Origin of the sequence: Massilia sp. METH4, from assembly GCF_037094685.1 — a bacterium.
Lineage (GTDB): Bacteria > Pseudomonadota > Gammaproteobacteria > Burkholderiales > Burkholderiaceae_D > Rugamonas.
Genome location: NZ_CP146614.1, coordinates 4,792,683 through 5,023,368, shown reverse-complemented (window position 1 = coordinate 5,023,368; position 230,686 = coordinate 4,792,683). Strand labels below are relative to the sequence as shown.

The window sequence follows — 230,686 nt, the reverse complement described above, 5'->3', positions numbered from 1 at the left end:
TACGGCACCGGCAGCGCGCGCGACGCCGCCTTCGTGGCAGGCCAGAGCGCCATCTACCTGGCCTTGCTGGGCGGCGCCGCGCTCTTCGACCTGTACCGCAAGGAATTCTGATGCGCCGCCGGGCTCCCGCCGCCGTGCTTGCGCTGCTGCTGGCCGCCCTGGGCGCGCAGTGTGCTCTGCACGCCCTGGTTTCCGCCCCGCCGGCACCGGCGGCCGCGCTGCCGGCCGCGCCACCCGCCGTCGCGCTGCGCCTGGCCAGCCTGGGTGACGGCCCGGCGGCGGCCCGCGCCGTGATGCTGTACCTGCATGCCTTCGATGCCGGCATCCCGTTGCGCGAGCTCGATTACGGCCACGTTGCCGGCTGGCTGGACGGCGCGCTGGCACTCGACCCGCGCAGCCGGCAACCGCTGGTGGCGGCAAGCCAGGTCTATGCGGCGGTGCAAGACCCGGCGCGGGTGCGGGTCATGCTCGCGGTCGTGGAGCGGGCCTTTGCCGCCGATCCGGCGCACCGCTGGCCCGACATGGGCCAGGCGGCCCTGGTAGCGCGCCATCGGCTGCAGGACATGGCGCTGGCGCGGCGCTATGCGCAGGCCCTCCGGCTGCACGCGCCCGGCGCGCCGCCTTGGGCGCGCCAGCTCGAGCTGTTCATCCTGGAAGACATGAACGAACTCGACAGTGCGCGGGCCGTCGCCGGGGCGCTGCTGGCTTCCGGCACGGTCGACGACCCCAACGAAATCCGCTTCCTCGAGGGGCGCCTGCGCGCGCTGGAGGGGGCGGCCGCGCACCGGACACGCGGGCAGATGCGCTAAACCCACCGGGGCTGTAAGATGCGTGCTATTGGATAGTAGCTAGGAGTAATACTTTGCAACCTATTTCGCTCCACCCGGCCCGGTCACACGGGTTCACGCTGGTCGAGATCGCGATCGTGCTCGTCATTATCGGCTTGCTGCTCGGCGGCGTGCTGAAGGGCCAGAGCCTGATCGACAACGCCAAGGTCAAGAACGTGATCCAGCAGGCCACCTCGCTGCAGGCCGCCGTCAACGCCTACCAGGACAAGTTCCGCGCCCTGCCCGGCGACGATGCCCAGGCCGTGGCCCATGTGCCCGGCGCGAGCGGCAACGGCAATGGCGATGGCCAGATCGCCGAATACCAGCTCGCCCCCCAGCACCTGGCGCTGGGCGGCTTCATCACCGGCTCGTTCAACGGCACCACCGATTTCATGACGAGCGCGCACGGCGGCGCCGTGTACATCTACAACGACGTGGTCGGCGGCCGCGGCGGCAACGGCATCCGCTTCGACAACCTGCCCGACAGCTTCGCCGAGCAGATCGACGCCAAGCTCGACGACGGCAAGCCGGAAACGGGCGCCGTGCGCGCCACGGGGCCGTACACGAACAACGGCACGATCGTGACGCGGACCGCCGTGTTTTTCTGAATCCACCCGGACGCTCGAAGTCTCGATGCCTTGGTGTCGTACACCTTTTCTCCACAGGAGAAAAGGTGTACGACACCGGTTTTCCCTGCCGTAGTCGATGTCACAATGTCGGAGTCCGGCTTTCTCACCCCGCCACCCGGAACCCCTCCAGCCCCGCAAACCGCCGCACGTGGTAATCCACATCCCCCAGCGTCACCCCGATCGCCGTCAAGCGCTTGAACCAGTGCGCCGCCGGCAGCTCGTCCGTGACGCCCATCCCGCCATGCAGCTGCACCGCCTGCTGCCCGACGAAGCGGCCCGCCTCGCCCACGCGCGCCTTGGCGGCGGAGACGACGCGGCGGCGCTCTTCCGCATCGGCTGAATCGACCTTCACGGCGGCCAGCATGGCCATCGAGCGCGCCTGCTCCAGGTGGATGAACATGTCCGCCATGCGGTGCTGCAGCGCCTGGAAGCTGCCGATCGGCACGCCGAACTGTTTTCTCGTCTTGACATAGTCGAGCGTGGCGGCGAACAGCGCATCCATCACGCCCACGCTTTCCGCGCACAGCAGCGCCGCGCCGTAATCGGCCGCCGCCTCCAGCAGCGGCCAGGCATCGCCGGGGCCGGCCAGCAGCGTGGCCGGGGCGTGGTCGAACGTGACGCCGGCCGTGCGGCGGCCGTCGATCGTGCGGCCGTCGCGGATCACGAGGCCGGTGGTGTCTTCCTCGACCAGCAGCAGCGCGATGCCGTCGCGGTCGCGCTGGCCGCCATGGCCGCGCGCCGACACGATGAAGCAATCCGCCTGGCCGCCGCCCTCCACGCCGGTCTTCACGCCCGACACCGCCGGCGCATCGGCCGGCCCGGTCATCTTCGTGGCGATGTCGGAGAGGTCGTGGCGCGACTGCGCCTCGCCGAACGCGCAGGCCAGCTTCGCCTGCCCCGCGGCGACCCGTTGGAGCAGTTCTTCCTGGCCGCCGGCCAGTTGCAGGATGCGCGCCCCCAGCACCGTGGGGAAGTACGGCTCGACCACGAGGCCGCGCCCCAGCTCCTGCATCACCACGAACATGTCCACCGCGCTGCCGCCGAAGCCGCCCTGCGCTTCCGGCACCGGCAGCGCCGTCAGGCCCAGCTCGACCATCGTGTTCCACGCCTGCGTGGACGTGCCGGACGGCGAATGGACGATCTTCCGGCGCGTCTCGAACGTGTAGTCGCGTTCGATCCAGCGGCGCAGCGCGTCGGCCAGTTGCCGCTGTTCCTCCTTCAGTTCAAAGTCCATGCCGTCTCCTCACAGGCCCAGGATCATCCGGGCGATGATGTTCTTCTGGATTTCGTTCGAGCCGCCGTAGATCGACGTCTTGCGGTAGTTGAAGTAATACGCCGCCAGCGGCGCATGATCGGAAGCCGCGTCGCCGCCAGCCGCGTGCTCGTGGCGCCCTTCCAGGTAGTCGGCATCGAACGGCAGCGCCGCCGGGCCCGCCGCGTCGAGCATCAGCTCGGTCAACAGCTGCTGCACCTCGGTACCCTTGATCTTCAGCAGCGACGCCTCGGGCCCCGGCCCCTTGTCCTCGCGCGCGATGGTGCGCAGCACGGTCACTTCCAGCGCCATCAATTCGATCTCCACCTGGGCGACGCGGGCGGCGAACAGCGGATCGTCCAGCAGCGTGCCATCGCTCACGCACTGCTTCGCCGCCAGCGCCTTCAGGAAACCCAGCTCGCGCTTGCTGCGGCCCACGCCCGCGATGCCCGTGCGCTCGTGCCCGAGCAGGAACTTCGCATAGGTCCAGCCCTCGTTTTCGCGGCCGACCAGGTTGGCGACCGGTACCCGCACATTGTCGAAGAACACTTCGTTGACCTCGTGCTCCTCGTCCAGCATGGTGATGGGCCGCACCGTGATGCCGGGGCTTTTCATATCGATCAGCAGGAAGGAAATGCCGTCCTGCTTGCGCGCCGCCGGATCGGTGCGCACGAGGCAGAAGATCATGTCGGCATGCTGGGCCAGCGTGGTCCACGTCTTCTGGCCGTTGACGATGTAGTGCTCGCCCGTCTCGTCCCGTACCGCGGTGGTCGTCAGCGAAGCCAGGTCGGAGCCTGCGCCCGGTTCCGAGTAACCCTGGCACCACCAGTCGTCGCAGTTCAGGATGCGCGGCAGGTAATGGGCTTTCTGCCCGGCGCTGCCGAACGCCATGATGACGGGGGCCACCATATTGACCCCGAACGGCAGGATCTGCGGCGCGCCGGCCAGCGCGCATTCCTCGTCCCAGATATGGCGCTGCACGGCGTTCCATCCCGTGCCGCCGTATTCGACCGGCCAACCGGGGGCGGCCCAGCCCTGCGCGGCGGCGATCTTGTGCCAGCGCACGTAGTCTTCCTTGCCCAGCCTCAGGTGGTGGCGCACCTTGTGCCGCAGGTCCGGCGGCAGGTTCGCCGCCAGGAATTCGCGCACCTGCGCACGGAATGCTTCATCCTCGGCCGAATAGTTCAGGTCCATGCCGTCTCCTCGTGGAATAGCCGCTATTGTCTTAATAGCACGGTCGTTCCATCATACACGAGGCACGGCGGCCGCAGGTGCGTGGCGTCGATGCCGCGCATCGCCTCCCGCAGCGCGCCACCGTCGGTGTTCGAGGCCACCACGTCCGTGAACGGCGACGCGAGCACGTCGATGCCCACCGCGTGGTGGCCGATATCGCGCAGTACGCGCACCAGCGCCTCGCCCAGGTGGCCGCTGCTGCCCGTTACCAGGATGTTCATCGCGCCTCCTTCATGTGCACAGCCGCTGGCGGCTCTCTTCATACACCTGCGCCAGCCAGGCCGCGACGACCTTGAAGCGCCCGATCGCGCCCGCGTCGCGGTGGCTCAGCAGCCACAGCTCCCGGAACACCTCGGCGCGCGCGGAGAGCCGCACCAGGCCTTCATCCTCGCCGAGGATGCACGGCAGCAGCGCCAGGCCGGCGCCGGCGCGGCAGGCATGCACCATCGTCGACAGGCTGTTCACGCGCAGGGCGATACGGGGACTCGGTTCGAGCCGCGCCAGCCAGCGCATCTCCGGCAGGTTGGCCTTGGCTTCCTCGTGCGCGATCCAGGGCTGCGCGCCCCACTCCTCGCGCGGCAGGCCGGCAAAGCGCGGCGCGCCATAGACGGCCCAGCCGATCTCGCCCAGGCGGCGCATCAGCACGGCGGCATCGTCCACGGGCTGGGCCAGGCGCAACGCAAAATCGGCTTCGCGGCGGGTGAACGAGATGTTCTGGTTGTCCGCCATCAGCTGCACTTCCACTTCAGGGTGGCGCTCCGCGAATGCCGGCAGGTGGCGCACGAGCCAATGGTCGAACAGGAAGTCGATGGCGGACAGGCGCACCGGCCCGGCCAGGCTGTCCGCCTCGCGGGTGGAGGCGAGCAGCATGCTCTGCACGCTGCCGTACACCCCCTCGCCATAGCGCACGAACACCTGCCCCGCCTCCGTCAGGTTCCAGCGCATGGTGTCGCGCGAGAACAGCCGCAGGTTCAAGGCCTTTTCGGCCGCCGCGATGCGCCGGCTGATCGTCGAGCCGTCCACGCCCAGCTCGCGCCCGGCGGCGCTCATGCTGCCCGAGCGCGCCAGCGCCAGGATCAGCGGAATGTCGTTCCAGTCGAAGTCGGTCGTCATTGGCGCCTTTGGGTGGTGTTCTTGTTCTGCCTTCCGGCGGATCTGCATTTTTGCAAAGCGGCTTTGCAGCCTTGCCCATTCTCAACATGCTGCCCGGTCCCCTACCATGCTCTTCATCGCGATGACGAACAGCAGGCCCGAGCGGGAATGCTGCGAATCTAGCACACGGAAAAACATCAACCAATTACCCGGAAGGAAGATCATCATGACCACGCAAGACGACAAGCAAGTGAACCAGTCCCGCCGTTCGGCCCTGTTGGGCAGCACGGGCCTTGCCGCCCTGGCCGCCCTGCCGCTGGCCGCCGGATTGGCCGGCGAGGCGCTGGCTGCGCCGCAAAAACCGCTGCGCAAGACGGCGAGCACGTTCACCACCCGCGACGGCGTGGAGATCTACTACAAGGACTGGGGCAAGGGCCAGCCGATCGTGTTCAGCCATGGCTGGCCGCTGAACTCGGACAGCTGGGAATCGCAGATGATCCATCTGGCCAACAACGGCTTCCGCGTGATCGCGCATGACCGCCGCGGCCACGGCCGCTCCAGCCAGCCGTGGGACGGCAACGACATGGACCACTATGCCGACGACCTGGCCCAGTTGATCGAACTGCTGGACCTGAAGGACGCGATCCTGGTCGGCTTCTCGACGGGCGGCGGCGAAGTCGCCCGCTACGTGGGCCGCCACGGCACGCGGCGCGTGGCCAAGCTGGCGCTCGTGTCGGCCGTGCCGCCGATCATGGTGAAGACCGCCTTCAACCCGAACGGCCTGCCGATCGAGGTGTTCGACGGCATCCGCAACGCCCAGCTGGCCAACCGCTCGCAGTTGTACCTGGACATCCCATCCGGCCCGTTCTACGGCTTCAACCGGCCGGGCGCCAAGGTCTCGCAAGGCTTGATCCAGTCGTGGTGGATGCAGGGCATGATGGGCGGCCACAAGAACACCTACGACTCGATCAAGGCGTTCTCGGAGACCGACTTCCGCGCCGACCTGGCGAAGTTCGACAAGCCGACCCTCATCATCCACGGCGACGACGACCAGATCGTGCCGATCGACGCGGCCGGCCGCGCCTCGGCGCGGATCGTCAAGGGTTCACAGCTGATCGTCTATCCGGGCGCGCCGCACGGCTTGACCGACACGCACAAGGACAAGGTGAACGCCGACCTGCTGGCCTTCGCAAAGGCGTGACGCGCCAGGTTTCCCGCCACGGGCGAGCGTAGCCGGATCCCGGCGACCGGCGCTCCCCGATCCGGCAACATTTCCCCCAACCGGGGTCAGACCCCGGTTCCTAGAAACATTTCCCAGAACCGGGGTCGGACCCCGGTTCTGGGCAACATCTCCGTCATCCCTTCCCCTCGGCGCTGGTATATCAGCAGCCTGCTTCCCGCTCATCTTGGTGAGAGCTTCCGGCTGCCAGATTGACACCCAACTGGCCGCTCCCGATACTCGATTGCCATTCACGCGGCCAGGCCGCCTGCCGGCAACGCATGCGCCGGCTGGCGCCGCAGCGTGACGGCTGGCCACCGGCAACCCGGCCCCGGCACGGGGAAGCGCGCCGGCGACGGCGCCCGCGCATGCACCGTGCATCCGCGGGCGCTCCCATCGTGGTACCAACAAGGTGAAAACACTATGAGACAAACCTTCGCACCGATCGCCCTGCTGGCGCTCGGCCTGATGCAGTCGGCCCATGCCGACACGGGACGCAAGCTGGAAAAACTCGATCGGGGCGCCGTCGCCATCGCGGCCGGCACCGACATCTTCGTCAGCTGGCGCGTGCTCGGCACCGACGCCCCGGATACCCGCTTCAATCTCTATCGCGACGGCGTGAAGCTCAATGCGGAGCCGCTCGCCGTCAGCAACTTCACCGACACGTCGGGCAGCGCCGGCGCGCGCTACCTGATCCGCCCGGTGGTCGACGGCAAGGAAAAGAAGGGGCAGGAAGAATACGCGCTGCCCACCTGGACCGAGCCGGTGCTGCGCATTCCGCTGGACAAGCCTGCCGACGGCGTGACGCCGGCCGGCCAGGCCTACACCTACGAGATGAACGATGGCACGCCGGCCGACCTGGATGGCGACGGCCAATACGAGCTGGTCGTGAAATGGCAGCCGACGAACGCCAAGGACAATTCGCAGAGCGGCTACACGGGCAATACCTATATCGACGCCTACCGCCTGGACGGCAAGAAGCTGTGGCGCATCGACCTGGGCCGCAATATCCGCGCCGGCGCCCACTACACGACGATGGTGGTGTATGACCTGGACGGCAACGGCAAGGCCGAGGTGATGCTGAAGACGGCCGACGGCACCGTGGACGGCCGCGGCACCGTGATCGGCGACCCGGAAGCCGACTACCGCAACAGCGCCGGCTACATCCTGACCGGCCCGGAATTCCTTACCGTGTTCGACGGCCGCACCGGCAAGGCGCTGGCCACCACCGACTACCTGCCGGCGCGCGGCAGCGTCGGCTCGTGGGGCGACAACTACGGCAACCGTGTCGACCGCTTCCTGGGCGGCGTGGCCTACCTGGACGGCCGCCGTCCGAGCGCGATCTTCTCGCGCGGCTACTACACGCGCGCCGTGATCGCCGCCTGGGACTACCGCGACGGCCAGCTGACCAGCCGCTGGGTGTTCGACACCGACAACGAAGGCGCCGAGGCGCGCGGCCAGGGCGCCCACTGGTTCTCGGTGGCCGACGTGAACGAGGATGGCAAGGACGACATCATCTACGGGGCCGCCACCATCGGCAGCGACGGCCACCTGATGTACAGCACGGGCCTGTGCCACGGCGACGCGCTGCACGTGGGCAAGTTCGACCCGGCCCGCCCCGGCCAGCAGGTCTACATGGTCCACGAGAGCCCCGCGTGCTACAAGGGCAATGGCGCCAGCTTCCACGACGCCGCCACCGGGGCCCTGCTGTGGGGTGCCCCGGCCACGGTCGACGTGGGGCGCGGCGTGTGCTACGACATCGATCCCGCCTACCCCGGCGCCGAGTGCTGGGCCTCGCGCGGCGGCCTGTTCAACGTGAGCGGCCAGCAGATCTCGACCAACCGGCCAGGCAGCATGAACTTCGCCAGCTGGTGGGATGGCGATCTGCTGCGCGAAGCGCTGGACGGCGTGACGATCTCCAAGTGGAACCCGGCGGCCTTCGCGTTCGAGACGGTGCTCAACGGCGCCGGCTACAATGCCGCGTCGAACAATGGGACCAAGGCCACGCCGGTGTTGTCCGCCGACATCCTGGGCGACTGGCGCGAGGAAGCGGTGTGGCGCACGGCGGACAACACGCAGCTCCTGGTGTTCTCCACCACGATCCCGACCGCGCACCGCATCCCCACGCTGATGCACGATGCCCAGTACCGCGTGCAGGTGGCCGGCCAGAACGCCGGCTACAACCAGCCGCCGCACACGAGCTTCTACATCGGCGAAGGCACCGCGGCGCCGACGCGGCCCGCCGTGAGCGTGGCGCCGCAGTAAGCGCTACCCGCCGTGGCCGCCCCGCTCAGCCGTTCGTGCGCGCGTGGCGGCCCGCTCGGTGATACAGTTGGTCACATCATGACGACCGACACCGTATCCGCCGACGCGCCCCTGTACATCGTGCTCAACGCCGGCTCCGGCGCGGCCGAGAAGGAAGCGCGCAAGGCCGCCATCGAGGAAGTGCTGAGCGCGGCGGGCCGGCGTTACCACCTGCACCTGGTCGAGGATGGCGGAGAGCTCGACAAAGCCGCGACCGCCCATGCCGGGCAGGCCTGTGCCAACGGCGGCATTCTCGTCGCGGCCGGTGGCGACGGCACGATCAACACCGTGGCGCGCGAGGCGGTCAGGCACGGCTGCCCGTTCGGTGCCCTGCCGCAGGGCACGTTCAACTATTTCGGCCGCACGCACGGCATTCCGGAAGACCTGTCCGAGGCGGTGCATGCGCTCGTCGACGCCACCATCGTCCCGGTGCAGATCGGCTCCGTCAACGGGCGCATCTTCCTCGTCAACGCCAGCATCGGCCTGTACCCGAAGCTGCTGGAAGAGCGCGAGCAGGACAAGCGGCAGTACGGGCGCAGCCGGGTCGTGGCATTCCTTTCCGCCCTGAAGACGATCTTCCTGCCGCACCGCAGGCTGAACCTCACGCTCGAAGCGGAAGACCGCACGCTGCACCTGCGCACGCACACGCTGTTCGTGGGGAACAACCGGCTGCAGATGGAACAGGTGGGCCTGACCGAGCAGGCGCCAGACGTGGCCGAAGGCGAACTGGCCGCCGTGGCACCGAAACCCGCCGGCAAGCTGGGCATGCTCGGCATCCTGTTCAACGGCGTGCTGGGGCGGCTGGGCGATACGGACGACGTGGTCGCCTTCGGCTTTCGCCGCATGACGGTGCGCACGCCGTTCTACGGCCGCAGGCGCATCAAGGCCGCCGTCGACGGCGAGGTGCTCACCTTGACGACGCCGCTGCATTTCGAGGCGCTGGATGGGCGCTTGCGGCTGCTGGTGCCGGCGCAGCGCCGGGAGAGCGGGGTCTGAGGCCCCGCCGCTAGCGCACTGGTGTCCGGGATGCTCGACGCGCTGGTGTCTGACACTATTTCCGGATGCTTGAACCGGAAATAGTGTCAGACACCGGTTTTCCCATGATGCATGTGCATCGGCCGAACACCGGTGTCGCACACCTTTTCCCCAAAAGCGGGGAAAAGATGTGCGACACCAATGCCTCTCCAGCGGAGCGACCGGCACCGGCCTACTCGACCGTGATCGGCAAGTCCCGCCCTTCCACCGCCACATTCCCCGCGTAATCCGCCGCGTGGATGCGCAGCGTGTAATTCCCGGGCTCGATCCCCGACACATCCCACGTGCCCGGGCTGACCTGCCCGTCGGCCAGCCGGTTGTTCAGCGCATAGGCGAAGTGGGTGGACGCGCTGCCGTACACCGTGATGCCGCTGCTGGCCGCGTACACGAGCTTCACGGCGTCGGGATTGCGCGGCAGCCGGTCGTAGACCTGGGTGATGCGCGGCTGCTCGTAGCCCGGCGCCGGCGTGCCGTCTTCGCGCAGCAGCTGGAAGCCCAGCTTGTACAGGCCCAGGCGCCGCCGTTCCAGGTTGCCGTCCATCTGGTCCCACGCGTCGACGACGATATCGACCTCGCGCACCGCGCGCGGCACGATCACGCGCCGTGCAGGGGGCGGCGCCTTCGACTTCCTGTCCCGCTTCACGCGCGGCGCGCCCAGCCGCTTGCCGCCATCGGCCAGCAGCACGATGCCCTGGATGCGCGGCGCCACCGTGTCGCGCAGGCCGACGAACGGCAAGGTCAACGGGTTTTCCACGCCGCCCGTGGGGAAGTAGTCGAGGTGCACGTGGGCCATGCCGTTGACGGTGCCCAGCGTGTCGCCGACCGCGAAGCGGGTGCCGCGCCGCACGCGCACGCGTTCCGGTTTCCCGTGCGCGCCGGCGAGCACGGTGAAGCGCCCGTCCAGCGGCATGTCGCGCCGGTCGCGGCCCACCTTCATGTGGATATAGGACAGCGTGCCCACGCTCATGCCTTCGCTGAGCGTGGCGTAGCCCCAGTTCGGGTAAGGATCGGTCACCTTCGCCGCGGCCACGGCCACCACCTTCGCGCCCACGTCCGCCCGCACGTCGAGGCCCATGTGGAAGTGGTCGCGGCTGTCGCCTTCGAAATTGCCGCGCACCTCGCCCATCACGCCCACGACTTCGTGCGGCGCGTCCTGCGGCAGCACGGGCCACGGCATCGGCTGGTCGCGGCGCGGCGCCGGCGGCCGCACCCGCTGCGGCGGGGCGGCCTGTCCTTCCTCCGCGGGCGCCAGCCGCACCACCGTGAAGCCAAGACCTTCGGCCACCACCACCTTGCCGTCCCGCTGCACGGCCACGCCGCGCGGGCTCGAGAGGTGCACGGTGCCGTCGCTGCCATACCCCGGCTCCGCCGGCCGATCGTAATCGGCCAGCGGGCGATACTCGCCTTCGGGCGTGAATTGCAGCACGCGGCCGGAACCGGCGGTCACGTACAGGAAGCCGTCGCGCGTGACGGCGACGCCCACGGGCCGGCGCAGCGGCGAGCGCCGTTCGCCCGGCGCCGGCACGGCCACCGTCGACACGTGGCCGGCGGTATCGATGCGGCGCACGGCGTGGTTGCCCGTGTCTGCCACGAACAGCGAGCCATCGGCCGCCACGGCAACGCCGGCCGGCGTATCGAACCGGGCTGCCGGTCCGTGCCCATCCGCGTCGCCGGGCTGCGCGCCTCCGGCGATCGTCGTCACCGCGCCGTCGGGGGCGATGCGGCGGATGCGGTCGTTGTAGGTGTCGGCCACGTACACGATGCCGGCATCGTCCACGGCAATGCCGACCGGACCGTCGAAGCGTGCCGCATCGCCCTTGCCGTCCGCGAAGCCGGGCGAGCCGTTGCCGGCCAGCGTCGTCACGGTGCCGTCGGCGGCCACCTTGCGGATCGCGTGGTTGCCCGTATCGGCCACGTACAGGTTGCCCAGGTGATCGAGGGCGAGGGCCGAAGGCGTATGGAACAGCGCGGCCGCGCCCTTGCCGTCGGCGAATCCCTCGCGGCTGCCGGCCAGCGTGGCCACCGTGCCGTCCGGCGCGATGGTGCGAATGCGGTTGTTCTCGCCGCCGTCCGCCACGTAGACCAGGCCGCGCGGGCTCACGGCCACGCCGAACGGATCGCCGAAGGCGCTTTGCCGCGCCGGCCCGTCGGCGAAACCGGCAGCGCCCGTGCCGCCCAGCGTCGCCACGCGCGCGGTCCAGAAGCGTTCGGTGCGGACCTGGGCCGGCGTGAGCACGGCGGGCGCCACCGCCTTCCCACCCGGCGGCGCCGCCCTATCGAGGTAATACAGGGTACCGGCACCGGCCAGCAGGATGGCGCCGGCCACGGCGCCGGCGATGAGCTTTCGATTCACGGGCAAGGCTTTCATTGCGTAAAGCGCAAGCTTAGCAGGAAGCCCAGGCGCGCGCCGGGTGCCGGGAGCGCCGACTACAATTCCTTCGCTCCGCCACATCGAAAGTGAAAGGAAAGCCATGAGCAGCAAGCCAAGCAACGAGGGAGGAGGCAACGAGCGCCCCATCCTTACCACCCGCCAGGGCCACCCCGTGCGCGACAATCAGGCGCTGCGCTCCGTCGGCGAGCGCGGCCCGGCCACCCTGGAGAATTACCAGTTCATCGAAAAGATCACGCACTTCGACCGCGAGCGCATTCCCGAGCGCGTCGTGCATGCGCGCGGCACCGGCGCGCATGGCTACTTCGAAGCCTACGGCAAGATCGGCAACGAACCGGCATCGAAATACACCCGGGCCCGCGTGCTGAACGAGACCGGCGTGCAGACCCCCGTGTTCGTGCGCTTCTCCACCGTCATCGGCGGCAAGGATTCGCCGGAAACGGCGCGCGACCCGCGCGGCTTCGCCGTCAAGCTCAAGACCGTCGACGGCAACTGGGACCTGGTCGGCAACAACCTGAAGATCTTCTTCATCCGCGACGCGATCAAGTTCCCGGACATGATCCACGCCTTCAAGCCCGATCCCGTGACGAACCGCCAGGAACCGTGGCGCTTCTACGACTTCGTGTCGAACTCGCCGGAAGCGCTGCACATGGTTACCTGGGTGAAGAGCCCATGGGGCATTCCCGCCAACTACCGCGAGATGGAAGGTTCGGGCGTCAACACCTACAAGCTGGTCAACGACGAGGGTGTCGCCCACCTGGTCAAGTTCCACTGGGTGCCGAAGCAGGGTGTGCGCAACCTGACGGCGGCGCAGGCGGCCGAGATCCAGGCGCACGACGTGGGCCACGCCACCAAGGACCTGTACGAGGCGATCGAGCGCGGCGACTATCCGGAATGGGAATTCTGCGTGCAGATCCTGAGCGACGACGACCACCCCGAACTGGACTTCGATCCGCTCGACGACACCAAGCGCTGGCCTGAAGACCAGTTCCCGCTGCTGCCCGTGGGCCGCATGGTGTTGAACAAGAACCCGGACAATGTGTTTGCCGAAACCGAGCAGTCGGCGTTCGGAACCGGCGTGCTGGTGGACGGCATCGATTTTTCGGACGACAAGATGCTGCAAGGCCGCACGCTGTCGTACTCCGACACACAGCGCTACCGCGTGGGCCCGAATTACCTGCAACTGCCGATCAACGCGCCGCAGCAAGGCGCGCGCGCCCGCACCAACCAGCGCGACGCGCAGATGGCGTATTACGTGGACGACAGCGGTGCCAATAAGCACATCAACTACGAGCCGAGCAGCCTGGGCGGCCTGCAGGAAGCGCCCAAGCCAGCCAGGGAGTACCGCCAGTGGGTCGAGGGCCACCTGGGCCGCTACCAGACCAGCCGCACGCTGGACGACTATCGCCAGGCGGGCGACCGCTGGCGCACGTTCGAGGACTGGGAGCGCGACGAACTGGTGAAGAACCTGGGCGACGACCTGCGCCAGTGCCCGGAACAGATCGCCCTGCGCATGGTCTGGCACTTCTGGCACTGCGACGAGGACTACGGCCGCCGCGTGGCCGAAGCGGCCGGCATCGACCTCGAAAAAGCCCGCGCCCTGGCCCCGCTGCCGGGCAAGCCGGCCCCGCACCAGCATCGCGAGGTGCCGGCCTATACCGACGGCAAGCCGGAAGAAGGATCGCGGCAGACGGAGCCGGCCCCGGCGAAATGAGGCCGAAGTGAGGCCGCAAGACCGGTGACAGGCACCGGTATATCTGGAACAGTTGTTGCAAAAAACCCGGTGCCTGTCACCGGGGTTCGCTTACTGCCTCACCAAAACCGGTGACAGGCACCGGTTCTTCTGAAACATGTGTTGCAAAAAGCCGGGTACCTGTCACCGGGTTCCACTGCCTCATGAGAAGAGCGGTGTCCAGATGGAGTGACGGCTTGCAGGCCATCACCGCCCGACAGGCGCGAAGCATGCTTCGCGAAACCCCTGTCAAGCCACCCTGTGGGTGTCCGACACCAGACCGCCGCCACCGCTGGCTGCGCCGGCCGCACTACCCCAGCAAATCCTCGATCTTCACCGGCAGCGAGCGGATTCTCTTGCCGGTCGCGTGGTACACGGCGGCCGTGATGGCCGGCGCGACGCCGACCAGGCCGATCTCGCCCACGCCCCGCACGCCATATTCGTTCAGCGCTTCATCCGGGTAGTCGAGGAAGGTCACGTCCACTTGTGGCGCGTCGGCGTGCGTGACCATCAGGTAGTCGGCCAGGTTGCAGTTTACCGGCGCGCCGTAGCGGGGGTCGTAATGGGTTTCCTCGAGGAGCGCCATGCCCACGCCCATCTGCACGGCGCCCTCGATCTGGTTGCGGGCCGTGCGGGCGTTGACGATCCTGCCGCCGTCGATGACGGACACGACGCGCCGCACCGCCAGCCGGGCGATGGATGGTTGCCACGCCACCTCGATGAAATGGCAGCCGAACGACTGGATCGACACTTTCTTCGCCTGCGGGTCCTTGAAGCTCCAGCCCCCCGTGCCCTGGCCTTCCACGTGCCCGACGCCGGCGCGCCGAAGCAATTCCTCGAACGGCTGCCCGCCGAGGCGCCCTTCCTCGAACGCCGGCTCCGCGCCTTCCAGCACGCGCGCCGCCACATCCTGCAACTGGCGGATCGCGTGGCGCGCGGCCATGGTCACGGCGGGCACCAGCGAAGCGGTCGCCATCGAGCCGCCGGACACGGGCCCGGGCGGCAGTTCCGTGTCGCCGATCTCCACCTTCACCCGCCCGATGTCCACGCCGACCGCGCGCGCCGTCATTTGGGCCAGCACCGTGTAGGTACCGGTGCCGATGTCCTGCGTGGCCGAACGCACCGCCACCGTGCCGTCGTCGTGCAGGCGGATCGCCACTTCGGCAGGCCGCCGCATGCCGAGCCAGGTGGCATTGGCCATGCCCCAGCCCAGGATCGTGTCGCCGTCGCGCATGGCGCCGATGGCCGGATCCCGGCGCGACCAGCCGAAGCGCTCCGCGCCCAGTTGCAGGCATTCCTTCAGGTGGCGCGACGAGAACGGCACGCCCTTCGATTCGTCCAGCTCGGGCTCGTTCGCCAGCCGCAGGGCCACCGGGTCCATGCCCAGGCGGTCGGCCAGCTCGTTCATGGCCGATTCCAGCGCGAACATGCCGGGGACGGCGCCAGGGCCGCGCATGGCCGTGTTCACGCCCAGGTCGCGCCGGATGGAGGAGCCGATCACGCGCAGGTTCGGGCAGCTGTACAGGTGGCCGGTCGCCTCGCCGCACGCCTCGAACGACATTCCCGCGCGCGAATCGTGGAAAATGAATTCATGCTGCAGCGCGACCAGCTTGCCATTGGCCTCGGCGGCGAGGCGCATGCGCTGCTGCGTCATCGTGCGGTGACCGACGTTGCGGAACATCATCTGCCGCGTGACCACCAGCTTCACCGGGCGGCCGACTTGGCGCGCCGCCTGGGCCGCGAGCAGCGAATGCGTCCATGGCCACAACTTGCCGCCGAAGCCCCCGCCCAGGTAGGCGGTGACGACGCGGATGCGCTCTTCCGGCACCTGCAGCATCTGCGACAGCACGCCGCGGTGATTGATTACGGCCTGGGTGGTTTCATACACGGTCAGCCGGTCGCCTTCCCAGCGCGCCACCGTGGCATGCAGTTCCATCGGGTTGTGCGTTTCAACCGGGGTGCGATAGGTCTCGTCGAGCTGGACCGCTCCCGTGCCCAACGCCTTCCCGGCATCGCCACGCTCGGTCTCGACCTTCGGCTTCTCGCCCGGCTCCAGCTCCATGCGCACATCCGGCACCGCGGCGTCGTAGTCGACGACGACGGCGCGGGCGGCGTCGCGCGCCTGCTCGAACGTATCGGCCAGCACGAGGGCCACGAACTGGCCGTAGTAGCGCACTTCATCGTCCTGCAGCGGCGGCACCTTCTCGTCCATTTCGAACTTCGTGTCTTCCGGCAGCCGTGCGATGTGGCCGATCGTCTCGCGCGTAAGGATCGCCTGCACGCCCGGCATGGCCCGCGCCGCATTGCAGTCGATACGGCGCACTCTACCCACGGCGACGGTGGCGGGGACCGGCACGGCCACTAGCATGTCCGGGAAATGGTGGTCGGCAGTGTACCGGGCGTGGCCGCTGACCTTCCACGGGCCTTCGACGCGCGGCAGCGCGGCGCCGATGATATCGTCTCTCATTGCAAGTCCTCCCCTGCCACGTTCCTGATCGCCTGCACGATGCAGCGGCGCGCCAGCTCGGCCTTGAAAGCATTGCCCGGCCGCGGCTGCGCATCCCGCAGCGCGACGGCCGCTGCCGCCTCGATGTTCGCCACGGTCAGCGGCTGTCCGGTGAGTATGTGCTCGGCATCCACCGCGCGCCAGGGCCGGGTGGCGACGCCGCCGAGGCCGAGCCTGACCCGCTCGACCCGGCCATCGGTCACTTGCAGGACGACGGCGCACGAAGCCAGCGCGAATTCGTACGATGCGCGGTCGCGCAGCTTCAGGTAACCGGAACGGGCGCCCGGGGGCAGCGGCGGCAGCGTGATGTGGGTGACGAGGTCGCCCGGCATCAGCGGCGTCTCGATGTGCGGCGTGTCGCGCGGCAGCAGGTGGAAGTTGGCGATCGGGATCGCGCGCCGGCCATGCAGGCCCGCGACATGCACGACCGCCTCCAGCACCACCAGCGCCACGTTCATGTCCGAAGGATTGGTGGCGATGCAATGTTCGCTGGTACCCAGCAGCGCGAGGTTGCGGTGGTAGCCCTCCAACGCATCGCAACCGCTGCCGGGGACACGCTTGTTGCAAGCCATGCCCGGGTCGCGGAAATACACGCAGCGCGTCCGTTGCAACAGGTTGCCGGCGGTCGTCGCCATATTGCGCAACTGGCCCGAGGCGCCCGCCAGCAGCGCCTCGCACAGCACGGGATAACCGAGGCGGACCCGCTCGTCATGGGCCAGGTCGCTGTTGCGCACGGTGGCGCCGATCGACAGGCCGGCATCCTCGCCGGCCTCGATCCGGTCCAGTCCCAGCCGGTCGATCTGCACCACGTGGGCGGGTTGCTCCACGTCCAGCTTCATCAGGTCCAGCAGCGTGGTGCCGCCGGCCAGGTAGCGCACGGTGGCCCCCTGCTGTGCGGTGGGCGACGCGGCGCCCAGCAGCACCGCATCGTCCACGCTCGCGGCGCGGCGCAGCTCGAAGGTCCTCATTTGCCCATCTCCTTGCGGGCATCCTGGATCGCCGCGACGATGTTCGCATACGCCCCGCAGCGGCACAGGTTGCCGCTCATGCATTCGCGCACCGTGCCGTCGTCCCGGCCGCAGGGTTCGTCCAGCAGCGCCACGGCCGACATGATCTGCCCGGCGGTACAGTAGCCGCACTGGTAGCCGTCGTGCCGCACGAAGGCGGCCTGCATCGGGTGCAGCCGCTCGGGGTCGCCCAGGCCTTCGATCGTGGTCACGTCGTCGCCCTCGTGCGCCAGCGCGAGTGCAAGGCATGAATTGATGCGGCGGCCGTTCAGGTGCACGGTGCAGGCACCGCACTGGCCATGGTCGCACCCCTTTTTCGTGCCGGTCAGGTGGAGGTGGTCGCGCAGGTAATCGAGCAGCGTGGTGCGCACATCCACGTTCATCCTGTGCTCGACGCCGTTGACGACGATGGCAGGCCCCGTGGGCGCCGCCGGCTTTACTGGGTGCATGGGGAGTCCTTTCCGCCCCTCTCGCGGGGCTGCTGAAACTCGACTACACGCAAAAATGGCAGTGCATGGCGCACGATTGCCGGCATGAAAATTTTGCGAGCCCATCAAGACTGCCGCGAAACAGCTGATCTGTCATATAGTGACGATTGGTTGTCAAATAGTTACTACTACAAAGGTAGTGACCTGGCAACCGCCCAGGGTCCGGGCCGGACCCGACTACCATTGGAGACGATCGATGAGACATCTATGGAGTTGTTTGCTTGCTGCGTGCCTGGCGTGGCATGCCACCGGAGTGCAGGCACAAGGGGTGACGTTTGAAACGGGCATCAGCGACATCGCCTTCGGCGTGGTGGACCTGACGCCCGGCGATAATGCCGCAGCGGCCTTCAGTTACACCTTTTCCGACAGCCGTTACGAAGTCTCCGTGTGGGGACCGGGCGGCAAGCAGGCAATCGACGATACCAGTTCGGGACTGAAGCCGGTGAACCATGCCCTCGCGGAAGGGCCCTCGTATGCCGCCGTGCACACTTCCGGCAGGCCAGGCGAGTTTTCGCTGGAAGGCGCCGCGTTCAGCAATCTCGACGAGGACGGTCGCGTTTCCGTGTCAGCCATGCAGGCATACACGTTCACATTGTCGGCAAACAGCGTCCTTACGCTCAGCGGCAACTTCTACCAGCGCGTATCGGAGGCGCAATTGCCCGGCTATTTTCAATCGGGCGTCAACAGGGTGGAACTGTCGTTCACGAGCCCGGACCTGCCCATCTATGGCGGCTACTACAGCTCGCTGGTCCTCAACAGGGAGTCCGACCTCCACGTGGACCGGGATCTGTGGCTTGCCTATGCCAATACCTCGAACCAGGCCGTCACCATCGACGTAACCTTCTCTGTGGAAAATTACTCGATCATTTATTCGGACCTCCCCATTGCCGCCGTACCCGAACCATCGACCTGGGCGATGCTCGCTGCCGGCATGCTCACCGTTGGCGCGATCGCGCGCCGCCGCCACCGTCACGCCTGAAAGGAATCACGCCATGAACAAGACTTTGCGTTCCGCCTTGCTGTGCGCCGTAGCGGCAGCCTGCGCCAGCACCGATGCTCTTGCAGCGACCGTGCGCCAGAGCGTCGGCTTCAACAACGTCCAGGTGTCCCTGACGGATCTGCGGCCGGACGACGGCATTGCGCCGTCCTTCACGGTCAAGCGGTATTTCACCGAATACCAGCATTACATGGATGACTATGCCACGCCAAAGTATGACGTTTACTGGACCGAGTTAGTACACGGCGAAGTACCCTCCGCTTACGAACATCAATACGGCCAGGCCATCACATCCGGCGAGACCAGCGGCACATTCGGGGAATTGAGCGCCTTTGCGCAATCGTCCGAAGCCAACCAGATCGTCAGCTCGGGCATCCGGCAGGTACTCGAAATTAACCTGAGCCCGCATACGATGCTGGTATTTAGCGGCGAGCTGTACCATACCCTGGAACTGACGGACGTCGGCACCGTGCCTTATTACGGCGCATTCGGGCAGCATGTCGCGGTGGACACGAAAGACACCCACTGGACCAAGATCCAGGGCGAAGTACCCGGCAGTCCGGGCGAGACCGTGACCGACCGCTTCTGGTACGCCATCGCCAACACCGAGGACACCGCCAACTGGGTCAAGCTGACGCTCGGCACTTCGGCGCATGCGACGGCACTGGCGGTGCCGGAGCCGTCCACCTGGGCCATGCTGCTCGGCGGCATAGGAATCCTGGCGGCGGTCGCGCGCCGGCGCCAAACCGGGGGAGCTGTCACGGGCACCGGCCGGTGGACCGACACTTCGCCCCTGCCATCCGGCAGGGCTGACAGCGCCACTGCCTGAAACCCGACTACAAGCTGCCGCCAATCCGGCGTATCGTCGCCAGCACGGCGTCGTTACCGGATCGCGGCGAAAAAAAAAGCCCGCCAAGCTGGCGGGCTGAAGTCTATTTCCTTGGAGGAGAATAGAGGAGACGAGTGAATTATGCTGCACCGCGCCATATTGCGCAACTCAAATGTAGTGATACTAGATATTGCCAAGCCCAATAACTGCAAACAGTCATCGTGCTGAGCAAAGCGGGTAACGCCGCTGCTGGAAGCGGTGGGCGGAAGGCTTCCTGCGCACGCGACGGCCATAAAAAAGGGGAGCCCGAAGGCTCCCCAGGTACATCCCTGCTTGGGAATGATCAGCGGTCCGGCGCGTACGGCAGCACGCGCGAGGCGAGACGGGTATCGGTTTTCAGCAAGCCCACTTCGTCGGCCATGATGTGCACGGCTTCGAGCAGCAGCACGTCCTTCGCGTTCTTGGCGGCCTGTTCCGCTTCCAGTTCGGCGGTCAGCGAGCGTTCGTCTCCCTGCAGGCCGTCGTCGGTGCGGCTGGCGCCCTTCACGGCCGCGGCGGCCTGCTTGGCCTGCTTCGCGCCGGCCGGCTTGGCGGCCACGGCGTTCTTGGCCGCGTCCTTCGCATCCGGCACCAGGATCGGATCGTCCGCGGACGGGGCGGCAGCCAGGCGCGCGTCACGCTGCTTGGCGCGCGCTTCCTGCTCGTCGCGCTCCTTGCGGCGCTCCTTCTCGTTCAGCGAAATCAGGTTTTCCTTGCGCTGCTTCTTCACGTAGTTCACGTCCTCGACGAGGAACTGGAAGTCCTTGTCCTTCGCCACGCGCGCCTCGTGCTTCTTCGTCAGCAGCGGAATGATGTCTTTTACTTCGCCGGCCGGAATGTACACGGCCGGCTTGATCACCGTGTACGGCAGCGCGTTGTCGTAGCTCGACTCGCCGAAGTTTTCCGCGTCAGTCAACTGCGGCAGCTTGATGTCGGGCGTGACGCCGCGCAGCTGCGTGGTGCCGCCGTTGATGCGGAAGAATTGCGCCACCGTCATCTTCAGTTCGCCCAGGCGCTGCTTGTCCTGCGCGAAGCGGTCGAGACTGATCAACGTCTGCACCGTGCCCTTGCCGAAGCTCGGCTCCCCGATGACGATACCGCGGCCGTAATCCTGCACAGCGGCAGCGAAAATCTCGGACGCCGACGCGGAGCCGCGGTTGATCAGCACGCCAATCGGACCATCCCAGGCCAGGCCGGGGATCGTATCCTGCTCCACCTCCACGCGCCCTTCCGCGCTGCGCTGCTGCACCACCGGGCCCTTGTCGATGAACAGGCCGGTCAGTTCCACCGCCTCGGTCAGCGAACCGCCGCCGTTGTTGCGCAGGTCGATCAGCACATTGTCGACCTTGTCCTTCTTCAGCTCGCCCAGCAGGCGGGCCACGTCGCGCGTGGCGCTCTTGTAATCCTTGTCGCCGCGGCGCCGCGCCTCGAAGTCCTGGTAGAACGTGGGCAGCGAGATCACGCCGATGCGGCGCTTCACATTGCCATCCTTGACTTCCATGATCGACTTCTTGGCCGACTGCTCTTCCATGCTGATCTTCTTGCGCACGAGCGAGATCACGACCGGCTTGGCATCAGGCCCGGCGTCGCCCGGCAGCACCTGCAGGCGCACCTTGGAATCCTTCGGGCCGCGGATCTGCTGCACCACGTCGTCGATGCGCCAGCCGAGCACGTCCTGCACGGGACCGTTGTCGCCCTGCGCCACGCCGACGATCCTGTCGCCCACCTTCAGCTTGCCGGACATGCCGGCCGGGCTGCCGGTGACGATCTCGCGGATCACCGTGTATTCGTCGCGCGTCTGCAGCACCGCGCCGATGCCTTCCAGCGACAGCCGCATCTGGATATCGAAATTGTCCGAAGCGCGCGGGCCCAGGTAATTGGTGTGCGGCTCGATCGACATCGCGTAGGCATTCATGAAGATCTGGAACACATCCTCGCCGTTGAGCTTGCGCGAACGGGACAGGTAGTTTTCATAGCGCTTGTCCAGCGTTTCGCGGATCGCCTTGTCGTCCTTGCCCGCCAGTTTCAGGCGCAGCCAGTCGTTCTTGACACGCTTGCGCCACAGGTCTTTCACCTCTGCATCGCTCTTGGCCCACTCGGCCTTTTCGCGGTCGTACTGGTAGCTTTCGTCCAGCGTGAAATCCGGCTTGGTCTTCAGCAATTCACGCGCATAGCCGATGCGCTCGTTGAACCGCTGCTGATAAAGATTGTAGATGTCGAAAGGCATCTGCAGGTTTTCGCCGACGATTGCATCGTCGAGCTTGGCTTTGGCCCCTGCGTATTTGTCGAGATCGGCTTGCACGAAGAACAGCTTTTCCGCGTCCAGCGACTTGAAATAGCGGTCGTAGATCTTTTCCGACATCGCGTCGTCCAGCGGCTGCGCCTTGTAGTGATAGCGGGACAACACACGCGACGCCCACAGGGCCGCTTGCGTCTGCTGAGCGGCAGGCTTGAGCTGTTCAACGGCGGCGGCCTTCTCGGCCGGAGCGGCGACACCGTAGGCGGACAGGAAAGCCAGCGACATCGCGGCCAGCAGCGTTTGCTTCTTCATCGGCATACTCCGAATTCTAAAATGACGATTTGCGGACTCGACGAATCATTTCAAGTCCGTGTCCGGCTTATTCTACAGGAGACCTCGCCGGGAAACGCCGCTTACGCTTAAGTGCGTATTAAAGAACGCGAAAAGCATGACCGGAATGCAAAAACTTGTAAATTCGGTAGCGGAATATATTAATGAAATTTAATGCCCGCCCGAATAGAAGCACCGGCCGCACGCCTGCCGGTAGCGCTCGTTACCGCCGATGGCGATCTGCGCACCCTCGCGGATGCGGTTACCGTGCTCATCCACACGGATATTCATCGTCGCCTTCTTGCCGCAAGTGCAGATATTCTTCAATTCCTCGATCGTGTCCGCCAGTGCCAGCAGGTAGATCGAGCCGGGGAACGGCTCGCCGCGGAAGTCGGTGCGCAGGCCGTAGCAGATCACGGGCACGCCCTTCACCTGCGCCAGCTGGTGCAGCTGCTGCACCTGGGCCACCGAGAGGAACTGCGCCTCGTCCACCAGCACGCAGGCGACCTTGTCGATGTCCAGGAAATTCGTGCTCGCGTCGTAGGTTTCCACGGTCCGTTGCAAGCCCAGCCGCGAAGTGATCTTGCCGACGCCGAACCGGTCGTCGATCGCCGCCGTGAACAGGCGCACGGTCTGGCCCTGTTCCTCGTAGTTATGGGCGACCTGCAACATCGCGGTGGATTTGCCCGCGTTCATCGCGGAGTAACGGAAATAGAGTTTTGCCACTGCCAGCCTGCTGTAAGAACGTTAATCGCGCATTATAAGACAGCCCGTTGCCGTGCCCGGCGGCCCGGCTGGCACCCGGCGGTCTTTCGGCGCATACTGCCACGACACCGTCCGCCGGCCGCACCACACTTGCACCGCGGACCTTTCGCGATTTTCCGATCCCACGAGGAGAGACCATGGCGAGCACAACCACCGCCGCGCTGTACGGGCTGATCGGCAATACCCCGCTGGTCGAAGTCACGCGCCTGGACACCGGCCCCTGCCAGCTGTTCCTGAAACTCGAATCCCAGAACCCCGGCGGCTCCATCAAGGACCGCATCGCGCTGTCGATGATCGAGGCGGCCGAGCGCGACGGCCGCCTGAAACCCGGCGGCACGATCGTCGAAGCCACGGCCGGCAATACCGGCCTGGGCCTGGCGCTCGTCGGCCGCATCAAGGGCTACCGCGTGGTGCTCGTGGTGCCCGACAAGATGGCCACCGAGAAGGTGCTGCACCTGAAGGCGCTCGGCGCCGAGATCCACATCACCCGCTCCGACGTGGGCAAGGGCCACCCGGAGTATTACCAGGACCAGGCGGCGCGCATCGCCGCCGACATTCCCGGCGCCTTCTATGCGGACCAGTTCAACAACCCGGCCAACCCGCTGGCGCACGAAACCACCACCGGCCCGGAACTGTGGCAGCAGGCGGGCCAGCAGCTCGACGCCATCGTCGTCGGCGTGGGCTCTTCCGGCACCCTTACCGGACTGTCGCGCTATTTCGCCAAGGCCAATCCCGAGCTGGAATTCGTGCTGGCCGACCCGAAAGGCTCGATCCTCACCGAGTTCCTGCGCACGGCGCGCGTGCCGGCCACCAGCGGCTCGTGGGCGGTGGAAGGCATCGGCGAGGACTTCGTGCCGTCCATCGCCGATTTCTCGCGCGTGAAACACGCCTATACGATCACGGACCGGGAAAGTTTCGACAGTGCCCGCGCGCTGGTGCGTGCTGAAGGCATCCTGGGCGGTTCGTCGACCGGCACGCTGCTGGCCGCCGCCCTGAAATACTGCCGCGAGCAGACCGTACCCAAGCGCGTGGCCACCTTCGTCTGCGACACGGGCACGCGCTACCTCTCGAAGATGTACAACGATGGCTGGATGTTCGACCAGGGCTTGATCGAGCGGCCCGCCACGGGCGACCTGCGCGACCTGATCGGCCGCCGCTACGACGCCGGCGAAGTGGTCAGCGTCTCCCCCACGGACACGCTGCTGGTCGCCTTCAACCGCATGCGCGCGGCCGACCTGGCCCAGCTGCCGGTGATCGAGAACGGCAGGCTGGTGGGCATCATCGACGAATCGGACCTGCTGCTCAAGGTGGGCAATGAGGCGCCGGCCTATGCAGGCTCCGTCGGCGACACGATGACGGCCCGGCTGGAAACGCTGCGCCCCGGCGACAGCCTGCAGGCGCTGCGCAGCACGCTCGACCGCGGCTTGACGGCCGTGGTGGCCGACGAGCAGCGCTTCTACGGCCTGATCACCCGCTACGACCTTCTCAACCACCTGCGCAGGAAACTATGAGCCAAGCCGACAACGACGACCACAAGACAGCAGAACGGCGGCAACTGGCCACCCGCGTGATCCACGCCGGCCAGTACCCCGACCCCTCGACCGGCGCCATCATGCCGCCAATCTACGCCACGTCGACCTTCGTGCAGCAAAGCCCGGGCGTGCACAAGGGCCTCGACTATGGCCGTTCCCACAACCCCACCCGCTGGGCGTTCGAACGCTGCGTGGCGGACCTGGAAGGCGGCGCGCAGGGTTATGCATTCGCCTCCGGCCTCGCGGCGATCGCCACGGTGCTCGAGCTGCTCGATGCCGGCTCGCACATCGTGGCCGGCGACGACATGTACGGCGGCAGCTTCCGGCTGTTCGAGCGCGTGCGCCGGCGCAGCGCCGGCCACACGTTCACCTATGCGGACCTGACGAACCCGGAAAACCTGCTGGCCGTGCTGCGGCCCGAAACGCGGATGGTGTGGGTCGAGACGCCGACCAACCCGATGCTCAAATTGGCGGACCTGGCGGCGATCGCGCGCATCTGCCGCGAGCGCGGCATCATCGCGGTGGCCGACAACACGTTTGCCAGCCCGGTCGTGCAACGGCCGCTGGAACACGGCTTCGACATCGTGGTGCACTCGGCCACCAAGTACCTGAACGGCCATTCCGACATCATCGGCGGCATCGCCGTCGTCGCCGGCGAGGAGCGGCAGGCCGCCTGGCGCGAGCAGCTGGGTTTTCTCCAGAACTCGGTCGGCGCGATCCTCGGGCCGTTCGACAGCTTCCTGGCGCTGCGCGGCGTGAAAACGCTGGCGATCCGGCTGGAGCGCCACTGCGCCAGCGCGTTCGAACTGGCGCAATGGCTGGAGCGGCAGCCCAAGGTGCGCAAGGTGTTCTACCCAGGGCTCGCCGCACACCCGCAGCATGCGCTGGCGCGGCGCCAGATGAACGGCTTCGGCGGCATCATCTCGGTCGACCTCGCCACCGACCTGGACGGGGCGCGGCGTTTCCTGGAACGGTGCGAGGTCTTCGCGCTGGCCGAGAGCCTGGGCGGCGTCGAGAGCCTGATCGAGCACCCGGCGCTGATGACGCACGCGACCATTCCAGCCGCGCAGCGCGCCCAGCTGGGCATCGGCGACGGCCTGGTGCGGCTGTCGGTCGGCATCGAGCACGTGGACGACCTGCGCCGGGACCTGGAGAATGCGCTGGCGGCGATCTGAGTGCCTACTGGTCGTCGCGCCGGCGCGGCTCATCGGTGCGGAACACGCGCTGGACGAAATTTTCCAGCGCGCGGAACACGCCTTCCACGCCGAAGCCGGCGATAAACGACAGCGCCGACCCGGACAGCGCCCACGCGTCCAGGATGCCCTGCGATTCGCCGGAAGCGGCGCCCGAAGGGTTGATGAACAGGCCGATGCACGCGCCGATCGTGCCGCCAAGCGCCAGCTGCAGCAGTGCCATCGTCGAGTCGCGCGGCGACAGCAGGCTTTCGCGCATGCGCTCCCACAGGCGCCGCACCACCGCCGCGCCCGCGCCGAGCACGCCGTAGGCCAGCGGCAGCAGCGAGGTGCCGGCCACCAGGGTGACGATGCGCGCCATCTCCTCGGTGCCGCGGCGGCGGATGGCGATGTCTTCGGGATCGGACCTGTTCTCCGGCACGTATTGGTAGAACAGGCCATAGAACGCGCGCCACGGCGCCAGCCATTCGCGCAGGTTCATGCGCACGGCACGGCGCTCTTCCCGCACGGCCTCGGCACGGTCGCACAGCTGGTATTCCTCGGTGGTGCGGTAGCGCGGACTGCCGTCGGGCCCCTTGAGCGTGCAGAATCGCACGGGTTCGGGGTCGCGCGCCAGCTTGCGGTTCGTGTCGGCGGCCATCAGCCGGGCGCGCTCGTCGGCGGTATATTTCAGTTCGGCCGTGGCGATCTCCGCACGCAGCTCGTTGGTACGGGTGCGGACGGCATCGAGGTGCTGCAACATCACGTTGCCGGCGGCCACGTGCCAGGACAAGGCACAGGACAGGGTCAGCGTCGACAGCAGGAACAGCACCAGCCACAGCATGCGGCGATTGAAGTTGATCGCCGCCCCGATCAAGCCCGGGTAGGCATAGCGCGCCAGGGTGACGCGCGTTGGCTTGTCCCACAGCGTGCCGCCCTGTCCGCGGTGCGGCATGCCGTCCACGGCAGGCTTGGGAGGCCGCCGCAGCACCTCGCAGACGAGCCGCCGCAGCGCATTCATCTTCTTGCGGCGGTCTTCCTCACCCACCACGAGGATCGTGAACGCGACGGTCAGGCCGGTCGCCGGTCGCGCGACGGCGTTGAGCATGTCCTTCGCGCGCATCAGCGCCACCGCCTGTTCCAGGCGCAGCTCGGGAGGCGCGGCGGGCGACAGGCCGATCTCGCAGATCGTACGGATGATCAGCAGCGGGTCGACACCCGTCTCGGCGCGCAAGTCCTTGTCCCAGCGGCCGGAGATGTGGTCGAGCAGCAGGAACACCTCGTACAGCTCGCGCACGAAGATGAACTCCTCGAGCCGGACCATCTCGGGATTGCCGGACACCGGCTCGGGTGCCCGCTCGTCGTCGGATGCGGCCATGGCGTCCTCCACCGTGCTGGTGAAGCCATTCTACGCCCGCGGTTCCCCCACGGCAGCAGTTATTGACGCAAAACCGGTGACAGGCTCCGATGTCAAAGAAATGTTGCAAAAAACCCGGTGCCTGGGCTGGATGATGGCTTGCAAGCCATCATTCGTTCCGCAGGCGCAGAGCATGCTCTGCGAAACCCCTGCTACACCACCGGGGTTCGCCAGCGCTGCTCCGCTCGTGTTCGTGCGCTACAGCCCTGGGTGATATTGCCGCTCCAGGTTCTTCAGCACGTCTTCCTTGTAGAACAGCACGTCCTTGAACTCGCCGCGGGCGTACATCTCGGCCTGGTCGTTGAAGTGCGGCGAGGCCGGGTCGCCGCTCTGGCCACCCGCCAGGATGCTTTTCGCGCGGATCTTGCGGCCGAATTCGACGGCGGCGACGAAGCTGTTGCCGCGCTCGCCGTAGATGCGCTTCGTCGTTTGCGGCGACGTCATGCCGTAGGCGGCCAGTGCGCCCCAGTTGCCCGAGGCGTACGGGACCGGGATGCTCGGCTTGCTGTCGTCGAACGGCTGGACGATGTCGCCGGTCAGGCGCTGGAAGCGGTTGATTTCCCCCCACGGCGTGCGCCAGGTACCGAAAGCGCTGTCCAGCTTCGCCGACGCCCGCGTCAGCGCCTCGAGCCGCTGCGCGGGCGTGATGCGCTTCTCGACATACTCCAGCACGGGCACGCCCTCCTCCTTCGCCGCCGGCCCATGGGTCTTGACGAGATCCTGCAGCCAGTAGATGCCCAGCGAGGTCGGCACCGACGCGAGCGAGTAGCGCATGTCCCAGCCGCGCAGCTCGGCGATCTGGGCGGACAGGCCCGCCTTGTGCAAGGCGCTGGCCGGCGCCTCGTCGTAGGCGCGCAGCAGCAGCGGCAGCAGCGGTTCGAAGGCCGTCAGCTGGCTGTCGTAGGCCGCGGCGATCAGCGACTCCAGCGTGAAGTCGGTCTTGTCCTGCAATACCCGCACCGCGTGGATGCCGCGCGCGTTTTCCGGATTCATCGACATGTAAGCCGGATAATCCTCGCGCCGCGGGCTGTAGGCGCCTGCCGCTGAATACGGCCAGTTGTTGGTGTTCTGGATCCAGCCGTTCTTCGGGTTGAACAGGCGGATCGTTTCCGCCACCGTGTGCAGTCCTTGCCAGTCGGTCGCCGGGTCGCTGCCGTCGACGGGCTTGGTGTAATCGAAGCGGGGGTCGCGCCGCGGGATGAAATTGCCGTGGAAGTAGGCGATATTGCCATCAGCATCCGCGTACACGGTATTGTTGGACGAATTGGTGCGCAGCTCCATCGCCTTCCAGAACGCCTTGTAGTCGCGCGCCTTGGTGCGCAGGTAGGATTGCTGCAGCGCCTTCAGCGGCTGGTTCATCAGCGCCACCGACACCCACTTGTCGCCCTCGCGCCGCACCACCGGACCATGGTGCGTGAAGTAGGCGGTGACCTTCTTCTCCGCCATGCCGCCGATGACCTTGAACGGCAGCGTGATCTCGATCTCGCGCACCGGCCGCAGCTCCTGCCCGTACCGGTACCAGTATTTGCCATCCTTCTGGATGACGGTTTCGAGGAACTCGTCGATGACGTCGCCCCCGCCGGAAGTGTGCATCCAGCCCAGCCGGTCGTTGAAGCCCTGGTAGACGAAGAACTGGCCCCAGGTCACCGCCCCATAGGCGTTCAGGCCCGCCTCGCTGACCACGTGGATCTCGGGGCGGAAGTAGAACGAGGTGTGCGGGTTGATCATCAGCAGCGCATTGCCGCTCCGGCTGATCTTCGGTGCGATCGCGAAGCCGTTCGAGCCACCCGGTTCCTTGTCGAGATCACTGCCGGACGATGCCGCCGCCAGCTCGGGGATATCCGCATAAAACCGCTGCAAGGACTTGACGTCGACTTCCTCGATGTCGCCGCCGATACTGCCCTCGGAAAAACTGAGGGCCATCCATGGCTCGAAGCGCGTCAGCAGTTTCGGCTGCACTTGCGGATGCGTCTGCAGGTACCAGTTCAAGCCGTCGGCCCAGGCATTCATCAGCTTCTTCAGCCACGCCGGGCTGGCCCGGTACTGGGCCTGCAACTCGTCCGGCCGGATGAAGAGCTTCATGCGCAAGTCTTCGTACAGCGCCTTTTCCCCTTCCACCTCGGCCATGCGGCCCAGCGCCGTGATGAAGTTGCGCTCGACGCGGTTGAAGTCGTCCTCGGCCTGCGCGTAGAGCATGCCGAACACCGCGTCCGCATCGGTCTTGCCGTAGATGTGCGGAATGCCCCACTTGTCGCGCAGGATCGTCACGCGCTTGGCCTGCGCCTGCAGCCGCAGCACTTCGGCGGGGCTCAGCTTGGTGGCCTGCTGGGCGGCGGGGGCCGCCAGGCTGGCGAGCGGAATCAGGCAGCCCAGGACGATGGAGACAGGTGCAACGGCGCTTCTCGGCATATCGGACCCTTCGATGGTTGGTGACGGTGATCTACGATGCGTCGACGAGCTGGGCGATGCGTTCGCGCAGCTCGGCATTCTCCGCGCGCAGCGCCGAGTTCTTCGCCTTCAGTTCGGCGACTTCGGCGCGCAGCAATTCCACTTCGGTCAGCGGCTGGTCGGGCTGCGACGGCGCCTCGCCGCCGTCGTCGAGCGCGGTCGGCTTGCCCGGCTTGGCGGGGCGCGACGCCGCGCGCTGTTCGCGGATTTCCTTGGCGGCCTGCTGCAGGAACTTCTTGCCGCCGGCGACGGCCGTTACCTGGTCTTCGGGAGGCAGCGTGGCGACGGTGGCGGCGGCATTGATCGAGATCGTGCCGGCGCGCACGGCTTCGACCAGCTCCGGCGTGGCCGTCTTCGTGATCTTCTCGATCTGCGAAATGGTATTGCTGGACAGGCGCGCGGCGCGGGCGATGTCCTCGCGCGAGGTGCGCACCTTCGGCGGCGCCGGCGGTTCCGCATCGGAATCGGGCGGCGCGATGGCCGCATCCTCGGCCTTGATGCGCGCGGCTTCGTCTTCCAGGCGCTTGGCCAGGATATCCTTCTTGCGCAGCGCCAGCACGCCGCGCTGGAAGTCGGACACGCTGCGGCGGCCCAGGTGATTGTCGATCATCCACAGCATCACGTCTTCCATGCTCTGGAAACGTTCGTTCTGCACGACGCGGAATGGAATGCCGTGCTTCTGGCAGATGGCGTAGCGGTTGTGGCCGTCGACGAGCACGTCGCCCCACAGCACGAGGGCGTCGCGGCACCCTTCGGCCAGCAGGCTGCGCTCGAGCGCTTCATGCTCGGCCTCGGTGAGCGGCTCGATATAGGCGCGCAGCATGTCGTTGATCTGGATTTGCATGGTTGGTGTTCCTTGAAAAGCAAGCGGCACGCCCCTGGGCGTGCCGTCCAGCATGCTACACCAACGGGGGGATGGACGGAAGGAAAGGCTGAGGTGTCCTGCCCCGAGGCCGGGATGCCAGATGGCTCTGGAAGTTGATGCCCAGGCATGTCATAATGCCGGGCTGTGCCCCTGTGGTGAAATTGGTAGACACACCGGACTTAAAATCCGTTGACCGCAAGGTCGTGCCGGTTCGATTCCGGCCGGGGGCACCAGGATTCACAGTCCGGTATGCGCCGTAGTGCGCCTCGATGTCGTCGCGCTCGAGCGCCGCTGTGACCTGCTCGACGAAGTACCTTTCGCGCCCGGTCACAAATTGCGTTTCAGCTCCTGTGCGATTGGTGTCAGGTGCTGCTGCAGCGTGTACCGCACGAAGCCAATTTCCATATTTTCGACGCCGGAGCCTCACAATGTGGTTTTGTCCGCATGAGCGACCATGTGCGGCGGCACACCGAAGATCTGGCAGATTTCCTCCATCATGAACAGCCGGGTAGCCAGGATCTTGGCATCTTGGTCGAGTTCACGCTGAGCTGCGCAGGCTCCAGGCCGCCCGACAGGATCAGCAAGCGCGCCCACCGCTCTGCACGTGAGCGATCAGCGAAGCTTTGAGCTGCTCCAGCTGCGCTCGGTCGAAGTTCGGCGCGGTCTTCTACGCGTAATCGAAGTTGCCGCCTCCAGTGAGGAAGCGGCCCGTGTATTCCTGCGCCGCCAGCGCGGTGCCAATCACCCCCAGCTGACATACGTCAGCGTGCTTGGGCTGACGAGCCCGTCAAAGCCCAGGCTCGGCAGGTGGATGATGTCGTCGCGGTCCAGCACGAACGACGGCGCATTGCCGGGCGTAATCCGATACCGGACGACCTTACTGACATTGAACGGCTGCACGGTGCGGCACAGCAACGGCTTCCAGCCGATCACCCGGTTGCTGTAATAGCTCGGCCGAAGCAGTTCGCCGAAGCTATTGCCGCGCGACAGCTTGGACAGGAAGATTGCAACCTGGGCGGCGGCCGACGTCCAGCCGTCGCTGGCCAGCTCGTTGAACATTCACTAATAGTCGTGGTTCGCCGAGTTCCGCTCGTTGCCCTTCCACTCGTGGATGCCGATTGGCAGCGTGCGTTGGCGCTGGCCGAGGGACATACAGCCGTAGGCGGCCGAGACCCAGATGCCGGCGGTCACTGGGCGCCCGACCACGGCCGGTGCACGGGCCTTTCATGCGCTCTAGGGCTATCTGCCAAGTGAGCTCTTCGGACTCGCGGGCGGCTGCCGACGGAAACCGCCCAGCATTTCGAATTGTTGACCTGAATTATTCTTTCGATCGGTGTCTTGTCAAGGAAATTTCTTGACTGTTGGAAGTTTGCACATAAGCAATCCTCATTTCTTGGCGGGGAGCGCGGCGACACGGCTCGCGCTTACAATGGCGTGTCATAGCCGTGTTAGCAACGACCAGACGAAGCTGAAAGGAGATTCGCTTGCAAAAATGGAAACACCCCCTTACGTGCCTCCCTTTGCTCCTGGCGATTGCCGGCTGCGCCAGCGCGCCGCCCTTTGTACGCGCCCCGCAAGAAGTTGTTGAGCAGAGCGAGTCGATTATGTCCCAACCGGCCATCGGCGAGGCCAGCACCGCCGCTACCGGCGACAACCTGTACAACGAACATCCCGTCACAAGCAAGCGCACGGTGACAGTTACGCTGGAACAGCCTGCGCAATCGACGATGGAGTTGGGGCACAGCATAGATCTCCCGGCTGGCAAGCAAGGCGTTCTGGCCAAGACTGCAGGCGGGCATCCGGCGGTCTGCTTCTTCCGCATCACGAAGCCTGGCGTCGGCGGGACAGCTGCGGCCTGCCTTGTCGACACTGACCGCGACGGAGCGCTTGACAGCTCGATGTTCCTGAACCGCGCTCGTTACTTCCCCCTGTCGAGCCCAGCCAAGTACAGCACGGCGAAGAGCGAGTCGAAAGTCATCTCAGGCGAGCCCACTCTGAAGCGGGAGATCCTATATCAGGGTGTCTCGAAAGGCACCGTCAGGCTGTCTTTCCGCGAATTCATGAACGACATGGCTCGACCAGCGTTCACACAGGACATTCTCTACGACCTGGAGCCTGACGGCACGGCGACTGTTGTCTTCAAGGGACTGCGCATGAAAATCCTGAAGGCGACTGGCACGAGCATCAAGTACGTCGTCGAAAAACCGTTCGCCTCCTGACGCTGTCCTTACGATCGAGGCGCTACTACTGCAGGAACGCCTCGACCGCCGCCCTTGCCTGCTCTATCTGACGCTCGAACCGCGCCACGTAGAAGCCTAGGGGCGCGGAAATCCAGCCCTTCCGCTGTGTCTCCACGTAGTGGAGGTCCAGCCGCAGCTGGTCGAACGTCACCTTGATCATCGCGCGCACTACGAGGTACGGGTCAGCGCTGTAGATCCCGCGCGGGCCGTCACCGCTGCTGGAGATTCGGCCGAGTTCGGGGCGCCGCAGCGTCACGCAGCTAGCACCCGTCATGCAGGCAGCGTGCCCTCCCCCCTCGCGGGAAGCGGCCCAAGCCGTCCTAGTTCACCAGGTGGCTTTCGATCTCGAGCTTCTCCGTCAAGGCTGGCCCCGCCACAGCGATCTCCTGCATCTCCTTCTCGAACTTGCTGCACACAACTGCCCGGCAGATTGCCTGGGCCGCGGCCGCGCCGTGCACGAAGCGCGAGTGCCCTGCGGCCGCCCACTAGAATTTCGTGACCATCCTGTTCCTGAACCCAAGCGACCATTCCAGCTACTCTGGTACGCCGACATCGCACCGCTGAGGACGAGAATACCGACGGCAAATATGATCAAGCGCAAGAGTGCCTCTCGCGCGAGAAGACCAACCGGCCTGATCAGACCGCTCCTACCCGCTGACACAGGGTTCTCCTACTTGTTTATCCAGGTCCGCCACTCAGATAGCAAGTGTTGGGAATTACCAAAATAAGCAGTTCTTAATGCTATTAAGTAACCAATTTTGCCCAACCGGCTCGCGTGTCGGGTAGTCTGGACACCAGGCCCAACCATTGGAGACGGCACCATGATCAAAAAGCACAGACTTGCCCTCGTTGGCGGTTATCACAGCAATGTGTCAGGTTCGGCGGCTTCACCAGCATTCCCGGGTCCCTGGGGACTCCTCTCACGCATCAAGAAAGCACTTGGCTGGGACCTTTCCCCGCTGACTCGGGCCGTTGCGGCGCCCGGCATGGAAGCGGCCGGGCCGGCGCCGGACGAAGAGAAATTCTTCAGCACGGAAGCCGAGGCGACGGCATTCGCCAGCACGATGCTCGGAAAGGGATTCCACGCCGAGGTGGTGCACGACCCGTACGATTTCTCCTGGTCGGTGGACGTGTACGCGCCGCGAGTGCCGGACCAGCCGCGGGAGCGCTAGGCGGCATGGCGCCGGCGGGATAATGCTGCGCTTTCCCAGCGGTTTGATTAATATCAAACAAGGTGTCGAATCTTCTCCTGAAATATTGGTACGGTTTAATCTGACGCCATAACAGGAGGAGACATGGGATTAACAGCACTGGCATGCCGGCGGCGCGATGCCGTCGGAGCCGCTTACGTGGAAGCGGCGATCAAGATATCCGGCAAGCTCGGCAAGGACCGGGCCGAATCGCTGCTGCGGCTGCACGGCATCGGCGATGCCGTGATCGGCCGCGTCCTGGCCGGGCAGCTGCGAACAGTCCGCAGGCGCGATTGACGCCGGGCCGGCGGCATTCCACCGCCTCTTCTTCGCGCTCGCCTGCCAGCATCGGTGTTATGCTGCGGCCATGACTACCGATTCCGATATTGAACTGTCCGGCCCGTTCCAGGTGACGGACAGCAGCGGCCGCAAGCACGACGTGAAGGCCATCCGCATCTTCGACGAAGGCTACGGCATCATCGATGTCTATGTCGACTTCGCCAAGCCCCATGAGGGCGGGCACAAGGATGCCACCGTGCTGCGGCAGATCGTCGACCGCCTGCGTGCGCTCGGCTATAAGGGCCCCGACTTCGGCCTTTCCGATCCCGGCTTGCAGGAAAGCCGCCTGATCGTGCTGGAAGCGCCGGAGGAATTCGCCGCTTTCGCCAAGAGCCGTGGCTGGAAGAACCTGGCGGAAGAATTCGACGAGTAACCGTCGCCGCCACCGGCACGCCGCGTCACCGTCGCCCGGCGGCCTCCTGCCCGAACCCGGACAAGGGTGGTCCACTCACCACGTGCCGCCCACCGGACGCTGAAAATCCCTTGCACGCTGTCTGGCCCCAGGGCTGGACGGGATGGCCGCGCGCCGGCACGTCGTGCCGGCTGCCCGGCGTCACGCGCGCGCCCGCCTCTTGCCTGATCGGCTAAGCTCTTTCCGACGACAAACAAACGAAAGGGAGCCATGCCGGCCGAGAACTGGGATTACGACGCCGTGACGGCGAGCGCGCTGCGCACAATTACCGCGATCGCCACGGAAGCGCGCGCCGCGCAGGGCCAGCAGGCCGAGCCGCGCTGGGCAATGGCCTACGGCGTGCTGCGCTGCTGGTGCGACCTCGTCGGCGATACGGCCCGCGCCGAAGACCGCGCCATGCTCGAACAGCTGTTCGAAGGCATGCCCGTGCCGCCGGAAGAGGATGCGGGCGGTTGGCACTTCACTTCCGTGCTCGTGCTGCCGCGGCAGTAGCTCCGTCAGGCCGGCACGCCAAGAGTTGTTGACTATTGGTTGACAAGCGGCGGGATTGTACGGGGCTGCACCGCGCCGTGCCGTCATGCGCGGGTATGTTGAGCCCGTACTTCCGGTAACACCCGGGCGCCCGTGCGCGGCTCCGGGCCAGCCGTGGCCTATACTGGCCCCGTCCCCACCCGCGAGCATCCATGATCTTCCCGAACGAACTCGAACAACTCGTCAGCCAGACCCGTCAAATCGTCGAAACCGACGTCGCGCCCCATGCGGCCGACGTCGATGCGCAATGCCGCTGGCCGGCCGCGTCGATGGCCGCCTTCGCCGAGGCGGGGCTGCTGGGCCTGCAGGTGCCGGCGCGGCTGGGCGGCCACGGCCAAGGCTTGCTGGCGCTGGCCGCGGTGAGCGCCGAGATCGCCCGCGCCTGCCCGTCGTCATCGCTGTGCTTCGGCATGCACTGCGTGGGGACGGCCGTGATCGCGGCCAAGGCCACCGAGGACCAGCAGCAGCGCTACCTGCGGCCCATCGCGGCCGGGCGCCACATTACGACGCTGGCCCTGTCGGAAGCGGGCTCGGGCGCGCACTTCTACCTGCCGGAAACCCGGCTGGCCCGGCTGGGCGACCAGTATGTGGTCGACGGCACCAAGCAGTTTGTCACGAACGGCGGCCATGCCGACTCGTATGTCGTCTCGACGCTGGCCAGCGACGCCGGTGCCGCGGACGGCGATTTCAGTTGCCTCGTGGTGGACGGCGCCACCCCCGGCCTGCAATGGCAGGGCGAATGGCAGGGCTTCGGCATGCGCGGCAACTCCTCGCGCGCGCTCAAGCTCGACAACGTGCACGTGCCGGCCGCCAACCTGCTGGGCGCCGAGGGCGACCAGGTATGGTACGTGTTCGAGGTGGTGGCCCCCTACTTCCTGATGGCGATGGCCGGCACCTACCTGGGCGTGGCGCAGTCGGCGCTGGACGCGGCGGGCGCGCACCTGCGCAACCGCCGCTACGCGCACTCCGGCACCGCGCTGCGCGACGTCGAAACGCTGCAGACGCGCTACGCCAAGATGTGGATCTCGTACCAGAAGACCCGCGCGCTCGTGTTCGAGGCCGCGGCGCGGGGCGATGCCGGCGACCCGGAAGCCCTGCCCTTCATCCTGGCCAGCAAGGCCGATGCGGGCGAGACGGCGATCGCGCTGGCCGGCGACGCCATGACGATCTGCGGCGGCTCCGCGTACCGCGACAACAGCCGCGTCGCGCAGATGCTGCGCGATGCCCGCGCCAGCCACGTGATGTCCCCCACCACCGACCTGCTGCACATCTGGGCCGGCCGGGCCCTGCTCGGCATCCCCCTGCTATGAGGGCGATGCAAACGGCCAGTGCGCTGCTGGTGGGCGACGAGCCCGCGCCGGACCTCGCCACCACGCTGGAACGCACGGGCATCGCGTTGACGCACGTCGCGCCCGGCGGCGCGGTGGCCGCCCTGTCCGCCGCCGTGCAGCGCGGCGATCCGCCCACGGTGTGCGTGGTGGCCGGCGCCGGGAACGGAACGGAGCCGCTGCCCATGATCCGTTCGCTGCGCAGGTCCTGGGCCGGCCCGGTATTGCTCGCCTGCCCGCCGGAACGCCTGCCCGACGTGCAGCGCCAGCTCAGTTATTCGCCCATGCTCGGCCCCCATGTGACGCTGGTCGAGGACGATGGCGCCACGCTGGCCGGCGAGATCGTCAAGGCCGTGCAGTCCGAGGTCCGCAGCCGGCAGTTGCGCGCCACGCTGCAGCGTGCCAATGCCGCGCTGGCACCGGCCGCGGCCGTCACGGGGAGCTTCCAGCGCCTGGCGACCGCCGAACGCTACCTCGCCCGCTTCCTGGAAAAATCGGCCGAGGCCATCGCGGGCCTCGACGGCGGCAACCGCGTGCTGTACTGGAACGAGGCGGCAACCCGGCTGCTTGGCCTGGATGCCCGCGAGGCGCGCGGCCTGCCGGCGCAGCAGCTGCCGTTCTGGAACGAAGATCTCGAGGGGGCGCTGGCCAGCCTGCGCGCCGGTTCCGACCATGGGGTGATCGAGGTCCACGGGATGGGCGGCAGCAGGCTCGACGTGCTGGAAGTGGCCCTGTCCGCCATCACCGACGACCACGGCGGCTATGCCGGCGCCATGCTGCTGCTGCGCGACGTGTCGGCGCGGCACCGCGAACTGGCCCAGGAACGCTCGCGCAGCATCGCCGCGTTGTCGGTGGCGAACAGCCGCTATCGGCACCTTGCGACGCTGTTCGACCGGGCGCCGGGCTTCCTCGCCGTCACGCGCGGGCCCGATCACGTGTTCGAGCTGGCCAACCGCGCCTACCTGTCCACCTTCGGTAGCCGCGCCCTGCTCGACCGCCCGATGCACGAAGCCTTTCCCGAATTGCGCGACCAGCCGTTCCTGCGCATGCGCGACGAGGTGTACCGCACGGGCGAGCCGCGGATCGGGCACGACGTGCCGGTGCGGGTGCGCGTGCGCCCGGGCGGCGAGCTGGTCGAGCGCTTCCTCGATTTCGTCTACCAGCCGCTGACGGGCAAGGATGGCCGGGTCTGGGGCATTTTTTGCCAGGGCAACGACGTGACCGAGCAAAAGCGCATGCGCGACCAGCTGATGGCCCACCAGAACGAACTGGAGCGCCTCGTGGCGGAACGCACGGGCGAGCTGCAAAACGCCCAGGCCGCGCTGCTGCACGCGCAAAAGCTGGAGGCGGTGGGCAAGCTCACGGGCGGCGTCGCGCACGATTTCAACAATATCCTGCAGATCCTGCGCGCCAACCTGGAATTGCTGGCACAGGAAGTGGGCAACGCCGAAGGGCCGGCGAAACGGCTGGACAGCGCGATGCTCGCCGTCGACCGCGGCACCAAGCTCACGACGCAGCTGCTGGCCTTCGCGCGCCGCCAGCCGCTGCGCCCGGAGCCGGTCGACCTGGCCGTGGTCGTGCGGGGGCTCGACGAGCTGCTGCGCCGCGCGCTCGGCGAGGCGGTCGTCATCGACACCGTGGTGGAGAATCCCCTGTGGGCCACGCTGGTCGACCGCACGCAGATGGAGAACGTGCTGCTGAACCTGGCGATCAATGCGCGCGACGCGATGGGCGGCACGGGCCGGCTGACGATCGAGCTCTCCAACGTGGAACTCGATCGCGACTACGCGGCGCGGCAGGAAGACCTGGCGCCCGGCCAGTACGTGATGCTCGCCGTGTCCGACACCGGTTCGGGCATGTCGCCGGAAGTGCTGGCGCGCGCCGTGGAACCGTTCTTCACCACGAAGCCGGAAGGCGAAGGCACCGGCCTCGGCCTGTCGATGGCCTATGGCTTCATGAAGCAGAGCGGCGGGCACCTGAAGATCTACAGCGAACCCGGCAAGGGCACCGCCGTGAAGCTGTTCCTGCCGCGCACGCTGCAGGCGCCGCTCGTCCAGCCGGTGCACCACGACGATGCCGTGCGCGGCGGCAGCGAGACGATCCTGGTGGTGGAGGACGATGCCGACGTGCGTGCCGTCGTCACGGCCCAGCTGGGCGAACTGGGTTACACGGTGCTGCAGGCGCCGCACCCGGAGGCGGCGCTCGCCGTGCTGCAAAGCGGCGCCCGCATCGACCTGCTGTTTACCGACGTGATCATGCCCAGCAACCTGCGCAGCCCGGAACTGGCGCGCCTGGCCTCGGCGCTGCTGCCCGGCATCGGTGTGCTGTTCACCTCGGGCTATACCCAGAACGCCATCGTGCATGCCGGCCGGCTCGATCCCGGCGTGGAACTGCTCAGCAAGCCCTACAGCCGGCAGCAGCTCGCGTTGCGCGTGCGGCACGTGCTGGACCGGCGGCCGGACGTGACGCCGCCAGCGCCGCCGCAGCGCAGGGTGCTGGTCGTCGAAGACAATGACGACGGCCGGGAACTGCTGTGCGAAATGATCGGGATGCTTGGCTGTCACGCCGAAGGGGCGGGGTCGGCCGAAGAAGCGGTAGGAAGGCTTGGCGAGGTGGACGTGCTGCTGACCGATGTCAGCCTGCCGGGCATGTCGGGCATCGAACTGGCGCGCCGCGCGCACCGCGACTACCCGCGCCTGCGCATCGTGTTCGCCAGCGGCGGTACGCGGCCGGAAGTGGAATTCCCGACCGCCGCCATCCGCAAGCCCTTCACGATGGCCGAACTGCAGGAAGTGCTGGCGGACGGCCCCTGAGGCGCCGCCCGCCAAGGCGCCGGCCCGACTGCAAGGCTTGCAGCGGGCGCGGCGTCAAGCCTTACTGCGTGATACGTTCCCAGCCGTGGCGCACGGCGGCCTTCATCTTTTCCCACGCCGACTGGGGGTACTGGGTCTCCCAGCTGCTGCGCAGGCCCGCTTCGGATTCATCCCACGAACGGCCCGAGTAGCTGGCATCGCGGCGCATCGAGGCCCCGTAGCGGTAGGCCGGCGCGTAATCGTCGTAGCTGCCGCCCGCGCTGGCGAAATTGCTGGTCCAGTGGGTGCGGAAGTACGCGTCGTCGTCCATGCCGCCCAGCTGCTCCACCTCGACTTCGGTGTGGCGAACGGTGTCGGAGATCTGGTCGGTGCGCTGCGTGACTTCCTTGCCCACCACCACTTCCTCGACCACGCGGGCCGTCTTCTGCACCACGGCTTCCTCGGCGTTCTCGCGCAGTTCGAACGAGGTTTCCTGGAAGGCGCCTACCTGCGACGGGTCGATCGGGCGGTCCACCGGGCGGCGTTCCACGTTCACGTGCTCCTCGCGCAGGCTCACGCTTTCTTGCACCGGCGTTTCCACCAGGCGCTGGTAGATGCGCACGCCGCCGCGCTGCACCATGCGCTTGCCGACCTTCAGTTCCTCCTCCATCACCGGGATCACCTGCTCGTCGGTGGTCGCGCGCTGCATCGAGCCGGCATCGCTGTAGCCTTGCGAGCCCGACAGCAGTGCACCCTGCGTGCCCGATACCGTGGTGCCGGACTGCGACGAACCCAGCAGGCTGCCGCTTTGCTGGGAAGCGGACAGGCCGGACGACGCGCCCAAGCCGCGCGCGGTGGCCGCGCTCCAGCCGCCCGCTTCCCACTGCGAGCGCTGTTCATCGATATCGAGCGGACCGAAACGTTCGATGATGTCGGCCGCGCGCTCCACTTCGTCCTGGGTCGGCGTCTGCACGGTCAGCACCACGTTGCCGCGGTTGACGGCTTCACCGTAGACGTGGCGGTCGTCGTCATCGTCGCCGAACATGTTCGAGAAGAAATTGCGGATGCTGTCGCCCATCGAATGCTCGCCGGTGCCGGACGCGCTGGTGCTGCCAGTGCTGGCGGCGGCAGAGGCGTCCGCCGTGGAGGAGCTCGTGGAGCTCAGCTGGATGGAATCGGCGCCGATGCCGGAGCTGATCAGCTCCTGGCGGGCCTGCTCGGCGGATGCGCGATTGTCGAAAACGGCTGCTAGCGTATGGCTCATGGTGCTTTCTCCTTTTCAGTTTTTCATGGTTTGGTCACGGGACACCATCCTGCGGGCCGTCGTCGAACGCTTCGACCTGCACGTCCTCGACCCGCAGGGGAACGGTTTCCCGGTACTCCTGCTGCCTGCGTATCCGGGTGATGCGCAGCTCCTCCTTGATGCGGTAGCGCTTCTCCATCACCAGGATCTCTTCGAGCACCGGAACCACCAGCACATCCCCCTCGTAGCGCGATGGCGGTGCCTCCGCCACCACGCGATCGACGGGAACGCGCTGCACGTCGAGTTCCTCGTGCCACAGCAGTTCACGCACTTCCTCGGAGCGCTCGCTCACGTTGCGGGTGACGCGCACCCCGCGGCCCGTGTCGACGACCCGCTTGCTGACCTCGACTTCCTCGCGGATGACGGGGACGGCCACGGTGTCATCCGCGGCCCTGGTGGTTTCCGGTGGTTTGTTCATGGACAAAAAGTCTACGGCGTTTGGCAGAGGGGTGGCGCCCCCTTGCCTCGCCGCATTAAATTGGCGCTGCAGGTTCCACTCCACAAGCGATCACAGCAGGCCCGAATGCGAGTATCCTTCTACCTTGCCGTGGCAAGCTGTGCCGCCATAAGCCGCATCCGCGCGCCACGCGATGTTTTCGCCTTTCACCGTACCAGATGAACAAGTTGAACCATCCTTACGACCCCAACCGGCTGCTTGCCGCGCTGTGCGGGCAATTGCAGGTCCACTCGGACACGAAGCTGGCCAAGACGCTGGGCCTTTCCACGGGCATCCTCGCCGGCCTGCGCGCCGGCCGCGTGCCCATCACCGCCACCATGTACCTCCAGATGCAGGAAAAGACCGGCCTGCCGCTCGAAACCCTGCGCACGCTTGCCGGCGACCAGCGCAGGCGCCAGCGGCCCACCGGCGCCTCTCCGGCGTTCGCCAGGCCGCGCCGGACAGGCGTCCAGGACAAGATGCATTAACAGCCAGCACCGGCTATTGCCCCCGCGTGCCGTGCGCCGTCCTCGTGACGGGGTACGGTCAGCGTGCTCTTTTGCAAGCGGCCGCGCAGCGGCTGGTCTACGTACCTCGCGGCGGACGCATGTCTCCATGCCTGACCGGCCGCACTGTCATCCACGAGCCGGAGAACATGAAATAGATGCCAGAGTTCCGCAAGGACATATCGACGGCGCAGAAGGTCGACATCGGCACGGTCTTCATGCACATGCTGCGCGACGAAGACGCCAAGGCTTGCCTGAGTGCCGAAAACGTGCCCGCGCCGGTGATCGACCGCGTGCTGGCCGGTGCCGGCTTGACGCTCAGGTTTCCTCTAGCGCATGCCGGGCGCGTGGCGCCAGCACCGACATCAGTTGCGGCCGCGCGAGCACGCCGCCCGCCTGGCGCGGCGGCAGTGGCGCGGCGAACAGGTATCCCTGGCCTTCGTCGCAGCCGAGCGCGATCAGCGCGGCGAGCTGATCGGCTCTCTCCACGCCCTCGGCCACCACGGCCATGTCCAGCGCCTTGGCCATCGACACGATGGCCTGGAACAGCACCCGTCCTTCCGGCGATACCGTCAGTTCCGACGTAAACGCGCGGTCGATCTTCAGCACGTCCATCCTGAGCCGCTGCAGCTGGGCCAGCGACGAATAACCGGTGCCGAAGTCGTCCACATGCAGCCGCACGCCCAGCTCGCGCAGGGCGGCCAGCTGGCCCTGCACGTCCACGCCCTCGGCCACCATGGCCGATTCGGTGATCTCGATCTCCAGCATCGTGCCGGGCAGGTGGTGGCGCGCCAGGTGCATGGCCAGGTGCGCGTGCACGCCGCCCTGCCCGAACTGGTGGGCCGAGACGTTGATCGACACCGGCACCACGGCCAGCCCGGCCGCGCGCCACAGCGCCAGCTGCCGGCACGCTTCCTCGATGACGAAGCGGCCGATCGGGCCGATCAGGCCGCTCTCCTCGGCGATCGGGATGAACTTCGCCGGCGGAACCATGCCCAGCTCCGGGTGGCGCCAACGCAGCAGCGCCTCCATGCTGCACAGCCGGCCGGTGGCCAGGTCGACGCGCGGCTGGTAATGCAGCTCGAACTGCCCTTCCGCCAGCGCGCCCTGCAGGCTGTGCCGCAACTGAGCGCGCGCCGTGGCGGCGATGAACAGCTCGGGGTCGAAGAAGCGCCAGCGCCCGCCCCGCTCGCGCTTGGCGGCCGTCATCGCGATGTCGCCATGCTTGAGCAGGGTGGCGGCATCCTCGCCATCGCGCGGGTAGCAGCTGATGCCGATCGACGCGGTGATGGTGTAGCGCGCGTTGCCCAGGTCGTAGGGGCGCGACAGCGCCGCCGCGACACGGCCGCCGATCGCGGCCAGTTCCTCGTCGGAGCCGCCGGGTGCGATCACCACCACGAATTCGTCGCCGCCCAGGCGGGCGACGATGTCCTGCGGCCGCAGCAGCCCGCCCAGCCGCAGCGCCGCCTGCTTGAGCAGGTCGTCGCCGGCGCCGTGGCCGTGGGTCTCGTTGACATGCTTGAACCCGTCCAGGTCGACCAGCAGCAGGGCCAGCGTGCCGCCCCGCTGGGCCGCCTCGCCGATCGCCTGCGGCACGAAGCGCGTCACCCAGGGCCGGCTGGGCAGGCCGGTCAGCGTGTCGTAGTTGGCCAGGTACAGCAGTTCGCTCTCGTAGGCCTTGCGCTCGCTGATGTCCTGCAGCGTGATCGCCAGGCCGTTGCCGACCCGGACGATGCGCCGGCGCCCCCAGGTGATCTGCATGCGGCGGCCGGCCGGCATCTGGCGCTCGTCCTCGTAGATGCCGGCCGCCATTGCGGTATGGTAGGCCTCCAGCGTCGTGCCGCCGTGCTCGCGCTCGATCGCCGACATGCGCCGGCCCACCAGGTCCTCGCGCCCGCCGCCGTAGAACGAGGCGCCCCGCTCGTTGCAATCGACCACCACGAAGTCGACCACGGCGCCCGTGGTGTCGCGCACGGCCTGCGCCATGTAGAAGCCGTCCTTGGCGTTCTCGGTGGCGGCGCGGTAGGCGATCCGCACCTCTTCCTCGCCGGCGCGCCGCCGCTGGTGGCGCCGCGTGGCCACGGCCAGCGCCATCGACGCCAGCAGCAGGCCGGCCGAGACGGCGGCCCAGGTGGCACGCATGGCGCCGGCCCTTTCCTCGGCCGAGGCCAGCGCGTCGACCAGGGTCTTCGCCGCCACGGCCACCACGGGATACACATTGGAGCGGTGCCAGGCGAGGAGACGCGGCGCGCCGTCCGTGAAGTGCGTGCCTGGCAGCCGCGTGCCGCCGTCACCGTCAGCCACGACCGGGGCATCGCGCAGCAGCGCGCCGCGCCGCTGGGCCGCCATCCCTTCCAGCCGCACTGTCAGATCGTCCGCCACCATCGCCACCAGGCCATCCTGGCCAAGCACCCGTTCGTTGTGGAATGCCGTCAGGTAGGCGGCGTCGATCACGATCGAGACGATGCCGGCAAAGTCGTTATCCGGGGTTTCCAGGCGCAGCGTCAGCCGCACCTGCTGCTGCGGCGCGGCGGCGCCGGGCGGCACGGCGCCGATCAGCAGCGCGCTGGAATTGTTTTGCCGGTGGTACGCTAGCGCTGGATCGTGGCGCAGCGGCGTGAAGCGCCCTCGCCGCGGAATCGATGACACCACCTTGCCGTCGCCGTCGACGATGGCGACCTCGAGGAAGGCGGCATCGATGAACATGCCGTCCTGGCGCAGCGTCTGCAGTTCGAGCGTGCCGCCGGACTGCTCCCACGCGTGCTTGAGCTGCACGGCCACCTGCTCCATCTGCGCCATCGAGCGCGTGAGGTACTGTTCGTAGGCCTCGGCATAGGAACGCACCTCGCGCAACGCGTCGCGTTCGCCCAGGCGGCGGTCTTCGCGGATCTGCGCGCTCATGACCAGCCAGTAGACGGCGATCGCCAGTACCGCCACGATCGGCCAGAGCGCCGGCAGCCAGGAATGCGGGGCAAACCGCGCGAGTGAGCGTGCGAAGAACATAGGTTGCGCATGGTAATCGTTCCATATGACAGCACCGTGACCGGGACCGATTTTCTTTCCGCTCGGAACCGGGCGGCGGCTGAGTTCGCTAGCTTGTATAGTACAAAGCACGAGATACCGACAGTCCATGCCGGCCGCGTGCCGGCGCTTTATTGGAGATGCGAATGGAAACTGAACTGAAGCTGAAGGTGGCCCAGGCCGATCTCGCCCGCCTGCGCGAACACGCGCTGCTGGCCGACCTGGCCGTCGCCACGCCCGAGGAGCACGAGCTGCTCGACACCTATTACGACACGCCCGGGCTGGACCTGTGGCACAACGGCCTGACGCTGCGCGTGCGCGCCGACGGCGGCACGTGGATCCAGACGGTGAAGACCGCCGCCGGCGGTTCGGCCGGCCTGCACCAGCGCGGCGAGTGGGAATCCGCCCTGCCCGGCCCCGATCCCGAGCCGGGCGCGCTGGCGCGGCAGATCAAGTCGAAACGCCTTGCCGAACTGCTGCGCGCGCCGGATATCGTCAACAACCTGCGCCCGGTGTTCAACAACACCACGCGCCGCACGCAGTGGAACATCCTGCTGCCGGACGGCCAGCAGGTCGAAGCCGTGCTCGATGCGGGTGACCTGCATGCGGGCGGCCGGAACGCGCCGATCGGCGAACTGGAACTGGAATTGAAGCGCGGCGACCCCACGCCGCTGTTCGAGCTGGCGCTGTCGCTGCACAAGGATATCCCGCTGCAGATCGCCGGCGACAGCAAGGCGGCACGCGGCTACGCGCTGCTCGATGGCGAACCGCCCGCCCCCGTGAAGGCCATGCCCGTGCGCCTGGCGCGAAAGATGCGCCTGGAGGACGCATTCCAGTGCATGGGCCTGAACTGCCTGCAGCAGCTGGAAGCCAATGTGCCCGGCGTGCTGACGGGCAGCGTGGAAAGCCTGCACCAGATGCGCGTGGGCTTGCGCCGGCTGCGTGCCCTGCTGGACATGTTCGAGGACCTGGCGCCGCTGCCTGAAATGGTACGCGACAGCCTGGAATGGCTGGCCGGCGCACTTGGCGCCGCGCGCGACTGGGACGTGCTGGCCGGTTCCACGATCGCCCATATCGAGGGCGCGGATCTGGGCGCCCTGCGCGCCACGGCCGAGCAGCGCGCCCAGGAGCTGCACCGCGCGCTCCTGCCCACGCTCACCCAGCCCCGCTACACGCAGCTGATCCTGCAACTGAACGGCTGGCTCCACGGCCGCCAATGGCGCCAGGAAGGCGCGCTGCCCAAGGATTCGCCGCTGCGCCAGCGCGCCGGCGATGCGATGGAGCCGTTGCTCCAGAAGGCGCAGCGGCGGCTGCGCAAGCGCATCGAAACGCTCGATGAAGATGACGCGGGCGCGCGCCACCGCGTGCGGATCGCCGCCAAGAAGGCGCGCTACGCGGCCGAGTTCTTCCACGACCTGCTGCCGGAGAAGACCGCGAAACGCTATATCCGCGCGCTGTCCGCCCTGCAGGACAAGCTGGGCCTGCTCAACGACCTGGCCGTGGCCGGCCACCTGCTGGACGAGCTGGAAAAGCGCGGCCCGGCGGACGAGATCCGCTACGCGCGCGGCTATGTGAAGGCCATCTCGGTGGCGGAAAGCCATCACCTGGGCGGCGCCCTGAAGGACATCGCGCGCCTCAGGATGGTGTAGGCGCTCGGCGGCGCGGCCGCCGCACCGGGCATGGCACAATGGGTTCCCGCCTTCGGGCCTCACGTTGTGCCATGCCCCCATACATCGCCGCCCTCCTGCTGCACGGCCTGCTGGCCGCCGTCGACGTGCTGCTCAACCACGAGTTGCTGGTGCGCCTGCCGCACCGCCCCGGCGCAGCCAGCGAGGAATGGCTGCACAGCCTGCGCGAGCTCGTGTTCGCGGTGCTGTTCGTGGGGCTGGCGTGGTTCGCCTGGCATGGTGCCTTCGCGTGGATCATCGGCGCGCTGCTGCTGGGCGAAGTGCTGATTTCGGCCTGCGACGTGGCCGTCGAAGGGGCGATCCGCGAACTGCCCGCCACCGAGCGGGTCATCCATCTGTTCCTGTTCATGAATCTGGGCGCGATCGTCGTGCTGCTGGGCGACACGCTGCTCGCGTGGCAGGCGCTGCCGACGGCGCTCGTACCGGTCGAGCCCGGCTGGTGGAGCTGGGGGCTGACCGCGCTGGCCGTGCCCGCCCTCGGCTGGGCCATCCGCGACGGCCTGGCGGCGCGGCGGCTCGCGCCGGTCCGCGCGGCGTGAACCCATGTGGCCCGTATGTGGGCCGGTGCACGGACGACGGCGCGGGCGGGCCTAGAATGGGCCGATCATGACGCTTGCACCGAACAAGGGACCCGACCCGCCGCCGGCCGACATCACCCGGCGCTTGCTCGCGCTGCGCGACGATGTGATGGCGCACTGGATGGTCATGGCGCGCCGCGAGGTGCGGGGCGCGCGGCACTTGCCCGAACCGCTGCTGGCCGACACGCTGCCGGCGTTCTACGACAACCTGGCCAAGACCCTGACGCCGGGCTACCCGCGTGCGCTGGCGACTGAACACAACAATGCGGCCAGCCAGCACGGCGGCGAGCGCGCCCGGCTGACACCCTACGGGCCGGAACAGGTGATCCACGAATACCAGCTGTTCCGCGCCGCCATCTATGAAATGGCGGCGGTGGACGGCATCGCGCTCGACGCGGCCCAGCGCGCCCGGATCGAAGCGGCGATCGACACGGCCCAGCGCGAGGCGATCCGGGAATTTTCCGCCATCCACGAGGACCTGCGCCGCAAGCTGGCCGCCACGCTGTCGCACGACATGCTGTCGCCGCTGGCCACCATCGTCTCCGGCGCGGAACTGATCGGGCTCGCCACCGACGTGACGGCGGCGCGGCGCACGGGCCGCCGTATCCTCGAAAACGGCCAGCGCCTGGGCCACATGATCGCCCAGCTGCTCGACGCGTTGACCGTCACGGGCGTCGACCGGGTGCCCCTAGAACCTTCCGCCTTCGACATCCGCCTGCTGATGCGCACCGTGTGCGAGGAATTCTCGGCGCAGCAGGTGGAGATTGCCATCGAGGGAGAGCCGGTGGAAGGCTGGTGGGATTTCGCGCAATTGCAGCGCGCGCTGGAAAACCTCGTGCGCAACGCCGTCAAGTACGGCGACGGCAGCCAGGTCACGATCCGCTCGGCGACCACGCATGGCCGCCTCACGCTCTCGGTGCACAATACCGGCAACCCGATCGCCGCCGACCGCTTCGAGCACATCTTCGCCTACCTGCACCGGGAAAACGTGGTGCCCGCCGAAGGCTACGGCATCGGCCTGTCCTTCGTCAAAAGCGTGGCGGAGAGCCACGGTGGCTCGATCGTCGTCGACAGCTCGAGCGTGGCGGGTACCACTTTCCTCATCGACGTCCCGATTGATTGCCGGCCGTTCACGGGCGGATAAGCCGGCGGCGTTCGACAGCCCGGCGCCGGGCCACCGCGCGAACGGGCTTGGGCGCGATCGTCCGGATGGGGAGATGCGGCGCAACCGGCCGGCGCGGGTCAGTTCCCGCGGCCGCGGCGCCGTACCGCGAAGAACACCACCGCAAGGCCCGCCGCCAGCAAGCCGATCATGGCCGGCTCCGGCACGGGAGAAGGCTGCGTCAGCTCCGTGCCGGCGCCGGGAGTGCGGTCGGCCAGGTCGGGGGCGCGGCTGGCCGCGCCGAACGGCGACGTGAAAGACGCCGACGGGCCGCTTCCCGGCATGTCGACGGCCTGGGCCACCGCGTCGGCCATGGCCACGTCGTCCGCCGATGCGGAGCGGACCTCTCCGGGCCGGGCCGGGGGCGCCAGCGTCGCCTGCCCCGCAACCGGCGGCTGGTCCGCCGTCGCGCCGCTGCCATCGGTCCGCCGCACCCGGCTGATATTGCCGGAGGTTTGCGGAACGATCAGGCACTGATCCTCGACGCAATACACGGCGGCCGGTTCGCGCGCCGTCTCAGGCCATTCGTCACGGTTGACCGATGCGCATATCGTACGCTGGCCGAAGTGCACGTCGGTGATCTCGGAGGCATAGTCATATTTGCCGACGATGCTGTCGCGGGTGATGGCCGCCCTGTCGTCCGGCTGGCCGCGTTCGATCTTGGCGATCAGCTGCGCCCGCACCGGTGCCGGAATGTCGATGTAGCGCGACACTGCCTCCCTGACGCTGCCGCGGTAGGGATTACGGCCAGGACTGTTCCAGGAACAGCTCGACATCATGGCAGTGGCAACGACGGCGCCGGCAACAAGTGTGGACATAACGGCATGATAGTTGAATATTGGTAATACAGTATAAGGCAGTGACAATCTACTTACAATACTGCAATTGAATTCCTGGATGCATCATGCTAGCGATCACCGGAGCCGTGTTGCTTTTTGGTGATATCGATCATCGCAAGCGAATGACCCGTACCGGGGCAGCGCCACGGAAGCCGTTTCCCGCTATACCGATATTCGCCGGCCACGCGCGGCCGCCTGCTGGCCAGGATGGCTGGCGCCGGGGAACTGCCAGGGGGCGGCGTGCAGGCCCGCGCCGTCGTAGCCTGTCGCGGCCGGGAAGCTCGCGCTGCGTGCTCCCGAGCCCGCTGGCGACATGGATGCGCGCCGCGGCGGTCCGGCAGCGGCTACTCGTCCGCCGGCGTGGGTTCTTCGTTGATCACGGGCGACGCATGGACCTTGTCGATGCGCTTGTCGTCCATGCCGGCGACGACGAAGCGCCAGTTTTCCCACATGACCACGTCGCCGGCCGCGGGCAGGCGCCCCAGCAGCAGCATGATCATGCCGCTGATCGTGTGGTAGTGGCCCTTTTCCTCCTCCGGCACGACCTTCAGCGTGAGCCGGTCCTTCAGCTCGTGGATGGGGATCGTGCCGGCCAGCAGCCAGGCGCCGTCCGGCTGCTGCACGGCCCACGCTTCCTCCACGTTGCGAGGCGTGAATTCGCCGGTGAGCGCCTCGAGCATGTCCTGCACGGTGACGATGCCCTCGATGTCGCCGTATTCGTCGATCACGAACACCATCTGCATGCCGCTGGCGCGGAACTGCTCCAACAGGCCCATGCCGGTCAGGGTTTCCGGCACGTAGACGGCCGGCTGCGCGATCGCCGCAAGGTCCGGCACCTGTCCTTTCGCCACCACGGCGAGCGCCTGCTTGGCCGTCACGACGCCCAGCACGTTGGCCAGGCCGCCGTCGCATACCGGGAAGCGGGAGTGCTCGGACTCGAGCAGGCGGGCCAGGTTGTCTTCGATGGGCAGGCGGATGTCGAGGAAGACGATGTCCGAACGGGGGATCATCAGCGAACCGAGCTTGCGGTCGTCGAGCCGGAACACGTTGCGCACCAGGTCGTGCTGGTGCTGCTCGATCGCGCCACTCTCCGAGCCCTCCTCCAGCATCGCATGGATTTCTTCCTGCGTGACGGTGGACTGCCCCGTGTCGCGCACGCCCATGATGCGCAGGATGGCCTTGGTGGAGCCGGTCAGCAGCATGACAAAGGGCCGCGTCAGCACCGCCAGGCTGTGCATCGGCCGCGCCACCAGGCGGGCGATGACTTCCGGCGCGATCTGCCCGAGCCGTTTCGGCACCAGTTCGCCGATCACGATCGACACATAGGTGATGACGATGACGACACCGGCCGTCGCCATGATGCTGGCGGCTTCGCCGTCCGCGCCGAGCCCGATCAGCCACAATGCCAGCGGCTTGGCCAGCACGGCCTCGCCGACGATGCCGTTCAGGATGCCGATCGACGTGATGCCGATCTGGATGGTGGACAGGAAGCGGGTCGGGTCCTCTCCCAGCTTCAGGGCCGCACCGGCGGCATGGTCGCCCTCGCCCGCCAGCTTCACGAGCTTTGCCCGCCGCGCCGTCACGAGCGCGATTTCCGACATCGCGAATACACCATTCAACACGATCAGGCCGACCAGTATCAGCAACGACTCCACACACTACCCTTCATCGAACGAGAAGTCCTCATCGTAGCACGCCCCGGCAATTGCCCGCGCAGCAACACTTTATTGTCGAGCCCGTGTCATGGTGCGTGACCCCGTGACACGGGCTCGGCTGTTATGGGGCGCTGCCGGCCTTGCCGCGGTAGTAGTCCGCAAGCACGCCGAAGGCTTGCTTGCGGGCGCCGGTTTCGGAGAGGAGGCCCTTGCGGTTCCAGCCGTTCTGGAACACGGGGTGCTCGCGCCGCGGCGACTGGAAGTCCTTCAGGATCCACGGCGACATGCCGCGCAGCGTGGGGATCCGCTCGGCCATCGCCAGCGTCTTGCGGTAGTACTCGGCCTGGTACTCCTCGGTGAATTTCTTCATGCCGTCGTTGCGGTAGCCGGCCAGGGCGTCGGCGCCGAATTCGGACAGGATCAGCGGCCGGTCGGCGGGCACCCGCCACTTCAGCGACGGCAGCGCATCGAGCGTGTCGTTGCCGTACCAGCCGGCGTACGTGTTCACGGCCAGCACGTCGAGCTTGTCGACCAGCGGGTCCTTGATCGCCGTGACGTCCTCGCCGTTCTCGCTGTGCCGTTCGACGAGCAGCGCGGCGCTCACCAGCCGCGTGGGGTCGAGTGCCCGCACATTGTCGGCCATCGCGGCGTGGAACGCGGTGCGGGCCGGCGAGACCGGCGTCTCGTTCCCCACGCTCCACATCACCACGGCGGCGCGGTTGCGGTCGCGATAGATCGTCTCGGCCTGCATCGCCAGCGCCTTCCTCAGCACGGCCGGGTTGCCCCAGTCCACCGTCCAGTAGACAGGAATCTCGCTCCAAACCAGGAGGCCCATCTCGTCGGCCAGCCGCACCGTCGTCTCCGCGTGCGGATAATGCGACAGGCGCACGTAGTTGGCGTGCAAGCCGTGCTTGATCTCGGTGAGCAGCGCGCGCGACGCCTGCTCCGTCATGTTGCGCGCCGGGTTCGGCCCGAATTCCTCCTCGTGCAGCGAAATCCCGCGCAGGAACAGCGGCTTGCCGTTCAGGAGGATCTGGTTCCCCTTGACGGCGATGGTGCGAAAGCCCATGCGCTCGCGCACCGTGTCGCCGGCGGCCGTGAAACGCACATCGTACAGCGTGGGGCTGTCCGGCGACCAGCGCCGCAGCGCCGCCGGCGCCGGCAGGTCGAACACGGCGCGCCCGTTCGCATCGGTCTTCGCGCTGGCGGTCGCCAGGGCGCCGATGGCGACGGTGACCTCCTGCCCGGCCGCCCGCGCGCCCTGCAGGCGCACCTCGCCGGCAATGCGCCCGTCGGCCTGCAACGCCAGCGTGGCGTCATCGATGAAGGTGGCCGGCGTGCGGATCAGCTTCACGGGCCGCGTAATGCCGCCATACAGGTCCCAGTCCGTGATGAAGGTGGGAATCGATTGCGCATCGTGCGTGGAATCGACGCCGACGGTGAGCCGGTTCTCGCCGCCGCGCAGCGCATCGGTCACTTCCAGCACGAACGGCGTGAAGCCACCCTCGTGCCGGCCGATTTCCTTCCCGTTCAGGTAGACATGGGCCTTGTAGTTGACGGCCTCGAACCGCAGGAATGCGCGCTCGCCCTTCAACGGCCGCGCGTTGAACTTGCGCTGGAACCAGATCAGGCCGTCGTAGTAGCGCAGCGACGGCGTGGCGGCGTTCCATGCGCCGGGTATCGCGATCCGCGGCCCCCGGTCCATGTCGAACTCGTAGAAATCGGTGCTGGCGCGCGCTTCCTCGGCCGCCACGTCCAGGTCGCGGTGGCGCTGCATGCGCGACTTGGCCACCCAGCCGTTGATATCGGTGAGGCCGGTGCGGTACAGGTCCTTCGAATACGTCCACTGGCCCGACAGGTCCTGGCTGTCGCGCGACGCCGCGCCGGTCAGCAGGAAGGCGGGCCGCAGGGTTTCCGCGGCCACGGCGGCGGTGCAGCTGGCCACGGCCAGTACGGCGATCAGGAATCTCTTCATGGTTTTCGCTCTTTGGAGGTCAGGCAGGAATCAGGCAGGGGGAAGGAGCCCGGCAGCGCGCGCCGCTTCGTCGAGGGTGGCACCGCCCAGCGCCAGGTGCTGGATCGCGGCCAGGCCCCATTGCGCCGAGCCGTTGGTGCTGATGCCGGGCATCTCGTCCAGGGGGCGCAGCACGGCCGGGCCATCGATGCGCCGCGGGCGCGCGGGGCCGTTCCTCAGCCAGTCGGACTGGAAGAATTCCCGCCACGCCCGCAGCGCCAGCGCGCGGTCGCGCTCCTGCCGGGCGGCATAGGCGGTCATGCGCGAATTGGTGTCGCCCATGCCGCGCCCGCCCGGGTCGCGCCCGAACAGGGCCACGATCTCTTCCTTCGGGGCGTTATAGGTGCGGCAGTAAGCGATCCACGCCTTGCGGTAGGCCGGCTCGTCGACGAGCGTCAGCAGCTCGGAGTTCATCTCCACCACGCCGAACACGCCGTTCAGGTTGGAGAACGCCGGCTCGCCGCCTGGCCCGACGAAACTGCCGGTGCGGTGGTCATAGGGTGCACCGCCGGCGAACCATTGCCACTTCAGCGCCGCGATGCTGCGCATGCCGTTCACGATCTTGTCGCGCCACCGCGTGTCGCCGGTCCGTTCCCATTCGGCCAGCCAGGCCGCCACCAGCGAACCCCACACGGTACCGAACGAGACGTTCACGAATTCGCCGCGCGGCGCCCCTTCCTGCTTCGGCAGCTTGCGCGAAATGTCCACCTTGTCCAGGTCCCGGTCGGAATCGAGCAGCTCGCGCATCAGATCGCCCACGCGCTCGTCGGCCGTCAGGTAGTAATAGATGCGCCGGTAGGCGGCATTCGAGATGCGTGGCTGCTTCGACGAGTCGGACCAGTGCTGCACGCCATGCCGCGTGCCGAAGCCCTTGAAGCGCCCCAGGTGGTATACATCCACTTCGCCCGTGTGCCGTGTCATCGCCTCGGCGAAGCGGAACAGGTCGGCCCGGCCCGTGCGCAGGTAGCTGTACCACAGCCACAGGTCGGTCGACAGTTCGGAGTTGTCCCACGCATAGCCGCCGATATCGTAGCGCCACATGTGCCGGTCGGCGTCGTAGGCATGCATCACGTCGCCGTAATGCCAGAAGCCGTACCACCGGTGCTGTTCGGCCTCGCGCAGGTATTGGTCCAGCTGCGCAGTCAGTCGATCCTCGATCAGCAGGCGGGCGGGGCTCGCCGTGTCGACCGGGTCCCAGTCGCCGAACACGCCGCAGGCGTGGATGCGCTCCGGCGCCAGCACCAGCCGCGCCGGATAGGCCACCTGTTCGGCCATCGCCGACAGCGCCTCGTGCGACGGCGTGCCGGCCGTGATCCACAGCTGCAGCTCCGAGGTGCGCGCCACGCCCGTTGCCGCATCCCACCCCGGCTCGTAGTCCTCGTACGTAATGTTCAAGCCGGCGATCTGCTTGTCGTGGGTATCCATGCCATCCTCGCCCCGGTAGGAACGCATGTCCATGGCCGGCGCGGAAGGTGACCACAGCCACGCCGTCACGTCCGCCAGCGGCGTGGCGGCATTGCGCACGTCGAGCTGCACGGGCGCGCGCTGCCAGAAGTCCTTCAGGCCCAGCGCCACGCCGCCGGAGGCTCCCCCGGCATACACGAGCCCCCTGGCGCGCGTGCCGGCGTTCGCATCGATCCACGCCCGCCCGCTGCGTGTGCGCTTCTTCAACGTAAAACCGTCGGGCGCCAGCTGCGCCAGCGAAAAGTCGCTCCACTCGGGAATCCACTGCAGGCCGTCGCGCACGGGCTTGGCCATACCGGCCAGCGGCGGCAAGGCCTGACCAGCCACCTGCGCCAGCCTGAAGGCCTCGCCGGGATCGCGCCGCAAGCCGGTCACCGGGCGCACGGCCTCGCCCCAGATGCCCACGCCTTCCCCCGCGAACCGGATGTGCCGGTCGTACGTCGGATCAGGCATCGGCACCTGCGCCGTCACGCCCAGGCCGGCGATGAAATCCTGGTCGGGCACGCCGTCATAAATGAATGAGTGGACGATGCGCACGCTGTCCGACCCTGCATAAAAATACAGGCGCACGGAGAACGGGAGCCAGTCGCGCCCGCCACCCGTGTGCAGGCCGTCCAGTTTCAGTACCGCCCGCACCGGGCCGGACTGCTCGACCGCCACCCGCGTGACCTTGCTGGTGAACGGTTGCCGCGCCACGCTGCCGGCCCCCTCCGGCTGCGGTCCATCCTGGCGCAGCGCCACGAGCTTCATGTTCTGCATGGCCAGGCGGCCCGCGCGCGTCACCGTGGCGACCAGGTGTTCGCCCGACGTCGGCACGGTCCACGCGATGTCGCCCGCCGTGATCACGACCTGCCCCGCCCCCTGCCGCACCGCGACGCCGCCGCGGGACGATGCGCCGCGCCCCAATTCCCAGCCATCCGCGGGCGTGCCGCCGGCGATTGCGTGCGCCGTCCATTTCAGCGAGCCGTCCGGCCAATAGGCCAGCGGCCAGGACTGCACTGCCGGCCCATCTGCGCCGAGCGTGAAGTCGAGCCGGTTGCCGGCAGCCAGGGTGCCGCGCGGCCAGGGCACGCCCAGGGTAGCGCCATCGAAGCGGGACGGCGCCTTGCCGTCGAGCCAGCGCAGCGCGGTGCGCGCGACGGGCGCGGCCTTGCCGCCCGTGTTCGCCGTGGCGCCGGCGGACCACCCCGGCAAGGTGGCAAGCAGCGAGGCGGCAGCGGCCGATTGAAGGAAGCGCCTGCGCGGCGGGGATGCGTTGGTCATGGGTCTCCTGTCGAGCGGCTCGCGGCCACTGATATATTAGTGCCGGCGATGGTACCCGGCGTGATTCGGCACTGTCCATAAGCCGCGCAAAATGCTCAGTGCATTGATTGCCGGGCCCGGCCGCGCCGTGTGGCTGGATCGGCACAGCCGGTACCTCGCGGCTCTTTGCTTGCCAGCCGCATCGGCGCACAATGGCCGTGATGCCGTCGGCCAGAACGGCACCGGGAAGGAGACGACGATGACGACGGTGGCCCACCTGCTCGACCGGCTCGCCAAAAGCGGCCGCGGCCGCATTTTCCTCGTGAACTTGAAGGACACGCTCGACAGCGGCTTCGATGCCGCCCCGTTGCGCGAAGTGTGCCGCGAACTGGCGGCGGCGCTCACCGGCGCGCCCGGCGAGGGAGCCACGCCGGACGAGCTCGTCGACGACCTTGGCGGGCGCTGTGTCAGCCGCGGCCTGTGGCGGCACTCGGCCGAACCGCGGCTGCGACGTGATGCCGGCGCGGCCTGGAACGTACTGTCCCGCGTCACCACCTACGGCCGCTTCTACACGTCGGTACTGGACCGCCGCCCCACGGGACCGCGCCTCTCCGTGCCGATGCCCGTCGAACTCGACGGCACCGGCAGCACGGAGATCGCGCCGGAGCACGTTCACGCCGTACGCGACTATGTGGACAGCGGCCGCTGGAAGGAAGACGTCGACAGCGGCAAGGTGCGCTTCGGCGGCCATTGCGTGTGGCTGGCGCCGCGGGCCGAGTTGATGCGCCGGCAGCGGCACATGAAGAAGGCGCTGCCGGACTTTTACCGCGACATGATCGGCCTGTCCCACCTCGTGCCCGGCCACCACCTGATCCGGCTCGACCTGGACCTGGCCGCCTGGACCGCGGGCACCCGGCTGGTGCGGCGCCGCCCGCATGGCGCATGCAATGGCGGCCCGCGCTTCCGCATGGCATACGACGGGCCCGTGTGCAGCGCCGACTGGGGCCGTACCGTCAACCTGGCCGTGCTGGCCGCGCGCCGCAAGGCCTGCCTGGACGGCGTGCCCGAGATGGTGATGGAACCGTTCACGGTGCCGCTGGACGCCGTGACCGCCCATTACCTCGGCGCGGTGCAAAGCGTGCCGGAAACCGACCACGACTATTTCCTGAAGCGCATGACGCCCGAGCCCATCGAGCGCATCGTGCGCCAACTGACCGAGGCCCTGTCATGAACCACCGCTGCCTGCCCCACGACGTGCTGCTGCTGTGCGCACGCTGGACCGATCCCGAGCACTTCCCCGGCGACCGGGCCGTGACGGGCTGGGACTGGCGCAGCCACTACGAGCGCCGGCTGGAAGCGACCATGGCGCAATGGATCGGCAAGGCGATCCTGGGCTGGCAATTCGAGGTGCGCCGCCCCATGGCCTTCGCGCCGGTGGCGCACCTGGTCGGCACGGCGCGCGAGGACCTCGATCACATCGACTCGATCGCCCGCCTGTGCCGCGAACTCGATGCGGTGCCCGACCCGAATTACCGGCCCTCGCCCGATCCGGGCGGGCCCGGCACAGGCCACGTCTGCCTCGGCGTGTGCCTGGAAAACGGCATCGCGCTGGCGCTGAAGCTGCTGGTACAGCGCTCGACCGACCACATGCACGCGCCGGACGAATTCCTGGCCGCGCTGCACGACCTGCTGCGCCTGGTGCAGGCCGTGCGGCCCTTCAACGCGGCTGAACCGCTGTGCGATGCCTGGGACCTGCTGTTCCGCGACGGCCATGCCGCGATCTTCACGCCCGACGACGTGCGCGCCCTGCGCCACCAGTTCGTACTCGCCCTGTACCCGCTGGCGCACACGGGGGTGCAGCACGAGCGGATCGCACAACTGGTCAAGCGGCTCGCGGAGGACATACCGGTACTGGACCGTGCGACGGCGGCCGACGTCCGGGCCACCTACGACATGATCTTCGGCCCCGGCGACGCGGCCACGCCCGACGACGAACTACCGGTGCACAGCGCGCCCGCCCTGCCGGTCGGCTTCCCGGCCGCGTGGAGCCATGTCTTCGCGGCGGGAGCGCGGCAATGAGCCCCGCCAACCCCGCCGACGTGCAGCAGCGTGTCCATGGCGCCGAGCACCGCCTGAAGGAACTGATCGGCGACATGCACGACATCTGGCACAGTTCCGTGGCCGAGGGCGCGACGGACGGCCGGCTGAACCTGTATGCCGTCGATTCCGACGTGGTGTACATGTTCATGGCGCCGGACAAGCTGCACCACTACGGCGCCCTGCTGCGCTACGACGGCGAGGCGCGCCACCTGGAGGACCGGGAGCTGCAGTTACTCGAGTCGAAGCTCGTGGAATTCCTGGGCAACCTGATCTTCTTCCAGTTGCAGCCGGACTGCGCGCCGCTCCTGATCGGCGACCATGCGATCGAGCTGCAAAAAATCCTTACCGATGCCGGCGAGGAAGCGATGCGCAAGCTGCGCGACTGGGAAACGATCACGCTGCAATTGAAGCGCTCGGCCAGCGAAGTCACCCTGGTGAGCCGCGAGCGCCTGCACGACGCGGCCCAGATCGTCGAGCACGGCACGGCGGCCGCCCCGGCTGCGGCGGCCGACATCAATGCGCTGTTGAACGACATCCACGCCAGCCTGCGCGGCGACGGCGCCATCGGCAAGCTGTTCCGCTTCGACTTGCTGGCCGCCGCCGACCGCGTCAAGCACCTGGACCGGCTGGCCCTGCAAAACGGGGACGGCTCGCCATCGGCCCTGCCCTCGCCGGTCACCGCCGACGGCAAATACATCGCCCCGGTCAGCCGGCTCGCCGCCCGCCTGCTGCAGCGCATGACGCAGCTGGACACGATCCACACGCCGGCCCGCAAGCTGACGATGCAGGGCGACGCCGTGGTGCTCGCCCACCTGGCGTGGCTGAACGAGCAGCTCGACCGCGACGCCTATTACCTGGAGACGGCCCAGGGCCCGCGGCGCGTGGGCCGCCTGCTGCTGATCACCGGCTCCCAGCTGCTGCCGCGCGCGATCAAGGACCTCGGCCTGGCGGACCTGGACCGGGTGGTATTCAGCCCCCTTTCGCTGCTGGGGCACCGGCTGATGGACGAATACGTGCAATCGTCGGGCACGGACAGCGCGCTGGCGCCGCCGGGCGCTTCCGGCGTCAGCGCTTCCTCGCTGATCAACTTCCTCGACGCCATGCGCCTGTCGTTGGCCCAGGCGATCCGCGAAGGCGACTACAACAAGATCGGCGAGACGCTGGGGCGCGTGCGCGGCGAGCACGCGCGGCTGATCGATTCGTGGCAAGGCAGGCAATTGTTCGGCGAGCACAGCCGGGCGGACGGCGTGAGCGCCGCGATCGCCGAGCTGCAGCAGCAGGGTCTCGGCCTGGAAGCGCTGGAAGGCTTCATGCAGCGGCTTTCCGTGAAGGCCTGGCAGGCGTTCGCCCGCTCCGTCACGCTGCTGGGTTTCAAGAAGGCCGACCAGGCCGGCGTGGTGCAGCGCAACCTGCCGCCGCTGCTGCTGGATGGCTACCCCAAGGCGCGCCGCCTGGCCCAGGACCTGTATCGCTTCGTGCACCGGAGCGCCTTCGGCCAGGTGGAGGAAAGCCCAATGGGCGCCGGCACCATCCTCGCCGTCACGAACGAGGACCCGTCCCACTACACCGAATTCCTGTGCTACGCGCTGTGGGCGCTGGCGCACCGGCTGCTGCGCAGCGCGCAGGGCTGCGCGGAACTCGCCCTCTCGATCGCGGAGCAGGAAGCGCCCGGCCCCGCACGTTCGGCCAAGCGCCTCGAAGCGCTGTACCTGCGCGCGCATGTGATGAAGCTGCGCGCGCTGACGGCCGAGGAATTGCAGGGGGCCCGGCAGGGTCTGGACGAGTGGAGGCAGGAAGCGCAGAGCCTCGCCGGCGGCGAGACGGCCGCGGCGGTGCCACCCGCCACCGCAGTGCGCCTCGAAGGCGAACTATTCTCGGTCGCGTCGCACGTGTGCTTCGTGGCGGCGTTCGGTTCGTCCGGCAAGGTAGCGCCCGCGCCCCACGTACGCACCCGGCAGCAATGCCGCGTGGCGTTCTTGCGCGGAAAGGCATTGATGGCTTCGCTGAACGCCGCGCCGGACCGCGCCGAGCTATGGCCCTACCTGCACGAATTCGTCCGGCAGCAGGTGCTCGTCAATGTCGTGCAGCTGGCCCTGCTGTGCAAGTTTGGCGTGACATTGAAGGACGATGGCGCCATCGATGTGTTCGTCACGCTGGAGGAAGACCCGTCGATCGCCGCCCTGGAAGGCGACTTCGCCGCGGCCGCCGAGGAGCTCTCGGGGCAGTATCGCTACCTGGACGGCGACGAGTCGGGCGACCTGCCCCGCCCCTCCGTCCTGATCGCCTGCGTGGCGGATGCGGCCAATGCCGTGTGGGCGACGCAGCGCTCGGAACCGATCGGGGCCGAGGCTGGCACGGGGCACCTCGGGTCGTTCGATGACCGGCGGTTCAGGTTCCTGGAGGCGGTATGCCGGTATCGGGCGAGATAATCGCGAAGCTCACTGTCGGGAATTAACGCCGCCAGGATAAAAAATCATCGATACTGCTCGGCCGCTTAATGACTGCCGTCCGCTCCCTGTCATACATCGGGTAGCGGATAGACGTCACTATCGTGCCAACTGACCTCGCAATCGATCAGATTTTGCGCCTCAGCGCCCTTATACGATTAGCCTCCCTCGGCGGCAACGTTCGGTCCAGTACCTGGGCGAAGAGGTACGCCTCAATAAACGAATCGAGAAAGTCGTAATCGGCGTCTTTCCGGAATCGTGTCTCGTCCAGAAGGAATCGGGCGATCAATTCCGCGACCTCCTCCATTGTTGAATCCAGGCGGTCAGCAATTTCCTTCAGCGCTGAGCGGTTCAGGTGTGCGGAGGCGAGCAAAACGACCGAGGAGTGAATCCAGTTACCGTATTCCTGAGCGGCGGCAGGCTCCTCCGGGTTCAATCCGCGATGGGTAGCCAGTTGGAGAAAAGGGACACTGCTCAGTATTTCACCCACTTTTTGGACATAGACATCCCATCCACTTTCCGGCTTGATGATGTCAATAATTATGTCGCCAAGCACGCCATAGAGCAAAGCATCGGCAAACTTCGATGCCACGCCTTGCGGCCTGGTACCTTGGGGTACGGCACTCTGCGGCGCTGAGGTCTGCGGCGCTGTGGCTGCTGCACCGCCCCCTTCGGCGCCCCTGATCACCGCGGGGTCGTAACCGTCGGCAGCGTCCTGCCCGCCCGCGCCCTGCTCGCTACCCGGCTCGGAATGATTTTCACTCATGGAGGCAATATCCATGGTTAGAAGTGAAAAGGATCGATGGCAACCGGCCGCAAACAAACGCAATGCGCAGTGGCTGGACTCACCATTGGTATGTCATGCTCAACAACCAAGACTAAGCGCAACGCGCTCACTGGTCAACCAATGTTTTTTAAATTGTCGTAAAGAAGAGTGCACGAAGAGCAGGGAGTTTGATTGCAAAACGATAGCTAGTGACCGCTGACGCGCGCCTCAACAACAGTCGACCCCAATAGCTAGAATATATAGTTGCGATCCCGCTAGCAATACCTTTCTTCTGCAAGGTTTATCTCTAGCTCTATCGAATGTGATTAATTGGCCATGTTATTCTGTACATACACGACGGCCATGCTCGCATCATTGGGCTTATAGGGGCGGGAGCCATTCTTCATCTACACGCTCTCCTCTTACGGCGCTTGCCCGTGCGTTCCTGACGACGGTAGAAGAAGTTTATTCATCTCGCGTCGCCGTGGTGGGTTGCATTGACCCACATCTGTTGCGTCACCATCCCCTCGCCGGCAAACTCCACCTCGATCGGGCCTGCCTCCACACCCGCCCGCACGACCGCAACGAGCCGCCCATGGAACGTACTCCGCTCCCCCGACTGCAAGCTGGAAGCATCCATCGGATTGCCATTCCCCACCCCGGCCAGCGTACCCGCCCCCTTCACGGACACGCGAAACTTCCGGTCGCCATCGCGAGAATACACGGGCACCCCATCGGCATCGACCAGTTCCGCCGTCACGTACACGAGGTCCTCGCCATTCGCCCGCACCTGCCGCCGGTCGGCCGACAGCTTCACCGAAGCGGGCGCGCCGGCGGTGCGCAGCTCCCAGCGGTCCGTCGCCTTGCCATCGCGGTAGCCGACGGCGACCAGCCGCCCCGCCTCGTACGGCACCGAATACAAAGCCTTGTACTCCGTCTGCCGCCCGACCGGCCGCCGCCCCAGGCTGCGCCCGTTCAGGAAGAGTTCCACTTCCGGATGCTCCGAATACACGGATACCTTCAGCGGCTTGCCCTCCTGCCCCTTCCACGTCCAGCTCGGGTGCAGGTCGTGCAGCGACCAGTCCAGCTCCGGGTGCTCCTTGAAGTACTCGCGGTCCGGCAAGTCTTCCGTGCCGGCCGGCTGTTCCACGAAGGCCGCCACCGGGTCGATGCCGCTCTTCCACAGCACCTGCCGGTAGTAGGCGGCCGGGCGCTTGCGGCCCGTCGCATCGATCTCGCCGCAGTAGGCGAGGTGCCAGGGATACTGGCCCAGCTGCTTCCAGTCCTTCGAATAACCCATCCAGCCGATGCCGGTCTCGCCGATGTAGTCGACGGCCGTCCACACGAAATCGCCGATCACCCAGGGCATCGTCTCCACCGGTTCCCAATAGCGGAACGCGTCTTTCGATGTCGACTCGGACGTGTACATCACCCGCTTGGGGTGCGTGGCGTGATCGCTGCCGAACAGGTGGGCACGGTAGTTGTAGCCGGCCACGTCGAGCTCGGCGAAGATTGGAGCATTGTCGGGGCTGTCGACGTTCACACCCTGCGTCACGGGCCGGGTCGTGTCCAGCAGGCGGATGCGCGCCGCCAGCTCGCGAGTCGTCCGAACGCCTTCAGCGGACGCCTGCTCCGGGATCTCGTTCCCCACGCTCCAGAAGATCACGCTGGGGTGGTTGCGGCCGCTGATGACGAGGCTGTCGATATCCTGCTTCCAGTTCTCTTCGAAAAAGCGCGAGTAGTCGGCATCGCGCTTGGACTTGCGCCACATGTCGAAGGCTTCATCGATGACGAGCACGCCCAGCTCATCGGCCGCGTCCAGCGTCGCCTGGCTGGCCGGGTTGTGGCTGCTGCGGATGGCGTTGTAGCCCGCATCCTTCATCAGCTCCACCTTGCGGCGGTCCGCATCCGGTGCGCCGGCCGCGCCCAGCATGTAATTGTCGTGATGGATGTTCCCGCCCTTCAGCACGAACTTCTTGCCGTTGATGCGCAGGCCGTTTTCGGCATCGACCGTGACGGTGCGAATGCCGAGACGGGTGCGCCGCGTGTCCTTCAGCACGCCGCCGACACGCACTTCCTGTACCAGCGTGTACAGGTTCGGCGCGTCGGGCGACCACAGTTTCGGCCGGGCGACCGTCAGGCGGTGATCGATATCGGCCTTGCCGCGTGCCGGGATCGTCACGGACAGCCGCTCCCGTGCAGCCACCGTGCCATCCCCTGCCACGAGTTGCGAGGTCACCTCGACTTTCGCGGCGGACAGCGACCGGTTCACAACCGCCGCGCGCACGTCGACTTCGCCCCGCTCGGCCGATGCGAAGCGCGTGCTGGCAAAGACGCTGTCGGGCGCCACGTGCACCGGGTCCAGCAGGTCCAGCATCACCGGGCGGATCAGGCCCGAGCCGGCATACCAGCGCGACGAGGGGTCGACGTGGTTCACCCGCACGACGATCACGTTGTCGCCCGCTTTGGCCTTGCCCGTCAGGTCCAGCGTGAACGCGGTGTAGCCGTAGCGATGCCTGCCCACGTGCTCGCCGTTGAACCAGATGTCGGCATCCATGTAGACGGCTTCGAAGTTCAGGCGCAGCACGCGCGAAGCATCCGCCGCGTCCAGCACGAAGTGCTTGCGGTACCAGCCCTGGCCGCCCGGCAGATAGCCGGAGTCCTGGCCGCCCACTGCCTTCGCGTCGAAGGGCGGCGAGCCATCGGGCTTGTCCATGATCGAATAATCGTGCGGCACCGTGACCTTGCGCCAGCGTGCATCGTCGAAGGCCGGCTGTTCCGCGCCCTGCACCGCGCCGCGTTCGAACAGCCAGCCCTGCGAGAGGCTGCGCTGTTCGGCGGCGGCATGGCCGGCCAGCAGCGCGATGGTCAGTGCCAGCGGGGTGAGGCGAAGATTCGGCAGCATGGGCATCCCGGCAAGTCCTTATGAAAGAGTCAAAATTTTCGAATCGTAGCAGAGCGACGGCGCGCACAGGTATTCCATTTCGCGCGCGATCAATATCGACTTGGCATAGCGTGGCGCCGGGCGCACCCAGCTTCTCAAGACGGTGATTATTTGCCTGCCTGATAAGTCACGGGCGCTCACCTTTCTTACCATGCCCCTGCTCCCGACATGACGAATACCCCCGGCGAGCACTACAACTACAAGGAGAGGCATGAATACATCGATCCACAAGACCGGAGAAATCCGGCTGACCGCGCTGGCGCTGGCCGCGGCCGCGCTCGCGTCTTCCGCGTCGGCCCAGCAGGCGCCGGCCACCGAACCGGCCGCCGTGGTGACCGTGACCGGCTTCCGCGCCAGCCTGGACAGCGCCCTGAACGCCAAGAAGAGTTCCGACGGCATCCTGGACGTGATCAAGGCCGAGGATATCGCCAAGTTCCCGGACGCGAACCTGGCCGAATCGCTGCAGCGCGTGCCGGGCGTGTCGCTGGCGCGCGGTGAAGGCGGCGAAGGCCGCCAGATCACCGTGCGTGGCCTGAACGCCGGTTTTACCAGGGTGCGCATCAACGGCATCGAAGGCATGTCGATGACGGGCGCGTCGGACATCAACGGCAATTCGAACCGCGGCCGCGGCTTCGACTTTTCCGTGTTCGCGTCGGAACTGTTCAACAGCCTTGAAGTGCGCAAGACGTCCGAGGCGGCCATCGAGGAAGGTTCGCTGGGCGCGACCGTCGACCTGCGCACCGGCCGGCCCTTCGACTTCAAGGGCCGCACCATCAGCTTCGGCATGCAGGAATCCTGGAACTCGGTGGCGCGCAAGACCCAGCCCCGCTTCACGGGCCTGATCTCGGACCGGTGGGACACGGCCTACGGCAAGTTCGGCGCCCTCGTCTCGGCGGCGTACTCGAAACGCCGCGCCACCGAGGAAGGCTATGAAGCCGTGGACCTGTACCCGGCCAGCTTCGACGGCGGCTTCTGCTCGCCGCCGGGCGTGTCGCCCCAGGTGCCGGGCAACGACGCGGTGAAGGGCGTGGATGCGGCCAATTGCGGCTTTGGCGTACCGCGCACCAGCAACCCGGCCGCATACGGCGAGGTGCTCTCCCGCACGGACAATTTCGGCGGCACCGTCGCCACCCCGGCGGCCGGCTCGGGCGCCTTTGCCCCGCGCATTCCCCGCTACCGCCGCTCGCAGACCGACTACGAGCGCACCGGCATCACCAGCTCCTTCCAGTGGCGCCCGGCGCCCGGCACGGACGTGAACCTGGACCTGATGTACGGTAAATTCAGCAATATCCGCTACGACAACTACGTCGGCGCCATTTCGTTCGGCCGCAGCCTGGCGGCGGCAAACGGCAAGCCGCAAACGTCGATCCTGGAAGCGGAATTCGACGACAAGGGCAGCTGGACCTACGGCCGCTTCAACGGCGTGGATATCCGCACCGAGGGCCTGATGGACGTGTATGAAACGAAGTTCCGCCAGAACGTGCTGTCGGCCAGCCACCGCATCAGCGACACGCTCAAGGTCGATGTCCTGCACGGCATGTCGAACACGAACCTGGACAATCCGATGCGCGCCACCGTCATGTTCGACGCGCCGAACGTGAACGGCTTTGCCTTCGACTTCCGCCAGAACCGCAACGTGCCCACGCTCACCTACGGCATCGACGTGGCCAACCCGGCCAGCTTTACCTTTGCGCGCACGGAGCCGAACGGCACCTGGCACGGCCAGTTCTTCGGCCGCTACCTGCAATCGGATAACAAGCTCAAGACCACGGCCGCGAACCTGGCGTGGGAAGCGAACGACCATCTCACCTTGCGCACCGGCCTGTCGCACCGCAAGAACACCTGGGGCCTGTACGAAGTGGGCAACGGTTCGGACGGCGGCCTGAACCTGCCCGCCGGCACGACGATGAACGACATCTCGCGCCACATCGACGGCTTCGGCCGCGGCCTGGGCGGCACGGGCGTGCCCACCTCGTGGGCGGCGGTCGACCTGAACAAGCTGCTGGCCGTGCACAATATCGAATGCCACTGCGCCGCCGTGCCGGGCTCGGAATTCAATCTGTCCACGCCGGGCGTGACGCGCATCGAGGAAAAGATCGATGCGCTGTACGGCATGGTGGACTTCAACTACGACTTGTGGGGCATCGGCTGGCGCGGCAATGCCGGCGTGCGCGGCGTGGACACGCAAGCCACGTCGATGACCCTGCAACGTATCGCCGGCCAGCTGCAACCGATCACGTTCACGAAAAAGTACCGCGACTGGCTGCCCGCGCTGAACCTGACCGCGCAGCTGCCGAAGGATGTGTTCCTGCGCTTCTCGGCCGGCAAGACGCTGGCGCGCCCGGAGTACGGCGACCTGCGCCCGTCGGCCAGCGTGAACCACCAGTTCCAGACCGTCACCGTCGGCAATGCCAACCTGGACCCGATCCGCGCCCGCACGTACGACTTGCAGGCCGAGTGGTACTACGACAAGAATGCCATGATCTCGCTGGGCTTCTTCCGCAAGGAGATCAAGTCCTTCATCCAGAACGTGCAGCAGCGCGAGGTGTACTCGTCGCTGGGCTTGCCGAACGAGCTGCTGACCGACGCCGGTTGCTCGATCACGGGTGGCCTGCCGGCCTGCAATGTGCAGCCGGGCACCGAGGTGGTGGTGAACCGCAAGTTCAACACGCCGGGTGGCCCGCTGAACGGACTGGAATTCAATCTGCAGGCGCCGTTCAACTTCCTGCCGGGCATCGGCAAGAACTTCGGCCTGCTAGCCAACTACACCCGCGTCAAATCGAAGATCAACTACATCGTGCGGCCCGATAACCCGGCCACGCCGGCAAACGAGTTCATCGGCGATACGGCCGACTTCACGGGCCTGTCGCCGCGCGCGCACAATATCACGCTGTACTACGATGATCCGAAATTCAGTGCCCGCGTGTCGGCGGCGCACCGGTCCAGCTACATCCAGGCCGTGCTGGGCGACATCAACGGCCACGACTATACGCGCGTGAACGGCATGACGAACATCGACTTTTCGCTGTCGTACAACGTGACGCCGAACCTGCGGCTGTCGATCGAAGGCCAGAACCTGACGGACGAGGCGCTGCGCTACGGGCGCGATACGGTCCGCAACGATACGCTGCTGTATGTGCATTCGGGGCGCACGTTCGTGCTGGGGGCGAATTACAAGTTCTGACCGGCGGCGCGCGTGTCGTTGGTGTCGGACATCATTTCCGGGCGCATCTTCCGGAAATGGTGTGCGACCGCTGCGGCGGACCGACCGGTTCTCCTGTGCCTCATCCGAAAACCAATGGGATGGACGCCCCCACCCTGAGACGGCATCGATGTGCCAAAGTGGAGCTGTCGAAGTTTCACTTAACCAGAGAGGGGCGTCACCATGAAGATTACGACATGCAGTATGGATCTGGCAAAGGAAGTTTTCCAATTCCATGGCGTTAATGCGAGCGGCAAGGTCGAGATGCGATGCCAGCTCCGGCGTGGCAAGGTGATGAGGTTTTTCTCTAACATGCCGCCGTGTCTAATTGGGATGGAGGCGTGTGGCAGCGCGCATTACTGGGCACGGCAGTTGCAGAGCCTGGGCCACACGGTCAAGCTGATAGCTCCGCAGTTCGTCAAGCCATACGTGAAGACCAACAAGCACGATGCAGCCGATGCCGAGGCAATCTGCGAGGCAGTGCAAAGGCCAAACATGCGCTTTGTGCCGATCAAGACTATTGAGCAGCAGGCGATTATTGCTGTTCACACGGCGCGTAGTGGGTTCGTCAAGCAGCGTACTGCTCAGGCCAACCAGATTCGCGGCCTGCTGGCGGAGTTTGGCCTCGTTGTCCCGAAGGGTTTGGCCGTGCTCAGGGAGCGAGTACCGGCACTGCTCGACGAAGCGAAGGATGAGTTGCCCGGCATTTTTCGCCAGACCATTCTGGAACTTCTCGATCACTTGAAGGTGCTGGATAGAAGAGTCAACGAATTCGAGCTGGAAATTCTGAAATGGCACCGCTCGAACCCGATGTCCAAACGGTTGGAGAAGATACCCGGCATAGGACCGATCACAGCCAGCGCTTTGGTCGCGGCGATCGGTAACGCGAGGAACTTCGCCAATGGCAGGCAACTCGCAGCGTGGATCGGCCTAGTACCCAAGCAGCATTCGACAGGCGGTCGCACGAATCTTCTGGGCATCAGCAAAAGGGGCGATACGTACCTGCGTACTTTGCTCATTCATGGAGCCCGAGCGGTGATCCAGCATGCAGTCAAAAAGGATCCAAGCAAGAGCGGCTGGCTTCACTCACTGCTTGGGCGACGGCACAAGAACGTTGCGGCAGTAGCATTGGCCAACAAGAATGCAAGGACTGTCTGGGCCCTATTGGCTCATGACAGAGAGTTCCGAGCCGATTACGCTGCCGCGTAATCGGCTCGGTTGAGGGCCTTCGCGGAGGGTAGCGGACAGTTTTTTGGAAGCGGAGCAGTACATTCCACCGATTGCACAAGCGATCAAGAAGTGATGGCAAACCAGGTAAGACCGTGGTCGGCTTAGCCCGCGCGACACCAAGCACCTTGAGTGCGTTAAACCGAGGGGGCGTCGACCAGCAAATCCCATCAGGGACAGTGGCATCAGCCACATCAAAGTCCGAATGTACGGGTGCAATCTTTACCTACAAACCATCACGAAAAGAAAGCTTGGCATACCGGGGGCGTCCATGTACGGTGTCGCACACCGGCGAGCCGGTGTGCGACACCAACGCCTCTCCGCCAACGATTCTCCCAGTAGCACCTTAGCAACGAATTCCCCGCTCCGACTCCCACCGCCCCGTCCCCCCGACGTAAGATGGATTGCAAACAAGATCCATCGGAGACACTCATGGCAGAACCCATCACTTTCCGCGTATTCGGCACGGCGCTGGACGGCGCTGGCGCGCAGTCGCTGGCGGGCGAGCGCAAGCTGGAGCTGCGCTGCGCCTTCGGCGTGCACACGCAGCGCGCCGCGGCGGCGGCCAGCGCCACCGTCGACGTCGAGCCGGGCAAGGATATCGTGGCGCTGCAGATCGCGGACGGCCCGCTGCTGCTGCTGCATCCCGAGCACGCGCGCGACCTGCTCGGCGCCGACGGAGCCGCCACCCGGGGCGCGGGAAGTGCCGTCGCGGTCACCGGGCAGCTGCCATGGACGGCCGGCGTGGCCCGGCGGGATGGCCGCCCGGGCCCCGCCGCCGCGCTGCTCGAATGGTTCGGGGTGGTCCGCGTGCCGGAAAAAGACGAAGAAACGGCCGAGGCGATCGCCGCCGCCATCGACGGACAGGTCACCGAAGGCCTGTATCGCGTCGACGCGGACGGGCTTCCCGCGCAATTCGGGCCCGAGCACCGCGTCGGCGGATGGGACGAGCGCGCCGATCCGGGCCCGCTGCTCGTATTCATGCACGGCACCTTCGTCGATACCGCCCGCACCTTCGGCAGGCTGTGGCTGCGCAATGCCGCGCCGCTGGAGGCGCTGCTGGCGGACTACCCGAACCGCGCCTTCGCGTTCGACCATCCGACCATCCTGAAAAGCCCGATCGGCAACGCCATCGCCCTGGTCGACAGCCTGCCGCACGGCGCCGTGCTGCACCTCGTCACGCATTCGCGCGCCGGCCTGGTGGCGGACGTGCTGCTGCGTGCGTCCCGGCTGGAAGCCGATGCGGTGCTGGAGCGGCTGTTCGCGGATGCGCCCGCCGCGCGGCGCGAGCTGGAGGAGCTGAGAAGCCGGCTGCGCACCAAGACCATTACCGTGCAGCGCGTGGTGCGCTGCGCCTGCCCGGCGCGCGGCACCCTGCTGGCCTCGCGCCGCCTCGACGCGTTCCTCTCCGTGTTCCAGTGGCTGCTCGGTCTGGCCGGCGTGAACGCGACCACCGAATTCGTCGACCTGATGGCGGCCGTGGCGCGCCAGCGCACCAGCGCCAGCGCGATGCCGGGCCTGCAGGCGATGATGCCGGACAGCGCCCTGGTGCGCTGGCTGAACGCGCCGCTGGATGGCGTGGACAGCGAACTGTACGTGGTGGCCGGCGATGCCGAGGGCGACGGCGTGGTGTCGTGGCTGAAGACGCTGGTGGCCGACGCCTTCTTCTGGACCGACAACGACATGGTGGTGCAGACCCGCTCGATGTATGGCGGCGTGCCGCGCGCGGCCGGCCCACGCGCGCCGAAGTTCCGCCTGTTCACGGGCCCGCAAGCCACCCACTTCAGCTATTTCGCCCGCCCCGACCTGGTGGCGCCGCTGCACGCCGCGCTGCGCGGCGAGCCGGGCGATGACTGGAAGGCCATCGGCGCGCAATCGCGCGCCGGGCTCGATTCCAGCGGCACCCGCGCCGTGCCGGAAGCCGCCGTGCCGCGCAGCGAACCGGGCCATCCGCACGTGATCGTGGTGCCCGACCTGTTCGGCTCGATGCTCGCGACGCCGGACGGCGACGTGCTGTGGCTGGCGGGCCACTCGCTGGCCCGCTTCGGCGAGCTGTCGCCCTCCCTCCATCCCGTGCTGAAGCCGGTCGGCCTCGTGCCCGGCCATTACGAGGACCTGTGCCGGCACCTGGCCGCCACGCACAACGTGACGGCATTTGCGTACGACTGGCGGCTGGACATCGCCGTCCAGGCGGACGCGCTGGCGGCGGCGATCGCGCGGCTGGCGGCGGCGCGCCAGCATCCCGAGCAGCCGATCCGCATCGTCGCCCACGGCATGGGCGGCCTGCTGGTGCGCGCCGTGCAGGCGCGCCACCCGGCCGCCTGGCGCCACGTTGCCGAGGCGCCGGCCGCGCGCATCGTGCTGCTCGGCGTGCCGCACGGCGGCAGCTGGCTGCCGCTGCGCATGCTGTGCGGCGACGAGACCTTCGGCCGGCTGTTCAACGCGCCGGGGCCGTTGTTCCAGGACCGCGTGGTGCGCGACACGCTGGCCGCCATGCCGGGCTTCCTGCAACTGCAGGCCGGCCTGGCCGATCCCCATTCGCCCTTGCGCGAGGTGGCGGGCTGGCGCGCCGCGGCCGAAGCCGAGGAGCGCGCGCTGGGCGCCAACGGCTGGCACGACCCGCAGGGCGGCTGGGCGATCCCGGACGCGCCGTGCCTCCGGCAGGCCGCCGCCTTCTGGCGGGAACTGGAACACGCCTTGCCGGGATTGCTGCGCGATGCGGACAAGCTCGTAACCGTGGCCGGCCACGCGCCCGGCACGGTGGCCGGCATGGAACACGGCAAGTGCACGGGCGTGGACCTGATCACGGTCGACAGCGGCGACCGGCACGTCACGCTCGACAGCGCCCTGCTGCACGGCGTGCCGGCCTGGCGCATGCCGGTGGCGCACGACGCGCTGCCGCGCACCACCCGGCATTTCGACGCGCTGGCCGACCTGCTGGCCACGGGCACCACGGAGCGCCTGCCCGCCCTCGGCGGCGCCAGCCGGGGCGGCCCCGCGCAGGCGGCGCGCGCGCAGCGCCGGCCGCTGTCGCACGGCAGCCGCCTCGGCCCCGAGCCGGACCGCGCCGCGCCGGATGGCGTGGTGCCGATGACGGCGCCGGCCGGCGACGAGGCGGCCGGGGACGATGGGCGGCTCACGATCCGCGTCCACCACGGCGACCTGCGCTTCGTGAAAGCACCCCTGCTGCTGGGGCACTACCAGTCGATGACGCTGTCCGGCACCGAGGCGGTGGTCGATACGCTGGTGGGCGGCCGCATGGCCAAGGCCCTGCGCGCCGGCGTCTACCCGGACCGGCTGGGCAGTTTCCAGATCTTCGAGAATGGCCGCCAGCACCATGGCGGGCGGCGCAAGCAGCGCATGATCCCCAGGCCCCGCGCCGCGATTATTGTCGGCCTCGGCGAGGAGGGCAAGCTCACGGCCCAACGACTGGCCTACACGATCCGCATCGGCGTGCTGGCCTTCGCCGAGCGGCTGACGGAAACCGGCGCGCCGCCGGCACGTTTCGAGCTGGCGGCCGCGCTGGCCGGCAGCGGCGGCTCCGGCGTCTCGGTCGGCGCCGCCGCGCTGGCGCTGGCGCAGGGCATTACCGACGCCAACGTGCGCCTGCGCGAGGTCGGCTGGCCGGTCGTCGAGTCGCTCACGATCGTCGAGGTATACCTGGACCGCGCCACCGACGCCTGGCGCGTGCTGCGGCTGCAGGCCGAGGCCACGCCGGAGCGTCTCGTGGTGGAGGGTTACCTGCAGCAGGGCGACGGCAGCCTGCGCCGGCCGCTGGAGAGCAGCTACCGGGGCGCCGCCTACGACTTCATCAGCGCCACCCACATGGACGGCGGCACGGCGCGCATGCCGCTGATCGCCTACAGCCTCGACACGCGGCGCGCCCGCACCGAGGTACGCGCTCAGCAGGCCCAGGGCGCGCTGGTGCGCGACCTCGTCGAAGGCGCGTCCAATTCCGCGCGCTCGGACGGCCAGATCGGCCGCACCCTGTTCAACCTCCTGATCCCGGTGGAGATCGAGCCCTACCTGGCCGGCTCGGCCAGCATGCTGATGGAGCTCGACGCCACCACGTCCACCCTGCCCTGGGAACTGCTCGACACGGACCCCGAACAGCCGGGCGTGCGGCGCGACGACATGGCGCCCTGGGCGATCCGCTGCAAGGTGATCCGCAAGCTGCGCGTGTCCGCCTATCGCGAGCAGGTGGTGGACGCGGGCACCGAGGACAATATGCTGATCATCGGCGAACCGCTGGCCGACCCGGCCTACGGCCGCCTGGCCGGCGCGCAGCGCGAGGCCGCCGCCATCGCCGCCACCGCCCGCACGGCCTTCGGCATCCACGCCGACCGGGTCACGAACCTGGAGCCGCAGGCGAACGCGCGCCGCGTGATCAACCAGCTGTTCGCGCGCAATTACCGCATCGTGCACATCGCCGGCCACGGCACCGGCCCGGCCTGCGCGGACGACGGGGACAAGGAGTATGGCGGCGTGGTCCTGTCGGGCAAGGCAACCTACCTGGGCGTGAACGAGATCATGGCGATGCGCGTGACGCCGGAGCTGGTGTTCCTGAATTGCTGCCACCTCGCCCAGGGCAGCCTGAAACCGCCGTATGACCGCGCCGCGTTCGCCGCGGGCATCGCCGGCGCCCTGATCGACATCGGCGTGCGCTGCGTGATCGCGGCCGGCTGGGCCATCGAGGACAGGGCCGCCGAACTGTTCGCGACCACGTTCTACGAAGAGCTGTTCTCCGGCCAGCGCTTCATCGACGCGGTCGGCACCGCGCGCCTGGCGGCCTGGGAGCTCGACCGCACCGGCAATACCTGGGCCGCCTACCAGTGCTACGGCGATCCGGACTGGAGCTGGAAAGCGGCCAGCGGCAGCCGTTACCCCCCGCCCCAGGAGGAATACGCGGGGGTGGCGTCGCCCATGACGCTGAACCTGGTGCTGCAAGCCATTGCCACGGAGGCGCTGTACTCGCCGCACGAGGATACCCGGCGCAACCGCGAGCGGCTGGCCTGGCTGGAAAAGAACTTCGAACCGGAAGGCTGGACCGCGCGCGGCGACGTGGCCCAGGAATTCGGCGCTGCCTGGGCCGCGCTGCCGGACCGGCAGGAAGCCCTGAAATGGCTGCACCGCGCCATCAACGCCCCGGACGGGCGCTCCTCGCTGAACGCGGTCGAAATGCTGGCCGAACAGGCCAGCCTGCCGGGCGCGACGCTCGAGGAACTGCAGGAAGCGATCGGCAACCTCGGCAAGCTCGTCAAGGAATTGCCGCCCACCCTGCCCCGCCTCAGCCTGCTCGGCAATGCATACCGGCGCGTGAGCATGCTCCAGCACCGCGCCGGCGACCCGGCCGCGGCGGCCAGCCTGGAGCTGGCGCGCCAGCATTTCGAGCGCGCCGTGCTGTGCCCGCCGCTGGAAAACCTGCACAAGTACTATCCGATGCGCGCCCGGCTGGCCTGCGAAGTGCGCGCCGGCCTGCTGGCCGAGGCGGCCGGCACGGTTCCGCCGCCCGGCCGCCCGACGGCGCAACTGATGCGCGACCTGGCCGAGCTGGCGCGCGAGATCGACCTGGCCGCCAATGCCGACCCGAAGTTCTGGTCGATCGTGGCCCAGTCCGAGCAGGATATCCTCAAGGCCGTATTGCAGCGCGACCTCGCCGCCCACGCCGCCGACATCGCCGAGTCGATGAAGGACTTGTACCGGCGCATTCGCACCAAGCGCTACTGGACCCACGTGGCGGACGACGCGCGCGCCCTGCTCGAGGCCTACCTGGCCGTGCTGGGCGCCGGGCAGGACGAGGAACGGCAGGCGTCGCAGCGCGTGCTGGAACTGCTGGATGGCTTTGCCACGACCGTGGCCGAGCGCACCTGACGGGAATGTCCGGCACCGGGTACGGCGCGCGGCCCGGCGCCCGGCGGCCGGCCGCTACAAGGGGTTGGCACATAATTAGAATTCGGATTATGATAAAGCTTTCCCGCGGCCTGTCCGCCGGGTCAACCGCTTCGCGCCGGAGATCTGATGCGTTTCAATAAGCTCGACCTGAACCTGCTGGTGATCCTGAATGCCCTGCTCACCGAACGCAATATCACGCATGCCGCCGAAAAAGTGTTTCTCAGCCAGTCCGCCACGAGCAGCGCGCTGGCGCGGCTGCGGGCCTACTTCAACGACGACCTGCTGGTGGCGTCCGGCCGGCAGATGACGCTCACGCCGCGCGCCCGCGAGCTGGTGGAACCGGTGCGCGAAGTGCTGATGCGCATCGACACCACGATCGCCACGCAGCCGCGCTTCGACCCGGCCAGCGAGTCGCGCGACGTGGTGCTGCTGGTATCGGACTACACCACGGCGGTGCTGGTGCCGCCGCTGCTGGCCGCGCTGCACGCGGAAGCGCCCGGCCTGCGCCTGCACCTGCGCGACCAGCACGACAAGCCGGCCGACCTGCTGGAACGGGGCGATGCCGACTTTCTCGTGATTCCTTCGCAATACCTGTCGAAGGAACATCCGTCGGCCGCCCTGTTCGAGGACGACTACCTGTGCGTGACATGGGAGGGAAACAGCCGCGTGCGCGATCGCCTGACCTTCGACGATTACCTGGCCTGCGGCCACGTGACGGCGGCCTTTAGCAGCGGCAATCCGCTGTCCTCCTTCGACGGCTGGTTCATGGAAAGCTTCGACGTGAAGCGCCGCGTGGAAGTGACGGCGCCCACGCTGACCGCACTGCCCTCGCTCGTCATCGGCACCGACCGTATCGCCACCGTGCACCGGCGCATCGCGCAGCAGGCGATGCAAACGCTGCCCGTGCGCGTGTGGGAGCCGCCGCCGCGCATCCCTCGGCTCGTGCAGATGCTGCAGTGGCACAAGCACCGCAACAACGACCCGGCGATCCGCTGGCTGCGCGAGCGCATCGTGAGCGTGGCCGCCACCGTCTGATCCTCTCCTGGAAGAAGCAATGAACGATACCGTCATGCGCACGGAGGGTAGCGCCTTCGCCGCCGCCGCCGCATTTACCCCCCGCCGCCGCCTGCTTGCCCTGGTGGCCGTGGCCCTCGCCTTCGTGATGGACCTGCTGGACACCACGATCATCAACGTGGCGATCCCCTCGATCGAATCGGGCATGGGCGCCAGCAAGGCCGCGCTGGAATGGATCATCGCCGGCTACGCGATGGCCTTCGCCGTGCTGCTCATCGCCGGCGGCCGGCTCGGCGACAGCCTCGGCTACCGGCGCATGTTCCTGGCCGGGATCGCCCTCTTCACGCTCACGTCGCTGGCCTGCGGCCTGGCGCCCGATGCCCTCGCCCTGCAGGTCGCGCGCCTGCTGCAAGGAGCCAGCGCGGCGCTGATGGTGCCGCAGGTGATGGCACTGGTGCAGGTGATGTATCCGCCGGAGCAGCGCTACAAGGTCTATACGGTGTTCGGCTTCCTGGGCGGCTTCTCGGCCGCGCTGGGCCCGATCGTCGGCGGCTTGCTGATCGACGCAAACTGGTTCGGCCTGGGCTGGCGCCTGACGTTCCTGATCAACCTGCCCATCGGCCTGTTCAGCCTTGCCGCCGGCTGGCTGCTGCTGCCGCGCGGCCGCGGCGTGAACGCCACGCGCGTGGACACGGGCGGCGCGGCGCTGTCGGTGCTCGTGCTGTTCGCCCTGCTGGCACCGCTGATCGAGGGGCCCACGCGCGGCTGGCCGGCCGGCCTGATGGTGCTGCTGGCGGCCGCCGTGCCGCTGGCGTGGGCCACGGTGCGCTACCTGCGCTGGCGCCAGGCGAAGCACGGCAACGCCCTGGTCGACCCCGCCCTGCTGAAACGCCGCAAGGTGGCGCTGGGCCTGCTGTGCACCCTGTGCATCAACCCGATCCTGCCGGGCCACCTGCTGGCCATGACCTTCGTGCTGCAGACGGGGCTGGGCCTCTCCGCCAGCGAGATGGCCTACGCGTGCGCGCCGATCGCCGCGGGCGCGATGGGCGGCATCGTGCTGCTCGGCCCCTGGCTGTTCCGCCGGCTGGGCGTGCGCGTGATGATGATCGGGATCGGCGTCTCGTGCGCGGGTCTCGCGCTGGCCGCGTGGTCCGTGCACGGCGGCCAGTTGCATTACGCGCCGTTGCTGGCGGCGCAGTTCGGCATGGGACTCGGCATGGGCCTGTGCGGCCCGCAACTGTCGAACGCGACCCTGCAGGACGTGCCGATCGCCGACGCGGGCGTGGCGGCGGGCCTGTTCACGGCCGTGCAGCAGGTCGCCGGCGCCGTGGGCGTGGCGTTGACGGGCCTCGTGTTCTTCGGCGTGGCCGGCGGCGGGGGCGATGCGGCCTTGCGCTACGCGGATGCCTACCTGTATGCGCTGCCGCTGCTCCTCGGCCTGCTGGCCGCCGCCTTCCTCGGCACGATGTGGCTGGCGAAGGTGATGCCGGCCACCGGCGGGCGGCTCGCAGCCGCGCACTGAAGCGCGCTGCCTAGCCGCCGGCCGGCGTGTCCTTGCCGATGTCGTAGCGCAGCTCGACCATGCTGGTGCCGATCTGGCGCACCGACTGGAGCTTCAGCACGGGGCTGAGCACCCGGCGCGGGAACAGCTGCCGGCCCTTGCCCAGCGTGACGGAGCCGACCTGCAGGATCAACTCGTCGAGCAGGCCGGCATCATGGAACTGGCCGGCCAGGTCGCCGCCGCCCACGATCCACACATTCTTGCCGCCGGCGGCGGCCACCATGTCGGCATGCACGCCGCGCACGTCGCCGCTCACGAAGCGGATGTCGGCGCCGGCGACGGCCTGGTGGGAACGGCTCGAGAAAATCCACGCCGGCTGCGTGTAGGGCCAGGGCGAACCGGTCTCCTCGGCCACCTTGTCGGCATGGCGCAGCATCCATTCATAGGTGGTGGAACCCATCGCCAGCGCGCCCACCTCGGCGATGAATGCCGGGTAGCTGGACGCGCCGATCTCGCCGAGGGGGAACAGCCAGTCGATGGAATCGTCCTCGGTGGCGATGAAGCCATCGAGGCTGGTCGCCGTGTAGTATTGGGTCTTCATCTGGTCGCGGCTCCTGGATCGCAAGTCGTGCCGGGCGCGGGCTCCCGGCGCATGGTCAACGGGGCGTACAGTATAGCGCGGCCAGCCCGGCCGGCATCAGCGCCTGGGCACGAACAGCAGGAAGGCCAGCATCATGTCCGACAGGTCGGCCAGCAACTGCTTCCAGCTGCCCGCTTCGTCGAGGCGCCCGGTGCTGTCCAGGCCCAGGAAGCGCGCTTGCGTGGCGTAGATCAGCAGCATGCCCGTTTCGACGGCGCGCTCCGGGTCCGGGTGGCGGATCTCGTCGCGGCACGACAGCACGAGCTGGATGAATTTGGCATGGTTTTCCAGCGCCGACTTCTTGCCGGCCGCGCCGATCACCTCGTCCACGGCGCCGCGCAGCATGAACGAGCGCAGCACGCTGGCGTTTTCCTGCAGCAGGTTGCCCAGGCCCGTGACGACGGCCGGCACCACCTGCGCCAGTCCTTGCGCGCCGGCGGCGATGCGCGCCTCTTCCTCGCTGAACTGCTCGGCCAGGCGTTCCAGGAAGCGCACCTGCACCACGCGCAGCAGGTCATCCTTGCCATCCACGCGGCCGTACAGCGAACCGGTGGACACGCCGGAGCGCTGGCAGATCTCGGCCAGCGTGATCTGGTCGTAGGCGCGTTCGCGCAGCAGCTCGATGGTCGCCTCGATGATGCGCTCGAACGACTGGCGGCTGCGGCCCTGCTTGGGCACGCGGGCATGGGCGATAGTGGAAGGCATGGATCTCATGGAAACGAGGGTGCCCGATTATAGCCAATGCAATGCCGTGAGGGAACGGAGCACGGTTGGATCGGCGCGGCGTGGGTTCACAGGTCGCCGTGCACCGGGCTGCCCGCCACGCCCGGCCACTCCATTTCCAGTTCCATGCCGATCGAGCGCGCCAGCCCGTCCAGGTCGGGGAACAGCGTGGCGTTCGTGATGTTCATGCGGTACAGCGCCTTCATTGCCTCTTCGCGGATGCCGATCGGCAGCACGATCTTCTTGAGCAGCGTGGCGCTGTCGGCATAGTGGCGCAGGATCTCGTCGAGCGGCTTGTCGAGCATGCCCGGCACCACCAGCGTGCCCGACTGCGCCACCAGCCGGCGGTCCATCTCGGTGGGCTCGCCCGTCCAGATGATCGCGTTCGTGTTCGGCAGGAACAGCCGGGCGAAATTACCGGACAGTCGAGGATCGATGGCATTGCGGTCCATGCCGGGCTGCCCGCGCGGCGCCGCGCTCCACAGGCGGGGCGTGTTCAAGGCATAGATGGCGGCGTCGCGCGTGGCCCGTTCCAGCGCGAAGAACATGGCCACGAACGGCGACTTGGTGAAGTCGAGCAGCCGCGTGGGCGCGCCGTGGTGCTGCATCAGGGCGAGGCAGCGCAGCGCATTGTCCAGCACGGCCGGGTTGTCGAGATAGTTGTGGGCCTTGCGACGAAAGATGCGGATGGCCCGCTCCTCGCGCATGCGCCAGCTGGTCCCGTCCGGCACATAGGCGTTCAGGTAGCGCGACAGCGAGGTCAGCAGCGGCCAGCGCGCATCCTGCTGGCCACGGAACGCCCAGCCATCGAGCTCGGCGCTGAGCAGCATGAAGTCGGTCCAGGTGGCGGCGGTGATTTCTTCCATGGCGGCGGTGGCGAAACGAGGTAGGAGAGTGTAACCGAGGCCGCCCGGCGGTTGCCGGCCCGGGTGCCGATTCGTGCGGCGGGTAGCGCCGTACCTTCGCGACAACGCCGAACCGGTCGCAAACCAATAATCATTGGCAACGAACAAATTGCCGAACTTATAATAACCAACAGTCCATCTCGCACCCCGAGGATCATGCTGTTCAATTCGCACGCGTTCCTGTTCGGCTTCCTGCCCGTCGTCCTGCTGGCGTACTTCGCCGCCGCGCGGCGCGGCCGCGAGTACGGCAACCTCGTGCTGGCACTCGCCTCGCTGTTCTTCTATGCGTGGTGGGACATGCGCTACCTGCCGCTGCTGCTCGCCTCGATCGCCGGCAATTACGCATGCTCGCTGCAGATCCGCGCGGCCGGGGGCGCCGCGCGTCAGCGCTGGCTGGTCGCGGCGCTGGCCGGCAATCTTGCCCTGCTGGGCTGGTACAAATATGCCGGGTTCTTCGCCGCCAGCGTGGCGCAAGCGACGGGCTGGCAACTGCCCGCCTTGCACATCGTCCTGCCGATCGGGATCTCGTTTTTCACCTTCACCCAGATCGCCTTCCTGGTCGACACCGCGCGCGGCCACGTCAGCGAAAGCCGCTTCCTCCATTATTTGCTGTTCGTGACCTATTTCCCACACCTGGTCGCGGGCCCGGTCCTGCACCACGGCGAGATGATGCCGCAGTTCGCCAACGAGAGGAACCGCTGGCCGCACTTCGACAACTTCGCGGTCGGCGCGACGATCTTCTTCATCGGACTGGCCAAGAAGGTCCTTGTCGCCGACAACCTGGCGCCGCATGCGAACGTGCTGTTCGCCGAGCCGCAGGGCGTGTCGCTGCTGGTGGCCTGGGGCGGCGTGCTGGCCTACGCCTTCCAGCTGTACTTCGACTTTTCCGGCTATTCCGACATGGCCATCGGCCTTTCCCGGCTGTTCGGCGTGCGGCTGCCGCTGAACTTCGCCTCCCCCTACAAGGCCGCCTCGATCATGGAGTTCTGGCGCCGCTGGCACATGACGCTGTCGCGCTTCCTGCGCGACTACCTGTACATCCCGCTGGGCGGCAATCGCAAGGGCGCGGCGCGACGCTCCGCCAACCTGATGGCGACGATGCTGCTGGGCGGCCTGTGGCACGGCGCCGGCTGGAACTACGTGATCTGGGGCGGCCTGCATGGCCTGTACCTCGTTATCGCCCAGGCATGGCGCGGCTTCGCGCAGCGCATGGGCTGGCGCGGCGGCCTACCCGGCAGGCTCGCCGGCTGGGCGCTGACCTTTGCCGCCGTCTGCGTGGCCTGGGTATTCTTCCGTGCGCCGGACCTGGCCACGGCCATGCCCATCCTCGCGGGCATGGCCGGCCTGCACGGCGTGGAGCTGCCGGCCACGCTCGGCGCCCATCTGGGCTGGCTGAAGGGTGCGCTCGACGCCATCGGCATCGGCTGGTACCAGGGGGGGACGGCGCGCTTCGTCGAGACCTGGTGCTGGGTGGCCGCCGCCGGTGCCATCGCCTTCGCGATGCCGAACACGCAGCAGATCATGCACCGCTTCGCACCCGCGCTGGATGCCCTGGACGCCGATGGCGCGCGGCTGGCATGGCGGCCCGCCCGCCGCCATGCGGTACTGGCAGGCGCGCTGGCCCTTGCCGGCGTGCTGTCGCTGAACCGGCCCACCGATTTCCTGTATTTCCAGTTCTGACATGGACGCACACCGTCATTACCTGCGCTGGATGTTCGGCACGATGGCCCTGGCCAGCGTCGCCGCCGCCGGGTTCGTCGCGCTCGTCGACCCGTATGGCCTGTACGGGCTTGCCGACGTGCCGGGCCTGAACCGCGTGAAGCCGCCCGTGGAACGGTACCGCAATGAAATCCGGCTGGCCCGCGCCGAACGCTTTCGCCCCGAGCTGGTCGTGACCGGCAACTCGCGCATGGAGGTCGGCGTCGATCCCGAGGGCGCGCCGCTTGCCGGAACCAACGCGTTCAACCTTGCGCTGGCCGGTACCAGCATGGAGGTGACCATCGGCCAGTTGCGCCACCTCGCCGCCGGCGGCCATGCACCCCGGCGCGTCATCGCCGGGGTAGAGTTCGTCGATGTGCTGACGGACCGCCCGGTGCACCCGGCCACCGTGGTGCCGCCTCTCCCGCCAGCCACGCAAGGGTGGCGCGCCCACGTGTGGCGCGCCGATGCGCTGTACTCGTTCGTCTCGTTGAAGGATGCGCTGGTGACGGTGGCGATCCAGAGCCGGCCGGAGGCCGCGATGGCCACCCTGCGTGGGCATAATCCGCTGCTGCAATACCACCAGGCGGCGGCGACGGAAGGCTATGCCGCGCTGTTCAGCCAGCGCGCCGCCGAGAACACGCGCAAGCTCGCCGCCATGGCGCAAGGCGGCTTGCACGGGGCGGCCGTGCGCGCGCATGTGGCGCAGCTCATCGACACCGCCGCGGCCGCCCAACCGGCCGTGGACGTCGACCTCGTCATCTACCCCTATCATGCGCAGTTGCTGGCGCTGTTCGAGCACGCCAGCGCGTGGCCCCGCTTCGAGGCCTGGAAGGAAATCCTCGTCCAGGAAGCCGAGGCGGGCCGGCGGCGCCACCCGGCCGCGCGCATCGCGGTGCACGATTTCTCCGGATTTGGCCCGATCCAGTGCGAGCCCATTCCGCCGCCGGGCAGCAAGGCACGCACGCGCTGGTACTGGGAAGCGGGCCACTTCAAGCCGGCGCTGGGCGACTTGCTGGTGGCGCGCGTGCTCGGCACCGCGGCCGACGGCGTGCCTGCCGGTTTCGGCGTGCGGCTCGAGCGGGAGACCCTGGCGGCGAACCGGCACCGCATCGCCGGCGAGCGTGCGCGCTGCGCGGCGCGCCAGCCATCCCTCTTCGACGGGGTAGCGCGCGACGCCGCCCGCGAGCTGGCACGGCGCCAGCCGGCGGCGCGGCTGCATACGGCGGCCCTCGAGTAGGCGTGCGCCACCGTTGCCGCGTGACGGCGGCAACGCCCCGTTCACGGTTTCCCCACGCCCGCGGTGCCTACGACGCCCTCAGGGCATTCCAGGTCGCCCAGGCCGCCAGCAGCCACACGGTCACGACGAGCGCGACGTGCAACCGCGCCTATTCCAGCGCCGGCCGCCGGCTGGGCCGGCCCATCCGGCGCCGTGAGCTGGTCTGACCACTCGTTGCAAAAACACGTCACTGGTCTGACAGAATCGCGTCTGGCCCGACCACATCGTTTTCCCAGCGATTTTTGTCGGCGCCCAAGATTGATAAACTTGCCAGCATTTTGACCGAAGTTAGCGCGAAAGGAAGGCTGGGTTATCGTTTTCCTTGTTAACTATTCGTTTTAGTTATTTGTATAAGCAAACGAGCTCCGCAATGATGGAGGCCGCGCACACCCAGGGTCGTGCGCGCCGCAGGCGTTGAAATCCGGAACAAAATCAGAACAGGAGACTTGGATGCACAGCAGCAAATACGCACTGAAACTGACGGCAATCGCTTCGGCCGTGCTGGCGATGGGCAATGCCCACGCGCAGGCGCAGGCACAACAGGCGCCGGCCGAAACGCAGACCGTGGTCGTGACGGGCCTGCGGGCGTCGCTGGAAAGCGCGCTCAATGCCAAGCGCACCGAGAACAGCATCGTCGACGTCATCAAGGCCGAGGATATCGGCAAGTTCCCGGACACGAACCTGGCCGAATCGCTGCAGCGCGTGCCGGGTGTGGCGATCGATCGCGATGCCGGCGAAGGCCGCAGCATCACGGTCCGCGGCCTGGGCCAGGACTTTACCCGCGTGCGCATCAACGGCATCGAGGCGCTGGCCACCACGGGCGGCAGCGACAACAGCGGCGGGACCAACCGGGGCCGCGGCTTCGACTTCAATGTCTTCGCTTCCGAACTGTTTTCATCGCTCACGGTGCGCAAGAGTTCCGCGGCCGAAGTGGAGGAAGGCTCGCTGGGCGCCACCGTCGACCTGCAGACGATGCGCCCCTTCGACCTGGCCAAGCGCGGCTTCAACGCCACGGCCATGCTCAAGGGCCGCTACAACGACCTGTCCAAGAAGACCGACCCGCGCGGCGCGTTCATGATCTCGGACACGTTCAACAACAACACCATGGGTTACCTGGTCTCGGTAGCCTACAGCCGCCGCAACCTGTACGAGGACGGCTTCTCGACGGGACGCTGGGACAACGGCCCTTCCGTGGGCGGCTGGTGCGCGCCGATGGGCGTGGGCACGTCCACGTCGCCCAATTGCAGTACCAGCGCGCCGGGCTTCCCCGCCTCGCAGCGCCTGCCGGGCACCCCTGAATACATTGCCGCGTACAACGCGGCCAGCAACCCGAACAACTACCACCCGCGCTTCCCGCGCTACGGCCGCATGGTGCACGACCAGGACCGCCTGGGCGTGACGGCGTCGTTCGAATGGAAGCCGCAACGCGGCACGCGCCTGTCGCTCGACCTGCTGTACGCCGACCTCGACGCGACCCGCGAGGAGAACTACATCGAAGGCTTCTCGTTCTCGCGCAACCTCAGTTCGGGCGGCAAGCCGCAGACTTCCGTGGTGGACGTGCAGTACGACGCCCTGGGCCGCATGACCTACGGCGTGTTCAACGGCGTGGACATCCGCTCCGAATCGCGCTACGACGAGATGCAGACGCGCTTCGTGCAACCGACGCTGAACCTCTCGCACCAGATCAACGAGGACTGGCGCCTGACGGCCGCACTGGGCCATGCGAAATCGAAGTTCGAGAACCCGATCCAGACCACCGTCACGTTCGATGCGCCGAACGTGAACGGCTACGTGGTCGACTTCCGCCAGAACGACCGGCTGCCCGTGATCACGTACCCGTTCGACGTGGCGAAAGCCGGTGTGCTGGGCATCTACGGCGTGCCGGCCGGCGCCACCACGGCGGCCAATGCGCTGCCCAGCGAGATCCGCATCCGCCCGGCGGGCACGGAAAATACCAACGACGTGCTGAGCGCCGACCTGGCCTGGCGCGCCACCGACACATGGACGTTCAAGGCCGGCGTGAACGCCAAGCGCTACAAGTTCAACACGTGGGAATTCCGCCGCGCGAACACGTCCGAGTCGATCTATGGCCTGCCGGCCGGCACCGACATCAACAGCCTGGCGACCGTGATGTCGGGCTTCGGCACCGGCCAGGACCTGCCGGCCGGGACGGCAACCAGCTGGGTGATGCCGAACATCGGCGCCATCACCTCGCTGTATGACGCCTACTGCAACTGCCTGAAGACCGGTCCCGCCAACGGCCCCGGCGACTTCACGCTGACCTCGCTGTCGAACGCCAGCGCGCGCGGCAACAACCGGGCGATCAAGGAACAGGACAACGGCGTGTACCTGCAGGGCGACTTCGACGCCGAGCTGTGGGGCCTGCCGCTGCGCGGCAACCTGGGCGGCCGCTACGTGAAGACGAAGCTCACGGCCACGGGCTACCAGGCCGCTGGCGGCGGCACCCCGGTGACGGTGGAACACGACTACAAGGACTTCCTGCCGGCGTTCAACGTGACGGCCAACGTGACGCCGGACTTCCTGGTGCGCCTGGCCGCGGCCAAGGTGATGTCGCGTCCGCCGCTGGGCAACCTGAATCCCGGCGGCAGCGTGAGCACCGTCGGCGCGCTGGGCGTCTCCTCCGGCAACCCGCTGCTGGCGCCCTTCCGCGCCAAGACCTTCGACGCCTCGTTCGAGTACTACTTCCCGAACAAGGCCTTCGTGGGCCTGGGCCTGTTCCAGAAGAACATCAGCAACTACGTGCAGGCCGTGCGCGAGTCGATGCCGTACAACCAGACCGGCCTGCCGCTGTCGCTGCTGCCGGCGAACTTCACCGGCACCGAGATGTTCGACGTGACGAGCTTCCGCAACACCCCGGGCGGCAAGCTGCGCGGCTTCGAACTGAATTACCAGCAGCCGTTCACGTTCCTGCCGGCCTGGGGCCGCAACTTCGGCGTGATCGCCAACTACACGAAGGTGTCGTCGAAGATCGACTACATCATCTCGGCCACCACCGCCAACAGCGGAACGGTGCGCAACGACCTGGTGAACCTGTCGCCGAAATCGTGGAACACCACGCTGTACTACGACGACGGCCGCTTCAGCGCGCGCCTGACCGGGGCCTACCGCTCGGCCTACCTGCAGACGGTGCCGGCGCAGAACAACAACGACGTGGCGGGCAAGAACGAAACCACGAACGTAGACCTGTCGATGTCCTACAAAATCAATGACAAGCTCGAGGTCACGTTCGAAGGCGTCAACCTCACGAACGAACCGAGCGACCAGTACGTGGGCAGCGTGCGCAACAGCGTGAACGTGCACAACGTGACGGGCCGCGAGTACCTGCTCGGCATGCGCTACAAGTTCTGAGGCCGGCACGATGGTTTCGCGACGCGATGCGATGAAGTCGGCGGGCCTTGGCACGCTGCTGCTGGGGGCGGGCGCGCCCTCCCCGGCCGCGGCGGCCTGCTCACCCGCCGCAACCCCCGCCTGGGGAAAAGGCTTCGAAGGCCAGCGCAAGCCGGATCTCGGAAACGGCACCTTCCTCAATCCGATCGTGGCGGGCGACCGTCCCGATCCGTCGATCCTGAAGGATGGCGACGATTACTACATGACCTTTTCCACCTTCGATGCCTATCCGGGCCTCGTGATCTGGCATTCGAAGGACCTGGTGAACTGGCGGCCCGTGACCGCCACGCTGCACCGTAACATCGGGTCCGTGTGGGCGCCGGAGCTGTGCAAGCACAAGGGGCGCTACTACCTGTATATCCCGACGAAGAAGACGGCGGTGCCCGGCTCCAAGACCACGTCGTGGGTGATCTGGGCCGAGCGGATCGAGGGACCCTGGTCGGACCCGATCGACCTGGACCTGCCGCGGCACATCGATCCCGGGCACGCCGTGGGCGAGGACGGCTCGCGCTGGCTGTTTCTATCGGGCGTGGACCGGGTGCGGCTGTCCGACGACGGCCTGAAGACGGTGGGGAAGCCGGAAAAAGTGTACGAGCCCTGGCGCTATCCGGACGACTGGGAAGTGGAAGCCTTCTCGCCCGAAGGTCCGAAGGTCTTGCGGCACAACGGCTATTACTACCTGATCCTGGCCGTGGGCGGCACGTCCGGCCCGCCGACCGGGCATATGGTGATCGCGGCGCGCTCGAAGTCGATCCACGGGCCGTGGGAACACCATCCACGCAACCCGCTGGTGCGCACCACCGACGTGGCCGAGAAATGGTGGTCGCGCGGCCATGCCACCCTGGTGCAGGGGCCGGCGGGCGACTGGTGGAGCGTCTACCACGGCTACGAGAACGGCTTCTGGACGCTGGGGCGGCAGTGCCTGCTGGCGCCGGTGACGTGGTCGGCGGACGGCTGGCCCGACTTCGGCGGCGGCGACCTGTCGCAACCTCTGCGCAAGCCCGTGGCGAGCTCGGATCGTATTGACGATACGGGGCACGGCATGCCGCTGTCGGACGACTTTTCGACCGACAAATACGGCATCCAGTGGAACTTCTTCAATCCGGCGCCGGACGAGGCGAAGCGCCTGGCGCGCCGCGCTGGCGCGATGCACCTGAAGGCGCGTGGCCAGATGCCTTCGGACTCGTCGCCGCTCGTGTTCGTGGTACCGGACCAGGACTACGAAGTGGAATGCGAGATCGAAGTCGATCCCGGCACGCGCGCGGGCCTGCTGCTGTTCTACGACCACAAGCTGTACTGCGGCATGGGCTTCGAAGAGAAGAACCTGATCCTGCACCGCTACGGCACCGAGCACGGCACCCCGGCCAACCCGTACGGCCGACGCGTCTTCCTGCGCGTGCGCAACCGCAGGCACGTGGTCAGCATCCACCTTTCCGGCGACGGCAAGACGTGGGTGCGCGGGCCGCGGGGGTATGAAGTGTCCGGCTACCACCACAACGTGCGCGGCGGCTTCATGTCCCTGAAACCCGCCCTGTACGCCGCCGGCACCGGCGAAGCCCGCTTCCGCAACTTCCGGTATCGCGCGTTCGCCTAGCATTACTGCCGAGCTCGTGTCACTGGGGTCTGACCCCACGAGACACGGGCTCGGCTGTGGCCTCGGAGGCCCAGCCCTGCATGGCTGGGGCGTTCGGCAGGCGCGGAGCGGTGCTCCGCGAAATCCTTGCCTCACCCGCGGCCGGCGCGCGGGGCGCTGCGCCGTTCGACGGCGGCGGCCTGGCTGGCGGCAGCGAAGCGGGCCAGCGCGTAGTCGAGCGTCGGCAGCAGTGCGCCGCGGCGGGTTTCGAGCACGGGGGCGACGTCCACCTCGTCGACTTCGTGCTGGACCAGCATGGCGCCCAGGCCCAGCAGCATGGCGGCGCGCGAGACCAGGTCGATGGCGGCCACGCCCGCGTGGTTGGCCAGGTGCCAGATACCGCGCTCGCCGTCCACCGCCAGGTCGAGGCACGCGTCGACGAGGTCCGGCAGGTAGCTCGGCGCGAGCGTCAGGTCGGGCGGCAGCGCCACCGGCTTGCCTTCACGCAGGGCGGCCAGCGCGCGGCCCAGCAGGCCGACGTCGCCGTCGGCACTGAAGAACTGGCCGCTGCGCACGATCAGCGCCTGCGGATTGGCACCCAGCACGCGGCGCTCCGCCTCGGCCTGGCAGCGGCCGAAGGCATCCAGCGGCACCGGCGTCGCCGCCTCGTCACGGCGCCCTTCCACCCCGGCCAGCACCGCCGTGCTCGAGAACACCTGGTACGGCAGCCCGTGCCGCGCCGCGGCCAGCGCCAGCACGACGGCGCCGTTGACATGGGCGCGATACTGCTCTTCCGTCTGCCCCACTTCCGTCATGCCCGGCTCCGGCGGCCGGGCCCCGGCCGCGTTGACGATCGCCCACGGCCGGTGCTGGCGGATCATCCGCTCCACGGCTGCCGGGTCGGTGGCATCCATCGAATCGCGCCCGGCCAGCACGCAAGGCAGGTTACGCGCCTTGCAGCGGGCGGCGAAGGCACGCGCCAGCGCGCCACTGGCACCGGCGACGAGGATCGGCGGCATCGGCGCCTTCGCCTGCTGCCGCTCGGTCAGCGACGCCGTCACGGCGGGTGCCGCTACCGGCTGGCACAGGAAACGCCCGGGACGGTGCCACCAGCCGCTGCCGCGCATCACCGGGTGGTCCAGTTCGCGGCCGCTCGAGAGGCGCCGCATCATGTCGGCCACCGCCGTGGGGCGCGGCTCGGCACCGCGCACATCGAACGGCCCCGGCTCGTAATAGCCGTGGCAGGCCGTCACCAGGCAATTCCAGTCGAAGGACCCCAGCAGTGCCCACACGGTGACGGCACGGATATCGGCACCGGCGGCGCGCTGGGCGTCGGCGGCCTGCCAGATCTCGCGCAGCCAGCGCATCTGGTCTTCGCGGTGCGCGTCGATGTGCGCCTCGGTGATCGCCACGGGCAGCTTGTAGCGTTCCCACACCTCGCCCAGCAGCGGCCCGATGCCGCGCGTGGGGTTGGCCAGCACGCGGGCCGTTTCCATGTCCGCATGCTTGACGCCCTTGTATTCGTGCACGTGGCTGGCCGGGAAGCCTTCGACGCGGTGGTCCAGCCAGCGCTCGCTGGTGATGTAGTAATTGACGCCGATGATGTCCGGCGGGCAGGGATTGTCGCGCAACCACTGCAGTTCCTCCGGATCGGCACCCGACTTGAGCATGAAGTCCCACAGCGCGTGTTCCGGCCCCACCATGCCGCACAGCAGGTCCCAGGACAGCCAGCGCCTTTCATTGAAGAACTCGACCAGGTGCGCCATCTCGGGCGTGCCGTAGGTGCGCGACAGGTCGTCCGTCTGCACCAGCTTCGCCTCCGGGTTCACCTCGCGGATGGCGCGCATGGCCAGCACGGTGGCGCGGCACTGGTTCATCAGCGCCCGCACGAACGCTTCTTCGGACTTGGCATGGGGATACCACACGCCGGACAGGCCCGAGAACCGCGCCGTCGTCAACGGTTCATTGACGGGGGTGTAATACGTCAGCCAGGGGTAGCGGCGCGCCACGGCGCCGGCAAATTCGGCCAGTTTCTCGGGGAAGCATGGCGAAATCAGACTCGTATGGCGCGGCCCGCTGCCGTGGTGCACCAGCCCGGCAATCGGTTCCACGCCCAGGTCGCGCAGGCGCGGCAGCCGGGCGTCGGACCAGGACCAGTCGGCCGATTCGGGACCGTCCGGCGCGGTGCATTCCCACAGTACCGGATACCGCACGGCCTTGATTCCCAGCGACGCGAAGCGGTCGATGTCCTCCAGTCGCCCGCGGTGGCCGTTGCGCTCCATCTGGCTGAAATACTGGTCCGACACGCGGTTGATCGTGCATTCGAGGCCGCCCCACAGTTCGAGGGGGGCGGAATTGTTCACGTCGTGACTCATGTTTTAATCTCCAGTGTTGACCCGCCCTTACTTTAGAACTGTACGGTACAGGCCGGCGTGGGCCGAGGGACAACACGCTTGTCGGACTAAACCCCGTGGGACGACGCGAACCTCTCCTATAAACACTTACAAAAAACTGACGTTCACAAGGCAACATCGCCTGATGGTCAACCCGCCGCCGCCCGCGCCGGCTCACTGTTCAGGACAGCGACGGCCGACCGTTCGTGCCGGATCAGCGCCACGGCCACGGTGGCAATCACCGCCGGCACGGCGATGGCGGCGAAATTGTGCTGCAGCGGCAGCGCCAGGCCGACCAGCGTGCCGATCGCGATCGGCGCCAGGATCGCGCCGCTGCGCCCCACGCCGGACGCCCAGCCGATGCCGGTGGCGCGCACGGCCGCCGGATAGAACTGCCCCGCATACGCATAGGTAACGATCTGCGTGCCGATCGTCGACGCCCCGGCCAGCCCCACCAGCAGGAACAGCACGGGCGTCGGTACCGGATAACCGAGCAGCGTGATCGACACGGCGGCGAGCGCGTACATCGCCACCAGCACGTACTTGATATGGAAGCGGTCGGCCAGCCAGCCGCCGCCCACCGCGCCGATCACGGCGCCGAAGTTCAGCACCAGCACGAAGGTCAAGGCCGAACCGAGGCTGTACCCTGCCCCGGCCATCAGCTTGGCGAGCCAGGAACTCAAGGCATACACCATGAACAGGCACATGAAGAAGGCGATCCAGAACATCGCGGTGGAAAAGCCTCGCCCGTCGGCGAACAGTTGCCGGATCGGCGCACCGGAAGGCCGCTCCGCCGCCGGCAAGGCAAAGCTGTCGCCGCACTGCGCCGTGCACGACGGGTCGAGCCGCCGCGCAATGGACGCAACCTCGTCCAGCCGCCCCGCCCGCAACAGGAACGGCAGCGATTCGGGCAGCGACTTCAGCACGAAGGGAATCAGCACGATCGGAACGCCGGCGGCCAGGAACACGGATTGCCAGCCCCACGCCTCGATCATCCCTTTTCCCAGCAGCGCGGCCAGCATGCCGCCCACCGCGTAGCCGGAGAACATCAGTGTCACGAGCGTGGCGCGCAGGCGTTTCGGCGCGTACTCCGTCATCTGCGCCACCACGTTCGGCATCACGCCGCCGATGCCCAGGCCGGCCAGGAAGCGCATGGCGCTGAAGACATAGGGATCGTCCGTCATGCCCGCCGCCGCCGTGAAGCCGGAAAACAGCGCCAGGCAGATGGCGATGGCGGCGCGCCGTCCGATGCGGTCGGCGACCGTGCCCAGGAAGATGGCGCCGATCATCATGCCGAACAGGGCCGAGCTGACCATGAAGCCGGCGCTTTGCGCCGTCACGCCCATATCGCGCATGATTGCGGGCAGCGCGATCCCTGCCACGGCGAGATCGTAGCCGTCGCAGACAATGACGAGGGCGCACCACCCCAGAATCCTGGCGTGGAAGCGGTTGAAGCTGGCGTCATCCGCGAGTTGCTGCAGGTCGATTTGCCGCATGATGTGTCTCCTTTATGGTTGTGGATACTTGTGTGCGAATCGGCAGGATGGCGGCAGCGGCACGGCGCGTGCCGTCGCCGCAGCCTGGAAGTGGGGCCGCACGGCATCGGTCACGGCCGATATCAGGGTTGAAGAAAGCTCGACAATTCGCGCGTGAAGGCGGCGGGGACCTCGATGGCCGACAGGTGCGAGGCCGGCAGCGTGACCAGCTTCGCGTCGGGAATGCGCGTGCACAGGTCGACGCCATCGGCAACCGTCGTCACCGGATCGGCGTCGCCGGCGATCACGAGTACCGGCGCGCGGATCGCCCCGACCTCGTCGCGCAGGTCCGCGGCGGCCAGGGCGTCGCAGCAGGCCGCGTAGCCTTCCGCCGCCTGGTGCCGCAGGGCGCGCTGCAGGGGTTCGACGAGCGCGCGGTACTCGGCGGCGAAGGCCGGCATGAACCAGCGCGCCGGCGCGCTCGCGGCGATATCGGCCAGGCCGCCCGCCCGCACCGCCGCCGCCCGGCCGCGCCAGCCTTCCCCGGTGCCGATCCGAGATGCGGTGTTGGCCAATACCAGCCGCCGCACCCGGTGCGGCGCGTAAATGCCCAGGCATTGCGCCACCAGTCCGCCCATCGACAGGCCCACCACGTGGGCACTGCGAATGGCCAGGTGATCCAGCAGCGCCAACGCGTCGTTGGCCAGCATCTCGAGGCTGTAGGGGCCCGGCGGGCTGCCCGATCCGCCGTGCCCGCGCGCGTCATAGCGGATCAGATGAAAGTGGCCCGACAGCGCGTTCGCCTGGGCATTCCACATCGTGTGATCGGTGCCCAGCGAATTACACATCAGCAGTGCCGGCTTGCTCCGGTCGCCATCGACGCGGTAGCGGCATGCGTGACCGTTCAGGTGCGCCGTGTCCGTTCCATGCGTCATCCCTGGTCCCCCCCGCCGACGGGCAGCACGCTGCCCGTGATGTACGATGCCTCGTCGGAGGCAAGGAACAGGATGGCGCCCACCTGCTCGTCGATGGTGCCGTAGCGGTGCATGGCGCTGCTGGCGATCGTCTGGTCGACGATGCCCTGGTACCACGCCTGCTCCCGTGCGCTCAGCGGGTCCGGGTTGCGCGGCACCACTCGCGGCGGCGCCTCGGTGCCACCCGTGGCGACGGCATTGACGCGGATGCCATCCTGCGCATGCTCGAGTGCCAGGCTGGCCGTCAGCGCATTGATGCCGCCCTTGGCCGCCGAATACGGGATGCGGTAGATGCCGCGCGTGGCGATGGACGAGATGTTGACGATGGCGCCCTGTCCCTGTTCGATCATCGCCGGCAGCACGGCGCGGCAGCACCACAGCGTCGGGAACAGCGAGCGCCGGATCTCCGCCTCGATCTGTTCCTCCTCGTATTCCTGGTAAGGCTTGGCCCAGATCGTGCCGCCCACGTTGTTGACCAAGACGTCGACCCGGCCGAAACCGGCCAGTGCCGTGTCGATCGCAGCGCGCGCCCCGGCGTACGTCTCCAGATCGGCCAGCACTACCGATACCGGCGCCTTCAGGTCGGCGCATTCGACCGCCACCTGCCGCACCAGTTCGGCGCGGTCGGCCAGCACCAGGTGCGCTCCCTCGCGCGCCGCGCGCAATGCCACACCGCGGCCGATGCCCTGGGCCGCGCCGGTGACCACGACCACCTTGTCCTTGAAGCGCTGGTCCATCTCACACCCCCGTGGATGAGAATTTCTCGAAGTGGAAGCCGACCGGCGACACACCCGTATCCGTGAACCAGTTGCGCACCGCGTCCACCATCGGAACGGGGCCGCACAGGTAGACGTCGACATCGCCGCCATTCATCCAGCCCGGTTCCACGTGCGCCGTCGCGTACCCCTTGCGGTGATGCGTGCTGTCCGCCGCCGCTACCGTCGTGACGTAGCTGAAGTCCGGGTGCGCCGCGGCAATCCGGTCGAGCTGCTCGAGGCCAACGAGGTCGTGGTCGTTCGTCACCGCGTACACCAGCCGCACCGGATGGGTGAATCCTCGCCGCGCCAGCACGTCGAGCATCGACAGGAAAGGCGCGATGCCCGTGCCGCCCGCCAGCATCAACAACGGCCGCTGCACCGGGCGCAGGTAAAAGCTGCCGTACGGGCCAGCGAAGCCGATGGCCTGGCCCGGTGCCGCTTCGCGCGCCAGGTACCGGCTCATCCGGCCGCCCGGCACATTGCGCACGACGAAGCGCGCCTGCCGCCCGCCCGGCGGCGAGCTGAACGAGTACGAGCGGGTCAGGTCCGTGCCGGGAATCCGCACGTTCACGTATTGACCCGGCAGGAAATCGGGGATTTCGCCATCGAGGTCGATGGCGAACGCGATGGTCGAGGCGGACAGATGCTCGACCGAGGCGATCGTGCCCTCGAACATGCCGGCGCCGGACTTGCACGACGCCGACGTGGCGGGAATGCGGATCACGCAATCTGCAGTCGGCCGGCACTGGCAGGCCAGGATGTAGCCCCGCGCCGCGTCCTCCGCTTCCAGCGCATCCGCGATATAGCTTTCCTCCGGCATGTCGTAGCGGCCGGATTCGCAGAAGGCGCGGCAGGTGCCGCAGGCGCCATCGCGGCAATCGAGCGGGATATTGACCTTTTGCCGGTAGGCGGCGTCGGACAGTTTTTCGTTGTCGTTGCAGGCGATGAAGCGGGTGATCCCGTCCTCGAACTGCAAGGCGATGCGGTGCGTCTCCATCACCCGTCTCCTCGTTGTAAAGTAATCAAATGTGGTACACGTCGATGACCTGGTGGATGTAGTCGTTCTTCAGCACGACGTACTTGTCCAGGATGCGCGGCTGCGCGCCGCCAAAATCGATCACGTAGCGGGACATGCCGAAGTAACCGAAATCCGTCTGGTAGCGGTGGCTCAGCGTGTGCCAGTTGAAGCGCACGGTCACAGTGCTGCCCTCGCGCGACTCGACCTCGATATTGGCGATGTTGTGGCTCGTGCGCGTATCGGGCACCGTGGCGCTGGAGCGTTCCGTCTTGATCCGGAACACGCGGTCCTCCAGCCCCTGCCGGCTCGGGTAGTAGATCAGCGAAATCTCGCGCCGCGGGTCCGTCACCAGCCTGCCGTCGTCGTCCCAGGAAGGCATCCAGAACAGCGCTTCCGGGTGGTAGCACTCGAGCCACTCGTCCCACTGCTCGTCGTCCAGCAACCGGGCCTCGCGGTACAGGAATGCGGCGATATCCTCCATCGTGGCGTCGTTCATGGCTGTCCCTCCGGCATCAAAGCCTTGCTCATCACGTCCAGCCAGTAGCGGTGCTGCACGGTGTACAGCCCTTCATCCTCGGTGCGCACGCCGGACATCACGGGTTGCAGGCCGATTTCCCGGGCGGCTTCGTCCGGCCCCTTGATCCAGTGCTTCGCGCCGCGGCACATGTCGTTCCATTCCATCGCGGCGCCGGCGTAGCCGGTCTGGCAGGCCCGGAATTCCTCCAGGTCGTCCGGCGTGGCCATGCCGCTGACGTTGAAGAAGTCCTCGTACTGGCGGATGCGGCGGGCTCGCGCGTCGTCCGATTCCCCTTTCGGCGCGATGCAGTAGATCGTCACTTCGGTCTTGTCTACCGAGATGGGCCGCAGCAGGCGGATCTGCGATCCGAACTGGTCCATCAGATACACGTTCGGGTACAGGCACAGGTTGCGCGAGCGCTCGATCATCCAGCGCGACATCGGCTCGCCGTATTTCGCCGCGTAGTCGCCGCGCCGCGGGTAATTCGGCCGGTCCTCGGGATTCGACCACTGCGTCCACAGCAGCATATGGCCGTGTTCGAAGGCGTAGAAGCCGCCGCCCTGCCGCCCCCACTTGCCGGCATCCATGGCGCGAATCGCGTCGATGCCCGCTTCCTTGCGGCGGTTCGTGGTGGCCGCGTAGTTCCAGTGCACCGCGGACACGTGGTAGCCGTCCGCGCCATTCTCGGCCTGCAGCTTCCAATTGCCGTTGAACGTGTAGGTGGACGAGCCGCGCAGCACTTCCAGGCCGTCGGGCGACTGGTCGACGATCATGTCGATGATCTTGCCCGCCTCGCCGAGAAACGCTTCCAGCGGCACCACGTCGGCATTCAGGCTACCGAACAGGAAGCCGCGATAGCTGGCAAACTTCGGCACGCGCTTCAGGTCGTGCGAGCCTTCCTTGTTGAAGCACTCCGGATAGCCGGCGCCTTCCGGGTCCTTCACCTTCAGCAGCTTGCCGTTGTTGTTGAACGTCCAGCCATGGAACGGGCAGGTATAGGTCGCCTTGTTGCCGCGCTTGTGGCGACAGAGCTGCGCGCCACGGTGGCTGCACGCATTGATGAAGGCATTCAGCTCGCCCTGCTTGTTGCGGGCGATGAACACCGGCTGGCGGCCGATGTGCGTCGTGTAGTAATCGTTGTTGTTCGGGACCTGGCTCTCGTGGGCCAGGTAGATCCAGTTGCCCTCGAAGATGTGCTTCATCTCCAGTTCGAACAGGGCCGGGTCGGTGAAGGCGCTGCGGCGCAGGCGGTAGTCGCCTTTCGCTTCATCCTCGACCAGCAAGCCCTCCATGGAACGACGGGCGGGATGGATCGGAATAATGGCAGTCATGACGCTCTCCTTCAGGCGGCGGCGCGCAGGCGTTCGACTTCGGTGGCCGGCGCGGCGGCACTGTCGGCGTGCAGGCTGAAATCGAAATCGATCGAGGCGAACGGCTTGTCGAGCCCCTTCGCGGCAATGGCGGCCGGATCGCTGACGCGCACCACCGGGGGCACGAGGCCCTCCCGGCTGGCGAAGGCGAAGTCGTCCCACAGGTACTCGTCGCCATCGATATTGATCTGCGTGGTCAGCTTGCGGTGGCCCTCGGCGGAGACGAAGAAGTGGATGTGCGCGGGGCGCTGGCCGTGGCGGCCCAGCAGGTCCAGCAAGGTGGCCGTACTGCCGCCCGGCGGACAGCCGTACCCCTTCGGCATGATGGTGCGGAGCCGATACCGGCCCTGCTCGTCCGCCACGATCGTGCGGCGCAGGTTGAACGGCGATTGCGTGCGGTCGAAGTGCGAGTAATTGCCCAGCAGGTTCGCATGCCACACCTCGACTCGCGCGCCGGGTACCGGCGTGCCGTTGTCTCCGTACACGGTGCCCTGCATGAACAGCACCTCGCCCTGCTCCGCCTCGGTTCCATCGTCGAGCCGTGCGCAGCCGTGGCAAACGGGCGCCCCGGCCACGTACAGCGGGCCTTCGATCGTGCGCGGCGTGCCGCCTTCGATGCCGGCCTTCGCATCGGCCTCGTCGGCGCGGATGTCGAGGAAGCGTTCCAGGCCGAGGCCCGGCGCCAGCAGGCCCAGCTCGTTCGCCGCACCGGCGGCGGACAGGAATTCCAGGCCCTTCCAGAACTCGGCGGGCTGGATATCGAGGTCTTCGATGGCCTTGCACAGGTCGCCCACCAGGCGCACCGTGATGTCGCGCACGCGCGGGTCGGCCGGCCGGTCGGCCGCCGCCACGATCCAGCTGTGCACCAGTTTGTCGATGTCGTTATGCGTCATGCTCGTCTCCTTGATTTATCGGGTTACAGGTCGTTGGTACGGATCGAGGACGGGTGCCGGCACAGCGGCGCGACCTCGATCTTCATATAAGGGAACAGCGGCAGCGACATCAGCAGCGCATGCAGCTCTTCGTTGCCGGCCACGTCGAAGATGCTGACGTTGGCGTACTGGCCGGCGATGCGCCACAGGTGGCGCCATTTGCCCTCTTCCTGCAGGCGCTGGGCCAGCGCCTTTTCATCGGCCTTCAGTTGCGCCGCCTGGTCGGGCGGCATGGATGGCGGCAGGTGCACATCCATACGGACATGGAACAGCATCGTGGTCTCCTTACTTTCTCTGCAACGCGCGCAGCTTGTCGGTATCGATCGTCACGCCCAGGCCGGGGCCGGTTGGTACTTCCAGCATGAAGTCGCGGTACACCAGCGGTTCGCGCAGCACTTCCTCGGTGAGGAGCAAGGGGCCGAACAATTCGGTATCCCACGACAGGTCCGCGAACGTGGCGCACAGCTGGGCCGCGGCAGCCGTGCCGATGCCGCCTTCGAGCATCGTGCCGCCGTACAGGCCGATGCCGGCCTGCTGGGCCACGGCCGCCACCTGCTGCGCCGGCAGCAGCCCGCCGGACTGGGCGATCTTCACGGCGAACACGTCCGCCGCCTCGGTGCGGGCCATGTTCCACGCGTCGACGGGCCCGTGCAGGGCTTCGTCGGCCATCAGCGCGACGTCGAAGCGCCGCGCCAGGCGGCGCATGGCATCACGGTTCTCGGCGCGGACGGGTTGTTCGACCAGGTCGATGCCGCCGTCCTGCAAGGCGGCGACGCCGCGCATGGCCTGCAATTCGCTCCAGGCCTGATTGACGTCGACGCGCACGCTGGCCTTGTCGCCCAGCGCCCGCTTGATAGCCAGCACGTGCGCCACGTCGTCATGCACGGCGCGCAGGCCGATCTTCAGCTTGAAGATGCAGTGGCGGCGCTGTTCCAGCATCCGTTCCGCTTCGGCGATATCCTTCGCCGTATCGCCGGAAGCCAGCGTCCACGCGACCGGCAGGCGGTCGCGCACGCGACCGCCCAGCAATTCGCTGACGGGCACGCCCAGCCGGCGGCCCTGGGCATCGAGCAGCGCCGTCTCGATGGCGCACTTGGCGAAGCGGTTGCCCTGGACCGCCTTGCGCACCTTGGCCATGGCCTTGGCGACGGCGCTCGCCTCCATGCCGACGAGGAGCGGGGCGATATGCGTGTCGATATTGGTCTTCACGCTTTCCGGGCTTTCCTCGCCATAGGCCAGGCCGCCGATCGTGGTGGCCTCGCCCCAGCCTTCGATGCCATCACGGCAGCGGATCCGCACCAGCACCAGCGTCTGCACGTTCATGGTGGCCACGGAAAGCTTGTGGGGGCGGATCGTCGGCACATCCACGAGCAGGGTTTCGATATGGGAAATCATATTCATTCAGTATGGTTCGCGTCGGTATGGATACAATAGGCCTGCAAAAAGTCCCGGTCCAACACTGATTTGGTATATTTTTCATACCTTCAAGGTATAGTCATGGAATTGCGCCACTTGCGTTACTTCGTCGCCGTCGCCGACGAGAAGAACTTCACGCGGGCCGCCGAGCGGCTCAACATCGCCCAGCCCCCGCTGTCCCGTCAGATCCAGCAGCTGGAAGAGGAACTGGGCGTGACATTGATCGAAAAGGGGTCGCGGCCGCTGCGGCTGACGGAAGCGGGCCGCTTCTTTCACGCCCACGCGCAGGAATTGCTGGCCAAGGCCCAGGACCTGAAGGCGATGACGCAGCGGGTGGGCAAGATCGAGCGCAAGCTGTCGATCGGCTTCGTGGCCTCGACCCTGTATGGCCTGCTGCCGGAGATCGTGCGGCGCTTCCGCGAGCGCTATACCGGCGTGGAAATCAGCTTCCACGAGCTGACGACGATCGAGCAGTTGCAGGCCTTGAAGGAAGGCGTGATCGACGTCGGCTTCGGCCGGCTGAAGGGGGAAGACGCGGCGATCCGCCGCATCGTGCTGCGCGACGAGCCGCTGATCGTGGCGCTGCCCGTGGGGCACCGGCTTACACGCGTGCCCGGCCCCTTGAGGATGTCGGACCTGATGGACGATCCGCTGATCGTCTATCCGCGCTCGCCGCGCCCCAGCTTCGCCGACCAGGTGCTGGCCACCTTTCGCGAGCGCATGCTGGTGCCGCGCCAGGTGATCGAGGTGCGCGAGCTGCAGATCGCCATCGGCCTGGTGGGCGCCGGCCAGGGCATCGCCATCGTGCCGGACAGCCTGCAAGGGATGATCCGCACGGACGTCGTCTACCAGCGCATCGACGACCGGCAGGCCGTGTCACCCATCATCTTCAGCACACGGGCGATGGACCGTTCGCAGGAACTGGCCGACATGCTGGCGGTGATCTACGAGATCTACGACGAGCGGGGCATCGATTACGTGGCGGAAGTGCTGTGATGTCGCGCGGCGCGCGACCGTGGGAAACGGAAGGGAATCCGATCTTCAGCAGTATTTCCGCAGCTCTTCCTCCAGGGCCGCCATGACATCATCGACGGGCGGCGTCGCGCCTTTTCCGGCCGGCGTCGGCAAGATACCCGGCAACACCCCGTCGGACTTCAGCTTCGGCAACAAGCTCTCCATCAAGTCGCCGAGGGGAATCTCGCGCGGTTCGTAAGCCGCCCAGTCATCGAGCGCGCAGGCTTGCGCATACTCCTTCGCCGGCCACAGGGGAAACACCTTCGTGCCGTCGTCCGTGCACGCCAATGCCCAGCCATCCTGGTACAGGCCCCAGGCTTGTTCGCGGTCGGCCACCATGCCGGTGAAATGTTGGAACCGTTTTTCGGGAGGCAGCGCGAACACTGCGGCGAGCTGTTTTGGATGCATTCTTCTATTCGATCCTTCGGGGCGACGCGGGCGGGACTGGCCGGGATCACATGAGTGGCCGCCGCGCGTTTGCCGGCCATGATTATCGTTCTTTTTTAGCATCATGTGGGCAACCGATGTCCCCTTCCCTGTCGGCCTGCCGCCTGCGCAGCCGGAAGAGCGAGGCAGCCATTGCCAGGGAGCTTTCGGTTAGTTGCACTTATGCCTGTCGCGTCCCGCCAGGCGACAAAGTTCGCACACCATCGCGACAAATGGTGACACCACGGGTGCCGCGCCGGGCGCACTATCGTCCTGCAACCGACGCTTACGGTTGCTTGAAGCCACGCAAGGAGATTGCCATGAAGGCCTGTCATATCCCGATGCGCCGCCCGGCACCGCACGGCGCCGTGTTCGCGGCCGCGCTGCTGTTGCTCGCGGCCGCCGCGGTCCCCGGCCCCGCCCGCGCGGAACCGGTCAATGGCGAGATCATGCTCGTCAATGTCCAGACCTCGAAATGCATGACGATCGCCGGCGGCGTCAGCACCGCGAACAATGTCGACGCCGTGCAATTCACCTGCGACAGCGATCCCTCGCGCCGCTGGACGCTGCGGGAGACCCGCAGCGGGATCTATCAGGTCAGGAATGTCCAGACCGGAAAGTGCCTGACGATCGCCGGCGGTGTCAGCACCGACAACAATGTGCGGGCACTGCAGTTCGACTGCGACGATCACCCGTCGCGGACCTGGCGCATCAGCGACGTCTCCGGCAGTGGCCTGCACCAGCTGCGCAATGTGCAGACCAATAAATGCCTGACGATTGCCGGCGGCGTCTCGCCAGCGAACAATCTGCAGGGCGTGCAATTCGACTGCGACACGGATCCGTCGCGCCGCTGGGTCATTCGCCTGAAACTGCAGGGCTAGCCCCGCCGATCTCCTCGAGAAAGCCGGCCGCCAGGTAGCGCGGAATCCGCCCCAACTCGCCGAGCACGCGGGCGCGGAACTCGGCGTGCTCGTGCCAGCGCTCGACCGGCGTGCCGAAATAGTTGACGGGGCAGACGGACAGGCGCAAGCCGGGCCAGTGCCGCTGCATGGTCATCAGGTAGCGGCGCGTCGAGCAGACCTTGCCGATCACGAGCACGCTGCGCACCGTGGCCAGGTCCATCGCCTGCGCCACCCTGGCGCGCCCGAAGCGCACGTTCTCGCCGGTATTCAAGGCCGCCGTTTCCAGGATGAGCGCCTGCGCCGGCATGCCGAGCGCGAGCAGGCGCTCGGCGATGACTTCCGCTTCCGCGCGCGGCTCGCCTCCGGTCGGGCCGCCGGAAACGAGCAGGCGGCCGAACATCCCTTCCTGCCACAGCCCATGGGCGGCGGCGCAGAATTCCGGCACGCCGTGGCGGGTGCCGAACAGGAAACCGAGGTCGGAGGCGCGTGCGGGGAGCACCGGCATCAGGTAGTCGGCAATCGCTTGCAGCGCGTCGGGCGACATGGTCGGGCGTTCTGGCCGGTCGAAACGCCTACTTCCGGAGCGCGAAAAAGACGATCCAGAACAGGGAGAACAGCGTGACGCCGATCAGCTGGGCCGCCATCACGGGCACCACGATCCGGCCGTCGCGCGTGCCCGCGCTGACGCTCTCCGAGAATCCCTCGGTGCGCACGCGCCCGAACGAGAACACCGCGATGGCGGCCCTGCCGATGTTGTACATGATGACTTCCATCAGCACATTGAACATGAACCCGGCGACGGCATCCATGGCGATCCTCCTGGTGGCGCATTGGCGTGGCGTGCCGGCGGTACCCGGCTTCGGCGTTCCCCCGCTCGTGGACGAACGATCACAGTGTACATGAGCCGGCTGCTCAGTCGTTGCCGCTCAGTCGTTGCGGTAGGCGCGCAGGAATGCCTCGACGCCGCGGTCGGCCGCCTGGTGGATCGCGCGCACGGCCACGATCTTTTCACCGTACATGGCGCGGTCGAGCAACTCGCCCTGGATCAGGCCCTTCAGGTGCATCGCCGCCACCCAGCCGTCGCACGGCCGCAGCGTGCCGGCTTCCACGTGGCGCGCGAGGAACTGCTGCATGATCGTCCAGCCCACCTTCGGACCCGCCGCGTAGAACCGCGTGCCGCCCTCCCCGCCCTTGTGGGCATTCTGCTGGGCGATCCGCATGGCCGACAGCATCTCGGGCGTGAGCAATTGGGCGAGATAGGCGCGGGCGAAGTGGCGCAACGCTTCATCGATGGGCCGGGCCGGGTCGAGCGCCGCGAACGATTGTTGCAGCTTCAATTCGGACGATTGCGCGAGCACCTGCTGTACCAGCTCGTCCTTGGACGGGAAATAGTTGTAGATGGTGGCCTTCGAACCACCGAGACGCGAGACGATCTCGGACATCGTGGTGGCCTCCACGCCCAGCTCGGCAAACGTGGCGGCAGCGACGCGCAGGATGTGATGGCGCCGCTCGGCGGATTTGGTTCTCATGCGGACAAGGTCGGGGCGACGGTTGCAAAGGCCGGAGTATAGCCCTTGCCGGTACGCGATGGTGCGGCTCGCCAGGCTCGCCACCGGCCAGGCCGGCACAACAGTGCCGGCGGCCACGCACCGCGGCATGGCGGCACTGACTTGCATATCGGAATCTACCTATTGTCGAACGTGAAACATCGGCCTTATACTGTACCGCTGGGTACACAAAAGACCCGGTGCGGTCGCGGCCGCACGCAATTCACGAATATCGAAAGGTCAGTATGCACATCACACGCCGGCGCCTCATGGCGCTCCCAGTCACCCTGCTCGCCCTGCTCGCCGCGCCGGTCCATGCCGGCACGTCGAAGGCGGCCGCCATCGAAACTGCCGCCGCGAAGCAGGAACGAGCCGAGCGCGCCGCCTTCCTCGAAAAGCAGAAGGCCATCGCCGATGAACGCGGCACCGCCGTGGAGCCGCCAGCCAGGGGCGCGGTCACGGTCATCGACATGCCGCAAGACGAGACGGACGCACCGGGAGCCGTGAAGAAATGACGCACGCCACTCCCCTCTCTCGCGCGCGCCGCTGCCGCCGCACGCTGATCTCCACGCTCGTATCCACCACCGTGCTGGGGGCACTGGCCGGCCACGGCGCCGTTGCCCTGGCGGCCTATCCCCTGCAGGGCAATGAAGTCGAGGCGCGCGTGGGCGCGATGATCGACAATATGTCGCTGCAGCAGAAGTTCGAATTCATCCGGGTCAACGACGGCCGCATGCTGCCGCAATTGCCGTCGCAGGGACTGCCCGGCACGGTCGCCTACGATTCGTCGATGGGCGTGCATGTGGGCCTGGGCACGTTCGGCACCCAGTTCCCGTCGCAATCGGCGCTGGCGGCTACGTGGAGCATCAACCGCGCGCAGCAGTTCGGCCTGGCCATCGGCTATGAAACCCGGCAGGCGGGCGCGCAGCAGATGCTGTCGCCCGGCCTGAACATGTTCCGCACGCCATACAATGGCCGTAACGCGGAGTACCTGAGCGGCGAGGACCCGTTCCTGGGCGCCGTGCTGGGCCCGGCCGTGGTGAACGGCATCCAGGCGCAGGGCATCCAGGCCGCCGCCAAGCACTACATCGCCAACGACCAGGAAGCCAACCGCCACCTGCTGGACGTTTCCGTGGACGAGCGCACGCTGCGCGAAATCTACATGCCCGGCTTCGAATCGACGGTGAAGAATGCCCGCCCCGCCTCCGTGATGTGCTCGTTCAACAAGATCAACGGTGACTACGGCTGCGAGAGCCATCACCTGATCACCGAGGTGCTGAAGGGCGAATGGGGCTTCAACGGCTTCGTCATGAGCGACTTCAACTCGATCCACCATCCGCAGAAGGCCGCCTGGGCCGGCACCGACCTGGACATGCCGAGCGCGCTGGCCTACACGGACGCCGTGATGTACGACCTGGTGTACAGCAACCAGGTTCCGATGGTGGTGCTGGACGACAAGGTACGCCGCAACCTGCGCGCCATGGTCAGCTTCGGCTTCGACAAGGGCTTGCCGACCCCGACCGCGCTCGACACCACCTACGGCGACGTGGCGTCGCTGGCGGTGGCCCGCGAAGGCATCGTGCTGCTGAAGAACGACGCCGGCAAGAACGGCTCGCAGCCGGTACTGCCGCTGTCGGCCAATGCCCGCGTGGCCGTGATCGGCGACCTGGCCAGGCAATCGCCGCCGTCGCCGTTCGGCACCGCCTGGGCGCCGGCGAACCGCTACATCACCGAATTGAACGGCCTGCAGCAGTTGAACGTGGACCCGGCCAATGTCTCCTTCATCGCCTCGATGTCGCTGGACCCGGCCACGGCCGTGTGGTACCAGCCCGGCTCGACCGCGACAGCGCTGCAACCCGGCCTGAAGGCGGAGTATTTCGCCAACACGCAATTGGCCGGCCCGGCGGCCGTGACCCGCGTGGAGCCCGGCGTGGCCTGGGACTTCATCAAGGGCAGCAATACCACGGCGAACGGCAGCACGTCGATCGCCGGCTTCAGCCCGGCCCCCGGCGCCTTCTCGGCGCGCTTCACGGGCATGATCAGGCCGGCCGTCACGGGACAGCACGTGTTCAAGGTGCGCGCCGACGGCGCCTGCCGCCTGTGGGTCAACGGCGAACTGGTGATCGACTTCGACGGCACGCCGGTGGCGGCCGACGTGGTGAATGCCACCAGCGTCTCCGGCAAGACCGGCCAGCTCAAGGCGGGTACCCTGTACAGCGTGAAGCTGGAATACCGCCGCACCACGGGCGCCTACTTCCCGGTACTGGGCAGCATCAACGGTATCCAGCTGAGCTGGGCCTCGCTGGCGGCGCCGGACAGCCTGGCCGATTACGACGCGGTGGTGGTCGCGGTGGGCAAGAACGCCGAATACGAAGGCGAAGGCAGCGACGTGGCGTTCGACCTGCCGGAATTCCAGTCCGACATGATCGCCAACGTGGCCAGGGCCAATGCCAACACCGTCGTGGTGATGCACGGCGGCGGCCCGTCGGCCATGCCGTGGGCGAAAAAGGTGGCCGCGTCGCTGCTGGCCTGGTACCCGGGCCAGTTCGGCGGCCAGGCGCTGGCCGAGATCCTGTACGGGACCATCAATCCGTCGGGACGCCTGCCGGTCACCATCGGCAAGACCGCCGCCTCGTATCCGACCGCTGGCGGCTACGGCAGCATCGCCGAGTACCAGCCGTCGGGCAATTTCGCCGACGCGGCCACCAACCCGTCGCGCAAGACGCTGTCGTACAGCGAAGGCGTGTTCATGGGCTACCGCGGTTTCGATCATGCCGGCACCAAGCCGCTCTACGCGTTCGGCCACGGCCTGTCCTATTCGACGGTCGCCTACAGCGGCCTGCAACTGTCGGCGACCTCGCTGGCGTCCGGCGCGGCGACGGTGAATGCGACGTTCACGCTGACCAATACCGGCACCCGCCCGGGGTATGAGGTGGCGCAGCTGTACGTGAAACCGAACAGCGCCGCGGTGGCACGGCCGAAGCAGGAGCTGAAGGGCTTCGCCAAGGTGTATCTGCAAGCCGGTGAAAGCAAGACCGTGACGATCCCGATCGACGCCCGCTCGCTGGCGTACTACGCGACCGGCACGGGCACCTGGCAGGTCGACGCCGGCCGCTATGCGATCCGCGTGGGCAGCTCCTCCGAAACCCTGCCGCTGGCGGCGCACCTGACGGCGCCCGCCGCCATGCAGCTGTCGACGATCACGTCGAACCCGCTGCCGGCCCCGCTGCGCGAAGCGGTGAAAGTGTCGGACGAACGGGCCTACTAATCCGCGTCCCCGAGCCTGCAGGCCGGCCATTGCGCCGGCCTGCAGGCTTCCCGCCCTCCATCGTGGCTCCCTGCCGCCCATGCGGCGATCGCTCCCGGCACGGCCGCCGCCGGACCGCATTCGCCGGATTCCACCCGCACTTCAACATCGGACTTGCCCGTGTTTGCTCCGCAAGGCACCGGGAACGGCAGCCGGTCATCCGGGCCGTTGCGCATGCGCGCGGTGTCGCGGCCTGGCACCGGGATCGCCCAAGACCGCCCGGGCGTTCGCCGTCGGCACAAAAGCCCGATGGTTCGCCGCCTGCACGCCATTCGTAACTCATTCGTAAGCGGCCGGGCCGTACGCTGCCTCCAGACACCAGCCACGATGTTCCCAGGACCCAAGCGGCTCGCCGACGGGGCCGGCGCCAGCCGGGCAGGGCCGGGCCATATGCCGCGGGGTCACACAAATACCGTTCGCTGATCGAACAAGTGGTTGTCTATCGAACGCGTGTTCAGTATAGTTCCGTGGCGCCTGCCCGGCCGCCCCCTGCGGCAGGCCGGCTTGCCGCAACCACCCGGCCCCGGAAGGATGCTGCGTGCCCCGCCTGCCGGGGCATCGCCTTCATAAAGCAGCTCCCCGGCGGCGGGCTTCAAGAGTTCGCATCAAGGAGACTGCATGGAACATCAAGCGCTGGACGTCCGCGCCCACATCAACGGCCGGAGCATGTCCGGCTATCAATGGCTGCTGCTCGGCCTGTGCTTCCTCATCGTCGCCACGGACGGCATGGACGTGGCGATCATGGGCTTCCTCGCCCCCGACATCATTGCCGAATGGGGCATTTCACGCACCGCGTTCGGCCTGGCCATGAGCGCGACGCCGGTCGGGCTGGCGATTGGCGCCCTGTTCGTGGGCCCCATGTCGGACCGCTGGGGCCGCAAGCGCATGCTGCTGGGCGCCGTCGCGCTGTTCGGCGTGTTCAACCTGCTGAGCGCCGCGGCCGGCAATATCTTCGTGCTGGGGCTGCTGCGCTTCCTGACGGGCCTGGGCCTGGGCGCGGCCATGCCCTGCTGCACCACGCTGCTGTCGGAATACGTGCCGGAACGCTCGCGCAGCACGCTGCTGGCGGTGATGTTCACGGGCTTCAACCTGGGTTCGGCGCTGATCGGCTTTGCCGCCGCCGCCCTGCTGCCCTCCTACGGCTGGCGCACGCTGCTGCTGATGGGCGGCGCCATCCCGCTGGTCTGCCTGCCGATCTACCTGTGGCTGCTGCCGGAATCGGCGCGCTTCATGGTGGTGCGCAAGTTCCCCGGCGCGAAAATCGCGCAAACGCTGCGCCGGGTGTGCGGCGGCGATTTCAGCGACGACACCCGCTTCCATGTCAGCGAACCGCCGGTCGCCACCGGCCACCCGGTCGGCACGCTGGTGTCGCCGGCGTACAAATCGATGACGCTGTCGCTGTGGACCACCTACTTCATGGGCCTGCTGGTGATCTACCTGCTGGGCGGCTGGCTGCCCACGCTGATCCGCGACGCCGGCCTGCCGATCGAACGGGCCGCCAGCCTGACGGCGCTGTTCCAGCTGGGCGGCACCGTCGGTGCCCTGGTGGTGGGCTTCTACATGGACCGCTGGCGCGCCAACCGCGTGATCGGCCTGGCGTATGGCGGCGGCGCCGTGTTCATCCTGCTGCTGGCGATGAGCGACATCCATACGGCCACGTTCACGGCCATGGTGATGCTGGCCGGCTTCTGCATGAATGGCGCACAGACGGGCATGACGGCCTTCGCGCCGGCCTGCTACCCCACCGCCGTGCGTGCCACCGGGGTCTCGTGGATGCTCGGCATCGGCCGTTTCGGCAGCATCCTCGGTTCCTTCCTGGGCGGCGTGCTGCTGTCGATGGGCTGGGGCTTCTCGGCCGTGATCGCGATCCTCGGCATCCCGGCCGCCATCGCCGCCCTGGCGATCGTGCTGGTAAAGGCCGGCGCCCGCGCCGCGCCGAAGGCCGCCTGACCCGGCGGGGCGTGCGCCCTGGCGCGCGCCCCGCCTCGACCGTAGCGCCGCCGGTTCGCGAAACCCAATACAGTATTTGCAAGCGGCCATTCCGGCCGCCCCTTTTTTCCGGGGGATTGCCTTGCACATCACGACACCGAAATTCGTCAGCCTCGCCCTGCAGGGCGGCGGCACCTACGGCGCCTTCACCTGGGGCGTGCTGGACCGGCTGCTCGACGAGGAGCGGCTCACCATCGATTCCCTGACCGGTAGCAGCGCCGGCGCGATCAACGCCGTCGTCGCCGCCGATGGCTATGCCTACGGCGGCGGCCGCCGCGGTGCCCAGGCGGCGCTGCGCCGCTTCTGGACGACGCTGGGCCAGGTCACGCTGCTCAGCCCCTTGCAGCGTTCGCCGATCGACCGCCTGTCGGGCCGCTGGGTGATGGATTACACGCCCGCCTACCACGCAATGGAAATGATGGGGGCCCTCATCGGCCCCGTGACGCACGCGCCGATGACGATCAATCCATTGAAACAGTTCATCGCCACGATGATCGACTTCGAGCGGGTGCGCGGCTGCGAGGAATTCGAGCTGTTCATCGCCGCCACCAACGTGCGCACCGGCATGGGCAAGATCTTCAAGCGGCGCGAACTCGACGTCCAAAGAGTCGTCGCCTCCGCCTGCCTGCCCACTGTGTTCGCGGGCGTGGAAATCGACGGCGAGCTGTACTGGGATGGCAGCTATGTCGCCAACCCGCCGCTGTTTCCGTTGCTCGAACGGCCGGCGCGCGACATCATCGTCGTGCAGAACAATCCGATCGCCCGCAACGACCTGCCGCGCAGCCAGGCCGACATCGCCAACCGCTCCAACGAGATCGCCTTCAACATCGCCTTCATCCGCGAGATCAGCTCGCTCTACTACACCCAGCAACTTTCCGAGGAAGAGCGGGCCGCCCGCGTGGCGGTCAACCCGACCCGCCTGCACCTGATCAGCGGCCTCGATTCTCTGGTGGACGTGGGCATCTCCAGCAAGTTCAATTCCGAGGCGGGGTTCCTGGAAAAACTGCACGATGACGGCGCGGCCGCCGCGGAAACCTGGCTGCGCGAGCATGGCGACGCGCTGGGGCACCGTTCCACGATCGATCCGGCGCGGGTGTTCGCGCCGGACATGGTGGCGGAGGGCCGCGCGTAACGATCCTGTCACGTTGGCGGCGTATAGTCCGCCACCACGACTTCAGACCGCAGGAGCAGCCGATGTTGAATACCCCGCAAGACGTCATCCACCGCATGCAGCGCGATATCGCCGACAGCTACGACGAGGAACTGGAACTGGAGCTGGACGACCGCGAGCTGGACCCGGAAACGCTGCTGCCGGCGGGCGGGCGCAGCGACGAGGAGAAGGAAGCGCGCCGCGCCTACTTCCGCGAACTGTTCCGCCTGCAGGCGGAACTGGTGAAACTGCAGGACTGGGTGGTGCACACCGGGCACCGCGTGGTGATCCTGTTCGAGGGCCGCGACGCGGCCGGCAAGGGCGGCGTGATCAAGCGCATCGCCCAGCGCCTGAACCCGCGCGTCTGCCGCGTGGTCGCCCTGCCCGCCCCGAACGACCGCGAACGCACGCAATGGTATTTCCAGCGCTATGTGTGCCACCTGCCGGCCGCCGGCGAGATCGTGCTGTTCGACCGCAGCTGGTACAACCGCGCCGGCGTGGAACGCGTGATGGGCTTTTGCACCGATGCAGAATACGAGGAATTCTTCCAGACGGTGCCGGAATTCGAGCGCATGCTGGTGCGTTCGGGCGTCCAGCTGATCAAGTACTGGTTCTCGATCTCCGACGAGGAGCAGAACGCCCGCTTCCTGGCGCGCCTGCACGATCCGCTGAAACAGTGGAAGCTCTCGCCGATGGACCTGGAATCGCGCCGCCGCTGGGAGGAATACACGAAGGCGAAGGAGATCATGCTGGAGCGCACGCACATTCCCGAGGCGCGCTGGTGGGTCGTACAGGGCGTGGACAAGAAGAAGGCGCGCCTGAACTGCATCGCCCACCTGCTGTCGCAGATCCCCTACGAGGAAGTGCAGCGGCCGTCGATCGCGCTGCCCGAGCGCGAGTACCACGAGGATTATGTGCGCCGGCCCGTGCCGGAGGAAATCATCGTGCCGGAGCGTTATTGAGCGCCCGCGCCTGATGTGTCGACGTCCGTCGGGTACCGGTGTCGGACATCATTCGCTTGCGAATGGTGTCCGACACCGGTTTTCCCGAGAGGCATCCATATCCGTCAATGCCTCACGGGAAAACCGGTGTCACACACGTTTTCCGGGAAGGGCCCCGGAAAACGTGTCTGACACCGATGGGTACGACACGCACCTCGTCAGTTGATCGCCCGCTTCTCCGCGCCGGCCGCGTGATGCCACGCGGGCCAGCCTTCCTCGCGCGCCTGCGGCTGCTGAAGCTTCGCCAGCGCCAGCTTCAGCGCGCCGATCACCTCGTCCTTCGCCTCGACCCGTTCGCGCCACGTCACGTCGGCGGCCTGCCGGGCCGCCTTTTCCAGCTGGGCGATTCTTTCCAATAAGGCGATGCGGTGCTCGCAGGCCGCCAGCCGCTCGCGCAGCAGCGCCGCTTCCGCCTCGCCGGCCATCGGGCCGGTGCCCGCGTCCGGCGCATCGACCTGGCGCAGCACGGCCTGGATCGCCTTGTCCGTCGCCGCCGGCGATGCGCCGGGCGCACCCGGTTCCTCGCGGCGGCCGATTTCGCCATACGCGCGCGCCAGCGCGGCTGAATCGATCTTCAGCGCGCCGTCGGCCGTGAACACCTTGTCCAGCCTGCCCTTTTCCAGGTCGCGGTAGATCGAGGCGCGGCTGCGACGCGCTAGGCGTGCGGCTTCGGTGACGGTAAGAAGGGCCATGGCTTCGTTCGAAAAGATGAGCAGTCAAGTTGAGCAGACAAGGGGCCGCATGATGCGCCAGGGATGCCATTCCGTCAAGGCAAGATGGGCCGCGTGTGCGCCATGGCCTGGAAATCTGACGGATTTGCCGAACTGGGCCGGCCCGAGAAGCGTGGATTCGGCGTTAAAACGAATGTAACACCTGTTGTAAGTGTAAAACTTTTATTTACAGTTGTTACCAAGAAGACCAAAGCTGCTGTACAATCGGCAACACAAATATTTGAGTGGCAACAATACGGCCGCTCGTTCTTTTCCCGGCAGAAGCTGTACCCAATTCCTGTACCGCGTCCCAGGGCAACCCCGTCCGCTTTCGCATCGACCCGATGCGCCGGCTGGCATTCGAGCACACTGCATGAGCGATATCGCACTTTTCAGTACCATTCGCGTCGACGAAGACACCGCCGTCGAACTGTCCCTGCGCGACATCCTGGCCGACGCCGGCTACACCACGGCGCGCGCCATCGAAGTCATCGACCTGTCCACCGACCTGCCCGACGGCGAGACGGCCTGGGGCGATACTGCCCTGCTGGGCCTGGTCGGCGCGGACAAGATCTATGTGCGCCCCGGTGCCTGGCAGGCGAACTACAACGGCGAGTTCACCACCTTCCAGTTCATGGTCGAGGATGACGGGGGCAATTACCTGTCGCTGGAGCTGCGTGTCATCATCGATCCGGTCAACGACGCCCCGCTGGGCGTCGACAAGGACTTCACGCTGGCCAGCCATGACGCGCTGGTGCTGGACACGGCCGACTTCGGTTTTGTCGACGCCGTCGAGGGCCACGCATTCAAGTCCGTCATCATCGAATCGCTGCCGGCGGACGGCACCATCACGCTCGATGGCCAGGCCGTGGCGGCGGGCAGCGAGATCGGCGTGGCCGACATCGCCGCGGGCAGGCTCGCCTTCGTGCCGAGCGGCACCTCCGGCGGTGTCGTGGAACTGGGTTTCCACGTGCGCGACAACGGCGGCCTGGCCGGCACCGGAGCGCAGGACACCAGCGTGGCAACGAACTACCTGTCGTTCAAGGTGCCGGTGCCGGTCATCACGCCCCCCGGCGGCAATCCCGGCAGCGGCGGCGCGACCCTGGCCACGATCGGCGACACCGTCTGGGAAGACGATAACGGCAACGGTATCCAGGACGCGGGCGAAGCGGGCATCGCCGGCGTCGGCGTGGCGCTGCGCGATGCCGGCGGCAACGTCATCGAGACCACCACCACCGACGCGGACGGCCACTACCGGTTCGAAGTGGGCAATGGCACCTACGTGGTGGCGATCACGGCCCCGAAAGGTTATGTCGCCACCGCCAAGGGCGCGGGCGGCGACACCGCCGTGGACAGCGACATCGACGCGAGCGGCCTGACCGGCGCGATCACCGTCGCCAAGGGCGACGTGGTCAGCAATGCCGACGCGGGCCTGTACCGCCATGCCAGCATAAACAGCACGGTGTTCCTTGACGCCGATGCCGACGGCGCGCTGGACACCGGCGAAGCCGGCATCGCCAACGTGACCGTGAAGCTGCTCGATGCACAGGGCAACGTGGTCGCCACGGCCGCCACCGACGCGAACGGCCAGTACCAGTTCGGCGACCTGAAGCCGGGCACGTACAGCCTGCAGTTCGACGCCGCCACCCTGCCGGCCGGCGCCAGGTTCGCCTCCGGCAGCGGCACGACCAGCCAGGTGACGCTGGCGTCCGGCCAGGGCGCCGTCTTCGAGGCCCCGGCCGTGATCGAGCACGGCACCATCGCCAGCACGGTCTGGGAAGACAGGAACGGCAACGGCATGCAGGACAGCGGCGAAACCGGCGTCGCCGGCGCAACCGTGACCCTGGTGGACGCCAAGGGTGACAAGGTCGCCAGCACGACCACGGACGCGCAGGGCAACTACACGTTCACGACCGCCGCGGGCAATTACACGGTGCAGGTGGCCAAGCCGGCCGGCTACACCTTTACTGGCCAGGATGCGGGCACGAACGATGCAGTCGACAGCGACGTCGATGCCACCGGCACCTCGGCCCTCTTCACGGTGCGGGCCGGCGCGACGACCGATCCGGCCGATGCCGGCGTGTACCGCGCGGCCTCGCTGGGCAACAAGGTGTGGTTCGACTGCGATGGCGACGGCATCCAGGATGCCGGCGAGAGCGGCATCCAGGGCGCCAGGGTGACGCTGCTGGACGCGGCGGGCAAGGCGATCGCCGCCACCACCAGCGATGCCAACGGCCTGTACGCCTTCACGGGCCTGAAACCGGGCACCTACAGCGTGCAGTTCGATACCTCCGCCCTGCCGGCGGGCTACGTGGTGACGAAACAGAACGCCGGGAGCGACGACGCCCGCGATTCCGACATCGACGCCAGCGGCCGGTCGCAGCAGGTCACGCTGGTCTCCGGCGAGAACAACACGAGCGTGGACGCCGGCGTTGCGCAGGCCGCGACCATCGGCGACCGCGTCTGGCTCGACAGCGATGCCGACGGCGCGCAGGACAGCGGCGAAGCCGGCGTGGCCAACGTGCTCATGACCCTGAGAGACGCGGGCGGCGACGTCGTGGCGACCACCAGGACCGACGCCTACGGCTACTACAAGTTCTTCGCCGCCGCCGGTACCTACAGCGTGAGCATGCAGACGCCGGACGGCTACGCCGTGACCAGGCAGTATGCCACCTGGTCGTCCAGCGACAGCAATGCCGACGCGCGCGGCAACCTGGGCAGCGTTACCGTCGGGGCGGGCGACGTGGTGAAATCGCTGGATGCCGGCCTGGTGCAGGCGGCGATCCGCAGCACGGTGTGGGAAGACAGCGACTTCGACGGCGTGCAGGATGCCGGCGAATGCGGCATCGGCGGCGTGACCGTCAAGCTGTACGACGCCAACCACGTGCTGAAGGCCACCACGGTCACCGCGGCCGACGGCAGCTATGCGTTCGGCAAGCTGGCCGCCGGCGCCTACAGCGTGGAAGTGACGCGCGCGGCCAACTGGCATGTGACCAAGGCGAACGTGGGGTCGGACAGCCTCGATTCCGACTTCACCAACCTCTCCGCCACGTCTTCCGTGGCCGGCAGCGGCGTGTTCCAGCTGGCCGCGGGCCAGCAGAAGACCGACCTGGACGCGGGCCTGTACCGCAAGGCCAGCATCGGCGACAAGGTATGGCGCGACGCCAACCACAACGGCGTGCAGGACACGGGCGAGGAAGGCATCGGCAGGATCAAGGTCATGCTCTATGAAGCCGGCAGCAACAAGCTGCTGGCCAGCACCACGACGGATGCGCGCGGCAGCTACCTGTTCAGCAACCTCGATCCGGGCAGCTACTACCTGAAGTTCGACAAGACCGACGTGCGCTTCACCGACAGCCGGGGCTACACGTATGCCATGAACGACTGGAAGTGGGGCGTCAAGAACGCCGGCAGCAACGACGCCGCCGACTCCGACGTGAACGGCGACGGCATCGGCAAGGTGAACGTGACGCGCACCGATGCGACGTTCCTGTCCTCCGGCGAAAACGACATGAGCTGGGACGCGGCGATCACGCCGATCGCGATCGACCTGGATGGCAACGGCATCCACACCATCGCGCGCGCCGATTTCGCCGGCAGCTTCGACCTGCTGGGCACGGGCAGCGCGATCAAGTCGGGCTGGCTGTCGTCCGGCGACGCCTTCCTGGCCATCGACGCCAACGGCAACGGCCGGATCGACGATATTTCCGAGCTGTTCGGCGGCGCCAGCAAGGGCAGCGGCTTTGCCAAGCTGGCTTCGTTCGACAGCGATGGCGATGGCTTCGTGACGGCATGCGACGCGCAATTCGGCACGCTCACGCTGTGGCGGGATGCCAACAGCAACGGCGCCACCGACGCGGGCGAGCTGGTCTCGCTGGCCGCTGCGGGCGTGACATCGCTGGCCGTCGCGTTCGAGGAACTGCCGTTCCTGGACGCCAACGGCAACCTGCATCTGGAACGCAGCAGCGCCACCGTCAACGGCCACGACGTATCGATGACGGACGTGTACTTCAACGTGGCGGCCGGCGACGCGGCCGCCGCCGGCATCGACGCGGCGAACATGGCCCAGCTGATCGGCCAGACCGCCACCGTCGTCGCCTGACGCCGCATCATGACAGGCCGGTCCCGCGGGACCGGCACCACGACAACCATACCGATAACACACATGAACCACACCATCCTGAAACTGTCCGCCTTCGCCCTGGGCGCCGCCATGCTCTCGACCGCCAGCGCAGGCACTGTCCAGACGCACCTGGGTGCCTCCGTCTCGCTGCGCACCACCTCCAACTTCACCACCGCACGGACGATCAGCCTGCAGACCTGGGATGTGACGACCCCGGACGGCAAGGTCTTCCAGGCCCTGTGCGTGGAACCGGGCATTGCGCTGAACGTCGACACCGCCAACCATTCCTACGATGGCACTTTCAGCTTCGCGGCGAGCAAGCAGGGCGCGATCTCCCGGCTGTACTCGCATTACTACTCCGGCATCGGCGGCACCGACGCGGGTTCCGTCACCGAGAGCCTGAGCTTCCAGCTGGCGCTGTGGGAGCTGAACAACGACGACGCCAACCTGAGGACCGGCACGCTGTCGTTCGGGTGGGACAACGGCAAGGGCACCTGGAACGGCACCAACCGCTCCGAGAACTACGTGTACCTGAACCGCGCCGCGCAAATGATCGGCTACGCGACCACGTCGACCGATCCGGTCGAGCAAGATTACAGGTTCACGCAGTACACCATGACGGGATCGCAGACGATCGTGGTGGCGACGGCCGTGCCGGAACCAGCCACCTACGGCATGCTGGGCCTGGGCCTCGGCCTGGTCGGCTTCGCCGCGCGCCGCCGCGCCAGGGGCTGATACGGGACGCCGGCGTCGCTGGTGTCCCGACTGGTGTCGGACACCTTCAGGTCGGTCCGCCGCAGCGGTGGAACGCCGGTTTTCTCGTCCTCGATCAGGGATATTCGCCGAAAACCCGGCGCCGCCGGCTCCTGCGCATTTCGCCGACTCTTGAGGTTTCGCCTCAGTCGAGATCGGCCGCGCTGTGCCGCTCCGGCACCTGGCGCTCGCCCTGCAGCCGGTTAACGCGCCGGCCGCGCTGCACGGCCGGCCGCGCCGCCACTTCGTCGGCCCAGCGCCGCACGTTCGCGTACTCGTGCACGGCGAGGAATTCGCCGGCGCCATACAGCTCGCCCAGCACCAGCAGGCCATACCAGGGCCAGATCGCCATGTCGGCGATCGTGTATTCGTCGCCGGCCACGAAGCGCTGCGCTGCCAGCTGGCGGTCCAGCACGTCGAGCTGGCGCTTGGTTTCCATCGCATAGCGGTCGATCGGGTATTGCAGCTTTTCCGGCGCGTAGGCATAGAAGTGGCCGAAGCCGCCGCCGACGAACGGGGCGGAACCCATCTGCCAGAACAGCCAGTTCAGCGTTTCCGTGCGAGCCCGCGTTTCCTTCGGCAGGAAGGCGCCGAACTTCTCGGCCAGGTAGACGAGGATGGAACCGGATTCGAACACGCGCAGCGGCTCGGCGCCGCCGCGATCCACCAGCGCGGGAATCTTCGAATTCGGATTCACCTCCACGAAACCGCTGCCGAACTGCTCGCCCTCGCCGATGCGAATCAGCCAGGCGTCGTACTCGGCGCCCGCATGGCCGGCGGCCAGCAGCTCTTCCAGCAGGATCGTCACCTTCTGGCCGTTCGGCGTGCCGAGCGAATACAGTTGCAGCGGGTGCTCGCCGACCGGCAGTTCCTTGTCGTGCGTGGCGCCCGCCACGGGGCGGTTGATGTTGGCGAACGTGCCGCCGGACGAGGCCGGAGGGGTCCAGACGGCGGGGGGTACGTATTGCGTCGTGTCACTCATGCGTTGTCTCTCCTTGTGCGGGTGATGGCCGCGGTGGCGCGGCCGTCGGAATGCTAGTTTGGCATGGCTGGGAAAAACGCGTACGGCGCCGGATTTCGCCCCGTGGGCCGGTAGCGCATCCAATCACCCCGACAGCTCCGCCCGCGCCCCTAAGCCGCCCGCACCGCCCTTCGCTCCATCGTCTGCAAGTCCAGCGGCCGCGTCAGCCGGTAGCGCGCCAGCGCGGCGGCGCCCACGGCGACGGCGTCGGCGCCGAAGTGCGAGGTGCGCAGCTCGGGCGGGGTCAGCATCGCCGCATCCGCATAGCCGGCCAGCGTCGCGCGCGCCGGGCCGATCAGCGCGTCGCCCAGCCGCAGCGCGGGGCCGCCGATCACGATCGCCATCGGGTCGAAGCCGGCCCACAGGTTGTTCAGCAGGATGCCCAGCTGGCGCCCGGCCGCGGCGACCGCCGCGCAGGTCGAGGGCGCGCCGTCGGCCGCCCGTTTGTACAGCCGCTCCAGTGCCGCATAGCTGGGCGCTTCGTCGCCCAGCAGCGTGGCCAGGCCGATCAGCGCGTCGGCGCAGCCGCGCCGCCCGCACGAGCAGCGCGGGCCGTCGGCCTGCAGGATCGCGTGGCCGACTTCGCCGCCGAATCCGTTCACCCCCGTGAGCAGGCGGTCGCTGACGATGATCCCGGCCCCCACGCCGTAACTGATCGACAGGTAGATCAGCGGATCGCCCACTGCCTCGCCGGCGAATTCGAATTCCGCCAGCGCGGCCACATTGGCTTCGTTCTGCATGTACAACGGCAGGCCTTGCAGCACGGTGCCCGTGAAATGGTGTTCGACCTGGGCGCGCACGTCCACATTGCGCCAGCCCTGGTGCGGGGCGTGGCGCAGCACGCCCGTGTGTTCGTCGAAGGCGCCGTGCAGGCCGATGCCCAGGCCCAGCACGCGGCGCGCGCCGCCGGGGAACGAGGCGCGCGCCAGGCGCCGCGCCTGCCGTACCATCGCCTGCGCGGTCAGGCGAATGCACGATGCCGGGTCGTGCGCGTCGTCGTAGTCGATGATGCGGGAGTCGAGCACCTCGCCCAGCAGGTTGGTGGCCAGCACGCGCGCCTCGTCCACGCCCACCTCGGCACCGATCAGGGCCAGCCGCCCGGGGTCGAGGTGCAGCGGGGTGGCGCGGCGCCCTACTTCGCCCGTCACGAGCAATGCGCTTTCGGTGAGCCAGCCTTCGTCCATCAGTTCGCGCACCAGCTGGCTGACCGTCGACTTGGTCAGGCCCAGCACGTCCGCCAGCGCCGCGCGCGACAGGCCTGGCTGCGCACTGACCTGGCGCACGAGGGCCATCCGGTTCAATTGTTTCAGGAGTTGCTGGTCACCGGTGACGGGCATGGCGGGTGGGTGGTCGGTTGCGTTGTGCGGATTATGCAACACTCATCGCCCTCCTGCCAAAGGCCGGGTGCCGCGAAATTCGCGGACCGGCAAAAAATAGTACACAAATGGACACGTTTCCAGAAGTGCTTGATTTTGCGGTGAAATCGATTTCTTGGAAAACGTTTTTCGCCCTCAAGAGCCTTGTCCTGAACCCCCATCGATCACGTAAATCATTGGTCTATCGAGGCTTTTTCACGGAATTGACACAAATTTTATTTGTTCGCCCGATTGACCAAATACGACAATTTTCTTACTCTTGCGTAAATGTCGCCCGGTCGGCAATGTTGCGCAGACAGCATGCGGCCGGGCGGAGTCCCACGGTGATCGGAACGTTGGGACAGATGAGTTGGTAGTACCAATGCCGCCGCAACCTCGCCCTGGGGGGCGGCGTTCTACATCAGAGAGGAGACACCGTGCTGTACAGCAAGAAGGGCCCGCGCGCCCCCCATGAGACCCCCAATACCCGGCACCGCCTGATCGCCATCGCCGTTGCCGGCGCCTGCGCCACCCTGATGGCGCCGGTTCATTCGCAGGAAGCCACCCAGGCCACGCCCGCCACCGCCCAGGCGGCGGCAGCGGTACCGATGGTTGCCCAGGACGCGAACACCAGCGCGGCCGGCAATGTCGCCGACCCGACCAGCCCCGCGACCGTCGTCGTCAAGGGCATCCGCGCGTCGATGCAGTCGACGCTGAACCTGAAGCGCAATTCCGACGGTATCGTCGACGGCATCGTGGCCGACGACATCGGCAAGTTCCCGGACACCAACCTGGCCGAATCGCTGCAGCGCATTTCCGGCGTGTCGATCGACCGCAACCGCGGCGAAGGCGCGCAGGTCACGGTGCGCGGCGTCGGCCCGGACCTGAACATGGTGCTGCTGAACGGCCGCCAGATGCCTACCTCGAACCTGGGCGACCTGGCCGGCCGCGCGTTCGACTTCTCGAACCTGGCTTCGGAAGCCGTCTCGCAGATCCAGGTGTACAAGAGCTCGCGCGCCGACACGCCGCCCGGCGGCATCGGCGCCACGCTGAACATCATGACCGCCCGCCCGCTGGAACTGGGTAACCAGGCCAGCGTGGGCGTGAAGGCCGTGTACGACACGTCGAACGACAACCTGCCGAAGGAAGACGCGGCCAAGCGCTCGTATACCCCGGAGATCTCCGGCATCTACAGCACCACCTGGGGCGACGGCATGTTCGGCGTCTCCGTCTCGGCCAGCTACCAGGAGCGCAACCTGGGCGTGAACCAGGCGCAGATCACCAACGGCTGGAAAGGTCCGTACACGCCGACCCAGACGGGGATCACGGGCCCGATCCCCCTGCCCGGCGCCCCCGGCTCGGAGAACATCACGAACCGCCCGGACGGCAGCGACGTCTATTCGGTGCCGCAGAACATCTCGTACTTCATGCGCGGCTCGCAGCGCCAGCGCACCAACGGCCAGCTGACGTTCCAGTTCCGCCCCAACAAGGACCTGACGACGACGCTGGACTACACGTACTCGCAGAACAAGATCCAGACCAAGTACCACGAGCTGTCCGCGTGGTTCAATCACGGCCCTTCCGTGTCGAGCTGGACCGACGGCCCGGTGGCGTCGCCGATCTTCTACCAGGAGAACGTGGCGAACCAGGATATCGCCATGAACGGCGGCGACTTCGCCACCAAGAGCGAGAACAAGTCGATCGGCTTCAACGCGCAGTGGAAGGCCTCGCGCGACCTGCGCCTGACGTTCGACGCGCATCACTCCACCGCCGTGTCGCAGAAGGACAGCCCGTTCGGTTCCAACAACGACCTGGCAACCGTCAGCTTCAGCCGCGGCAACACCCGCGTGGACTTCACCAACGAGATGCCGGTGCTGTCGATCGAAGGTGCCGACTTCAACCGCGCGCCGATGCAGGTCACCGGTTCCTGGTTCCAGGACGGCTACCAGAAGATGGAGATCGACCAGGCCCAGGCCGGCGGTCGCCTGAAGCTGTGGGAAGCGTCGGAGCTGAACTTCGGCCTGTCGCTCACGAACGTGAAGAACCGCTCGGCCTTCCAGCAGGTGCAGAGCGACTCGTGGGACGGCGCCACGTCGCCGGCCGACTATCCGCAATCGATGTTCCGCCCCGACTCCCTCGGCCAGTACTTCGACAAGCTGGGCGGCCACGACAATCCGGCCCTGTTCCAGCAGATCCACCTGTTCGACTTTGCGGCGATGCGCCAGCGGGTGTCGGATGCGACGGGCAAGCCGGCGCTGTACCTGCCGAGCCTGGCCGATCCGGACTACGACCGCCGCACGACGGAGAAGAGCCGCGCGCTGTACTTCCAGCTGAACACGGAGTGGGATACCCCCATGCCGATGCATACCGGTATCGGCGTTCGCTACGAAAAGACCGACGTCTACTCGACCGCGCTGTCGCAGACCGTGGCCGGCGTGAACTGGCGCTCGCAGAACGAACTGCCGTTCGTCTTTGCCGGCAAGGAGTTCACGAGCATGAAGGGCAAGTACCACCACTTCCTGCCGAGCCTGGACTGGGACATGAACGTGCGTGACGACTTCAAGGTGCGCGCCAGCTACGGCTGGACCATCGGCCGCCCGCGCTACGACCAGATCCAGGGCGGCACGAACATCAGCCCGACCGGCAACATCAACTACGGCACCGGCACGCGCGGCAACCCGGCGCTGGAACCGGTCAAGTCGAAGAACCTGGACCTGTCGGCCGAGTGGTACTACGACCGCCAGAGCGTGGTCTCGCTGGGCCTGTTCCACAAGTCGCTGTCGAAGTATGCGGGCCAGAGCGTGAACATGGAAACGTCGCCGAACGTGACGACGCCGGTGGGCGGCGCCTACTGGAACGCCGCGCTGGCGTCGGGCTGCATCAGTACCGACACCACCTGCATCCGCAACTTCATCTTCCGCAATTTCCGTGGCCAGGAAGGCGTGGTGTGGGAAGGCACGAACGAGTTCGGCAACGAAACGGGCATCATCAGGGGCATCGCCGGCAATCCGCTGGTGCAGTACCAGATCACCTCGTTCGTCAACGAGAAGTCGGCCAACGTGAAGGGCGCGGAAATCAACGTGCAGCACATGTTCGGCAACAGCGGCTTCGGCTTGCAGGCCAACTACACCTACGTGAAGTCCAATCTGGCGTTCAACAACGCCGGCTCGGGCAACCAGTTCGCGCTGGTGGGCCTGTCCGATTCGGCCAACGTGATCGGCATCTTCGAGAACGACAAATGGTCGATCCGGGCGGCGTACAACTGGCGCGACGAGTTCCTGTCCTCGGTCACCGACCAGGCGGGTTCCAATCCCCAGTACGTGGAACCGTATGGCCAGGTCGACCTGTCGATCGGCTACAACCTGACCAAGAACCTCACCTTGCAGTTCGAGGGGATCAATCTGAACGACGAGACGCAACGCGTGCATGGCCGCACCAAGATGATGGTGCTGTCGGCCACGCAGGGCGGTCCGCGCTACATGCTGGGCGCGCGATACAAGTTCTGATGTCGTGACCGGAACGGGAGCGCCGCGCGCTCCCGGGAAACGGCCGTCGTGGGACGGCCGTTTCCGTTTTGCATCAATTGACGGAAAAGTACGTTACAAACTGATACTTATCAGTAAACCAATGTACAATGGTGGTGCGTAGCGCATGTTCCATGCGAGTTCGTCAACGCCAGAAAGACCCCGTGCCCTCCCACGACCTGCCCCACCCTCGCCTCGAGATCGACCGCCAGCGCGCGGAATTCGTCGACGCGGCCGTCGAAGGCCGTTTCAACCGCCACCACCTGCCGGAACGCTCCGCCCAACTCAAGCTCAGCCTGCTGTTCTGCGCCGCGTTCTACGTGGCATTCGGCGCGACCGACGTGGCCACGCTGGGCGCCACGCCCACGGCATGGCTGATGGTCGCGTTGCGCGTGCTGGTGGCGCTGGCGGCCGGCGCATGCTGGCTGGCGATCGCTCGCCGGCCCGAATCGGTGCGCCTGGCCGTGCTCTCGGCCTGTGCCGTCGAGATACTGGGCCTGGCGGTGTTCATGGTGCTGTGCTGGTACCAGCCCACCGCCATGACGTGGAACGTGATGTCCCAGGCGCTGATCCTGATGGCGATCTACATCGCCATCCCGAACCGTTTCGTGTATGCCGTGTGGATTGCCGCCGGCTCGTCGGTCGTGTTCTGCGCGATGCTGCTGTTCCAGGGTTTCCTGAAGCTGGACGACATCGTCGCCCTCGTGCTGCTGCTCGCGCTCGGCAATACCCTCGGCTACATCGGTGCGCGGCGCTTCCACCTGGCCCAGCGCGAGGAATTCCGTTCCGCCATCCTGCTGCAGCAGCTGGCCGACCGCGACCCGCTGACCGGTTGCTACAACCGCCGCGTGCTGCAGAAAGGCTTGCTCGATGCCGAGCTGGCGCGCGCGCGCCGCTACGGCACCGCGCTCTCGGTGATCCTGTGCGACATCGATCATTTCAAGCGCATCAACGACACCCACGGCCACGCCGCCGGCGACCACGTGCTGCAGGAATTCGGCGGCCTGCTGCTGGCCATGACGCGGGAAACCGTCGACAGCGTGGTGCGCTACGGCGGCGAGGAATTCCTAGTGGTGCTGCCCGAGACCGACCTCGAAGGCGCCCGCGCGCTGGCCGAACGGGTGCGCCATGCGTTCGGCAGCACCGGCAGCGCCGTCGAATTCGGCCAGTTCGTCACCGCCACCGCCAGCTTCGGCATCGCCGCCGTGCCGGCGCTGTACCCGGACGCGCCGGAAACCCCGGCCGTGCTGATCGAGGCTGCCGACGCGCAGCTGTATGCCGCCAAGCGTGGCGGCAGGAATTGCGTACGGGGCGCCGTGGTGACGGGAGAGCGCCTGCAGTCGATGGCGTGACGTGTCCCTGGTGTCGGACACATTTTCCGGGCGGGTTTCCCGGAAAATGTGTCCGACACCGGTTTTCCCATGAGGCGTCACGGCTGGTGTCGCACACTTTTTCCGGATGAAGCCCCGGAAAAAATGTCCGACACCGAGGCCTCAGACGTCCCGCGGCGGAATCGCTCCCCGGTGCGCCAGCTTGGCGGCGGCGACCCGGTTCGCGATGCCGGCTGCCGCCACCGGCGCTTCGCCGCGCAGCAGCGCGGCCAGGTAGGCGCCGTTCCAGGCGTCGCCGGCGCCGGTCGTGTCGACCACCGTGGCCGGCACCGCGGGCACCGCGGTGCGCTCGCCCCGCAGCCACACCTCGCAGCCGGCCTCCCCGTGCTTGACCACCACATGATCGACCAGCTCCTGCGGAGCGCCCGGCAGGATGCCGGCATCGGCCGGCAGGCTGGGAAGCAGGATATCCACCCAGGGCAGCAGCTCGGCGCAGGCGACGCGCGCGGCCTCCGGATTCCCCCACAGGCGCGGCCGGTAATTCGGATCGTAGGCGACCGCCACACCGTGCGCGCGGGCGGCGCGGGCGGCGGCCAGCGTGGCGGCCCGTGCACCCGGCGAGATCGCCTGCGTGATGCCCGACAGCAGCAGGCAGCGCGCCGATGCGATGAAGGCGGCGTCGATCTCGGCGGCCGTCAGGTGCGCGGCGGCGCTGCCGGCGCGGCGGTATGTGAACGAACGTTCGCCCTGCGCGTCGAGCGAAATGAAATACACGCCGTTCTCGCCCGGCACCAGCGGCGCATGGCTTGCATCGATGCCCTCCTCCGCCCAGGCGGCGCGCAGGCCGGCGCCGAACGGATCGTCGCCCACGCGGCTGAGGAAGGCCGTGCGGGCACCCTGGCGCGCGGCCGTCACGAGGGAATTGAGCACGTCGCCGCCATAGGCCTTGCTGAAGCGGACCGCGTGCGCCAGCGGCTCGGTGGCGTTGAATTCGACCATGCACTCGCCCAGCCCGGCAAGGTCGAAGCGGCGCCCGGCAGCCGCGGGAATGTGTGTGCTCATATGGTGGCAGTCGCTCCAGAATGGTGGCCGGCGGTAACGCTACCACCGTTTGCCGCCGGCGCAAAGTTTTTTGTGCGCCGGGCCGCCACGCAGTCGCGTATAACTGTCGTCCACAGGCCGCTGCCATCCGGCAAGCCGCCGCCAGGAGACGAACCATGAATATTGCCAACCTCGGTATCGGCAAGCGCCTCATGCTGGGCTTTGCCGTCGTGTGCGTGATGCTGGTCGCGATGGTCCAGCTGTCGAACGTGATGCTGGCGCACGTGAACAGTGGCACCGATGAAATCGTCAACAACCGCATGCCCAAGATCGAGGCGACGAACCGGCTGCTGGCCGAGGTGAACGATATCGCGATCGCGCTGCGCAACATGATGTTGAACGACCATCCCGAGGACAGGCAGCGGCAGACGGCCGAGGTGGCGTCGTCGCGCCAGGCCATGAACGACCTGTTGCGCGAACTCGACGCGACGCTGCAGCACCCCAAGGCGCGCGACCTGCTGCGCCAGATGCGCGCCGAGACCGAGCGCTATATCGCCGGCCAGGAAACGCTGATCGGCCATATCAACAGCGGCGCCGACGAGGCAGCGCGCGGCTTCCTCGTGAACGAGCTGCGGCCCCTGCTGGTGCGCCTGAAGGAAGCCGCCAACGAACAGGCCGCGCTGCAAAAGCAGATCAGCGCCGCCGCGGCCGCCGAGGCCGCGCGCACTTACGTCAACACGCGCAACCTGATGTGGGGCCTGGGCGTCACCGCCGTGGCACTGGCCATGCTGGTGGCCTGGTGGATCACCCGGTCCATCACCGGCCCCGTCAGCCAGGCGCTGGGCGTGGCCAACACGGTGGCGGCAGGCGACCTGACGAGCCGCATCGATGCCGACAGGCGCGACGAGATGGGCGAGCTGCTGCGCGCGCTGCGCCGGATGAACGAGAGCCTTGCCGCCACCGTGGCCACGGTGCGCCGCGGTACCGACATCATCGCCACCGCGGCGGCCGAAGTGGCCACCGGCAGCCAGGACCTGTCCTCCCGCACGGAGCAGCAGGCCAGCGCGCTGGAGCAGACGGCATCGTCGATGGAACAGCTGGCGTCCACGGTCAAGCAGAATGCCGACAATGCGCGCCAGGCCAACACGCTGGCAGCCGCCGCGTCGGAAGTCGCTTCGCGCGGCGGGACCGTGATCGGCCGCGTGGTCGGCACGATGGACGAGATCCGCGCCTCGGCCAGCCGCATCGGCGACATCACCGGGGTGATCGACGGCATCGCGTTCCAGACCAATATCCTTGCCTTGAACGCGGCGGTCGAAGCGGCGCGCGCGGGTGAACAGGGCCGCGGATTTGCCGTGGTGGCTTCCGAGGTGCGCGCCCTGGCGCAGCGCTCGGCCGCGGCGGCGAAGGAAATCAAGGAATTGATCGGCGAGTCGACCGGCAAGGTCGAGGCGGGCAGCCAGCTGGTCGGCGAGGCCGGCGACACGATGCGCGAGATCGTCGACAGCGTGCGGCGCGTTACCGACATCATGGCCGAGATCTCGTCGGCCAGCGCCGAGCAGTCGGCCGGCATCGAACAGATCAACCGCGCCGTCGTGGAAATGGATGCGGTCACGCAGCAGAACGCGGCGCTCGTCGAACAGGCCGCCGCCGCGTCGGAATCCATGCGCGAGGAGGCGGCGCGGCTGGCCCAGGCCGTGGCGGTGTTCCGCATCGAAGGGGGCGCGGTGGCGGCACCGCGCGCGCACCCCGCGCAAGCCTTGCGGCTCAGGTAGCAGCGCCGCTCAGGTGGCGGTGTTCCGCATCGAAGGGGGCGCGGTGGCGGCACCGCGCGCAAGCCTTGCGGCTCAGGTAGTAGCGCCGCTCAGGCGGCGTCGCGCGGCAGGAAGCGTTCTTCGAACGCCCGCGCATCCATCGGCCGCCCCAGCAGGTAGCCCTGCACCACGTCGCACCCCGCCTCGCGCAGCCAGGCCAGCTGCGCCGCTTCCTCGACGCCCTCGGCCACCACGGTCAGCCCAAAGCCTCGGGCCAGCGCCAGCACGGCATGGATGATGGTCGCGCCCCGTTCCGGCAACAATTGCACGAAGCTGCGGTCCACCTTCAGCTGGTTGATGGGGAACGTCTGCAGGTAGGCCAGCGACGAGTAGCCGGTGCCGAAGTCGTCGATCGCCAGGCGCACGCCGATGGTCCGCGCGGCCTGCATGAAGGCCACGGCCGCCGCCACGTCCTCCATCAGCTGGCTCTCCGTCAACTCCAGTTCCAGGCGCTGCGGCGGCAGGCCGCTGGTGGCCAGCGCGCGCGTCACCTCGTCGATGAAGCCCGGCTCGCGCAATTGGCGGGCCGACATGTTGACCGCCACCGTGAGCGCCGGCGCGCCCGCGCGCGTCCACCCGGCCACGTCGGCGCAGGCCCGCTGCAGCACCCAGCTGCCCAGTTGTACGATCAGGCCGCTCTCTTCGGCGATCGGAATGAATTCGGCGGGCGACACGGCTCCGTGTTCGGGATGGCGCCAGCGCAGCAGCGCCTCCACCCCGACCAGGGTGCCGCCGGCGCAATCGAACTGCGGCTGGTAGTGCACGTCCAGCTGCCCCGCGGCGACGGCGCGCCGCAGCTCGCGCTCGAGGGCCGCGCGGCGTTGCGTCGCTGCTGTCATCGCTGGCACGAACTCGGCCAGCCGGTTGCGCCCGGCCTGCTTGGCGTGGTACAGCGCCGTGTCGGCGCTCGAGACCAGGTCGCTCAGCGTGGCCGCGTCGTCGGGGTACAGGCAGATGCCCACGCTGGCGGTGGCGAAGAATTCGCCTCCCGCCACGGTGATCGGCTGGCGCAGCGCCTGCGTGACCTTGTCGGCGATCGCCACCGCCGTGTCGCGGCCCGGCACCGGGGCCACGATGATCGCGAACTCGTCGCCGCCGATGCGCCCCACCATATCGGTCGTACGCACCGCGCCGGCAAGCGCGGCGGCCACCTTCTGCAGCAGCTCGTCGCCGGCGGCATGGCCGGCGGTGTCGTTGACGGTCTTGAAGTTGTCGAGGTCCACCAGCAGCAGGGCAACCTGCGTGCCCCCGGCGCGCGCCTCGTCCAGCGCGCGTTCCAGCCGCGCATAGGTGGCATGCCGGTTCGGCAGCCGCGTCACGTGATCGGTGTGCGCCATGTAGTCCAGCTCGCGCTCGGCGGCGGCCACCCGCGCGCGCGTGGCGCGCCCCAGGGTGGAGACGACCAGCATCGCGCCCACCGAGGCCAGCACCAGCAGGCCCACGTAGCGAAACATCGCGCCCCGCAACTGCTCGGTGCCCACGTGCAGCACGGTGTGCCCGACGACCTGGCCGCGATAGCGCACCACCTCGGACACCACGATGTCGCCGCCACGCCCGGCCCTGGCCGCCGCCAGTTGCGGTGGGAGCCGGCTTTCCGGATAGGAAAATTCGGCGAAGCGCTGCCCGCCGCGGTCGTAGATGCCCACGGCCTTCAAGCCCTGGGCGTAGCGGAACGCGCGCAGCGTTTCCTGCGCCACCTCGCGGTCGCCGAACATCAGGGGCGCCGTCACGCTGTCGGCGACGATCGCCACCTGCACCCGCGCGCCATCGGTCAGCGCCTGGCGCGTCTCGTGCAGCTGGTAGGCGACCAGTACGGCGCCGGCAATCACGAGCGCCGCCATCGCGGCCCACAACTGGCCGCTGCGCAGCGCCGCGGCAATCGGCATGTTCGCGCCGCGTCGGGAAGAAAGAAAGATCATCGCACGTTCCTCGCCAGGCGGAGCAGTCGCGAACTGAAGCGCAGCCCGGCGCGCGCCGCTTCGGCGGTATCGATATCGAAGCGCAGGTGCTGGTCTTCCTCGACCAGCGCCACGGCGCCCGCATAGCCGCTGCCCGGCTCGTCCACGATCGCCAGCGTGCCGCCGTCCGCGGCCGGGCGCCGGGCGCCGGCGCGCAGCACCGCCACGTCGCACGGCGTTCCGGCCGCGGGCTCGACGACCGCCACCTTGCGATCCCCCACCAGCTTGCCCTGCAGCTGGCGCACGCTTTGCCACAACGCGTGGCCGCTGTCGACGCAGATGATCAGCGGCCGCGTTGCGGCCGCCGCGGGCCACGTCGTGAACTGCGCGATGTTGTAGATGTAGGCGGCCTTCAGCATGGCATCGTCCGTCTGCGCACGCGCGGACGGCAGGAAGGCCAATGCCAGCGCGATCGCGGCGAATGTCTCAGAACGCATAACCCATCTTGACCAGGACCGAGCGGCCCTCGCGCGGGATCGCTTCCTGCACGAAGGCCGGGCCGGCGGGATCCCCGTACTGGCGGTCGGTCGCGTTGTACAGGCTGACCGACCAGTCGAACTTGCCGGTGCGGCGGGCCGGCAGCAAGGTGAGGTTCCAGTTACAGAAGCCGCCGGTGCTGGCATGCTCGGTCAGGCGGCGCGACGTGCACTGCCCTTCCGTGCCGAGGCGCAGCCGGTCGCCCGGCAGCGCGAAAGTGGCGTTCAGCTTCATCAGATGGCGCGGCGAATTGACGATCCATTCGCCGTGCTCGCCCTGCGCATGCTGGTAGGTGTAGCTGCCGCGCAACCGGGTGCCTCCGGCGAACAGGCGTTCGGCGGACAGCTCGACGCCGCTGGCCGTGGCCCGTTCGGTATTGTCGAACATGAGGAGGCCATCCGGCCGCAGCGTTTCCGTGATCAACCCGTCGATCCGGTAGTGGAAGGCCGACAGAGATACCTTGCTGTACGCGTCGGGCTGGCGCTCCCACACGAATTCGCTGGTGGCGATTTCCTCCGGCCGCAAGTCCGGGTTCGAGACGGCGTAGGCGCCGACATCGTAGTACAGCTCGTAGGCATTGGGCGAGCGGTAGGCGGTGCCGTAGATCAGCTTGAACGTATCCTTCGGGTTCGCATGCCAGATCAGCGCGGCGCGCGGGTTGACGCGGCTGCCGGTGGTGGTGTCGCGGTCGTAGCGAGCACCCGCGTTCAGGATCAGGTCCTGCGTGAGGTGAACTTCGTCCTCGGCGAACACGCCAGCGCGGCTGTCGGCGCGGCGGTCGTCCATCAACGGTTCGTAGGGATCCGTGTTGAAATTGTACTGGTCGCGGCGTGCATTGCGCTGCACTTCGACACCGAAGAGCATCTTGTGCCTGGCCAGGCCGGTGTACGTGGCCGTCGCGTTCACGCCATACCAGGAGGCCTTGGCGCCGTCGACATTGATGCGCGGGTTGCCTTCCTCGTCCGGATACCAGCCCACGCCCACGTAGGCGATGCGGCCCCAGTCAAGGCGTGCCGCCAGGGCCAGGTCGTCCGTCACCTGCCTGGTATAGCCGAAGCTGGCGAAGCTCTGCGCGTCCCTGGTCTGGTTCGGCAGGTTGTACACGGCGCCGAACGAGGCGGTGGGGATGCCCTTCACGCGCGTGACATGGCCGGCGCTGAAGGACAGGGGGCCGCGCGAGGCCTTCACGAAGGCGCTGCGCGAGCGATCGTGATCCAGGCCCACGGCCACGCCATGGTTCTGCTCCGGCGTGTCGAATTCGGCCGCGTACAGATTGCCGCCGTCGCGATGGAAGCCGCTGACCGAGAGCAGCACATCGGTACCGTCCTGCGCGTGGTAGCCATGGCTGGCGCGGCCGCGGCGCTCGCCCTGGCTGCCGCTGGCCAGCGACACCTGCGGCCCGGCCAGCGCGCTGCCCGACTTGGTGACGACATTGATCACGCCGAAGATCGTGTTCGAGCCATACACGGCCGCGCCGGGGCCGGGCACGTATTCGATGCGCTCGACCAGGTCCATGTCCAGCAGGCCCTCGGTGCCGATGCCGGCCTGGTCGTACACGCTGTCGTTGACGCGCGCGCCGTCGATGAGCAGCAGGAAGCGGCCATTGTAGTCGCCAGGCCGCTGGAAACCGCGCGCGCCGATGTACGCGTAATTGCGGTCATTGGAGATATAGACGCCCGGCAGGCTGGCCAATGCCTCGGCCAGCGTGCGCCAGCCGTGCTCGCGCACATCCTGCGAGGTCAGCACGGAAACGGCCGAAGGGGCATCGCTCACCCGCTGCTCGAAGCGCGAGGCGGAGGTGACGACGGTGACACCCATCAGGCTTTCCAGCGGCATGCCGGCCAGGTCGCCTTCCGGCTCGTCCGGCGCGGCGGCATGGGCGAACGCGGCCTGCAAGGCCAGGACGAGGACGAGATTGCGGCGGAAGAATCGACGGGACATGGTATTGGGTCACGGCATTGACATCCTGCCGACGGATTATTTACTTAAGGCAATATGTTACCGCTGTCGGAAAAGGAATGTGTCGTAAAATGTTTTATATGTAACGTTTTGTGCGCAAATGCAACATCCAGGCCGTATATCGCACCAATGCTTGCGACAACGGCAATCCCTGATCATTCTGTTGACTGCTTCGCGGCCGCACCGCGCGGCGCCGCCGGCGCGGGTCATAATGCGCGGTCCCCGTTCCCCCCGCCCGCCCATGAAGCATCCGATCCTGCCGCCTTGCCGTGCCGCCTTCCGCCGCTCCTGCGCCGCCCTTCTGCTCTGCCTTGCCGGGCTGGTGCCGGCCCATGCGGGCCCCGGCGCGCAAGTGCGCGACCTTTCCGGCACCTGGCGCTTCGCGCTCGACCGCAACGACGAAGGCGTGGCCGCGCGCTGGTACGGGACGGCCCTGCCGGATCGGATCGCGCTGCCCGGCATCCTGAACGCGCAGGGTTTCGGCGACGAGATCTCCACGCGCACGCCTTGGGTACTGTCGCTGTACGACAAGGACTGGCACCAGCGCGAGGACTACAAGGCTTATACCCAGCCCGGCAAGGTGAAGGTGCCGTTCCTGTCGCAACCGCCGCGCCACTACCTGGGCGCCGCCTGGTACCAGCGCGAGATCGAGGTGCCGGGCGACTGGCGCGGCAAGCGGGTGGTACTGCACCTGGAACGGCCACGCTGGAATTCCACGGTGTGGCTCGGCGAGCGCGAAATCGGTGGCAACCGCAGCCTGGTGGCCGAACATGCCTACGACCTGGGCTCCCTCGCGCCGGGCCGCCACCGCCTCACGGTGCGGGTGGACAGCCGCATGCTGATGCCTTACCGGCCGGATTCGCACAGCGTCTCCGATTCGCTGGGCATGAGCTGGAACGGCATCGTGGGCAAGGTGGAACTGCGCGCCACCTCGCCGGTCTACATCGACGATGCCCAGGTGTTCCCGGACGTGGCGGCGCGCACCGCCCGCGTGCGCGTCAGGATCGGCAATGCCGGCGGCAAGGCGGGCGCGGGCACCGTGCATGCAAACGGACAGCGCATTGCCGTGACCTGGACGGCTGCCGGCGGCAGCGCCGAATTCACGGTGCGCTACCCGAAGGACGTTCCGCTGTGGGATGAATGGAATCCCGCGCTGCAGACCCTGGAGCTGGCGCTTTCCGGCCCTGGGGCACGGGACGCGCGGAACGTGAAGTTCGGCTTCGTGCAGATCCGCGCCGACGGCAAGCGGATGCTCGTGAACCGCCGCCCGACATTCCTGCGCGGCACCCACCACGGCGGCGACTTTCCGCTGACCGGCCATCCGCCGACGGATGTAGCGTACTGGAAGAAGATCTTCACGATCAACAAGGCCTGGGGCATCAACCACGTGCGCTTCCACTCGTTCAATCCGCCGGAAGCGGCGTTCCAGGCCGCCGACGAGGTGGGCATCTACCTGCAGCCGGAACCGGGCATGTGGAATGCCGTATCGCCCGGCACGCCGATGGAAGCGATGCTGTACGAGGAAACCGAAAGGATGATCCGCGCCTATGGCAACCACCCATCGTTCCTGCTGCTTTCGCCGAGCAATGAACCGAAGGGCAACTGGAAGGAGGCGTTCGACAGGTGGATCGCCCACTACCGCCGGGCCGACCCGCGGCGCCTGTACACGAACGGCACCGGCCACACGGAGCCGAACGTGCCCGATGTCGACAAGGGCACCGATTACCTGGCGATCCAGCGTATCGGGCCGAAGCCGCTGCGCAACAAGACCGGCTGGTTCGGGCGCGACTACGCCGCGTCGCTGGAGGGTATTGCCGTGCCGGTGCTGTCACACGAGAACGGCCAGTGGGTGGCCTACCCCGATTATGCGGTGATCGGCAAGTTCACGGGCTACCTGCGGCCCGGGAACTACGAGATCTTTCGCGATTCCGCGGCCGCGCGCGGCGTGCTGGACAAGAGCCGCGACTTCGCGCTGGCTTCGGGGCGCTGGCAGCTGGCCTGCTACAAGGAAGAGATCGAGGCGATCCTGCGCACGCCCGGCATGAGCGGCTACCAGTTGCTCGACCTGCACGATTACCTGGGCCAGGGCACGGCGCTCGTGGGCCTGCTCGACACGTTCTGGGAATCGAAGGGCTATGCCACGCCGGAACGGTTCCGCCGCTTCAATGGCGAGACGGTGCCGCTGGCGCGCGTGACACGCCTGGTGCTGACGACGGCCGACATGCTCGACGTGCCGGTGGAAATCGCCCACTACGGCCGAGAGGCGCTGCGCGGCGCGCGGCCGTGGTGGAAGATCGTCGACGGTGCCGGCAACAGCGTGGCCGGCGGCAGCTTCGCGCCCACCGACCTGCCGGTGGGCCGCAACGCGCAGCTGGGGCGCATCGCCCTGCCGTTGGCCGGCCTGCGCGCGCCGGCGCGGTACCGGCTCGTGGTGGGGCTCGCCGATACGGCGATCGAGAACGACTGGAACTTCTGGGTCTATCCGCAGGCGGTCGACGCGAAGGCGCCGGCGGACGTGCTGGTGACCCGCGCCTGGCCCGAAGCGGAACGGCGTCTGGCGGCCGGCGGCAAGGTGCTGTACCTGCCGCGCACGGCGGACCTGGACTGGACTTCGCCGCCGCTGGCGGACGTGCCGGTGTTCTGGAACCGGTTGATGAACCCCGGCTGGAGCCGCATGCTGGGCCTGTGGATCGCCAGGGACCACCCCGCCCTGGCGGGCTTTCCGACCGACGAGCACTACGACTGGCAATGGGCCGAGGTGGCCGCGCCGGCGCGCGGCATGAACCTGGCGCGGTTGCCTCGCGGCCTGCAACCGATCGTGCAGCCGATCGACGACTGGAACCGCAATTACAAGCTGGGCCTGCTGTTCGAGGCCCGCGTGGGCCAGGGCCGCCTCGTCGTTTCGACGGCGGACCTGGACAGCCGGCTCGACGAGCGCGTGGTGGCGCGCCAGCTGCGCAAGTCCGTGCTCGACTACATGGCCGGCCCGGCCTTCGCGCCCGTCACCGAGGTGGCGCCCGAGGCGCTGCGCGCTTCGCTGTTCGATACCCGGGTGATGAAGAAACTGGGCGCCACCGCCAGCGGCTGGCCCGATGCGGAGAAGGCGATCGACGGCGATCCGAACACGTATGCGCTGGAGTCCGGCAAGAACGACGGCCCGCGGCCGCAACCGGCACTGACCATCGCCTTCCCCGCCGCCGTGCCGTTCGACGGCCTGGTGCTGATGCCGCGCCAGAACCATCGCGACCATGAGGGCGACGTGCGCGAATGGCTCGTGCAGGTGAGCGACGACGGCAAGGCATGGCGCGACGCGAAGCGCGCCACGCTGGGGTCGACATTCGAGCCGCAGACGATCCGCTTCGACGCCGGCGTGACGGCCCGCTGGCTGAAGCTGACGGCCCTCGCCGGCTTCGGCGCCGACCGCGCCAGCGCGCTGGCCGACGTGGCCGTGTCGTACACCGGGCCGGCGCTGCCGGACGAGGAGAGCGAATTGCGGTACCAGCGGTCGCGATCGACGTCGGCCGACGTGGACGAGGCGGGGATGGACGATCGGCGGCCAAACGCGCCCGCAAAGCCCAGCCCGCGCCAGTAGCGATCGGTGTCGGACATTTTTTTCCGGACGCTTCACCCGGAAAAAAATGTGCGACACCGGTTTTCGCCCGAGGTCGCGACTATCGGCGAGGAAAACCGGTGTCGTACACTATTTCCCCTCGGGGGAAATAGTGTACGACACCAAGCGAGGCCGCGCCGCGGGCCTACTTCGGCAACGCCGCCTCGCCATCGACACGCAGCTTCGCTTCACCCGCTTGCACGAACTTGGGCTGCCCGCCGCCAGCGTACACGGTGTAATCACCCGCCCGCACCAGGCGCCTGCCCTGCTCGTCCACCTGCGACAATGCGCGCGCGTCGATGTCCAGCGTCACGGTCCGGCTGCCGCCCGCCCTCACATGCACGCGCTGGAAGGCGGCCAGCACGGGGTTCGCGCGGTCGCCCGGCCTGGCCAGGTACAGCTGCACGACCTCGTCGCTGTCGCGCTTGCCGGTATTGCGCACGGTGACCGTGGCTTTCACGCCCTGCCCCGCTTCCACTTGCGCGGCCGACAGCACGGGGGCGCCGTAGCGGAAGGTCGTGTAGCCCAGGCCGTGCCCGAACGGGTGCAGCACCGGGCCCGTGAAATAGCGGTAGGTGCGGTTCTTCATCGAATAGTCGGCGAACGGCGGCAGGTCCTGCTCGGAGCGGTAAATCGTGTACGGCAGGCGGCCGGCCGGGCTCACGGCGCCCGACAGCACGCGCGCGATCGCCGCGCCGCCGCCCTCGCCTGGATACCAGGCGTGCACGATGGCGTCGGCATTCGCTTCCACCCATGGGTCGGAGATCGGGCCGCCCGTCAGGTAGACCACGACCAGCGGCTTGCCGGTAGCCTTCACGGCCTCCAGCATGCGGCGCTGGGCGTCCGGCAGCGCCAGCGTGAGGCGGTCGCCGCCGCGAAAGCCGGGGAAATCGACCTTCATTTCCTCGCCTTCCAGGTCTGGCGACAGGCCGACCAGGGCCACCGCCACGTCGCTGGCCTTCGCGGCCGCCACCGCGCCATCGACCAGTGCATCGGCGGGCGCCACCCACTCGAACGCGCTGTGACGGTCGTTTTCGGTGCGCGCATAATCGATGCGCACGCGGCGCGGCCGCGTGTCGTCGAACGTGAACGCGATCCTGTTCATGCGTTGCTGGCAGTTGCCGGCCACGCATTGGGCCGTATTGCCCGCGCCGATGCCGGCCAGCTCGGGCGAGACCACCAGCTCGTCGTCGATCCACACCTTGATGTTGGGCAGCGGCCGGTCGCGCGGCACGATCATGCGAAAGCCCAGCTCGTACTTCCCCGGCTTCGGCGGCACCAGCACGCCCGTCCAGCGGACCGAGAAGCGGCGCGGCTCGAAGCCGGCGGGCGCGCTGTGCTCGAAATTGAAATTGATGACGGGATCGATGCGCGTGAGCTTCGGCGTGCCGGCAAATTCCAGGTTGTCGAAGTACTCGCCCTTCAAGCCGGGCTGTCCGCCGTCCGCCGCCGCCCTCAGGCAGCTTTCCGGAATCGGCATGCGCATGCCGTCGATCAGCGGCGCACCCGCCGCATAGGCAACCCGGGCGGCGCCGAAGGCCTTGCGCAATGCCTCCACCGGCAGCACAGGCTGGACGATGGTGCCGTTGTAGTTGCCTTCCAGGCTTTGCAGCAGGGCCGCGTTCGGGCCGATCAGGGCGATGCGCGCATTTGCGGCCAGCGGCAGCGTGTTGCCCGCGTTCTTGAGGAGCACGATGGCTTCCTCGGCCGCCTGTTGGGCCAGCGCGCGGTGCCGCGGCGAATTGATGGCGCTGTACGGCACCTCGTCGTACACGCTGCCGTCCAGCAGGCCCATGCGGATGCGCGCCGCCATCAGGCGCTCCAGCGAGGTGTCGATCTCGGCCTCCGAGATGCGGCCTTGTGCCACCGCTTTCGGCAGGCCCAGGTAACTCTGGCCGCACACCAGGTCGGTGCCCGCCTTCACGGCCGTCGCCGCGGCATGGGGGATGTCCGGCGACGTCTTGTGGCCGGTGACGAGGTCGCGCACGGAATCGCAGTCGGACACGATGAAGCCCGCGAAGCCCCAGTCGCGGCGCACCAGGCCATTCTGCAGAGGATGGGCGCACATCGGAATGCCGTCGACGGCGTTGTAGGCGCACATCAGCGAATACGCCTTCGCGTCGACGATCGCGTTGCGGAACGCCGGCAGATAGGTGTCTTCCAGGTCGAACGGCGACACGTCGACGTTGAAACTGTGGCGTTCGGGTTCCGGGCCGGAATGCACGACGAAGTGCTTGGGCGTGGCGACGCCCTTGTACAGCGTCGTGTCGGTGCCCTGGATGCCGCGGATGAAGGCCATGCCCAGCCGGCCCGTCAGGTGCGGGTCCTCGCCGTAGGTTTCCTGGCCGCGGCCCCAGCGCGGGTCGCGGTAGATATTGATGTTCGGGGTCCAGTAATTGACGCCGAAGTAGCGCGCAGTGCCGGTGGGGTCGCGCCGCAGCGCGGCATTGAAGTTGGCGCGGCCTTCCAGCGCGATCGCATCGGCCAGCCGCTCCATGAGCGCCGTATTCCAGGTGGCCGCCAGGCCGATCGCTTGCGGGAAGACGGTGGCGCGGCCGGCGCGCGCCACGCCGTGCAGCACCTCGTTCCACCAGTCGTAGCGCTGCAAGCCGAGGCGCTCGATCGCCGGCGCGCCATTTTGCATCTGGGCCGCCTTTTCTTTCAGCGACATGCGCGATACCAGATCCTTCGCGCGTGCTTCGGGCGAGAGCGAGGTGTCGCGGTAGGCGGGCACCGCGTCGGCCGTGGCGAGGCCGGGCGCGCAGGCCAGCGCAAGCGCCAGCGGCAGCGCGGCCATCATGGGATGCCGGTTGGTGTGCGCGGTGGTCGATAACGGGCGGCGGCGGTGGGATGCGAAAAGCATGGGTCTCCTGTGCGGTATATGGGCTTGTCCGGCAATTTTGCTGGCCCGCAGCCGCCGCCGCAATGCCGAAAACGCGCAATCCCCTTGCGATTTTGCTGGCGCCGCCGTCACACGGCCGGCACCTCGTCCAGGCTGAAATACACGGGAAGGCCCAGTTCGCGCGCTGCGCGCACGTCGCCGTCCGCCCCCCGCGAGGCGCCCGGAATACGGTAGATCGCGTCGCACTGCGCGATCGTCCGGCGCGCCACCTCGTACAGGAACTCGGCCGGCACGTATTCGGCCACGCGCCCGTGGCCCGCGTGCCCGGCCAGCGGCAGCGCCAGCCATTCGCCGATCAGGGGCACGTGCCCCTTCGCGTACACCTGCCAGGCCGCTTCCTCGAGCGTGTGCAGGTTGCGCGCGATGCGCTGCAAGTCGCCCTCGGTACCGCTGCGGTAGGGGCCGGCGATCAGGATGGTCATCGGTTTCATTTGTACCTCCATGGTATTGACGGAAGCGCAATGGTACTCCGATTTGCACGATTGTGCACGAAATTGCACGACACTGCCGGCATGCACGAAACGGATAGTGCGTATGAGAACTGACAATTGGCCGTGCCAAGGATGCGCGGCCATAATCGATCCGTCTCCTCCGAGTGTTCGGATCACATCGGAACTTCAGCCCGCTCCCGCAGCGGGCTTTCTTTTGCGCGCCGTTCGCCGAAGCCAGGCTTTCCCTCCATCACGGAACTTCCAGATTCGACGCCTTCATCCGGCACCGCTCAGCTGACGAGTCCCTCTTGCAGGCGAACGTCCTCGATGCGGGCGCGCGCGCCGTGATCGTCGTGCCCGCGCACGCTGGCCAGCTTTTCCGCGCCGACCACGTTCACCGCGTAGCCGTTGCGGCCGGCGGCCTTCACGCCGTACAGCGCATGGTCGGCCGACTGCATGATGCTCTCGGGGCTGGTCGGCACGCCCGCGATGGCGATGCCGATGCTGGCCGTCACGCGCAGCGTCGCCTCGCCGGCCTGGAACGGCTGCATCATCGCGGCGAGGATCTTGTCGCCCAGGTGGTTCGCCTCGCCCGTGCCGCGCACCTGTTCGAACACGACCACGAATTCGTCGCCGGCCAGCCGTGCCACGGTATCCGTGCAGCGCACGGCTGCCTGCAGCCGGCGCACGAACTCGGCGAGCACGGCATCGCCCACCGCGTGGCCGTGCGTGTCGTTGATCTGCTTGAAGCAGTCTATGTCCAGGAAGGCAACCGCCACCGAGTCGCCCGAGCGCCGTGCCCGCGCCAGCGCCGCGGGCAGGAACTGGTCGAACATGCGGCGGTTGTGGGCGCCGGTGAGCGCGTCGGTCGTGGCGAGGCGGTGCAGGTCGTCCGCCGCCTGCTTGCGGGTGTGCGACAGCCGGTACAGCGCGCGGCTCAGCACCCCGAATTCATCCGCATGGTCGACGTTGAAGGCGCTGATGTCGGTCACGCCCGCGTCGATCGATTCGACCACGTTCTGCAACTCGTCCAGCGGTTCCATCAGCACCTTCACCAGGCTCCAGCCGATCACGCCGGCCAGCGCGGTGAACAGCGCGGCCGCCACGAGCGCATTGGCCCACACCGAGGACATCGGCGCGAACGCCTCGCGCAACGGATAGGAAACGGCCACGGTCCAGTCCACGTGGCGCAGCCGCTTCCATGCCACCAGCGTGGGCTCCTTGCCGTCGGCGAGGTCGGTGCGCCAGCCTTCCTCGCTCGCCAGCGGTGCCGACAGGGCCGGCATCGTGGCGGCCGAGGGGCGCGTGAGGATCAGTTCCTTGCGCGGGTGGTGGACGATGGTGCCATCGCCGGCGACGATGAATATATAGCCCTGTTCGCGGGTGCGCAACGCGTCGATCTGCGCGGCGAAGGCGGGCCGAAGCAAATCCAGGCCGCCGGCAAGGATGCGTGGACATCGCCGCGCGCATCGATGAGCGGCTGCGTCACCGACACCACGGGCCGGCCCGACAGCGCGCTGCGGAACGGTGCCGTGATCACGCCGTCGCGCCTGCGCAGCGTGGCCTGGAAATACGGCCGTGCCGCGACGTTGAGCGGTCGCGCATCGCGCTGCTTCAGCGTGGCGATGCGATCACCGCGCGCGTCGAACGCCACCACGTCGGAGAACTCGTCACGCAGCAGCGGGTGAGAGTCCAGCAGCGCCTGCATGTCGCCGGCGCCGAGGCGGCGCGCCTGCGCTTCTTCCGCGATGCTGCGCAGCACGTCCTGCTTGGCGCGCACATCGTTGTCCAGGAAGGCGGCGGCGCCGGAAAGCGCCGAGATTTCCTGGCGTGCGATCATGCGCTCGACCTGCGATTGCGCGATGAGCAGCGAGATGCCGCACACGGCGACGGCGGCAATCAGTACCATGACCGCCACCAGGGCGGAAACCTTGAACTTGAAGCTCTTGAATGTGAGGGCAGCCGGGAACACGACGACTCCTGGCACATCGGCGGCACGTCGATACGGCGTCAATGCGCGTCAAAGGTGGTCCGGCGGGGGATTGGGCCAGGAAGGCGGAATGCACGTGGCATCGGGGCGGATCCGCGATGACACGATTATACCGGCGGCAATGGCCACCGGATGCGCCAAGGCGGCATTTGTTGTCTTAAGCCCACGATACCAAGAGTGAAGGCAGTGCCTGCATGCCGCACAGCCACAGAATGCATCTTTATGCCAACTGAGGCATTATGCTCGCTGTCGCCGGAAGGAAAACAAAACGCATGGAGACACGTTCCAGGCCACTCATCGCCACGGCCGGCAGGGTCATGTTGTGCACGCTCGCCTACCTGCTGGCCGCCGCGGCCTGCATCGCCGTGTCTGTGCCAACAGGAAACAACAGCCCCGTGTGGCTACCGACGGGGATCGCGCTGGCGGCCGTGCTGCGCTACGGGCGGCCCATGCTTGCCGGCGTGGCGGCCGGCGCCTTCCTCGTCAACCTGTACCTGCTGGCAGGGTGGGCGGGCGTCGCCGTCTCCACCATCTTCGCGGCGGTCGCCATTGCCGCCGGCAACACACTGGCCGTCGCGATCGCATGGCGGCTGATCCGCCACGGCGAACGCACCCTGCGGCCGGACAGCGCGCTGGTCGTCTATGGCTACGTACTGGTGGCGCTGGTGGCCGGGATGGTGGGCGCCGCGCCGGGCGCGCTGACGCTGGCGGGCGCCGGCCAGGTCCGGTGGGAGGCGCTGGCAACCGTGATCGTGCTGTGGTGGCTCGGCAATGTGATGGCCATGCTGCTGGTGACGCCGCTGGTGTCGGCCTGGACTTCCGCACCCGCCTTGCGTGCCTTGCGCCAGCCGCGCGCGGCCGGCGAGCTCGCCGCCCTGCTGGCGGCGGCGGCGCTGGCGACCCATGCCGTGTTCGGGCTGGCGCCCGAGGCGCTGCAAGCGTGGGGCGCCTTCCTGCTGGTGGCATGCGTGATCGGCGCCGCCTACCGGTTCGGCGCACCCGGCGGCTCGGCGGCGGCGGCCATCGTCGCCACCGGCGCGGTGGCCGCCACGCTGACGGGTGCGGGCCCCTTCGCCACGCGCGACCAGGTCCATTCGATGCTCACCCTCGCCGTGTACCTGGCGCTGACGGCACTGGCGTCCATGCTCGTCACCAACACGGCCGTGTGCCGCCGGCGGCCGACGAAGGGCCCGGGGCCGGGGCGCTGGCCGGTCGCCACGCTGGCCCTCTGCCTGGCCATCACGGCCATGGCATGGCGGGCCGTGACCGTGAATGCGGAGCGGCGCACGCGCGAACAGTTCGATGCGGTCATCGACATGACATGGCAGCAGATGGACTACCGGCTGAACAATTACCGCCGCCTGCTCGTCGCCGGGCGGGCGTTCTTCGAGGCCTCGGAGACAATCACCGCCGCCGAGTGGGAGACTTACGTGGCCACCCTGGACGTGGAACGGGCCTTCCCCGGCACCCTGGGGCTGGGCTACGCCACCGTGCTGCGCGACCGGGCCGAGGCCGCCGCCTTCGTGGAGCGGCAGCGCGCCGCGCGCGGCACCTACCGCATCTGGCCGGAACCGGGGCGCTGGCCCGCCGTGCCCGTGACCTACCTGGCGCCGATGAACCTGCCGAACCGGCGCCCGCTGGGCTACGACATGATGTCCGAGGCGAACCGGCGCCGCGCCCTGCAGGCGGCCGCGGCGGCTGGCGCGATCGGCAGCACCGGCGTCGTGAGGCTGGTGCACGATTTCGACCGGCGCGGCCAGCACGGCTTCCTGATGTTCCTGCCGCTGTACCAGCCGGGCGCGCCGACAGCGACCGCCGCGGAGCGCGACGCGGCCTTGCGCGGCTACATCTACAGCCCGTTCCGCATCAACGACATGGTCGGCAACCTGATCGGCGGGCGCCGGTCGTTCACGCTGCGCATCGTAGACCAGTACCCGGGGGCGCATGCCAACACCATTTACGCCAACGAGGGCGAAGTGCCGCGCGGCACGCGCTACACGAAGCCGCTGTCCGCCGTGCGCATGCTGGCAATCGACTCGGCCGGACACGGCTGGCGCCTCGAATTCACCGCCAGCCCCAGTTTCGAAGCCGGCGTGGACCGCCAGAGCCCGCTGCTGACGCTGGGCCTGGGCTCGCTGATCAGCTTCCTGCTGTTCGGCATCGTGCGCGGGCTCGCTTCCACCCGGGCGCGCGCGCTGGAGATCGCCCACCAGATCACCCGCGAGCTGCAGCTGCAGCAGCGCGCCGCGCGCGAGAGCGAGGAGCGGTTCCGGCTGTTCACCGCCAGCGTGCGCAGCCACGCCATCATCTTCCTGGACGCGGCTGGCCACGTGGAAGCGTGGAACGACGGCGCCGCGAACCAGTTCGGCCACGCGGACGGCGAGGCGATCGGCCGCGCCCTCGACCTGTGGGCCGACCCGGAACGCGGCCGCGCGCTGCTGGCCGAGGCGATGGCGCGCGACAGCGCCACCGCCATCACGGAACTGGTGCGCAAGGATGGCTCGCGCTTCCTGGGTGAGCTGACCTTGACGACCGTGCGCCGCGACGGGGTACCGACCGGGTTCGCCTGCATCGTCTACGACGTGACCACCGCCCGCGAGGCGGAAGAACAGCTGCGCCGCGCGGTGGCGATCGCCGAAAGCGCCAGCCAGGCCAAGAGCGCCTTCGTGGCCAATATGAGCCATGAATTGCGCACGCCGATGAACGGCGTGCTGGGCATCGCCGCCCTGCTCGAGCGCAGCGGGCTCGACAAGGAGCAGCGCGACCTGGTGCGCATGATCCGCACCTCCGGCGAGACCTTGCTGGCGGTGCTGAACGATATCCTCGATTTTTCCAAGATCGAGGCGGGCAAGGTCGAACTGCACCCCGAGGCGGTGGCGCTGGACGACGTGGCCCTGGCCTGCGCGCGCCTGATGGCCGTGCATGGCGGCGGCCAGCTGCGCCTGCTGGTCGACGTGGCGCCCGCCCTGCCCGCCACGATCGTGGCCGACGCGCTGCGCCTCGAGCAGATCCTGACGAACCTGATCGGCAACGCCCTGAAATTCACCGAGCGGGGCGCGGTCGAGTGCCGCTTCATCCGCGGCACGATCGCCGGCGGCCCGGCGCTGCGGGTCGACGTCACCGACACCGGCATCGGCATCGAACCGGAACAGCAGAAGCGCCTGTTCTCCGCCTTCGCGCAGGCCGACGCCTCGACCACGCGGCGCTTCGGCGGCACGGGCCTGGGCCTGACGATCGCGCGCAGCCTGGCCGAGCTGATGGAGGGCACGCTGGAGGTGGACAGCACGCCCGGCGTGGGCAGCACATTCACCTTGACGGTGCCGCTGCGTATACCGGGCGGGCCGGCGGTGGACCGCTACATGCTGCCGCCGGAACACCTGCACCTGCCCGTGCTGCTGTGCGAGCCCGCGGCGCGCGTGGTGGCGGCGCTGGCCAATGCCACGGCGCGCTGGTGCTGGCACCTGCACGTGGCCCACGACGCGGCGCGCGCCGGCCTGCTGCTTGCGGTACCGGGGCCGCTGCCCTACGAGCTGGCCGTCCTCGGACCCGGGGTGGATGCGCCGCAGGTGATCGCGGCGCTGGCCGCACGGCGCGCGCAGTTGCCCGCCGGCTTCGTCCTGCTGCGCATCCTCGACGGCTTCGACGTGCCGGCCGACGACGGCCCTGTGCCCTTCCCCGCCGCCGTGATGCATGTGCCGGCGACGCGCGCCGCGCTACACGCGGCCGTGCTGGAAGCGCGCTGCGCCGCCCTGGAGGCGCAGCCGCAGGCCGCGCCCGTCCTCGAGACGGACGAGGCCGCCCCGGCGCTGGACGGCATGCGCGTGCTGCTCGCCGAGGACAATCCGATCAACCAGACGGTGGCCATCGCGCTGCTCGACTTCGCCGGCGCCACCGTCACCGTGGCGGGCGACGGCGCCGAGGCCGTCGACCTGCTGTCGCGCGCACCAGGCGGCTACGACGTGGTGCTGATGGACGTGCAGATGCCGGTGATGGACGGCCTGACCGCCACCCGCGAGATCCGCAACGCGCTGGGGCTGAAGGTGCCGGTGGTGGCAATGACGGCCGGCGTCACCCAGGAAGAGCGCGATGCCTGCACGGTGGCGGGCATGGACGATTTCATCGGCAAGCCGATCGACGAGGGGGAGCTGATGGAGGTGTTGGGCAAATATCGCTAGCACTGGTGGCCTGGCAGGGGTTTCGCGGAGCATGCTCCGCGCCTGCCAGGCGGTGATGGCATGCATGCCATCACTCCTTCCGGACATGTTTTCCGGGTGCCGTTCCCGGAAAACGTGTGCGACACCGGTTTTCCTCGCCGGTACGCGCCGCGGGCTACTGCACCGGCAACACGAAATCCGGATACCTCGCGCGCAGCGCATCGAGCTCGGACAGCGTTCCCGACAAGTGCTCGCGCACCCACGCCTGGGCGCGCGCGGCGTCGCCGTCGCCGATGGCGCGGGCAATCGCGCCATGCTGTTCGAGGATGGACCGGGCCTTGCCGTTCAGCGGCAGATGCAGGCGGCGCAGGCGGTCCAGGTTGCCGCTGCCGTCGCGCAGGCGGTGCCACAGGCCCTCGAGCGAGGCGGCCTCGTACATCGTGCGGTGGAATGCCATGTCCACGGCCGTGAAGCTGGCCAGGTCGCCCCGCTCCAGGCAGTTCTCCTGCCGGGCCACGAGCCCGAGCAGCCGGTCGGCCAGTTGCCGGTCGGGCCGCCGGGCCAGCGCGTGCACGAGTTCCAGTTCCACCGACAGACGCAGGAAGTGCGCCTCGCGCGCCGACGACAGGTCGACCGCGCGCACCCGCGTGGCGTGCTGGGGGAACACCTCGACCAGCTTTTCATCGTCCAGCCGCGCCAGCGCGTCGCGCACCGGCGTCACCGACACGTCGAAATACCCGGCCAGCTCGCTGCGCGACAGCACGGCGCCGGGCGGCAGGGCGAGCGTGACGATCAGTTCACGCAGGTGCTCGTACACCTGCACGGCCGCGCTGCGGGCCCGGTCGAGCCGGAAAGTGCCTGGCAAGGAAGGTTCGCTCATCATCGGATATCGTTATGGCCCGCCGCGATTGTACCGGCCCGAGCCCGCCGCATGCACGCGGGCGCGCCACCGATCACCTTGATGAGCGTTTGCCGTTGCGCGTGGTGTCCTCGATCAGCCGGAACAGCTGCCGTACGCCGTCGCGGAATACTTCGCCAGCCGGCGTCAGCGACACGCTGCGCTGCCCGCGCACGAACAGGCGCACCCCGACCGCGTCCTCGAGACGGGCGATCTGCTGGCTCAGCGCCGGCTGCGCGATGAAGCACAGCTCGGCCGCACGGCCGAAGTGCAGCTCCTGCACCAGGGTCAGGAAATAATGGTTTTGCCGCGGCTCGCCGGTCCGGTTCATCACCCGATTGCAGACGCGCGAGTGCGCGCCGGGCAATGCGCCCGCCGGCGCATCTCCCATCGGGACGACCGCGCGTCACCCGCCCGTCAGCGGTTCAGCGCCCCACCTGCTGTTCGCCCGGCTGTTGCGCCGATTTCGGGCGGAACTCCTGGGGGCTCATGCGCATGCGCCCGCGCCGGTCGCCCATCAGGTCGCGCAGCTCCCGGATCGGGATGCCGCTGGCCTCGTGCATGCGCAGCAGGATCGTCGCCCCGACCGGCAACCGGCCGTGGCGGATCTTGCTGAGCACGGGCGGTGCCACTTCGAGGGCACGCGACAGCGCCGCGTCATTCTTCGCGCCGAGCCGTTCGGCCAGCGCATCGAGCAGGCGGCCCGGATTGTATTGACCGATTTCCTGATCGGCCCCGCCCTGGTTGAGTAGTGGTTCCATCATGTTCTCCTTGTCAATCGCTACCTGCTCGATATGCAGACGGATGCGGCACAAATCAACAGGCTGATGACGAAAAATCAGGGGTTTTTGAGTAACGATATAAAAGGTTTACTGTTTATATCCAGATAATTGACCCGCTCGAAATATTGCAGCGTTTTCAAGTAGTTAGAAAATATGTGGCCGCGAATGTGACAGCGGGTGAAAAGTCGCGACAGACAGGCTGGCAAAATAAATCACGGCCGGTCATTGTTCATCCGACATTGTTTTGCGGTAAAATGCCCGGCGTCGCGCGAGCGGCCCCCTTCACCGCGTCCCGCGACGCCCTTCGATGGAGCCCGGATGTACCCAACCCGATTTGCCGGCATGGCCGCCGGCCTGCTGGTCGCCTGCTGGGCCGCGCATGCCGCGCCGACGTCCGGCATGCCCGCGGACTCGGCTACGGTCTACCAGTTCTCCCCGGTGAACCAGCACAATGTGCAGATCACGGCAGCCTACTGGAATCCCATCATGGATTACGTGTCGCGCGCCAGCGGCGCCACGCTGCGCCTGAAACTGGGCCGCACCTCGGCCGACACCACCAGCTTCGTGCTGGCGCAGGAAGTGGACTTCGCCTTCACGAACCACCTGTTCGCGCCGGAACGCGCTCGCATGGGCTGGCGCCTGCTGGCGCGGCGCAACGGCGCGCCGGTGCGTTCGCAGATCGTCACGCTGGCCAGCTCGCCCGCGCGCGAACTGAAGGACCTGGCCGGCGCCGACGTGGCGTTCCCGGGGCCCGAGGCGACGGTGGCCTACAAGGTGAGCTATGCGGAACTGCTGCGCCGCCAGATTCCCGTCAACGTGGTCTTCGCCGGCAACATGGATGGGGCGTTTGCCCAGCTGGCCAGCGGCAAGGTGCGCGCGGTGGGCGCGAACGCCCAGCTCACCGCCTCGTACATCGCGCGCACCCGGCAACCGCTGCGGGTGCTGTGGCAATCGGAGCCGTTCAACGACCTGGCGCTGATGGTGTCGCCGCGCGTGCCGCCCGCCACGGCCGAGGCGGTGGCGCGCGCCTTCATCGGCATGGCCGACGATCCCGAAGGGCGCCGCGTGCTGGCCGAGGCGGCGGCGCTCGTGAAGACCGCGCCGTTCGCCTTCGTGCCGGCCGGCGAGGCCGACTACGCCGCCTACCGCGAATTCTACGGCCGCATTCCGGCCAGCCTGCGCTGACGATGGCTGCCGCGCTGCGCCGCCTGACGCCGCGTACCCTGTGGGGCCGCATGTTCGCGCTGTACAGCGTGACGCTGCTGTGCTTTCTCGTGCTGTCGCTGTGCACCTACTACCGCGTGCAGTTCGTGCGCGAGATCGAGGAAGTACAGGACATGGGCACCATGGTGGCCGAAGTGGCGTCGCAGGCCGTCGAGGATGGTGTCGTCGTGGGCGACTACGACACGGTGCAGCGCACGCTGGCCAAGGCGCTGCACTCCTCGCCATTCCGCTCCGCCGCCTTCATCGACGTGGGCGGCCACGCGCTGCGGATCTCCGCCCAGCCGCGCGAAAGCGCGCGCCCGCCCGGCTTCATCGTCGCCATGGTGTCGGACCAGCTGTTCGACGTGAACCGGCCGATCTCGGTTGGCGGCCGCGACTACGGCGTGATGCGCCTCTCCTTCGACGAAGCCGCGATCGCCGAGCGGCTGTGGCTCCTGATGCGCGACACGCTCTGGCTGGCCACGGCCTGCGTGCTGCTGTCGCTGTTCGCCATGCACCGGCTGCTGCGCCGCTGGCTCGGCCAGCTCACCCGGCTGCAGCGCTACGAAGCCGACCTGTCGGCCGGCGTCGCCGCGGCAACGCCGCGCGGCGGCGACACCCCGCTCGAGATCGAACAGGCGATGCGCGCGGTGGACCGCATCACGCACAGCATCCGCAGCAGCCTGGACCAGCGTATCGACACGCTGATCGATTCGCTGATCCAGCACAAGAGCGCCCTCGACGAAGCGTGCAGCGTGTGCGAGCTGGACCCGGCCGGCCGCATCGTCGCCGCCAACGACCGCTATGTCACCGCCTCCGGCCACAGCCGCGAGGAATTGCTGCACATGCCGATCGACCAGATCGGCGAACTGCTCGAACCGCGGCGCCACGGCCGCCACGGCGCGTCCACGCTGACCTGCGAAGTGCGGCTGGTGGACCATTCCGGCCGTCCGCGCTGGCACCGCCGTACCGTGGTGCCGATCTTCGACGCGGCGAAGAATGTCGAGAAATACATCTGCATCGAAATCGACATCACGGACCGCCGCCGCAGCGAGCAGCTGGCGCTCGCCCATGCGCGAAAGCACGAGCAGGCCGCGGCCTTCGCCCGCTGCGCGCTGGTGGAATCCGATTACGACACGCTGTGCCGGCTGCTGGTGCGTGCCGCCGCGGTCGGCCTGCAAGCCGATTACGCCGAGCTCCTGGAGCACGCCGACGGCGGCGCCGCCAGCGTGGCCGAGTGGCCGCCCATGCAGGCCAGGCGCGCCCCGCGCGGGGACGGCACCGACCGCGCCGAGGTGGCGCTGCGCTGGGGCGACGTGCGCGGCACGCTGGCCGTGCAGGGTGCGGACGACGCGGCGTTCACCGACCACGACCGCCACTTCCTCGACAGCCTCGCCGGCACCTTCGCCAACGCGGTGGAACGGCACCACAGCAGCCTGCGGCTGCGCTACCTGGCTTCCCATGACCCGCTGACGGCGCTGCCCAACCGCGCTGCCTTCGGCGAGCGCCTGGCCGGCATGCTGGGCGAGGGCAAGGCGGTGCAGCTCCTGATCATCGACCTCGACCACTTCAAGAACGTCAACGACACGCTCGGCCACGCGGCCGGCGACGAGCTGCTGCTGGAGGCCGCGCGGCGGCTCCTGGCGGCCGTGCCGGCGCGCGCCTTCGTGGCGCGCCTGGGGGGCGATGAATTCGCCGTGATCTGCCCGCCGGGCTACCCGGACGAGGATGCCGACGCCTGCGCCGACACGGTGGTGGCCAGCCTCACCAGGCCGTTCACGCTGGACGGCCAGCAGGTGTTCATCGGAGCCAGCATCGGCATCGCCTGCGCGCCGCGCGACGGCCGCGTGGCCGAAGACCTGGTGCGCAACGCCGACACGGCCATGTACGCGGCCAAGCAGCACGGCCGCGCCCGCGGCTGCCGTTTCCGCAGCGAGATGAACGAGCGGGTGGCGCGCCGGGTGGCGCTCGAATCCGGCCTGCGCGGCGCGCTCGACAGGGGCGAGTTCACGCTCGCCTATCAACCGAAGCAGGACGTGGCGTCCGGCCGGCTGACGGGCTTCGAGGCGCTGCTGCGCTGGCATGGCCCGCACGGCACCGTGCAGCCATCCGAATTCGTGCCCGTGCTGGAAGACACGGGGCTGATCCTGCCGGTGGGCGCCTGGGTGATCCGTTCCGTGTGCGCCCAGGTGCGCGCCTGGCGCGACGCCGGCATGCCAGGAGTGACCGTGGCCGTCAACCTGTCGGCCCGCCAGTTCCAGCAGGAAAACCTGGTGGACATGATCCTGGCGTCGGCGCGCGAGGCGGGCATCGCCCCGTCGGCGCTCGGTTTCGAGCTGACCGAGTCGATGCTGATGAGCGACCCGGCGGCCTCGGAAGCCGTGCTGCGGCGCCTGAAGGCATCCGGTATCGGACTGTCCATCGACGACTTCGGCACCGGCTATTCGAGCCTGTCGTACCTGAAGCGCTTTCCGCTCGACGCGCTGAAGATCGACCGCGCCTTCGTACGCGACCTGCCGGCCGACAGCGAAGACCTGGCCATCACGCGCGCCGTGATCGCCCTCGCCCACAGCCTGGGCTTGCGCGTCATCGCCGAAGGCGTGGAAGACGCCGCCCAGCTGGCATCGCTGCGCGCCAACGGTTGCGACGAGATCCAGGGGTATCTGTATGGGGAGCCGTTGCCGGCGGAGGTGTGCCTGGAGATTTTTGGGGGAGTGGCTGTGGAGTCGGTGGCCACGGCATGAGAAAACCGCTGGCTACGGCATGAGAAAACCGGTGTCGTACACCTTTCCTGGAAGAACCATCCAGGAAAGGTGTACGACACCAGTGCGCGGCCGGCGGCGGTGGAGTCCTTGGTGTCGAACACCATTTTCCCTGGAAAATGGTGTTCGACACCGGTTTTCCCATGAGGCAACCATGGAAAATGGTGTCCGACACCGGTTTCCCCATGAGGCACCCGCTAGAACAACGCCGCCTGCGGCTCCTCCACCCCGCCGAGCGGCTCCGGCCCCGCCGTCAACACCCCTTCTTCCGGCAGCGCCAGCATCCGCCGCGCCGCGTCCGGGTCGCGGCAGCGCAGCCAGTCTTCCCATTGCTCGGGCGCCAGCGGCACCAGTGCGCGCTTTTCGTCCCCGGGCCGGTGGAAGCGCGACAGCAGCGGATGGGCATCGGCGTTCACGGTCAGCTGGGTGAACGAGCACACCCGCCGCCCGTCCGGCTCTTCCCAGGCGCGCCACAGGCCCGCCACGGCAAGCGGCTGGCCGTCCGCGCGGCCGATCGACCAGCGCTGGTGCCGGCCGCTCTCGTAGTTCGGCTCGAACCAGCGTTCCATCGGCACCAGGCAGAAACGGCTGTGCTGCCAGGCGTCGCGGTAGCTCGGCAGTTCGGCCACCGTCTCGATGCGCGCATTCATCGTCGAGTAGGCGCGGCTGCCGGCGGGCAAGCGGTGCTGCGGGACCATGCCGTAGCTTGCCACCAGGCAGCGCCGCCCTTCCGGCGCCGCCACGACGATGGGGGCGGCATAATCCTGCCACACCTCGTGCTCCCACTCGCCGCGCGGCGCGAACGGCACGCGCTGGTCGAGCGCCGCGAAGCGCGCCAGGCTGTCCCTCTTCACGGTCACATAATTGACGCACATCCCCGCCGAAACCTCCTCACATGATCCGGGCGCATGGTAGCAGGCCGCGCGCGCCGCTTCCAGCGCCGCTCGCAGCACCCTTCCCCCTTCCATCCAGCCGTCCATCGCCGGATGCCCGACTCCGGTATAGTGGCGACAGCCCATCGGCACCCGAAAACCATGCTCAGCGGTCAATACCATCCCATCCTCGTCGCCGTCTCGATAGCGGTCGCCATGTTCGCGTCCTATACGGGCCTGAGCCTGGCCGACCGGGTGCGCAGCGCGCAGGGCCTGGTGGCGGCCGGGTGGACGGCCGGCGGCGCGGTCGCGCTGGGCACCGGCATCTGGGCCATGCATTTCATCGGCATGCTGGCGTTCCAGCTGCCGATCCCGGTCGGCTACGACGTCGGCATTACCGCCCTGTCGCTGCTGCTGCCCGTCCTGGTCACGGGGCTTGCGTTGTGGCAATTGCGCCACCGGGTGGTCTCCTCGAGCCGACTCGGGCTTGCCGCCCTGCTGATGGGCCTGGGCATCAACGGCATGCACTACACAGGCATGGCGGCGATGCGCATGCAGCCGGGCATCGTGTGGGATCCGCTCGCGTTCGTGGCCTCCGTGCTGCTGGCCATCGGCGCTTCCGCCGGCGCCCTGTGGATCGCTTACCGGCTCCGCCTGCGTACGCCGCGCGCCAGCGCGATACAGGCCGGCGCCGCGGTCGTCATGGGCCTGGCGATCGCAGGCATGCACTACACGGGCATGGCCGCGGCGCACTTCCCGGCCGGCAGCGTGTGCATGGCCGCCGGCAGCGGCGTCCAGGGCATGAACCTGGCGATCCTCGTCACGCTCGGCACGGCGGGCGTCCTGACTATCGCCCTGATCGTCGCCGTCTACGACGCCCGGCTCGAGGCGCGCACGCACGTGCTGGCCGCCTCGCTGGCCACCGCCGAGGAACGCCGCGAGCAGTTCCTCTCCGAACACGAGGCCCGGCTGCAGCTCGAGCGCCTGTCGCACCTGAAGGACGAATTCCTGGCCACGCTGTCGCACGAGCTGCGCACGCCGCTCAACGCCGTGCTGGGCTGGGCGCAGCTGCTGCAGCAGGGCGGCAAGGACGACGCCACGCTGCAACGGGGCCTGGCCGCGATCGAGCGCAATGCCCGTGCCCAGGTCAAGATGATCGACGACCTGCTCGACATGAGCGGCATCGTGTCCGGCAAGGTGCAGGTCGAGCCGGCGCCCGTGTGGCCTGCCGATTTCGTGACGTCGGCGGTGGAAGCGATCCGCCCGATGGCGCTGGCGCGCCGCATCGCCGTGATCGCGGACATCGATCACCAGACCGGGCCGGTGCTGGCCGATGCGGCCCGGATGCAGCAGGTGATGGGCAACCTGCTGTCGAACGCCGTCAAGTTCAGCGAAGCGGGAGGGCGCGTCACCGTCACGCTGTCCGGCGCCGCCGACTATCCCGGCTACGCGGCAATCCGCGTGGCCGACACGGGCACCGGCATCGACCCGGCCTTCCTGCCGCACGTGTTCGACCGCTTCCGGCAGGCCGACGCATCGACCACCCGGCAGCACGGCGGGCTGGGCCTGGGCCTGTCCATCGCCCGGCAGCTCGTCGAACTGCAGGGCGGGACGATCCGGGCTGACAGCGACGGACCCGGCCGCGGCGCCGCCTTCACGGTGACGCTGCCGCTGTCGGCCTTCGCCGCCCCGGCGTCGCGGGCGGACGCGGACACCGGCGCCGAGGCCGTGGACCTGGGTGGCGCGGTGATCGTGGCCGTGGACGACCAGCCCGATTCGCTCGACGTCCTCAAGCGCGCGCTGGTGGCGGCCAACGCCCGTGTGTACACGGCCGGCAGCGGCATCGGCGCCCTGAACCTTGTGGCCAGCGTGCGCCCCGCCCTGCTGATCAGCGACATCAGCATGCCCGGCATGGATGGCTTCGAACTGCTGCGCAAGATCCGCGCGTTGCCGAACTGCCGTGCCCTGCCGGCCCTGGCCCTCACCGCGCTGGCCGGCACGCGCGAGCGGGAGCGCGCGTTGCAGGCGGGCTATACGGATCACCTGGTGAAGCCGGTGGGACCGAATGCGCTGGTGCGGGCCGCGGCTTCGCTGCTGGCGCAGAGGGAGCGGGTTTGAGCGACAGTCAAACCCTCAGCGCCCCCGCCGGTGCCACCCGCATCGCTGCCCACGCATGGCGCGCCGCCGCCGCCAGCGCCACGACCGCCGTCACGCCCAGGGCGCACGGCAGTGCCCACTGCCCGGCCGGGGCTCTTTCCACATAACCGGCGAGGTAGCGTTCGATCACGAGCGCCGCCACCGGCAACCCGGCGACGCCCCCCAGCAGCGCCAGCATGCCCGTCTCGCGCAGTACCAGGAGTCCGATGGCGCCGCGCGAGGCGCCGTGCAGCTTGCGCAGCACGATCTCCTTCGTGCGCCGCTGTACCGTGTGTGCCGCCAGCGTGTAGCAGCCGGCGGCGGCCAGCGCCAGCGCCATGCCGGCGGCAATTGCCAGCAACCGGGCCAGCCGGGCGTCGTCCGCATAATTACGGTCCAGCACCGCGCCGGCGCGGTGGATGCGCGGCAGCGCGTCGGGGAAATGGCGCGGCCACAGGCGGCGTACCAGCGCATCCACCTGGCCCGCCGGCAGCGCCGAGCGCACCGTCAGCGTGGCGCCCGCGGTCGACAGTTCGAATGCCACCGGGCGCGGTTGCTCGCGCAACGACTGGAAGCGCAGCGGCGGTGCGATGCCGATCACGCGCCGCGGCGAAGCCTTGCCATCCCAGTCGCGGAACAGCACCGTCTTTCCCAGCGCCAGCGCCGGGTCGCCAAAGCCCAGCGCGCGCGCCGCCACCGCGTTGAGCACCAGCGGCGCGGGATCGTCCTCGCGGTCGATGCGCGGATCGAACAGGCGGCCGGCGGCGGCACGCACGCCGTACAGCGTGAAGAAATTCGCGCTCACCCAGCGCACGTCGAGGGTGGCGCCCTGCCCGCCCGGCCGTTCGAAGGTGCGGCCGAGCGTGTCCTCGTTGCGCCCGACGGCGTCCAGCGACACGGCCACGCCATCGATGCCCGGCTGGGCCACCAGCGCGGCCAGCAGCCCCCGCGCCCCGGTGGAATGGCGCACCTGCCCGGGCATGTCGACAAGGGTCAGCGGGGCCGGATCGAAGCCGGGCGCGGCCTGGGCCGCGTAGCGCGTCTGCCACGCGATGGCCAGTGCCACGCCGGCCACGCCCATCGCCACGGCCAGTTGCAGCACCGTGAGCACGCGGCGGGCCCGGGCCGCGCCGGGCGATTCCGTATCGGGTTTGCCGGATAGCACGCAGTCGGGCCGCACGCGCAGGGCCAGCCAGGCGGGATAGACGGCGGCGAGACAGGCGAGCGCGATCCCGGCGGCCAGCACGCCGGCGACGTGGCCAGGCGCCAGCATGCCATGCAGCGCGCGTCCGGCGAGCACCGCGAACACCGGGAGCGCCAGCCAGGCCAGCAACAAGCCGAGCAGCGTGGCGGCCAGCGTCACCATCATCGCCTCGGCGACGCACAGCGCCACGATGTCGCGGGCCCGCGCGCCCAGCACCTTGCGCACCGCCAGTTCGCGCTGGCGGCGCAGCACGCGCACCGCCGCCAGGTTCATGTAGTTGGCGCCGGCCAGGGCAAGGATGAGCAGCGCCACGGCGCCCAGCCCGGCCACCAGCGCCGGGTTGCTGCGCTCGCCAGCGCTCCACAGGAAATTGCTGCCGAGCTCATGGTCGAAATAGGCGCCACGCAGCGCCGCCAGCGCGATCTCGAGCGGCGGGCGGCCGCCCAGCCGGGCGGCGACGTCCGGCCCATGCTGTTGCAAGCCGGGCACGTGTTGAACGGCAGCCTGCAGGGCGGCGCTTACCGCTTCCGGCGGGGTGCCAGGCGCCAGCCGCAGCAGGACCTTGCCGGGCCAGCCCTGCCGTCCCGTGAGCACCTCTTCGCGGATCACCGGCTCCACCAGGGTACTGTGCACGCCCGTCAGCGCGTCGAACGGCAGCGTGGTCGGTCCCGGCTGGGCGGTCAGCACGGCGGCGACCCGCAGTACATGCCCTTCGGCCCGCAGCGTGCGGCCCACGGCGTCGGCGGTATCGAACAGGCGCAGTGCGGCATCGCTGGTCAGCACGATGCCGTCCGGCCGCGCCAGCGCGCGTTCCAGGTCTTCCCCGCCGGCGGCCCGCAAGCCGAGCATGCCGGCAAAGCCGGGCAGCACGGTCAAGCCCTGCAAGGGCAGCAACCGCGCGCCGGCCCGCACCGTCATGCCCTTCATCTGCGGGCGCAGGGGAACGAGCACGGTCGCTCCAGTCACGCCGGGCAAGGCCGCCGCGTGCCGGGCCAGGACCATCGGCGCCTGGTCGAACCAGGTCGCCTGGGCCGCCGTATTGTCGCGCTGCTTGATGATGAAAAGACCGTCGGGCAGGTGCGCATTGACGTTCAGGGCGTGGCGTACGAAGCCGCCCAGCAGGGCGAACACGGCGATGCCGACCGCAAGCACGCCGACGGCAAGCAGGGTCGGCCAGGGATGGCGCGCCAACGCGCGCCATCCGTCGCGCAGCACATGGGTATCCGGTCTTTCGCTCTTCGTCGCCGTGGCAGTCATCGTCTCCATCCCTCACTGTAGCAAATGAAATGATGGGCACTCTGCAACTTGCATGCCATGACGATCCGGCAGCCGCGGCGTGGCGGCGGCGAGCGGAAGCGGTCAACCGCCTGTCCGTTTCCGGACAGTGGGCGCGGTATTACCGCAGGTCGCGGCGCTGCAGCGCGCGGGCAACCTCGACCAGAATCGAGCGGGTCAGCGGTTCGTCGTGGTGTTCGAGGCGGGTGGCTTCGGCCAGCAGGCGGGCCGCCGCGCGCGCGTTCATGTCCGGCGCCACGGCGCGCAGCACGCGGCCGACGAGTTCGCAGGCCTCGAGCACGTCGTCCATGGCGACCTGTTCAAGGCCCAGCTTGTAGTGCGGCACGGCGCCGCTGGCTTGATGTTTTTCCATGGTGTGCATCCTCACCGCCATTTAATCAAAAGCGGTGATCGTGTTGCGTCAGCGTATGTCTCACGCGCGTGTCAGCCTACGCCGCATCGTCTGGCGGTGCCGGGATCATGGGGCTACCCGCTCCCGCCCCGCGTAGCAGGTGAACTTGTCGCCGCGCGCGAAGGCCAGCAGTACCAGCCCCGCCCCGTCCGCCATGCGCACGGCCGCCGCCGTCGGTGCCGAGACGCCGACGATGCCCGCGGCGCCGGCCATGGCCGCCTTCTGCACCATTTCCACGCTGACGCGGCTCGTCACGAGCACGAAGCCACCGTCGGCGCGCAACGCCGGGTCGCGGGCCAGCGCCCCCACCACCTTGTCGAGCGCGTTGTGGCGGCCCACGTCCTCGCGCACGACGGCCAGCGCGCCATCTGGCCCGCACCAGGCCGCCGCGTGCGTGGCGCCGGTGATCTGGTTGAGCGCCTGCCGGGCCGGCAGCGCGGCCAGCGCGGCGCGCACCCCATCACCGGTCAGCACGGCACCGGAGCGTTGCGCCGGCAGCGTTCGATACACCTGGTCCAGGCTGTCCACCCCGCACAGGCCGCAGCCCGTGCGGCCGGCCAGCGAGCGGCGCCGCTCCTTCAGCGCCACGAAGGCGCGGCTGGCGATCTCCAGCTGCACCGCGACGCCGCCGGGACCCGCCTCGATGTCGATGCCATAGCACTCGCCGGCATGGTCGATCAGCGCCTCCGTCAACGAAAAGCCGAGGGCGAAGTCTTCCAGGTCTTGCGGCGTGGCCATCATCACGGCGTGCGAAATGCCGTTGTAGACGAGCGCCACCGGCACTTCGTCCGCCAGCGCGTCCTCGCCGGGCGCCGCGATTCCGTCGCGCACGCGTAGCACCTCGCGCTGTTCCGTGGCGGGAGGCGGTTCCTGGCCAAACGTGGTGGGACAGGCGGGGGCGGGATTGTCGATCATGGCGAGGTTCTTTCAGGCGAGGCGGACATCATGCCATAAGCACGCGAACGCGTTTGATACCAACTGTTTACATGAACCGGGGGCAGAGCCCAAGTCCAGGAAATATTTCCACGAGTTGGAGTCCGGCCCCGGTTATTCGGAAACATATTGATGAGAATGATTCTCATTTTATTTCTTGGTCTTTTAGCCAAGATCATGCCGTCTGATCAAATATTTTGTCGTTTTTTGATAAGGGATAACACGTAGTCTTGTATCTGTGTGCTTGTTAATTTACGTTTCGCTGCGAAAATATATTCTCAGCGGTGATAACATCACTTCGCAGAACAAATAATCTCCTTACAGAGGATTTTCATGAACCAGATGTCAAGGCGCCAGTTCCTCAAGGTGACTGGCGCAACCATCGCGGGTTCGAGTATCGCAGCGCTCGGTTTTGCGCCGGCAACGGCCATGGCCGAAGTCCGGCAATACAAACTCGCGCGCACGACCGAAACCCGCAATACTTGCCCGTATTGCTCGGTGGGCTGCGGCCTGCTGATGTACGGCCTGGGCGATGGCTCCAAGAACGCCGCCGCCAGCATCATCCACATCGAAGGCGATGCCGACCATCCGGTGAACCGCGGCACGCTGTGCCCGAAGGGCGCCGGCCTGATCGACTTCATCCATTCTCCGAACCGCCTGATGGAGCCGGAATACCGCGCACCGGGCGGCACCGAATGGCAGAAGATCTCCTGGGACGACGCGCTCGACCGCATCGCCAAGCTGATGAAGGCCGACCGCGACGCGAACTTCATCGAGAAGAACGCCGACGGCCAGACCGTCAACCGCTGGCTGACCACCGGTTTCCTGGCTGCCTCGGCCGCCAGCAACGAAGTCGGCTACCTCACCCACAAGACTGTCCGCAGTCTCGGGATGCTCGCATTCGATAACCAGGCGCGTGTTTGACACGGTCCGACGGTGGCAGGTCTTGCCCCGACGTTTGGCCGTGGTGCGATGACGAATCACTGGGTCGACATCAAGAATGCCGACGTGATTCTGGTTATGGGCGGTAATGCCGCCGAAGCACACCCCTGCGGTTTTAAATGGGTCACCGAAGCGAAGGCACATAACAAGGCCAAGCTGATCGTGGTGGACCCGCGTTTCACCCGTACTGCGTCCGTGGCGGACTACTATGTTGCCACGCGTACCGGCACGGATATCGTGTTCCTGGGCGCCATCGCCAATTACCTGATCACGAACGACAAGATCCAGCACGAATACGTCCGCAATTACACGGACATGTCCTTCATCGTCCGCGAAGACTTCGCGTTCAATGACGGCATCTATTCGGGCTACGACGAACAGGCCGGCAAGTACACCGACAAGGCCAGCTGGAACTACGAGATCGGCGAGGATGGCTATGCCAAGGTCGACCCGACCCTGCAGCATCCGCGTTGCGTCTACCAGCTGATGAAGAAGCACTACGCCCGCTATACGCCCGAGATGGTGCAGCGCGTGTGCGGCGTGTCGCCCGAACAGTTCCACAAGGTTGCCGAGGCGCTCGCGTCGACAGCCGTGCCCGGCCGCGCCGGCACGATCCTGTACGCACTGGGCTGGACGCACCACTCGACCGGCGCGCAGACGATCCGCATGGGCGCGATGGTCCAGCTGCTCCTGGGTAACATCGGTATCGCCGGCGGCGGCATGAACGCCCTGCGCGGGCACTCGAACATCCAGGGTCTGACCGACCTGGGCCTGATGTCGAACCTGCTGCCGGGCTACATGACCCTGCCGTTCGACAAGGAACAGGACTTCAACGCCTACATCGATGCGCGTGCACCGAAGCCGCTGCGCCCGAACCAGCTGTCTTACTGGAGCAACTACAAGAAGTTCCACGTCAGCTTCATGAAGGCCTGGTGGGGCGACGCCGCGACCGAGGACAACAACTGGGCCTTCGACTACCTGCCGAAGCTGGACAAGCCGTACGACCTGCTGCAGACGATCGAGCTGATGCACCAGGGCAAGATGAACGGTTACTTCTGCCAGGGCTTCAACGTGATCGCGTCGGCCCCGAACAAGCAGAAAGTCACCGAGGCGCTGTCGAAGCTGAAGTACCTCGTGGTGATGGATCCGCTGGCGATCGAGACGGGCGAATTCTGGAAGCCGCATGGCGAATTCCACGACGTCGACCCGACCAAGATCCAGACGGAAGTGTTCCGCCTGCCGACGGCGATCTTCGCCGAGGAAAACGGCTCCCTGGTGAGCTCCTCGCGCGTGCTGCAGTGGCACTGGCAAGGCGCCGAGCCGCCGGGCAAGACCAAGGGCGACATCGAGATCATGTCGGGCCTGTTCTTGCGCCTGCGCAAGATGTACCAGACCGAAGGCGGCAAGTTCCCGGACCCGATCCTGAACCTGACGTGGCCGTATGCACGCCCCGCGCATCCGACGCCGGAAGAACTGGCGATGGAATTCAACGGCAAGGCGCTGAAGGAAGTGATGGATCCGAAGGATCCGACCAAGGTGCTGCTGAAGAAAGGCGAGCAGGTCGCATCGTTCGCTCAACTGCGCGACGACGGTTCGACGGCTTCGGGCTGCTGGATCTTCGCCGGCAGCTGGACGGCCGCGGGCAACCAGATGGGCCGCCGCGACAACAGCGACCCGACCGGCATCGGCAACACGCTGGGCTGGGCCTGGGCATGGCCGGCGAACCGCCGCGTGCTGTACAACCGTGCCTCGTGCGACACGCAGGGCAAGCCGTTCGATCCGAAGCGCAAGCTGGTGGGCTGGAACGGCACCACGTGGAGCGGCGCGGACGTGCCTGACTTCAAGCTGGACGAGGATCCGGCGAACGGCATGAACCCGTTCATCATGAACGCCGAAGGCGTGGCGCGTTTCTTCGCCCGTGGCCAGATGAACGAAGGTCCGTTCCCCGAGCACTACGAGCCGTTCGAGAACCCGCTGGGCTACAACCCGATGCACCCGAAGAACCCGAAGGCGACCAGCAATCCCGGCGCGCGCGTGTTCCCGGGCGACCGCGCCCAGATGGGCAAGCACACCGAGTTCCCGCACGTGGCGACGACCTATCGCCTGACCGAGCACTTCCACTTCTGGACCAAGCACGCCCGCCTGAACGCGATCGCGCAGCCGGAACAGTTCGTGGAAATCGGCGAAGGCCTGGCGAAGGAAATCGGCGTCGTGGCCGGCCAGAAGGTGAAAGTGTCGAGCAAGCGCGGCGTGATCGTGGCGAAAGCCGTGGTGACCAAGCGGATCAAGTCGCTCAACATCGACGGCAAGACCACGCACACGGTCGGCATTCCGCTGCACTTCGGCTTCACGGGCCTGACCAAGCCTGGCTACCTGACCAATACGCTGACCCCGGTGGTGGGCGACGGCAATTCCCAGACACCGGAATTCAAGTCGTTCCTGGTCAAGGTGGAGAAGGCATAAGGAACAACCATGGCATTACAATCTCTAGACATCAAGCGGGTATCGGCCACCACGGTGCAGCCTCCGGCGGCCCGTGAACCGATCACCGGGACCGTCGCCAAGCTGATCGACGTTTCGAAGTGCATCGGCTGCAAGGCATGCCAGACGGCGTGCTCCGAGTGGAACGACCTGCGCGACGACGTCGGCGAAAACGTCGGCGTGTACGACAACCCGATCGACCTGGCGCCGCAGTCGTGGACCGTGATGAAATTCACGGAACACGAGAACAACGACGGCAACCTCGAGTGGCTGATCCGCAAGGATGGCTGCATGCACTGCGAAGAGCCGGGCTGCCTGAAGGCCTGTCCTTCGCCGGGCGCGATCGTGCAGTACACCAACGGCATCGTCGACTTCCACGAAGAGAACTGCATCGGCTGCGGCTACTGCGTGACGGGCTGCCCGTTCAACGTGCCGCGCATCTCGAAGAAGGACAACCGCGCGTACAAGTGCACGCTGTGCTCGGACCGCGTGGCCGTGGGCCAGGAACCGGCCTGCGTGAAGACCTGCCCGACCGGCGCCATCGTCTTCGGCACGAAGGAAGACATGAAGGTGCACGCCGCCGAGCGGATCGAGGACCTGAAGTCGCGCGGCTACGAGAACGCGGGCCTGTACGACCCGGCCGGCGTGGGCGGCACGCACGTGATGTACGTGCTGCACCATGCGGACCGTCCGGCGCTGTACAGCAACCTGCCGGCCAACCCGTCCATCAGCCCGACCGTGGGCCTGTGGAAGGGCCTGACGAAGCCGCTGGCCCTGGCCGGCATGGCCGCGGCCGCGATCGCCGGCTTCTTCCACTACACCCGCGTGGGCCCGAACGAGGTCTCGCGCAAGGAAGAGGAAGAGGCAGTGCACGAAGCGAAGCGCATTTCGGAGGAACGCCATGAATCGCGATGACATCCTGCAGGACAAGGACGGCAACCCGGTCATCCAGCGGTACAAGCCGAATGAACGCACGAACCACTGGATCACGGCCATCAGCTTCGTGCTGCTGGCGGTGTCCGGCCTGGCCCTGTTCCACCCGGCCATGTCGTGGATGATGGTGTTCCTCGGCGGCGGTCAATGGACCCGCATCCTGCATCCGTTCATCGGCATCGTGATGTTCGTGTCGTTCCTGGTGCTGGTGCTGCGTTTCTGGCACCACAACTTCCTCGACGCGACCGATCGCCAGTGGATGCGCCAGTTCAACGACGTGCTGGCCAACCGCGAGGAAAAGCTGCCCAAGGTCGGCAAGTACAACGCCGGCCAGAAGCTGCTGTTCTGGGTGCTGATCGTGTCGATGGTCGGCCTGCTGTTGACCGGCATCGTGATGTGGCGTGCGTGGTTCTCGCACCTGTTCGCCGTCGAGATCATCCGCATCGCCTCGCTGCTGCATGCGTTCTTCGCGTTCGTGATCATCGTCTCGATCATCGTGCACGTGTACGCGGGCATCTGGGTCAAGGGCTCGATGGGCGCCATGATCCGCGGCACCGTCACCTACGGCTGGGCGCGCAAGCACCACGCGCGCTGGTTCGAGGACGAGATCCGCAAGGCGAAGCGCTGAGTACGGAGTTTTCTGTATTCGACTAAAATTGGCCGGGCCCGCGTGGCCCGGCTTTTTTATTGGTATCCGTTGCGGAATTGCGCTGACGCCTGGTGTCTGACACCTTTTCCCGACGGGAAAAGGTGTCAGACACCGGTTTTCGGCGGATGCACAGGGCGCCTCGAGGGAAAACCGGTGTCGCACACCATTTTCTAAGAAAATGGTGTGCGACACCAAGCCCTCGAGCGCCAACAATGAATTTGGAGTTATCTTGGTACAGCGACTTTTGGAACCGGGCGAAATCGAATCGCTCGATCACACCGCCATCCCCCGCCTGCTGCTGCCGCGGCCGGGCGAACTGTACACGGCGCGCGCGGAGCGCCTGCGCCAGCTGGCACAGAACAATATCAAGGGCATCCCCGTCGAGGAAAACCTGGCCAGCTATGTGCGTCTGATGGCCGAGCTCGTCCAGGCACAGGCCGATGTCGTCAAGAACCTGCCGCCGGCCGGCGTTCCGCTGCCCCCGCAGGAAGCGCTGCGCGTGGCGCACGAACACAATATGCCGGTTCTGCCGGTGTCGGGCAAGCGCCCGGCCGAGTGGCGCGCCGTCTTTGCCGCCATCCTGGAAAAACTCGACGGCAAGACGGCCGAGTACCCGCAGCTGGGCACCGCGCTGGCAGCCCTGCGCGCGTTGACGGATGCGCAACTGGAAGGCGCCGCCGACGCGGTGCTGGGCGAATTCGCCGAAGGCATCGACCCGCTGCATGCGCCGTTCGTCGCCGCCGCTTTGCAAGTGACGTGGAGCGCGATGGCCGCCCAGCTCGACGAGCGCTGGGCCCAGCCACTCATGACGGGCACGCTGTGCCCCGTGTGCGGCTCGCACCCGGTCGCCAGCGTGATCCGCATCGGCGGCCAGTCGCAGGGCTACCGCTACCTGCATTGCGCCGTGTGCGCCAGCGAATGGCATATGGTGCGCGTGAAGTGTTCGTGCTGCGAGGACAATTCGAAGGTCGCATACCAGGGTCTCACCGATGCCGATGCCGACCCGGTGGCGGAAAACATCGCCGCCGCCAAGGAAGGCAAGACCCTGAACAAGGCGAACGACCCGACCCGCGTGGCGCGCGCCGAAACCTGCGACCAGTGCCACTCCTACCGCAAGATCTTCAACCAGGAACACGACTATAACGTGGACCCGCTGGCCGACGACCTCGCCAGCCTCGTGCTGGACGTGCTGGTCTCCGAACTGGGCTATGCCCGCGCCAGCGGCAACCCGCTGCTGCGCCTGGGTTCCCCGGCATGACGAAAGCCGTGCAGGACGATCAGGCGACGCAGCCGGCGCAGGGCGACAAATCGACGCAGCCAGCGCAGGTTAACAAATCGACGCAGCCAGCGTCGAGGTTCCGGCTGCCGGCGGTCCACGTGCTGCTGGCCGCCCCGGGCTGCCAGCCGCTCGTGGCGCAATACGGGCGCGAACAGACCGTGGCCGCGCTGCGCGACCTGCTGGGCGAGCTGCGCGGTAACTTGCTGGGCGGCGGCACTGCGGACACGTCGGAGCCGGCCGTGCTGGCGGCGCTGGCCCGGCGCCTGCAAGGCGCTAATCGAAGGGCGATGCGCCGCCTGTTCAACCTGACCGGCACGGTGCTGCACACGAACCTGGGCCGCGCCCTGCTGCCCGACGTGGCCGTGCAGGCGGTGGCCGACGCCCTGCGCTGGCCCATGAACCTGGAATGGGACCTGGAGACGGGCAAGCGCGGCGACCGCGACACGCTCGTCGAGGAACACCTGTTGAAGCTCACCGGTGCCGAAGCCGTGACCATCGTCAACAACAACGCGGCCGCCGTGCTGCTGATGCTGAACACGCTGGCATCGGGGCGCGAAGTGATCGTCTCGCGCGGCGAGCTGGTGGAAATCGGCGGCGCCTTCCGCATTCCGGACGTGATGACGCGCGCCGGCGCGATCCTGCGCGAGGTGGGCGCCACGAACCGCACCCATCCGAAGGATTACGAGGAAGGCGTCAACGCCGGCACGGCGCTGATGATGAAGGTCCACACCAGCAATTACGCCATCACGGGCTTCACGCGCGAAGTCACGCTGCCCGAGCTGGTGCCGCTGGCCCGCGAGCGCGGCATCCCGGTGGCGGTGGACCTGGGCAGCGGCACGCTGGTCGACCTGGAAAAATACGGCTTGCCGCATGAGACCACGGTGCGCGAAACCATCGAGGGCGGGGCCGATCTCGTCACGTTCAGCGGCGACAAGCTGCTGGGCGGCCCCCAATGCGGCATCATCGCCGGGCGCAAGGACCTCGTTGCCGCGATCAAGAAGAACCCGCTGAAGCGCGCCCTGCGCGTGGGCAAGCTCACGCTCGCCGCGCTCGAGCCGGTGCTGGCGCTGTACCACGCGCCCGACCTGCTGCCCGAACGGCTGACGACCTTGCGCCTGCTGACCCGGCCCGCGTCATCGATGCGTGCGCTGGCCGAACGCCTGCGCGGCCCGGTGCAGGGGGCGCTGGGCGACGGCTACAGCGTGACGGCCGAGCCCATGACCAGCCAGATCGGCAGCGGCGCGCTGCCCGTCGACGTGCTGCCGAGCTTCGGCCTGGCGCTGCGCGCCCCCGAAGGCACGCGCGGCAACCCGCTGGGCGTTCTGGAACGCCGCCTGCGCGCACTGCCCGTGCCCGTGATCGGCCGCATTGCCGACGACACCCTGTGGCTCGACCTGCGCTGCCTGGAAGACGGGCAGGCGGAAGAATTCATCAATCAATTGAAGGACCTGGAAACCGCATGATCGTCGGTACCGCCGGCCACATCGACCATGGCAAGACCACGCTGACCCGGGCGCTCACGGGTGTCGATACCGACCGCCTGAAGGAGGAAAAGGCGCGCGGCATATCCATCGAACTGGGCTACGCCTACCTGCCGCTCGCCAACGGCGAGATGCTGGGCGTGATCGACGTGCCCGGTCACGAGAAGTTCATCCGCACGATGGCGTCGGGCGTGACGGGCATCGACTACGCGCTGCTGGTGGTGGCCGCCGACGATGGCGTGATGCCGCAGACCGTCGAACACCTGGCCATCCTGCGCCTGTTGGGCGTGCGCCGCGGTGCCGTGGCCCTCACGAAGACCGACCGGGCCGATGCCGCCCGCATCGCCGCCGTCGAAGGCGATATCGCCGCCCTGCTGGCCGACACGCCCTTCGCCGGCGCGCCTGTGTTCCGCACCGCCGCCACGCAACCGGGCGACCCCGGCGTGGCCGCCCTGCTCGCCCATCTCGCCGAGGTGGCGGGCACGCTCCCCTCGCGCGACGACCGGCGCCTGTTCCGCCTGGGCGTGGACCGCGTGTTCACGCTGACGGGCCAGGGCACGGTGGTCACCGGCACGGCGCTGGCCGGCCGCGTGGCGGTCGGCGACACGCTCGTGCTGGCGCCGGGCGGGCAACAGGCGCGCGTGCGCGGCATCCATGCGCAGGGGCGCACCGCCGGCGAGGGCCGCGGGGGCGAGCGGCTCGCCCTGAACCTGGCAGGCGTGGCAAAGGAAGAGATCGAACGTGGCACGTGGATCGTCGCCCCGGCCCTGCAGGCGTGTTCCGAGCGCGTCGACGCGCAGCTGGCGCTGGCGACCGGTGTGTTGAAAGCCTGGTCGCCGGTGCACGTGCACCTGGGCGCCGCCCACCATACTGCCCACGTGGTGCCGCTCGATGGCGACACGGTGCAGCCGGGCCGGCCGGCCCGCGTGCAACTGGTGTTCGACGTGGCCGTGCACGCGGTGCCGGGCGACCGCTTCGTGGTGCGCAATGCGCAGGCCACGCAAACGATCGGCGGCGGCATCGTGCTCGACCCCTTCGGCGCCGCGCGCAAGCGCCGCAGCCCCGCGCGGCTGGCCTGGCTCGACGCGCTGCAAAGCTATGTGGACGGCGGCGGCGTGTCGGCCCTGCTGGCGCAAAGCCCCCTGGGCGTGCGCGCCGCCGCGCTGGTGCGCCTGACGCAAAGTCCTGGCGATGCGCTCGCCCTGCCGCCGACGTGCCTGCGCATTCCCCTGCCCGGCGGGGAGGAACTCCTGATCACGGAAGACGCGCTGGCCCGGCTCGAGCAATCCGTGCTCGATGCGCTGGGCGGCTTTCACGCGAAGCATCCGGACGATGCCGGCCCCGAACTGTGGCGCCTGAAACGCATGGCGCAGCCGGATGCCGAAGACGCGTTGTGGTCCGCGCTCGTGGCCCGCATGCTGGCCGCGGGTTCAATCGCCCAGCGCGGCCACAGCCTGCACCTGCCCGGCCGTAGCGTGGAGCTGACGGGAGAGGAGCAGGCGCTCGCCGCGCCGCTGCTCGCCGCGCTGGAAAAGGGCCGCTTCGATCCGCCATGGGTGCGCGACCTGTCGAAAGAACACCGGGTGCCGGAAGGCGAGGTGCGGCGCCTGCTGCGCAAGCTGGCGCGCGCCGGCGAGCTGTCGCAGGTCGTGCCCGACCTGTTCTATCACCCGCGCCCGCTGGCGGAGATGGCGAAGATCGTCGCCACGCTGCCCGACACCCAGGCGGCCACGTTCCGCGACGCGACCCAACTGGGGCGCAAGCGGGCGATCCAGGTGTTGGAGTTTTTCGACCGCGTCGGCTATACTCGCCGCGTCCGCAACAGTCATCTGGTGCGGCCCAATGCGAGCTGGCCCGAAGCGATCTAGAAGTGATCCGAAGCGATCCCGAAGTGATTCAGCTCCCGGTCCGACCCACGTTGCACACCACGGAAGGCATTCTCATCCGGTGATGGGGCCGGGCTTCAAACCCGGTGAGGGGCGTCAGCCGTTCCTCTGTAAGTTCGACTCTTTCTGCCTTCCGCCACTTCCTTTCCGGACCCGTTGCGAGATGTAACGCCGGTTGACCGATCGATGCCATTTCGGCATCTTGCGGGGATCTCCCACTCCCGAGGTCCGTCATGAAACCGCGCGTCTTGTTGCTTTCATCCTGCGCTTGCACTCTGGCGTTGCTGGCCGCCTGCAGCCAGCCGGTCGACCGCCAGGCGAGCGTGCCCGGGGCGGCGGCCCAGCCGGCGTCGGCGCCTCCCGCGCCTCAGGCCCCTCCAGCGCCCCCCTACGCAGCCGCCCCCATGGCGGCGCCCTACGCACCCGGCAATGTCATCGTCTCCGCTCACCGGAGCATGCACGGCAAGCGCACTCCCGCCTTCCCGTATCCCGTGCCGGTGCTGCCCGAAGGCGCCGACCAGTTCCCCGGCAAGGAAGCGAACAAGGCCGTGCTGGTCGCCGAGCAGCCGGTGTCCACCTTCAGCACCGATGTCGACACCGCGTCCTACGCCTTCGTGCGGCGCATGCTGACCGAAAACCGGCTGCCGCCGCCGGACGCGGTGCGCGTCGAGGAGATGGTCAACTACTTCCCTTACCGCTACAGCGCGCCGCGCGACCCGGCCCGGCCGTTCGCGATCGGCACGGAAGTCATGCCGAGCCCATGGACGGCCGGCAACCAGTTGCTGCACATCGCCGTGCGCGGCTACGACGTGAAGGCGGCCGAGCGGCCGAGCGCCAACGTGGTGCTGCTGGTCGACGTGTCCGGCTCGATGGCCTACCCGGACCGGCTGCCACTTCTGCAGCAGGCATTCCGGCTGTTCGCCCAGCAGTTGCGCGACGAGGACCGCGTGGCCATCGTCACCTACGCGGACGGCACCACTGTGGCGCTCGAGCCCACGGCCGGCAAGGAGCGCGGCAAGATCGTCGACGCCATCGCGGCCCTGAAGGGCGGCGGCGGCACGGCGGGCGGCGCGGGGCTGCAGCGGGCCTACGAACTGGCCGAGCGCCATTTCGACCCGAAAGCCGTGAACCGCGTGATCCTGGCCACGGACGGCGACTTCAACCTGGGCATCACGGACCCGCGGCAACTGGAGCGCTTCATCGTGGACAAGCGCAAGAGCGGCATCTACCTGTCGATCCTCGGGGTCGGCGCGGGCAACCTGAACGACGCGCTGATGCAGCGGCTGGCCCAGTCGGGCAACGGCAATGCCGCGTACATCGACTCGCTGCTGGAAGCGCGCAAGGCGCTCGGCGAGGAGCTGGGATCGACGATGTTCCCGATCGCCAACGACGTGAAGGTGCAGGTCGAGTTCAATCCGGCACAGGTGGCCGCCTACCGGCTGATCGGCTACGAGACGCGCATGCTGCAGAAGCAGGACTTCAAGGATGACAAGGTGGACGCCGGCGATATCGGCGCCGGCCACACGGTGACGGCGATCTACGAGATCACGCCGGCCGCCGCCGCCGCGGGTCTCGTCGATCCGCCCCGCTACGGCGGCAATGCCCGCGGCAAGCCTGCCGCGGCCAATGGCGACGAGCTGTGCTTCGTGAAGGTGCGCTACAAGCTGCCCGGCCAGGCCGCCAGCCGGCAGATCGACCACCCGGTGGCCGCCGCCTCGGCACGCAGGCAATTCGAGGCGGCGCCGGATGACCAGCGCTTCGCCGTCGCCGTGGCCGCGTTCGCGCAGCGCCTGCGCGGCGAGCAGCAGGTGGCGGACATGAGCTTTGCCGACATCGCCGCGCTGGCCAATGGCGCGCGCGGCCAGGACCCCGAGGGTTACCGCGCCGAGTTCGTGAAGCTCGTGCGCATGGCCGAGTCGCTCGACAAGGTGGGACCGCAGGCCGGCCGGGAGCCCGGTCTGCTGCGCCGCTGATCCCTGCCCGTAGATCGTTACTTCTTGCCGCTCTTCGGCGCCTCGTCCAGCGCGCGGCGCTCGGACGGGTTCACATAGGCGTCGGAGGGCTTGATCTCCATGGCGCCTTCCGCGCCGCGGTCGCCGTTGCCGGCCCCCATGCCGGTGGTGGCCGTGGCGCTGGACCCGGCGCTCACCCGTTCGCCCGTCACCGAACTGCCGCTGGTCTCGACCTTGCTGTCGCCCTGAACGGCGGTCGGCGCATTGCGGCTTTGGCCGGAATTCTTGTCTTCCTGCTTGTTGCTGTTGCGGTGCGCCGTGGCCGTCCGGCCCGGGGTCGCCTCGGTGGCGGCCTTATTGTCCGACTGCGTCTGCGGCGGATTCGCCATGTTCGACACGGAATGGCTCTGCGCGGCGGCGACGCCCGTGAAGGCAAGCGCGGCAACAGCCGCGATGAATTGCATGTGCATGATGTTCTCCTTCGGCCGATGGCCGTGCAACGTTCCGGCACGATGCCGGGATGACATGTCAATTTTGCCATCCTGCTCAGCAATAGCGTGTAGGAGCCGATCCCGTGCTTGGGTCGGTCCGGGCCGCATGACATCTTTCCGCCGCGCCATCCAACCAGCGCGCGCGGCTCCCCCGGCCGTGGCGCCGGGCCCTCTCCCTTAGTGCAGTGGTCCGGCTTGCGGCCAGCGCGGACAATGCCCGTATCGCAACAACGTTCAGAAAGGAACGCCATGACCGTGCAACGCACCATCAATACCGTCACCACCCGTGACAACGTCATCATCCGCTACACCGACTGGGGCGACGGCCCGGCGGTGGTATTCAGCCACGGCTGGCCCCTGCAGGGCGACGCCTGGGAAGACCAGATGATGTTCCTGGCCGACCACGGCTACCGCGTGATCGCGCACGACCGCCGCGGCCACGGCCTGTCCAGCAAGCCCTGGCACGGCAACGACATGGATCACTACGCGGACGACCTGGCCGCCGTGATCGAGTCGCTGGACCTGCACAGCGTGACGCTGGTCGGCCACTCGACCGGCGGCGGCGAGGTCGCCCGCTACATCGGCCGCCATGGCACCGGCCGCGTCAAGCGCGCCGTGCTGGTGGGCGCCGTCACGCCGCGCATGCTGGTGGGGCCGGACAACCCGGGCGGCGTGCCGATGGACGTGTTCGACGGTATCCGCGCCGGCGTGAAGGCCGACCGTTCGCAGTACTTCAAGGACCTGACGATTCCGTTCTACGGCTACAACCGCGACGGCGCCAAGGAATCCTCGGGCGTGCGCGACACGTTCTGGCTGCAGGGCATGCAGTGCAGCATCCGCGCCGCTTACGCGTGCATCAAGCAGTTCTCGGAAACGGACTTCACCGAGGACCTGAAGAAAATGACGATCCCGACGCTGGTGATCCACGGCGACGACGACCAGATCGTGCCCATCGCCGCCACCGCGCGCCGCGCCGCCGAGATTCTCCCGCAGGGCACCCTGCTGGTGTACGAAGGCGCGCCGCACGGCCTGCCGACCACGCACAAGGACCGCCTGAACGCGGACCTGCTGGCCTTCCTGAAGTCCTGATGCGCGTTCCACCCAGCGACCTGTTCCTCGGCATCTGCCTCGGGGCCCTGGCCGGTTATGTCGACACGGCCGGCTTCGTGGCGCTGTACGGCCTGTTCACGGCGCACGTGACGGGGAACTTCGTGCTGATCGGCGCCACGCTCACGCACCCCGAGCACACCACCCTGCTGCTGAAGTGCCTCGCCTTCCCCGCCTTCGGGGCGGGCGTGGTGGCCACGCGCCTGCTCGGCAACGCCTGCGAGCGCAAGGGCACGGTGCCGATCCGCCCGATGCTGGCAATGCAGCTCGTGCTGCTCGCCGCCTTCATGGCCACCGCCCTGGCCGCCGTGCCGATCACAAGCCCGGATGCGCCGCTGGTGCTCGTCACCGGCATGCTCGGCGCCGCCGCGATGGGCGTGCACAACGCGGCCGGCAAGCTGCAATTCTCGCGCATCGCGCCGACCACGGTCATGACCGGCAATGTCACGGAACTGCTGATCGACATGACGGACCTGGCCACCGGCCATGCCACCCCGGCCGCCCGCGAGAAATTCGTGCGCTTCGTGTGGCCCGTGCTCGCCTTCGCCGTGGGATGCATTCTCGGCGGCGCCGGCTATGTCACGCTCGGCTTCTGGTGCCTGCTGGCGCCCATTGCCGCGGTGGCGTTCCTGCTGTGCGTGCCGTGGCCGGTGGCGAACCCGGCACACGCCTGATCCGCCCCGCGGCGTTCGCGTCGCAGGTGTCGAACACCATGTTCGGGCGGTTCATGCCCGAAAATGGTGTGCGACACCGTACATGGACGCCCCCGGTATGCCAAGCTTTCTTTTCGTGATGGTTTGTAGGTAAAGATTGCACCCGTACATTCGGACTTTGATGTGGCTGATGCCACTGTCCCTGATGGGATTTGCTGGTCGACGCCCCCTCGGTTTAACGCACTCAAGGTGCTTGGTGTCGCGCGGGCTAAGCCGACCACGGTCTTACCTGGTTTGCCATCACTTCTTGATCGCTTGTGCAATCGGTGGAATGTACTGCTCCGCTTCCAAAAAACTGTCCGCTACCCTCCGCGAAGGCCCTCAGCCGAGCCGATTACGCGGCAGCGTAATCGGCTCGGAACTCTCTGTCATGAGCCAATAGGGCCCAGACAGTCCTTGCATTCTTGTTGGCCAATGCTACTGCCGCAACGTTCTTGTGCCGTCGCCCAAGCAGTGAGTGAAGCCAGCCGCTCTTGCTTGGATCCTTTTTGACTGCATGCTGGATCACCGCTCGGGCTCCATGAATGAGCAAAGTACGCAGGTACGTATCGCCCCTTTTGCTGATGCCCAGAAGATTCGTGCGACCGCCTGTCGAATGCTGCTTGGGTACTAGGCCGATCCACGCTGCGAGTTGCCTGCCATTGGCGAAGTTCCTCGCGTTACCGATCGCCGCGACCAAAGCGCTGGCTGTGATCGGTCCTATGCCGGGTATCTTCTCCAACCGTTTGGACATCGGGTTCGAGCGGTGCCATTTCAGAATTTCCAGCTCGAATTCGTTGACTCTTCTATCCAGCACCTTCAAGTGATCGAGAAGTTCCAGAATGGTCTGGCGAAAAATGCCGGGCAACTCATCCTTCGCTTCGTCGAGCAGTGCCGGTACTCGCTCCCTGAGCACGGCCAAACCCTTCGGGACAACGAGGCCAAACTCCGCCAGCAGGCCGCGAATCTGGTTGGCCTGAGCAGTACGCTGCTTGACGAACCCACTACGCGCCGTGTGAACAGCGATAATCGCCTGCTGCTCAATAGTCTTGATCGGCACAAAGCGCATGTTTGGCCTTTGCACTGCCTCGCAGATTGCCTCGGCATCGGCTGCATCGTGCTTGTTGGTCTTCACGTATGGCTTGACGAACTGCGGAGCTATCAGCTTGACCGTGTGGCCCAGGCTCTGCAACTGCCGTGCCCAGTAATGCGCGCTGCCACACGCCTCCATCCCAACTAGACACGGCGGCATGTTAGAGAAAAACCTCATCACCTTGCCACGCCGGAGCTGGCATCGCATCTCGACCTTGCCGCTCGCATTAACGCCATGGAATTGGAAAACTTCCTTTGCCAGATCCATACTGCATGTCGTAATCTTCATGGTGACGCCCCTCTCTGGTTAAGTGAAACTTCGACAGCTCCACTTTGGCACATCGATGCCGTCTCAGGGTGGGGGCGTCCATCCCATTGGTTTTCTTGTCCGGAGCCGACCCGGCCGCCTCAAGAGAAAACCGGTGTCGCACACATTTTCCGGATGAAGCACCCGGAAAAAATGTCCGACACCGATACCTCGGGCTATTCCCGTCCCTCCACACTCCGCTCCACCCGCGGGTCCGGCCGCACCCACACCAGCGCCAGCCCCACATAAAAGGCGGCCCCCACCACCGGCTGCCACAGCGACAGCGGCACCCCCACCGCATACAGCACGATCGACAGCCATCCCTTGGTATCGCGCCCGATGGCCCGTGTCAGCGCCGATTGCGGGCCGTGCAGCCGCACCAGGCTGCGCACCAGCAGGTCGTAGGCGATGGCGCTCATCAGCAGGACCAGCCCGTAAAGCGCCATCGGCCAGGCGGCCATGCGCTGCTCGCCCAGCCAGTTCGTCATGAACGGGATCAGCGACAGCCAGAACAGCAGGTGCAGGTTGGCCCACAGCGCACGGCCGTCGACGCGGCGCGCCAGCTGCAGCAGGTGATGGTGGTTGTTCCAGTAGATGCCCACATAGACGAAACTGAGCACATAGCTGAAGAACAGGGGCCACAGCGGCAGCAGCGCATCGAGCGTGGCTTCGTGCGGCACCTTCAGTTCCAGCACCATGATCGTGATGATGATCGCGATGACGCCGTCGCTGAACGCTTCCAGCCGCGACTTTCCCATCGGCGCCGTTGTGTGAATTTCCGGGCTGTCTTGTTTGCTTCCTTCGTGCATGCTTCCTCCAGATAAAAGGGACGGCCATCTTAGTGGGTGCCGCCGCTCCGCCGCATCGCCCGGATGGCAGAGCGGCGCGGCGGGCCAGCACGACAACGGTTGCGTCCATGACAAAACGTCCGTAAGCTTGGGCGTGAACGGATCGGAGGAACCACGGCACATGGAAACGCGGATCGAACAGGACGACTCGGAACAGCGGCGCGTGCAGGAGCTGTCGCGCTACGAGCTGGCGCTGGACAAGCCCGATCCGCAACTGCGCTTCATCGTGGAGCTGGCCGTGCGCACGATGGGCGCCGACATTGGCGGCGTCAGCCTGGTCTACCGCTCGCACATCTGGCTGCCCGTCACGGTGGGCATCACGGTGCGCGAAGTGGACCGCTGCGAATCGTTCTGCGGCGAAGCGGTCGCCTCCGAGCACGACTTCTTCGAGATCGAGGATGGCCTCGCCGAGGACTGGTCGGCCGCCAAGCCCCTGGTACGGCGGGAACCCCATTACCGGCATTACGCGGCCGTCACGCTGTACGGCAACCGCGGCTACCTGCTCGGCACCCTGTGGGTGATGTGGCTGGCGCCGGGCCGGCTCGACGACGCGCAGCGCACCATGCTGCACGGGCTGGGGCGCCTCGTCACCGATACGCTGGAACTGCGCTACAGCGATGCGATCACCGGCATGTGCAACCGCGGCGCCTTCGTGCAGCACCTGCAGCAGGCCAAGATCGGCGCCGAGGCGCAGGAAATGACGGTCGGCTACATCGACCTGTCCGGCTTCCACCAGATCAATGAGGTGTACGGCCGCGCCGCCGGCAATGCCACGCTGGCCGAGATCGCCGGCCGCGTGATCGGCTGGGCCGGCCCGGACAACCTGGTGGGCCACCTGGGCGGCGACCGCTTCTGCTTCGCCCTGCTCGGCCCGACGAGCACCGACCGCCTGCAGGCCCTGTGCCGCACGATCGACGTGCCCGTCATGCTGCCGGGCGAGCGCACCCAGGTGCTGCGCGCGCGCATCGGCTTCGTGCGCGAAAAGCTGCCCTCCCACATGGCCGCGGCGGCGCTGCTGGACATGGCGGAGACGGCGGCGGCCAGCATCGGCGACGTCGACAGCTTTTCCGTCACGCGCGAGTACGGCAGCGAAATGCGCGAACGTTCGTGCTTCCTGCACGACCTGGCCGGCGTGCTGGAAGGCCATCCGGACGCCGGGGAGCTGTCGATGCACTACCAGCCGCAGGTGAACTTCGCCAAGCAGAAGCTGATCGGGCTGGAGGCGCTGGTGCGCTGGGAGCACCCGGAGCGCGGCACGGTGCCACCCGCCACCTTCGTGCCGCTGGCCGAGAGTTCGGGCAACAGCTATGCGCTCGACCTGCACGTGATGCGGCAGGTGTGCCGCGACATGCGCGGCTGGGCCGACGCCGGCCTGCCCCAGGTACCCGTCTCGCTCAATTTTTCCCGCTCCTCGCTGCTGCACCCCGGCCTGCCGGAAGCCATCGCGGCCCTGCTGGAAGAACACGCGCTCCCGGGTGCACTGCTGGAAGTGGAAGTGACGGAAAGCCAGCTCCTCGAAGCGCCGGAGGCGCTCGGCGAACGGGTGGCCGCGCTGCGCGAGCTGGGCCTGCGCATCGCCATCGACGACTTCGGCATCGGCTACTCGAACCTCGACGCGATCGGCAGCCTGCCGTTCGACCGCCTGAAGGTCGATCGCCGCTTCGTGCACGGGGTGGCGGACAGCGCCGTGACGGCCAGCCTGTTCCGCCTGATCCAGGGCGTGGCCGAGGTGAGCGACGCGGAACTGCTGTGCGAAGGGCTGGAGCGGCAGGTCGACCTGGACTGGTTGCGCCACCAGCACGCCTATTGCGTGCAGGGCTGGTACTTCTGTTCCGCCCTGCCCCCGCAGGGGGTGGAACACCTGCTGCGCGCCTGGGGCCAGCGCGCCCGCCAGACGGTCCAGGATGGCGACGTGCGGGAGCTGTTCGCCAACCCTTGAGCATCAGCCAGAGCCGAGCCGTGCGCTGCTAGCTGCCGAGCTTGCCTATACTCGGCGCATGGCAACTGCGCGCGCACAACTGCGGATCGGCATTTCCGGCTGGCGCTACGAACCGTGGCGCAAGGTCTTCTATCCGCACGACCTGGCCCAGGCACGCGAACTGGACTTCGCCTCGCGCGCCCTGCCCACCATCGAGATCAACGGTTCCTTCTATTCGCTGCAGCGGCCGAAGAGCTACCAGGAGTGGTACGACGCCACGCCGCCGGGCTTTGTCTTTTCCCACAAGGGCAACCGCTTCATCACGCACATGCGGCGGCTGCGCGATCCCGTACCTTCGCTGTGCAATGTGTTCGCCTCGGGCGTGCTGGCGCTGCGCGACAAGCTCGGCCCCTTCCTGTGGCAACTGCCGCCCAACTTCCAGTTCGATGCGCAGGTGATCGAGCCATTCCTCGCCGCCCTGCCGCACGATACGCAAGGCGCCCTGGAGATGGCGCAACGCCACGAGGCCCGCATGGACGGCCGGGCTTACCTGGAGATCGACCGGAAGCGCCCGCTGCGGCATGCGCTGGAGATCCGGCACGAGAGCTTCAACGATCCCGCCTTCGTCAAGCTGCTGCGCAAGTACAAGGTGGCCCTGGTGGTTGCCGACACGGCGGGCAAATGGCCGGACTACGAAGACGTGACGGCCGACTTCATGTACCTGCGCCTGCACGGCGAGAAGGAACTGTACGCCGGCGGCTACACGGATGCGGCGCTGGACGACTGGGCTCGCAAGATCCGCGCGTGGAGCACGGGCGGCCAGCCCGAGGGCGCCCGGCTGATCTCCGCCGCGGCGCCGCCCAGGCGGGCGAGCCGCGACATCTTCTGCTACTTCGACAACGACATCAAGGTGCACGCGCCGTTCGACGCGCGGCGCCTGCTCGCCCGGCTGGATGCGGACGCGGGGCTTACTCCACTCGTCGATCCGCGCTGAGCACCGCCTTCGCGCCGCGCTGCGCCTTGTAGATGCCGGCATGGCCCGAGCACAGGTAAGCCACCACGCACGCCAGCGCGGCATACGGCCCGATCGCGGGGCCGAACAGTTCCAGTGCCATCACCGTGGAGGCCAGCGGCGTATTGGCCGCGCCGGCGAACACGGCCACGAACCCCACGCCGGCCAGCAGCGCGAACGGCAGGTGCAGCAGCGGCGCCAGCGCGTTGCCCAGCGTGGCACCGATATAAAACAGCGGGGTGACCTCGCCGCCCTTGAAACCGGTGCCCAGCGAGGCCACCGTGAACGCCAGCTTGCCCAGCGCATCCCAGATGGGCAGCGGGTGGGCGAACGCTTCCACGATCACGGGAATGCCCAGGCCGACGTAGCGCTGCGTGCCGACGGCCCATACGGCGCAGGCCACCACTGTCCCGCCAATCAGCGGCCGCAACGGCGGATAAGCCACGCGGCCCTTCATGAATGCCGACAGCGCGTGCGTGGCGCGGGCGAACAGCATGCCCGCCAGCCCGAACACGACGCCGGCGGCCAGGATGGCGCCGAGCGTCCATGCCGTCAGCGCGGGCACGGCGCCGACGGCGTAATGGGTGTGGTGCACGCCCCAGGCCAGGCCCACCTGGTCGGCCAGGATCGCCGCCGCCACGCAGGGGAAGATCGCTTCCATCCGCATGCGGCCGATCACGAGCACTTCGAGGCCGAAGATGGCGCCCGCCAGCGGCGTGCCGAACACGGAGGCGAAGCCGGCGCTGATGCCGGCCATCAGCACGATGCGGCGATCCTCGGGCCGCAGTTTCAGGATGTGCGTGATCTGGTCGGCCAGCGTGCCGCCCATCTGCACCGCCGTGCCTTCGCGGCCCACCGAGGCGCCGAACAGGTGCGAGATCACGGTGCCGCCCAGCACCAGCGGCGCCATCCGCAAGGGCACCACGTTCCGCGGATCGTGGATCTCGTCGATCAGCAGGTTGTTGCCCGCCTCGACCTCCCGGCCCCAACGCAGGTAGATCCAGCCGACCAGGAAGCCGGCCAGCGGGAGGAGCCAGATGATGCCCGGGTGCTGCTCACGGTAGGCCGTGGCGGCTTCCAGCGAGTGAAGGAACAGGGCGGAGGCCGTGCCGGCCAGGAGGGCGATCAGGGTCGCGAGGAGCGACCATTTGAAGAGGTAGCGGAGGGGTAGGAGCGACATGCGGGGGAATATAGCATGCAGCATTGTTGGCTTAAGAAAACCTGTGTCTGACACCATTTTCCTGCGGAAAATGATGTCGGACACGGATGCCAGTCAGCCGGGAGCCGGCGCAAGCTGAGGGAGTTGGTGTCGGCCGCAAGCTACGCCAAATGCGCCCCCGGCACCTCAATGATGCTCATGCCCTCCCCCACGCTTCAACTCCAGCGGTTTGCCCTGCGCCGGTGCCAGCTGCTGCATGCCCGGCGCCTGCGGCGCGGGGGGCAGCTCGCCCTTCCACTCGTAGGCGACGGTGCCCTTCGGATGCCTGTAATGCCCCGGGTCGCGGTAGTCGCCGCGCGCCAGTCCTTCGCGCACCTTCACGAGCGTGAACATGCCGCCCATCTCGATCTCGCCGTACTGGCCGGTGCCGGTCATCATGGGCAGCGTATTCTCGGGCAGCTGCATCTGCATGCCGCCCATCGCGCCGCCCTTTTCGCCCATCACCATATAGCCCGGCACCAGCTTGTTGATCTTCTCGGCCACGCCGCGGTGATCCACGCCGATCAGCGTGGGCACGTCGTGCCCCATCGCGTTCATCGTGTGGTGCGACTTGTGGCAGTGGAAGGCCCAGTCGCCGGGGTTGTCGGCCACGAATTCGATGGCGCGCATCTGGCCCACGCCGATGTCGGTCGTCACTTCCGGCCAGCGCGCCGAGGGACGCACCCAGCCGCCGTCCGTGCCCGCCACCTCGAACGTGTGGCCGTGCAGGTGGATCGGGTGGTTCGTCATGGTGAGGTTGCCGGCGCGGATGCGCACGCGGTCGCCCTGGCGCACCACCATCGGGTCAATCGCCGGGAAGACGCGGCTGTTGAAGGTCCACAGGTTAAAGTCCAGCATTGTGTTGACCTTGGGCGTGTAGCTGCCCGGCTCGATGTCGTAGGCCCCCAGCAGGAACACGAAGTCGCGGTCCACGGCATGCTGGCGGATATCCTTCGGGTGCGTGACCCAGAAGCCCATCATGCCCATCGCCATCTGCACCATCTCGTCCGCATGGGGGTGGTACATGAAGGTACCGGCATGTCTGGCGACGAACTCGTACACGAAGGTCTTGCCCGGCTGGATCGACGGTTGCGTCACGCCGGATACGCCATCCATGCCGTTCGGCAGGATCTGGCCGTGCCAGTGGATGCTCGTGTGTTCCGGCAGCTTGTTGGTAACGAAGATGCGCACGCGGTCGCCCTCCACCACCTCGATCGTGGGGCCGGGGCTTTGCCCGTTGTAGCCCCACAGGTTGGCCAGCATGCCGGGCGCCACCTCGCGCACCACCGGTTCGGCCACGAGGTGGAATTCCTTCACGCCATTCTTCATGCGCCACGGCAGGCTCCAGCCATTGAGCGTGACGACGGGGTTGTACGGCCGGCCGTTCGGCGGCACCAGCGGCGCGGCGGTGGCGGCCGACGGGCCGACCGGGGCTTCCGGCAGCGTGGCGGCGCCGGCGCGGCTGACCACGCCCGCGCCCAGCAGGGTAGTGGCGCCGGCGAGGAAACTCCGGCGGGAATTACTTGATGTCATGATGTGCTCCATGTGCTTGTGCGCTCGCGGGCAGCCGGCCGCCCAGGGCGGTTTCCAGGTCGGCGTCCGCCAGCCAGTAGTCCTTCAGCGCGTCGATCGCGGCGGCCACGGCCACACGCTGCTCGCGGGCGTCGGCCAGCAGTTCGAAGGTGCTGACCAGCATGCCGTTGTAGCGCAGCAGCGTTTCGTCGGACACCTGCTTCTTCAGCGGGATGACCACGTCGCGGTAATGCTTCGCCAGGTCGTACGACGTGCGGTAGGCCAGATAGGCTTCACGGGCCTCGCTGCGCGCGTTGACGGCCGTTTCCGCCAGGCGGTTCACGGCCTGCATGTAGACCGCCTCGGCACGGCGCGTGCGCGCCCCGCCCCAGTCGAACAGCGGGACTTCCAGCGTGATCTCGTAGCCCTTGCTGGCCGGCTCCCCGCCGTCGCGTTCGCGGACGGCGCCCAGTTCCAGCACGTTGATGAAGCGGGTCGCACGCGTCAGGCCGAACGAGGACGCGGTGTGCTCCGTTTCCTTCGTGGCCGCTTGCACGTCGAGCCGCTCGCGCAGCGCGGCCCGTTCCACCTCGGGCAGCTCGCGCGGCGCGGCGGGCAGGTCGGGCAACCGTTCCGGCAGGCGGTATCCGGCATCCTCGCCCCACAGGCCGAGCAGCCGCGTGAGCCGCTCGCGCGCCGCCGTGGCGGCTTTCGCAGCGCGCGCCACGTCGGCCATCGCCTCGGCATGGAACGCCTGTTCGCGGGCCTGGTCGTAGGCGCTCCAGTTGCCGGCCCTGCGCATGCGCTCGGCCAGTTCGGCGCTGGCATCGGCGGCGCCGGCCACCTGCCGGGCATAGTCCAGGGCCTGGGCGGCGGCCACCGCCTCGACGTGGGCACGGCGGGTGTCGGCCGCCACGCGCAGGGCTTCGGCCGTAACGCGCAGCTTCGCCCCCTCGAACATGCGGCCTTCGATACGCGAGGCCAGCGGCGCGGTGACCAGGCTGACGAGGTTGAACGTAAGCGACCGTTCGATCGACGTCTCGCCGCCGCCCCGCTTGTGCTGGTAGCCGAAGGCGGGGTTCTGCAGGCGGCCCGCTTGCACCAGGTCCGCCTCGGCGATGCCCAGCTCCCAGTACGTGGCTTGCAGGCCGCGGTTGTTCAGCAGCGCAATGCGCACTGCATCGTCGGCGGACAGTGGCTGCGCCAGCATGGCCCGCAGTTGCCCGGCCAGCGCTTGCCGGTCATCGTCCGTGCGCAGCAGCTTCGTTGCGGCGCCCGCCTTCGCCTGCGTGGCCTGGTCGACGGCGCCCATGCCGCCGTCGGCGGAAAAGGTGGCGCAGCCCGACACCGCGAGCGCCAGCACGGCGCCCGACGCCAGCCGCAGCGGCTTGTCAATGTTCATGCTTTTCCTCCCTGGGTGCCGTATTGACGCGCTTTCCGTGGCCCGCGTGGCCCTGGTGCATGCTGTGATCTTCGTGCCCCTGGCCAGCACCCTTGTTCCCGTGCTCCTGGCGGGCGCCATGATTCTCTTGTCCCTGGTGGGCGCCATGGTTCCCGTGCTCCTGGCGGGCGCCATGATTCTCGTGTCCCTGGCGGGCGCCATGGTTCCCGTGCTCATGGCGGGCGCCATGCTCCCCATGGGCGGCGTGGCTCATGTGGCCCTGCCCGGCCACGGCGGCATTGGCCGTGCTCCAGCCTGCCGAAGGGGCCTGGGTCATCGGCTGGGCCTGGCGGAATTGCGCCAGCGGCGACACATACCGGGTGGCGGGCACGGGCGCGTCGGCGCGTGCCGGATCGGCGGCGCCGGGCTGGGCGAGCGCGCAGGAGGCAGCCAGCCACAGGCCGGCTGCCATGGTGATTCGTTTCATGATGGACCTCGTTCGTGAACAACCCGCGGCAATGCGGGCCAAGCCGGCGTATGCCGGACCGATGGTTCAGGCGAACGGGGATTTCGGTGGCCGCTCCAGGCCGGCCAGGTCGACGGCCGCGGGGGGCGGCGTCACGAAGGGAACAGTGGCGCAGCGGCCGTCCTGCGATGGCGGGGCGGCCGGCGGCGCGGGCGCCAGCGGCGCGCCGATGCAGCAGGCGCCCGGGCTGGCGCACTTGGTATGGTTATCGTGGGAAGCGCCCGAGGCGTGATGCTCGCCGTCATCGCCCTGCTGGGCGGCGAGCATGGCCGCGTGGTCATGGTGGGCGTCCGCCCCCATCGCGTGCTCCGCCGCCGCGCGCCCGGCCGCCTGCGGCCCGCACAGCAGCATCGTGGCCGAGGCAAAGCCGCCGAACGGCACGGCGGCCAGCAGGAACCACAGCAGCAAGGTACGGAGCAGCGCTTTCATCGGCGCGATGGTACCACGGCGCGCACGCGCATGCAGCGCTTACTGGCCGGGCTGCCGGAGCTGGGCGCGGCGCTCGCAACGGGCCGCGAACGCCTTGCGTACGTCGGCATCGGCGATCTTCTCGAGCTCGGCCGGGGCGCAGGTCGCGTCCGTCATCGTCATCTGGTCGGCCGTCAGTTGCGGGTCGACCTTGCCGCAGCCGGCAAGCGCGGCCGCCAGAGTGGTCATCGCGGCGATCGTCATTAAGGTTTGCATGATGGTTCCATGAAAAGGAAAAGGCGGCCGCCAGCGCGGCGGCAACATCGCATTCTTACACAACTTACAATCTTGGCAAAGCGTCCATCGGCGCGCGCTGGCCGCCACGGCGCCGTTGATGCTATTGTGCGCATCCTTCATACCGATGGACATTCCTGCATGCCGAGCACTCCCGCCCCGCAGCCCTTCCTGCCCTTTGCCGCGCTCCTGATGTCGCTGGTCTCGCTGACCGCCGGCGCCTCGCTGGCCAAGGGGCTGTTTCCAGTAGTGGGGGCGGCCGGCGCCACGGCATTGCGCCTCGCCTTCGCGGCCGTGATCCTGGCCGCCGTGTTCAGGCCCTGGCGCGCGGGCTTGCGCGGGCAGTGGCGGCCGCTGGCGGTCTATGGCGTGTCGCTTGGCGTCATGAACCTGACCTTTTATTCGTCGCTGGCGTATATCCCGCTCGGCATCGCGATCGCCATCGAGTTTTCCGGGCCGCTGGCCGTGGCCGTGTTCACGTCGCGCCGCCGCATCGACTTCCTGTGGATCGCGCTGGCGCTAGCCGGCCTCGCCTTGCTGCTGCCCGTGTGGCACCCGGAGGGAAAGCCGGCCGCGGCGCTGGACTGGCGCGGCATCGCACTGGCCCTGTGCGCCGGCGCCTGCTGGGCCGTCTACATCCTGGCCGGCAAGCGGGCCAGCGCGCACCACGGCGCCGCGGCCGCTTCCTGGGGCACGCTGGTGGGCGCGCTGCTGGTGGCGCCGATCGGCGTCGCCCATGCCGGCACGGCGCTGCTCGACATGAAGGTACTGGCGATCGGCTTCGGCGTGGCGATCGTCTCCAGCGCCATCCCCTACACGCTGGAACTGGTGGCGCTGCGGCACATGCCGGCCAACACGTTCAGCACGCTGCTGAGCGCGGAGCCGGCGATCGGCGCGTTGATGGGGCTGGTCCTGCTGGGCGAGCGGCTGACGGGCATGCAGTGGCTCGCCATCGCCGCCGTCATCGCGTCGTCGGTCGGCGCGGCCATGACGAGCCGGGCCGGCAAGGAGCCAGCCACGGCCCAGCCGGCCGAGCCACCGTTGTAGCCTCTCAGCGCAGCTGTTCCGGCGCGCGGCCGATCGGCTGCTCCATGTTGGCCAGGTACCACGTCAGCGCCGACATCACGGCCACGTGGCGCTTGAGCAGGTTTGGGTCCACCTTGTCGAAGGTGTCGGCCGGGGTGTGGTGGTAATTGAAATAGACGCTGGAATCGACCAGCGGCGTGAACGACGGCACGCCGTCCGCCTCCATCGTGTGCAGGTCGCCGGCCCCGATCACGTCGCGGCGCTGCAGCACGCCGGCGCCGATCGGCACCAGCGAGGCCTGCAACGGCGCGAACAGTTTCTCGTATTGCGGGCGGATGCCGGCCTGCACCCCGAAGGTGCGGCCCGCCACCCCGCCATCGCTCTCGATCGCGGCGAACTGCTTGTCCAGCGCGGCCTTGTTGGCCTGGTGGTAGGTCTCGCCGCCACGGCCGCCGTTTTCCTCGTTCATCCAGGCGATCATGCGGATCGTGCGGCGCGGCTTCAGCTTCAGCTTCTGCAGCGTTTCCAGCACGCCCATCGACGCCGTCACGCCGGCGGCGTCGTCATGCGCGCCGGTGGCCAGGTCCCAGGAATCGAGGTGGCCGGATACGATCACGACTTCGTCGGCCTTGTCGGTTCCCGGCAGGTCGGCAATCACGTTGTAGCTGTCCGCGTCCGGCAGCGTCTTCGGCGTGAGCACCAGTTTCATCGTGACGGGGCCGCGCCTGGACAGGCGCGCGATCAGCATCGCGTCTTCCGCCGTCACCGATGCAGCCGGAATGCGCTTGCCGTCGCTGAGCGACGTGGTGCCGGTGTGCGTGAGCCGGTAGTCGGCCCCGCCGACGGCGCGCACCAGCGCGGCGGCCGCGCCCAGTTCCGCGGCCAGCGCCGGGCCGCGCGTGCGGAACGCGGAACCGTGGCGATAGGCCGGGCCGCCCAGGCCGGCGTTCGCCATGCCCTGGTCGAACGCCACCTCGAACAGTACGATCTTGCCTTTCACCTCGGCGCCGCGCGCCTTCAGCTCGTCGAAGTCGCGCACGATGATCACCGGCGCCGTCAAGCCTTCCGCCGGCGTGGCACCGGAGCCGCCCAGCGCCGTCAGCACCACGTTCTGCACCACGCCCTGCGGGCGGCCCGCGTACTCGACCAGCTGGCCGCGCTCCTCGCCGCGTACCCAGTGCGGCACCTTCACGGGCTGCAGCGTGACCTTCGCCCCCAGCTTGCGCATCGCGTCGGCCACCTGCTGCACCGCCGCGGCCGCGCCCGGCGAGCCGGACAGGCGCGGGCCGATCAGATCCGTCATGTCTTCCAGGCGCTGGTAGGCCCAGTCGCTTGCCATGGCGGTGTCGCGGATGCTGGCGAGGGTGGCGGCGTCATTGGCAGCATTGGCAGGGGTCGCTGCGTGCACGGGACCGATGGCGAACAGGCTGGCGGCGATGGCGGTGAGGACTGGCTTGCTGAAATTCATGCGTGGCGTTCCGTAAGTGGTATGAATGCGTGTTGTCGGGTTCAACACGATAGCATTTGGCAATATTGCAAGGCAACTTATACCATCCCGATCAAATAAAGCTCTTGTTTGACCTTGCGCTTTTCCTCGCATAGCATGATGACCATGCTGAAGGGACCTCTCTGCACCGTGCGGCACCTGCTGAACACGGACTTGAACACGTTTATCGCGCTGGTCAACGACCTGCCGTCGCGGGGCGACTATTTTTCCAGCCAGTTCAAGTCACCCGAGGCGATGCGCAAGGAATTCATCCAGCACGGTTTCGTCACGGACGACAGCGAACTGTTCGTGGTGGAAGACCAGTACCACCACATCGTCGGCGTCATCAGCCACTTCAAGAGCCGCACGCCGACCACCCGCGAGATCGGCTACCGCCTGTTCGACACCGAGCTGGCGGGCCGCGGCTACACGACCGAGGCATTGCGCATGGTGACCGACCACCTGTTCCGCGTGCATACCTGGCACCGGCTGGAAGTGCTGGTCGCGCCGGGCAATGTCGCTTCCGTGCGCGTGGCGCAGAAATGCGGCTTCGTCGCGGAAGGCGTGCTGCGCGACGCATTCTTCATCAATGGCCACTACCAGGATGTGCAGGTGATGAGCGTGCTGCGGCAAGAGTGGGAACAACGAATGGGCCAGGATGCGGAGCGGCGGCGGCACGGCTGAACCTGTAACAGCCGTGTTACATACTCGAGCCCGTTTGTAATAATCTGTTTATTCGCTGGCAATTCCTCCTGCGCTCGATAAAGTGGAGCCATATCAAACGGCAGCCATCATTTCGATGCCGCCGCGCATAAAAGGGGGAAATAATATGTTGAGCAAGAAAATCTTCGGTGTCGTGCTGCTGGGTGCAGCGATCACCACGTCTTCCGCCGCCCTTGCCGCCGGCGACCGTGCCTTCAACACCGCCGCCGGCGCCGTGGTTGGCGCCGCCATCGGCAGCCAGACCGGCAACGGCACCACGGGTACCGTGGTGGGTGGCGTGGTCGGCGGCCTGGTCGGCAATGCGCTCAGTTCCAGGGACCGCGACCGCCACGATCACCACGACCACTATTACCCGCGCCAGCGCGTGTATGCGCAGCCGCAGCCCGTGTACTACGAGGCGCCGCGCTATGTGCGTCCCCAGCGCGTGTACGTGGAGCGCCGCGTGGTGCACGAATACCGCGGCCATCCGGGCCGCGGCCATGGCCGGGGCCACCACAAGCATCACCACCACCACGACTGATCCGGTCATGGCCTGAACGAAGCCCGGCGTTGCCGGGCTTTTTGTTTGGCGCTGTTCGGCGAACAGCGCTTGCTGCTTTCCCCCTCCCCCCGCTAGCGGCCATCGATAACGTGAAAGTGAACGATGCCGGCACGCGAGACCACCATCGCCCTCGGAAAGGGCCATTACCAATTGCGGGAGCGGATCGGCGGGTCCGTGTACGGCACCATCTGGCGTGCCGCGGCACCGGCGGGCATGCCCGACGTGGCGTTGAAGCTCGTGAACGCGGAGCAGATGGAACGCGCGCAGCCGGGGCAGCGCGAGCGCTGGATCGACAGCGCGTGCAACGAGATCGCTTTCCTGGAAGCGCTGCGGCCATGGGACGGCCGCCACATCGTGCGCCTCGTCGACAGCGGCTGGCACGATGGCCTGCCGGTACTGGCGCTGGAGCTGATGGGTGGGGATCTCGGCCGCCATGTGGCCCGCCGCCGCGCCCAGGACGACGCACCGGACGTGCGCCAGGTACTGGACTGGATAAGCCAATTGAACGGCGCGCTGGCCAAGGTGCACCAGTATGGCTGGCGCTACCTGGACCTGAAGCCGGCCAATGTGCTGGTCGATGCCGCCACCGGCACCGTGAAGCTGGCGGATTTCGGCACCAACCGCCTGCTGGCGGCGGCGCAGGCGCACACGTATTGCGGGACGGCGAACTGGCAGGCGCCCGAACAGTTCTTCCCTGCCGCGGGCGGCGGCTATGCCACGGGCCGCCACAGCGATTATTTCGCGCTGGGGGCGCTGTACTTCTTCCTCGTCACCGGCTCTTCGCTGCGCTGGTGCGCCGCCTGTGGCGATGCCTACCGCGAGCACCTGGCTGATGGCGCCCGGGTCATGCTGGAACGCGGGCCGCTCCAGCCTGTTCTGGCCGACGATGAGGCGGCCACCTTCGCCGCCAGTCTTCCTGCCGCCGCGCGCGAGCCGGCGCTGCGGCTATTGACGGCCCTGCTGGCCAGGGAACCGGGCGAGCGGCCTCGCAACGCGCTGCACATCAGCCGCATGCTGGACACGGTGCGCATCGCCCTCGGTGGCCGCGCCGCCATCGTGCGCGGCTGCGCCGCGGCGCTGGAAGGCCGGGCATGACGGCGCCGGCGAGCCAGGGGCTCCTGTTCAGGTTGCTGCTCGCGCTGCTGGCCGCGCTGTTCGGGCTCCAGCTGTTCGCACTGTTGCGGGCCCCGGCCATGTGGCTGCCCTCCGCCATCGCGATCCGCCTGGAGCGGACCGGCACCGCCACGCTGGAAGCGGCGCAGCTCGCGGCCGTCGGCGCGCCGGGCACGCGCCTCGTGTTCAGCCGCGGCGCCGATGGCGCCTGGCGCGTCCGTGCATCGGGTCCGGCACGGCCCGTGCTGAGGCGCAACGGCAGCGACGACCGCCTGGGCACCGCCGACCCGGCCACGCTGCGCAGCTTCGGGATCGGCGCGCACCGGTTCGCCGTGCTGCCGGCCGCGTCTGGCCAGCTGGCGTTTACCGATGGGGCGACGCGCTGGCGTTTCGATGGCGCGACCGTCTTTCGCGATGGCGCAGCACAGCCGCAATGCCCCGGCGCGCCGTGGTCCGCGCATGCGGTGGCGCTGTGGAACCGCGCCGTGCCGCAGGCGTTGTCGATCGCGCGGCCGCTCGTCTTCGGCGGCAACCTCCATTGCGGCAATCGGGTCGGCCTGGTCGGTGTCGAGAGCGGCGGCCAGGTCGCGCGCCATGGCGACGGACTCGTGCTGGGGGGACAGACAAGCATGCAGGCTGACGGCGCCAGCCTGGGCGACGACGAGCGTGCGCTCGCCGGCGTCGGCGCGCTGACTGTCGGCCGGACGCATTACGCCATCGCGCTGCACGATGGCACCTTGACCCTGACCCCGGCGCGCCGCGTGGCCCTGCACGCGGTGGCGGAAATGACACTGCCGCCACAGGCCACGTGGCAATGGCGGCAGCGCGCGCTGTGGCAGGCGCCTGCCGCGATGTGGCTGGCGACGGGCGCCCCCGCGCTGGCTCTGTTCGCGGCAGCCCGGCTGGGCCGGGAGCCCGCCCGCCGGCGCGGCAATATCCTGGGACCGCTTGCCGACATGCGCCGGCAACGCTCGGCCCTGGCGCCGTTCGCCCGGCGCCTGCGGGCACCGGCCGCGGCGCTCGTGCTCGCGGCCGGGTGCGCCGCCCTGCTGTTCCAGCGTGGCGGCGAGCCGCCCTCGGCCGGCTGCTCGCTGTTGCTGGCCGCCTGCGCGGTGGGCGCGTGGTTCATGCCCACCGGCCGCGTCCCGCCGCCCGCCGCGGCGGCACTGCTGCTGATCGGCGCCGGCCTGCTGTGCCAGCTGAATTTGGGCCTGGCCGGCATGGACACCGGCTGGCTGCGCTACTACGGCAAGACGGCGGCGCTGCTGGCGATCGGCAGCGGCGCGATCGCCTTGTGGCGCCTGTATCCGGCGGCCGTCTCGCAGCGCCGCATCGAATGGCTGCTGGCCGCAGCGGCCGCATGCACGTTGCTGCTGCTGGCCGCGCAGGTCGTGTGGGGCGACGAGACGGGCGTGTTCGACATGCAGCCGGTGGAAGGGGCCAAGCTCGTGCTCACGCTCCTCACCGCGCACTGCCTGGCATTGCGCATGGGCTGGCGCGCGGATCATCGCGAACAGCCGGGCCACGGGGCGCGCTGGCTGCGGCTGATCGCGCCGGCCCTGCTGTTCCTGGCGCTGCTCGGCTGCGCGCTCGTGCAGGTGGACGATTACTCGCCGCTGATCCTGCTGCTGCTGTGGACCGGAGCAATGACGTTTGCCTACGCGCTGACCGCGCGGCGCTGGCTCGCCGCCGGCCTGCTGGGCTGCGTCGTGCTGTCCGGCATTGCCATCGTCGCGGCGCTGCGCACCGGCGGGCCCGAACACGTGCCGGCCTCGTTCTACGGCGATCGCTTCCAGGTGTGGCTGGAGCCGGCACGGCATCCGCACACGGGGCAGCAAGTGCAGGAAGGCGCGGCCGCCATCGCCGCCGGCGGCTGGCTGGGCAGCGACGGCATGTTCGGCCTGGCCACGCTCGGCCAGGCCGGCGGCGGCGTGATGGCACTGCCGGCCGTGCAGGACGACTTCGCGCCGGCGTTCCTGCTGCACCGCCACGGCCTGCTCGCTGCGCTGGCGCTGTGGTGCGCACAGGCGGCGCTGGTGGCGGGCCTCGTGGCGGCCGCGGTGCGCCTAGGTCGTGCCGGCGCCACGGCGCGCGGCTTCCGCCAGGCGTGGCTGCTGCGCCTGCAAGCGTTCACGCTGTGCGGCGGCGCGGCATTCGTGGCCGGGCACCTGTTGCTGTCCTGGGGGACGAACCTGGCGATCCTGCCGGTCATGGGCCAGCCGATGAGTTTTCTCTCCGCCGGTGGCAGCCATCTGCTGTTTTTCCTGCTCCCCCTGCTAGGGATGACCATCCATGTCGGTTCACCACAGGAGTAAACCATGCCGATCTATGTCCAACACGAAGTCCTGGGCCGCATTCCCGACGTTTTCAACGCGGAGGCGATCTGGCAGGCGCCGGGCCTGGCCCTGTTCGCGCGCCGCCCGCTGCTGCGCGACCTGCTGGAACGCTGCCCGCGCGAGCAGCGCGGCAAGGCCGCCACGCGCTGCTTTTCCCACGTGACGCTGCGGCTGCCGCAGGAAGACGTCGACGACGATTACCACCTCACGCGCGGCAACCGGGCCCGCGACCTGGCGCAGACGCTGGCGGCGCTGCACCAGAAGGACTTCGGCGACCTGCTGGGCACCGACCAGGTGCGCTACCACGTCGCCGGTGCCGACGAGCTCGAGCCGGGCGAGATCGAGGTGCGCTTCGGCCATGCCGTGTACCTGCCGGGGCCGGACGAAAAGGTGCTGTTCCATGTCAGCACGTCCATCGACTCGGCCGTATGGAAGAGCGTGTGCCCCGTCTACCCGAACCAGCGCCTGGCCGTGATCGACCAGGACAGCGCGCCGGGCTGGCCGTTCGGCACCGCGGGCACGCTGTTGTTGATCAACGAAGGTGCGGACGCGCCGCCGGTGATCCAGGTACGGCCCAAGGATGCCCTCGAATGCCGGCTGGATGAACGCCTCGGCTATTACGTGGTCACCCGCAAGGGCGACTTGCAGGGCAAGCGCCTGCTGCTGAAGGTAGCGCGCGCCGGCATGCCGGCAACGATGCCGCCGCCGGCACAGCCGTTGGCCAGGCCGGCCGTATGGCAAGCGCGCGTGCAAGCCCCGATGGCGGCGCCGGCGCCGCTGGACGAGCCGACGGCGGTGCCCCAGCCGCCCCGCCCCGCCGCGTTCCGGCCGGGCCAGAGCGACGCCACGTTCGCGCCGGGCGCGCGGCAACGCCTGACGCTGGCCGCGCTGGCCCTGCCCCGCCTGAGCCGCTATCGGGGCACCGGGGCCTCCGCGCTGTCCGTCCCGTTCGACCGCACGCTGGCCGTCGCGCCGGCCGCGGAGAGCGCGCTGACGTTGACCGTGGATGCCGAGGATGCACTGTACGCCGTCACGCCAGCCGGCCGCGAGCCGATCGCCTTGCCATCCAGCTTCGCCCCCTGCGGAGAGCGCAGCATCCGCATCGAAGCGGTGCCGCCGCAACTTGCCGAGCGCTACGCGGCCTTCGTCGCGCTGCCCGTGCCGGTGGCCGCGCCGGTCACCCGGGGCAGCTTCGGGCGCGGCACCCCGGCACTGGCCACCTTGCGCGTGCTGGACGTCTCGCGCCTGCTGGCACGGGAGGACGGTGCGGCCGAGGCCAGCCCGGACCGCATCGGCCTGTCCCGCACGGCGTTCGCGTTCGACGCGGCGCCCCAGGGCTTGACGATCACGCGGCAGTCCGCCACGCAGGCGCTGTACCACCTCGATGCCGGGCTACGCTTCGTCGCCGCCATCGAGGACGACGCGCCGGTCGTGCTGCCGCCGGGTCATCACCTGGTGGCGGGCCATTATGTGCTGCGCTTCGACGCCTGAAGCTCCGATGACCAAGCAGCAATCCTGACAACGGAGCGAAGATGACACTGCCGACCCTGGCCGACCATCACGGCGCCCTCGCCTACGCGCTCGGCCTGGCGCTGACGCTGGTGCTGGCCGCCTTTCTCACGCCGGAGCGCTGGTGGCGCCGGCCGACGGCGCGCGGCCTGGCGATTCTCGGCGGCGGCGCGTGGGCATGCGGCGCGCTGCTGCTGCACGCGGCTGGCACGCCGGCGGCGCAGGCCGAGGACATGCGGACCGCCAGCATGCAAGCTGACGTGCCGGCGCAACATCCATCCGCCCATCTGCCGGTGGCCGGCCAGCGCTACCGGGTGCACCGCGACCTGAACGTGCGCAACGCGGCAGGCGTGGGCTCGGCGCGGCAAGCCGTGGTGCCCGCCGGGTCGTACGTCATCCCCACCGGCGAACATGCCGGCGACTGGTGGCGCATCCGCTATGACGGCCCTGGCGCCGGCTCGGTGGGCTGGGCCAGCAGCCTGTGGCTGCGCAGGGCGGCCGAATAGGACGATGCAGGGAAGGCCATTGCGACAAGGTTGAGGGATCGCTACGGTTCGGCGCCGCGCGCCGCGAGATGTCGGCCAATACCGGTGAATACGGGCCTAAAAGCCTCCCTGTTCGAGGCACCGCCGAGTTGCCAAGGGGATGCAAAAGCGCGTACAGTCTTGCTTATCTCGTCCTTGGCCCCTCATGAACACTTGCCGCAACACCGAACACCCGCACTGCACCTTCTGGGTCGCGCCGGGTCAGCACGTCTGCGAGGGTGGCCACGGCCAGCCCGCGGCCGCGCCGGTGAACGCCTGCGCGACCATGCAGGGCAACGCGACCGCCGGCACGCAGCCGCCGGCACCACAGGCCGCGACGTCGAGCTACGAGCTGCTGTCGGCCATGCGCAATGCGCGCGCCGTGCCGGGTGGTGTCCAAGCCCCCGCCGCGGAGCCGGCGGCCAAGCCCATTGGCAATTACGCAACGCCGATCCGCGTGCGGCCGCAGCTGCACATCAGCGGCTTCGACCCCCGCGCGGCCGGCGGCCGCCAGACGCTGAAGATGGAATTGCGCGGCATGCCGAACGAGTGCGCGCCGCAGCTGGCGATCCGCCTGTCGTCGGAACTGATCCGTAACGGCGCGTCGAACCAGCAGTTCGTGCGCTCGGTCGACGGCGACTGGCGCCCCGTATTCGTCGAGTTTTCCTCGCGCGACCGCGAGCATGGCCAGTACCAGATCCATGCCGAGGTGCTGAGCCGCCAGCCCGGCCAGGCGGTGCGCAAGTGGGAGTGCACGTTCGTCATCCTCGTGCCGCGCCTGGATGCCACGCTGACCGAGATCCACCGCATCTTCCTGTCCACGCACAAGAACGTGCGCGTGATGGCGGACGACGCGTCGATCGCGCGGGTCAGCGCCCAGGGCATGCAGGGCGCCTGCAGCATGGACATCGACGTCACCGCCCGCAATGCGGGCATCGCGCACCTGGACCTGGGCGCGCCGCAGGGCAAGATCGACCTGGGCTTTTCGACCATCGCCTGGGACGAGGACCTGATCGAGATCGACATGCCGCACACGGGCCCGGCCCACCCGCACCCGAGCCGCGCCGCCACGTTCGTGAACGCGGCGCCGGAAGCGGGCGCGCAGCGCCATATCCGCCTGTTCGCGCAGGGCGAGTGCGTGTTCGGCCGCATGGAGATCGTCGACCCGGAAGCGGACGTGCTGCTCAATCACTACGGCCCGGACGGCATCGACACCGCCGGCCTCACGCGCCGCCTGTCCGGCCGCCACGCGGTGATCCGCCGCGGCACGCTGGGCTTCGAGATCGAGGACGTGTCGCGCTATGGCGTCCTGCTCGACGGCGTCTGGCCCGGCAAGCACAAGCCGGTGCCGCTGCGCCTCGGCATGAGGATCGAACTGTCGGCCAGCATCAAGGGCATCGCCGTGCTCGAGGTGACGGCGCTCATGCCGCACGGCGTGATCCTGCACCGCATCGACGAAGGGGCACGCGCCGAGTGCTTCGTCGTGCTGGCGCCGGACACGCATCCCGGCTACCCGCTGCGCCGCATGCAGGCCGCGCCGGTCGCCGCCGCGCTGCCGCTGCTGTTCCACCACGACGGGGGCTTCTGGCACCTCGACGCCGTGACCGGCAAGGAAACCGCGCTCGGCCCCAGCGCGCAGCTCGACAAGTTGAGCCGGGTGCCGGCGCACACCCGCTTCGCGGCGGATCCTTATCCGGAGAGTTACATCATCCGCACGGGCGGCGTGGCTTGCGAAACGGTGGCTGGGGAAATGCACACCGCCTGATTGGCGGACCAAGGCCTCGGCCATGGAGGCCGGTCCCACCTCATGCGTCGACCCGGCCCCGGTCGCCGGCGCCGGGTCGGCCGTGCCGCCGAGCGCGGAACATGGCGTTCCGGCCGACAATCCTACCGTTCGTCCGCCTCGATCCGGCCCGCCAGGTTATCGACCACCACCGGGCTGTCGAAATACGTCACCGAAGCTTCGGTGCCATATTTTTCCTTCACATATGCCCGCCACGCATCCGTGTACAGTGCTTCGGCTTCGGCCCGCGAATTCCACAGGTAGACGCCGCCGGCCGTACCGCCGTCTTCGGACAACACGTAATGCTTCCTGAACAGGCCCGGCACACCCTGGTAGGTGGGTGCCGTGCTCAGGAAGATGCGGCGCGCTTCTTCCCGGCTGATCGGCTGCGGCAGCTTGAAGGCGGTGATGGCGATGGTCATGGGTCCTCCGTGAATGGCGGCGCCGCGCGTGGCCGCGCCGCGGGGGAATCTACAGGTAAGTACCCTGCGGCTTCGGCCTGTTCGGCAGGGGAATGCGCTCCGTCTCGCCGGGCACCTGGTCGAAGCGGTCTGCTTCCCAGTCCTCCGCGGCCCGAGCCAGCCGCTCTTTCGACGACGACACGAAATTCCAGAACATGTAGCGGTGCCCGTCCAGCGGCGCGCCGCCGATGACGACGAAGCGCGCGTCGGACGTTGCCTTCACGCGCGGCGCGCTCGCCGTGTCGAGCAGCGCCATCGCATTCGCGGCCACGGCCACGCCATCGACCTCCACGCCGCCGATGACCGGATAGATCGCCGCCTCGGCAGGCAGCGCATGCAGCACCAGTTCACCGCCCTGCTCCAGCACCACGTCCAGGTACAGCGTTTCCATATAGGTCGGCACCGGCGACACCTGGCCGAACGCGGCGCCGATCAGCACGCGCACCGTCGCGCCATCGACGGTCAGCTCGGGGATGTCGGCGGCGGGCGTGTGCGAGAAGTTCGGCTCGTCTTCCTCGTTGGCCTTGGGCAGCGCCGCCCACAACTGCAAGCCGTGCATGCGGTGCGGCTGGCCTTTCAGGTCCACCGGCGCGCGCTCGGAGTGGACGATGCCGCGGCCGGCCGTCATCCAGTTGATGGCGCCCGGTTCGATGCGCTGGAAGGTGCCGATGCTGTCGCGGTGGTCCATCGCGCCCTCGAACAGGTACGTGACCGTGGCCAGTCCGATGTGCGGATGCGGGCGCACGTCGTGGTTCGCGTCGAGCGGCACGTCGAGGGGGCCGAAGTGGTCGAAGAAGATGAACGGTCCAACTGCCTGCTTGATCACGGAAGGCAGGTAGCGGCGCACGATGAAGCCGCCGCCCAGGTCCTTGTCGTGGCCCTTGATCAGGTGCGCGATGTTCATGGGCCTACTCCAGGTGCGTCGTGACTTCGGTGGTCACGCTCGTCATCAGCTTGTGGACCGGGCACTTCTCGGCCACCGACAGCAGCTCGGCACGCTGCGCTTCGGACAGGTCGCCCGTCAGGTGCAGCGTGACGGCCAGGCGGTAGACACCCTTGCGCTCCTCGCTGTCGTCGCGCGCGGTCGTCACCTGGATATCCTCCACCGGAATGTTCTTGCGCCTGGCATACCACAGCACGGTCAGCGCCTTGCAGGAAGACAGGGCCGCATCGTACAGGTCGTGCGGCGACGGCCCCGCGTCCGCGCCGCCCTCCTCGCCCGACACGTCGGCGGGAATCAGGTGGTTGCGCACGTGGACGAGGTGGCGCATCGGTTGGGTGGCATCGCGGCGGACGGTGATCGGCATCGGCTTTCCTTGCAGTGTTGTTTGCACAATTGATTCTTGCGCAATGTACACCTTTTCCCGCGGCCGCGCCTACTGCATAAAAGACAGACCCGGGCTGGTCGGGCAAGGCCCTCACCCCAGCTTGCGCGCCACCCGGAATCCCACCACGTCGTTGGCCAGCACGGCCGAATAGCCGTTGCGCGCGGCCGAGCGCAGGTAGCGCGGCTGGTACAGCCAGGCGCCGCCGCGCACCATGCGCCGGGCCGGGTCGCCATCCTCTTCCCACGCGCTGCCGTCCAGCGGCGCGCCTTCGTAGTTGTCGTGCGCCGGGTCCGCGGTCCATTCCCACACGTTCCCGTGCATGTCGTACAAGCCCCAGGCGTTCGGCTGGAAACTACCCACTTTGCTGGTGCCGCCGCGGAACCCCCCGCGCACCCCGGCACCGTAGGTGAAATGGCCATCGTAGTTCGCGTATTCGGTGCCGATCTCGTCGCCGAACGAGAACGCGGTGCGGCTGCCGGCGCGGCACGCGTATTCCCATTCGGCTTCGCTCGGCAGTCGGTACAGCGCGCCCGTCATCAGCGACAGCCAGCGCACATATTCCTGCGCATCGTGCCAGCTCACATTCACCACGGGGTGCCAGTCGTCCTGCTCGAAGCCGGGGGCCTGCGGGTCCACGCCCAGCTTCGATTCCCAGGCGGTGGCGCGCACGAAGCGGCGCCACTCTCCCACCGTGACAGGGTAGCGGCCCAGCGCGAACGAACGCTCGATGGCGACCCAGTGCGTGGGCAGCTCGCGCGCCAGCCAGGATTCCTGCGCGCCGGCCTTGCGCGCCACCACATGCTCGTGTTCCGTGCCGCCCATCTGGAAGCGCCCGGTCGGAATCAGCACCAGGTCCGGGCCGACGGCCGTGCCGTCGAGGAAGCGGTCGCGCAGCACGCCGCTGGGGTCGGCCACGGGACTGGCCGCCGTCGGCATCAGGGCCGCCAGCTCGGCCGCGTTGCGCGCGGCCTGGTCGCGGCGCGCGCGCTCCTGCTCGGCCTTGTAGGCCGCCTGCGCCTTCAGCAGTGCCGCCTTGCGCTGCTTTTCCTCCTCGATGGCGCGGGCCTTGGCGGCATCGGCCTCGCGGCGGGCGAGCAGTTGCTGGCGCAGCTGTTCCTTGCGTGCCTGGGCCGCCGCTTCCGCCTCCGCGCGGCGCTGCCGCTCCAGCTCGCGCCGCGCCTGGTCTTCGCGCAGCTGCTTCTGCGCGGCCGCCTGTGCCTCGGCGCGGCGCCGCGCCGTCAGCTCCATCTGCCGTTGCAATGCCTGTCGCTGCTGCTCCTCGGCCTCGGCCACGCGCGCCTGCTCCATCGCGCGCTGTTCGGCATGCAGCCGCTCCTGCGCCTCCTTCAACTGCGCGCGCTGGCGCTCGTGTTCGCGGCGTTCGGCTTCCAGCCGCGCGGCGTCGGCCTGCGCTGCCAGCTCTTCCGGCGACGGGCCGGCGGCGCGCCGCAGCGCGTCCAGCAGGCCGGTCACGGTATCGAAGCGCTCCTCGTGGTCGAAGGCGAAGCCGTTTTGCAGCACGGTCCATTGCGCATCGTTCAAGCCGGGCGGCGCGGCGGGGATCATCTGCTCTGGAACCTGCGCGGAGCGGTCGGCGCCGAACGGCATGGCGCCGGCCAGCATCTGGTAGATCATCACGGCCACCGCGTACACGTCGAGCTTCGGCGACGGCGTGCCCTGCTGCGTGCCGATCTCCGGGGCCCGATAGCCCGTCGTGCCCGCATTGGGCACCTGCGGCAAGCCCGCGTCGCTGTCGCGCGAGCGCGCGGCGATGCCGAAGTCCAGCAGCTTGATGTCGCCCTGCGCCGTGAGGAACACATTGCCGGGCTTGAGGTCGCGGTGCACCAGGCGGTGGCGGTCCCACGCGTATTGCAGCGCGCTGGCCACGGGCCGCAGGATGCGTTCCACCTCGCCGAACGGCACGGGGCCGTGCTCGGCCAGCCAGGCGTCGAGGTCGCGGCCCTCCAGGCATTCCATGATGATGAAATAGCTTGCCGTGGCCGGGTCCTGCGCCCATTCGTAGACGCGCACGATATTGTCGTGGGCCAGCCGGCGCGCCTGCGTGGCTTCCTCGACCAGGAGGCGGGCATGCAGCGGGCTTTGCGTGAGCTGCGGCGGCAGGATCTTCACCGCCACCTGCTCGCTGTGCCCCAGTTCCGCGTGGGTGGCGAGGTCGGTGGCCTGCCACACCTGGCCCATGCCGCCCATGCCGATCAGCCGTTCCAGCCGGTAGCGGCGATGCTGCGGGCCGATTTCCTGGCCGGCCATCAACCCCAGTTCGGTCCCCTGCCGCGCCGGCACGGGCGGCGGCGCCGTGCCGCCGGGGGTGTATTCGGCATCCAGGATCGCGTTCTTGCGCCGCTCGAACTCTTCGGCGGAAAGCAGGCCGTCGTCGTGGAGCGCGCGCAGTTCGCGGATCTTTTCCCTGGCCGTCTGCATCGATACTGCCGAGTCTCAGCGCCGCAGCGGCACGCCGCATTCCGCACAGAATTTCGCTTCCGGCTGGTCCGCCGGCACCGGGTGGCCGTTCACGCATACCCGCGGCCCCGCCGGCACGGCCGCGTGATGATGATGGACGGGCGCGCCGGCCTGCGCCACACCCACGCCGAGCTGCATCTGCGCCGCCAGCGCATTGGCATGCGTGGCGTTCTGCAGCTTCAGCAGTTCGAGCTGGTGCTGGCGGTCCTTGTCCTGCTGGGCGTCGGTACGGGCGCGCTCGTCGGCCACGCTTTGCTGCGCCATGCGCAGCGCGTCCAGCGGGCTCACGCTGTTTTCCGCCCCCACCACCAAGGCCAGCGCCTGCAACTGGTCGGCGCCCATTTCCGACTGCGTCTGCACCTTCAGGAGTTGCGCCAGCGCCTGCGCATTGGCGGTGGGCGCCAGTGCCACCTTGCCGGTGTCGGACAGGTTGCCGATCGCGCCGATCCGCTCGATGTCGATCCGCGCCAGTTCGGCGGCGTGGTTCTGCCGCGCCACCAGCGCTTCATACTCGCTGCGCGCGCGCGCATGGCGTTCATCGCGCTCGAGCTCCAGCCGGCGCAATTCCTGCTGCCACTGGGCCTCGTGCTCGCGCAGCTTCAGCGCGAGGCGGTTTTCCTCGGCCTCGTGGGCGACCGCATTCGCCTGGCGCTGGGCGATGCCGTCCGCCTCGATCGTGCGCAGCAGCTTTTCGTGCTGGGCGATGGCGTCAAGGCTGGCGCCGCTGCGGCGCAGTTCGTCCAGCCGCGCCGTGATGCCGGCCACCTCCACCTGCGACGAGGCATCCTTGGTTGCCTCGCCGCGCGCCAGCTCGCGCCGCCTTGCCACCTGCAGCTCTTCTTCCCATTCGCGGATGCGTTCGGCCTCGCGGCGGCGCGCCAGGTTCGCCAGTTCCACGGCCTGCAGGCGGCCCGCGTGGTGCTGGGCCTCGATCTCGGCCTCGCGGCGCTCCGCTTCCAGGTGGGCCTGGTGCAGCCGCTGCGTCTCGGCGCGGCGGCGCGCTTCGTCCTCGATGGCCAGGGCCTGCTCCATCTGGTTGCGGATCTGTTGCATGTGCAAGCCGTGCGCGAAGCGCTGCCGGGCCAGCGCGCGCTGTTCCACCGCTTCCTGCTGCGCCACCTCGAGCTCGGTGCGCATGCGGATCTGGGCCAGCCGGCGCACGTGTTCCCAGTCGGCCGCCTCGCCGGCGTGGCCGGCCGCCGTCTTCGCCAGCTCATGTTCCAGCTCGGCCGCGGCGGCGCCGGCGCCCCGCTCGACGGCCGCCTTGCGCGTGCGCGACTCGACGATGCGGGCATACAGGTCGATCTCGCGCGCGCGGATCGCCTGCATGCGCTCGGATTCGCGCAGCGCCAGCTCGGCCTTGTCCACCGCCGCATCCTGGCGCAGCTCGGCGCGGCGGTACTCGTTACGCGCCTCCTGCTCCGCGCGGGCCAGCGCGCGCCATTCCTCCTCGTCGTACAGCTCGTCGAGGTGCTTGGCGTGCTCCAGCTGCACGTGCCGCTCGTCGGCCACCAGCCACAGGGTACCGACGCGCGCGCGGTTGGCGTCGTACTTGTCGTGGCGCAGTTGCAGCGTTTCCACCTGCACCGCGGCCAGCCCGAACTCGGCCAGGCGCAGTTTCAGGCCCGATTGCAGGCGCTCGTCCAGTTGCAGCCGCAGGTCGGGGTTCGTGCTCATTTCGCGGATCGAGCGCGCACCCACGAACTCGGCGGCGATCTGCCAGACCGAACGCTGCAACAGTTCCTGCAAGTGGCGCGCGGTGACGGTGCCGGGCGCCGTCATGAAATGCTGGGCGAATGCCGGGACGTGCTCGACCTTGATGCCGACCGTGAAGCTGGCGCTCACCTTCAGGTGCTCGGCCGTATGCAGCTCGGCCAGCTCGAACGCGACCGGCAGCGGCGTGGTGCGGGTGATCAGGATCTCGGCGTGTTCGCTGCGCAGCAGGTTGTTGAGCCGCTGGAAGAAGCCTTCCAGCTCGTATTCTCCCTGGGGCACTTCGGTGGCGGTGCTGCCCTGCAGGATGTAGGCGCGGGTGGTGGGCGGCACGCGCAGCGTCTTGGTAAAGATGCCCGACAGTTCGCGCACGCCGAAGTAGACCGCCAGTTCGTCGCCGGCAGGTACCCAGCGGTTGTCCTGCAACACCGCTTCGCCTCGTTTTCCCCTGCCGAACATCTTGAACATGTCAGTCTCCTTCCTTTCGCCAAGGACCGCCCGCCGATTTTAACAGGCACGGCTTCCTTGCAGATTTCATATCGGATTTCAGATCAGGCCGATCCGCTCCACGCAGGCGCACGAGGCGCCTTTCGCCCGCAGGGCCTCGCGCCAGCCCGGCGGCAGCGCGGGCTCCCAGGCGGCCGGCAATAGCACCCGGTCGCCGGCCGCCGCTTCGGCCAGGATCAGCGCCAGCTTCGCCTCGTGCCCCGCCACGCTGTCGACCTGGCCGGCATGCCAGGCCGCCGAAGTGCCGGTCGCGATCAGCCGGCCGCGCGGCACGAAGTCCCGGCCACGCGCCAGCCGGTCCGCCATTACCAGCGCCAGCTGGTAGGAATCGCCCGTGAAGCGCGGCACGCCGAAGCGCACGGCCGTGCGCCAGCGGCCCAGGGCGCGGCCATCGAAATGCCGGGCGCCGGCCAAAGCCTGGCGCACGGCCAGCTGCACGGCGGCGTCGACGCCGGGAACCGCGATCCGGTCTTCCTCCTCGCCTTCCTCGCCCCCCTCGCTACCCCCGCCGCCGGCCTCCAGCCCGGCCAGCGGGCTGACACTGACCTCGACCCAGGCCAGTGCATCGTTGACACCGCCGCTGTGCAGCGGGAACCAGGCGCGCACGGACGAGACGGCGGCCGCCGGATCGGCATGCCCCGCCAACGCCCCCAGGTGCGGCAGGCCGCCGCCGCCGAGCAGCACGTCCGGCCCGGCCGGGAGCACGGCTGGCGCATCGTGGCCGTCCACGCGGCCCAGTTGCCAGGCGTCGGACCAGCCCAGCGCGCACGGCACGGCCACCCCGGCGGCGGGCCGCCACAGGCCGCGTGCCATCCGGTCGGCCAGCACGGCCGCCAGCTCCCAATTGCGCTCGCCGCCTCCCGGCACGCCGTCGATGCCCAGCACGACCTGCACGCGGCTGTCGAAGCGCGCTTCCGTCAGCCGCGCGAGGCGCACCACCTCCTGCATGCGCTCGGCCAGCGCGGGCGCGCCGGGTACGGCGCATTTCACGTCCGCCCGGTTGGCGCGCGGGCGCACGGTGGCGGTGATGGTGAACTCCCGGCCGTCGCGCAGCACGGTGCGGCACGTCGCATTCATGGCAAGGGCTCCCCGCGCTCATCGGTGGCGTGGCCGCGCCGTGCCACCAGGTTGAAGGCGAGGTTGCAGAGGATGCGGTCCAGTTCGTCGTCGCCGCCACCCGCCCCCTTCATGCGCGCCAGCAGCGCCCACAGCTCGTCCAGCGCCCGCATGGCGGCCGCCGCGGCCGAGGCCAGCCGCCGGCGTTCGTCCGGCGCCCGGGCCAGCCCGGGCGCCGACCAGGCCAACGCGGGCATCGTGTTCACATCCAGCGCCGCCAGCGCCAGCCGCTGGAGCTGTGCCTGCCGGGTGGCGAAATCGGGCGCCGGCAGCTGCCGCAGCGTGCGCGACGCGTCGGGCAGTTCCAGGAACAGGCGGCGCAGGGCGACGGCATCGTCGGGCTCCCCGCGCGCAAGCGGCGCGGGAGCAGGTGCCGGTTCCTCGTGCGGTGCCATCGCGGCGGCGCGGCCGCGCAACACGGCGGCGAAATCGACGTCCGCCAGCTCCACGGGCACGCAATCATCCACCGTGATGCCGAAGCGCGTGTAGAGCAGCTCGTCCAGCCCGGCCCGGAAGGCGTGCCACTCGTCCAGCGAGGTACAGGGTGGCAGCTCGACCGTGCCCTGCTCCAGCGCGGCGCGCAGCGCCGCTTCCAGGCGGGCGGCCAGGTCCGCCAGCGCCAGGCTGGCGGCCTGGCCGGCCACTTCGCTGAACAGGAACAGGTCGAACCGCTGGCGCGGCAGCCGCGGGTCCGGCGTGTCGACCACGAAGGCCAGCCGCAAGCCCACTTCGGGCGCGGCGGCGAACGGCACCAGCTCGACCGTGTGCGGGCCGGGCAGGAACCACCACGCCGTTTCGCCCTTCGCCGGCGCGGCCGCCTTGCCGTTGAACGCGACGGGCCGCCGCGCCTGCCCGTCGGCGGCGAAGTAGACGACCTGGGCGCCCGGCGGCACATGGCCGTCGCCGCAGCGGGCGGCAACGGCCACGCCGGGTTCCCGCAACGATGGCTCGCGCTTTTCGTTCATCGGTGGCTCATTCTCCTCATGTTCTGCTCAGGCCAGCGCCGTCACGGCAAAGGTGGCGCCGTGTCGCTGGAAGTGCTCGGCCGGCGTTTCCTCGAACGGCCACGGGCGTTCGCACTCGCCGTCCGCATCCAGCCGGCCTTGCATCACGATGCCGCCGGCACCGTCGGTCACGCGCAACAGCGTGCGTTCGCGCAGCAGCGCCGCGGCCGGCGGCGCGGCCACGTCCACCGCAAGCACTACCTGCCAGAGCGTGCCTTCGGGCACGAAATGCAGGGTCCACAGGCCGTCGTCGGTCGTCAGCGCCGGCAGCTCTCCGCTGTCGGCGGCGCGCAGCATGCCGGTCGAGGCCTGCCACGCGCCGCGCCGGCGCGCCAGCGCCAGGTGACGGAAGCGCCGCAGCGTGACGGGCGAGCCGTTCAGCGCGGCCAGCTCGCCCGCGGAGAGGGGCCGCGTGCCGTCCAGCGCGGCCAGCAGCGTGGCGTCGGCCAGCATCAGCCGGTCGCCCGGCACCGCGCGGGCCAGCAGCAGCCGCTCGCGCAGCTTTGCATCAAGATTCATCATGTTCTCCAATGGGGCGCCCGCCGCCGTGCATGCCCTGCATGCCATACAGGCGGTCGAGCGCCGCGTTGCGCCGCTGGCGCAGCGTGGGCACGGACATGCCGCCCCGCTGCGCCAGCCGTTGCAGCGTCGGCAGTTCGCCCGTGTCCTCGTCCAGCCAGTCGTCGGGATAGCTGTCGTCAACCGGGCCCAGCAGTTTCAGGCAGACGGCCTGCCGCACCGGCAGCGTTTCCTCGTGTAACGATGCCAGGGCGACCGCCGTGCCCGGCGAGGCAATATAGCCGGGGGCCGGGCAAAATTCCCCGATCTCCTCATCGTCCGGGAGTGGCAGGATGCGGTCCGGCGCCTCCGTCGCGCCGGCCGCGGCGGCCACGCGGTCCAGGTCTTCCAGCCAGGCCGCTGTATCGCCTTGGTCGTGACGCCAGTCCTGGCCGTCGCGGTTGGCCGAGAGTTCCTCGTAGTCGCCGATCTCGACGAGCATCGCGCCGATCTTCTGCGGGCTGTTGCGCAGGCTGGCGAAGCGCTTGGACTTGGTGTGCAGCGGGCCGGGAGCGCCCGTGAACCGTTCCAGCGTCTCGCTCCAGTTGATCACCCACGCCGCCCTGCACTGGGCGATCGACTTCAGCTGCCGCACCTCGATGGGAAAGCCGTCCGGCTCGCGGCCGAGGATCGCGGCGACCTGCTGCGCGGTACCGGGCCAGCCGGCGAACACCTGGGCGATGGCGGCGTAAGCCATGTCGAGCATGCGGTAAGTGTAGATGCGGTTGGCCGTGCACGGCTGGCCGGTGGCGGCCTGGTAGTTGTCGGCATCGGCCTTGTCGCGCAGCGTGGCGAACATGTCGTTGACCTTCTTGCGCAGCAGCGCGTCGCCGGCCGCGTGCTGCCAGAACGGCCCGGCCTTCGCATGCTCGGCCGCGATGGCACCGGCGAAGGCGGTGAAGAATGCCGGCTGCGCCTGCAGTTCGAACAGCAGCGCGAGCGCCAGGTCGCCCACGCTGTCGCCATAGCTGTTGCCCGGCGCCGCGCCGCGCAGCGATTGCCCCGCGCCGCGCAAGGCATGGGCCACCGCGTCCGTGTACCAGTCCAGCATGGCCGCGTGCCGGGCCGGGTCGAGCAGGTGCGCCAGCTCGCACTGCCGGAAGGCGACGAGCGAAGCATGGCCGAGGAGTTTCCTCACTTGTTCCCAGCCGGGTTCCTGGTAGCGCGTTCCTGGCAGCCTCATCATGCGTCCCTGGCCACCGGGTTGCCGGAGATCGGCGGGCCTGCGGTGGCCATTCTCGCATCATGCCATGGTTGAGCAGATTTCAATCGTTCGTGGATGCTGCCATTTCACCTCCTATTCGGGCTACCTGCAACGGAAGCAAGGCTCGGACGCTGCTGGCGCCGACGGCTACCCAAAAGCCAAAGCTGGGGTTAAACCCGACGGTTTGAGCCTGGATGTTAGCGCTGGGTTTCGCTTTGGCCCGCCAGCGCGGCGAGGATGGCGGCGATGGCGGGGGCCGCGTGCCTGCCCCCCGTGCCGTCGGAATGGCTGGCATAGACGGCGAAGGCGAGCCGGTGCCGCTGGCCCGGCAGGGTTCCCGGTTCCAGCCAGCCGGTGAACCACACCGTGGCGCTGCCGGTCCCCGTGGGCGCCGTGCCGGTCTTGCCGTACAGGCCGGCGCGCACCTGGCGCGGCAGCGCGCCGAAGGCGCCCGCCGCCGTGCCGGCGTCGATCACGCCTTTCATGCCGGCGCGGATGCGGTCGAGCCGTACTTCCAGCTTCTGGGGGCGCGGGTCGGCGGCGGCGCGGCCATCCAGCTCGAGCAGCAGGCGCGGCGCAACGGTGGCGCCCTGGCCGATCGCGCCGGCGGCCAGCGCCATCTGCAAGGGCGTGGCCTGCATACGCAAGCCGATGCTCATCTGGCGCAGCTCGTGGCGCGTATGGATCGGATCGATCCGCGCGGGCGTCGCCTGCAAGGCATCGTAGTCGCCCCAGCGGAAGTCGCGCGGCAGCAGGCCGCCGTCGAGGCGCAGCGGCCGTTCGAAGCCGAGCCGGCGCGCCGCCGCCAGGATGGGCCGGGCATCGTCCAGCGCGCCCGTCTCGAGCGGCTGCACGCCGGGCGCGCCGCCATCGGCCCGGCCGAACAGCGTGCGGTCGGACAGCTCCCCGGTCCAGGCGAACCACGTGTTCAGGCTGTACGTGAGCGCCTGCGCCAGGCCGAGCCGCCCCTCGTGCGCACGCCGGTCGATGCCCTGCTCGCGGTAGTTGGTCACGTAGGCGCCGCGCGCCGCCGCCGGGTAGGTCGGCGCGCCGGTCGCGAAGTCGAACCCCAGCTCGCGCGCCGCCGCATTGATGGCCGGCAGCGACGGGCCGGCCAGCAAGGCATCGAGCCGCCGGTCGCCGCGCGCGGCCAGCTCCAGGCCCAGCGCGCTGACGACCTTGAACGTGGAACCGGGACTGTGGTGCGCGCCGCCGTCGTGCTGGAAGGCCGGCAGCCGCAGCGCGCTGTCCGCCGGGCTGGCGCGGTCCAGCGCCTGGGCTTCCGCCCAGTTGCCGGCATCCACGTGCGGCTGGCCGGCCCCGGCGGCGGCCAGGATATCGCCATTTTCCGCGTCAAGCATCAGCACCCCGGCCTTGCGGCCCGGCGGCGGCGCGCTGCCACCTTCGCACATGCCTCCCTGCCAGCGCCCGCGCCGCAAAGCCACGCAGTCGAGCACGCGCTGCGCCAGCGCCTGCACGGGCAGGTCGAGCGACAGGCGCGCGTGGCCGCCGCCGGCGCGCGCCAGCATGCCGGCGATGCCGGATGCGTGGCCGGACCCAAGGCCGAGCAAGGGCGCGAGGCCCGCCGCGGCGGCCGCGCCGCTCGTGGCGTCATCGGCCCATAACGTCGTCCCGTGGCGATCGGCAAGGAGCGCCGGGGCCGCCCCGCCGCGCGGCGAGGCGGCCGGCGCCGGCTTGGCCAGCGGTTGCCAGACAATCCGGTTCGCCACCACGCGCAGGTGGCGATACTGCCGGTCGCCCGGCCGTTCGAACGTGCGCGCATCGAGCGGCTGCACGGTCAGCACGATGCGCCGGGCGCCCGGCCGCGGCGCCAACTGCAATCGCTGCACATCGTCCGGCGCCGTGCACGCGCGGCCGTCGCATGCCGGGTACGCATGCACGATGGCGCCCTCCACGGCGGACAGGCGACCGGCCAGCAGCAAGGTGAGGGGCGCGTCGCCGGGCTGTCGCGGCAGGTCGAGCGCGAGCCGGGCGGTGGCTGCGGTACCAGGCAGTGCGGCCAGCCGCGTCCACGGCTGCCAGCCCTGCGGCAGGGCGGCGAACAGCCGGGCCGCCTGCGGCGGCGGAGCGTCCGTCACCGGGCCTTCCGCCTGCCAGCGCGACGGGTCGCCCGCGCGCACGCGCCACGCCAGCAGGGCGCGCTCGCTGTTGTACAACGCCACCTGCTGGCGCACGTAGCTGCCGTCGGCCTGGCGGTACAGGCGGCGCAGCAGGCTGGCAGTGGCGGCGTCGAGGCGCACCTGGCGCCACGCGCCCAGGTCCGCCGCGCGCAAGGCCGGCGCGGCGGCGCGCCAGGCCGGCAGGTCCGGCGGGGCGAGCAGGATGGCACCATCGTCCGCCAGGCGCACCAGGCCGTGCGCCTGCAGGGCCGCGAACAGCGCCTCGTCTTCCAGTTCCGGCGCCGGCAAGGAGGCAACCGTGTAGCTGCCGGGTGCCAGCCACGCCGTGGCGGCGGCACCGCTCGCGGCCACCGCCGTCACCAGCGCCCTGCCCTGCGCGGCGGCGTCGGGCTGGTACAGCCGCGCCACCAGCTCGCCGGCGCGCGCGCACTCCGCCGCCGGACGGCGCACCACGTGCAACGCGCCGCCTTCCCAGGCCAGCCAGCCTTCGTCGCGCAATGCCACCCGGCCCGCCGCGCCGCGCACGATGCCTTCGCCGCCATCGCCGAGCCAGCGCGCCGCCGCGCCGGTCCACGTCAATTGCAGCGGCAGACCGGCATGGCCGGCCAGTTTCACCTGCGGCATCGCCGCCGTCGCCTTCGATCCTTGCGCCACCAGCAAGACGTTACGCACCGCCAGGCGTCCCGCCGCAGTGCGTTCCCATTGTTCGACGTCGGCTAACCGGTGCCCCAGCCGCAGTGGCAGCAGCCGGCCGGAGGCGTCGGCCATCTGCCGGCACAGGTCGACGCGCACCGGCAGCCCGGCCCGCATCCGGCTCGCCACGACGATGGCGCCGCCGGGCTGCGGCAGCATCGCCACGCCCGGCGCCGCCGGCACGGTGAAGCGCGCGCCGGGCACCAGCGGTTGCAAGAGGGTTGCCGCGCGCAGCGCGTCGCCTTCCGCCTTCGTTCCCGCGGCCTCGCCCAGCCTCAGCGCATGCGCAGCGAGCAGCGCCCCGCCAGCCACCACGAGCACCGCCGCGCCGACCAGGCCCCACGGCACCGCACGCGGACCGCGCAGGTTCCTGCCGCGGCGCCAGGCGCGGCGGCGTTCTTCGACGAGTTGGATCAACCGTTGGCTCATGCGGCCGGCTAGCGGGGGGAGATGGAAAGAATCACCACCGCCTCTGCAGCTTCGGTGTCGGACATCATTTCCTGGACGCCTCATCCAGGAAATGGTGTCCGACACTGGTTTTCGTTCGCGCTTGCCTCTTAAGAACCCCGGTGACGTACACTTTTTCCGGAAACTGCCCCGGAAAAAATGTCCGACACCAGCTACGGTTACCGCCCCGATACACAAGCGAAACAAGCCGTAGCAAACTCTGCGCCATTTGTAAGAATCTGAAATCGCTTTTCTCGTGCGGAAACGGGCGCGCTATAGTGCATTCAACGGGGCGCCAGGCGGCCCGCCAGCAGATAACAGATCCCTTGCGGAGAGAGAAATCATGATCAGGACATCATTCATCGCAGTAGCGGCCATCGCCTTCGGCGCCGCGGCGTTCGCCCCCGCGCCGGCCCTGGCCCAGGTAGACGTGAACATCGTCATCGGCTCGGCGCCGCCACCGCTGCGGTGGGAAGCGCAACCGCCGCCGCGCCACGGTTATGTGTGGGCGCCCGGCTACTGGGACTGGAACGGCCACCGCCACCTGTGGATGGACGGGCGCTGGCTGGCCGAGCGGCCCGGCTATGTGTACGCGCCGCCGCGCTGGGTCGAGTACGACGGCCGCTGGCGCTACGAGCAGGCGCGCTGGAACCGCTTCGGCCCGCGCGGCGACCTCGATCGCGACGGCGTGCCGAACCGCTTCGACCGCGACCGCGACGGCGACGGCCGGCCGAACTGGTCGGATCGTGACCCGAACCACTACAACCGGCGCTACGAGCGCGGCTATGACCGGGGTTATGATCGCGGCTACGACCGGGGCTACGGCCACGGCGGCCAGGCCTACTACGGCCACGGCCCGCGCCGCGACCAGGACCGCGACGGCATTCCGAACCGCCACGACCGCGACCGCGACGGTGACGGTGTGCCGAACCGTTATGACCACCGCCCGGAGAATCCGTGGCGGCGTTAACAGCAACAGCAAGACAAAAATGCCATCCGCGCGGATGGCATTTTTTTTCGAACCGTCCCGGCGCGCTGTAGAATCGGCGCTTTTTCGCGCCGCCCGATGACCAGCTCCCCCACTCCCCGCGCCCTCGCCCAGGCCCGCGCCGCCGCCGAGAAGCTGGCGCGCCGCGCGGTAGCGGCCTCGCCGCTGCTGTGGCGCGGCTGGTTCGACGGCTCGGCCACGCCGAATCCCGGCCGCATCGGAATCGGCGCAGTGCTGGTGGGCCCGGCGGGAGAACGGATCGAGATCAGCCGCCGCGTGGGCGTCGGCAGCAGTGGCGACGCGGAATACCTGGCGCTGATCGCGCTGCTGGAAGCGGCCGTGGCGGCCGGTGCGCGCGAGCTCGCCGCGTATGGCGACAGCCAGGTGGTGGTGCAGGATGTGCTGATCGAAGGAATGCCCGGCGCGCGCGGGCTGGAAAGCTACCGCGCCCAGGCGCTCGGCCTGATGGCCCGGCTGGACAGCGTGGCGGTGCGGTGGCTGCCGCGGCACCGCAACGGGGCCGCCGACGCGCTGTCACAACAGGCGATCGGCGGCGCCTGAGGATCAGGCGGCCAGGCGCTCGACCAGGCCCATCTCCTCGCTCGACATCAGGCGGTCGATGTCCACCAGGATCAGCATGCGCTCGTCGATCGTGCCCAGGCCGACAATGTGTTCCGTGTTCAGCGACGAACCGATGTCCGGTGTCGCCTTGATCTGGTCCGGCGTCAACGTCGTCACGTCGGATACGGCGTCGACCACCATGCCGACCGTGCGGCCACCAATGTTCAGGATGATCACGACGGTGAACGGGCCGTATTCCGGCGTGCCCAGCGCGAAACGGATACGCATGTCCACGATCGGCACGATGGTGCCGCGCAGGTTGATCACCCCCTTCACGTAGTCCGGCGCGCTGGCGATCCGCGTGGGCGCTTCGTAGTTGCGGATCTCGCTCACTTTCTGGATATCGATGCCATATTCTTCCTTGCCCAGGGTGAAGGCGAGGTACTCGGCCGGGCTGTGAACGCTGGCATTGCTGCTGACGGTATCGGTCATTGTTGTTCCTGTTGATGTACGGCTAAACGATGCGAAATGTTACCTCAGGCCAAGTTTCGATGCACCAGAAATTCCACAAGGCAACAACAATAGTCCAAAAAATTGCTCAAATTACAGCAAAAGCGTTTCATTCGTGGCACAATGCATCGATTGCCGTATTGATCAGAACATGACAACAATGAATCCCTCGCTGGCCAGCTGGCAGCCGAAGCTGGTCGCGATCGCGGCCGCCATGCCCGGAGACGATGGCGCGCACGACACCAGCCACCTGCACCGCGTGTGGCGCAATGCCACGGCGCTGCTGGCCGAGCATCCCGATGCCGACGCGCTCGTGGTGCTCGCGGCCTGCTACCTGCACGATATCGTCAACCTGCCGAAGAACCACCCGGAGCGGCACCTGGCCTCGCGGCATGCCGCCGTGCAGGCGGTGCGCGAGCTGGAGGCGGCCGGCTTCCCGGCCGGTTTGCTGCCCGGCGTCGCCCACGCGATCGAGACGCACAGCTTCTCGGCCGGCCTCACGCCCACGACCATCGAGGCGAAGATCGTGCAGGATGCGGACCGGCTGGACGCGCTGGGCACCGTCGGCCTGGCGCGCATGTTCTACACGGCTGGCCGGATGGGTTCCGGCCTGGCGCATCCCACCGACCCGGCCGGGCTGCACCGCCCGCTGGACGACAAGGCCTATTCTCTCGACCACATCGCCGTGAAGCTGGCCACGCTGCCCGGTACGATGCAGACGGCGGCCGGCCGCCGCCTCGGCGAGGAGCGCATGCGCGCGCTGATGGCGTTCCGCGAGCAGTTCGTGGCGGAGTGGGCGCAGCCCGCGTAAGGCCATGGCATTCCGGCCGGCACACGCGCTCCTGCTTGCCCTGCTCGGCACTGCGGCGCACGGCGCGCATGCCGATGGCGAAGGCCACGTACGGGCGGTACGCGAACGCACCGATATCGTCATCCGCGCCGACCACACGCTGGAACAGACGGTCGACTACACGTGGCGCGCCATCGACGCGGCGGGCGCCGGCACGCTCGGCCAGCAATACGTGAACTGGGATGCACGGCGCCAGACGCTGGAGCTGCTCGCGGCGGAAACCATTTCCGCCGACGGCGCAACGATTCCCGTCGACCCGGCGGCGATCCAGGTGCAGGAAGGCATACTGGGCGGCGTGTCGTTCCCGGAAAAGCGCCTCTTGCAAGTGACATTCCCACGGCTGGCGGCCGGCGACGCGATCCGGCTGCGCTACCGCCTCGTGCAGAACGTGCCGGAACTGCCGGGCGGCATGTCGCACGTGATGTTCCTGCAGGACGACGTGATCCGCGACGACAGCGAGATCACCGTGCGCCATGCCGCCGCGCTGCCCCTGAAGGTGGCGCAGTACGGGCTGGCCCAGGAAGCGGCCGTGGAGGGCTCCGAACGCGTGCTGCGCTGGCGCTATCGCAGTACCGGCACAGCCACCGCCGAACCGAACGCGGCCAACGGCTGGCGGCGCACGCCGCACCTGATGCTCTCCACCTTCGCCGACTGGCAGGCGGTGGCCGGCGCCTACGAACGGGGCGCGGCCCCGAAGGCGGCACTGACGCCGGCGATCCGCGCGCTGGCGAAGGAAGTGGCCGGCGAGGCCGCCGCACCCCGGGAACAGGCGCGCCTGCTGTACGACTGGGTGCGCGCCAACGTGCGCTACGTGGCCAGCTACGTAGGCGATGGCGGGTGGGTGCCGAACGATGCCGCCACGGTGCTGGAGCGCCGCTATGGCGATTGCAAGGACCACGTGGTGCTGCTCGAAGCGCTGCTCGCGGCGCGCAGCATTGCCGCGTCACCGGTGCTGCTGCGCGCCGATGGCGAAAACTTCACGCTGCCGGACATTCCCGTGATGTGGTTCGACCATGCGATCAGCTACCTGCCCGCGCTCGACATCTACCTCGACGCGACCGACGACGCGATGCCGTTCGGCCTGTTGCCCGACAATGACGCGGGCAAGCCCGCACTGGCCACCCGCCTCGCGCCGGCGCTGCGCCGCACGCCGCTCCCGGACCCGGCGAGCATGCGGGTGGAGCGCAAGGTCACGCTGAAGGTGGCGCTGGACGGCTCCGCCGAACGCGTGACCGACATCGTCGGCCATGGCCGCAACGCCGTGGCGGTGCGGCAGTTCATCGACGGCGTCGCCGCCGCCGGCACGGCCGACTGGGTGCGCCGCACGATGGCCGCCAACGGTTACGAAGGCGACGGCAGCGTGGAAGCCCTTCCCCAGGCCGGGCCGGGGGTGCTGGGCGTGCGCTACACGGAGCGCATCCGCAACTACGTCAGCCAGCCGGAAGCCGGCGTGCTCTCCTTCCTGCCCGGCATGAACGGCCCGGTGCCGCTGGCCGGTTTCGCCGGCCGCTTCACGGAAAGCGCGCGGCAGTACGACGCGCGCTGCGAACCGTTCGCCGTGGAAGACAGCATGACGATCGAGCTGCCGCCCGCCATGCAGGTGCTGTATGTGCCGAAGAACCTGTCGATCCGGCAGGACAACGTGGACTACCAGGCGACTTATTGGCGCGACGATTCGCGTGACGATTCACGCGACGGCATGCGCTACCACCTTGCCCGCCGGGTGGTCGCCGGCAATCCGCGCGGCTGGTGCACCCCGCAGGAATACCAGGCGCTGCGGCCCGCGATGAACCGCATCAGCCGCGCCATGCATGGCCGGCTGGTGTTCGTGCTGAACGATACCGAGGTGGCCGCGGCCGCCGTCAAACCATGAAAGACGTCGCTCCCGACACCGCCGCGCCGCCCAAGGCGGTGAACCTCAACTTCGTACTGCTCTGCGTGTTCATCGACATGCTCGGCGTCGGCCTGATCATCCCCGTGCTGCCCGTGCTGGTGGGCGAGTTCGTGGGCGCGCGCGAGCAGCAATCGCTGTGGTATGGCTTGCTGGGCGCCACCTTCGGCCTGATGCAGTTCCTGTTCATGCCGATGCTGGGCGCGCTGTCGGACAAGGTCGGCCGGCGCCCCGTGCTGCTGTACTCGATGGCCGGCATGGCGCTGAACTTCCTCGTCACGGCATTGGCGGCGAACCTGGCGTGGCTGCTGGTTGGCCGCGTGATCGGCGGCATGTCGGCGGCCAGCATGTCGGTCGCCTCGGCCTATGCCTCGGACATTTCCACGCCGGACAATCGGGCGAAAAGCTTCGGCAAGATCGGCGCCGCCTTCGGGATGGGCTTCATCGCCGGCCCCATGCTGGGCGGTGTGCTGGGCGGCATCGACCTGCACCTGCCGTTCTACGTGGCGGCCGGCATGTCGGCGGCCAACTTCATCTACGGCTGGTTCTTCCTGCCCGAATCGCTGCCGCCGGAACGGCGCGGCGCGTTCGCGCTGCACAAGCTCAACCCCGTCGGCGGGCTGGTGAAACTGTGGCGCCGGCGCGCCACGCGCGGCCTCGTGATCGTGTTCGCCCTGGTCGCACTGGCGCAGACGATGCTGCACACCACGTGGGTGCTGTACACGACGTTCCGTTTCGGCTGGTCGACCACGCAGAATGGCGTGGCGCTGTTCTGCGTGGGCATCGCATCCGTGCTCGTGCAGGCGTGGCTGCTGGGCATCCTCATGAAACGCTTCGGCGAGGTGCGGCTGTCGCTGCTGGGGCTCGGTTCCGGCGCCATCACCTACCTGCTGTATGGCCTGGCCACCGAGGGCTGGATGATGTATGTGCTCATCCTGTGCAACCTGCTGGCCTTCGCGGCGGGGCCGGCGCTGCAGGGCATCATCTCGAAGGCCACGCCGCCCACCGAGCAGGGCGAGTTGATGGGGTCCCTGCACGCGATCAACAGCGTGGGCGTGGTCGTGATGCCGCTCGCCGGCGGCTTCCTGCTGGCGAAGGTGAGCCACCTGCCGCCATCGGACTGGCGCATCGGCGTCACCTTCTTCGTCAGCGCGGGCATGCAGGCCGTCGCCATCCTGTTCGCGCGCCGCTGGTTCCGCGACCACCATCGCACGCTGTGACCCTTCAGGCGGCGCAGGCCTCGGCCAGCAGCACCGGCCGCGACCTGGGCCTCGATACCCCCGCCTCGATCGCCGCCGCCACCGCCGCCGCGCCGCCCGGCACGTCCGGCGCGACGACGGTGACCTCGATCGACGGCTCCTCTTGCCGCAGCGCCGCGGAAATCGCCTGCACTGCGTGGGCCGTGGCGCCCTGCACTGCCGCGCCGGCACCGGGCGCGGCAGCCGAAGCCAGGTTGACGACGTGGCCTCCACCGGCCCGCTGCATGAGCGGCAGCACGGCCGCGATCGCGTACAGGGCGCCGCGCACGTTCACATCCAGCATGCGGTCCCATTCCAGCAGCTTCAGGGTATCGAGGCGGGACGGTGCCGCGACGCCGGCCGCGTTGACCAGCACGTCCACCCGGCCGAACTTCGCGAAGGCGGCCAGCACGAAGGTCTGCGCGTCGTCCGCGTCGGTCACGTCCACCACGTGGCAGTCGGCGCTGCCGCCGGCGGCGCGGATTTCAGCGGCCAGCATCACCAGCCGCTCGATGCGGCGCGCGCCCAGTACCACGTGATGGCCCTCCTCGGCCAGCCGGCGCGCCGCCGCCGCGCCGATGCGTCCCGTGGCGCCGGTGATCAGGACGATTTTCTGTTCCACCATCTGATTCTCCTGGCTGATCGGTTGCGAGATCGACAGTGTAGGCCGGGCGCCGCGCGGCGGATTGCGGGAAGGTTTCGAATCATTGCCTGATCCTCCACGCGATGCCAATTTCGCCGCCGATCGCGGCATAATCGGTGCCGAAAACGATGGAGGACACATGATGGCAATGGCGACCACTGAGCGGCAGGCGCGGATGGTGGAGCTGATGGGCGTGCTGGCGCCGGACGAAGGCTATACGCTGTGCGCACTGCCCGGCGTGAAGTTCATGCGAGCGCACTCGGTACGCCCGCGCAGCCCGGCGCTGGTGGAGCCGTGCATCGTCGTCGTCTGCCAGGGGCACAAGCGGGGCTACCTGGGCGGCGAGGCGTTCGACTACCACGCGCAGCAATTCCTCGTGCTGTCCGTGCCGCTGCCGTTCGAAGGCGAGACCGTGCGCGCCAGCGCGGCCGAACCGATGCTGGCGATCTCGATCCCCATCGACCTGCAACTGGCCGCCGAGATCGCCCTTGCCGTCGACGAGGCGCAGCCCGGCAATACGCCGCCGCCGCCGGCGCCGCGCGGCATCATGGCCTCGCACCTGGACGATGCGCTGGGTGACGCCGTGCTGCGCCTGCTGCAGGCCCTCACGTCCCCGGTCGAGACGCGGCTGCTGGGCCAGGGCATCCTGCGCGAGATCCTGTTCCGCGTGCTCACCGGCGAACAGGGTGGCGCGCTGCGCGCCGGCCTCGCCCACCAGACGCAGTTCGCCAAGATCGGCAAGGCACTGCGGCGCATCCACAGCGACTACCACCGGCCCATCGACGTGGCCACCCTCGCCCGCGAAGCGGGCATGAGCCAGGCCGCCTTCCACGCCGGCTTCAAGGCGGTGACGACGACGTCGCCGATCCAGTACCTGAAGTCGACGCGGCTGCACAAAGCGCGCTTGTTGATGGTGCAGGATGGCGTGACGGCCGCCACCGCGTGCGGGCGCGTGGGCTACGAGAGCACGTCGCAGTTCTCGCGCGAGTTCAAGCGCTTCTTCGGGCGCACGCCGGTCGAGGAAGCGCGCGAGATGCGCAGCCTGCTGGCGCAGGCGCCCGGGGGACGCGGGTCGCCATACGTCAGCGCGCCGTAGCTGGCGGTAGAGAAAACCTGTGTCTGACACCATTTTTCTGCGAAAAATGGTGTCAGACACAAATGATCATCGCCGCCAGCAGCAAGCCTCGGTGTCGGACACCATTTCCCGCAGGGAAATGGTGTCCGACACCGGTTTTCCCGTGAGGCTACCGCTGGCCGGCCGGCACCACCGGCAACTCGATCGCACTGCGCAACTCGCCGGTGCGATAGATTCGCTGCGTCGCCTTCACATAATCCCTCGGCTGTGCGTGAAAAATATTGGCCACATAGCGCTGCGGATTGCGGTCGTACAGCGGGAACCAGCTCGACTGGATCTGCACCATCAGCCGGTGGCCCGGCAGGATCACGTGGTTCACGTTCGGCAGCGCGAAGCGGTAGCGTTCCGGCTTGCCGGCGGCGACGGGCTCGGGATGCTCCAGGCTGTTGCGGTAGCGGCCGCGGAAGATATCCATCGCCAGCGGCAACTGGTAGCCGCCCAGTTCTGGCTGCGACGGCACTTCGTCCGGGTAGACGTCGATCACCTTCACGACCCAGTCGGCATCCGTGCCGGACGTCGAGGCGAACAGGTTCACCACGGGCGCGCCGGCCAGTTGCATGGGCGCCTTCAGCGGCTCTGATACGTAGGTCAGCACGTCCGGCCGGTCCGCGACGAAGCGCTGGTCGCTGACCAGCCACGGGCGCCACACTTCCGGGTCGCCCATCCGCACCGGGCGCGGCACGAACGGTACCGGCTTCGCCGGGTCGGACACGTATTCGTCGAAGCCATCGGCGGACGCGGCGGGCGCCGTGAACGAGAGCTTGAAGCCGTCGTGCAGGTAGACGGTCTGCGCGGGCGCCGGGCAGCCGCTGGCGCAGGCCAGCGGCCAGCGTTGCAGCCGCTGCCAGCGGTTGCTGCCGCTCTGGTAGGACAGCACCGGCGGCGTCTCCGCCTTCGGCGCGCCATCCTTCAGGTACTGGTCCAGGAACGGCTGCATCACGTCGCGGCGGAATTCGAGCGCCGTGTCGCCGGTGAACTTCAGTGCACCCAGCGAGGAGCCGTCGTAGTTGACGCCGCTGTGGCGCCACGGTCCGACCACCAGGTAATTGAGGTCGTTGTTCCGGTCCTGCGGTTCGAGCGCCTCGTACACGGCGTAGGCGCCATAGATGTCTTCCTGGTCCCACTGGCCGACCACCGTCATCGTCGGCACCTTCAGCTTGCGCGCGCCCAGCAGCCGGTCCAGCGCCTGGTGCTGCCAGTAGCTGTCGTAGGCGGGGTGTTCGAACAGCTTCTTCGTGTAATTGAGCTTGTCGAGCCCGAACTGGCGCGCATAGCCGGCGGCCGACCCGCCGCGCAGCACGCCCTCGTAGTCGTCGTAGACGCCGGTGGGCAGCGCTTCGCCGCGGCCGCGCACAGTGGTCTGGCTGGCGATATAGGCCAGCGTGGGCATGCGGAAGGCGCCGTTGTGGAACCAGTCGTCGCCGCGCCAGCCGTCGACCATGGGGCTCATCGGCACCGCCACTTTCAGCGCCGGGTGCGGGTCGGCCAGCGCCATCAGCACGGTGAATCCTTCGTACGAGGAACCCAGCATGCCTACCTTGCCATTCGATTCGGGCACGTTCTTCACCAGCCATTCGATGGTGTCCCAGGCGTCGGTGGCATGGTCCGTCTTCGTACCGTTCAGGGGGCCGCGCAGCGGGCGTGTCATCACGTAGTCGCCGTCGGAACCGTACTTGCCGCGCACGTCCTGGAACACGCGGATGTAGCCTTCCCGCACGAACGTCTCGTCGCCCTGCGGCAGCGTGGCAAGCATGCTGGGGCTCTTGTTGCGCTGGGTGCGGCCGGCCGCGTTGTATGGCGTGCGGGTCAGGATGATCGGCGCATTCTTCGCTCCCTTCGGCACCACGATCACCGTGTACAGCTTCACGCCGTCGCGCATGGGGATCACGACTTCGCGCCTGACATGGTCGGCCGCGTCCGCGGGCACGGCGAACCTGGTGCCGATATCGGGCGCCATCGGCGGCGTCTGCGCCACGGCGTTCGGCGCGATCAGGGACAGGGCAAGTGCAAGGCGCAGCGGCATCGGTTCCTCCAGGGACAAAGATGGCCGATGGTACCCCGCTATTTCCTTTTAAGCAACGAAACAATTGCTTACAGAGAAGTTGGCTGTGGGAATAATGCAGTAACAAGTTCCGCCAATAATGGAGCCTACCGTTCACCACAAGGAGTACCAAATGAAAAAACTGCTGATCGCCGCGATGTTCGCCGCTTCGCTGGGTGCCGTCGGCGCGCCCGCGCTGGCCGCCACGGAAATCGTCGTCGTGCGCAAGGCGCCGCCGCCACCACGTCACGAAGTGGTGCCGCAGGCCCGCCACGGTTATGTGTGGACGCCCGGCTACTGGAACTGGAACGGTCACCGCTATGCATGGGTAAGAGGCAAGTACGTGAAGGCGCGCGCGGGCTACCACTGGGCCGCACCGAGCTGGCGCGAGCGCGACGGCCGCTGGCAATTGACGCGCGGCGCCTGGCAGCGCGGCGATCGCGACCACGATGGCATACCGAACCGCTACGACCGTCACCATGGGGTGGGCAGCGATCGTGGCGGCATCGCCAGCCGCCACGACCGCAGGATCGATAGCGATCGCGACGGCGTGCCGAACCGCCTCGATGCCCGGCCGGACAACCCGCGCCGTTACTGATGGCGGTGGCGGGCCTGTCTCGACGGGCCCGCGCCGAGCAACGCCCGGCGGGCCGGTTCACATGACGCGGATGAATTTGGCCACTGACGGAACCCCGGTCGCGTTCAGGACGAACAGCATGTAGTACCCGGGCGGCACCAGCGATGAGGATGACGGGATCGTCACCTGCACCGTGCGGCCGAGCGTTCGCGATGGCAGCTTGATCGCACGCTGGTGCATGTCGTTGCCATGCGTGGTTGCGCCTGGTGCGATCAGCATGGCGCCCGAAATCCTGGGGGTATCGGTCAGAATGGCAACCGCCTGCCCCCAGGTGACCGCCGGGGGAGCGAAAGTGATACGGGGACGGCTGCCCTTGAACAGGTAAGGCGGAGAGTAGACCTGGACGTGCTGCGCCGCGGTCGGTGACTTGTCCTGGTCGTCCTGCGCGAGCAATACCGTGGCGTCGGGCAGGAGGATGGCCGTGGAGTGATAGGCGGCTTGGACGGTGTGTGGCATCACCTTTACCCAGCTTCCGGTGGCGTCGGTGGGCGGCCTGGTATACAGCTCCGTGTCGAACACCGGATCGCCATAGGACGAGGTCGCGCTGTTGCCGCCGACGGTGAGCAATGTTCCGTCCGCCAAGATGACCGTATTCGAATTATGGCGCCGCTGCGCCCAGCGCGGAAACGCCTTCCATCCCGCTGCGGGGTTGGTACCGTCCAGCATCTCGATATCGCCCGTTACCGCGGGGCCCGCGGTCACGCCGCCGGCGACCAGCACGACCTGACGGACCGGCGTTACCGAGGCATCCGCGTAGACGAGTCCGTTCCCATAATCGTAATGCCACGCCTGCATCGGCGGAAGCGCACTCCAGCTCAACAGATCGACGTCCAGCAAGGAGCTGTTGTACCGGCCGGGGCCCGCCTGCAGCATGTCGCCCGACGCCAGCACGTACTGGAAAGGATAGAGACCGCTCGGGTTGTGCGGTGAAATTTCGGTGATGCTGCCATTCCCGTCCATATCCGGCGACGGCGTGAATATCTCCACCTGTTGGGTAACGTCGTTGCCCCCGTTCTCGTCATAGCCGCTCGTGATCACCACCCGGTCGTCGCCGAGCTGGGTGACGGTCGGATACCAGCGGCCGGTGATCATGTCCGGATACTGCCTGGTGAACGAAGCGTTGTTGGGATTGAACGTGTAGTGCGTCAAGGTGCCTTGCCATCCGCCCTGCCCCGGCTCGGCGGAGGGATCGGGATAGCGCAGGTTGCCGCCCGCGATATACACCCGCCCATCGCCCAGGATCGTCTGTCCGGCGCACCAGATGTTTTCCGGCGGCGTGATGGAGCGGCCGCTCCTCGTGGCTGGGTCCCACAGGTAGGCCACGCCGGTATTGGACCCGTTCGGATTACCCCAGCTGCCCGGCTCATAGGACCAGAACAGGACCTTGCCGTTGTGCAGCAGGACGGCGGTGACACCCGCCACGGGGATACGGATCGGTGAACCCCAGCGGCCCATCACATTGGCGGGTCTTACCGCGGCGGCGGAAAGGGCCGCCGGATCCACGGTACGGGCGGCTTCCAGTCCTTTCGCGGCCCGGCATTGTCTTCGGCGAGCGTCCGCATGCTCCGCCGCATGCCTTGCGCCCAGCACCGCCGTCTCGCGTTCCCGCAGGCGCGCCTCCGCGCGCGCATCGTTGCAAGCAACGGGAACGGACGGCGCCGCAAGCGCCGGAACACCGGGCGCCAGCGCCATGGCGCCGATTCCCATGCAGAGCAATGCGACCCGCGACTTCCCGTGCAAACTCGTCTTCTGCTGCGTTTCCATCGCTGCCTCCTTCAATCAGGTTTGCGCCAAGCCGGCTCGGCCAACATCAACGATGCCGTGGTGAGAGTCTTGCCATGACGCCGAGCGCCGCCCGGCAGAGTCGGACATGCCGTCCGATTTTCTCCTACAAGGTAGCAGTTCCCGAGAGGATAGCCAGCCGAACGTCGCGCCGCGTGCGCGCAAGGCGGGCCATCGCCACGCGCACATGGATGGGGCGCCGGTCCCTGGCTGCCTTGACAGCTCGGCATGAACCTGCGACCATCGCGGGATGATTTTTCCCCTATCGCATCCCTTTGTCCGCGCTTGTCACGGTCCCTGGTGGCGCCGCTCCACGTCGTGCGGCCCCCGTTTGAAGTGATGTGATTTCAATGACGCCGCCTCTGCCAAGGTGGCGTTTCGCATGGCGCATCGGGGCGGGGGCCAACCCGAAAGAAGCCTATGAGCCAGCCTGAAAACACCCCTGCCGCCTCTCCCGCTGCCACGCCTGCCGTGATCCTCACCGGCGACCGCCCGACCGGCCCGCTGCACCTGGGCCACTACGTGGGCAGCCTGCGCAACCGCGTCTCCTACCAGCACGAATACAAGCAGTTCATCATGCTGGCCGACTCGCAGGCGCTGACGGACAATATGGACGACATCGACAAGGTGCGCCGCAACGTGGTCGAAGTGGCGCTGGATTACCTGGCCGTGGGCATCGACCCGGCCAAGTCCACCATCCTGATCCAGTCGCAGATCCCGGAACTGGCCGAGCTCACGTTCTACTACCTGAACATGGTCACCGTGGCGCGGCTGGAGCGCAATCCCACGGTGAAAGCGGAAATCGTGATGCGCGGCTTCGAGCGCGACATTCCGGCCGGCTTCCTCACCTACCCTGCTTCGCAGGCGGCCGATATCTCGGCGTTCAAGGCCACCATCGTGCCGGTCGGCGAAGACCAGATCCCGATGATCGAGCAGACCAACGAGATCGTGCGCCGTTTCAACCGGATCGCGAATCGCGACATCCTCGTCGAGTGCAAGGCCCTGGTGCCGGAAATCGGCCGCCTGCCGGGCATCGACGGCAAGGCCAAGATGAGCAAGTCGCTGGGCAATACCATCAACCTGGGCGCCTCGGCCGACGAGATCACGGCCGCCGTGAAGAAGGTCTATACGGACCCGCTGCACCTGCGCGTGCAGGACCCGGGCCACCTGGAAGGTAATGTGGCCTTCATCTACCTGGACGCCTTCGACCCGGACAAGGCGGCCCTCGAAGAAATGAAGGCGCATTATGTGCGCGGCGGCCTGGGCGACAGCATCGTCAAGAAGCGCCTGGAAGCCGTGCTGCAGGAGTTGCTGGGCCCGATCCGCGCACGCCGGGAAGAATACGCGAAGGACAAGGGCTACGTGATGCAGTTGCTGAAGGAAGGCACCGCGCGCGCCCGCGAAGTGGCGGCGCGGACGGCCGACGAAGTGAAGGCCGCGCTGGGCCTGAACTACTTCTGAGCCTCGTCGCCTCGCTGGTTGTGGCCGGCTGGTACGCGTGTACCAGCCTGGCCTGCTTCATCCTGTACGCCATCGACAAGCGCGCCGCGCGGCTGGGGCGGCGGCGCACGCCCGAGCGTACGCTGCTGCTGCTGGGGCTGGTGGGCGGCTGGCCGGGTGGACTGCTGGGCCAACGCCTCCTGCGGCATAAGTCGAGCAAGACATCGTTCCAGGTAAAGTTCTGGATCGGCACCGGCGTCCATCTCGCGCTGGCGACGGCGCTTGCGTACTACGCCGGCTGACACGACTGCGGCAGAAGAAGACCGGCGGCCGGAGCCGGCTCCTCCCGCTAAAATTCAGGTCCAGCGCGGCCGCAAACCTCCGCGCACCGATGTTGCTTCAAAAATGGGGACAGACCCCATTTTTCGGGCAACTATTTCATGGGTTACAACCCGCTCGGGTACGTCTCCGGTACCTCGTCCTGCTTCCACAGCGCCGACCGTTCCAGCGGCGGTAGCGCCGTGCTCCGGTCCACGTGAACCAGCGCATCGAACTGCTTCGCGGCGTCCGCGTAAAAATAATGGCTGTAGCGCTCCGACTCCGGCCGGTAGATCACGCCGATGGCGCGTTCCAGGTAGCGTGACGGCAGCCGCGCGAGCATGCTGTCGCGGCCGCGCAGCGGCAGCAGGAACTGGTCCATGCCGGTGGCGACCGACGTCTCATGCATCAGGCGTTCCACGCTGTCCGGGCGCGACGGCACCACGGGCTTGAGCTCCGCCGGACCATCCCATTCCGTGGCCGCCGTCACCGTGCCAGTATGCGTGGTAAATCCCAGCAGGAAGATGTCCTCCGGCCGGTAGCGTTCCCGCACCAGCTGGCCCAGGTTCAACTGGCCGTGCTCGCCCATCTCCGTGTAGCGCGCGTCGCCCAGGTGCGAATTGTGCGCCCACACGACGATCTTGCCGGGGCGCCCCGTGCGCTGGCTGATGTGCTCGCGCAGCGCTTCCAGCGTTTCCGCCATGTGCGAGTCGCGCACGTTCCACGATTCGTCGCGGCTCTGGAACATCGAGCGGTAGTAGGTTTCCGCGTTGCGCGCCACGCGCGCGTTCTGCTGTGCGTAGAACAGTTCGTCGGGCACCTGGCCGCCCAGCTGCTGGACGTACAGGTTTGCCTGGCGCGTCAGTTCCATCAATTGCCGCACCACTTCCTGTTCGCAGTGCGGCTTCATGCCGAACGACGTGGCGTAGCCGTAGCGCTGCGGGTCCTCGGCCATGTGGTCGATGCAGCCATAGCGCTGGCGCGCCCGCTCCGCCGCTTCCGGGTCTTCCTGGTCAAGGTAGGCGATCACCGCGTGCATCGATTGCTGCAGGCTGTACAGGTCGACCCCGTAGAAGCCCACCCGCCGCGCATTGCTCGCCACGTGCGCGTTGTGCTCGCGCAGCCAGTTCACCAGGTCGACGATTTCATGGTTGCGCCACATCCACTGTGGGAAACGCTTGTAGCCGGACAGCGCGCCCTCGGCCGTCATGTCGTCGCCGCCGTGCTGCACGTAGCGGGACACCCGCAGCGCATCGGGCCAGTCCGCCTCGACGGCGATGGCGTCGAAGCCCTTCTCCACGATCAGGCGCTTGCTGATTTCCGCGCGCAGGCGGTAGAACTCGCGCGTGCCGTGGGTGGCCTCGCCGAGCAGCACGATCGAGGCGTCGCCGATCGATTCGAGCAGATAGTCGATATCCTCGGCCGCCGTGAATGGCCGCGCCTCGCCCTTCAATGCAGCGATGATCTTCTTGTCTGTCATGATGGTCTCCTGCTTCCTGCTTGATCGAGTGGTCTGGCCACCATAGCGCACTCTGTGCGACACTGGCGCCCCTTAAAAAACGAGAACTGGATCGGCATCGGATGTGGACTGGCGTACTGTGCGGCCTGCTGGCCGGAGCGATGTGGGGCATGGTATTCATCGTGCCGGCGCTGCTGGCGGCCTTCTCGCCGCTGGAGCTGGCCCTGGGCCGCTACACGGCCTATGGCGCGATGGCCTTCGTGCTGCTGCTGCCCAAGCTCTCCGGCCTGGCCCACCGGCTGGACCGCGGCGACTGCGCGGCGCTGCTGCGCCACGCGCTGGCCGGCAACATCGTCTATTACATGCTGCTGGCAAGCGCCGTGAAGCTGGCCGGCGTGGCGCCCACGTCGCTGATCATCGGCATCCTGCCCGTCACGGTCACGCTGATGGGCCGGCACGATCACGGCGCCGTGCCGCTGGCGCGCCTGGCCCTGCCCCTGCTGGTGGTGGCGGCGGGCATCGCCTGCATCAATATCGACGTCTTCACGCATGCGCGGGAATCCGGCCGGCCGCTGTGGCAGACCGCCGTCGGCCTGGCATGTGCCGCCGGGGCCCTGCTGTGCTGGACCTGGTATGCCGTGGACAATGCCCGCTACCTGAAAGCCAATGCCCACTTCAGCAGCGCGGAATGGTCGGCGCTGTACGGCCTGTCCACCGGCATCATCGCGCTCGGCATCGCGGCCGCGACGTTCGCACTGCGGCATGAGGAGTTCATCGGTACGGCCACGGTCGCGGGCCGGCGCGACTGGGCATTGTTCTGGACCTGCAACGCGCTCCTGGCGCTGGGCGCCTCGGTGATCGGCAACCAGTTATGGAACGTGGCAAGCCGGCGCGTGCCCGTCACGCTGTCGGGCCAGCTGATCCTGTTCGAAACGCTGTTCGCCCTGCTGTACGGCTTCGTCTACCGCCAGGCCTGGCCACGACCGCTCGAGGCGGCGGCGATCGCCCTGCTCGTCGCCGGCGTGATGTGGTCGGTGCGCGTGCATGCGGCGGAAGAGGAACTCGCGCCGCAATGAATGGATCTGCGCTTCCCTAGTTCAGGTAGCCGCTGTCGGCCAGCGCATCCTGCACCAGTTCCAGGCGCAGGACAGGGTTGTCCTGGGCCAGCAGCAACTGCTTCTGCGCCAGATCGAGCTCGAGCAGTTCGCACCAGCGGTTCGCCACCCAGCCGCTTTCATCGAGGCGATACGGCGGGCTCATCGGCATTTGCGCCGGCGCCACGCCGCGCTGTTGCAGGGAACGGATCAGCGAACCGAGCGCGTTCGCCACGTCCTGCTGCTCGGCCGGCACGGGCACGGTCATGTCGTCCGGCAGGCGTTCGATGTCGGCCATCCACAGGCCATGCTTCAGTTGCTCGGCGGCTTGCACGCGGAAGCGCTGCGTGCCGAGGCAGGTGATGTGCATCAGGCCCGGCAGCGGCGCCGTCCAGTCGACGATGCGCGCGAGGGTCCCGATCGTCACGATCGCCTCCGCCTGGCCCGGCTTGCGCACTTCCTCGCCCTCGGCCAGCGCAACCACGCCGAATTCTTCCGACGACGCGATGCAGCGCTTGATCATGTCGAGATAACGCACCTCGAACACCTGCAGCGCGAGGCGGCCATCCGGGAACAGCACGGTGTTGAGTGGAAACAATGGAATCATGCGGCATCTTCGCACACATCCGGCGGGCGCGGCGCTCACCTGGCATCCGCCACCGCGCCGCCTATCATGGAAACTCACCCACCACGGAGGACACCATGCTGGCAAATACGGAAGCAATGGCGACGATCGCCGTACGCGATCTCGCGGCGGCGCGCACCTTTTATGGCGATACGCTGGGATTGCAGGAGAGTGCCACCGGCGGCGACGCCGAAGGCGAAGTCCTGTCTTATCTGAGCGGCAGTTCGCGGATCATGGTTTACCGGTCGCAATACGCCGGTACCAACGAAGCCACTTCAGCGACCTGGGCAACGGGCGACGAGATCGAGGAAATCGTGGCCGCGCTGAAAGCGAAAGGCGTGGCCTTCGAACATTACGAGATGCCAGGCTTGCGGCTGGAAGGCGATATCCATGTCGGCAATGGCATGAAAGTGGCCTGGTTCAAAGACCCGGATGGGAATATTCTGAGTATCACCGGGAATTGACAGGCAGGCGGCGGCATTTGCACAGGCGGCAGTGCCGTGTTCGGCATCGGTGCCGTCAACCGGGCGTTTCGTCATTACAGCATATATATGAGCAAACGCACGGGTACGGCGACCACCTGGAGCGGGCCGGAATCAGGAAGGCGCTATCGCGCTTTTCCCGATATTATCACCGGCGGAAACGGGCAGGTGGAACTCGCTTCGCAAAGTGAAGCAGCGGCGATGCGAAAGCCGCCTCGCCCGCCCGTTCTGCTGAATAAGCGCAGCCGGCCAGCGCGCCTTGGAGCACCTGACAAAACCCGCAGGGCAAGGCGCGGCGTCGAAGACAGTACACCTGTACGGCGAGACGCTGCAACGCAGCCATGGGGGTTTTGTTAGGCGCTCTTATTACAGTCCAGCACGCTTAATCCATGCATCGCCAGGTTCGCGGGCAACGCATGGGCCGGCTTATTGCTTGATCAGGAAGTCTTCCTTGTTACGGCCTTCCAGCCATTTCGGCGCACGGCCACGACCCGTCCAGGTCTGGCCCGTTGCGTCGTCACGATATTTCATCGGCACCGGGGCGCGCGTCTTGACCGGCTTGGCCGATTTGACGGCCGGACCCAGGTCGGCCAGCGTCAGGTTGTGTTCACGCATGATGGAGGCGATGCGCTCCTTTGCTTCCGCGATCTCGTTCCGGCGGGCCAATTCAGCCTGCTTCTGCAATTCGGCGATCTTGGCCTGGTATTCCTGGTAAGTCGTCATCTCTTATCCTTCGTAGGTGAAAAAGTGCCCGTGACAATCTGTGAGAATTCAATGTCCGCCAATTTACCATAAGACCGCGCGCGCTTTCCACAATTATTCACATTAAATGTGGTGTAAGCTTACGCGAGAATAAAATTTGTCCACTTAAACTCACAACCATGAATACCAACCCGCTAGCAGTGATTGCGCAGGATGCCCCGCCGCGCAGCAAGCCATCGTTGATGCCATCGCCGTTCGCCGAAATGACGGCGGGCCGGGTGAAGCAGCCTCTCGGCGATATATTCGGGCTGAAGAATTTCGGCGTAAACCGCTGCACGCTGGCGCCAGGGAGTATCTCGGCGTTGTTGCACCGGCATACGACGCAGGATGAATTTATTTATCTGCTTGCCGGCGAAGCAGTGCTCGTTACCGATGACGGTGAAATGGTGCTCGAGCCCGGCATGTGCGCCGGCTTCCCGGCCGGCGGCCGCGCGCACCGGTTGGAGAACCGTTCGTCGGCGGAGGTGGTATTCCTGGAAATTGGCGACCGCTCGCCCGGCGATACCGCGGTTTATCCACGCGACGACGTGGCCGCCGTATTCGAGGACGGCCATTGGCGGTTCACGCACAAGGATGGCACGCCGTATTAAGAGCGCCTAACAAAACCCGCAGGGCAAGGCGCGGCGTCGAAGACAGTACACCTGTACGGCGAGACGCCGCAACGCAGCCATGGGGGTTTTGTTAGGCGCTCTAAAGCAGGTGTGGGCCCCGCCCAGGGGCCCGTTCAGAAGCGCATTTCGAGCGTGGCCCGGCCCTGGGTGTAGCCGGGGTAGCTGCTGGTGCGCCGCAATGTGCCGCTCTCGTCCGTATAGGCGGAATCGCCGACCGAATCCTGGCCCAGCAGGTTCGAGACGGCCAGGCGCAGCTGGTATTGCGGATTGAATTTCCACAGCGCGTACACGTCCAGGTCACGCCGCACGCTCTGGTAGCCCGTCTGGTTGAGGTCGATGCGCACCGGGCCGCCGTCGCGGAAGGCGAAGCTGGCCCCCGTCGTCAGCTTGCCGTCGCGCGAGCGGTAGTCGGCGCCGAACGTGGCCGACAGCGGCGTCTGCTGGTCCAGCCGGTTGTCCGGACCCGGCACCACGTCCACGCGCGACCAGTTACGCGCCACGCTGGCGCGCAGGTCCACGCCCGGCGCGTCGGCGAACACGGCCGCCAGCGGGAACTTGGCTTCCAGCTCGATGCTGCGGGTGACGGCGCTGCCGTCGTTGACCGGCGTGGCGATCCAGCGGCCGTTTTCGACGAATAATCCCTGCCGCGTATAACCGCTGATGCGCCGCATCGACGCGGCCGCCGACAGCAGCGCATTCTCGCCCCAGTAGTGCTCGTATGAGGCGTCGATGCCCGACGCCAGCTCCGGCTGCAGCTCCGGGTTGCCGCGGCGATCCGGCTCGGTCTGGCTGTTGTTGGTGGACGTGAAACGGCGCGGCACCAGGTTGTTCGCGGCGGGCGCCTTGAACGTGCGGGTCAAAGCCAGGCGCACCTGGTCGCGGCTGTCCGGCAGCTTGTACAGCGTTTGCGCCAGCGGACTCCACACGCTGTTGGTCTGGCTCACCGCGGCGAAGCTGTCGCCCTCGCTGGTGGTCTCGATGCCTTCCCAGCGCACGCCGGCATATACCGACCAGCGCGGCGTGAGGTTCCATTCATCCTGCGCATACAGGGCCAGCCGTGTCACCTTCGCTTCATAGCCCTCGTCGGAATCGGCGGCCACGTAGCCCGGCAAATCCGCCTCATCCTCGAGGCGCGAATCGTCGCGCCGGGTCACGCCCGCATCCCAGCCCATCGACAGCGCATGGTCTTCCAGCCACGGCGCCGAATACTTCCCCTGCGTCGAAAAGGCCTTCTCCGTCGTTTCGCTGAGCACGGTGACGTCGCGGCCCAGTGCGCCATCCCGGTAGTCGAACTCGTGCCAGGTGCCCTCGGAGCGCATGCCGCTGAGGCCGATTTTCGCGTCCAGCTTGCCGCCCTCGCCCAGGCGCTTCACCCAGTTCAGGTCGGTGCGCGCGTACAGGCTGCGGTTGCTGTTGACCATGTCGCGCACGTCGAAGCGGGGCCGGGCGCCCAGTTCGGTGTCGATTTCCTGGTAGCCATGATAGCGGTTGCGGTTGAAGTTGACGAAGGACTGCGAGGTGAGCGTATCGCCGCCTTCCAGGTTCCAGTTGACGCGCGGCGCGAGGTTCACGCCCTCCCAGCGGCCGCCATCCTGCTGGCGGGTGTGCCGCACCAGCGCCAGCTGCCCGGCCGGGTCGACCAGGGTTTCCTCGACGGGCGAAGCGCGGTCATACGTGCCGCGCCAGAAGTTGCCGCTCAGGGAGTACGACATGGCTCCATGCTTGTCGGACAGTTGCAGGCTGCCGCTCGGACTGTTCTGGTCGGCGCTCTTGGCCGCGCTGAGCTTCAATTCGCGCTGCGCCGTCTTCACGGCGCGCTTGAGCACGATATTGATGGTGCCGGCGATCGATTGCGTGGAAAACTCGGCGCTGGCCGCGCGCACGATCTCGATGCGCTCGATGACGTCTGGCGACAGCGTGTCGATCGAGAAGCCGGCCGGCGCCCGTTCCCCGTTCAGCAGAATCTGCGTATAGCCGCTGCCGAGGCCGCGCATGCGGATATCGCTGCCGCCGCGGCCGGAACCGCCCACCGTCACGCCCGGCACGCGCTTGAACACATCGGTGATCGACGTGTCGCCATAGCGCTTGATCTCCTCGTCGGACACGACGATCTTGCTGGCCGTATCGTCGCGGCGCGGATCATAGGCTGCCGTGGAACCCTTGATTTCCACCTTCTGCACCGGCTCCGCCTGCGCCGCCGCCGGCTGTTGGGGCAATTCGGGCTGGGTTTGCACGGTGGCGGCATGGGCCGGCAGCGAAGCGACAACGGCAGCCGTCAGCACGGCCAGCTTGAAAGGATGAACGGAGCGCATGGGGAAACGGTCAATGGACGAGAAAATAGGGAATAATGGCGGGATAAGGGTTCGTGGTAGCGCTATTTTGCCGGAGTTTCTCGCGCACGTGTTACGCATGTGTTAACTCGCAAGAAAGATTGCCAGGTTTGCCGCGCCATCGCCTTGCCGTGCGCGGCTATAATGCGCGCTTGAACATCTCTGGAATTTCGCTATCGTGTCCGACCGCCTCGCCGTCCTGCCTCAATACCTGCTCCCGAAGGGGGCGCTGACCAATTTCGCCGGCCGCGTGGCGGGTGCGAAAGGCGGCGCGATGACGACGCGGTTGATACGCTGGTTCGTCGGCAAGTACAACGTCAACATGGACGAAGCCGAGAACCCCGATATCGCGAGCTACCACAGCTTCAACGAATTCTTTACCCGTGCCCTGAAACCCGGCGTGCGCCAGATTGCCGATACGCCCTATGTGTGCCCGGTGGACGGCCGCATCAGCCAGTTCGGCGCGATCGAGGACGACCAGATCTTCCAGGCCAAGGGCCACAGCTTCACGACGACTGCGCTGGTGGGCGGCGACCGCGCGCTGGCCGACCTGTTCCAGCACGGCAGCTTCGCCAACCTGTACCTGTCGCCGCGCGACTATCATCGCATCCACATGCCCTGCGACGGCAAGCTGACGCGCATGATCTACATTCCCGGCAGCCTGTTCTCCGTGAACCCGACGACGGCGCGCGGCATCCCCGGCCTGTTCGCGCGCAATGAACGCGTCGTGTGCGTATTCGACACGGCCCATGGCCCGTTCGTGATGACGCTGGTGGGCGCCACGATCGTCGGGAGCATGGCGACCGTCTGGCACGGCGTGGTCAACCCACCGCGGCAGCCCAAGATCTGCGAATGGACTTACCTGGACCAGCACATCATGCTGAAAAAGGGCGAAGAACTGGGCCGCTTCCTGCTCGGCTCCACCGTCGTCATGCTGTTCCCGAAAGACACCCTCGCCTTCAACCCCGCCTGGCAACCCGCCGGCGCCGTCCGGCTCGGCGAGCCGATGGCCGCGCTCCACGGCTGAACCACCCCCGAACCAAAAACCGGTGACAGGCACCAGTCTTTTTGCAACATTTCCCGAGACCCGGTGACAGGCACCGGGCTTTTTGCAACATTTCTCAAAACCGGGTGACAGGCACCGGACTTTTTGCAACTTCTCTCGACACGGTGCCTGTCACCGGTTTTTTCTTGTCACCGGTTCTCGCTGTAGTGCGCTTCGAGCATGTCGAGAAACACGCGGGTTTTCGCGGGCATCAGCCGGCGGCCGGGGAAGACGGCCCAGCCGGTGACGGATGGGAAGCTCCAGTCAGGAAGCACCTTGACCAGGGTGCCGGCGGCGACGAGCGGCGCGGCGTAGCGGTCGGTGCAGCTGGCGATGCCGGCGCCGGCGGCAGCCAGCCGCGCCAGCAATTCCGGTGAGTTGCCCGTCATCCGCACGGGTACCTCGCGCTCCCACTGCATCTTTCCGCGCAACAGCTTCCATGGCGCCAGGCCGGCCGCCGTGCGGGACAGGCCCAGCAGGTCGTGCCTGAACAGCTCGTCCGGATGCGACGGCAGGCCGCGCAGCACCGTGTACGAGGGCGACGCGTACAGCGCCCACGTGCTGAGCACCACCGGCCTGGCCGCCAGCGTGGCGTCGTCCGGCAGCGCGCCCATCCGCACCGCCAGGTCGAAGCCTTCGGCCAGCAGGTCCACCCGCCGCGGCGACAGGTCGAATTGCAGCGAGATCGCCGGATAGCGCGCCATGAAACCCGGCAGCAGGCTGCCCATCACCTCATTGGCGAAATCGGCCGGCATCGACACCTTCAGCAAGCCCCTGGGCGCTCCCTGCCGGTGCTGCGCCAGCGCGCCCGCCGCTTCCGTTTCCTCCGCGACCTTGCGTGCATGCTCGAGCAGGCTGGCGCCGAATTCCGTCAACACGAGGCGGCGCGTGGTCCTCTGCAGCAGCCGTTCGCCCAGCCGCGCCTCCAGCAGCGACAGGCGGCGCGAGACCGTCGACTTCGGCAGCTGCGTCCGCTCGGCCGCCTGGCTGAAGCTGCCCGTTTCGACAATGCGCGCGAACAGCAGCAAGTCGGCCGGATCGAGTTCCATGATTGTTCCACTGGTGGATGAATGTTATCCATTTTACCGTCTTTATCGCCATGAATGGAACGCGTAAAGTTCACCCATCGCAACACGCAAACCGACAATTCGACAAGGAGCACACCATGAACATCCTGCAGATCAATTCCAGCGCCCGCAGCACCGGTTCCGAATCCACCCGCCTGGCCGACGCGATCGTCGCGAAGCTGAACGCGGACGGCAAGGCTACCGTGGTGCGCCGCGACCTGGCCGCCGAGCCCCACCCCGTGCTGGACGAAGCCGCGCTGCAAGCGCTGTTCACGCCGGCCGACCAGCGTACGCCCGAGCAAGCGGCCCGCGTGGCGCTCGACGATGCATTGATCGCCCAGGCCCAGGCGGCGGACGTGATCGTGATCGGCGCGCCGATGTACAACTTCGGCATCACGGTGCAGCTGAAAAGCTGGTTCGACGCGATCGCCCGCGCCGGCGTCACGTTCAAGTACGGCCCCACCGGCCCCGTCGGCCTGTTGACGGGCAAGAAGGTGTACGTGGCGGTGACCCGCGGCGGCCTGCACAAGGACGCGCCCACCGACACCCAGCTGCCGCACCTGAAGGCGTTCCTGTCCTTCGTGGGCCTGACCGATGTACAGTTCGTGTTTTCCGAGGGCCATGGCCTGGGCGCCGACGCGGTCGCCCGCGCCCGCGCCGCGGCGGAAGAGCAGATCAACGCCGTGATCGCCTGATCGACCACCCTACCAGCACCAGGAGAATGCCATGAGCAATACCGTAGAGACCGTCACCCGCCCGCGCACCGTGGAGCGCGTGATCCAGGGCCAGGCCGTGATGGATGGCGCCGGCGTGAAGATCAACCGCGTGCTCACGCAGCCGCTGCAGCGCCGCCTCGATCCCTTCCTGATGCTGGACAATTTCGGTTCCGAAGAAGCCAGCGATTACCTCGCCGGCTTCCCGGACCACCCCCATCGCGGCTTCGAGACGGTGACGTACATGCTCACCGGCCGCATGCGCCACCGGGACAGCGCCGGCAACGAAGGCTTGCTGGAGAATGGCGGCGTGCAATGGATGACGGCCGGCCGCGGCGTGATCCACTCCGAGATGCCGGAACAGGAAGAAGGCTTGATGGAGGGCTTCCAGCTATGGCTGAACCTGCCGGCGAAGGACAAGCTGATGAAGCCCTGGTACAAGGATTTCAAGGCGGCCGAGATTCCCTCGTTCACCACGGCCGAAGGCGCCACCGTGCGGGTGATCGCCGGCGCCAGCCACGGCGTGGCGGGCGCGGTGCAGCGCGACGTGACCGAACCGCTGTACCTCGACGTGGAGCTGCCCGCCGGCGTCACGCTCAGCCAGGCGCTGGCGACCGGCCACAATGCCTTCCTGTACCCGTATCGCGGCAGCGTGACGGTGGGCGGCAAGGCGGTGGCGGAACGCAGCATGGCGATCCTGGCCAATGACGCGGCGGCCGACGGCGTTACCGTCACGGCGCAGGAGGCGGCGCGCTTCACCCTGATCGCCGGCCGCCCCCTGAACGAGCCGATCGCCCAGTACGGCCCGTTCGTGATGAACACGCAGCAGGAAATCCACCAGGCGGTGGAAGACTTCCGCGCCGGCCGCCTGGGCGAGGAGGCCCACGGCCGGGCCTGATGAAAGGGCCGTGGCCGCGCTAGAATAAGCGCATGACCACCCTGATTGATCTGTTCAAACGGCTGAGCCGGGCCCTGGGGCTCGACACGGCCGATTCCTTCCCGCCCGGCCACGTCCATGCGCGCACGCGCTGGAACGCGGCCTATTTCGACATCGCCTCCGACGTCAAGCCCGACGAGATGGAGCGCCGCATCTGCGAGGCGATCGCCAATACGCCCCTCGTCTTCGCCCACATCACCAATCCCACGCCGCGCATGCAGCGCGCGCTGTTCGGCGTGCTCGAACAGCGCCTGCGCCTCGACCACCAGCGCGAGGCGGCGCAACTGGCCGCGCTGCTGATCGGCGCCTACCGCAGCCCGCGTATCGTGGAAGCGATGCCGGGGCTGAAAGCCGTCATCGCCGCCACCGAGCATGACGAAGCGCCCGCCCGCATCCGCGCCGTGCTCGACTTCATGGCCGGGCGCGACGCGCCATTCGACGTGATCGACATGCGCTGACTGCGACCCTGCGCGACATTCCGTTTGAAAGTTGGCGGGGCGTGGACTACAGTTGAATCAACACAGCCGTATGGCGTGTTGGCCTTTCGACCGGGCATACCTTCGTGAAGGTTAATGCAAATGGCAAGCCGCACGATTCAGGATCGACAATTAATTTATTTTTAATGTTTTATTGCTAGGCGATCTCGGCGGTATTACATTTGCAGGAGTTCCACGCTGAACTACATACACCTGAAGTCTTCCTAACAACCGTTTCTGGAGCTTATATCGTGCGTATGTCCCTCTCTGCGAAAACCGCCCTCGCCACCGCTGTCCTGCTGCTGTCCGCCACTGCCGCGCAGGCCGAGATCACCGTCTATACCAGCCAGTCTTCCTACCTGTCCGCGGTCGGCACTACCGGCGTGGATACCTTCGACGACCTGGAGATCGATGAGTATGAAGGCCCCCTCACGCGCACCGCCGGGGATTATTCGTACGAACTGAGCACCGCCCCCGACGCCGAATCGGCGGGGCTGTGGGGCGCGAGCGACGACGATGTCGACTTCTGGGTGACTCCCGCCTGGAGTGGGGACGGCCTCGTGTTCGCGCTGAACGGCCAGGTCGCGGGCGCCGGCGGGTTCTTCTTCGGGTCCGACCTGTCGGGCTTTTCCACGCCGCTCGAATCGATCACCCTCACGGCAACGGACAGCACGGGTGCCACGCTGACCTACACGGTCGAGGCGCCGGAAGTGAACTCGTTCGTTGGCTTCGTCACGGACAGCAGGCTCACCTCGCTGACGGTGCAGTCGGGCGACGTGGACGTCTGGACCACGGCAAACGACTTGCACATTTCCGCGGCGGTACCCGAACCGGAAACCTTCGGCATGCTGCTGGCCGGCCTGGGCCTGCTGGGCTACGCCGCGCGCCGCAAGCAGCGCAAGGCGTGACGCCACCGCGCTGATGCGCCGGCGGGGATAGCCACGCCCGGCTTCCCTGCTTCCTTCAAGCCGACGCGGCCGCAGGCGCCGGCTGGCGCGCGGCGGCCGGCACATAGCGCTCCCGCAGCAGCATGAATGGCGTTTCGACCAGCTTGAACAGCAGCCAGCCGGCCAGCGCGCTGGCTGCCGCAAGAATCGCGATACCGACCGGCCCGGCCGGGTCGATACCGGCCGGCCGCAGCGCCTTTGCCAACACCACGCAAAGTTGCTTGTGCGTCAGGTAGATCGCGTACGACCATATGGCCACGCTGCCGGCACCTGGAATGCGCACCCGGGCGAGCAGCGAGCCAGGGCTCAGCGCCGCCAGGACCAGCAGCGCGAAGCCCAGCGCCAGCAAGGGATAGCCGAACACGGTGACGGCGTGGCCGAAGTGGTCGTCCAGGAACAGCTTCCATGCCACGGCCGTGACGAGGATGCCGGCGGCCAGCGTCCAATTGCCGAAAGCGGTAATGCGCCCCCACAGCGGCGCGTGGCATTGCCGCACCATCGCCAGCGCAACACCGGCCAGCAATTCGTCGAAGCGGCACAGGGTGGCGTAGTACACCTCCGTATAGAACGCGCCATTACCCCAGGCTGGCGGTCGGGCCTCCTGCCAGCCCAGTTCGCGGAACCACATGCCGGCAACCACGCCGCCCGCCAGCAACAGCCAGCCCAGCGCCACGGGGCGCCGGCAGCGTACGATGGCCAGCGCCGCCAGCGGCAGCGCGAAATAGAACTGCTCTTCCACGCACAGCGACCAGGAATGGGAAAACCGCGTGCCGGGCACCAGGTCGAAGTTCAGCGTGAAC

At 68.0% G+C, this 230,686-nt stretch carries 178 protein-coding genes and 2 tRNA genes (2 of these 180 only partly in view); 91 read left to right on the top strand and 89 right to left on the bottom strand.

Features of this window, described 5'->3' with window-relative positions:
• The 3 genes in view from V6Z91_RS22020 to V6Z91_RS22010 are tightly spaced (at most 53 nt apart) and all read left to right on the top strand, a layout consistent with a single transcriptional unit that may run on beyond the window.
• A protein-coding gene (locus tag V6Z91_RS22020; RefSeq protein ID WP_338761203.1) for an ABC transporter permease crosses the window boundary here: on the top strand, nucleotides 1-111 show its final stretch. 651 nt of this gene lie to the left of the window's left edge; 111 of the gene's 762 nt are visible here — the last part of the coding sequence; the start codon falls outside the window, past its left edge; its stop codon occupies nucleotides 109-111.
• Nucleotides 111-809, top strand: a complete 699-nt coding sequence (locus V6Z91_RS22015; RefSeq protein ID WP_338761200.1) for a hypothetical protein — start codon at nucleotides 111-113, stop codon at nucleotides 807-809. Before V6Z91_RS22020 ends, V6Z91_RS22015 begins: the two co-directional genes overlap by 1 nt.
• Nucleotides 810-862: 53 nt before the next feature.
• Nucleotides 863-1,435, top strand: a complete 573-nt coding sequence (locus V6Z91_RS22010) for a prepilin-type N-terminal cleavage/methylation domain-containing protein (protein ID WP_338761197.1) — start codon at nucleotides 863-865, stop codon at nucleotides 1,433-1,435.
• Nucleotides 1,436-1,559: 124 nt separating this feature from the next.
• Here the strand turns inward: V6Z91_RS22010 and V6Z91_RS22005 are convergent, their stop codons facing one another.
• The 4 genes from V6Z91_RS22005 to V6Z91_RS21990 are packed head-to-tail and all read right to left on the bottom strand — an operon-like array spanning nucleotide 1,560 to nucleotide 5,054.
• The gene (locus V6Z91_RS22005) at nucleotides 1,560-2,690 is read right to left on the bottom strand and encodes an acyl-CoA dehydrogenase (protein WP_338761194.1); all 1,131 of its coding nucleotides are present in this window, start codon (nucleotides 2,688-2,690) and stop codon (nucleotides 1,560-1,562) included.
• Nucleotides 2,691-2,699: 9 nt separating this feature from the next.
• Nucleotides 2,700-3,902: an acyl-CoA dehydrogenase family protein gene (locus tag V6Z91_RS22000; RefSeq protein ID WP_338761192.1), complete on the bottom strand. Its 1,203-nt coding sequence runs from the start codon at nucleotides 3,900-3,902 to the stop codon at nucleotides 2,700-2,702.
• A 23-nt stretch (nucleotides 3,903-3,925) separates the two neighbouring features.
• Entirely contained in the window at nucleotides 3,926-4,162 is a 237-nt protein-coding gene (locus tag V6Z91_RS21995; RefSeq protein ID WP_338761190.1) for an NAD-dependent epimerase/dehydratase family protein, read from the bottom strand.
• Between the two features lie 10 nt (nucleotides 4,163-4,172).
• Nucleotides 4,173-5,054 carry a LysR family transcriptional regulator gene (locus tag V6Z91_RS21990; protein ID WP_338761188.1) on the bottom strand — a complete coding sequence of 294 codons (882 nt, stop codon included), beginning with the start codon at nucleotides 5,052-5,054 and terminating at the stop codon, nucleotides 4,173-4,175.
• A 205-nt stretch (nucleotides 5,055-5,259) separates the two neighbouring features.
• Between V6Z91_RS21990 and V6Z91_RS21985 the strand changes: the two genes are divergently transcribed.
• From V6Z91_RS21985 to V6Z91_RS21975, 3 genes are all read left to right on the top strand, one after another.
• Entirely contained in the window at nucleotides 5,260-6,234 is a 975-nt protein-coding gene (locus V6Z91_RS21985; RefSeq protein ID WP_338761185.1) for an alpha/beta hydrolase, read from the top strand.
• A 441-nt stretch (nucleotides 6,235-6,675) separates the two neighbouring features.
• A complete protein-coding gene (locus V6Z91_RS21980; RefSeq protein WP_338761182.1) occupies nucleotides 6,676-8,517 on the top strand; it encodes a rhamnogalacturonan lyase in 1,842 nt (613 codons plus the stop codon).
• A 78-nt stretch (nucleotides 8,518-8,595) separates the two neighbouring features.
• Complete coding sequence (locus tag V6Z91_RS21975) at nucleotides 8,596-9,552, top strand: diacylglycerol kinase family protein (RefSeq protein WP_338761179.1); 957 nt, start codon at nucleotides 8,596-8,598, stop codon at nucleotides 9,550-9,552.
• Between the two features lie 211 nt (nucleotides 9,553-9,763).
• Here the strand turns inward: V6Z91_RS21975 and V6Z91_RS21970 are convergent, their stop codons facing one another.
• On the bottom strand, nucleotides 9,764-11,944 hold the full coding sequence (locus V6Z91_RS21970; protein ID WP_338761176.1) for an NHL repeat-containing protein: 2,181 nt from the start codon (nucleotides 11,942-11,944) through the stop codon (nucleotides 9,764-9,766).
• A 118-nt stretch (nucleotides 11,945-12,062) separates the two neighbouring features.
• Between V6Z91_RS21970 and V6Z91_RS21965 the strand changes: the two genes are divergently transcribed.
• Entirely contained in the window at nucleotides 12,063-13,694 is a 1,632-nt protein-coding gene (locus V6Z91_RS21965) for a catalase (protein ID WP_338761174.1), read from the top strand.
• Nucleotides 13,695-14,022: 328 nt separating this feature from the next.
• On the opposite strand, the gene V6Z91_RS21960 is transcribed toward V6Z91_RS21965, so the two are convergent.
• The 3 genes from V6Z91_RS21960 to V6Z91_RS21950 are packed head-to-tail and all read right to left on the bottom strand — an operon-like array spanning nucleotide 14,023 to nucleotide 17,674.
• A complete protein-coding gene (locus V6Z91_RS21960; protein ID WP_338761172.1) occupies nucleotides 14,023-16,179 on the bottom strand; it encodes a xanthine dehydrogenase family protein molybdopterin-binding subunit in 2,157 nt (718 codons plus the stop codon).
• Nucleotides 16,176-17,186 carry a xanthine dehydrogenase family protein subunit M gene (locus V6Z91_RS21955; RefSeq protein WP_338761169.1) on the bottom strand — a complete coding sequence of 337 codons (1,011 nt, stop codon included), beginning with the start codon at nucleotides 17,184-17,186 and terminating at the stop codon, nucleotides 16,176-16,178. The genes V6Z91_RS21960 and V6Z91_RS21955 overlap by 4 nt, the downstream gene beginning before the upstream one ends.
• Nucleotides 17,183-17,674: a 2Fe-2S iron-sulfur cluster-binding protein gene (locus V6Z91_RS21950; RefSeq protein WP_338761166.1), complete on the bottom strand. Its 492-nt coding sequence runs from the start codon at nucleotides 17,672-17,674 to the stop codon at nucleotides 17,183-17,185. Before V6Z91_RS21950 ends, V6Z91_RS21955 begins: the two co-directional genes overlap by 4 nt.
• Nucleotides 17,675-17,981: 307 nt before the next feature.
• On the opposite strand from V6Z91_RS21950, the gene V6Z91_RS21945 reads away from it, so the two are divergent.
• Both V6Z91_RS21945 and V6Z91_RS21940 read left to right on the top strand, forming a co-directional pair.
• Nucleotides 17,982-18,692: a PEP-CTERM sorting domain-containing protein gene (locus tag V6Z91_RS21945; RefSeq protein ID WP_338761163.1), complete on the top strand. Its 711-nt coding sequence runs from the start codon at nucleotides 17,982-17,984 to the stop codon at nucleotides 18,690-18,692.
• Between the two features lie 13 nt (nucleotides 18,693-18,705).
• Complete coding sequence (locus V6Z91_RS21940) at nucleotides 18,706-19,539, top strand: PEPxxWA-CTERM sorting domain-containing protein (protein WP_338761161.1); 834 nt, start codon at nucleotides 18,706-18,708, stop codon at nucleotides 19,537-19,539.
• Nucleotides 19,540-19,882: 343 nt separating this feature from the next.
• Here V6Z91_RS21940 and V6Z91_RS21935 read toward each other — a convergent pair whose 3' ends face one another.
• Entirely contained in the window at nucleotides 19,883-22,129 is a 2,247-nt protein-coding gene (locus V6Z91_RS21935) for a carboxy terminal-processing peptidase (protein ID WP_338761158.1), read from the bottom strand.
• A 189-nt stretch (nucleotides 22,130-22,318) separates the two neighbouring features.
• Nucleotides 22,319-22,873 carry a thymidine kinase gene (locus V6Z91_RS21930; protein WP_338761155.1) on the bottom strand — a complete coding sequence of 185 codons (555 nt, stop codon included), beginning with the start codon at nucleotides 22,871-22,873 and terminating at the stop codon, nucleotides 22,319-22,321.
• Nucleotides 22,874-23,049: 176 nt separating this feature from the next.
• On the opposite strand from V6Z91_RS21930, the gene V6Z91_RS21925 reads away from it, so the two are divergent.
• Together V6Z91_RS21925 and V6Z91_RS21920 are read left to right on the top strand one after the other, a co-directional pair.
• A complete protein-coding gene (locus V6Z91_RS21925) occupies nucleotides 23,050-24,423 on the top strand; it encodes a pyridoxal-phosphate dependent enzyme (RefSeq protein ID WP_338761152.1) in 1,374 nt (457 codons plus the stop codon).
• Complete coding sequence (locus V6Z91_RS21920) at nucleotides 24,420-25,619, top strand: PLP-dependent aspartate aminotransferase family protein (protein WP_338761149.1); 1,200 nt, start codon at nucleotides 24,420-24,422, stop codon at nucleotides 25,617-25,619. The genes V6Z91_RS21925 and V6Z91_RS21920 overlap by 4 nt, the downstream gene beginning before the upstream one ends.
• A gap of 4 nt (nucleotides 25,620-25,623) precedes the next feature.
• Here V6Z91_RS21920 and V6Z91_RS21915 read toward each other — a convergent pair whose 3' ends face one another.
• Nucleotides 25,624-26,994 (bottom strand): hypothetical protein, encoded by a 1,371-nt coding sequence (locus V6Z91_RS21915; protein WP_338761146.1) that lies wholly within the window; start codon nucleotides 26,992-26,994, stop codon nucleotides 25,624-25,626.
• Here V6Z91_RS21915 and V6Z91_RS21910 point away from each other — a divergent pair.
• On the top strand, nucleotides 26,993-27,247 hold the full coding sequence (locus tag V6Z91_RS21910; RefSeq protein ID WP_338761143.1) for a hypothetical protein: 255 nt from the start codon (nucleotides 26,993-26,995) through the stop codon (nucleotides 27,245-27,247). The genes V6Z91_RS21915 and V6Z91_RS21910 overlap by 2 nt on opposite strands.
• Here the strand turns inward: V6Z91_RS21910 and V6Z91_RS21905 are convergent.
• Together V6Z91_RS21905 and V6Z91_RS21900 are read right to left on the bottom strand one after the other, a co-directional pair.
• Nucleotides 27,232-29,442 carry a penicillin acylase family protein gene (locus V6Z91_RS21905; protein WP_338761140.1) on the bottom strand — a complete coding sequence of 737 codons (2,211 nt, stop codon included), beginning with the start codon at nucleotides 29,440-29,442 and terminating at the stop codon, nucleotides 27,232-27,234. The genes V6Z91_RS21910 and V6Z91_RS21905 overlap by 16 nt on opposite strands.
• A 31-nt stretch (nucleotides 29,443-29,473) precedes the next feature.
• Nucleotides 29,474-30,325 carry a hypothetical protein gene (locus V6Z91_RS21900; protein ID WP_338761137.1) on the bottom strand — a complete coding sequence of 284 codons (852 nt, stop codon included), beginning with the start codon at nucleotides 30,323-30,325 and terminating at the stop codon, nucleotides 29,474-29,476.
• A 167-nt stretch (nucleotides 30,326-30,492) separates the two neighbouring features.
• On the opposite strand from V6Z91_RS21900, the gene V6Z91_RS21895 reads away from it, so the two are divergent.
• Nucleotides 30,493-30,579: transfer RNA gene (locus V6Z91_RS21895), tRNA-Leu, on the top strand.
• 508 nt (nucleotides 30,580-31,087) lie between these two features.
• Here the strand turns inward: V6Z91_RS21895 and V6Z91_RS21890 are convergent.
• The gene (locus V6Z91_RS21890) at nucleotides 31,088-31,405 is read right to left on the bottom strand and encodes a hypothetical protein (protein WP_338761135.1); all 318 of its coding nucleotides are present in this window, start codon (nucleotides 31,403-31,405) and stop codon (nucleotides 31,088-31,090) included.
• Nucleotides 31,406-31,830: 425 nt separating this feature from the next.
• On the opposite strand from V6Z91_RS21890, the gene V6Z91_RS21885 reads away from it, so the two are divergent.
• Nucleotides 31,831-32,565, top strand: a complete 735-nt coding sequence (locus V6Z91_RS21885; protein ID WP_338761133.1) for a hypothetical protein — start codon at nucleotides 31,831-31,833, stop codon at nucleotides 32,563-32,565.
• Nucleotides 32,566-32,590: 25 nt separating this feature from the next.
• On the opposite strand, the gene V6Z91_RS21880 is transcribed toward V6Z91_RS21885, so the two are convergent.
• The gene (locus V6Z91_RS21880) at nucleotides 32,591-32,842 is read right to left on the bottom strand and encodes a hypothetical protein (protein ID WP_338761131.1); all 252 of its coding nucleotides are present in this window, start codon (nucleotides 32,840-32,842) and stop codon (nucleotides 32,591-32,593) included.
• A gap of 565 nt (nucleotides 32,843-33,407) precedes the next feature.
• Between V6Z91_RS21880 and V6Z91_RS21875 the strand changes: the two genes are divergently transcribed.
• The 6 genes from V6Z91_RS21875 to V6Z91_RS21850 all read left to right on the top strand — a co-directional run bounded on the left by V6Z91_RS21875 (nucleotide 33,408) and on the right by V6Z91_RS21850 (nucleotide 39,199).
• Nucleotides 33,408-33,758 carry a hypothetical protein gene (locus tag V6Z91_RS21875; protein ID WP_338761129.1) on the top strand — a complete coding sequence of 117 codons (351 nt, stop codon included), beginning with the start codon at nucleotides 33,408-33,410 and terminating at the stop codon, nucleotides 33,756-33,758.
• Between the two features lie 123 nt (nucleotides 33,759-33,881).
• Nucleotides 33,882-34,073: a hypothetical protein gene (locus tag V6Z91_RS21870; protein ID WP_338761127.1), complete on the top strand. Its 192-nt coding sequence runs from the start codon at nucleotides 33,882-33,884 to the stop codon at nucleotides 34,071-34,073.
• 70 nt (nucleotides 34,074-34,143) lie between these two features.
• Nucleotides 34,144-34,488 (top strand): hypothetical protein, encoded by a 345-nt coding sequence (locus V6Z91_RS21865; RefSeq protein ID WP_338761124.1) that lies wholly within the window; start codon nucleotides 34,144-34,146, stop codon nucleotides 34,486-34,488.
• 249 nt (nucleotides 34,489-34,737) lie between these two features.
• A complete protein-coding gene (locus V6Z91_RS21860) occupies nucleotides 34,738-35,019 on the top strand; it encodes a hypothetical protein (RefSeq protein WP_338761121.1) in 282 nt (93 codons plus the stop codon).
• Nucleotides 35,020-35,210: 191 nt separating this feature from the next.
• On the top strand, nucleotides 35,211-36,368 hold the full coding sequence (locus V6Z91_RS21855) for an acyl-CoA dehydrogenase family protein (protein ID WP_338761119.1): 1,158 nt from the start codon (nucleotides 35,211-35,213) through the stop codon (nucleotides 36,366-36,368).
• Nucleotides 36,369-36,373: 5 nt separating this feature from the next.
• Complete coding sequence (locus V6Z91_RS21850; RefSeq protein ID WP_338761117.1) at nucleotides 36,374-39,199, top strand: response regulator; 2,826 nt, start codon at nucleotides 36,374-36,376, stop codon at nucleotides 39,197-39,199.
• Between the two features lie 61 nt (nucleotides 39,200-39,260).
• Here V6Z91_RS21850 and V6Z91_RS21845 read toward each other — a convergent pair whose 3' ends face one another.
• Together V6Z91_RS21845 and V6Z91_RS21840 are read right to left on the bottom strand one after the other, a co-directional pair.
• Nucleotides 39,261-40,442: a YsnF/AvaK domain-containing protein gene (locus tag V6Z91_RS21845; protein ID WP_338761114.1), complete on the bottom strand. Its 1,182-nt coding sequence runs from the start codon at nucleotides 40,440-40,442 to the stop codon at nucleotides 39,261-39,263.
• A gap of 34 nt (nucleotides 40,443-40,476) precedes the next feature.
• A complete protein-coding gene (locus V6Z91_RS21840; protein ID WP_338761111.1) occupies nucleotides 40,477-40,899 on the bottom strand; it encodes a DUF2382 domain-containing protein in 423 nt (140 codons plus the stop codon).
• 197 nt (nucleotides 40,900-41,096) lie between these two features.
• Between V6Z91_RS21840 and V6Z91_RS21835 the strand changes: the two genes are divergently transcribed.
• Nucleotides 41,097-41,405 carry a hypothetical protein gene (locus tag V6Z91_RS21835; protein ID WP_338761108.1) on the top strand — a complete coding sequence of 103 codons (309 nt, stop codon included), beginning with the start codon at nucleotides 41,097-41,099 and terminating at the stop codon, nucleotides 41,403-41,405.
• 336 nt (nucleotides 41,406-41,741) lie between these two features.
• On the opposite strand, the gene V6Z91_RS21830 is transcribed toward V6Z91_RS21835, so the two are convergent.
• Nucleotides 41,742-44,426: an EAL domain-containing protein gene (locus tag V6Z91_RS21830; protein WP_338761105.1), complete on the bottom strand. Its 2,685-nt coding sequence runs from the start codon at nucleotides 44,424-44,426 to the stop codon at nucleotides 41,742-41,744.
• A 164-nt stretch (nucleotides 44,427-44,590) separates the two neighbouring features.
• Between V6Z91_RS21830 and V6Z91_RS21825 the strand changes: the two genes are divergently transcribed.
• The 3 genes from V6Z91_RS21825 to V6Z91_RS21815 all read left to right on the top strand — a co-directional run bounded on the left by V6Z91_RS21825 (nucleotide 44,591) and on the right by V6Z91_RS21815 (nucleotide 47,854).
• Entirely contained in the window at nucleotides 44,591-46,093 is a 1,503-nt protein-coding gene (locus tag V6Z91_RS21825) for a CHAD domain-containing protein (protein WP_338761103.1), read from the top strand.
• A gap of 71 nt (nucleotides 46,094-46,164) precedes the next feature.
• Nucleotides 46,165-46,671 carry a hypothetical protein gene (locus tag V6Z91_RS21820; protein ID WP_338761101.1) on the top strand — a complete coding sequence of 169 codons (507 nt, stop codon included), beginning with the start codon at nucleotides 46,165-46,167 and terminating at the stop codon, nucleotides 46,669-46,671.
• A 67-nt stretch (nucleotides 46,672-46,738) separates the two neighbouring features.
• On the top strand, nucleotides 46,739-47,854 hold the full coding sequence (locus V6Z91_RS21815; RefSeq protein WP_338761099.1) for a HAMP domain-containing sensor histidine kinase: 1,116 nt from the start codon (nucleotides 46,739-46,741) through the stop codon (nucleotides 47,852-47,854).
• 98 nt (nucleotides 47,855-47,952) lie between these two features.
• Here the strand turns inward: V6Z91_RS21815 and V6Z91_RS21810 are convergent, their stop codons facing one another.
• The 4 genes from V6Z91_RS21810 to V6Z91_RS21795 form a co-directional block, all read right to left on the bottom strand.
• Entirely contained in the window at nucleotides 47,953-48,690 is a 738-nt protein-coding gene (locus V6Z91_RS21810) for an MHFG family PEP-CTERM protein (RefSeq protein WP_338761096.1), read from the bottom strand.
• Between the two features lie 365 nt (nucleotides 48,691-49,055).
• On the bottom strand, nucleotides 49,056-50,312 hold the full coding sequence (locus V6Z91_RS21805; protein WP_338772000.1) for a hemolysin family protein: 1,257 nt from the start codon (nucleotides 50,310-50,312) through the stop codon (nucleotides 49,056-49,058).
• A 175-nt stretch (nucleotides 50,313-50,487) separates the two neighbouring features.
• Nucleotides 50,488-52,341, bottom strand: a complete 1,854-nt coding sequence (locus V6Z91_RS21800; protein ID WP_338761094.1) for a glycoside hydrolase family 2 TIM barrel-domain containing protein — start codon at nucleotides 52,339-52,341, stop codon at nucleotides 50,488-50,490.
• Between the two features lie 30 nt (nucleotides 52,342-52,371).
• Nucleotides 52,372-55,107 (bottom strand): Tat pathway signal sequence domain protein, encoded by a 2,736-nt coding sequence (locus V6Z91_RS21795; RefSeq protein WP_338761092.1) that lies wholly within the window; start codon nucleotides 55,105-55,107, stop codon nucleotides 52,372-52,374.
• Nucleotides 55,108-55,276: 169 nt separating this feature from the next.
• On the opposite strand from V6Z91_RS21795, the gene V6Z91_RS21790 reads away from it, so the two are divergent.
• Genes V6Z91_RS21790 through V6Z91_RS21780 form a run of 3 tightly spaced genes read left to right on the top strand, consistent with a single transcriptional unit; the run spans nucleotide 55,277 to nucleotide 59,615 of the window.
• Nucleotides 55,277-56,317 (top strand): hypothetical protein, encoded by a 1,041-nt coding sequence (locus tag V6Z91_RS21790; RefSeq protein WP_338761089.1) that lies wholly within the window; start codon nucleotides 55,277-55,279, stop codon nucleotides 56,315-56,317.
• A complete protein-coding gene (locus tag V6Z91_RS21785) occupies nucleotides 56,314-57,165 on the top strand; it encodes a hypothetical protein (protein ID WP_338761087.1) in 852 nt (283 codons plus the stop codon). The genes V6Z91_RS21790 and V6Z91_RS21785 overlap by 4 nt, the downstream gene beginning before the upstream one ends.
• A complete protein-coding gene (locus V6Z91_RS21780) occupies nucleotides 57,162-59,615 on the top strand; it encodes a hypothetical protein (protein WP_338761085.1) in 2,454 nt (817 codons plus the stop codon). Before V6Z91_RS21785 ends, V6Z91_RS21780 begins: the two co-directional genes overlap by 4 nt.
• 145 nt (nucleotides 59,616-59,760) lie before the next feature.
• Here V6Z91_RS21780 and V6Z91_RS21775 read toward each other — a convergent pair whose 3' ends face one another.
• On the bottom strand, nucleotides 59,761-60,399 hold the full coding sequence (locus V6Z91_RS21775; RefSeq protein WP_338761083.1) for a hypothetical protein: 639 nt from the start codon (nucleotides 60,397-60,399) through the stop codon (nucleotides 59,761-59,763).
• Nucleotides 60,400-60,868: 469 nt separating this feature from the next.
• Nucleotides 60,869-63,304, bottom strand: a complete 2,436-nt coding sequence (locus V6Z91_RS21770; protein ID WP_338761081.1) for a glycoside hydrolase family 2 TIM barrel-domain containing protein — start codon at nucleotides 63,302-63,304, stop codon at nucleotides 60,869-60,871.
• Between the two features lie 250 nt (nucleotides 63,305-63,554).
• Between V6Z91_RS21770 and V6Z91_RS21765 the strand changes: the two genes are divergently transcribed.
• From V6Z91_RS21765 to V6Z91_RS21745, 5 genes are all read left to right on the top strand, one after another.
• Nucleotides 63,555-66,527 (top strand): TonB-dependent receptor, encoded by a 2,973-nt coding sequence (locus V6Z91_RS21765; protein WP_338761079.1) that lies wholly within the window; start codon nucleotides 63,555-63,557, stop codon nucleotides 66,525-66,527.
• Between the two features lie 201 nt (nucleotides 66,528-66,728).
• Nucleotides 66,729-67,754 carry an IS110 family transposase gene (locus V6Z91_RS21760; RefSeq protein ID WP_338760468.1) on the top strand — a complete coding sequence of 342 codons (1,026 nt, stop codon included), beginning with the start codon at nucleotides 66,729-66,731 and terminating at the stop codon, nucleotides 67,752-67,754.
• Between the two features lie 450 nt (nucleotides 67,755-68,204).
• On the top strand, nucleotides 68,205-73,643 hold the full coding sequence (locus V6Z91_RS21755) for a CHAT domain-containing protein (RefSeq protein ID WP_338761076.1): 5,439 nt from the start codon (nucleotides 68,205-68,207) through the stop codon (nucleotides 73,641-73,643).
• A gap of 147 nt (nucleotides 73,644-73,790) precedes the next feature.
• Entirely contained in the window at nucleotides 73,791-74,699 is a 909-nt protein-coding gene (locus V6Z91_RS21750) for a LysR family transcriptional regulator (RefSeq protein ID WP_338761073.1), read from the top strand.
• 19 nt (nucleotides 74,700-74,718) lie between these two features.
• A complete protein-coding gene (locus V6Z91_RS21745; protein ID WP_338761072.1) occupies nucleotides 74,719-76,200 on the top strand; it encodes an MFS transporter in 1,482 nt (493 codons plus the stop codon).
• 10 nt (nucleotides 76,201-76,210) lie between these two features.
• On the opposite strand, the gene V6Z91_RS21740 is transcribed toward V6Z91_RS21745, so the two are convergent.
• From V6Z91_RS21740 to V6Z91_RS21730, 3 genes are all read right to left on the bottom strand, one after another.
• Nucleotides 76,211-76,780 carry a dihydrofolate reductase family protein gene (locus tag V6Z91_RS21740; RefSeq protein ID WP_338761069.1) on the bottom strand — a complete coding sequence of 190 codons (570 nt, stop codon included), beginning with the start codon at nucleotides 76,778-76,780 and terminating at the stop codon, nucleotides 76,211-76,213.
• A 96-nt stretch (nucleotides 76,781-76,876) separates the two neighbouring features.
• The gene (locus tag V6Z91_RS21735; protein ID WP_338761067.1) at nucleotides 76,877-77,524 is read right to left on the bottom strand and encodes a TetR/AcrR family transcriptional regulator; all 648 of its coding nucleotides are present in this window, start codon (nucleotides 77,522-77,524) and stop codon (nucleotides 76,877-76,879) included.
• Nucleotides 77,525-77,610: 86 nt separating this feature from the next.
• Nucleotides 77,611-78,408 carry an FRG domain-containing protein gene (locus V6Z91_RS21730; protein WP_338761065.1) on the bottom strand — a complete coding sequence of 266 codons (798 nt, stop codon included), beginning with the start codon at nucleotides 78,406-78,408 and terminating at the stop codon, nucleotides 77,611-77,613.
• 195 nt (nucleotides 78,409-78,603) lie between these two features.
• Here V6Z91_RS21730 and V6Z91_RS21725 point away from each other — a divergent pair, with 195 nt between their 5' ends.
• The 5 genes from V6Z91_RS21725 (at nucleotide 78,604) to V6Z91_RS21705 (ending at nucleotide 86,426) form a co-directional block, all read left to right on the top strand.
• Nucleotides 78,604-80,127 (top strand): MBOAT family protein, encoded by a 1,524-nt coding sequence (locus V6Z91_RS21725; RefSeq protein ID WP_338761063.1) that lies wholly within the window; start codon nucleotides 78,604-78,606, stop codon nucleotides 80,125-80,127.
• A 1-nt stretch (nucleotide 80,128) separates the two neighbouring features.
• Complete coding sequence (locus V6Z91_RS21720; protein ID WP_338761061.1) at nucleotides 80,129-81,385, top strand: hypothetical protein; 1,257 nt, start codon at nucleotides 80,129-80,131, stop codon at nucleotides 81,383-81,385.
• Nucleotides 81,386-81,387: 2 nt separating this feature from the next.
• A complete protein-coding gene (locus tag V6Z91_RS21715) occupies nucleotides 81,388-81,591 on the top strand; it encodes a hypothetical protein (RefSeq protein ID WP_338761059.1) in 204 nt (67 codons plus the stop codon).
• Nucleotides 81,592-81,874: 283 nt separating this feature from the next.
• The gene (locus V6Z91_RS21710; protein WP_338761056.1) at nucleotides 81,875-84,793 is read left to right on the top strand and encodes a TonB-dependent receptor; all 2,919 of its coding nucleotides are present in this window, start codon (nucleotides 81,875-81,877) and stop codon (nucleotides 84,791-84,793) included.
• Between the two features lie 10 nt (nucleotides 84,794-84,803).
• Nucleotides 84,804-86,426, top strand: a complete 1,623-nt coding sequence (locus tag V6Z91_RS21705) for a family 43 glycosylhydrolase (RefSeq protein ID WP_338761052.1) — start codon at nucleotides 84,804-84,806, stop codon at nucleotides 86,424-86,426.
• Between the two features lie 131 nt (nucleotides 86,427-86,557).
• On the opposite strand, the gene V6Z91_RS21700 is transcribed toward V6Z91_RS21705, so the two are convergent.
• The 10 genes from V6Z91_RS21700 to V6Z91_RS21655 form a co-directional block, all read right to left on the bottom strand.
• Nucleotides 86,558-88,780 (bottom strand): family 1 glycosylhydrolase, encoded by a 2,223-nt coding sequence (locus V6Z91_RS21700; RefSeq protein ID WP_338761049.1) that lies wholly within the window; start codon nucleotides 88,778-88,780, stop codon nucleotides 86,558-86,560.
• A gap of 167 nt (nucleotides 88,781-88,947) precedes the next feature.
• Nucleotides 88,948-90,294: an MFS transporter gene (locus tag V6Z91_RS21695; RefSeq protein ID WP_338761046.1), complete on the bottom strand. Its 1,347-nt coding sequence runs from the start codon at nucleotides 90,292-90,294 to the stop codon at nucleotides 88,948-88,950.
• 122 nt (nucleotides 90,295-90,416) lie between these two features.
• Nucleotides 90,417-91,208: a 3-oxoadipate enol-lactonase gene (pcaD, locus tag V6Z91_RS21690; protein ID WP_338761043.1), complete on the bottom strand. Its 792-nt coding sequence runs from the start codon at nucleotides 91,206-91,208 to the stop codon at nucleotides 90,417-90,419.
• Nucleotides 91,205-91,984: a 1,6-dihydroxycyclohexa-2,4-diene-1-carboxylate dehydrogenase gene (locus V6Z91_RS21685; protein WP_338761040.1), complete on the bottom strand. Its 780-nt coding sequence runs from the start codon at nucleotides 91,982-91,984 to the stop codon at nucleotides 91,205-91,207. Before V6Z91_RS21685 ends, pcaD begins: the two co-directional genes overlap by 4 nt.
• 1 nt (nucleotide 91,985) lies before the next feature.
• Entirely contained in the window at nucleotides 91,986-93,002 is a 1,017-nt protein-coding gene (gene benC, locus V6Z91_RS21680) for a benzoate 1,2-dioxygenase electron transfer component BenC (protein ID WP_338761037.1), read from the bottom strand.
• A 25-nt stretch (nucleotides 93,003-93,027) separates the two neighbouring features.
• Nucleotides 93,028-93,519 carry a benzoate 1,2-dioxygenase small subunit gene (gene benB / locus V6Z91_RS21675; RefSeq protein WP_338761034.1) on the bottom strand — a complete coding sequence of 164 codons (492 nt, stop codon included), beginning with the start codon at nucleotides 93,517-93,519 and terminating at the stop codon, nucleotides 93,028-93,030.
• Entirely contained in the window at nucleotides 93,516-94,862 is a 1,347-nt protein-coding gene (benA, locus tag V6Z91_RS21670; protein WP_338771997.1) for a benzoate 1,2-dioxygenase large subunit, read from the bottom strand. Before benA ends, benB begins: the two co-directional genes overlap by 4 nt.
• Before the next feature lie 20 nt (nucleotides 94,863-94,882).
• Nucleotides 94,883-95,803 (bottom strand): catechol 1,2-dioxygenase, encoded by a 921-nt coding sequence (gene catA / locus V6Z91_RS21665; protein WP_338761029.1) that lies wholly within the window; start codon nucleotides 95,801-95,803, stop codon nucleotides 94,883-94,885.
• 23 nt (nucleotides 95,804-95,826) lie between these two features.
• Nucleotides 95,827-96,117: a muconolactone Delta-isomerase gene (gene catC / locus V6Z91_RS21660; RefSeq protein WP_338761026.1), complete on the bottom strand. Its 291-nt coding sequence runs from the start codon at nucleotides 96,115-96,117 to the stop codon at nucleotides 95,827-95,829.
• A 10-nt stretch (nucleotides 96,118-96,127) separates the two neighbouring features.
• Complete coding sequence (locus tag V6Z91_RS21655) at nucleotides 96,128-97,237, bottom strand: muconate/chloromuconate family cycloisomerase (protein WP_338771994.1); 1,110 nt, start codon at nucleotides 97,235-97,237, stop codon at nucleotides 96,128-96,130.
• Nucleotides 97,238-97,339: 102 nt separating this feature from the next.
• Here V6Z91_RS21655 and V6Z91_RS21650 point away from each other — a divergent pair, with 102 nt between their 5' ends.
• A complete protein-coding gene (locus V6Z91_RS21650; protein ID WP_338761023.1) occupies nucleotides 97,340-98,254 on the top strand; it encodes a LysR family transcriptional regulator in 915 nt (304 codons plus the stop codon).
• 45 nt (nucleotides 98,255-98,299) lie between these two features.
• Here V6Z91_RS21650 and V6Z91_RS21645 read toward each other — a convergent pair whose 3' ends face one another.
• The gene (locus V6Z91_RS21645; protein WP_338761020.1) at nucleotides 98,300-98,785 is read right to left on the bottom strand and encodes a DUF2750 domain-containing protein; all 486 of its coding nucleotides are present in this window, start codon (nucleotides 98,783-98,785) and stop codon (nucleotides 98,300-98,302) included.
• Between the two features lie 233 nt (nucleotides 98,786-99,018).
• Here V6Z91_RS21645 and V6Z91_RS21640 point away from each other — a divergent pair, with 233 nt between their 5' ends.
• Nucleotides 99,019-99,579: an RICIN domain-containing protein gene (locus tag V6Z91_RS21640; RefSeq protein WP_338761017.1), complete on the top strand. Its 561-nt coding sequence runs from the start codon at nucleotides 99,019-99,021 to the stop codon at nucleotides 99,577-99,579.
• Here V6Z91_RS21640 and V6Z91_RS21635 read toward each other — a convergent pair.
• The 3 genes from V6Z91_RS21635 to V6Z91_RS21625 form a co-directional block, all read right to left on the bottom strand.
• Entirely contained in the window at nucleotides 99,554-100,144 is a 591-nt protein-coding gene (locus tag V6Z91_RS21635) for a YdcF family protein (RefSeq protein ID WP_338761014.1), read from the bottom strand. The two genes, V6Z91_RS21640 and V6Z91_RS21635, sit on opposite strands and share 26 nt — an antisense overlap.
• Nucleotides 100,145-100,172: 28 nt before the next feature.
• A complete protein-coding gene (locus V6Z91_RS21630; RefSeq protein WP_338761011.1) occupies nucleotides 100,173-100,409 on the bottom strand; it encodes a hypothetical protein in 237 nt (78 codons plus the stop codon).
• A gap of 117 nt (nucleotides 100,410-100,526) precedes the next feature.
• A complete protein-coding gene (locus tag V6Z91_RS21625; protein WP_338761008.1) occupies nucleotides 100,527-101,129 on the bottom strand; it encodes a TetR/AcrR family transcriptional regulator in 603 nt (200 codons plus the stop codon).
• Nucleotides 101,130-101,416: 287 nt separating this feature from the next.
• Between V6Z91_RS21625 and V6Z91_RS21620 the strand changes: the two genes are divergently transcribed.
• The 5 genes from V6Z91_RS21620 (at nucleotide 101,417) to ppk2 (ending at nucleotide 108,555) form a co-directional block, all read left to right on the top strand.
• Nucleotides 101,417-101,662, top strand: coding sequence for a hypothetical protein (locus V6Z91_RS21620; RefSeq protein ID WP_338761005.1), 246 nt, complete (start codon nucleotides 101,417-101,419; stop codon nucleotides 101,660-101,662).
• Nucleotides 101,659-104,415 (top strand): glycoside hydrolase family 3 C-terminal domain-containing protein, encoded by a 2,757-nt coding sequence (locus V6Z91_RS21615; RefSeq protein WP_338761002.1) that lies wholly within the window; start codon nucleotides 101,659-101,661, stop codon nucleotides 104,413-104,415. Before V6Z91_RS21620 ends, V6Z91_RS21615 begins: the two co-directional genes overlap by 4 nt.
• A gap of 657 nt (nucleotides 104,416-105,072) precedes the next feature.
• The gene (locus tag V6Z91_RS21610) at nucleotides 105,073-106,404 is read left to right on the top strand and encodes an aromatic acid/H+ symport family MFS transporter (protein ID WP_338760999.1); all 1,332 of its coding nucleotides are present in this window, start codon (nucleotides 105,073-105,075) and stop codon (nucleotides 106,402-106,404) included.
• Nucleotides 106,405-106,525: 121 nt separating this feature from the next.
• Nucleotides 106,526-107,575, top strand: coding sequence for a patatin-like phospholipase family protein (locus tag V6Z91_RS21605; protein ID WP_338760996.1), 1,050 nt, complete (start codon nucleotides 106,526-106,528; stop codon nucleotides 107,573-107,575).
• 62 nt (nucleotides 107,576-107,637) lie between these two features.
• Nucleotides 107,638-108,555 (top strand): polyphosphate kinase 2, encoded by a 918-nt coding sequence (gene ppk2, locus V6Z91_RS21600; protein WP_338760994.1) that lies wholly within the window; start codon nucleotides 107,638-107,640, stop codon nucleotides 108,553-108,555.
• A 197-nt stretch (nucleotides 108,556-108,752) separates the two neighbouring features.
• Here the strand turns inward: ppk2 and V6Z91_RS21595 are convergent, their stop codons facing one another.
• Nucleotides 108,753-109,286, bottom strand: coding sequence for a hypothetical protein (locus tag V6Z91_RS21595; protein WP_338760992.1), 534 nt, complete (start codon nucleotides 109,284-109,286; stop codon nucleotides 108,753-108,755).
• A gap of 391 nt (nucleotides 109,287-109,677) precedes the next feature.
• On the opposite strand from V6Z91_RS21595, the gene V6Z91_RS21590 reads away from it, so the two are divergent.
• Nucleotides 109,678-113,406 carry an SdrD B-like domain-containing protein gene (locus V6Z91_RS21590; protein ID WP_338760990.1) on the top strand — a complete coding sequence of 1,243 codons (3,729 nt, stop codon included), beginning with the start codon at nucleotides 109,678-109,680 and terminating at the stop codon, nucleotides 113,404-113,406.
• Between the two features lie 63 nt (nucleotides 113,407-113,469).
• Entirely contained in the window at nucleotides 113,470-114,162 is a 693-nt protein-coding gene (locus V6Z91_RS21585) for a PEP-CTERM sorting domain-containing protein (protein WP_338760987.1), read from the top strand.
• A gap of 163 nt (nucleotides 114,163-114,325) precedes the next feature.
• Here the strand turns inward: V6Z91_RS21585 and yghU are convergent, their stop codons facing one another.
• Together yghU and V6Z91_RS21575 are read right to left on the bottom strand one after the other, a co-directional pair.
• Nucleotides 114,326-115,162: a glutathione-dependent disulfide-bond oxidoreductase gene (gene yghU / locus V6Z91_RS21580; protein ID WP_338760985.1), complete on the bottom strand. Its 837-nt coding sequence runs from the start codon at nucleotides 115,160-115,162 to the stop codon at nucleotides 114,326-114,328.
• 149 nt (nucleotides 115,163-115,311) lie between these two features.
• Nucleotides 115,312-116,580: an ROK family transcriptional regulator gene (locus tag V6Z91_RS21575; RefSeq protein WP_338760983.1), complete on the bottom strand. Its 1,269-nt coding sequence runs from the start codon at nucleotides 116,578-116,580 to the stop codon at nucleotides 115,312-115,314.
• 413 nt (nucleotides 116,581-116,993) lie between these two features.
• Here V6Z91_RS21575 and V6Z91_RS21570 point away from each other — a divergent pair, with 413 nt between their 5' ends.
• Nucleotides 116,994-120,062 (top strand): TonB-dependent receptor, encoded by a 3,069-nt coding sequence (locus tag V6Z91_RS21570; RefSeq protein WP_338760980.1) that lies wholly within the window; start codon nucleotides 116,994-116,996, stop codon nucleotides 120,060-120,062.
• Nucleotides 120,063-120,214: 152 nt separating this feature from the next.
• Nucleotides 120,215-121,432 (top strand): GGDEF domain-containing protein, encoded by a 1,218-nt coding sequence (locus tag V6Z91_RS21565; RefSeq protein ID WP_338760977.1) that lies wholly within the window; start codon nucleotides 120,215-120,217, stop codon nucleotides 121,430-121,432.
• 141 nt (nucleotides 121,433-121,573) lie between these two features.
• Here the strand turns inward: V6Z91_RS21565 and V6Z91_RS21560 are convergent, their stop codons facing one another.
• Entirely contained in the window at nucleotides 121,574-122,473 is a 900-nt protein-coding gene (locus V6Z91_RS21560) for a sugar kinase (protein WP_338760974.1), read from the bottom strand.
• 155 nt (nucleotides 122,474-122,628) lie between these two features.
• On the opposite strand from V6Z91_RS21560, the gene V6Z91_RS21555 reads away from it, so the two are divergent.
• Nucleotides 122,629-124,227 carry a methyl-accepting chemotaxis protein gene (locus V6Z91_RS21555; RefSeq protein ID WP_338760971.1) on the top strand — a complete coding sequence of 533 codons (1,599 nt, stop codon included), beginning with the start codon at nucleotides 122,629-122,631 and terminating at the stop codon, nucleotides 124,225-124,227.
• Nucleotides 124,228-124,316: 89 nt separating this feature from the next.
• On the opposite strand, the gene V6Z91_RS21550 is transcribed toward V6Z91_RS21555, so the two are convergent.
• The 3 genes from V6Z91_RS21550 to V6Z91_RS21540 are packed head-to-tail and all read right to left on the bottom strand — an operon-like array spanning nucleotide 124,317 to nucleotide 128,642.
• Nucleotides 124,317-126,185: an EAL domain-containing protein gene (locus tag V6Z91_RS21550; RefSeq protein WP_338760968.1), complete on the bottom strand. Its 1,869-nt coding sequence runs from the start codon at nucleotides 126,183-126,185 to the stop codon at nucleotides 124,317-124,319.
• Complete coding sequence (locus V6Z91_RS21545; protein ID WP_338760965.1) at nucleotides 126,182-126,661, bottom strand: YfiR family protein; 480 nt, start codon at nucleotides 126,659-126,661, stop codon at nucleotides 126,182-126,184. The genes V6Z91_RS21550 and V6Z91_RS21545 overlap by 4 nt, the downstream gene beginning before the upstream one ends.
• Nucleotides 126,651-128,642: a TonB-dependent receptor gene (locus V6Z91_RS21540; RefSeq protein WP_338760962.1), complete on the bottom strand. Its 1,992-nt coding sequence runs from the start codon at nucleotides 128,640-128,642 to the stop codon at nucleotides 126,651-126,653. The genes V6Z91_RS21545 and V6Z91_RS21540 overlap by 11 nt, the downstream gene beginning before the upstream one ends.
• A gap of 259 nt (nucleotides 128,643-128,901) precedes the next feature.
• On the opposite strand from V6Z91_RS21540, the gene V6Z91_RS21535 reads away from it, so the two are divergent.
• On the top strand, nucleotides 128,902-132,252 hold the full coding sequence (locus tag V6Z91_RS21535; protein WP_338760959.1) for a discoidin domain-containing protein: 3,351 nt from the start codon (nucleotides 128,902-128,904) through the stop codon (nucleotides 132,250-132,252).
• A 163-nt stretch (nucleotides 132,253-132,415) separates the two neighbouring features.
• Here the strand turns inward: V6Z91_RS21535 and V6Z91_RS21530 are convergent, their stop codons facing one another.
• The 4 genes from V6Z91_RS21530 to V6Z91_RS21515 form a co-directional block, all read right to left on the bottom strand.
• Nucleotides 132,416-135,133 carry a glycoside hydrolase family 3 C-terminal domain-containing protein gene (locus V6Z91_RS21530; protein WP_338760956.1) on the bottom strand — a complete coding sequence of 906 codons (2,718 nt, stop codon included), beginning with the start codon at nucleotides 135,131-135,133 and terminating at the stop codon, nucleotides 132,416-132,418.
• Between the two features lie 107 nt (nucleotides 135,134-135,240).
• Nucleotides 135,241-135,603 (bottom strand): DUF4406 domain-containing protein, encoded by a 363-nt coding sequence (locus V6Z91_RS21525; protein WP_338760953.1) that lies wholly within the window; start codon nucleotides 135,601-135,603, stop codon nucleotides 135,241-135,243.
• A gap of 290 nt (nucleotides 135,604-135,893) precedes the next feature.
• A complete protein-coding gene (locus V6Z91_RS21520; RefSeq protein ID WP_338760951.1) occupies nucleotides 135,894-137,030 on the bottom strand; it encodes a diguanylate cyclase in 1,137 nt (378 codons plus the stop codon).
• The gene (locus tag V6Z91_RS21515; protein WP_338760949.1) at nucleotides 136,916-137,575 is read right to left on the bottom strand and encodes a hypothetical protein; all 660 of its coding nucleotides are present in this window, start codon (nucleotides 137,573-137,575) and stop codon (nucleotides 136,916-136,918) included. Before V6Z91_RS21515 ends, V6Z91_RS21520 begins: the two co-directional genes overlap by 115 nt.
• 290 nt (nucleotides 137,576-137,865) lie before the next feature.
• Between V6Z91_RS21515 and V6Z91_RS21510 the strand changes: the two genes are divergently transcribed.
• A complete protein-coding gene (locus V6Z91_RS21510) occupies nucleotides 137,866-141,768 on the top strand; it encodes a CHASE domain-containing protein (RefSeq protein ID WP_338760947.1) in 3,903 nt (1,300 codons plus the stop codon).
• 154 nt (nucleotides 141,769-141,922) lie between these two features.
• Here V6Z91_RS21510 and V6Z91_RS21505 read toward each other — a convergent pair whose 3' ends face one another.
• The 3 genes from V6Z91_RS21505 to V6Z91_RS21495 all read right to left on the bottom strand — a co-directional run bounded on the left by V6Z91_RS21505 (nucleotide 141,923) and on the right by V6Z91_RS21495 (nucleotide 143,409).
• Nucleotides 141,923-142,630: a GntR family transcriptional regulator gene (locus tag V6Z91_RS21505; protein ID WP_338760945.1), complete on the bottom strand. Its 708-nt coding sequence runs from the start codon at nucleotides 142,628-142,630 to the stop codon at nucleotides 141,923-141,925.
• Between the two features lie 70 nt (nucleotides 142,631-142,700).
• Nucleotides 142,701-142,976, bottom strand: a complete 276-nt coding sequence (locus V6Z91_RS21500; RefSeq protein ID WP_338760943.1) for a LysR family transcriptional regulator — start codon at nucleotides 142,974-142,976, stop codon at nucleotides 142,701-142,703.
• Nucleotides 142,977-143,070: 94 nt separating this feature from the next.
• Complete coding sequence (locus tag V6Z91_RS21495) at nucleotides 143,071-143,409, bottom strand: hypothetical protein (RefSeq protein ID WP_338760940.1); 339 nt, start codon at nucleotides 143,407-143,409, stop codon at nucleotides 143,071-143,073.
• Nucleotides 143,410-143,745: 336 nt separating this feature from the next.
• Here V6Z91_RS21495 and V6Z91_RS21490 point away from each other — a divergent pair, with 336 nt between their 5' ends.
• The gene (locus V6Z91_RS21490) at nucleotides 143,746-144,612 is read left to right on the top strand and encodes a phosphate/phosphite/phosphonate ABC transporter substrate-binding protein (protein ID WP_338760937.1); all 867 of its coding nucleotides are present in this window, start codon (nucleotides 143,746-143,748) and stop codon (nucleotides 144,610-144,612) included.
• Nucleotides 144,613-144,614: 2 nt separating this feature from the next.
• The gene (locus tag V6Z91_RS21485) at nucleotides 144,615-147,374 is read left to right on the top strand and encodes an EAL domain-containing protein (RefSeq protein WP_338760935.1); all 2,760 of its coding nucleotides are present in this window, start codon (nucleotides 144,615-144,617) and stop codon (nucleotides 147,372-147,374) included.
• A gap of 215 nt (nucleotides 147,375-147,589) precedes the next feature.
• On the opposite strand, the gene V6Z91_RS21480 is transcribed toward V6Z91_RS21485, so the two are convergent.
• The gene (locus tag V6Z91_RS21480) at nucleotides 147,590-148,267 is read right to left on the bottom strand and encodes an SOS response-associated peptidase family protein (protein ID WP_338760932.1); all 678 of its coding nucleotides are present in this window, start codon (nucleotides 148,265-148,267) and stop codon (nucleotides 147,590-147,592) included.
• 159 nt (nucleotides 148,268-148,426) lie between these two features.
• Between V6Z91_RS21480 and V6Z91_RS21475 the strand changes: the two genes are divergently transcribed.
• Complete coding sequence (locus V6Z91_RS21475; RefSeq protein WP_338760929.1) at nucleotides 148,427-150,382, top strand: MHYT domain-containing protein; 1,956 nt, start codon at nucleotides 148,427-148,429, stop codon at nucleotides 150,380-150,382.
• Between the two features lie 7 nt (nucleotides 150,383-150,389).
• Here V6Z91_RS21475 and V6Z91_RS21470 read toward each other — a convergent pair whose 3' ends face one another.
• From V6Z91_RS21470 to fdhD, 3 genes are all read right to left on the bottom strand, one after another.
• Nucleotides 150,390-152,861, bottom strand: a complete 2,472-nt coding sequence (locus V6Z91_RS21470; protein ID WP_338760926.1) for an FtsX-like permease family protein — start codon at nucleotides 152,859-152,861, stop codon at nucleotides 150,390-150,392.
• Between the two features lie 139 nt (nucleotides 152,862-153,000).
• Entirely contained in the window at nucleotides 153,001-153,252 is a 252-nt protein-coding gene (locus tag V6Z91_RS21465) for a hypothetical protein (protein WP_338760923.1), read from the bottom strand.
• Nucleotides 153,253-153,357: 105 nt separating this feature from the next.
• A complete protein-coding gene (gene fdhD, locus V6Z91_RS21460; protein ID WP_338760921.1) occupies nucleotides 153,358-154,206 on the bottom strand; it encodes a formate dehydrogenase accessory sulfurtransferase FdhD in 849 nt (282 codons plus the stop codon).
• 351 nt (nucleotides 154,207-154,557) lie between these two features.
• Between fdhD and fdnG the strand changes: the two genes are divergently transcribed.
• From fdnG to V6Z91_RS21420, 8 genes are all read left to right on the top strand, one after another.
• Complete coding sequence (gene fdnG / locus V6Z91_RS21455; protein WP_338760918.1) at nucleotides 154,558-157,629, top strand: formate dehydrogenase-N subunit alpha; 3,072 nt, start codon at nucleotides 154,558-154,560, stop codon at nucleotides 157,627-157,629.
• A 9-nt stretch (nucleotides 157,630-157,638) separates the two neighbouring features.
• Nucleotides 157,639-158,562 (top strand): formate dehydrogenase subunit beta, encoded by a 924-nt coding sequence (gene fdxH, locus V6Z91_RS21450; protein ID WP_338760915.1) that lies wholly within the window; start codon nucleotides 157,639-157,641, stop codon nucleotides 158,560-158,562.
• A complete protein-coding gene (locus V6Z91_RS21445) occupies nucleotides 158,549-159,208 on the top strand; it encodes a formate dehydrogenase subunit gamma (RefSeq protein ID WP_338760912.1) in 660 nt (219 codons plus the stop codon). Before fdxH ends, V6Z91_RS21445 begins: the two co-directional genes overlap by 14 nt.
• Before the next feature lie 250 nt (nucleotides 159,209-159,458).
• A complete protein-coding gene (gene fdhE, locus V6Z91_RS21440) occupies nucleotides 159,459-160,487 on the top strand; it encodes a formate dehydrogenase accessory protein FdhE (protein ID WP_338760909.1) in 1,029 nt (342 codons plus the stop codon).
• Nucleotides 160,484-161,971, top strand: a complete 1,488-nt coding sequence (selA, locus tag V6Z91_RS21435; protein WP_338760906.1) for an L-seryl-tRNA(Sec) selenium transferase — start codon at nucleotides 160,484-160,486, stop codon at nucleotides 161,969-161,971. Before fdhE ends, selA begins: the two co-directional genes overlap by 4 nt.
• A complete protein-coding gene (gene selB / locus V6Z91_RS21430; protein WP_338760903.1) occupies nucleotides 161,968-163,857 on the top strand; it encodes a selenocysteine-specific translation elongation factor in 1,890 nt (629 codons plus the stop codon). Before selA ends, selB begins: the two co-directional genes overlap by 4 nt.
• Nucleotides 163,858-163,918: 61 nt before the next feature.
• A tRNA-Sec gene (locus V6Z91_RS21425) sits at nucleotides 163,919-164,014 on the top strand.
• 265 nt (nucleotides 164,015-164,279) lie between these two features.
• Nucleotides 164,280-165,848 carry a VWA domain-containing protein gene (locus V6Z91_RS21420; RefSeq protein ID WP_338760900.1) on the top strand — a complete coding sequence of 523 codons (1,569 nt, stop codon included), beginning with the start codon at nucleotides 164,280-164,282 and terminating at the stop codon, nucleotides 165,846-165,848.
• A 17-nt stretch (nucleotides 165,849-165,865) separates the two neighbouring features.
• On the opposite strand, the gene V6Z91_RS21415 is transcribed toward V6Z91_RS21420, so the two are convergent.
• Nucleotides 165,866-166,297 carry a hypothetical protein gene (locus V6Z91_RS21415; protein WP_338760897.1) on the bottom strand — a complete coding sequence of 144 codons (432 nt, stop codon included), beginning with the start codon at nucleotides 166,295-166,297 and terminating at the stop codon, nucleotides 165,866-165,868.
• A gap of 288 nt (nucleotides 166,298-166,585) precedes the next feature.
• Between V6Z91_RS21415 and V6Z91_RS21410 the strand changes: the two genes are divergently transcribed.
• Both V6Z91_RS21410 and V6Z91_RS21405 read left to right on the top strand, forming a co-directional pair.
• A complete protein-coding gene (locus V6Z91_RS21410) occupies nucleotides 166,586-167,407 on the top strand; it encodes an alpha/beta hydrolase (protein WP_338771991.1) in 822 nt (273 codons plus the stop codon).
• Entirely contained in the window at nucleotides 167,407-168,099 is a 693-nt protein-coding gene (locus V6Z91_RS21405; RefSeq protein WP_338760894.1) for a YoaK family protein, read from the top strand. The genes V6Z91_RS21410 and V6Z91_RS21405 overlap by 1 nt, the downstream gene beginning before the upstream one ends.
• 373 nt (nucleotides 168,100-168,472) lie before the next feature.
• Here V6Z91_RS21405 and V6Z91_RS21400 read toward each other — a convergent pair whose 3' ends face one another.
• The gene (locus tag V6Z91_RS21400) at nucleotides 168,473-169,498 is read right to left on the bottom strand and encodes an IS110 family transposase (protein WP_338760891.1); all 1,026 of its coding nucleotides are present in this window, start codon (nucleotides 169,496-169,498) and stop codon (nucleotides 168,473-168,475) included.
• Between the two features lie 194 nt (nucleotides 169,499-169,692).
• The gene (locus V6Z91_RS21395; RefSeq protein ID WP_338771989.1) at nucleotides 169,693-170,274 is read right to left on the bottom strand and encodes a TMEM175 family protein; all 582 of its coding nucleotides are present in this window, start codon (nucleotides 170,272-170,274) and stop codon (nucleotides 169,693-169,695) included.
• Between the two features lie 211 nt (nucleotides 170,275-170,485).
• Between V6Z91_RS21395 and V6Z91_RS21390 the strand changes: the two genes are divergently transcribed.
• A complete protein-coding gene (locus V6Z91_RS21390; protein WP_338760888.1) occupies nucleotides 170,486-172,303 on the top strand; it encodes a sensor domain-containing phosphodiesterase in 1,818 nt (605 codons plus the stop codon).
• Nucleotides 172,304-172,361: 58 nt separating this feature from the next.
• Complete coding sequence (locus tag V6Z91_RS21385; protein WP_338760885.1) at nucleotides 172,362-173,276, top strand: DUF72 domain-containing protein; 915 nt, start codon at nucleotides 172,362-172,364, stop codon at nucleotides 173,274-173,276.
• Here V6Z91_RS21385 and V6Z91_RS21380 read toward each other — a convergent pair.
• From V6Z91_RS21380 to trbK, 6 genes are all read right to left on the bottom strand, one after another.
• Nucleotides 173,251-174,498 (bottom strand): voltage-gated chloride channel family protein, encoded by a 1,248-nt coding sequence (locus V6Z91_RS21380; RefSeq protein WP_338760882.1) that lies wholly within the window; start codon nucleotides 174,496-174,498, stop codon nucleotides 173,251-173,253. The genes V6Z91_RS21385 and V6Z91_RS21380 overlap by 26 nt on opposite strands.
• A 141-nt stretch (nucleotides 174,499-174,639) precedes the next feature.
• A complete protein-coding gene (locus tag V6Z91_RS21375; protein WP_338760880.1) occupies nucleotides 174,640-176,025 on the bottom strand; it encodes a copper oxidase in 1,386 nt (461 codons plus the stop codon).
• The gene (locus V6Z91_RS21370; RefSeq protein WP_338760877.1) at nucleotides 176,012-177,406 is read right to left on the bottom strand and encodes a TolC family protein; all 1,395 of its coding nucleotides are present in this window, start codon (nucleotides 177,404-177,406) and stop codon (nucleotides 176,012-176,014) included. The genes V6Z91_RS21375 and V6Z91_RS21370 overlap by 14 nt, the downstream gene beginning before the upstream one ends.
• The gene (locus V6Z91_RS21365; RefSeq protein WP_338760874.1) at nucleotides 177,396-177,872 is read right to left on the bottom strand and encodes a hypothetical protein; all 477 of its coding nucleotides are present in this window, start codon (nucleotides 177,870-177,872) and stop codon (nucleotides 177,396-177,398) included. Before V6Z91_RS21365 ends, V6Z91_RS21370 begins: the two co-directional genes overlap by 11 nt.
• 66 nt (nucleotides 177,873-177,938) lie before the next feature.
• Nucleotides 177,939-178,340 (bottom strand): hypothetical protein, encoded by a 402-nt coding sequence (locus tag V6Z91_RS21360; RefSeq protein ID WP_338760871.1) that lies wholly within the window; start codon nucleotides 178,338-178,340, stop codon nucleotides 177,939-177,941.
• 39 nt (nucleotides 178,341-178,379) lie between these two features.
• Complete coding sequence (gene trbK / locus V6Z91_RS21355) at nucleotides 178,380-178,595, bottom strand: entry exclusion lipoprotein TrbK (protein ID WP_338760868.1); 216 nt, start codon at nucleotides 178,593-178,595, stop codon at nucleotides 178,380-178,382.
• Between the two features lie 159 nt (nucleotides 178,596-178,754).
• Between trbK and V6Z91_RS21350 the strand changes: the two genes are divergently transcribed.
• Entirely contained in the window at nucleotides 178,755-179,660 is a 906-nt protein-coding gene (locus V6Z91_RS21350) for an EamA family transporter (RefSeq protein WP_338760865.1), read from the top strand.
• A gap of 4 nt (nucleotides 179,661-179,664) precedes the next feature.
• On the opposite strand, the gene V6Z91_RS21345 is transcribed toward V6Z91_RS21350, so the two are convergent.
• The gene (locus V6Z91_RS21345) at nucleotides 179,665-181,107 is read right to left on the bottom strand and encodes a M20/M25/M40 family metallo-hydrolase (protein ID WP_338760862.1); all 1,443 of its coding nucleotides are present in this window, start codon (nucleotides 181,105-181,107) and stop codon (nucleotides 179,665-179,667) included.
• Nucleotides 181,108-181,242: 135 nt separating this feature from the next.
• Here V6Z91_RS21345 and V6Z91_RS21340 point away from each other — a divergent pair, with 135 nt between their 5' ends.
• From V6Z91_RS21340 to V6Z91_RS21310, 7 genes are all read left to right on the top strand, one after another.
• Nucleotides 181,243-181,809 (top strand): GNAT family protein, encoded by a 567-nt coding sequence (locus V6Z91_RS21340; protein WP_338760859.1) that lies wholly within the window; start codon nucleotides 181,243-181,245, stop codon nucleotides 181,807-181,809.
• Between the two features lie 145 nt (nucleotides 181,810-181,954).
• Nucleotides 181,955-182,368, top strand: a complete 414-nt coding sequence (locus V6Z91_RS21335; RefSeq protein WP_338760856.1) for a glycine zipper domain-containing protein — start codon at nucleotides 181,955-181,957, stop codon at nucleotides 182,366-182,368.
• A 123-nt stretch (nucleotides 182,369-182,491) separates the two neighbouring features.
• Nucleotides 182,492-183,484 (top strand): protein kinase, encoded by a 993-nt coding sequence (locus tag V6Z91_RS21330; protein WP_338760853.1) that lies wholly within the window; start codon nucleotides 182,492-182,494, stop codon nucleotides 183,482-183,484.
• Nucleotides 183,481-185,817: an FtsW/RodA/SpoVE family cell cycle protein gene (locus tag V6Z91_RS21325; protein ID WP_338760850.1), complete on the top strand. Its 2,337-nt coding sequence runs from the start codon at nucleotides 183,481-183,483 to the stop codon at nucleotides 185,815-185,817. Before V6Z91_RS21330 ends, V6Z91_RS21325 begins: the two co-directional genes overlap by 4 nt.
• A 3-nt stretch (nucleotides 185,818-185,820) precedes the next feature.
• Nucleotides 185,821-187,329, top strand: coding sequence for a hypothetical protein (locus V6Z91_RS21320; protein ID WP_338760847.1), 1,509 nt, complete (start codon nucleotides 185,821-185,823; stop codon nucleotides 187,327-187,329).
• A gap of 41 nt (nucleotides 187,330-187,370) precedes the next feature.
• A complete protein-coding gene (locus V6Z91_RS21315; protein ID WP_338760844.1) occupies nucleotides 187,371-187,853 on the top strand; it encodes an SH3 domain-containing protein in 483 nt (160 codons plus the stop codon).
• A 184-nt stretch (nucleotides 187,854-188,037) separates the two neighbouring features.
• A complete protein-coding gene (locus V6Z91_RS21310) occupies nucleotides 188,038-189,636 on the top strand; it encodes an FHA domain-containing protein (RefSeq protein WP_338760841.1) in 1,599 nt (532 codons plus the stop codon).
• Nucleotides 189,637-189,758: 122 nt separating this feature from the next.
• On the opposite strand, the gene V6Z91_RS21305 is transcribed toward V6Z91_RS21310, so the two are convergent.
• The 10 genes from V6Z91_RS21305 to V6Z91_RS21260 form a co-directional block, all read right to left on the bottom strand.
• Nucleotides 189,759-190,076, bottom strand: coding sequence for a YdhR family protein (locus V6Z91_RS21305; protein ID WP_338760838.1), 318 nt, complete (start codon nucleotides 190,074-190,076; stop codon nucleotides 189,759-189,761).
• 49 nt (nucleotides 190,077-190,125) lie between these two features.
• A complete protein-coding gene (locus tag V6Z91_RS21300) occupies nucleotides 190,126-191,019 on the bottom strand; it encodes a pirin family protein (protein ID WP_338760835.1) in 894 nt (297 codons plus the stop codon).
• Between the two features lie 4 nt (nucleotides 191,020-191,023).
• Nucleotides 191,024-191,422, bottom strand: a complete 399-nt coding sequence (locus tag V6Z91_RS21295) for an OsmC family protein (protein WP_338760832.1) — start codon at nucleotides 191,420-191,422, stop codon at nucleotides 191,024-191,026.
• 111 nt (nucleotides 191,423-191,533) lie between these two features.
• Nucleotides 191,534-193,882: an SUMF1/EgtB/PvdO family nonheme iron enzyme gene (locus V6Z91_RS21290; RefSeq protein ID WP_338760829.1), complete on the bottom strand. Its 2,349-nt coding sequence runs from the start codon at nucleotides 193,880-193,882 to the stop codon at nucleotides 191,534-191,536.
• Between the two features lie 15 nt (nucleotides 193,883-193,897).
• On the bottom strand, nucleotides 193,898-196,102 hold the full coding sequence (locus V6Z91_RS21285; RefSeq protein ID WP_338760826.1) for a hypothetical protein: 2,205 nt from the start codon (nucleotides 196,100-196,102) through the stop codon (nucleotides 193,898-193,900).
• A 78-nt stretch (nucleotides 196,103-196,180) separates the two neighbouring features.
• Entirely contained in the window at nucleotides 196,181-197,218 is a 1,038-nt protein-coding gene (locus V6Z91_RS21280; protein ID WP_338760824.1) for a hypothetical protein, read from the bottom strand.
• The gene (locus V6Z91_RS21275; protein WP_338760821.1) at nucleotides 197,215-198,222 is read right to left on the bottom strand and encodes a hypothetical protein; all 1,008 of its coding nucleotides are present in this window, start codon (nucleotides 198,220-198,222) and stop codon (nucleotides 197,215-197,217) included. Before V6Z91_RS21275 ends, V6Z91_RS21280 begins: the two co-directional genes overlap by 4 nt.
• 27 nt (nucleotides 198,223-198,249) lie before the next feature.
• Nucleotides 198,250-198,783: a hypothetical protein gene (locus tag V6Z91_RS21270; protein ID WP_338760818.1), complete on the bottom strand. Its 534-nt coding sequence runs from the start codon at nucleotides 198,781-198,783 to the stop codon at nucleotides 198,250-198,252.
• Nucleotides 198,770-200,005, bottom strand: a complete 1,236-nt coding sequence (locus V6Z91_RS21265; protein WP_338760815.1) for a hypothetical protein — start codon at nucleotides 200,003-200,005, stop codon at nucleotides 198,770-198,772. Before V6Z91_RS21265 ends, V6Z91_RS21270 begins: the two co-directional genes overlap by 14 nt.
• 215 nt (nucleotides 200,006-200,220) lie before the next feature.
• The gene (locus V6Z91_RS21260) at nucleotides 200,221-203,286 is read right to left on the bottom strand and encodes a penicillin-binding transpeptidase domain-containing protein (RefSeq protein WP_338760812.1); all 3,066 of its coding nucleotides are present in this window, start codon (nucleotides 203,284-203,286) and stop codon (nucleotides 200,221-200,223) included.
• A gap of 361 nt (nucleotides 203,287-203,647) precedes the next feature.
• Between V6Z91_RS21260 and V6Z91_RS21255 the strand changes: the two genes are divergently transcribed.
• Nucleotides 203,648-204,274, top strand: coding sequence for a thrombospondin type 3 repeat-containing protein (locus V6Z91_RS21255; RefSeq protein WP_338760809.1), 627 nt, complete (start codon nucleotides 203,648-203,650; stop codon nucleotides 204,272-204,274).
• Nucleotides 204,275-204,370: 96 nt separating this feature from the next.
• A complete protein-coding gene (locus V6Z91_RS21250) occupies nucleotides 204,371-204,853 on the top strand; it encodes a ribonuclease HI family protein (protein WP_338760806.1) in 483 nt (160 codons plus the stop codon).
• A gap of 3 nt (nucleotides 204,854-204,856) precedes the next feature.
• On the opposite strand, the gene V6Z91_RS21245 is transcribed toward V6Z91_RS21250, so the two are convergent.
• Nucleotides 204,857-205,345, bottom strand: coding sequence for a chemotaxis protein CheW (locus tag V6Z91_RS21245; protein ID WP_338760800.1), 489 nt, complete (start codon nucleotides 205,343-205,345; stop codon nucleotides 204,857-204,859).
• 178 nt (nucleotides 205,346-205,523) lie between these two features.
• Here V6Z91_RS21245 and V6Z91_RS21240 point away from each other — a divergent pair, with 178 nt between their 5' ends.
• The 3 genes from V6Z91_RS21240 to V6Z91_RS21230 are packed head-to-tail and all read left to right on the top strand — an operon-like array spanning nucleotide 205,524 to nucleotide 209,324.
• Nucleotides 205,524-206,174: an HD domain-containing protein gene (locus V6Z91_RS21240; protein WP_338771984.1), complete on the top strand. Its 651-nt coding sequence runs from the start codon at nucleotides 205,524-205,526 to the stop codon at nucleotides 206,172-206,174.
• Nucleotides 206,175-206,178: 4 nt separating this feature from the next.
• Nucleotides 206,179-208,086 carry a DUF3857 and transglutaminase domain-containing protein gene (locus V6Z91_RS21235; protein ID WP_338760798.1) on the top strand — a complete coding sequence of 636 codons (1,908 nt, stop codon included), beginning with the start codon at nucleotides 206,179-206,181 and terminating at the stop codon, nucleotides 208,084-208,086.
• Entirely contained in the window at nucleotides 208,083-209,324 is a 1,242-nt protein-coding gene (locus V6Z91_RS21230; RefSeq protein WP_338760795.1) for a TCR/Tet family MFS transporter, read from the top strand. Before V6Z91_RS21235 ends, V6Z91_RS21230 begins: the two co-directional genes overlap by 4 nt.
• Before the next feature lie 4 nt (nucleotides 209,325-209,328).
• On the opposite strand, the gene V6Z91_RS21225 is transcribed toward V6Z91_RS21230, so the two are convergent.
• Nucleotides 209,329-209,967, bottom strand: a complete 639-nt coding sequence (locus V6Z91_RS21225) for an SDR family NAD(P)-dependent oxidoreductase (RefSeq protein WP_338760792.1) — start codon at nucleotides 209,965-209,967, stop codon at nucleotides 209,329-209,331.
• Between the two features lie 157 nt (nucleotides 209,968-210,124).
• Between V6Z91_RS21225 and V6Z91_RS21220 the strand changes: the two genes are divergently transcribed.
• Nucleotides 210,125-211,081: an AraC family transcriptional regulator gene (locus V6Z91_RS21220; protein ID WP_338760789.1), complete on the top strand. Its 957-nt coding sequence runs from the start codon at nucleotides 210,125-210,127 to the stop codon at nucleotides 211,079-211,081.
• A gap of 148 nt (nucleotides 211,082-211,229) precedes the next feature.
• On the opposite strand, the gene V6Z91_RS21215 is transcribed toward V6Z91_RS21220, so the two are convergent.
• Nucleotides 211,230-213,143, bottom strand: a complete 1,914-nt coding sequence (locus V6Z91_RS21215; protein WP_338760786.1) for a CocE/NonD family hydrolase — start codon at nucleotides 213,141-213,143, stop codon at nucleotides 211,230-211,232.
• A gap of 151 nt (nucleotides 213,144-213,294) precedes the next feature.
• Here V6Z91_RS21215 and V6Z91_RS21210 point away from each other — a divergent pair, with 151 nt between their 5' ends.
• Nucleotides 213,295-213,759, top strand: a complete 465-nt coding sequence (locus V6Z91_RS21210; RefSeq protein WP_338760783.1) for a YXWGXW repeat-containing protein — start codon at nucleotides 213,295-213,297, stop codon at nucleotides 213,757-213,759.
• A gap of 57 nt (nucleotides 213,760-213,816) precedes the next feature.
• Here V6Z91_RS21210 and V6Z91_RS21205 read toward each other — a convergent pair whose 3' ends face one another.
• Entirely contained in the window at nucleotides 213,817-215,562 is a 1,746-nt protein-coding gene (locus tag V6Z91_RS21205) for a galactose oxidase early set domain-containing protein (protein ID WP_338760781.1), read from the bottom strand.
• A gap of 438 nt (nucleotides 215,563-216,000) precedes the next feature.
• Here V6Z91_RS21205 and trpS point away from each other — a divergent pair, with 438 nt between their 5' ends.
• Nucleotides 216,001-217,041, top strand: a complete 1,041-nt coding sequence (trpS, locus tag V6Z91_RS21200) for a tryptophan--tRNA ligase (protein WP_338760778.1) — start codon at nucleotides 216,001-216,003, stop codon at nucleotides 217,039-217,041.
• Between the two features lie 20 nt (nucleotides 217,042-217,061).
• Nucleotides 217,062-217,322, top strand: a complete 261-nt coding sequence (locus V6Z91_RS21195) for a DUF1294 domain-containing protein (protein ID WP_338760776.1) — start codon at nucleotides 217,062-217,064, stop codon at nucleotides 217,320-217,322.
• A gap of 143 nt (nucleotides 217,323-217,465) precedes the next feature.
• On the opposite strand, the gene V6Z91_RS21190 is transcribed toward V6Z91_RS21195, so the two are convergent.
• Nucleotides 217,466-218,818 carry an erythromycin esterase family protein gene (locus tag V6Z91_RS21190; protein WP_338760774.1) on the bottom strand — a complete coding sequence of 451 codons (1,353 nt, stop codon included), beginning with the start codon at nucleotides 218,816-218,818 and terminating at the stop codon, nucleotides 217,466-217,468.
• Between the two features lie 101 nt (nucleotides 218,819-218,919).
• On the opposite strand from V6Z91_RS21190, the gene V6Z91_RS21185 reads away from it, so the two are divergent.
• Nucleotides 218,920-219,873, top strand: coding sequence for a DMT family transporter (locus V6Z91_RS21185; protein WP_338760772.1), 954 nt, complete (start codon nucleotides 218,920-218,922; stop codon nucleotides 219,871-219,873).
• 16 nt (nucleotides 219,874-219,889) lie between these two features.
• On the opposite strand, the gene V6Z91_RS21180 is transcribed toward V6Z91_RS21185, so the two are convergent.
• Nucleotides 219,890-220,498: an LON peptidase substrate-binding domain-containing protein gene (locus tag V6Z91_RS21180; protein ID WP_338760769.1), complete on the bottom strand. Its 609-nt coding sequence runs from the start codon at nucleotides 220,496-220,498 to the stop codon at nucleotides 219,890-219,892.
• Between the two features lie 95 nt (nucleotides 220,499-220,593).
• Between V6Z91_RS21180 and V6Z91_RS21175 the strand changes: the two genes are divergently transcribed.
• The gene (locus tag V6Z91_RS21175; RefSeq protein ID WP_338760767.1) at nucleotides 220,594-220,980 is read left to right on the top strand and encodes a VOC family protein; all 387 of its coding nucleotides are present in this window, start codon (nucleotides 220,594-220,596) and stop codon (nucleotides 220,978-220,980) included.
• 444 nt (nucleotides 220,981-221,424) lie between these two features.
• On the opposite strand, the gene V6Z91_RS21170 is transcribed toward V6Z91_RS21175, so the two are convergent.
• Complete coding sequence (locus V6Z91_RS21170) at nucleotides 221,425-221,721, bottom strand: H-NS histone family protein (RefSeq protein WP_338760764.1); 297 nt, start codon at nucleotides 221,719-221,721, stop codon at nucleotides 221,425-221,427.
• A 158-nt stretch (nucleotides 221,722-221,879) separates the two neighbouring features.
• On the opposite strand from V6Z91_RS21170, the gene V6Z91_RS21165 reads away from it, so the two are divergent.
• Nucleotides 221,880-222,350 (top strand): cupin domain-containing protein, encoded by a 471-nt coding sequence (locus V6Z91_RS21165; RefSeq protein WP_338760762.1) that lies wholly within the window; start codon nucleotides 221,880-221,882, stop codon nucleotides 222,348-222,350.
• Nucleotides 222,351-222,484: 134 nt separating this feature from the next.
• Here V6Z91_RS21165 and V6Z91_RS21160 read toward each other — a convergent pair whose 3' ends face one another.
• Nucleotides 222,485-224,683: a TonB-dependent receptor gene (locus tag V6Z91_RS21160; protein ID WP_338760760.1), complete on the bottom strand. Its 2,199-nt coding sequence runs from the start codon at nucleotides 224,681-224,683 to the stop codon at nucleotides 222,485-222,487.
• A 196-nt stretch (nucleotides 224,684-224,879) separates the two neighbouring features.
• On the opposite strand from V6Z91_RS21160, the gene asd reads away from it, so the two are divergent.
• Nucleotides 224,880-225,728, top strand: a complete 849-nt coding sequence (gene asd / locus V6Z91_RS21155) for an archaetidylserine decarboxylase (protein ID WP_338760758.1) — start codon at nucleotides 224,880-224,882, stop codon at nucleotides 225,726-225,728.
• Between the two features lie 167 nt (nucleotides 225,729-225,895).
• Here asd and V6Z91_RS21150 read toward each other — a convergent pair whose 3' ends face one another.
• Nucleotides 225,896-226,795, bottom strand: a complete 900-nt coding sequence (locus V6Z91_RS21150) for a LysR family transcriptional regulator (protein WP_338760756.1) — start codon at nucleotides 226,793-226,795, stop codon at nucleotides 225,896-225,898.
• Nucleotides 226,796-226,911: 116 nt separating this feature from the next.
• Here V6Z91_RS21150 and V6Z91_RS21145 point away from each other — a divergent pair, with 116 nt between their 5' ends.
• The 4 genes from V6Z91_RS21145 to V6Z91_RS21130 all read left to right on the top strand — a co-directional run bounded on the left by V6Z91_RS21145 (nucleotide 226,912) and on the right by V6Z91_RS21130 (nucleotide 229,847).
• Entirely contained in the window at nucleotides 226,912-227,508 is a 597-nt protein-coding gene (locus V6Z91_RS21145) for an NAD(P)H-dependent oxidoreductase (protein ID WP_338760754.1), read from the top strand.
• 31 nt (nucleotides 227,509-227,539) lie between these two features.
• Entirely contained in the window at nucleotides 227,540-228,424 is an 885-nt protein-coding gene (locus V6Z91_RS21140; RefSeq protein WP_338760752.1) for a pirin family protein, read from the top strand.
• Between the two features lie 32 nt (nucleotides 228,425-228,456).
• Nucleotides 228,457-228,921, top strand: a complete 465-nt coding sequence (locus V6Z91_RS21135) for a hypothetical protein (RefSeq protein WP_338760749.1) — start codon at nucleotides 228,457-228,459, stop codon at nucleotides 228,919-228,921.
• A gap of 275 nt (nucleotides 228,922-229,196) precedes the next feature.
• A complete protein-coding gene (locus tag V6Z91_RS21130; RefSeq protein ID WP_338771982.1) occupies nucleotides 229,197-229,847 on the top strand; it encodes a PEP-CTERM sorting domain-containing protein in 651 nt (216 codons plus the stop codon).
• A 55-nt stretch (nucleotides 229,848-229,902) separates the two neighbouring features.
• Here the strand turns inward: V6Z91_RS21130 and V6Z91_RS21125 are convergent, their stop codons facing one another.
• Nucleotides 229,903-230,686, bottom strand: partial view of an acyltransferase gene (locus tag V6Z91_RS21125; RefSeq protein WP_338760746.1) — the 3' portion only. It continues 344 nt past the right edge of the window; 784 of the gene's 1,128 nt are visible here — the last part of the coding sequence; its start codon lies beyond the right edge, outside the window — the gene reads right to left on this strand; it ends in the stop codon at nucleotides 229,903-229,905.

Bases quoted from the DNA above. Each gene is read 5' to 3' on its own strand.
- V6Z91_RS22015 (WP_338761200.1), top strand. From the start codon at position 111: ATGCGCCGCCGGGCTCCCGCCGCCGTGCTTGCGCTGCTGCTGGCCGCC.
- V6Z91_RS22005 (WP_338761194.1), bottom strand. From the start codon at position 2,690: ATGGACTTTGAACTGAAGGAGGAACAGCGGCAACTGGCCGACGCGCTG.
- V6Z91_RS22000 (WP_338761192.1), bottom strand. From the start codon at position 3,902: ATGGACCTGAACTATTCGGCCGAGGATGAAGCATTCCGTGCGCAGGTG.
- V6Z91_RS21995 (WP_338761190.1), bottom strand. From the start codon at position 4,162: ATGAACATCCTGGTAACGGGCAGCAGCGGCCACCTGGGCGAGGCGCTG.
- V6Z91_RS21990 (WP_338761188.1), bottom strand. From the start codon at position 5,054: ATGACGACCGACTTCGACTGGAACGACATTCCGCTGATCCTGGCGCTG.
- V6Z91_RS21985 (WP_338761185.1), top strand. From the start codon at position 5,260: ATGACCACGCAAGACGACAAGCAAGTGAACCAGTCCCGCCGTTCGGCC.
- V6Z91_RS21980 (WP_338761182.1), top strand. From the start codon at position 6,676: ATGAGACAAACCTTCGCACCGATCGCCCTGCTGGCGCTCGGCCTGATG.
- V6Z91_RS21975 (WP_338761179.1), top strand. From the start codon at position 8,596: ATGACGACCGACACCGTATCCGCCGACGCGCCCCTGTACATCGTGCTC.
- V6Z91_RS21965 (WP_338761174.1), top strand. From the start codon at position 12,063: ATGAGCAGCAAGCCAAGCAACGAGGGAGGAGGCAACGAGCGCCCCATC.
- V6Z91_RS21960 (WP_338761172.1), bottom strand. From the start codon at position 16,179: ATGAGAGACGATATCATCGGCGCCGCGCTGCCGCGCGTCGAAGGCCCG.
- V6Z91_RS21955 (WP_338761169.1), bottom strand. From the start codon at position 17,186: ATGAGGACCTTCGAGCTGCGCCGCGCCGCGAGCGTGGACGATGCGGTG.
- V6Z91_RS21950 (WP_338761166.1), bottom strand. From the start codon at position 17,674: ATGCACCCAGTAAAGCCGGCGGCGCCCACGGGGCCTGCCATCGTCGTC.
- V6Z91_RS21940 (WP_338761161.1), top strand. From the start codon at position 18,706: ATGAACAAGACTTTGCGTTCCGCCTTGCTGTGCGCCGTAGCGGCAGCC.
- V6Z91_RS21935 (WP_338761158.1), bottom strand. From the start codon at position 22,129: ATGAAGAAGCAAACGCTGCTGGCCGCGATGTCGCTGGCTTTCCTGTCC.
- V6Z91_RS21925 (WP_338761152.1), top strand. From the start codon at position 23,050: ATGGCGAGCACAACCACCGCCGCGCTGTACGGGCTGATCGGCAATACC.
- V6Z91_RS21920 (WP_338761149.1), top strand. From the start codon at position 24,420: ATGAGCCAAGCCGACAACGACGACCACAAGACAGCAGAACGGCGGCAA.
- V6Z91_RS21910 (WP_338761143.1), top strand. From the start codon at position 26,993: ATGGCGTCCTCCACCGTGCTGGTGAAGCCATTCTACGCCCGCGGTTCC.
- V6Z91_RS21915 (WP_338761146.1), bottom strand. From the start codon at position 26,994: ATGGCCGCATCCGACGACGAGCGGGCACCCGAGCCGGTGTCCGGCAAT.
- V6Z91_RS21905 (WP_338761140.1), bottom strand. From the start codon at position 29,442: ATGCCGAGAAGCGCCGTTGCACCTGTCTCCATCGTCCTGGGCTGCCTG.
- V6Z91_RS21900 (WP_338761137.1), bottom strand. From the start codon at position 30,325: ATGCAAATCCAGATCAACGACATGCTGCGCGCCTATATCGAGCCGCTC.
- V6Z91_RS21890 (WP_338761135.1), bottom strand. From the start codon at position 31,405: ATGTTCAACGAGCTGGCCAGCGACGGCTGGACGTCGGCCGCCGCCCAG.
- V6Z91_RS21875 (WP_338761129.1), top strand. From the start codon at position 33,408: ATGATCAAAAAGCACAGACTTGCCCTCGTTGGCGGTTATCACAGCAAT.
- V6Z91_RS21870 (WP_338761127.1), top strand. From the start codon at position 33,882: ATGGGATTAACAGCACTGGCATGCCGGCGGCGCGATGCCGTCGGAGCC.
- V6Z91_RS21865 (WP_338761124.1), top strand. From the start codon at position 34,144: ATGACTACCGATTCCGATATTGAACTGTCCGGCCCGTTCCAGGTGACG.
- V6Z91_RS21860 (WP_338761121.1), top strand. From the start codon at position 34,738: ATGCCGGCCGAGAACTGGGATTACGACGCCGTGACGGCGAGCGCGCTG.
- V6Z91_RS21855 (WP_338761119.1), top strand. From the start codon at position 35,211: ATGATCTTCCCGAACGAACTCGAACAACTCGTCAGCCAGACCCGTCAA.
- V6Z91_RS21850 (WP_338761117.1), top strand. From the start codon at position 36,374: ATGCAAACGGCCAGTGCGCTGCTGGTGGGCGACGAGCCCGCGCCGGAC.
- V6Z91_RS21845 (WP_338761114.1), bottom strand. From the start codon at position 40,442: ATGAGCCATACGCTAGCAGCCGTTTTCGACAATCGCGCATCCGCCGAG.
- V6Z91_RS21840 (WP_338761111.1), bottom strand. From the start codon at position 40,899: ATGAACAAACCACCGGAAACCACCAGGGCCGCGGATGACACCGTGGCC.
- V6Z91_RS21835 (WP_338761108.1), top strand. From the start codon at position 41,097: ATGAACAAGTTGAACCATCCTTACGACCCCAACCGGCTGCTTGCCGCG.
- V6Z91_RS21830 (WP_338761105.1), bottom strand. From the start codon at position 44,426: ATGTTCTTCGCACGCTCACTCGCGCGGTTTGCCCCGCATTCCTGGCTG.
- V6Z91_RS21825 (WP_338761103.1), top strand. From the start codon at position 44,591: ATGGAAACTGAACTGAAGCTGAAGGTGGCCCAGGCCGATCTCGCCCGC.
- V6Z91_RS21820 (WP_338761101.1), top strand. From the start codon at position 46,165: ATGCCCCCATACATCGCCGCCCTCCTGCTGCACGGCCTGCTGGCCGCC.
- V6Z91_RS21815 (WP_338761099.1), top strand. From the start codon at position 46,739: ATGACGCTTGCACCGAACAAGGGACCCGACCCGCCGCCGGCCGACATC.
- V6Z91_RS21810 (WP_338761096.1), bottom strand. From the start codon at position 48,690: ATGTCCACACTTGTTGCCGGCGCCGTCGTTGCCACTGCCATGATGTCG.
- V6Z91_RS21805 (WP_338772000.1), bottom strand. From the start codon at position 50,312: ATGTCGGAAATCGCGCTCGTGACGGCGCGGCGGGCAAAGCTCGTGAAG.
- V6Z91_RS21800 (WP_338761094.1), bottom strand. From the start codon at position 52,341: ATGAAGAGATTCCTGATCGCCGTACTGGCCGTGGCCAGCTGCACCGCC.
- V6Z91_RS21795 (WP_338761092.1), bottom strand. From the start codon at position 55,107: ATGACCAACGCATCCCCGCCGCGCAGGCGCTTCCTTCAATCGGCCGCT.
- V6Z91_RS21785 (WP_338761087.1), top strand. From the start codon at position 56,314: ATGAACCACCGCTGCCTGCCCCACGACGTGCTGCTGCTGTGCGCACGC.
- V6Z91_RS21780 (WP_338761085.1), top strand. From the start codon at position 57,162: ATGAGCCCCGCCAACCCCGCCGACGTGCAGCAGCGTGTCCATGGCGCC.
- V6Z91_RS21775 (WP_338761083.1), bottom strand. From the start codon at position 60,399: ATGAGTGAAAATCATTCCGAGCCGGGTAGCGAGCAGGGCGCGGGCGGG.
- V6Z91_RS21770 (WP_338761081.1), bottom strand. From the start codon at position 63,304: ATGCTGCCGAATCTTCGCCTCACCCCGCTGGCACTGACCATCGCGCTG.
- V6Z91_RS21765 (WP_338761079.1), top strand. From the start codon at position 63,555: ATGAATACATCGATCCACAAGACCGGAGAAATCCGGCTGACCGCGCTG.
- V6Z91_RS21760 (WP_338760468.1), top strand. From the start codon at position 66,729: ATGAAGATTACGACATGCAGTATGGATCTGGCAAAGGAAGTTTTCCAA.
- V6Z91_RS21755 (WP_338761076.1), top strand. From the start codon at position 68,205: ATGGCAGAACCCATCACTTTCCGCGTATTCGGCACGGCGCTGGACGGC.
- V6Z91_RS21750 (WP_338761073.1), top strand. From the start codon at position 73,791: ATGCGTTTCAATAAGCTCGACCTGAACCTGCTGGTGATCCTGAATGCC.
- V6Z91_RS21745 (WP_338761072.1), top strand. From the start codon at position 74,719: ATGAACGATACCGTCATGCGCACGGAGGGTAGCGCCTTCGCCGCCGCC.
- V6Z91_RS21740 (WP_338761069.1), bottom strand. From the start codon at position 76,780: ATGAAGACCCAATACTACACGGCGACCAGCCTCGATGGCTTCATCGCC.
- V6Z91_RS21735 (WP_338761067.1), bottom strand. From the start codon at position 77,524: ATGCCTTCCACTATCGCCCATGCCCGCGTGCCCAAGCAGGGCCGCAGC.
- V6Z91_RS21730 (WP_338761065.1), bottom strand. From the start codon at position 78,408: ATGGAAGAAATCACCGCCGCCACCTGGACCGACTTCATGCTGCTCAGC.
- V6Z91_RS21725 (WP_338761063.1), top strand. From the start codon at position 78,604: ATGCTGTTCAATTCGCACGCGTTCCTGTTCGGCTTCCTGCCCGTCGTC.
- V6Z91_RS21720 (WP_338761061.1), top strand. From the start codon at position 80,129: ATGGACGCACACCGTCATTACCTGCGCTGGATGTTCGGCACGATGGCC.
- V6Z91_RS21710 (WP_338761056.1), top strand. From the start codon at position 81,875: ATGCACAGCAGCAAATACGCACTGAAACTGACGGCAATCGCTTCGGCC.
- V6Z91_RS21705 (WP_338761052.1), top strand. From the start codon at position 84,804: ATGGTTTCGCGACGCGATGCGATGAAGTCGGCGGGCCTTGGCACGCTG.
- V6Z91_RS21700 (WP_338761049.1), bottom strand. From the start codon at position 88,780: ATGAGTCACGACGTGAACAATTCCGCCCCCCTCGAACTGTGGGGCGGC.
- V6Z91_RS21695 (WP_338761046.1), bottom strand. From the start codon at position 90,294: ATGCGGCAAATCGACCTGCAGCAACTCGCGGATGACGCCAGCTTCAAC.
- pcaD (WP_338761043.1), bottom strand. From the start codon at position 91,208: ATGACGCATGGAACGGACACGGCGCACCTGAACGGTCACGCATGCCGC.
- V6Z91_RS21685 (WP_338761040.1), bottom strand. From the start codon at position 91,984: ATGGACCAGCGCTTCAAGGACAAGGTGGTCGTGGTCACCGGCGCGGCC.
- benC (WP_338761037.1), bottom strand. From the start codon at position 93,002: ATGGAGACGCACCGCATCGCCTTGCAGTTCGAGGACGGGATCACCCGC.
- benB (WP_338761034.1), bottom strand. From the start codon at position 93,519: ATGAACGACGCCACGATGGAGGATATCGCCGCATTCCTGTACCGCGAG.
- catA (WP_338761029.1), bottom strand. From the start codon at position 95,803: ATGACGCATAACGACATCGACAAACTGGTGCACAGCTGGATCGTGGCG.
- catC (WP_338761026.1), bottom strand. From the start codon at position 96,117: ATGCTGTTCCATGTCCGTATGGATGTGCACCTGCCGCCATCCATGCCG.
- V6Z91_RS21655 (WP_338771994.1), bottom strand. From the start codon at position 97,237: ATGATTTCCCATATCGAAACCCTGCTCGTGGATGTGCCGACGATCCGC.
- V6Z91_RS21650 (WP_338761023.1), top strand. From the start codon at position 97,340: ATGGAATTGCGCCACTTGCGTTACTTCGTCGCCGTCGCCGACGAGAAG.
- V6Z91_RS21645 (WP_338761020.1), bottom strand. From the start codon at position 98,785: ATGATGCTAAAAAAGAACGATAATCATGGCCGGCAAACGCGCGGCGGC.
- V6Z91_RS21640 (WP_338761017.1), top strand. From the start codon at position 99,019: ATGAAGGCCTGTCATATCCCGATGCGCCGCCCGGCACCGCACGGCGCC.
- V6Z91_RS21635 (WP_338761014.1), bottom strand. From the start codon at position 100,144: ATGTCGCCCGACGCGCTGCAAGCGATTGCCGACTACCTGATGCCGGTG.
- V6Z91_RS21630 (WP_338761011.1), bottom strand. From the start codon at position 100,409: ATGGATGCCGTCGCCGGGTTCATGTTCAATGTGCTGATGGAAGTCATC.
- V6Z91_RS21625 (WP_338761008.1), bottom strand. From the start codon at position 101,129: ATGAGAACCAAATCCGCCGAGCGGCGCCATCACATCCTGCGCGTCGCT.
- V6Z91_RS21620 (WP_338761005.1), top strand. From the start codon at position 101,417: ATGGCGCTCCCAGTCACCCTGCTCGCCCTGCTCGCCGCGCCGGTCCAT.
- V6Z91_RS21615 (WP_338761002.1), top strand. From the start codon at position 101,659: ATGACGCACGCCACTCCCCTCTCTCGCGCGCGCCGCTGCCGCCGCACG.
- V6Z91_RS21610 (WP_338760999.1), top strand. From the start codon at position 105,073: ATGGAACATCAAGCGCTGGACGTCCGCGCCCACATCAACGGCCGGAGC.
- ppk2 (WP_338760994.1), top strand. From the start codon at position 107,638: ATGTTGAATACCCCGCAAGACGTCATCCACCGCATGCAGCGCGATATC.
- V6Z91_RS21595 (WP_338760992.1), bottom strand. From the start codon at position 109,286: ATGGCCCTTCTTACCGTCACCGAAGCCGCACGCCTAGCGCGTCGCAGC.
- V6Z91_RS21590 (WP_338760990.1), top strand. From the start codon at position 109,678: ATGAGCGATATCGCACTTTTCAGTACCATTCGCGTCGACGAAGACACC.
- V6Z91_RS21585 (WP_338760987.1), top strand. From the start codon at position 113,470: ATGAACCACACCATCCTGAAACTGTCCGCCTTCGCCCTGGGCGCCGCC.
- yghU (WP_338760985.1), bottom strand. From the start codon at position 115,162: ATGAGTGACACGACGCAATACGTACCCCCCGCCGTCTGGACCCCTCCG.
- V6Z91_RS21565 (WP_338760977.1), top strand. From the start codon at position 120,215: ATGCGAGTTCGTCAACGCCAGAAAGACCCCGTGCCCTCCCACGACCTG.
- V6Z91_RS21560 (WP_338760974.1), bottom strand. From the start codon at position 122,473: ATGAGCACACACATTCCCGCGGCTGCCGGGCGCCGCTTCGACCTTGCC.
- V6Z91_RS21555 (WP_338760971.1), top strand. From the start codon at position 122,629: ATGAATATTGCCAACCTCGGTATCGGCAAGCGCCTCATGCTGGGCTTT.
- V6Z91_RS21550 (WP_338760968.1), bottom strand. From the start codon at position 126,185: ATGATCTTTCTTTCTTCCCGACGCGGCGCGAACATGCCGATTGCCGCG.
- V6Z91_RS21545 (WP_338760965.1), bottom strand. From the start codon at position 126,661: ATGCGTTCTGAGACATTCGCCGCGATCGCGCTGGCATTGGCCTTCCTG.
- V6Z91_RS21540 (WP_338760962.1), bottom strand. From the start codon at position 128,642: ATGTCCCGTCGATTCTTCCGCCGCAATCTCGTCCTCGTCCTGGCCTTG.
- V6Z91_RS21535 (WP_338760959.1), top strand. From the start codon at position 128,902: ATGAAGCATCCGATCCTGCCGCCTTGCCGTGCCGCCTTCCGCCGCTCC.
- V6Z91_RS21530 (WP_338760956.1), bottom strand. From the start codon at position 135,133: ATGCTTTTCGCATCCCACCGCCGCCGCCCGTTATCGACCACCGCGCAC.
- V6Z91_RS21525 (WP_338760953.1), bottom strand. From the start codon at position 135,603: ATGAAACCGATGACCATCCTGATCGCCGGCCCCTACCGCAGCGGTACC.
- V6Z91_RS21510 (WP_338760947.1), top strand. From the start codon at position 137,866: ATGGAGACACGTTCCAGGCCACTCATCGCCACGGCCGGCAGGGTCATG.
- V6Z91_RS21505 (WP_338760945.1), bottom strand. From the start codon at position 142,630: ATGATGAGCGAACCTTCCTTGCCAGGCACTTTCCGGCTCGACCGGGCC.
- V6Z91_RS21500 (WP_338760943.1), bottom strand. From the start codon at position 142,976: ATGAACCGGACCGGCGAGCCGCGGCAAAACCATTATTTCCTGACCCTG.
- V6Z91_RS21495 (WP_338760940.1), bottom strand. From the start codon at position 143,409: ATGATGGAACCACTACTCAACCAGGGCGGGGCCGATCAGGAAATCGGT.
- V6Z91_RS21490 (WP_338760937.1), top strand. From the start codon at position 143,746: ATGTACCCAACCCGATTTGCCGGCATGGCCGCCGGCCTGCTGGTCGCC.
- V6Z91_RS21485 (WP_338760935.1), top strand. From the start codon at position 144,615: ATGGCTGCCGCGCTGCGCCGCCTGACGCCGCGTACCCTGTGGGGCCGC.
- V6Z91_RS21480 (WP_338760932.1), bottom strand. From the start codon at position 148,267: ATGTGCGTCAATTATGTGACCGTGAAGAGGGACAGCCTGGCGCGCTTC.
- V6Z91_RS21475 (WP_338760929.1), top strand. From the start codon at position 148,427: ATGCTCAGCGGTCAATACCATCCCATCCTCGTCGCCGTCTCGATAGCG.
- V6Z91_RS21470 (WP_338760926.1), bottom strand. From the start codon at position 152,861: ATGACTGCCACGGCGACGAAGAGCGAAAGACCGGATACCCATGTGCTG.
- V6Z91_RS21465 (WP_338760923.1), bottom strand. From the start codon at position 153,252: ATGGAAAAACATCAAGCCAGCGGCGCCGTGCCGCACTACAAGCTGGGC.
- fdhD (WP_338760921.1), bottom strand. From the start codon at position 154,206: ATGATCGACAATCCCGCCCCCGCCTGTCCCACCACGTTTGGCCAGGAA.
- fdxH (WP_338760915.1), top strand. From the start codon at position 157,639: ATGGCATTACAATCTCTAGACATCAAGCGGGTATCGGCCACCACGGTG.
- V6Z91_RS21445 (WP_338760912.1), top strand. From the start codon at position 158,549: ATGAATCGCGATGACATCCTGCAGGACAAGGACGGCAACCCGGTCATC.
- selA (WP_338760906.1), top strand. From the start codon at position 160,484: ATGACGAAAGCCGTGCAGGACGATCAGGCGACGCAGCCGGCGCAGGGC.
- selB (WP_338760903.1), top strand. From the start codon at position 161,968: ATGATCGTCGGTACCGCCGGCCACATCGACCATGGCAAGACCACGCTG.
- V6Z91_RS21420 (WP_338760900.1), top strand. From the start codon at position 164,280: ATGGCGGCGCCCTACGCACCCGGCAATGTCATCGTCTCCGCTCACCGG.
- V6Z91_RS21415 (WP_338760897.1), bottom strand. From the start codon at position 166,297: ATGCACATGCAATTCATCGCGGCTGTTGCCGCGCTTGCCTTCACGGGC.
- V6Z91_RS21405 (WP_338760894.1), top strand. From the start codon at position 167,407: ATGCGCGTTCCACCCAGCGACCTGTTCCTCGGCATCTGCCTCGGGGCC.
- V6Z91_RS21400 (WP_338760891.1), bottom strand. From the start codon at position 169,498: ATGAAGATTACGACATGCAGTATGGATCTGGCAAAGGAAGTTTTCCAA.
- V6Z91_RS21395 (WP_338771989.1), bottom strand. From the start codon at position 170,274: ATGGGAAAGTCGCGGCTGGAAGCGTTCAGCGACGGCGTCATCGCGATC.
- V6Z91_RS21390 (WP_338760888.1), top strand. From the start codon at position 170,486: ATGGAAACGCGGATCGAACAGGACGACTCGGAACAGCGGCGCGTGCAG.
- V6Z91_RS21385 (WP_338760885.1), top strand. From the start codon at position 172,362: ATGGCAACTGCGCGCGCACAACTGCGGATCGGCATTTCCGGCTGGCGC.
- V6Z91_RS21380 (WP_338760882.1), bottom strand. From the start codon at position 174,498: ATGCTGCATGCTATATTCCCCCGCATGTCGCTCCTACCCCTCCGCTAC.
- V6Z91_RS21375 (WP_338760880.1), bottom strand. From the start codon at position 176,025: ATGACATCAAGTAATTCCCGCCGGAGTTTCCTCGCCGGCGCCACTACC.
- V6Z91_RS21370 (WP_338760877.1), bottom strand. From the start codon at position 177,406: ATGAACATTGACAAGCCGCTGCGGCTGGCGTCGGGCGCCGTGCTGGCG.
- V6Z91_RS21365 (WP_338760874.1), bottom strand. From the start codon at position 177,872: ATGAAACGAATCACCATGGCAGCCGGCCTGTGGCTGGCTGCCTCCTGC.
- V6Z91_RS21360 (WP_338760871.1), bottom strand. From the start codon at position 178,340: ATGAAAGCGCTGCTCCGTACCTTGCTGCTGTGGTTCCTGCTGGCCGCC.
- trbK (WP_338760868.1), bottom strand. From the start codon at position 178,595: ATGCAAACCTTAATGACGATCGCCGCGATGACCACTCTGGCGGCCGCG.
- V6Z91_RS21350 (WP_338760865.1), top strand. From the start codon at position 178,755: ATGCCGAGCACTCCCGCCCCGCAGCCCTTCCTGCCCTTTGCCGCGCTC.
- V6Z91_RS21345 (WP_338760862.1), bottom strand. From the start codon at position 181,107: ATGAATTTCAGCAAGCCAGTCCTCACCGCCATCGCCGCCAGCCTGTTC.
- V6Z91_RS21340 (WP_338760859.1), top strand. From the start codon at position 181,243: ATGATGACCATGCTGAAGGGACCTCTCTGCACCGTGCGGCACCTGCTG.
- V6Z91_RS21335 (WP_338760856.1), top strand. From the start codon at position 181,955: ATGTTGAGCAAGAAAATCTTCGGTGTCGTGCTGCTGGGTGCAGCGATC.
- V6Z91_RS21330 (WP_338760853.1), top strand. From the start codon at position 182,492: ATGCCGGCACGCGAGACCACCATCGCCCTCGGAAAGGGCCATTACCAA.
- V6Z91_RS21325 (WP_338760850.1), top strand. From the start codon at position 183,481: ATGACGGCGCCGGCGAGCCAGGGGCTCCTGTTCAGGTTGCTGCTCGCG.
- V6Z91_RS21320 (WP_338760847.1), top strand. From the start codon at position 185,821: ATGCCGATCTATGTCCAACACGAAGTCCTGGGCCGCATTCCCGACGTT.
- V6Z91_RS21315 (WP_338760844.1), top strand. From the start codon at position 187,371: ATGACACTGCCGACCCTGGCCGACCATCACGGCGCCCTCGCCTACGCG.
- V6Z91_RS21310 (WP_338760841.1), top strand. From the start codon at position 188,038: ATGAACACTTGCCGCAACACCGAACACCCGCACTGCACCTTCTGGGTC.
- V6Z91_RS21305 (WP_338760838.1), bottom strand. From the start codon at position 190,076: ATGACCATCGCCATCACCGCCTTCAAGCTGCCGCAGCCGATCAGCCGG.
- V6Z91_RS21300 (WP_338760835.1), bottom strand. From the start codon at position 191,019: ATGAACATCGCGCACCTGATCAAGGGCCACGACAAGGACCTGGGCGGC.
- V6Z91_RS21295 (WP_338760832.1), bottom strand. From the start codon at position 191,422: ATGCCGATCACCGTCCGCCGCGATGCCACCCAACCGATGCGCCACCTC.
- V6Z91_RS21290 (WP_338760829.1), bottom strand. From the start codon at position 193,882: ATGCAGACGGCCAGGGAAAAGATCCGCGAACTGCGCGCGCTCCACGAC.
- V6Z91_RS21285 (WP_338760826.1), bottom strand. From the start codon at position 196,102: ATGTTCAAGATGTTCGGCAGGGGAAAACGAGGCGAAGCGGTGTTGCAG.
- V6Z91_RS21280 (WP_338760824.1), bottom strand. From the start codon at position 197,218: ATGAATGCGACGTGCCGCACCGTGCTGCGCGACGGCCGGGAGTTCACC.
- V6Z91_RS21275 (WP_338760821.1), bottom strand. From the start codon at position 198,222: ATGAACGAAAAGCGCGAGCCATCGTTGCGGGAACCCGGCGTGGCCGTT.
- V6Z91_RS21270 (WP_338760818.1), bottom strand. From the start codon at position 198,783: ATGATGAATCTTGATGCAAAGCTGCGCGAGCGGCTGCTGCTGGCCCGC.
- V6Z91_RS21265 (WP_338760815.1), bottom strand. From the start codon at position 200,005: ATGATGAGGCTGCCAGGAACGCGCTACCAGGAACCCGGCTGGGAACAA.
- V6Z91_RS21260 (WP_338760812.1), bottom strand. From the start codon at position 203,286: ATGAGCCAACGGTTGATCCAACTCGTCGAAGAACGCCGCCGCGCCTGG.
- V6Z91_RS21255 (WP_338760809.1), top strand. From the start codon at position 203,648: ATGATCAGGACATCATTCATCGCAGTAGCGGCCATCGCCTTCGGCGCC.
- V6Z91_RS21250 (WP_338760806.1), top strand. From the start codon at position 204,371: ATGACCAGCTCCCCCACTCCCCGCGCCCTCGCCCAGGCCCGCGCCGCC.
- V6Z91_RS21245 (WP_338760800.1), bottom strand. From the start codon at position 205,345: ATGACCGATACCGTCAGCAGCAATGCCAGCGTTCACAGCCCGGCCGAG.
- V6Z91_RS21240 (WP_338771984.1), top strand. From the start codon at position 205,524: ATGAATCCCTCGCTGGCCAGCTGGCAGCCGAAGCTGGTCGCGATCGCG.
- V6Z91_RS21235 (WP_338760798.1), top strand. From the start codon at position 206,179: ATGGCATTCCGGCCGGCACACGCGCTCCTGCTTGCCCTGCTCGGCACT.
- V6Z91_RS21230 (WP_338760795.1), top strand. From the start codon at position 208,083: ATGAAAGACGTCGCTCCCGACACCGCCGCGCCGCCCAAGGCGGTGAAC.
- V6Z91_RS21225 (WP_338760792.1), bottom strand. From the start codon at position 209,967: ATGGTGGAACAGAAAATCGTCCTGATCACCGGCGCCACGGGACGCATC.
- V6Z91_RS21220 (WP_338760789.1), top strand. From the start codon at position 210,125: ATGATGGCAATGGCGACCACTGAGCGGCAGGCGCGGATGGTGGAGCTG.
- V6Z91_RS21215 (WP_338760786.1), bottom strand. From the start codon at position 213,143: ATGCCGCTGCGCCTTGCACTTGCCCTGTCCCTGATCGCGCCGAACGCC.
- V6Z91_RS21210 (WP_338760783.1), top strand. From the start codon at position 213,295: ATGAAAAAACTGCTGATCGCCGCGATGTTCGCCGCTTCGCTGGGTGCC.
- V6Z91_RS21205 (WP_338760781.1), bottom strand. From the start codon at position 215,562: ATGGAAACGCAGCAGAAGACGAGTTTGCACGGGAAGTCGCGGGTCGCA.
- trpS (WP_338760778.1), top strand. From the start codon at position 216,001: ATGAGCCAGCCTGAAAACACCCCTGCCGCCTCTCCCGCTGCCACGCCT.
- V6Z91_RS21190 (WP_338760774.1), bottom strand. From the start codon at position 218,818: ATGACAGACAAGAAGATCATCGCTGCATTGAAGGGCGAGGCGCGGCCA.
- V6Z91_RS21185 (WP_338760772.1), top strand. From the start codon at position 218,920: ATGTGGACTGGCGTACTGTGCGGCCTGCTGGCCGGAGCGATGTGGGGC.
- V6Z91_RS21180 (WP_338760769.1), bottom strand. From the start codon at position 220,498: ATGATTCCATTGTTTCCACTCAACACCGTGCTGTTCCCGGATGGCCGC.
- V6Z91_RS21175 (WP_338760767.1), top strand. From the start codon at position 220,594: ATGCTGGCAAATACGGAAGCAATGGCGACGATCGCCGTACGCGATCTC.
- V6Z91_RS21170 (WP_338760764.1), bottom strand. From the start codon at position 221,721: ATGACGACTTACCAGGAATACCAGGCCAAGATCGCCGAATTGCAGAAG.
- V6Z91_RS21165 (WP_338760762.1), top strand. From the start codon at position 221,880: ATGAATACCAACCCGCTAGCAGTGATTGCGCAGGATGCCCCGCCGCGC.
- V6Z91_RS21160 (WP_338760760.1), bottom strand. From the start codon at position 224,683: ATGCGCTCCGTTCATCCTTTCAAGCTGGCCGTGCTGACGGCTGCCGTT.
- V6Z91_RS21150 (WP_338760756.1), bottom strand. From the start codon at position 226,795: ATGGAACTCGATCCGGCCGACTTGCTGCTGTTCGCGCGCATTGTCGAA.
- V6Z91_RS21145 (WP_338760754.1), top strand. From the start codon at position 226,912: ATGAACATCCTGCAGATCAATTCCAGCGCCCGCAGCACCGGTTCCGAA.
- V6Z91_RS21140 (WP_338760752.1), top strand. From the start codon at position 227,540: ATGAGCAATACCGTAGAGACCGTCACCCGCCCGCGCACCGTGGAGCGC.
- V6Z91_RS21135 (WP_338760749.1), top strand. From the start codon at position 228,457: ATGACCACCCTGATTGATCTGTTCAAACGGCTGAGCCGGGCCCTGGGG.
- V6Z91_RS21130 (WP_338771982.1), top strand. From the start codon at position 229,197: ATGTCCCTCTCTGCGAAAACCGCCCTCGCCACCGCTGTCCTGCTGCTG.